The 230,686-nt window shown below is 60.5% G+C and carries 193 protein-coding genes and 6 tRNA genes (2 of these 199 only partly in view); 143 read left to right on the plus strand and 56 right to left on the minus strand.

All coding sequences use genetic code 11. The features are described 5' to 3' along the window. The 3 genes from P8A24_RS01505 to P8A24_RS01515 all read right to left on the minus strand — a co-directional run. A protein-coding gene (locus tag P8A24_RS01505) for an ABC transporter permease (protein ID WP_278059029.1) crosses the window boundary here: on the minus strand, nucleotides 1-853 show its 5' portion. The gene continues 374 nt to the left of window position 1, outside the view; only the first 853 of its 1,227 coding nucleotides appear in the window; it begins with the start codon at nucleotides 851-853; the stop codon falls past the left edge of the window. Further along, entirely contained in the window at nucleotides 850-1,839 is a 990-nt protein-coding gene (locus P8A24_RS01510) for an ABC transporter ATP-binding protein (RefSeq protein ID WP_278059031.1), read from the minus strand. The genes P8A24_RS01505 and P8A24_RS01510 overlap by 4 nt, the downstream gene beginning before the upstream one ends. Before the next feature lie 216 nt (nucleotides 1,840-2,055). Continuing rightward, nucleotides 2,056-2,679: a TetR/AcrR family transcriptional regulator gene (locus P8A24_RS01515; protein WP_278059033.1), complete on the minus strand. Its 624-nt coding sequence runs from the start codon at nucleotides 2,677-2,679 to the stop codon at nucleotides 2,056-2,058. Between the two features lie 250 nt (nucleotides 2,680-2,929). On the opposite strand from P8A24_RS01515, the gene P8A24_RS01520 reads away from it, so the two are divergent. The 8 genes from P8A24_RS01520 (at nucleotide 2,930) to P8A24_RS01555 (ending at nucleotide 14,281) form a co-directional block, all read left to right on the plus strand. Then, nucleotides 2,930-3,000, plus strand: a tRNA-Gln gene (locus tag P8A24_RS01520). A gap of 54 nt (nucleotides 3,001-3,054) precedes the next feature. Continuing rightward, entirely contained in the window at nucleotides 3,055-4,116 is a 1,062-nt protein-coding gene (locus P8A24_RS01525; RefSeq protein WP_278059035.1) for an NTP transferase domain-containing protein, read from the plus strand. A gap of 94 nt (nucleotides 4,117-4,210) precedes the next feature. Continuing rightward, nucleotides 4,211-5,203: a ribose-phosphate diphosphokinase gene (locus P8A24_RS01530; protein WP_278060150.1), complete on the plus strand. Its 993-nt coding sequence runs from the start codon at nucleotides 4,211-4,213 to the stop codon at nucleotides 5,201-5,203. Between the two features lie 465 nt (nucleotides 5,204-5,668). After that, nucleotides 5,669-6,970, plus strand: a complete 1,302-nt coding sequence (locus P8A24_RS01535) for a hypothetical protein (RefSeq protein ID WP_278059037.1) — start codon at nucleotides 5,669-5,671, stop codon at nucleotides 6,968-6,970. 391 nt (nucleotides 6,971-7,361) lie between these two features. Beyond that, entirely contained in the window at nucleotides 7,362-7,994 is a 633-nt protein-coding gene (locus P8A24_RS01540) for a 50S ribosomal protein L25/general stress protein Ctc (protein ID WP_278059039.1), read from the plus strand. Nucleotides 7,995-8,288: 294 nt separating this feature from the next. Next, a complete protein-coding gene (pth, locus tag P8A24_RS01545) occupies nucleotides 8,289-8,873 on the plus strand; it encodes an aminoacyl-tRNA hydrolase (protein WP_278059041.1) in 585 nt (194 codons plus the stop codon). 250 nt (nucleotides 8,874-9,123) lie between these two features. After that, complete coding sequence (mfd, locus tag P8A24_RS01550; protein WP_278059043.1) at nucleotides 9,124-12,630, plus strand: transcription-repair coupling factor; 3,507 nt, start codon at nucleotides 9,124-9,126, stop codon at nucleotides 12,628-12,630. Between the two features lie 604 nt (nucleotides 12,631-13,234). After that, on the plus strand, nucleotides 13,235-14,281 hold the full coding sequence (locus tag P8A24_RS01555; protein ID WP_278059045.1) for an LCP family protein: 1,047 nt from the start codon (nucleotides 13,235-13,237) through the stop codon (nucleotides 14,279-14,281). 195 nt (nucleotides 14,282-14,476) lie between these two features. Here the strand turns inward: P8A24_RS01555 and P8A24_RS01560 are convergent, their stop codons facing one another. Beyond that, nucleotides 14,477-15,454: an ABC transporter ATP-binding protein gene (locus P8A24_RS01560; protein WP_278059046.1), complete on the minus strand. Its 978-nt coding sequence runs from the start codon at nucleotides 15,452-15,454 to the stop codon at nucleotides 14,477-14,479. Next, nucleotides 15,451-16,203, minus strand: coding sequence for an ABC transporter permease (locus P8A24_RS01565; RefSeq protein ID WP_278059048.1), 753 nt, complete (start codon nucleotides 16,201-16,203; stop codon nucleotides 15,451-15,453). Before P8A24_RS01565 ends, P8A24_RS01560 begins: the two co-directional genes overlap by 4 nt. 350 nt (nucleotides 16,204-16,553) lie before the next feature. Between P8A24_RS01565 and P8A24_RS01570 the strand changes: the two genes are divergently transcribed. From P8A24_RS01570 to P8A24_RS01620, 11 genes are all read left to right on the plus strand, one after another. Beyond that, nucleotides 16,554-17,279, plus strand: coding sequence for an SDR family NAD(P)-dependent oxidoreductase (locus P8A24_RS01570; RefSeq protein WP_278059050.1), 726 nt, complete (start codon nucleotides 16,554-16,556; stop codon nucleotides 17,277-17,279). Between the two features lie 53 nt (nucleotides 17,280-17,332). Then, nucleotides 17,333-18,667 carry a Gfo/Idh/MocA family oxidoreductase gene (locus P8A24_RS01575; RefSeq protein WP_278059053.1) on the plus strand — a complete coding sequence of 445 codons (1,335 nt, stop codon included), beginning with the start codon at nucleotides 17,333-17,335 and terminating at the stop codon, nucleotides 18,665-18,667. Nucleotides 18,668-18,719: 52 nt separating this feature from the next. Beyond that, nucleotides 18,720-22,886 carry a CDP-glycerol glycerophosphotransferase family protein gene (locus tag P8A24_RS01580; protein ID WP_278059055.1) on the plus strand — a complete coding sequence of 1,389 codons (4,167 nt, stop codon included), beginning with the start codon at nucleotides 18,720-18,722 and terminating at the stop codon, nucleotides 22,884-22,886. Next, nucleotides 22,883-23,863: a glycosyltransferase family 2 protein gene (locus P8A24_RS01585; protein ID WP_278059057.1), complete on the plus strand. Its 981-nt coding sequence runs from the start codon at nucleotides 22,883-22,885 to the stop codon at nucleotides 23,861-23,863. Before P8A24_RS01580 ends, P8A24_RS01585 begins: the two co-directional genes overlap by 4 nt. A 3-nt stretch (nucleotides 23,864-23,866) precedes the next feature. Then, nucleotides 23,867-25,411, plus strand: a complete 1,545-nt coding sequence (locus P8A24_RS01590; RefSeq protein WP_278059059.1) for a glycosyltransferase family 4 protein — start codon at nucleotides 23,867-23,869, stop codon at nucleotides 25,409-25,411. 199 nt (nucleotides 25,412-25,610) lie between these two features. Further along, nucleotides 25,611-27,527, plus strand: coding sequence for a glycosyltransferase family protein (locus tag P8A24_RS01595; protein ID WP_278059062.1), 1,917 nt, complete (start codon nucleotides 25,611-25,613; stop codon nucleotides 27,525-27,527). A 94-nt stretch (nucleotides 27,528-27,621) separates the two neighbouring features. Further along, the gene (locus tag P8A24_RS01600; RefSeq protein ID WP_278059064.1) at nucleotides 27,622-31,257 is read left to right on the plus strand and encodes a glycosyltransferase family 2 protein; all 3,636 of its coding nucleotides are present in this window, start codon (nucleotides 27,622-27,624) and stop codon (nucleotides 31,255-31,257) included. A 9-nt stretch (nucleotides 31,258-31,266) separates the two neighbouring features. After that, nucleotides 31,267-34,080: a CDP-glycerol glycerophosphotransferase family protein gene (locus P8A24_RS01605; RefSeq protein ID WP_278059066.1), complete on the plus strand. Its 2,814-nt coding sequence runs from the start codon at nucleotides 31,267-31,269 to the stop codon at nucleotides 34,078-34,080. A gap of 162 nt (nucleotides 34,081-34,242) precedes the next feature. Further along, the gene (locus P8A24_RS01610) at nucleotides 34,243-36,339 is read left to right on the plus strand and encodes a leucine-rich repeat domain-containing protein (RefSeq protein ID WP_278059069.1); all 2,097 of its coding nucleotides are present in this window, start codon (nucleotides 34,243-34,245) and stop codon (nucleotides 36,337-36,339) included. Nucleotides 36,340-36,686: 347 nt separating this feature from the next. Next, nucleotides 36,687-39,191 (plus strand): hypothetical protein, encoded by a 2,505-nt coding sequence (locus P8A24_RS01615; RefSeq protein WP_278059071.1) that lies wholly within the window; start codon nucleotides 36,687-36,689, stop codon nucleotides 39,189-39,191. A 20-nt stretch (nucleotides 39,192-39,211) separates the two neighbouring features. Beyond that, entirely contained in the window at nucleotides 39,212-39,478 is a 267-nt protein-coding gene (locus P8A24_RS01620) for a hypothetical protein (protein ID WP_278059073.1), read from the plus strand. Here the strand turns inward: P8A24_RS01620 and P8A24_RS01625 are convergent. Further along, nucleotides 39,468-41,381 carry a glycosyltransferase family protein gene (locus P8A24_RS01625; RefSeq protein ID WP_278059075.1) on the minus strand — a complete coding sequence of 638 codons (1,914 nt, stop codon included), beginning with the start codon at nucleotides 41,379-41,381 and terminating at the stop codon, nucleotides 39,468-39,470. The two genes, P8A24_RS01620 and P8A24_RS01625, sit on opposite strands and share 11 nt — an antisense overlap. 208 nt (nucleotides 41,382-41,589) lie before the next feature. Between P8A24_RS01625 and P8A24_RS01630 the strand changes: the two genes are divergently transcribed. Beyond that, nucleotides 41,590-42,366: a hypothetical protein gene (locus P8A24_RS01630; protein ID WP_278059077.1), complete on the plus strand. Its 777-nt coding sequence runs from the start codon at nucleotides 41,590-41,592 to the stop codon at nucleotides 42,364-42,366. 54 nt (nucleotides 42,367-42,420) lie between these two features. On the opposite strand, the gene P8A24_RS01635 is transcribed toward P8A24_RS01630, so the two are convergent. Beyond that, the gene (locus P8A24_RS01635; RefSeq protein WP_278059079.1) at nucleotides 42,421-42,585 is read right to left on the minus strand and encodes a hypothetical protein; all 165 of its coding nucleotides are present in this window, start codon (nucleotides 42,583-42,585) and stop codon (nucleotides 42,421-42,423) included. Nucleotides 42,586-42,747: 162 nt separating this feature from the next. Here P8A24_RS01635 and eno point away from each other — a divergent pair, with 162 nt between their 5' ends. The 5 genes from eno to P8A24_RS01660 all read left to right on the plus strand — a co-directional run bounded on the left by eno (nucleotide 42,748) and on the right by P8A24_RS01660 (nucleotide 50,069). After that, complete coding sequence (gene eno / locus P8A24_RS01640) at nucleotides 42,748-44,028, plus strand: phosphopyruvate hydratase (protein WP_278059081.1); 1,281 nt, start codon at nucleotides 42,748-42,750, stop codon at nucleotides 44,026-44,028. 650 nt (nucleotides 44,029-44,678) lie between these two features. Beyond that, complete coding sequence (locus P8A24_RS01645) at nucleotides 44,679-47,279, plus strand: putative Ig domain-containing protein (protein ID WP_278059083.1); 2,601 nt, start codon at nucleotides 44,679-44,681, stop codon at nucleotides 47,277-47,279. Between the two features lie 162 nt (nucleotides 47,280-47,441). After that, nucleotides 47,442-48,272, plus strand: coding sequence for an FtsB family cell division protein (locus P8A24_RS01650; RefSeq protein ID WP_278059085.1), 831 nt, complete (start codon nucleotides 47,442-47,444; stop codon nucleotides 48,270-48,272). Between the two features lie 190 nt (nucleotides 48,273-48,462). Continuing rightward, complete coding sequence (locus P8A24_RS01655) at nucleotides 48,463-49,095, plus strand: DUF501 domain-containing protein (protein WP_307014619.1); 633 nt, start codon at nucleotides 48,463-48,465, stop codon at nucleotides 49,093-49,095. Further along, a complete protein-coding gene (locus tag P8A24_RS01660) occupies nucleotides 49,092-50,069 on the plus strand; it encodes a Ppx/GppA phosphatase family protein (protein ID WP_278059087.1) in 978 nt (325 codons plus the stop codon). Before P8A24_RS01655 ends, P8A24_RS01660 begins: the two co-directional genes overlap by 4 nt. Before the next feature lie 70 nt (nucleotides 50,070-50,139). Here the strand turns inward: P8A24_RS01660 and nhaA are convergent, their stop codons facing one another. Then, on the minus strand, nucleotides 50,140-51,405 hold the full coding sequence (gene nhaA, locus P8A24_RS01665; protein WP_278059089.1) for a Na+/H+ antiporter NhaA: 1,266 nt from the start codon (nucleotides 51,403-51,405) through the stop codon (nucleotides 50,140-50,142). A 232-nt stretch (nucleotides 51,406-51,637) separates the two neighbouring features. Between nhaA and P8A24_RS08905 the strand changes: the two genes are divergently transcribed. The 3 genes from P8A24_RS08905 (at nucleotide 51,638) to P8A24_RS01675 (ending at nucleotide 53,269) form a co-directional block, all read left to right on the plus strand. Further along, nucleotides 51,638-51,808, plus strand: a complete 171-nt coding sequence (locus tag P8A24_RS08905; protein ID WP_370870582.1) for a helix-turn-helix domain-containing protein — start codon at nucleotides 51,638-51,640, stop codon at nucleotides 51,806-51,808. A gap of 126 nt (nucleotides 51,809-51,934) precedes the next feature. Continuing rightward, nucleotides 51,935-53,038 (plus strand): IS30 family transposase, encoded by a 1,104-nt coding sequence (locus tag P8A24_RS01670; RefSeq protein WP_278058658.1) that lies wholly within the window; start codon nucleotides 51,935-51,937, stop codon nucleotides 53,036-53,038. A gap of 158 nt (nucleotides 53,039-53,196) precedes the next feature. After that, nucleotides 53,197-53,269: transfer RNA gene (locus P8A24_RS01675), tRNA-Leu, on the plus strand. A gap of 49 nt (nucleotides 53,270-53,318) precedes the next feature. On the opposite strand, the gene P8A24_RS01680 is transcribed toward P8A24_RS01675, so the two are convergent. Continuing rightward, complete coding sequence (locus tag P8A24_RS01680; RefSeq protein WP_278059091.1) at nucleotides 53,319-54,119, minus strand: ABC transporter permease; 801 nt, start codon at nucleotides 54,117-54,119, stop codon at nucleotides 53,319-53,321. After that, on the minus strand, nucleotides 54,116-55,051 hold the full coding sequence (locus P8A24_RS01685; RefSeq protein ID WP_278059093.1) for an ABC transporter ATP-binding protein: 936 nt from the start codon (nucleotides 55,049-55,051) through the stop codon (nucleotides 54,116-54,118). Before P8A24_RS01685 ends, P8A24_RS01680 begins: the two co-directional genes overlap by 4 nt. Before the next feature lie 206 nt (nucleotides 55,052-55,257). Here P8A24_RS01685 and P8A24_RS01690 point away from each other — a divergent pair, with 206 nt between their 5' ends. After that, nucleotides 55,258-56,172, plus strand: a complete 915-nt coding sequence (locus P8A24_RS01690; protein ID WP_278059096.1) for a Bax inhibitor-1/YccA family protein — start codon at nucleotides 55,258-55,260, stop codon at nucleotides 56,170-56,172. A 206-nt stretch (nucleotides 56,173-56,378) separates the two neighbouring features. On the opposite strand, the gene P8A24_RS01695 is transcribed toward P8A24_RS01690, so the two are convergent. From P8A24_RS01695 to P8A24_RS01705, 3 genes are all read right to left on the minus strand, one after another. Further along, nucleotides 56,379-56,786 (minus strand): FKBP-type peptidyl-prolyl cis-trans isomerase, encoded by a 408-nt coding sequence (locus P8A24_RS01695; RefSeq protein WP_278059098.1) that lies wholly within the window; start codon nucleotides 56,784-56,786, stop codon nucleotides 56,379-56,381. A gap of 225 nt (nucleotides 56,787-57,011) precedes the next feature. Next, nucleotides 57,012-57,659 (minus strand): peptide-methionine (S)-S-oxide reductase MsrA, encoded by a 648-nt coding sequence (gene msrA, locus P8A24_RS01700; RefSeq protein ID WP_278059100.1) that lies wholly within the window; start codon nucleotides 57,657-57,659, stop codon nucleotides 57,012-57,014. Nucleotides 57,660-57,683: 24 nt separating this feature from the next. Beyond that, nucleotides 57,684-58,172 (minus strand): GreA/GreB family elongation factor, encoded by a 489-nt coding sequence (locus P8A24_RS01705; protein ID WP_278060153.1) that lies wholly within the window; start codon nucleotides 58,170-58,172, stop codon nucleotides 57,684-57,686. A 387-nt stretch (nucleotides 58,173-58,559) separates the two neighbouring features. On the opposite strand from P8A24_RS01705, the gene mca reads away from it, so the two are divergent. Then, complete coding sequence (gene mca, locus P8A24_RS01710; protein ID WP_278059102.1) at nucleotides 58,560-59,435, plus strand: mycothiol conjugate amidase Mca; 876 nt, start codon at nucleotides 58,560-58,562, stop codon at nucleotides 59,433-59,435. A gap of 119 nt (nucleotides 59,436-59,554) precedes the next feature. On the opposite strand, the gene P8A24_RS01715 is transcribed toward mca, so the two are convergent. Both P8A24_RS01715 and trhA read right to left on the minus strand, forming a co-directional pair. Further along, complete coding sequence (locus P8A24_RS01715; RefSeq protein WP_278059104.1) at nucleotides 59,555-60,523, minus strand: PPK2 family polyphosphate kinase; 969 nt, start codon at nucleotides 60,521-60,523, stop codon at nucleotides 59,555-59,557. Nucleotides 60,524-60,797: 274 nt separating this feature from the next. Beyond that, nucleotides 60,798-61,586 (minus strand): PAQR family membrane homeostasis protein TrhA, encoded by a 789-nt coding sequence (gene trhA / locus P8A24_RS01720; protein ID WP_278059106.1) that lies wholly within the window; start codon nucleotides 61,584-61,586, stop codon nucleotides 60,798-60,800. Between the two features lie 242 nt (nucleotides 61,587-61,828). On the opposite strand from trhA, the gene P8A24_RS01725 reads away from it, so the two are divergent. After that, complete coding sequence (locus tag P8A24_RS01725) at nucleotides 61,829-62,593, plus strand: isoprenyl transferase (protein WP_278059109.1); 765 nt, start codon at nucleotides 61,829-61,831, stop codon at nucleotides 62,591-62,593. A 101-nt stretch (nucleotides 62,594-62,694) separates the two neighbouring features. On the opposite strand, the gene P8A24_RS01730 is transcribed toward P8A24_RS01725, so the two are convergent. The 3 genes from P8A24_RS01730 to xseA are packed head-to-tail and all read right to left on the minus strand — an operon-like array spanning nucleotide 62,695 to nucleotide 65,187. Beyond that, nucleotides 62,695-63,648: a carbohydrate kinase family protein gene (locus P8A24_RS01730; protein WP_278059111.1), complete on the minus strand. Its 954-nt coding sequence runs from the start codon at nucleotides 63,646-63,648 to the stop codon at nucleotides 62,695-62,697. Next, on the minus strand, nucleotides 63,645-63,920 hold the full coding sequence (locus P8A24_RS01735; protein ID WP_278059113.1) for an exodeoxyribonuclease VII small subunit: 276 nt from the start codon (nucleotides 63,918-63,920) through the stop codon (nucleotides 63,645-63,647). The genes P8A24_RS01730 and P8A24_RS01735 overlap by 4 nt, the downstream gene beginning before the upstream one ends. Nucleotides 63,921-63,942: 22 nt before the next feature. Beyond that, on the minus strand, nucleotides 63,943-65,187 hold the full coding sequence (gene xseA / locus P8A24_RS01740) for an exodeoxyribonuclease VII large subunit (protein WP_278059115.1): 1,245 nt from the start codon (nucleotides 65,185-65,187) through the stop codon (nucleotides 63,943-63,945). Between the two features lie 231 nt (nucleotides 65,188-65,418). Between xseA and P8A24_RS01745 the strand changes: the two genes are divergently transcribed. Next, nucleotides 65,419-66,483, plus strand: coding sequence for a 4-hydroxy-3-methylbut-2-enyl diphosphate reductase (locus P8A24_RS01745; protein WP_278060154.1), 1,065 nt, complete (start codon nucleotides 65,419-65,421; stop codon nucleotides 66,481-66,483). Nucleotides 66,484-66,588: 105 nt separating this feature from the next. Here the strand turns inward: P8A24_RS01745 and P8A24_RS01750 are convergent, their stop codons facing one another. Next, the gene (locus P8A24_RS01750) at nucleotides 66,589-67,836 is read right to left on the minus strand and encodes a DNA recombination protein RmuC (protein ID WP_278059117.1); all 1,248 of its coding nucleotides are present in this window, start codon (nucleotides 67,834-67,836) and stop codon (nucleotides 66,589-66,591) included. A gap of 273 nt (nucleotides 67,837-68,109) precedes the next feature. On the opposite strand from P8A24_RS01750, the gene ychF reads away from it, so the two are divergent. From ychF to P8A24_RS01775, 6 genes are all read left to right on the plus strand, one after another. Next, nucleotides 68,110-69,189: a redox-regulated ATPase YchF gene (gene ychF / locus P8A24_RS01755; protein WP_278059119.1), complete on the plus strand. Its 1,080-nt coding sequence runs from the start codon at nucleotides 68,110-68,112 to the stop codon at nucleotides 69,187-69,189. 192 nt (nucleotides 69,190-69,381) lie between these two features. After that, nucleotides 69,382-69,876 carry a hypothetical protein gene (locus P8A24_RS01760; protein WP_278059121.1) on the plus strand — a complete coding sequence of 165 codons (495 nt, stop codon included), beginning with the start codon at nucleotides 69,382-69,384 and terminating at the stop codon, nucleotides 69,874-69,876. Nucleotides 69,877-69,945: 69 nt separating this feature from the next. Further along, nucleotides 69,946-70,299, plus strand: coding sequence for a hypothetical protein (locus P8A24_RS01765; protein WP_278059123.1), 354 nt, complete (start codon nucleotides 69,946-69,948; stop codon nucleotides 70,297-70,299). Beyond that, nucleotides 70,265-70,477, plus strand: a complete 213-nt coding sequence (locus P8A24_RS08880; RefSeq protein ID WP_341276054.1) for a type II toxin-antitoxin system RelE family toxin — start codon at nucleotides 70,265-70,267, stop codon at nucleotides 70,475-70,477. Before P8A24_RS01765 ends, P8A24_RS08880 begins: the two co-directional genes overlap by 35 nt. A gap of 67 nt (nucleotides 70,478-70,544) precedes the next feature. Beyond that, complete coding sequence (locus P8A24_RS01770; RefSeq protein WP_278059125.1) at nucleotides 70,545-70,778, plus strand: FitA-like ribbon-helix-helix domain-containing protein; 234 nt, start codon at nucleotides 70,545-70,547, stop codon at nucleotides 70,776-70,778. Then, nucleotides 70,775-71,194 carry a type II toxin-antitoxin system VapC family toxin gene (locus tag P8A24_RS01775; RefSeq protein WP_278059127.1) on the plus strand — a complete coding sequence of 140 codons (420 nt, stop codon included), beginning with the start codon at nucleotides 70,775-70,777 and terminating at the stop codon, nucleotides 71,192-71,194. The genes P8A24_RS01770 and P8A24_RS01775 overlap by 4 nt, the downstream gene beginning before the upstream one ends. A gap of 52 nt (nucleotides 71,195-71,246) precedes the next feature. On the opposite strand, the gene P8A24_RS01780 is transcribed toward P8A24_RS01775, so the two are convergent. Further along, nucleotides 71,247-71,825: a potassium channel family protein gene (locus P8A24_RS01780; protein WP_341276055.1), complete on the minus strand. Its 579-nt coding sequence runs from the start codon at nucleotides 71,823-71,825 to the stop codon at nucleotides 71,247-71,249. 77 nt (nucleotides 71,826-71,902) lie between these two features. Between P8A24_RS01780 and P8A24_RS08910 the strand changes: the two genes are divergently transcribed. Then, on the plus strand, nucleotides 71,903-72,073 hold the full coding sequence (locus P8A24_RS08910) for a helix-turn-helix domain-containing protein (RefSeq protein WP_370870582.1): 171 nt from the start codon (nucleotides 71,903-71,905) through the stop codon (nucleotides 72,071-72,073). 126 nt (nucleotides 72,074-72,199) lie between these two features. Next, a complete protein-coding gene (locus P8A24_RS01785; RefSeq protein ID WP_278057815.1) occupies nucleotides 72,200-73,303 on the plus strand; it encodes an IS30 family transposase in 1,104 nt (367 codons plus the stop codon). Here P8A24_RS01785 and P8A24_RS01790 read toward each other — a convergent pair. Further along, the gene (locus P8A24_RS01790) at nucleotides 73,280-73,510 is read right to left on the minus strand and encodes a hypothetical protein (RefSeq protein WP_278059129.1); all 231 of its coding nucleotides are present in this window, start codon (nucleotides 73,508-73,510) and stop codon (nucleotides 73,280-73,282) included. The two genes, P8A24_RS01785 and P8A24_RS01790, sit on opposite strands and share 24 nt — an antisense overlap. 139 nt (nucleotides 73,511-73,649) lie before the next feature. Here P8A24_RS01790 and P8A24_RS01795 point away from each other — a divergent pair, with 139 nt between their 5' ends. Together P8A24_RS01795 and P8A24_RS01800 are read left to right on the plus strand one after the other, a co-directional pair. Then, complete coding sequence (locus tag P8A24_RS01795; protein ID WP_278059131.1) at nucleotides 73,650-73,898, plus strand: type II toxin-antitoxin system Phd/YefM family antitoxin; 249 nt, start codon at nucleotides 73,650-73,652, stop codon at nucleotides 73,896-73,898. Beyond that, nucleotides 73,889-74,155, plus strand: coding sequence for a type II toxin-antitoxin system RelE family toxin (locus P8A24_RS01800; protein ID WP_278059133.1), 267 nt, complete (start codon nucleotides 73,889-73,891; stop codon nucleotides 74,153-74,155). The genes P8A24_RS01795 and P8A24_RS01800 overlap by 10 nt, the downstream gene beginning before the upstream one ends. Nucleotides 74,156-74,310: 155 nt before the next feature. On the opposite strand, the gene P8A24_RS01805 is transcribed toward P8A24_RS01800, so the two are convergent. From P8A24_RS01805 to P8A24_RS01815, 3 genes are all read right to left on the minus strand, one after another. Beyond that, on the minus strand, nucleotides 74,311-75,843 hold the full coding sequence (locus P8A24_RS01805; protein WP_278059135.1) for an endonuclease/exonuclease/phosphatase family protein: 1,533 nt from the start codon (nucleotides 75,841-75,843) through the stop codon (nucleotides 74,311-74,313). A 203-nt stretch (nucleotides 75,844-76,046) separates the two neighbouring features. Continuing rightward, nucleotides 76,047-78,359: a bifunctional metallophosphatase/5'-nucleotidase gene (locus P8A24_RS01810; protein WP_278059137.1), complete on the minus strand. Its 2,313-nt coding sequence runs from the start codon at nucleotides 78,357-78,359 to the stop codon at nucleotides 76,047-76,049. 108 nt (nucleotides 78,360-78,467) lie between these two features. After that, nucleotides 78,468-80,078 (minus strand): cation:proton antiporter, encoded by a 1,611-nt coding sequence (locus tag P8A24_RS01815; RefSeq protein ID WP_278059140.1) that lies wholly within the window; start codon nucleotides 80,076-80,078, stop codon nucleotides 78,468-78,470. Nucleotides 80,079-80,375: 297 nt separating this feature from the next. Between P8A24_RS01815 and P8A24_RS01820 the strand changes: the two genes are divergently transcribed. From P8A24_RS01820 to P8A24_RS01860, 9 genes are all read left to right on the plus strand, one after another. Further along, on the plus strand, nucleotides 80,376-81,008 hold the full coding sequence (locus P8A24_RS01820; RefSeq protein ID WP_278059143.1) for a biliverdin-producing heme oxygenase: 633 nt from the start codon (nucleotides 80,376-80,378) through the stop codon (nucleotides 81,006-81,008). Between the two features lie 217 nt (nucleotides 81,009-81,225). Beyond that, the gene (locus tag P8A24_RS01825; RefSeq protein WP_278059145.1) at nucleotides 81,226-82,806 is read left to right on the plus strand and encodes a DHA2 family efflux MFS transporter permease subunit; all 1,581 of its coding nucleotides are present in this window, start codon (nucleotides 81,226-81,228) and stop codon (nucleotides 82,804-82,806) included. A gap of 118 nt (nucleotides 82,807-82,924) precedes the next feature. Then, the gene (locus tag P8A24_RS01830) at nucleotides 82,925-84,598 is read left to right on the plus strand and encodes an alpha-keto acid decarboxylase family protein (RefSeq protein ID WP_278059147.1); all 1,674 of its coding nucleotides are present in this window, start codon (nucleotides 82,925-82,927) and stop codon (nucleotides 84,596-84,598) included. A gap of 200 nt (nucleotides 84,599-84,798) precedes the next feature. Then, nucleotides 84,799-86,238, plus strand: coding sequence for an amino acid permease (locus tag P8A24_RS01835; protein WP_278059149.1), 1,440 nt, complete (start codon nucleotides 84,799-84,801; stop codon nucleotides 86,236-86,238). Nucleotides 86,239-86,263: 25 nt separating this feature from the next. Continuing rightward, the gene (gene brnQ, locus P8A24_RS01840) at nucleotides 86,264-87,556 is read left to right on the plus strand and encodes a branched-chain amino acid transport system II carrier protein (RefSeq protein WP_278059151.1); all 1,293 of its coding nucleotides are present in this window, start codon (nucleotides 86,264-86,266) and stop codon (nucleotides 87,554-87,556) included. Between the two features lie 64 nt (nucleotides 87,557-87,620). Further along, nucleotides 87,621-88,922: a branched-chain amino acid transport system II carrier protein gene (brnQ, locus tag P8A24_RS01845; protein WP_278059153.1), complete on the plus strand. Its 1,302-nt coding sequence runs from the start codon at nucleotides 87,621-87,623 to the stop codon at nucleotides 88,920-88,922. 72 nt (nucleotides 88,923-88,994) lie between these two features. Then, nucleotides 88,995-89,591 carry a DUF421 domain-containing protein gene (locus P8A24_RS01850; RefSeq protein WP_278059155.1) on the plus strand — a complete coding sequence of 199 codons (597 nt, stop codon included), beginning with the start codon at nucleotides 88,995-88,997 and terminating at the stop codon, nucleotides 89,589-89,591. Nucleotides 89,592-89,634: 43 nt separating this feature from the next. Then, nucleotides 89,635-89,820, plus strand: coding sequence for a hypothetical protein (locus P8A24_RS01855; protein ID WP_278059156.1), 186 nt, complete (start codon nucleotides 89,635-89,637; stop codon nucleotides 89,818-89,820). A 94-nt stretch (nucleotides 89,821-89,914) separates the two neighbouring features. Next, entirely contained in the window at nucleotides 89,915-90,499 is a 585-nt protein-coding gene (locus P8A24_RS01860) for a PepSY domain-containing protein (protein ID WP_278059158.1), read from the plus strand. 60 nt (nucleotides 90,500-90,559) lie between these two features. Here the strand turns inward: P8A24_RS01860 and P8A24_RS01865 are convergent, their stop codons facing one another. After that, complete coding sequence (locus tag P8A24_RS01865; RefSeq protein WP_278059160.1) at nucleotides 90,560-91,474, minus strand: NADP-dependent oxidoreductase; 915 nt, start codon at nucleotides 91,472-91,474, stop codon at nucleotides 90,560-90,562. Between the two features lie 208 nt (nucleotides 91,475-91,682). Between P8A24_RS01865 and P8A24_RS01870 the strand changes: the two genes are divergently transcribed. Further along, the gene (locus P8A24_RS01870) at nucleotides 91,683-92,774 is read left to right on the plus strand and encodes a 2,3-butanediol dehydrogenase (protein WP_278059162.1); all 1,092 of its coding nucleotides are present in this window, start codon (nucleotides 91,683-91,685) and stop codon (nucleotides 92,772-92,774) included. Nucleotides 92,775-92,944: 170 nt separating this feature from the next. Here P8A24_RS01870 and P8A24_RS01875 read toward each other — a convergent pair whose 3' ends face one another. Next, nucleotides 92,945-93,676: a hypothetical protein gene (locus P8A24_RS01875; protein ID WP_278059164.1), complete on the minus strand. Its 732-nt coding sequence runs from the start codon at nucleotides 93,674-93,676 to the stop codon at nucleotides 92,945-92,947. A gap of 148 nt (nucleotides 93,677-93,824) precedes the next feature. Continuing rightward, nucleotides 93,825-94,679, minus strand: a complete 855-nt coding sequence (locus tag P8A24_RS01880) for an NAD(P)H-binding protein (RefSeq protein WP_278059166.1) — start codon at nucleotides 94,677-94,679, stop codon at nucleotides 93,825-93,827. A gap of 279 nt (nucleotides 94,680-94,958) precedes the next feature. Between P8A24_RS01880 and P8A24_RS01885 the strand changes: the two genes are divergently transcribed. The 4 genes from P8A24_RS01885 (at nucleotide 94,959) to P8A24_RS01900 (ending at nucleotide 98,769) form a co-directional block, all read left to right on the plus strand. After that, complete coding sequence (locus P8A24_RS01885; RefSeq protein WP_423190687.1) at nucleotides 94,959-96,290, plus strand: ABC transporter substrate-binding protein; 1,332 nt, start codon at nucleotides 94,959-94,961, stop codon at nucleotides 96,288-96,290. Between the two features lie 82 nt (nucleotides 96,291-96,372). Next, the gene (locus P8A24_RS01890) at nucleotides 96,373-97,218 is read left to right on the plus strand and encodes a carbohydrate ABC transporter permease (protein WP_278059170.1); all 846 of its coding nucleotides are present in this window, start codon (nucleotides 96,373-96,375) and stop codon (nucleotides 97,216-97,218) included. After that, a complete protein-coding gene (locus P8A24_RS01895; protein WP_278059172.1) occupies nucleotides 97,215-98,051 on the plus strand; it encodes a carbohydrate ABC transporter permease in 837 nt (278 codons plus the stop codon). Before P8A24_RS01890 ends, P8A24_RS01895 begins: the two co-directional genes overlap by 4 nt. Before the next feature lies 1 nt (nucleotide 98,052). Beyond that, nucleotides 98,053-98,769 (plus strand): YesL family protein, encoded by a 717-nt coding sequence (locus tag P8A24_RS01900; RefSeq protein WP_278059174.1) that lies wholly within the window; start codon nucleotides 98,053-98,055, stop codon nucleotides 98,767-98,769. Here P8A24_RS01900 and P8A24_RS01905 read toward each other — a convergent pair. Then, entirely contained in the window at nucleotides 98,757-99,794 is a 1,038-nt protein-coding gene (locus P8A24_RS01905; RefSeq protein ID WP_278059176.1) for a S66 family peptidase, read from the minus strand. The two genes, P8A24_RS01900 and P8A24_RS01905, sit on opposite strands and share 13 nt — an antisense overlap. A gap of 121 nt (nucleotides 99,795-99,915) precedes the next feature. Here P8A24_RS01905 and P8A24_RS01910 point away from each other — a divergent pair, with 121 nt between their 5' ends. The 5 genes from P8A24_RS01910 to P8A24_RS01930 all read left to right on the plus strand — a co-directional run bounded on the left by P8A24_RS01910 (nucleotide 99,916) and on the right by P8A24_RS01930 (nucleotide 113,505). Continuing rightward, nucleotides 99,916-103,104, plus strand: coding sequence for a SpaA isopeptide-forming pilin-related protein (locus P8A24_RS01910; RefSeq protein ID WP_278059178.1), 3,189 nt, complete (start codon nucleotides 99,916-99,918; stop codon nucleotides 103,102-103,104). A gap of 31 nt (nucleotides 103,105-103,135) precedes the next feature. Further along, nucleotides 103,136-105,892 (plus strand): SpaA isopeptide-forming pilin-related protein, encoded by a 2,757-nt coding sequence (locus P8A24_RS01915; RefSeq protein ID WP_278059180.1) that lies wholly within the window; start codon nucleotides 103,136-103,138, stop codon nucleotides 105,890-105,892. Between the two features lie 326 nt (nucleotides 105,893-106,218). Continuing rightward, nucleotides 106,219-111,795 (plus strand): S8 family serine peptidase, encoded by a 5,577-nt coding sequence (locus tag P8A24_RS01920; RefSeq protein WP_278059182.1) that lies wholly within the window; start codon nucleotides 106,219-106,221, stop codon nucleotides 111,793-111,795. A gap of 144 nt (nucleotides 111,796-111,939) precedes the next feature. Beyond that, the gene (locus P8A24_RS01925) at nucleotides 111,940-112,644 is read left to right on the plus strand and encodes a CDP-alcohol phosphatidyltransferase family protein (protein ID WP_278059184.1); all 705 of its coding nucleotides are present in this window, start codon (nucleotides 111,940-111,942) and stop codon (nucleotides 112,642-112,644) included. Between the two features lie 129 nt (nucleotides 112,645-112,773). Further along, nucleotides 112,774-113,505, plus strand: coding sequence for a glycerophosphodiester phosphodiesterase family protein (locus P8A24_RS01930; RefSeq protein WP_278059186.1), 732 nt, complete (start codon nucleotides 112,774-112,776; stop codon nucleotides 113,503-113,505). Nucleotides 113,506-113,713: 208 nt separating this feature from the next. Here P8A24_RS01930 and P8A24_RS01935 read toward each other — a convergent pair whose 3' ends face one another. After that, complete coding sequence (locus P8A24_RS01935; RefSeq protein ID WP_278059188.1) at nucleotides 113,714-114,097, minus strand: DUF4870 domain-containing protein; 384 nt, start codon at nucleotides 114,095-114,097, stop codon at nucleotides 113,714-113,716. Between the two features lie 163 nt (nucleotides 114,098-114,260). Between P8A24_RS01935 and dhaK the strand changes: the two genes are divergently transcribed. The 3 genes from dhaK (at nucleotide 114,261) to dhaM (ending at nucleotide 117,371) form a co-directional block, all read left to right on the plus strand. Further along, entirely contained in the window at nucleotides 114,261-115,256 is a 996-nt protein-coding gene (gene dhaK, locus P8A24_RS01940; protein ID WP_278060157.1) for a dihydroxyacetone kinase subunit DhaK, read from the plus strand. A gap of 2 nt (nucleotides 115,257-115,258) precedes the next feature. After that, nucleotides 115,259-115,846 carry a dihydroxyacetone kinase subunit DhaL gene (gene dhaL, locus P8A24_RS01945; RefSeq protein ID WP_278059190.1) on the plus strand — a complete coding sequence of 196 codons (588 nt, stop codon included), beginning with the start codon at nucleotides 115,259-115,261 and terminating at the stop codon, nucleotides 115,844-115,846. A 115-nt stretch (nucleotides 115,847-115,961) separates the two neighbouring features. Then, nucleotides 115,962-117,371, plus strand: a complete 1,410-nt coding sequence (gene dhaM, locus P8A24_RS01950) for a dihydroxyacetone kinase phosphoryl donor subunit DhaM (protein ID WP_278059192.1) — start codon at nucleotides 115,962-115,964, stop codon at nucleotides 117,369-117,371. 144 nt (nucleotides 117,372-117,515) lie between these two features. On the opposite strand, the gene P8A24_RS01955 is transcribed toward dhaM, so the two are convergent. Continuing rightward, the gene (locus P8A24_RS01955; RefSeq protein WP_278059194.1) at nucleotides 117,516-119,177 is read right to left on the minus strand and encodes a CTP synthase; all 1,662 of its coding nucleotides are present in this window, start codon (nucleotides 119,175-119,177) and stop codon (nucleotides 117,516-117,518) included. A 381-nt stretch (nucleotides 119,178-119,558) separates the two neighbouring features. Between P8A24_RS01955 and P8A24_RS01960 the strand changes: the two genes are divergently transcribed. The 3 genes from P8A24_RS01960 (at nucleotide 119,559) to P8A24_RS01970 (ending at nucleotide 125,136) form a co-directional block, all read left to right on the plus strand. After that, a complete protein-coding gene (locus P8A24_RS01960; protein WP_278059196.1) occupies nucleotides 119,559-122,900 on the plus strand; it encodes a DEAD/DEAH box helicase in 3,342 nt (1,113 codons plus the stop codon). A gap of 298 nt (nucleotides 122,901-123,198) precedes the next feature. Next, nucleotides 123,199-123,984, plus strand: coding sequence for an alpha/beta hydrolase family protein (locus P8A24_RS01965; RefSeq protein ID WP_278059197.1), 786 nt, complete (start codon nucleotides 123,199-123,201; stop codon nucleotides 123,982-123,984). Between the two features lie 270 nt (nucleotides 123,985-124,254). Next, nucleotides 124,255-125,136, plus strand: coding sequence for a patatin-like phospholipase family protein (locus tag P8A24_RS01970; RefSeq protein WP_278059199.1), 882 nt, complete (start codon nucleotides 124,255-124,257; stop codon nucleotides 125,134-125,136). A 128-nt stretch (nucleotides 125,137-125,264) separates the two neighbouring features. Here the strand turns inward: P8A24_RS01970 and P8A24_RS01975 are convergent, their stop codons facing one another. Next, the gene (locus tag P8A24_RS01975; protein ID WP_278059201.1) at nucleotides 125,265-127,238 is read right to left on the minus strand and encodes a potassium transporter Kup; all 1,974 of its coding nucleotides are present in this window, start codon (nucleotides 127,236-127,238) and stop codon (nucleotides 125,265-125,267) included. Between the two features lie 84 nt (nucleotides 127,239-127,322). Between P8A24_RS01975 and P8A24_RS01980 the strand changes: the two genes are divergently transcribed. Beyond that, nucleotides 127,323-128,615, plus strand: a complete 1,293-nt coding sequence (locus tag P8A24_RS01980; RefSeq protein WP_278059204.1) for a M18 family aminopeptidase — start codon at nucleotides 127,323-127,325, stop codon at nucleotides 128,613-128,615. Between the two features lie 66 nt (nucleotides 128,616-128,681). Here the strand turns inward: P8A24_RS01980 and P8A24_RS01985 are convergent, their stop codons facing one another. Further along, nucleotides 128,682-129,746, minus strand: coding sequence for a lipoyl synthase (locus tag P8A24_RS01985; RefSeq protein ID WP_370870592.1), 1,065 nt, complete (start codon nucleotides 129,744-129,746; stop codon nucleotides 128,682-128,684). Beyond that, nucleotides 129,743-130,501, minus strand: a complete 759-nt coding sequence (gene lipB / locus P8A24_RS01990) for a lipoyl(octanoyl) transferase LipB (protein ID WP_278059206.1) — start codon at nucleotides 130,499-130,501, stop codon at nucleotides 129,743-129,745. The genes P8A24_RS01985 and lipB overlap by 4 nt, the downstream gene beginning before the upstream one ends. Nucleotides 130,502-130,790: 289 nt before the next feature. On the opposite strand from lipB, the gene P8A24_RS01995 reads away from it, so the two are divergent. The 6 genes from P8A24_RS01995 to P8A24_RS02020 all read left to right on the plus strand — a co-directional run bounded on the left by P8A24_RS01995 (nucleotide 130,791) and on the right by P8A24_RS02020 (nucleotide 140,871). Next, nucleotides 130,791-131,798, plus strand: a complete 1,008-nt coding sequence (locus tag P8A24_RS01995; protein WP_278059208.1) for an ABC transporter permease — start codon at nucleotides 130,791-130,793, stop codon at nucleotides 131,796-131,798. Between the two features lie 13 nt (nucleotides 131,799-131,811). Then, nucleotides 131,812-132,756 carry an ABC transporter permease gene (locus tag P8A24_RS02000; protein ID WP_278059210.1) on the plus strand — a complete coding sequence of 315 codons (945 nt, stop codon included), beginning with the start codon at nucleotides 131,812-131,814 and terminating at the stop codon, nucleotides 132,754-132,756. Continuing rightward, nucleotides 132,753-134,876, plus strand: a complete 2,124-nt coding sequence (locus tag P8A24_RS02005; protein ID WP_278059212.1) for an ABC transporter ATP-binding protein — start codon at nucleotides 132,753-132,755, stop codon at nucleotides 134,874-134,876. The genes P8A24_RS02000 and P8A24_RS02005 overlap by 4 nt, the downstream gene beginning before the upstream one ends. A gap of 169 nt (nucleotides 134,877-135,045) precedes the next feature. Then, nucleotides 135,046-136,752, plus strand: coding sequence for an ABC transporter family substrate-binding protein (locus P8A24_RS02010; RefSeq protein ID WP_278059214.1), 1,707 nt, complete (start codon nucleotides 135,046-135,048; stop codon nucleotides 136,750-136,752). A gap of 304 nt (nucleotides 136,753-137,056) precedes the next feature. Next, on the plus strand, nucleotides 137,057-139,144 hold the full coding sequence (locus P8A24_RS02015; protein ID WP_278059216.1) for an ABC transporter transmembrane domain-containing protein: 2,088 nt from the start codon (nucleotides 137,057-137,059) through the stop codon (nucleotides 139,142-139,144). After that, nucleotides 139,141-140,871: an ABC transporter ATP-binding protein gene (locus P8A24_RS02020; RefSeq protein WP_278059217.1), complete on the plus strand. Its 1,731-nt coding sequence runs from the start codon at nucleotides 139,141-139,143 to the stop codon at nucleotides 140,869-140,871. The genes P8A24_RS02015 and P8A24_RS02020 overlap by 4 nt, the downstream gene beginning before the upstream one ends. Here the strand turns inward: P8A24_RS02020 and P8A24_RS02025 are convergent, their stop codons facing one another. Beyond that, nucleotides 140,872-141,597, minus strand: a complete 726-nt coding sequence (locus P8A24_RS02025) for a PH domain-containing protein (RefSeq protein WP_278059220.1) — start codon at nucleotides 141,595-141,597, stop codon at nucleotides 140,872-140,874. Between the two features lie 500 nt (nucleotides 141,598-142,097). Here P8A24_RS02025 and P8A24_RS02030 point away from each other — a divergent pair, with 500 nt between their 5' ends. After that, entirely contained in the window at nucleotides 142,098-142,922 is an 825-nt protein-coding gene (locus P8A24_RS02030; RefSeq protein ID WP_278059222.1) for a hypothetical protein, read from the plus strand. Nucleotides 142,923-143,399: 477 nt separating this feature from the next. Here P8A24_RS02030 and P8A24_RS02035 read toward each other — a convergent pair whose 3' ends face one another. Continuing rightward, nucleotides 143,400-144,479, minus strand: a complete 1,080-nt coding sequence (locus tag P8A24_RS02035; RefSeq protein WP_278059224.1) for an alpha/beta fold hydrolase — start codon at nucleotides 144,477-144,479, stop codon at nucleotides 143,400-143,402. Between the two features lie 341 nt (nucleotides 144,480-144,820). On the opposite strand from P8A24_RS02035, the gene typA reads away from it, so the two are divergent. The 4 genes from typA (at nucleotide 144,821) to fdxA (ending at nucleotide 149,565) form a co-directional block, all read left to right on the plus strand. Then, nucleotides 144,821-146,743, plus strand: a complete 1,923-nt coding sequence (gene typA / locus P8A24_RS02040; RefSeq protein ID WP_278059227.1) for a translational GTPase TypA — start codon at nucleotides 144,821-144,823, stop codon at nucleotides 146,741-146,743. After that, nucleotides 146,740-147,123, plus strand: coding sequence for a hypothetical protein (locus tag P8A24_RS02045; protein WP_278059229.1), 384 nt, complete (start codon nucleotides 146,740-146,742; stop codon nucleotides 147,121-147,123). Before typA ends, P8A24_RS02045 begins: the two co-directional genes overlap by 4 nt. A 5-nt stretch (nucleotides 147,124-147,128) precedes the next feature. Then, on the plus strand, nucleotides 147,129-149,078 hold the full coding sequence (locus tag P8A24_RS02050; protein WP_278059231.1) for a VanW family protein: 1,950 nt from the start codon (nucleotides 147,129-147,131) through the stop codon (nucleotides 149,076-149,078). Nucleotides 149,079-149,247: 169 nt separating this feature from the next. Next, nucleotides 149,248-149,565, plus strand: a complete 318-nt coding sequence (gene fdxA, locus P8A24_RS02055; RefSeq protein WP_278059233.1) for a ferredoxin — start codon at nucleotides 149,248-149,250, stop codon at nucleotides 149,563-149,565. A gap of 71 nt (nucleotides 149,566-149,636) precedes the next feature. Here fdxA and P8A24_RS02060 read toward each other — a convergent pair whose 3' ends face one another. Together P8A24_RS02060 and P8A24_RS02065 are read right to left on the minus strand one after the other, a co-directional pair. After that, the gene (locus P8A24_RS02060) at nucleotides 149,637-150,329 is read right to left on the minus strand and encodes a Maf family protein (protein ID WP_278059235.1); all 693 of its coding nucleotides are present in this window, start codon (nucleotides 150,327-150,329) and stop codon (nucleotides 149,637-149,639) included. Next, nucleotides 150,326-151,981 carry a DUF885 domain-containing protein gene (locus tag P8A24_RS02065; protein WP_278059237.1) on the minus strand — a complete coding sequence of 552 codons (1,656 nt, stop codon included), beginning with the start codon at nucleotides 151,979-151,981 and terminating at the stop codon, nucleotides 150,326-150,328. The genes P8A24_RS02060 and P8A24_RS02065 overlap by 4 nt, the downstream gene beginning before the upstream one ends. Nucleotides 151,982-152,049: 68 nt before the next feature. Between P8A24_RS02065 and P8A24_RS02070 the strand changes: the two genes are divergently transcribed. The 9 genes from P8A24_RS02070 (at nucleotide 152,050) to P8A24_RS02110 (ending at nucleotide 162,415) form a co-directional block, all read left to right on the plus strand. Further along, the gene (locus tag P8A24_RS02070) at nucleotides 152,050-153,075 is read left to right on the plus strand and encodes an adenylate/guanylate cyclase domain-containing protein (RefSeq protein ID WP_278060161.1); all 1,026 of its coding nucleotides are present in this window, start codon (nucleotides 152,050-152,052) and stop codon (nucleotides 153,073-153,075) included. A gap of 50 nt (nucleotides 153,076-153,125) precedes the next feature. Then, nucleotides 153,126-153,806, plus strand: coding sequence for a response regulator transcription factor (locus P8A24_RS02075; RefSeq protein ID WP_278059238.1), 681 nt, complete (start codon nucleotides 153,126-153,128; stop codon nucleotides 153,804-153,806). Next, a complete protein-coding gene (locus tag P8A24_RS02080; protein ID WP_278059240.1) occupies nucleotides 153,799-154,875 on the plus strand; it encodes a sensor histidine kinase in 1,077 nt (358 codons plus the stop codon). The genes P8A24_RS02075 and P8A24_RS02080 overlap by 8 nt, the downstream gene beginning before the upstream one ends. Nucleotides 154,876-155,002: 127 nt before the next feature. After that, on the plus strand, nucleotides 155,003-156,664 hold the full coding sequence (locus tag P8A24_RS02085; RefSeq protein WP_278059242.1) for a mannitol dehydrogenase family protein: 1,662 nt from the start codon (nucleotides 155,003-155,005) through the stop codon (nucleotides 156,662-156,664). Beyond that, nucleotides 156,661-157,740: a mannonate dehydratase gene (locus tag P8A24_RS02090; RefSeq protein WP_278059244.1), complete on the plus strand. Its 1,080-nt coding sequence runs from the start codon at nucleotides 156,661-156,663 to the stop codon at nucleotides 157,738-157,740. Before P8A24_RS02085 ends, P8A24_RS02090 begins: the two co-directional genes overlap by 4 nt. Further along, entirely contained in the window at nucleotides 157,740-158,384 is a 645-nt protein-coding gene (locus P8A24_RS02095) for a bifunctional 4-hydroxy-2-oxoglutarate aldolase/2-dehydro-3-deoxy-phosphogluconate aldolase (protein WP_278060163.1), read from the plus strand. The genes P8A24_RS02090 and P8A24_RS02095 overlap by 1 nt, the downstream gene beginning before the upstream one ends. Beyond that, entirely contained in the window at nucleotides 158,381-159,484 is a 1,104-nt protein-coding gene (locus P8A24_RS02100) for a sugar kinase (protein ID WP_278059246.1), read from the plus strand. The genes P8A24_RS02095 and P8A24_RS02100 overlap by 4 nt, the downstream gene beginning before the upstream one ends. A 137-nt stretch (nucleotides 159,485-159,621) precedes the next feature. Then, a complete protein-coding gene (locus P8A24_RS02105; protein WP_278059248.1) occupies nucleotides 159,622-160,845 on the plus strand; it encodes an amidohydrolase in 1,224 nt (407 codons plus the stop codon). A gap of 4 nt (nucleotides 160,846-160,849) precedes the next feature. After that, a complete protein-coding gene (locus P8A24_RS02110; RefSeq protein WP_278059251.1) occupies nucleotides 160,850-162,415 on the plus strand; it encodes an MFS transporter in 1,566 nt (521 codons plus the stop codon). Nucleotides 162,416-162,537: 122 nt separating this feature from the next. Here P8A24_RS02110 and uxaC read toward each other — a convergent pair whose 3' ends face one another. The 4 genes from uxaC to P8A24_RS02130 are packed head-to-tail and all read right to left on the minus strand — an operon-like array spanning nucleotide 162,538 to nucleotide 168,223. Then, a complete protein-coding gene (gene uxaC / locus P8A24_RS02115; protein WP_278059253.1) occupies nucleotides 162,538-163,950 on the minus strand; it encodes a glucuronate isomerase in 1,413 nt (470 codons plus the stop codon). A 36-nt stretch (nucleotides 163,951-163,986) separates the two neighbouring features. Further along, nucleotides 163,987-164,883, minus strand: coding sequence for an HAD family hydrolase (locus tag P8A24_RS02120; protein WP_278059255.1), 897 nt, complete (start codon nucleotides 164,881-164,883; stop codon nucleotides 163,987-163,989). A 9-nt stretch (nucleotides 164,884-164,892) separates the two neighbouring features. Further along, entirely contained in the window at nucleotides 164,893-166,665 is a 1,773-nt protein-coding gene (locus tag P8A24_RS02125; RefSeq protein ID WP_278059257.1) for a glycoside hydrolase family 3 protein, read from the minus strand. Nucleotides 166,666-166,702: 37 nt separating this feature from the next. After that, nucleotides 166,703-168,223: an MFS transporter gene (locus P8A24_RS02130; protein ID WP_278059260.1), complete on the minus strand. Its 1,521-nt coding sequence runs from the start codon at nucleotides 168,221-168,223 to the stop codon at nucleotides 166,703-166,705. A 290-nt stretch (nucleotides 168,224-168,513) separates the two neighbouring features. On the opposite strand from P8A24_RS02130, the gene uidA reads away from it, so the two are divergent. Further along, nucleotides 168,514-170,295: a beta-glucuronidase gene (gene uidA / locus P8A24_RS02135; protein WP_278059262.1), complete on the plus strand. Its 1,782-nt coding sequence runs from the start codon at nucleotides 168,514-168,516 to the stop codon at nucleotides 170,293-170,295. Nucleotides 170,296-170,349: 54 nt separating this feature from the next. Here the strand turns inward: uidA and P8A24_RS02140 are convergent, their stop codons facing one another. The 5 genes from P8A24_RS02140 to P8A24_RS02160 form a co-directional block, all read right to left on the minus strand. Then, nucleotides 170,350-171,348, minus strand: a complete 999-nt coding sequence (locus tag P8A24_RS02140) for a LacI family DNA-binding transcriptional regulator (RefSeq protein WP_278059264.1) — start codon at nucleotides 171,346-171,348, stop codon at nucleotides 170,350-170,352. Between the two features lie 53 nt (nucleotides 171,349-171,401). Further along, on the minus strand, nucleotides 171,402-171,863 hold the full coding sequence (locus P8A24_RS02145) for a GtrA family protein (RefSeq protein WP_278059266.1): 462 nt from the start codon (nucleotides 171,861-171,863) through the stop codon (nucleotides 171,402-171,404). Between the two features lie 10 nt (nucleotides 171,864-171,873). Then, complete coding sequence (locus tag P8A24_RS02150; RefSeq protein WP_278059268.1) at nucleotides 171,874-173,187, minus strand: LCP family protein; 1,314 nt, start codon at nucleotides 173,185-173,187, stop codon at nucleotides 171,874-171,876. Continuing rightward, nucleotides 173,187-174,338: an LCP family protein gene (locus P8A24_RS02155; protein WP_278059270.1), complete on the minus strand. Its 1,152-nt coding sequence runs from the start codon at nucleotides 174,336-174,338 to the stop codon at nucleotides 173,187-173,189. Before P8A24_RS02155 ends, P8A24_RS02150 begins: the two co-directional genes overlap by 1 nt. A 73-nt stretch (nucleotides 174,339-174,411) precedes the next feature. Next, nucleotides 174,412-175,089: a TIGR03089 family protein gene (locus tag P8A24_RS02160; protein WP_278059272.1), complete on the minus strand. Its 678-nt coding sequence runs from the start codon at nucleotides 175,087-175,089 to the stop codon at nucleotides 174,412-174,414. Nucleotides 175,090-175,398: 309 nt separating this feature from the next. On the opposite strand from P8A24_RS02160, the gene P8A24_RS02165 reads away from it, so the two are divergent. From P8A24_RS02165 to P8A24_RS02175, 3 genes are read left to right on the plus strand one after another with little or no spacing between them, the layout of a single operon-like run. Beyond that, on the plus strand, nucleotides 175,399-175,683 hold the full coding sequence (locus tag P8A24_RS02165) for a WhiB family transcriptional regulator (protein ID WP_278060164.1): 285 nt from the start codon (nucleotides 175,399-175,401) through the stop codon (nucleotides 175,681-175,683). Then, the gene (locus P8A24_RS02170) at nucleotides 175,684-178,647 is read left to right on the plus strand and encodes a glycosyltransferase (RefSeq protein ID WP_278059274.1); all 2,964 of its coding nucleotides are present in this window, start codon (nucleotides 175,684-175,686) and stop codon (nucleotides 178,645-178,647) included. After that, nucleotides 178,644-180,041: a DUF5719 family protein gene (locus P8A24_RS02175; RefSeq protein ID WP_278059276.1), complete on the plus strand. Its 1,398-nt coding sequence runs from the start codon at nucleotides 178,644-178,646 to the stop codon at nucleotides 180,039-180,041. Before P8A24_RS02170 ends, P8A24_RS02175 begins: the two co-directional genes overlap by 4 nt. 13 nt (nucleotides 180,042-180,054) lie before the next feature. On the opposite strand, the gene P8A24_RS02180 is transcribed toward P8A24_RS02175, so the two are convergent. Next, nucleotides 180,055-180,459, minus strand: coding sequence for a metallopeptidase family protein (locus P8A24_RS02180; RefSeq protein WP_278059278.1), 405 nt, complete (start codon nucleotides 180,457-180,459; stop codon nucleotides 180,055-180,057). 45 nt (nucleotides 180,460-180,504) lie between these two features. Between P8A24_RS02180 and P8A24_RS02185 the strand changes: the two genes are divergently transcribed. Further along, nucleotides 180,505-180,927: a DUF3499 domain-containing protein gene (locus P8A24_RS02185; RefSeq protein WP_278059280.1), complete on the plus strand. Its 423-nt coding sequence runs from the start codon at nucleotides 180,505-180,507 to the stop codon at nucleotides 180,925-180,927. On the opposite strand, the gene P8A24_RS02190 is transcribed toward P8A24_RS02185, so the two are convergent. Then, a complete protein-coding gene (locus P8A24_RS02190; RefSeq protein WP_278059282.1) occupies nucleotides 180,928-181,758 on the minus strand; it encodes an RDD family protein in 831 nt (276 codons plus the stop codon). 44 nt (nucleotides 181,759-181,802) lie between these two features. Between P8A24_RS02190 and P8A24_RS02195 the strand changes: the two genes are divergently transcribed. Beyond that, nucleotides 181,803-182,765 carry a stage II sporulation protein M gene (locus tag P8A24_RS02195; protein WP_278059284.1) on the plus strand — a complete coding sequence of 321 codons (963 nt, stop codon included), beginning with the start codon at nucleotides 181,803-181,805 and terminating at the stop codon, nucleotides 182,763-182,765. Here P8A24_RS02195 and P8A24_RS02200 read toward each other — a convergent pair. From P8A24_RS02200 to P8A24_RS02220, 5 genes are read right to left on the minus strand one after another with little or no spacing between them, the layout of a single operon-like run. Continuing rightward, on the minus strand, nucleotides 182,762-184,015 hold the full coding sequence (locus P8A24_RS02200) for a DUF58 domain-containing protein (RefSeq protein ID WP_278059286.1): 1,254 nt from the start codon (nucleotides 184,013-184,015) through the stop codon (nucleotides 182,762-182,764). The genes P8A24_RS02195 and P8A24_RS02200 overlap by 4 nt on opposite strands. Next, nucleotides 184,015-184,959, minus strand: coding sequence for an AAA family ATPase (locus P8A24_RS02205; RefSeq protein WP_278059288.1), 945 nt, complete (start codon nucleotides 184,957-184,959; stop codon nucleotides 184,015-184,017). The genes P8A24_RS02200 and P8A24_RS02205 overlap by 1 nt, the downstream gene beginning before the upstream one ends. Continuing rightward, the gene (locus tag P8A24_RS02210) at nucleotides 184,956-185,999 is read right to left on the minus strand and encodes a DUF4350 domain-containing protein (protein WP_278059290.1); all 1,044 of its coding nucleotides are present in this window, start codon (nucleotides 185,997-185,999) and stop codon (nucleotides 184,956-184,958) included. The genes P8A24_RS02205 and P8A24_RS02210 overlap by 4 nt, the downstream gene beginning before the upstream one ends. Then, complete coding sequence (locus tag P8A24_RS02215) at nucleotides 185,996-186,586, minus strand: DUF4129 domain-containing protein (RefSeq protein ID WP_278059292.1); 591 nt, start codon at nucleotides 186,584-186,586, stop codon at nucleotides 185,996-185,998. The genes P8A24_RS02210 and P8A24_RS02215 overlap by 4 nt, the downstream gene beginning before the upstream one ends. Next, on the minus strand, nucleotides 186,586-187,728 hold the full coding sequence (locus P8A24_RS02220) for a DUF7847 domain-containing protein (protein ID WP_278059294.1): 1,143 nt from the start codon (nucleotides 187,726-187,728) through the stop codon (nucleotides 186,586-186,588). Before P8A24_RS02220 ends, P8A24_RS02215 begins: the two co-directional genes overlap by 1 nt. A gap of 194 nt (nucleotides 187,729-187,922) precedes the next feature. On the opposite strand from P8A24_RS02220, the gene mtrA reads away from it, so the two are divergent. From mtrA to P8A24_RS02275, 11 genes are all read left to right on the plus strand, one after another. After that, a complete protein-coding gene (mtrA, locus tag P8A24_RS02225) occupies nucleotides 187,923-188,603 on the plus strand; it encodes an MtrAB system response regulator MtrA (RefSeq protein WP_278059296.1) in 681 nt (226 codons plus the stop codon). Next, on the plus strand, nucleotides 188,600-190,222 hold the full coding sequence (gene mtrB / locus P8A24_RS02230) for an MtrAB system histidine kinase MtrB (protein ID WP_370870594.1): 1,623 nt from the start codon (nucleotides 188,600-188,602) through the stop codon (nucleotides 190,220-190,222). The genes mtrA and mtrB overlap by 4 nt, the downstream gene beginning before the upstream one ends. Next, on the plus strand, nucleotides 190,219-191,892 hold the full coding sequence (locus P8A24_RS02235) for an LpqB family beta-propeller domain-containing protein (RefSeq protein ID WP_278059298.1): 1,674 nt from the start codon (nucleotides 190,219-190,221) through the stop codon (nucleotides 191,890-191,892). The genes mtrB and P8A24_RS02235 overlap by 4 nt, the downstream gene beginning before the upstream one ends. 51 nt (nucleotides 191,893-191,943) lie before the next feature. Continuing rightward, complete coding sequence (locus tag P8A24_RS02240; RefSeq protein ID WP_278059300.1) at nucleotides 191,944-192,642, plus strand: ComF family protein; 699 nt, start codon at nucleotides 191,944-191,946, stop codon at nucleotides 192,640-192,642. A gap of 179 nt (nucleotides 192,643-192,821) precedes the next feature. Further along, the gene (gene hpf, locus P8A24_RS02245; RefSeq protein ID WP_278059302.1) at nucleotides 192,822-193,481 is read left to right on the plus strand and encodes a ribosome hibernation-promoting factor, HPF/YfiA family; all 660 of its coding nucleotides are present in this window, start codon (nucleotides 192,822-192,824) and stop codon (nucleotides 193,479-193,481) included. Between the two features lie 181 nt (nucleotides 193,482-193,662). Further along, nucleotides 193,663-195,048, plus strand: coding sequence for an FAD-dependent oxidoreductase (locus P8A24_RS02250; RefSeq protein WP_278059304.1), 1,386 nt, complete (start codon nucleotides 193,663-193,665; stop codon nucleotides 195,046-195,048). A 191-nt stretch (nucleotides 195,049-195,239) separates the two neighbouring features. Next, a tRNA-Tyr gene (locus tag P8A24_RS02255) sits at nucleotides 195,240-195,320 on the plus strand. A gap of 99 nt (nucleotides 195,321-195,419) precedes the next feature. After that, nucleotides 195,420-195,495, plus strand: a tRNA-Thr gene (locus P8A24_RS02260). Between the two features lie 27 nt (nucleotides 195,496-195,522). After that, nucleotides 195,523-195,596 (plus strand) — tRNA-Met (locus P8A24_RS02265). Nucleotides 195,597-195,648: 52 nt separating this feature from the next. Beyond that, on the plus strand, nucleotides 195,649-195,819 hold the full coding sequence (gene rpmG, locus P8A24_RS02270; protein WP_278059306.1) for a 50S ribosomal protein L33: 171 nt from the start codon (nucleotides 195,649-195,651) through the stop codon (nucleotides 195,817-195,819). A 130-nt stretch (nucleotides 195,820-195,949) separates the two neighbouring features. Beyond that, nucleotides 195,950-197,080: a UDP-N-acetylmuramate dehydrogenase gene (locus P8A24_RS02275; protein WP_278059308.1), complete on the plus strand. Its 1,131-nt coding sequence runs from the start codon at nucleotides 195,950-195,952 to the stop codon at nucleotides 197,078-197,080. A 37-nt stretch (nucleotides 197,081-197,117) separates the two neighbouring features. Here the strand turns inward: P8A24_RS02275 and P8A24_RS02280 are convergent, their stop codons facing one another. Further along, the gene (locus tag P8A24_RS02280; protein ID WP_278059310.1) at nucleotides 197,118-198,137 is read right to left on the minus strand and encodes an adenosine deaminase; all 1,020 of its coding nucleotides are present in this window, start codon (nucleotides 198,135-198,137) and stop codon (nucleotides 197,118-197,120) included. Between the two features lie 57 nt (nucleotides 198,138-198,194). Here P8A24_RS02280 and P8A24_RS02285 point away from each other — a divergent pair, with 57 nt between their 5' ends. Beyond that, the gene (locus P8A24_RS02285) at nucleotides 198,195-199,394 is read left to right on the plus strand and encodes a phosphotransferase (RefSeq protein WP_278059312.1); all 1,200 of its coding nucleotides are present in this window, start codon (nucleotides 198,195-198,197) and stop codon (nucleotides 199,392-199,394) included. A 97-nt stretch (nucleotides 199,395-199,491) separates the two neighbouring features. Here the strand turns inward: P8A24_RS02285 and P8A24_RS02290 are convergent, their stop codons facing one another. Continuing rightward, nucleotides 199,492-200,685 carry a pyridoxal phosphate-dependent aminotransferase gene (locus tag P8A24_RS02290; RefSeq protein WP_278059314.1) on the minus strand — a complete coding sequence of 398 codons (1,194 nt, stop codon included), beginning with the start codon at nucleotides 200,683-200,685 and terminating at the stop codon, nucleotides 199,492-199,494. Between the two features lie 244 nt (nucleotides 200,686-200,929). Here P8A24_RS02290 and P8A24_RS02295 point away from each other — a divergent pair. The 14 genes from P8A24_RS02295 to tuf all read left to right on the plus strand — a co-directional run bounded on the left by P8A24_RS02295 (nucleotide 200,930) and on the right by tuf (nucleotide 218,048). Beyond that, nucleotides 200,930-201,002 (plus strand) — tRNA-Trp (locus P8A24_RS02295). Between the two features lie 52 nt (nucleotides 201,003-201,054). Next, nucleotides 201,055-201,276, plus strand: a complete 222-nt coding sequence (gene secE / locus P8A24_RS02300) for a preprotein translocase subunit SecE (RefSeq protein ID WP_278059317.1) — start codon at nucleotides 201,055-201,057, stop codon at nucleotides 201,274-201,276. A gap of 26 nt (nucleotides 201,277-201,302) precedes the next feature. Beyond that, nucleotides 201,303-202,073, plus strand: coding sequence for a transcription termination/antitermination protein NusG (gene nusG / locus P8A24_RS02305; protein WP_278059319.1), 771 nt, complete (start codon nucleotides 201,303-201,305; stop codon nucleotides 202,071-202,073). Between the two features lie 74 nt (nucleotides 202,074-202,147). After that, nucleotides 202,148-202,582, plus strand: a complete 435-nt coding sequence (gene rplK / locus P8A24_RS02310; protein ID WP_278059321.1) for a 50S ribosomal protein L11 — start codon at nucleotides 202,148-202,150, stop codon at nucleotides 202,580-202,582. A 77-nt stretch (nucleotides 202,583-202,659) separates the two neighbouring features. Continuing rightward, on the plus strand, nucleotides 202,660-203,361 hold the full coding sequence (gene rplA / locus P8A24_RS02315) for a 50S ribosomal protein L1 (protein WP_278059323.1): 702 nt from the start codon (nucleotides 202,660-202,662) through the stop codon (nucleotides 203,359-203,361). Nucleotides 203,362-203,449: 88 nt separating this feature from the next. Beyond that, a complete protein-coding gene (gene udk / locus P8A24_RS02320) occupies nucleotides 203,450-204,076 on the plus strand; it encodes a uridine kinase (RefSeq protein WP_278059326.1) in 627 nt (208 codons plus the stop codon). 325 nt (nucleotides 204,077-204,401) lie between these two features. Beyond that, nucleotides 204,402-204,923, plus strand: coding sequence for a 50S ribosomal protein L10 (gene rplJ, locus P8A24_RS02325; protein ID WP_278059328.1), 522 nt, complete (start codon nucleotides 204,402-204,404; stop codon nucleotides 204,921-204,923). A gap of 61 nt (nucleotides 204,924-204,984) precedes the next feature. Next, complete coding sequence (gene rplL, locus P8A24_RS02330) at nucleotides 204,985-205,371, plus strand: 50S ribosomal protein L7/L12 (RefSeq protein ID WP_278059330.1); 387 nt, start codon at nucleotides 204,985-204,987, stop codon at nucleotides 205,369-205,371. Between the two features lie 440 nt (nucleotides 205,372-205,811). After that, nucleotides 205,812-209,276 carry a DNA-directed RNA polymerase subunit beta gene (gene rpoB / locus P8A24_RS02335; RefSeq protein WP_278059332.1) on the plus strand — a complete coding sequence of 1,155 codons (3,465 nt, stop codon included), beginning with the start codon at nucleotides 205,812-205,814 and terminating at the stop codon, nucleotides 209,274-209,276. A 90-nt stretch (nucleotides 209,277-209,366) separates the two neighbouring features. Then, a complete protein-coding gene (gene rpoC / locus P8A24_RS02340; RefSeq protein ID WP_278059334.1) occupies nucleotides 209,367-213,326 on the plus strand; it encodes a DNA-directed RNA polymerase subunit beta' in 3,960 nt (1,319 codons plus the stop codon). A 413-nt stretch (nucleotides 213,327-213,739) separates the two neighbouring features. After that, nucleotides 213,740-214,114: a 30S ribosomal protein S12 gene (gene rpsL, locus P8A24_RS02345; protein ID WP_278059337.1), complete on the plus strand. Its 375-nt coding sequence runs from the start codon at nucleotides 213,740-213,742 to the stop codon at nucleotides 214,112-214,114. Beyond that, on the plus strand, nucleotides 214,114-214,584 hold the full coding sequence (rpsG, locus tag P8A24_RS02350) for a 30S ribosomal protein S7 (RefSeq protein ID WP_278059339.1): 471 nt from the start codon (nucleotides 214,114-214,116) through the stop codon (nucleotides 214,582-214,584). The genes rpsL and rpsG overlap by 1 nt, the downstream gene beginning before the upstream one ends. Nucleotides 214,585-214,602: 18 nt before the next feature. Beyond that, nucleotides 214,603-216,741, plus strand: coding sequence for an elongation factor G (gene fusA, locus P8A24_RS02355; protein ID WP_278059342.1), 2,139 nt, complete (start codon nucleotides 214,603-214,605; stop codon nucleotides 216,739-216,741). Between the two features lie 116 nt (nucleotides 216,742-216,857). Beyond that, nucleotides 216,858-218,048: an elongation factor Tu gene (gene tuf, locus P8A24_RS02360; protein ID WP_278059344.1), complete on the plus strand. Its 1,191-nt coding sequence runs from the start codon at nucleotides 216,858-216,860 to the stop codon at nucleotides 218,046-218,048. 121 nt (nucleotides 218,049-218,169) lie between these two features. Here tuf and P8A24_RS02365 read toward each other — a convergent pair whose 3' ends face one another. Further along, nucleotides 218,170-218,796: a hypothetical protein gene (locus tag P8A24_RS02365; protein ID WP_278059346.1), complete on the minus strand. Its 627-nt coding sequence runs from the start codon at nucleotides 218,794-218,796 to the stop codon at nucleotides 218,170-218,172. Nucleotides 218,797-219,250: 454 nt separating this feature from the next. On the opposite strand from P8A24_RS02365, the gene rpsJ reads away from it, so the two are divergent. From rpsJ to P8A24_RS02480, 23 genes are all read left to right on the plus strand, one after another. After that, nucleotides 219,251-219,559: a 30S ribosomal protein S10 gene (rpsJ, locus tag P8A24_RS02370; RefSeq protein ID WP_278013182.1), complete on the plus strand. Its 309-nt coding sequence runs from the start codon at nucleotides 219,251-219,253 to the stop codon at nucleotides 219,557-219,559. A gap of 11 nt (nucleotides 219,560-219,570) precedes the next feature. After that, on the plus strand, nucleotides 219,571-220,242 hold the full coding sequence (gene rplC / locus P8A24_RS02375; RefSeq protein ID WP_278059351.1) for a 50S ribosomal protein L3: 672 nt from the start codon (nucleotides 219,571-219,573) through the stop codon (nucleotides 220,240-220,242). Between the two features lie 6 nt (nucleotides 220,243-220,248). Next, the gene (rplD, locus tag P8A24_RS02380) at nucleotides 220,249-220,896 is read left to right on the plus strand and encodes a 50S ribosomal protein L4 (RefSeq protein WP_278059353.1); all 648 of its coding nucleotides are present in this window, start codon (nucleotides 220,249-220,251) and stop codon (nucleotides 220,894-220,896) included. Beyond that, the gene (gene rplW, locus P8A24_RS02385; RefSeq protein WP_278059355.1) at nucleotides 220,893-221,207 is read left to right on the plus strand and encodes a 50S ribosomal protein L23; all 315 of its coding nucleotides are present in this window, start codon (nucleotides 220,893-220,895) and stop codon (nucleotides 221,205-221,207) included. The genes rplD and rplW overlap by 4 nt, the downstream gene beginning before the upstream one ends. 29 nt (nucleotides 221,208-221,236) lie before the next feature. Then, nucleotides 221,237-222,073 (plus strand): 50S ribosomal protein L2, encoded by an 837-nt coding sequence (gene rplB, locus P8A24_RS02390; RefSeq protein WP_278059358.1) that lies wholly within the window; start codon nucleotides 221,237-221,239, stop codon nucleotides 222,071-222,073. 17 nt (nucleotides 222,074-222,090) lie between these two features. Next, nucleotides 222,091-222,372, plus strand: a complete 282-nt coding sequence (rpsS, locus tag P8A24_RS02395) for a 30S ribosomal protein S19 (RefSeq protein WP_278059360.1) — start codon at nucleotides 222,091-222,093, stop codon at nucleotides 222,370-222,372. 17 nt (nucleotides 222,373-222,389) lie between these two features. Continuing rightward, a complete protein-coding gene (gene rplV / locus P8A24_RS02400) occupies nucleotides 222,390-222,749 on the plus strand; it encodes a 50S ribosomal protein L22 (RefSeq protein WP_278059361.1) in 360 nt (119 codons plus the stop codon). Between the two features lie 2 nt (nucleotides 222,750-222,751). Then, nucleotides 222,752-223,570, plus strand: coding sequence for a 30S ribosomal protein S3 (gene rpsC, locus P8A24_RS02405; protein ID WP_278059363.1), 819 nt, complete (start codon nucleotides 222,752-222,754; stop codon nucleotides 223,568-223,570). A gap of 5 nt (nucleotides 223,571-223,575) precedes the next feature. Beyond that, entirely contained in the window at nucleotides 223,576-223,992 is a 417-nt protein-coding gene (gene rplP / locus P8A24_RS02410; RefSeq protein ID WP_278059365.1) for a 50S ribosomal protein L16, read from the plus strand. Further along, nucleotides 223,989-224,222: a 50S ribosomal protein L29 gene (gene rpmC, locus P8A24_RS02415; protein ID WP_370870596.1), complete on the plus strand. Its 234-nt coding sequence runs from the start codon at nucleotides 223,989-223,991 to the stop codon at nucleotides 224,220-224,222. The genes rplP and rpmC overlap by 4 nt, the downstream gene beginning before the upstream one ends. 8 nt (nucleotides 224,223-224,230) lie before the next feature. Next, a complete protein-coding gene (gene rpsQ / locus P8A24_RS02420; RefSeq protein WP_278059367.1) occupies nucleotides 224,231-224,506 on the plus strand; it encodes a 30S ribosomal protein S17 in 276 nt (91 codons plus the stop codon). Nucleotides 224,507-224,582: 76 nt separating this feature from the next. Further along, a complete protein-coding gene (rplN, locus tag P8A24_RS02425) occupies nucleotides 224,583-224,951 on the plus strand; it encodes a 50S ribosomal protein L14 (RefSeq protein ID WP_278013192.1) in 369 nt (122 codons plus the stop codon). Next, a complete protein-coding gene (gene rplX / locus P8A24_RS02430; RefSeq protein WP_278059370.1) occupies nucleotides 224,951-225,295 on the plus strand; it encodes a 50S ribosomal protein L24 in 345 nt (114 codons plus the stop codon). The genes rplN and rplX overlap by 1 nt, the downstream gene beginning before the upstream one ends. Further along, on the plus strand, nucleotides 225,292-225,837 hold the full coding sequence (rplE, locus tag P8A24_RS02435; protein ID WP_278059372.1) for a 50S ribosomal protein L5: 546 nt from the start codon (nucleotides 225,292-225,294) through the stop codon (nucleotides 225,835-225,837). Before rplX ends, rplE begins: the two co-directional genes overlap by 4 nt. A gap of 2 nt (nucleotides 225,838-225,839) precedes the next feature. After that, nucleotides 225,840-226,025: a type Z 30S ribosomal protein S14 gene (locus P8A24_RS02440; RefSeq protein WP_278013195.1), complete on the plus strand. Its 186-nt coding sequence runs from the start codon at nucleotides 225,840-225,842 to the stop codon at nucleotides 226,023-226,025. A gap of 55 nt (nucleotides 226,026-226,080) precedes the next feature. Next, a complete protein-coding gene (gene rpsH, locus P8A24_RS02445; RefSeq protein WP_278013196.1) occupies nucleotides 226,081-226,479 on the plus strand; it encodes a 30S ribosomal protein S8 in 399 nt (132 codons plus the stop codon). Nucleotides 226,480-226,494: 15 nt separating this feature from the next. Beyond that, a complete protein-coding gene (gene rplF / locus P8A24_RS02450) occupies nucleotides 226,495-227,031 on the plus strand; it encodes a 50S ribosomal protein L6 (RefSeq protein WP_278059376.1) in 537 nt (178 codons plus the stop codon). Then, on the plus strand, nucleotides 227,031-227,402 hold the full coding sequence (rplR, locus tag P8A24_RS02455) for a 50S ribosomal protein L18 (protein WP_278059378.1): 372 nt from the start codon (nucleotides 227,031-227,033) through the stop codon (nucleotides 227,400-227,402). Before rplF ends, rplR begins: the two co-directional genes overlap by 1 nt. 22 nt (nucleotides 227,403-227,424) lie before the next feature. Further along, nucleotides 227,425-228,117, plus strand: a complete 693-nt coding sequence (gene rpsE / locus P8A24_RS02460; RefSeq protein WP_278059380.1) for a 30S ribosomal protein S5 — start codon at nucleotides 227,425-227,427, stop codon at nucleotides 228,115-228,117. Further along, nucleotides 228,114-228,296: a 50S ribosomal protein L30 gene (gene rpmD / locus P8A24_RS02465; RefSeq protein WP_278059382.1), complete on the plus strand. Its 183-nt coding sequence runs from the start codon at nucleotides 228,114-228,116 to the stop codon at nucleotides 228,294-228,296. Before rpsE ends, rpmD begins: the two co-directional genes overlap by 4 nt. After that, the gene (gene rplO / locus P8A24_RS02470; RefSeq protein ID WP_278059384.1) at nucleotides 228,296-228,757 is read left to right on the plus strand and encodes a 50S ribosomal protein L15; all 462 of its coding nucleotides are present in this window, start codon (nucleotides 228,296-228,298) and stop codon (nucleotides 228,755-228,757) included. The genes rpmD and rplO overlap by 1 nt, the downstream gene beginning before the upstream one ends. Before the next feature lie 209 nt (nucleotides 228,758-228,966). Continuing rightward, entirely contained in the window at nucleotides 228,967-230,256 is a 1,290-nt protein-coding gene (gene secY, locus P8A24_RS02475; protein WP_278059387.1) for a preprotein translocase subunit SecY, read from the plus strand. After that, nucleotides 230,253-230,686 carry the 5' portion of an adenylate kinase gene (locus P8A24_RS02480; RefSeq protein ID WP_278059389.1) on the plus strand. Its footprint extends 142 nt past the window's final position, so the window shows 434 of its 576 coding nt (coding positions 1-434); its start codon is at nucleotides 230,253-230,255; the stop codon falls past the right edge of the window. Before secY ends, P8A24_RS02480 begins: the two co-directional genes overlap by 4 nt.

Here is a 230,686-nt window from a genome sequence, read left to right on the forward strand (position 1 = left end):
TCACCACCCAGATCAGCGACCAGCTCAGCAGCGACGTCACCGAAATGTACGAGCCCAGACCCGCGATATACACGGCGGCGATGATCGACGCCATCGTCGCCGTATAGTACAGAAGCGCGTACGCGCCGATTCCAAGGATCTTCCCCGTAAGCAGCTGGTTCGGCTTCACGGATGAGAGCAGGATCTCCACCACGCGCGACTGCTTCTCCTGTACCACGCCGGCGCCGATCTGCGATATCCCCATCACGATCGCCATCATCAGCAACGTGAGAGTGACGAACGCGGGGATCATTTTCGACGGGTCGTCGAAAATGTTTGCGATTCCGCCGTTGCTCACCTGCGTTGAGGGGAGTGCCGACGCCGAAGCGAGGGCTGCGATCTGCTCCGGAGTTGCGGGGTTGCCTGTTGCCTTCTCAACCACCCAAGCTGCTGCCACCTGAGAGAGGAACGCGCGCGGGCCAGCGTTACGCCCGTCCTGCCCAATCTGGATCGTCTCCGGCGCACCCGGCTTACCTGCGAGAACAATGCCAATCGTATTATCGGCGTCGTCCTTCTCCTTCAGCCACGCTTTAGCCTTTTCGGCCGTGACCGATTCGAACGTGAGCGGACCAGCCGCCATCTGCTTCGGATAGCTTTCCGCGACCTTCTGGTACTCGGCCATCTGAGGTTCGACGCCGACCACCAACACGGTCTCATCCTTCGGCTTTTCCGCGTTCTCGCTGAAATCCGGCAGGAAAATTCGGCCCACGACGCCCAGGATCAGGATAATTCCGATCGTCACGCCCAGCATCACCTTGGATGCCTTGGCACCCGCAACAGCGGCGAACTCGTGCTTCGTAATTGTGGCGATCATTTGCGGCCTCCAAACAGAGCCGCGAGGCCCTTCTTTTTCTTCTGCGGTTTCGGGGGAGCGGGCGGCGGAACGGTGACCAGGTGCGAGAACAGTTCGGTCAGGTGCGGACGGTACGGCGTGAACGACTCCACCGGACCCGCCCCAAGCAGGGCCCGCAGAACGTCCTGATCCGAAACGCCACCCTTGAGCGCCACGCGAAGCGCGCCACCGGCGTCGGTGACCTCCACCCCGAGCGGCAGCAAAGCCGCCCGCGCGGCAGACTCGCCCGCACCGGAGACGACGTCGACGAAGGGGACGTCGGTGGTGCGCAGCTCGTCGAGCGTGCCGCTGGCGACGATCTTTCCGAGCGACGCGATCGCCACCCGGTTACACAGCCTCTCCACCAAATCCAACTGGTGGGAGGAGAAAATCACGGTGGCACCGGCGTCGGCCTTCTCGCGCAGAACCGAGCTCATATCCTCAACCGCAAGCGGATCCAGGCCGGAGAACGGCTCGTCCAAAACCAGCACCTGGGGATCGTGAATCAGCGCCGCCGCAAGCTGCACGCGCTGCTGGTTACCGAGCGAGAGCGCCTCGACGGCATCGCCGCGGCGGGCGGAGACGCCCAGGCGGTCGGTCCAGTACTCCATCGACGCCGTGGCATCTGCTTTGCTCATGCCCTGCAATTCGCCCAGGTAAACGAGTTGCTCGCCGACCTTGAGTTTCGGGTAAAGCCCCCGTTCCTCCGGCATGTAGCCGAAGCCGTGGCGCGCATCGAAATCCAGTGGGTGCCCATCGAGGCGAACCTCGCCGGAATCCGTGGAAAGTACGCCGAGCATAATGCGCATCGTTGTGGTTTTGCCCGCGCCGTTCGAGCCCACGAAGCCGAACACGTCACCGCGTTCCACCGTGAAACTCATCCCGTCAAGCGCCTGCGTGCGCCCAAAGCGCTTGCGCAGGTTATCGATTTCTAAGGTCATGAAGAGGCCTTCCTCGTTGAGGGTCATTCTCTCCAAGGCTACCCCAGGGCGCTGGCCAGGAGAAAGCCCGCGCCCGGCGTCGGCGTGCGGCTCGGCGAGTACGTGCGTAACTCAATCAGATCCGTGAGACGTTGCTATATGCGCAACGCCTGAGCGGATTGACGGAGTTGTGCACGCGTCAAGTCGTGGCGTCGGTACCGTGTCGTCGGCGCAACTTGCGCCCCGGCGTCGGGAGCCCGCGCGCTACTCGATCGTGCCCAGGCGTGGCTCGCGCTCGAGCGCGTGCAATCCGTTCCAAATCAAATTGACGACGTGGGCCGCCAGCTCGCGCTTGCCCGGCTCACGCACGCTCGCCCAACGCTGGCCCGTGAGCCCCACGAGCCCGGCGAGCATCTGCGCGTAGAGTGGCGCGGCGTCGTCATTCAAGCCGAGCTGCGTGAAATACGGGGTGAGGAGGGACGTGAGATAGTCGCCGATATCGGAGAGGATCGTGGAGAAACCGGCGCCGTCGCGCGCGTTCGGCGACTGATGAATCAGGAGGGAGAAGCCGTCGGGGTTGGCGTCGATGTAATCGAACAAGCCGTAGATTGCGCGTTCGAGCGCGGCCCGCGGCGCGATGTCCGGCCCGAGCGAATCCGCGAGGAGCGCGCCAACGGCTTGCGTTTCGCGGTCCACGATCACCTGGTAGAGGCCTTCTTTGCCGCCGAAGTGCTCGTAGATCACAGGCTTGGATACTCCTGCGTTCGCGGCGATTTCCTCGATCGACACGGCGTCGTAGCCGTGGCCCGCGAAGAGGGCGCGTGCGATACCGATGAGCTGTTCGCGGCGCTCGAGCCGCGACATCCGTTGGCGTTTCTTTTCCGTCATGCCTCTATTATGCCAGCGCGGGTGTGCACAAGGGGTTGCCGACGCCGGGGTGGGGTTGCCGACGCCGGGGTGGGGTTGCCGACGCCGGGGCGGGGGTTGTGTGTGAGTACGGGCTTGGTGCGTAACTCTGTCAGTTCGCTTGGACGTTGCGTATACAGCAACGCCTGGCCCGATTGACAGAGTTCTGCACGGGTGTGATTGTGCTGGGGTGGCGCGGCGGGCCGAGTTTTGGCACAATAGTGGGGTGCTTTCCCCCATGGTGTAACGGCAGCACACGGGTCTTTGGAACCCTTAGTCGAGGTTCGAATCCTTGTGGGGGAACTGCGGCGCAGGTGTACGCCTAGCGCCGCACACGCCTATTTACTGGGAGGAAAAGTGGCAAAGCTCAGCGCCGCGATCGTGTTGGCCGCAGGTAAAGGTACTCGTATCAAGTCCTCGATCCCGAAGGTTTTGCTTCGCATGAATGGGCGTTCCCTTGTGGGGCACATGCATCACGCGGTTGCAGGGTTGGAGCCAGATCACGAGGTGTTCGTGGTGCGTCACGAACGCGAGCGCGTGGTGGAGCACCTGGGCGAGATCGCGCCGAATGCGCTGATTGCCGATCAGGATGACGTGAAGGGTACGGGCCGCGCCGCCTGGTGCGGTTTGCAGGCTCTCCCGGCAGATCTTGAGGGCGCGGTGCTGATCGTTGCTGGCGATTCGCCGATGTTTACCACCGAAGCGCTCGCGGATCTTCTTGCGGCTCACGGCGAGAACGCCGTCACTGTTCTGTCCACTCGCGTCCCGGATCCGGACGGTTACGGCCGTATCATGCGTGATTCCTTCCCGGGCTCGAGCGAAGTTGCGGGTACTCCGGAGGCTACGGGCCCGATCGTCGGGATCGTGGAAGAGAAGGATGCCACGGATCTTCAGCGCACGATCAACGAAATTGGCACCTCCACCTATATTTTCGATGCGAAGTTCCTCCGCGAATCGCTCGGTACGCTTGGCACGGATAACGCGCAGGGTGAGATGTATTTGACGGACCTGATTGCGAAGGCGGCGGAAACCGGCGTCGGCGTCGGCTCATTTGTGCTCGAGGATTCCATCCAGGCCGAGGGCGTGAACGATCTCGTGCAGCTCGCTACGCTCCGTGCGGAGAAGAACCGCCGCATTCTCGAGCACTGGATGCGCACCGGCGTCCACATTATCGACCCGGCCACAACGCACGTTGGTTGCGAGGTCACGCTTGAGCCCGACGCCGTCGTCGAGCCTGGCACCGTGCTTTCGGGCACTACCCATATTGGCGCTTTTGCGCATGTGGGCCCTCATTCTCAGCTGGAAAATGTGGAGGTCGGCGCAGGTGCGCGGCTTGCGCATGTGGTTGCGAGCAACGTCACCGTGAAGGAATCGGAGCAAGTTCCGCCTTTCACAGTGCTAGGCGGTGCAACCGAGTAGGCTGAGGGTTGAGGTAACAATCGCCGGCGATTCCCAAGGGAGAAGTTTCGTGACCAACGCGGAAGAGACAACCGAAAGCCCCTACGACGTCCATGTGACGGGTATTCACAAGAAAGGCGAGAAGCACCTGGTGGTGGCCGCAGGCCGCGGTCATCAGGCGCTTGCGCACGATGTAGCGAAGGCGCTCGGGACTGATCTGGTTCCCGTTACGGCGTATGACTTCGCGAATGGCGAGATTTATGTGCGTTTCGAGGAGTCGCTGCGCGGAACGGACGTGTTTATTATTCAGTCCTTCGAAGGGCTGATTAACCAGCAGATCATGGAAGCGCTGATCATGCTGGATGCGGCGAAGCGCGCCTCGGCGAAGCGCATCACGATTGTAGTGCCGTCCTACCCGTACGCTCGCCAGGATAAGAAGCACAAGGGCCGCGAGCCGATTTCGGCGCGTCTGATGGCGGATTTGTTCACGACGGCGGGCGCGGACCGCATCATGTCGGTGGATTTGCACGCTTCGCAGACCCAGGGCTTCTTCGATGGCCCGGTGGATCACCTCGTTGCGATGCCGACTTTGTGCGATTACGTGCATACCAAGGTGGATGCGTCGAATGCTGTGATCGTTTCGCCGGATGCTGGCCGTATTAAGGTGGCGGAGCAGTGGGCTGCGCGCCTGGGCGGTGCGCCTCTGGCGTTCGTGCATAAGACGCGCGATATTACGCGTCCGAACGAGACTGCTTCGAACCGTGTGGTTGGCGATGTTGCTGGCCGTACCGCGGTGATTGTGGACGATCTGATTGATACTGCGGGCACGATCGCGGGTGCTGTGCGCGTGGTGAAGGACGCTGGCGCGAAGGACGTGATTATCGCGGCCACGCACGGTGTGCTTTCTGGGCAGGCGCGTGAGCGTTTGGCGAACTCGGGTGCGTGTGAGGTGATTTTGACCGACACGGTGCCGATCCCGGAGGAGAAGCGTTTCGATACGCTCACGGTGCTGTCGATCGCCCCGGTGATCGCGAAGGCCATCGCGGCAGTGTTCAATGACGGTTCTGTGACCAAGCTCTTCGAGGAGCAGGGCGCCGAGAAGAAGTAAACACTCGGGGTTTTAGCGTGGGGAAGGCCGCGGCGGGAAGCCGCGGCCTTCCCCTTTGCTCGAGCGAGATACGCGGGGGCGGGCTCCGAGGAGTGAGTTTCAAGCCTCTACAAAACCCCAAATAGAACCCCTGCAAATTCATCAATAGAGTGCCAACAATTTCCTAAATAGAGAGCTGATATTGTCCTGAATAGGGGCTCGCGCAAGCGCAGGACGTTCCGCGTGTTTGCGCGGTAGGCTTTTGGTATGCACAGTGATGATTTTCCACGTACTGATGGGCCTGAAGAGGGTCCGAAGTTTGTTAATGATGGGCCGGTTGAGGGTTCGAATTCGCCGGCCGTCGAATTAGGGACGGGCGTAATCCTGCCAGTCCCGCCTACACAGTCTGTCCCGCCCGTCCTGCCCACCCAGCCGGCTCCTGCAGACCTGCAGGTTCCGCCTACCGCGCGCGAGGGGCGCGGGAGTGTGTTGTGGTTGAAGGTTGTGGCCTCGCTCTTGGCTGTTGTGCTGGTTGTGCTGGTTGGTTTGTTGGTGTGGCGCTTGTCGGGTTCGGGTTCGCAGTCGGGCGCGACGGCGGGGTCGGTAAGTTCGGCGACGCCGGTGGCGCAGCCGACGTCGGGTGGTGCTGCGAACGCAACGCCGGTGGTGGAGCAGTCTACGCAAGCTCAAGTGCCAACATCCCAGTTCCCGGACGCGAACAAAGACGCAGCGGCAGCCTTTAGCAAGGTGCTGGATAAAATTGATCCATCTCGGTTTAATCACAGCGTGCTGGGGACGTACGACGAGAATCCAGAACCGCCGCACGAATTTGCGTACGCGCTTGTCGATATTAATGGCGATAGCTTGCCTGAGTTGTTGATCAATGCTGGCTACGGTGGCGGTGACCGTCTGAAAGAATCTGGTGATTACGGTGTGCAGGTCTACCAGTTTTCGCCTGAGAGTGGGCGCGTTAACCGACTTAAGGGTGATGCAATCTTCGGATCGCAACCTGACGGAATGAGGTATGTACTCTATGGCAACAAGGATCACAACAAACTTGTAGAGATCGCGGAGGTTGCAAAGAATCCCGATCAGCCGAAGCACTATGGCCAGTACGCAGTGAATGCGGGGAATCTTGAACGTGATCGCCTGTTCGCTATTGAGTTTCCTGAATTAACGCCTGAGGTTCAGGCGAAACTGGTGAAGCTGACGTGGCATGATCGTGCAGATCGTGGAGCTGTGAAGGAACTCGGCTCGAAGCTGTCCGAGTACGTGGCGGTAGAACCAGATCTGGGGATCAGTGGGAACCGGTTGCTGGGCCATTTGAAGGGGAAGCTCTTCCAGAACAACGAGGGTTTCCCGGTTCGTAGAGAAATAACTTTCGGTGACGATGGGAAAGCTTCAGGCACCTATTTCGGTGTTTATAACATTGAACGAGACGATATTACCAATTTCGATATTGATGTGAAGTTTGGGTCGCCGCGGAAGATAGATGAGGATAGCTACGAATTGACCCTAGAATCAGCGAAGGTGCACGACGCGCGAAATGGGGAGAAGCCCGCCAATGAAGTGGCACTTGGGTCTCTTGCTAACGTTGGGAGTAAATGGATCTTGTTGCTTCCAGAGACTCCGATCCGAAAACTTCCGCAAGACGCAATCCAATCATTGCTTCCCGGAGATGCTGTAGACCCACATGCGGAAGCGATTGAGAGCTATATGTTGTACCAAAAAGAATTCCCTTCAGCTGTGCTGCATGGTCATACAACGAGCGTGGACGGCGGGAACTGATCTTTCTGTGTGAGCATTCGCTTCGGCCGTGTGATTGTCCTTGGCCTGGGGCCGCGGCGGAAGCCACAGCTCCTCCCGGTTCATTTCGGACAGACGGTTTCGTGTGTGCGGCGGTGATCTGCCGTAGTGGGGCGAATTGGGGTGTTGCACGGGCTGGGCCGTGTCACGCCTCGCGGCCCCTTCCGTGCCCGACGTCGGTGTTCCGGCTCACGCTCCGCGGCCAGGCTTTCGCTTTACTTGCGCGCCTGTAGGCGGGTAAACTAAACAAGTTGCCTCGGCGAGGGAGCTCACGCTCCGTTATCGACGCGGTGTCTATGTTCCTTCGGGGGCCTAGCCCGTACTGGGGCCGTTTCGCCGCCCGCCGGGTGGCCCGATTTGAAGGAGAGTAATTATGGCAGATCGCCTCACGCTCGTTGGTGAGAAGCGCACTGAGTTTGGTAAGGGCTTCGCGCGTCGTATGCGCGTGGCTGGCAAGGTTCCGGCTGTTGTTTACGGTCACGGTGTGGATCCTCTTCACGTGACCCTCGATTACCACGAGACCTACATGGCTGTGCGCGGCAATGCGAACGCCCTGATCTCGCTGGAACTCGAGGGCGAGAAGCACCTCGTGCTTCTCAAGGACAAGCAGGTGAACCCGCTGTCGCGCAAGATCGAGCACCTTGATCTTCTTCGCGTGAATGCGAAGGAGAAGGTTGAGGTTGAAGTTCCGGTTGTTATCGAGGGCGAGCCCTTCGGCGACGCTGTGGCAACCGTTGAGCTCATGCAGATCCTGGTGAAGGCACCGGTGATCGATATTCCGGAGCAGATCGTGGTTTCGGTTGAGGGCCTCGAGGATGGCACCACCGTTCGTATCGCTGATGTAAAGTTCCCGGAGGATGTTGAGACCGAGCTGGATCCGGAGGATCCGGTTGTTGTGGTGGCTGTGCCGCAGGTTGATCCGGAGCTCGAGGCTGAGGCTGAGGCGAACGAGGCTGGCGACGCTGATGCCGAGCCGGCTGCTGAGGCTGAGGGCGACGCCGAGTGATTTTGTGATCTGCGAGCTACCCGCATGATTGTGGTGTAGTAGTGGATTGTTCGGGTGGGCGGAAAGCGAACGCTTTCCGCCCACCCCCATTTTCCCCGCTAGAATTGACCCCGGTTCGGCCGTTCCTCAAACCGTAGGGGAAGGCACCTGCGGCGGCAATGGAGGATGCGCCAGGTCCGGCGAGTGAGGATGGTTCATTCTTCTCGTGGTGAGGCGTGGTTCCAACCGGTTTCGGAGTGAGAGTGGTTTCGGCTGGGCAGGGTGTGGTTCCGCCACAAGACTAAGGATTGGACAATGTTTGCAGTGGTTGGCCTGGGTAATCCGGGCGTGAAGTATGAGGGTACGCGGCACAATGCGGGCCATATGGTGATCGAGGCGTTGGCGAAGCGTGCTGGGGCCACGCTTTCGGCGCACAAGCAGACCCAAACGTTGCAGGCCACCACCCGTATCGGCGTTGGCCCGGGCCGCGACGGTGAACAGGTGGTTTTCGCGACCCTCATGAGTTACATGAACACCTCGGGCGGCCCCACGTCTTCATTGCTCAAGTACTACAACATCCCGCCGGAGAATCTGATCGTGGTGCACGACGAGCTGGATATCGATTTCGGCACTCTCCGCTTGAAGCGTGGTGGCGGCGAGGGAGGCCATAACGGCCTGAAGTCGATCACGGCCTCGCTCGGCTCGAAGCAGTACATCCGTATGCGTTTCGGCATTGGCCGCCCGCCGGGCCGCCAGGATCCTGCCGATTATGTGCTGTCGCGTTTCGCGGCGTCCCAGCGGCCCGAGCTCGAGATCCTGATCGAAGAAGCAGCCGACGCTGTCACTGACGTGATCGAGAACGGCCTGGAGAAGGCCACGATGCGCCTCCACACCCGCTGAGCGTGTTCTTCGGCGGGGGCGCACCCTGCCTTGTCATCGTTCAAGCGCGTTGATACTTGATCCATCTGCTTTTTCGCCAACCTAAATTGCGCGATAGCGCTATATACGCCTAAAGATCGATTGAGGTTGGCGAAATTGTCACCGCGGCGAGTAGCCCATCCGTCAGCGGCGAGCGCCGCCGCTGACGAGTGTGATGCTCGCCCGCCGGTTTTCCGAAAACGTCCCGATTACCTGCTGAAATGAGTGTTCGATGGATTTGCGTCCGATTTTGCCTCTGATTGATTCTGGCGAGTTAGCGAGCGTCGCCGCCCAGAAGGCGATCGACATTGCTGCTCCCCGTGGCGCCGCGGTGCCGATCCTTGCCTCCGTGGCGACCCCGGACCGCCTCGAAGTGATCGTGACGGCTTCGGGCCGCGACGCCGATGAGTTGGCTCGCGCTCTACGCGCCTTCGCTCCAGCCGAAGCGATCGACGTGTTCCCCGCGTGGGAGACTCTTCCGCACGAGCGGCTTTCGCCGCGTTCGGATACGGTGGCGAACCGCCTGCGGGTGCTTCGCCGCTTGGCCCACCCGAGCGAGTTCTCCCCGCTTCAGTACCTGTTGATTCCGATCCGTTCGCTGCTTCAGCCGATCGCCCCGGGCCTGGGTGATTTGGAGCCGGTGCGCGTGCGCGGGGGCGATTTTGCGGACATGGAAGAACTGACGAAAGCCCTGGTAGCGGCCGCGTATTCGCGTGTGGATATGGTCGAATCGCGCGGCGAGTTCGCGGTGCGCGGCGATATTCTCGATATTTTTCCGCCGACGGAGCAGCATCCGCTGCGCGTGGAATTTTTCGGTGATGAGGTGGAGGAGATTCGCCAGTTTTCGGTGGCGGATCAGCGTTCGATGGACGGCGTGGACGAACTCTACGCGCCCCCGTGCCGCGAGCTCCTGATCACTTCTGATGTGCGCGAACGCGCCCTTGCGGCGATCCCGCAGCTCCCGGGAGCAACGGATATGCTCGAGCGGATTGCAAATGGCATCGCGGTGGAGGGCATGGAATCCCTGGCCCCAATCCTGCTGGAGCGCTTGGTTCCTGTGGTGAGCCAGCTTCCGCCGGCCTCCCGCATTACCTTGGTGGAGCCGGAGCGGATCGCGGCTCGTGCCGAGTCGCTGATTGAAACAACGCAGGAGTTTCTTGCGGCGGCGTGGACGTCGGCGGCGGCGGGCGGCGAGGTGCCGATCCAGGTGGATGCTGCGTCTTTCTCCACGATCGAGGACACGCGCGCCCGTGCCACGAAGGCGGGCCATGCTTGGTGGACTCTCGGCGGCTTCGCCACCGATTCGTCTGTCACGCTCGGCATGCGCGAGCCGCAGAAGTTCGCGGGAAAGGTAGACGACGCCGTTGCGGCTCTTGGCGCCCTCGCGCGCGAAAACTACACGCTGGTTCTGACGGTGGAGGGCGCTGGCCTGGCCCGCCGCCTCCTGGATGTGATGTCCGACGCCGAGGTCCCGGCTCGCACCGCGGATCACCTGGACACTCCTCCCGCATCCGGCGTCGTGCATATCGTCACCGCCCCGATCGCAACCGGCTTTATTAACGAGAAAACACGCCTCGCCGTTGTCGGTGCGCAAGACCTGCTTGGTCGGGTGCGCGGCTCCGGAGCCGAAGCCCGTAAGATGCCGAAGCGTCGCAAGAACGCGGTGGATCCGCTGGCGTTGAAGCCGGGGGATTACGTGGTGCATGAGCGTCATGGCGTGGCGCAGTTCGTGAAGATGGCGAAGCGTAGCCTCGGCGGCCCGGGCGGCACGCAGCGCGAGTATGTGGTGCTGGAGTATGCCTCGTCGAAGCGTGGTGCGCCGCGCGACCAGCTGTGGGTGCCTACGGATCAGCTCGATCAGGTCACGCGCTACGCGGGCGGGGATTCGCCGTCGCTGAACAAGATGGGCGGCGCCGATTGGGCGAAAACGAAGGCGAAGGCGAAGGCCGCGATCCGCACGATCGCGAAGGAGCTGGTGCGTTTGTATGCGCAGCGCCGGGCGACGAAGGGGCATGCGTTCGCTCCGGATACTCCGTGGCAGCGTGAGCTGGAGGACGCGTTCGAGTTCGTGGAGACGCCGGATCAGCTGTCCACGATTGAGGATGTGAAGCGGGATATGGAATCCCCGGAGCCGATGGATCGTCTGATTTCGGGCGATGTGGGCTATGGCAAAACGGAGATTGCGATCCGTGCCGCGTTTAAGGCTGTGCAGGACGGCATGCAGGTGGCGGTTCTCGTGCCCACAACCCTCTTGGTCCAGCAGCACTTGGAGACGTTCGAGGAGCGTTACGCGGGTTTCCCGGTGAAGGTGGCGGGCCTGTCTCGTTTCCAGTCGGAGAAGGAGTCTGAGGAGATTAAGGACGGCATCCGCAACGGCAAAATCGACGTGGTGGTGGGCACGCACCGGCTGATCACGGGGGATGTGCGTTTCAAGAACCTTGGGCTGGTGGTGATCGACGAGGAGCAGCGTTTTGGCGTGGAGCATAAGGAGGCGCTCAAGCAGCTCTACCCGAGCGTGGACGTGCTGTCGATGAGCGCTACCCCGATTCCGCGCACGCTCGAGATGGCGGTGACGGGCTTGCGCCAGATGAGCCAGCTGGCCACCCCGCCGGAGGAGCGTCACCCGATCCTTACGTATGTGGGCCGGGAGGAGAATAAGCAGATCGCGGCGGCGATTAAGCGTGAGCTTCTGCGCGATGGCCAGGTGTTCTTTATCCATAACCGCACGTCCACGATCAATAAGAAGGCGGCGCAGCTGGCCGAGCTGGTGCCGGAGGCCCGCGTGGGCGTGGCTCATGGCAAGATGAGTGAGCATCAGCTTGAGAGCGTGATCCAGCAGTTTTGGGATAAAGAGATTGACGTGTTGGTGTGTACCACGATTGTGGAGACGGGGCTGGATATTCAGAACGCGAATACGCTGATTGTGGAGGATGCGCAGAAGCTGGGCTTGTCGCAGTTGCATCAGTTGCGTGGGCGTGTGGGGCGTGGGCGTGAGCGTGCGTACGCGTATTTCTTGTATCCGCCGGATAAGGCGATGACGGAGACGGCGATCGAGCGGCTGCGCACGATTGCTCAGCATACCGAGTTGGGCGCAGGTTTCCAGGTGGCACTGAAGGATTTGGAGATTCGCGGCGCGGGTAATTTGTTGGGCGGCGAGCAGAGTGGCCATATTGCGGGTGTGGGTTTTGACCTGTATTTGCGTATGGTGGGTGAGGCTGTTGCGGAGATTACGGGGCAGGCGCCCAAGGAGGAGGCGTCGGCTCGCGACGTGCGTATTGAGCTTCCGGTGGATGCTTATGTTCCGACGGAGTGGATTTCTTCGGAGCGGCTTCGGTTGGAGGCGTATCAGAAGATTGCGGCGGCGCGTGGGGATTCTCAGCGGGCGGATGTGCGTGCGGAGTTGGTGGATCGTTATGGCGAGTTGCCGGCGACGGCGGAGCGCTTGTTCGCGATTGCGCGTTTGCGGGATCTTGCGCGGAGTGTGGGTTTGGAGGAGATTACGGTGATGGGGTGGAATGTGCGGTTCGCGCCGGTTCAGTTGCCGGATTCGCGCCAGGCGCGTTTGAAGCGTTTGTATCCGCGGGCGTTGTCGAAGCCGGCTACTCGCGTGTTGTTGGTTCCGTTGCCCGACGACTGTGGTGCACGGCTTGGCGCGCAGGTTGCGGTGGAGAATGAGGAGATTGTGGAGTTTGTGCGCACAGTGATTTCCCAGATTTTGGTGGCGGGGAGCGAAGCCTGAATGCCGTGATTGTGAAGTGTGCCACTGATGTGTAATTTGTTGCATTTGATGTCGCAAAGTTTCATGGCGCCATAGCGCGTGCATGGGTAGTTTTCCCATGTGATTCCTGGCATTCTTCTCAAACTGGAATTACTCTACGTAACGGATGTGCCCAATTCGGCTACGGTGGGCGTCGCCAAAAGTTTAAAAAGAGGTAAAAAGTTCGCTGGGAATTTAATGAATGCGCGCCTATAGTTGTTGGTGCGGATGTAACGCACACTTCTTTCCAAGAGGCGTCTCCTCGCACGTGTGGACGCATCAAAGAGGGCACAACTCCGATTGGGTAGATCGCAGAATTTACTGGCGCGATGATTTGCGACAGGCGCCGAGAGCAATCCTCACCGGCGGGCGCAGTGGGGGCTGCGCCCGCCAACTTTTTACTCAGTTCGGTTTTTTCTCACCGGTGCGTGAGTTGTTGCGTGTGCGACATGAGTGTCCGAAATACTATCGAACCGTATCGAACGGTGGGCGTGTGCTGATATAGTGAACGGTTGTCAGGAGCTCTCCTCGCTTTCTTGGGGCCTGATGTAACGCACACTGGTTGGTTTACCAGGAAGGAAGAATTATGAGCGAAACGGGTGCTGCCGTCGAAGTGGAGTTTGAATCGCCGAAAGAGGGGCGTAAGAAAACTCGTCGCGTGCTTGCGGTTGTGGGTGCGCTGTTTCTAGTCCTTTTCCTTGTCGCGGCTGGCGCGTTCGCATGGTTGTCGAACAAGCTTGGCGCGTTGCACACGTTGGGCAATCCGTTCGCTGATGTTTCGAATATTGAGGGTGCGAGCGAGCGCCCGCAGCATCAGGATGAGGATTCGGCGAAGCCCACCACGTTCCTTGTGCTTGGTTCGGATTCGCGTATTTCGGCTGGTGATCCGAAGGCGTGGAAGGCTGGTGCTCAGCGTACGGACGCTTTCATGATTGCCCAGATCGCCGGTGACGGGAAGTCGCTGAACATCATGTCGATCCCGCGTGATTCGTGGGTTCCGATCCCGGGTTACGATAACGCGAAGATTAATGCCGCGTTCTCGTATGGTGGCCCGGCGTTGACGATCGCCACGGTGGAGCAGCTGACGAAGATTCCGATCGATCATGTGGCGGTTGTGGATTTCACGTCGTTCTCGAAGATCACGGATGTGGTTGGCGGCGTTGAGATGACGTCGAAGGAGGGAACGAAGAAGTACAACGGCGAGGAGGCGCTGGCGTTTGTGCGTGAGCGTAAGCATCTGCCGGGTGGCGATTTTGATCGTGTGCGCCGCCAGCAACTGTGGCTTTCTTCGGTGATGAAGCAGACTCTGGCATCGGGCGCGTTCTCGAGCCCGTCGAAGGCGTTGGATCTGTACACGCAGATTTCGCCGTATGTAGCGATTGACGATAAGTTCGGTACCACGGACGCGGTGAGTTTTGCGCTCTCGCTTCGTGGGATGGATTCGTCGAAGATTAACTTTGTGACTGCTCCGGTGACGGGTGTTGGCCGTTCGGCGGATGGGCAGTCGATCGTGAATCTGGATAAGCCGAAGTTTGATGAGATTTCGAAGGCGTTCGCGTCGGATAAGGCAGCGGAGTATATCGAATCTCATAAAGCGGATTTGAAGACTTTGGATTCGGCGCCGGTGAACTGATCGCGGTCCCAGGCTCATTTTTGCTCTGGCGGGGCACCCGAGAGGGTGCCCCGCTTGTTTGTGCTACAGCGTGCACGTTTTCGCTACAGCGTGCGCGGGGTGGGGCGTCACTGGAGTGAAAGTGCGCGAGTGCAATTTGACCTGTGACGCCATGAATATGCGGTGGTGGACCGCCCAAAGGCGGTCCACCACTCGTTACTTGCCGGTGAGGTGGCGCGGCTGGTAGCCGCGTGGTGCGGCGTGAGCTGCTTGCTCGAGGGCTTTCTTTTCTTTTTTCTTCTTCTTTTTCTTCTTCTTGTCTTTGTGCGAGACCTCGAGGGGGACGAAGCCGGTTCGAGCATTGTCGAGGATCTTCTGGGCTTCCTCGGGCTTCTTATCTGCTACCGCTTTTGCCCATGCCTGATAGGCCTTGGAGACGGGGCCTGCGGGGCCGTCGGTGACGATTTGGCCTTGGTTGAGCCAGATCGCACGGTTGCACATTTTTTCGATGAGGCCGGCGGAGTGGGAGACGAGGAAGATGGTTCCGGCGTCGGAGAGCATTTCGCTCATGCGTTCTTCGGATTTTTGCTGGAATGTGGAATCGCCTGTGGAGAGGGCTTCGTCGATGAGGAGGATCTCGGGGCGGGCTGCCGTGGAGATTGCGAAGCGTAGGCGTGCTCCCATGCCGGATGAGTAGGTTTTCATCGGGCGGTAGATGGCGTCGCCGATTGCGCAGAAATCGAGGATTTCTGGGATTCGGGCTTCGGCCTCTTCGGGGGAAAAGCCGAGGGCGAGGAGGCCGAGTTTGGCGTTTTCGATGCCGGAGAGTTCGGGCATGAGTGCACCGTTCACGCCGAGCAACGATGGGCGTGTGGCAGTGTAGACGGCGCCTTTCGACGGCGGCTCGGAGCCGGCGAGTACGCGCAGGAGCGTGGATTTTCCGGCGCCGTTTTGGCCAAGGAGCCCGATGAAGTCGCCTTCGTAGGCGATGAATGAGACGTCTTTGACGGCCGGCACGTACATTTTGGGTGGGCGGCCGAGGAGCGCTCCGAGGATGCGTTGCATGAGCGGGGCGTTCTTTTTGTCTTCGGGTTTTGCCGACGGGGTGAGGTAGTTGACCGAGACATGCTCGATCACCATCGACGGCGTGCGCCCGGCTTCGGGGATGGAGGGGTTGTTCATTGTTTCACTCATCGGCTCATTGCCTTACTCATCTTTTCTTCGTTGCGCCACATCACGAAGAAGCCAATTGCGAACATGCCCAGTGAGCAGATCCCGAGGTAGATGAACTGATCCAGGGCGGGGGTGTTGTTATAGACGATCACGTCGCGTAATAGGTTGAGGTACACCCAGCCAGGGTTGAGGAGCATGACGTCCTGGAGCGTGGGCTGGCCAGCGAACTGTTCGATTGTCCAAAAAATGCCAGAGGCGTAGAACCAAAAGCGTGAAATGAGACCGATAATGAAACGAATATCGGGGATAAGGGTAGTAAGAGTTGCGACGATCGAGGCCATACCCACACAGAAAGGCGCTACCAACAGGTAGATCAACGGGATGTAGAGCCAGTTCAGTGTTGGATACGAGTGGGGTGGCATCAGGATCACGAAGAAAAGCATGGCCACCAAAGTGGGGAGAAAATCGATGTAGGTGCGCAGTGTGTAGGCAGCTACGAGTGAGAATTTGGGGAAATGGAAGGTTCGGACCAGATCGCGCCCTGCGCCCATCACAGAAGCTGCTGAATCGAGGTTTTTTGAGAGCAGCGTGAACGAGATAATGCCGACGACAAGGTAACCAACGAAGTTCGAGTGGCCTCGGGAGAAACCAAGCACGACGGCGAAGATGAAGTAGTACACCGCCGCCTGGAGGAATGGGTCCACGATGAGCCACGCCTGCCCGAGGAAGGTATCTTTAATGGTGCCGTACGCGCGAGCGTTGGATTCCATGATAATGAAATGCCTGCGTGCAAGTACTTGCTGAATATATTCGCCGAAAGATGGGCGAATGCCAAGCTTTTGAAAGTTTTTCGCAGTCACTCGCTTTGGCTCTGAGGCTCCACTGTTCAAAGTGCCCGGGTGTTGCTCGGATTCCATGCAATGTTCCCTTCGTTCAATCTGAACAGATTCTACCGAATTGCCTGCACGGATTTTGTATTCGGTAACGAGGTAGTTACCTGCATAAACGAAGCGCTTGCTCTAGAAGGAGAGACGGTCCCTGCAGTGCGGGCAATTCATCGCCTGCATCGTCGCCACGAATTCCAGTATTCTTGGAATAACGCACAGAAGGGAACACTGAAGTGGAATACGCACTCGTCACCGGTGGGTCGAAGGGCATTGGGTACGCGGTTGCTCGCATGCTCGCGAGCCGGGGTTATTCCCTGCTTGTCACCTACGGCCATGATGTAGCCCGCGCTATGGAGAGTAAAACACTACTTGAGGAAGCGGGTTCTCCCTCGGTGGAGATGTTTGAAGTTGACCAAACCTCGCCTACGGCGGCGAACGATCTCGTAGGCCTGATCGGTGGTCGTGTCTCGGAGTTGTGTGCAGTTGTGCTCAATGCCGGTGTTACTCTGCGTGAGAATTTTGGGCAAATTGATCCGAAGCATTGGGAGGATGTTTTCGCGGCAAATATCCACTTTCCCACGTTTTTCCTCCAGGAGATCGCGCCGCAACTGCCGAAGGGTGCATCGGTGGTCTTCACCGGTTCTCTCATGGGAGTTCACCCACACGGAACTTCTCTCGCATATGGCGTGACGAAATCCGCCACACATGCGCTTGTGAAGAATCTCGTGAAATTCCTTTCCCCGTTTGGGGTTCGCGTGAACGGTGTTGCCCCGGGTTTTGTTGATACCGAGTGGCAGAAGGATAAGCCAGCCGAAATCCGAGCAAGTATTGAATCGAAAACGGCACTCGGGCGTTTCTGCACTCCGGAGGAAGTTGCTGGTGCCTATGCTTTCTTGCTTGAAAACCCGTACATGAACGGGGAGATACTTGTGATCGATGGCGGGTATTCTTACAAGTAGAAACTTTTCCATTGGAGAAATTCGACATCCGATTCACGCACGAGGAGTAATTAATGACCACGGTCATCACGTACGGAACTTACGATCTGCTTCATGAGGGGCACCGTCGCCTCTTGGAGCGGGCTAAGGCGCTCGGTGACAAGTTGATCGTTGGCGTCACCTCAGATTCGTACGATCGCCAGCGTGGCAAGCTCAATGTTCACGATAAGCTTCTCCAGCGTGTGGCGAATGTGCGTGCAACCGGCCTGGCTGATGAGATCGTGGTGGAGGAATACGAGGGGCAGAAGATCCACGACATCGAGAAGTACGATGTGGATATTTTTGCCATCGGCTCAGATTGGCGTGGAAAGTTCGATTACTTGGGTGACTACTGCGAGGTGGTCTATCTTGAGCGCACGAAGGGCATTTCTTCCACTCAGCTTCGTAGCGTGGAAGATGGAATGCTTGCGCTCGGCATTATCGGTGCTGGGCGTAGCGCACGTCGTATGGTGAAAGAATCGTGGCGAGTTTCGGGCGTGCAGATCCTCGGCTTGTATTCTCGCGATATTGAGCAAGCGCTCGAGCTTTCTCAGGAGATGGAGCTCGCGCAGCCCGCGTCGAGTGCGCAACAGATCATCGAAGAATCTGATGCGGTCTACATCGCCTCGCCCCACGGCACTCATTACGAGTATGCCAAAGAAGCTATCGAAGCAGGTAAGGATGTGCTGGTGGAGAATCCGATCACGCTCCACGGTGACGAAGCAGTAGAGCTTTACAATTTGGCGAAAGATCGTGGAGTCGTACTTCTTGAGGCTGCAAAAACTGCCTATTTCACTGGCTTCCGTCGCATGGTGGAGATGGCCCGCAGTGGTGGCATTGGAAAAATCAAAGCCGTTGACGCCACGTTTACGAAACTCATTCATGATGGCCGTGAGGTTGAGGCACCCGACGGCGGGGCCCTTTCTGAGATGGGCACCTATCCGTTGATGGCAATCTTCAAGTTGCTAGGTCTTGAATACGAATCAGCGAGCTGGGATGTGTTCCGGGAGAGCGAATCGGGTGTTGATACGTTCGCGCGCATCTCACTGAAGTATCCACACGCTATCGCGACGGCGACTGTCGGAATTGGCGTGAAATCGGAAGGTGATCTGGTGGTCTCTGGAACACAGGGCTATCTGTATATGCCAGCACCATGGTGGCTCACGGATAACTTTGAACTTCGGTATGAGGATACGCGGCGTAATCGCCACTTCTTCTATCCATTCGAAGATTCCGGGTACCGGTACGAATTGGCGGAGTTTGTGAAGGCGATCCGTGCTGGCAAACTAACGTCGTTCAAATGGAAGCCGGAGGAGTCGATTGCCACAGTGAAGTTATTAGAGCAGGCGCGAAAATCCGATTTGTTGTGACCGTTGTTTCGGCCAGTAGCTTGTGTGAGATCTAGAGAAAGAGACTGTTGTGATGAGTACGAAGCGATTGCTTGGTGGTTTGGCACGCGCCATTGGCGCTAGCGGTGGTGATGCTGCCCTGATCCGAGAAGCGAATATCAAGTTTGACGCCCGTGCATATGAGGATGCGGCGCAGGCGCTCGAGTCGATCGTTCCTTCGAGGCGTACCGTACCTGTCAATTTGAAACTCGCTGAGTCCTACGCTTCTGCAGAAAATTATGAACGCGCATATGAGGTTTTGTCGACGATCGAAGATGTCGATTCTTTGGGTGCAAATCGGGAATGGTATGAGTATCTGAATAAGATGATTTGCCGTCGTATCGACGAAGCTACCAAGTTGAAGGAAAGAGCCCATCCAGTTCCATCAATGAGCCTAGAACAGTTAAAGTTGGCTACCGGGGCTGGCTATTTTTCGATAATTCTCCGTAATTCTTTCGTCGAAACTGCGGAAGTTACTGATGAGGCTATTCTTTTCAAGGAGATTGTCGATAATTTGAAGCTCGATGACGAGCTACTTGGAGATTACATTGAACGTTGGAACAAGCATGACGCCCGCCTGATCGCAAATTCTGCGCTGAAGCTTGTTGGCTCTCTTGATGCGCCGCTGACACATTATGAACTTGCGGTAGCGAATTTCAATAATGGGCACCCGATTGCGGCTTTGAAAGAGCTACACTCGCTCGCGAGCACGAAAATCTCTAAGCTGGCGGTATATTCTGATTTTAAGACAGAGGTGCTAGAAGAGCTTGTTCGGCTCGATATCGATGCTGCGGAAATGCTTGCTCCGCACTTACTCGAAATCAGTGAAATTCGCTCCGAAAGAACTGCAGGGTTGAACCCGGTCAGTTTGTTGACCAAAGCTGATCTCGTAACTGAAATGAAGCAGCTATCCTTGCTTTCCAATTCAAACCTTGCTCAGCTGATTCAGCTTGCAGCCGATGCTCGAGATTTTCGCCTGATCCTTGATCTGGCAGACGACCCCAATGTGTTTGATCGCCTCAACGAAACAAGTCTAAAAGATCTAGCTCGCGCAGAAATTGAATTGCTTGGTGGCGTCCGAGAACAGACATTCGAATCCATCAACTTGAAGTTGGATGCGCGTAAAGCGAAAACATTGTCTTTGCGTGACCTTCTCAACGATTTGGGATACTCCCAGCTCGCTTTTGAGCAATCGATGAAGGATATGAGTAGTGGGAATTCAGACTGGAAATGGTGGGACCGGACGGAACGCGTTGCTGTCACTCAGGGAGTTCCTGACGTTGCCATGGAAACTGCGGTCGTTGCTGCCGCACTCGCTGATCAGACGCACCCCCACTTCCGTGCTGGAATTGTGGCTGAACAGATGGGCAACCCAAAGTTAGCGCTCTATGAGTACATCGAATCTGGAGCGTTGGATGGTGGACAGACGATCGCGAGATTGCGTACGGGGCTTCTTCAATGGAAGGTTTTCCAAGATCGTCAAGAATGCCTTAGAACACTCGCTCCGTTTTGGGAAAAATTTGACTACGACAATTTTCTCGCCCGAGAGCTTGGCTTGACTGGTAGGGATAATGAAGACGGCATCGGGGACGAGCCCTCCGAAAAGTCGGCGCTCCGGACGACGGTCGATTCAGAGGGGCTAAGTTTTCTTTCGAAAGCTAGGAAGAGGATCATGCATACTTCTGACCCCGTCAAATCCGAAGCTCAAGAAGTGAAAGTTTCTTTCCGTGAGCTCCGAATAGCTATCGAAAGTCAGGATTGGGATCAATCACTCAGGATTCTCTGGTCGATGGCACTTTCGATGGTGGAGTTTCGCGCTGATGTTTTCCATGGGTTGGGTTACGTATATGCGGCAAAAGGCGATGACAATCTTGCCTTTGAGTGTTTTAATGCATCTCAACAGATTCCTTCGCAATTTTTGTATGAGACTGCCAAAGCTGGTAAGCGCCAGCTGAAGGTGTTCCGTTATCTTGAGTTGTTCGAGCGGCTCCCTATCCTTAAGAATGTCTGGCTTTGGGAATCGCATTTTGGAAAGAAACTCGACGGCAATCCGCTCGCCATGTTCTCGGAAGCTATTTCGCGTCCTGAATGTGAGGAAGCGATCCATGTTTGGGTTGCGAACCAAGGCGCGGAAATCCCTTTGGTTGTTCGCCAGGATCCGAATACAGTTGTCACTCCTCGCGAATCGTTCGGCTACTGGCTTGCTCTCGCGTGTGCTGAGTATTTGACGAACAATGCATCATTCTCGTTTGAGTACATGCACCGCGAAGGACAGGTGTCAGTGAACACATGGCATGGTACTCCGCTAAAAGCTCTCGGCAAGGATGATAAAGATTCGCCGTACGATTACGGAAACGTGGCCCGTAACTTTATTCATTCGACTCACCTGTTTATGCCGAATGATTTCACAAGTGAAATTATGACTAAGCGCTATCAGGTATCGAATCTTATTGGGTTGGGTGTAGCGGAAACGGTCGGGTACCCTCGAAACGATATGCTTTCGCCGACGCCAGAAAATACTCAAAACCGGGTTGTGCTCCGTACGCGGCTTGGCATTCCGGATGATGGTAAGCCTGTTGTGCTTTACGCTCCAACATGGCGCGGTAGTTCGAAGTCAAAGAAATTTGACGGAGCAAAACTGGTGTCTGATCTTGATCGGCTACAAGCTTCTAGTAGTTGGCATTTAATTTTCCGTGGGCATCCCTTGACACAGGAAATCCTTTCTGATTCGATTCTCGACGTTCACGCGCCGTCTTCAGACATTTCAACATACGAGTTGATGAACATGGCCGATGTCGTCATCACTGATTACTCAAGTCTCGGCGTGGATTTCTTAGCTACTGGACGTCCGGTTATTTACTACACCTATGATGCTGAGGAATATGCTGAAGAGCGTGGCCTCAATATGAAGGTTGAGGAATTCCCCGGGCTAGTGGTCTATTCGATCACCGACCTGCTCAATACTCTTGAGCAGTATGTAGATGGTGAGTTGTTCAAGCAACCAGATTGGGATGAACTGCAGCGCCGGTATGTGCCACAAGATGACGGCAACGTGTCAGAACGTCTGATTTCGAAAATGCTTGAAAGTCAGGGGGTGAATACAGCGCCAAGTGTGGGGAAGAAGAAGGTATTGATCCATTCCACATTCTCAAAGATCGACGAATCCGAAAATCTGAAGCGGCTTCTGGAAGATCTTGATTATTCAAAGCTTGATGTAACGCTTGTTTTCGACCACTTTGAAGTGGGGCTTGATAAAACTCTCGCGTCTGTGATTGATTCTCTTCCGCAAGAGGTTTCCGTGTATCCACGAAAGGGCGCCTTGGTTGCCAAACCGGAAGAGCAGCTCGTCGTCAAGCGGCTGTATTCTGCGGGGGATCAAATTCTGAATGATTTCCAGCGTTCTCGATACTCAAATGCTCTTTTGCGTGAAAAGAGGCGCCTGTTTGCCGATAATGATTTTGACATCGTTATTGAGTGGCAGCCGGAGTCAATATTCTGGACTGCATTCATGGCTCTCGGATTCCGAAATTCCCGCAGGGTTCTGGTCCTGAATCGAGATGTGAACCCTAAATGGGCGCAACAACAATGTAATCTCCTGACGTCAGCGCAGTTCTGGAGTGAATATGATGTAATCGTCACGCCATCTCCAGCGGGGATAGACGAAGCAGTTACTGAAATCCATTCTGCAATGCTCCTCACTGGGGACAGTCCGTTACCGGTCGAGCGTAAGAACGGCTCTGATGGGCACCTTGATTTTTATGCCTTCGGCGGGGTTCGCGATAGTATTGATTTGGCCAAAGTCGATCAAGCTTTGTCGATACTCAATTCCGATCATGATCGTCAGATTCGGCTTACAGTGGTAGGCGCTGGGGCCGCCATGCAGCGGTTGCGGCGATACCCACAGCCTGATCTTCAGTATTTGACGATCGAAGAGACGAATATGCCTTTTACTCATGAAATAGTGCATGCTGATGCAATCGTGAACCTGAGCGATGGAAATTCCCATACAGTTGCTTCGTATTGGGCGGGATTACAGGGATTGCCAGTTGTGGATTTATCGATGCTCAGTTCTGACGATCCTGAAATAATCGCTCAGGCTTTGAAAGCTGCTATGAGTGATGCTCATGCATCGACACCGGAGTTTACAGAGACAAGCACGCTGTCCGATTTGATTCAGTATGTGACAGGAGTGGAGAAATGACTGAATTTCCTAGCCTTGCTGTAATTGTTCCTGCATACAAGGTTGAAGCATATCTTCGCGATTGTGTGGAGTCCTTACTCACATCTGACTACCCAAATTTCGAAGTTGTCATTGTCGATGATGGCTCACCGGATGACACTGGCATGATCGCAGATCAACTTGCAACTGAAGACCCTCGAGTCCGAGTCATCCATAAGGAAAATGGTGGCCTTGGTGCGGCTCGTAATACGGGTGTCGAACAGACTGACTCTGATTTGATCGCTTTCGTCGATTCGGATGATCAAGTTCCGTCGCATGCGTATTCGCGAATGTACGAAGCCATGCAAAAGTCTGGTTCGGGCATGGTTGTTGGCGGTGTTGAACGCTTCAACTCAACGCGTCGGTGGGCCCCGTGGTTCGTTGAGGAAGCGCATTCTGTTGAGCGCCTCGGTATTACGGGGCAGCAGTTCCCGTCGATTCTCTGGAATGTTTTCGCATGGAGCAAGCTGTTTACTCGTGATTACTTCAAGCGTGTGGTTGGAGAGTTTCCAGTCGGCGTTTTGTACGAAGATCAAGAAGTTTCCGCCAAGATGTACCTCGGTGGGGAACCGTTTGACGTGATCCCAGATATTATTTATCGCTGGCGCGAGCGCGATGACGCTAGCTCGATTACTCAAAATAAGACGAGCCTGGATGATCTGGGGCAACGGCTCCACGTGATGAAAGAAACCGAAAAAGTTATTCAAGCGTCTGGCGACGAAGCAACCAAAGAATATTGGTACCGCAAGGCGCTCAACGAAGATCTATGGTGGTACTATCGGGTTGTCCCGCAAGCGTCATGGGCGTTTTGGCTAATTCTCTGTGAAGGCGTCCGCGATATTGCCGCAAATGCGCCGAGCTCATCGATCGCTGGTGGGCCAGCGAAGCGGCACGACTTAATTAGACTCGCGATTCGTGGCGATCGGCAAAAATTTAACATGCGGTTGAGGAAGGCGTAGCTCGTGGCAATTGTTCAATTGATGGATTCGGTCGGGTATGGTCGTGGCGGTCTAACTCGGGTTATGTATCAGCGGCTTGAAGTTTTGAAAGAATACACCGATGAAGAGATTTGGGTAGTTATTACTGGATTGCAGTTTGATGCCTGTTCGGTGTTTTCAAGCTTGCAACGGGATGGGTTTATTCCTGAGGGGGTGAAGGTTCATGCGCTTTTTGATGATGATTATGTTGGGTACTCAATACGCGGGCGAGATCCCGAGTTCTCCTTTGATCCAGGTGACGGCGCATTAGTTGCAGAGGAAAAGGAAGGTCTCGTTCGTCGTTACTACGACATCTCCGGAAAATTCCTGGGGCTGACAAAATACCGGAAGAACGGAACGAGGATTTCGTCGGATATTCATTCGCATGAATCGCCTCAACTATGTTTGAAGACGGTTGAGTACGATGCTCTTTCTCGGCCACGACGAGCTGTTTATCGTGACAGTGAGTGGAACGAGAAGTTCGAGACTGTGCTGACAACACGCGGCGAACTCTTGTATAGTGCGTGGAAGACAGTGTCGAATTATTCATATCGATGCACCTTGTTTAATAATGATACAGGAAAAGCTCAACTGTTTTCGGGATTTCATGAGATGCGTGCCTGGATGTTGCGCGAGTTTTTGCGGGGACTCCCCGGAGAAGTAACAGTGATTTCTGATGAACCCGCAACGGTTCCAATGATCACATTGATGCCCGATTCCAATGGTATAAACGGTATTGGGATGATACATAACACTCACTTTGTCGGAGATGGTTCTGGGGATTCCAAGAACCAACTTCGGGGATGGGCTAAATATTATTCAGAGCCTCGAGGCGCACTACAGAAGATTGCGTGTCTAACTAATGCCCAATTGGGTGATCTCAGGAGCTTGTATCCTGCATGGACTGACAGAAACTCTAGGGCGATCACGAATATGGTGGATATTCGTGATGTAAAAGCTCGGCATGATTTTTTCTACGAAGTGTTATTCGTGGGGAGACTGGCCCCTGTGAAAGGTGTGGGGACGTTAATTCTGGGTGTAGAAAAGGCGCTTGAAACTCTGCCGAACCTAAAGTTCAACATTGTTGGCGGTGGACCGGAAGACTCCAGTTTGCGGGCAATGGTCGAACAGCGGGGGCTCGGCGACTCGGTCATTTTCCGTGGTTGGGACGAAGACGTGTATTCATGGTATGACAGATCTGATTGCTTACTGGCGAATTCAGAATTCGAGGGGGTTCCTCTGACGATGTTGGAGTCATTCTCTTCAGGAATTCCGATTATTACGCGTCCCACACTCTATGGTCCTGTCGAGATAGTTGATGATGGAGTGAATGGATTTATCACCGACGGTACGCCGGAGGGGATCGCGGATAAAATTTGCTCCCTTTATTCGGACGTTAGTGAATTTAGTCGACTCTCACAGGCGGCGATTGACGCTTCGCATCGATTTTCACCCAAAGTGTGGAGAAATAAGTGGCTATCTTTGATTGCTTTGGATATTACTGATGATAATGAAGCGAGTGCACAATGAGCTGCGGTATCGACTGATTTTTGTGGTAGTTTAAGTGATCTTGAAGGTTTGCAGTGGGAATCTGTCATTCTTTCAAGGAATTTTGGGGACATTGCATTGTGTATGTCAATCTTAGAGTTTGTGAAGTTTTGAGTGGTAGACTCCGAGTTTTTACATTCCTAATTTCAGTGGCCGACACTGGCATCTTGAGGAGACCTGAATGACGAGCGCGCAAGAAGTGATAGCGTTTGCGCGGAAAGCTGCGTGGCATTTCCGCCGATACGGCATGGCTGGTGCGCGGCGTTATCTGAAGGGGCGAGGCATTAATATTCCGAGCTTCGAGCAACTCGGTTGGAACGTTAAGCCCAATCCGGTCAAGCTGAATGAATGGGCGGTGCCTCCCGTAGATCAGCCCACTCACAAGATCACCGTTGGAGTAATCGCCGACGAATTCTTCCGTTTTGCCTTCGCTTACGAGTGGGATGCCCTCTATCTCGATTCTTCCTCCTGGCTTGCCCAACTTGAAGAAACGACAATCGATTTCTTGTTCGTGGATTCCGCCTGGCAGATGGAACGCGGTGAAACCTGGAAATACCAGATCCTCGGGGAAAGTGCGCCACGCGCCGAACTGCGTGAGCTCGTTGCCTACTGTAAAGAGCGCGGCATTCCGACCGTGTTCTGGAACCGTGAAGATCCGCCGCATTACGGCGACGCTATCGAAACGGCGAAACTCTTCGACTACGTCTACACCACCGATTCCACGCGCGTACCTTTCTACAAGAACGATCTCGGGCACGATCGAGTAGCGGCATTGCCGTTTGCGGCGCAGGTCGCCATTCACAACCCGATGGCAGTGATGGACGGATACGAGGTTGCGAAGAAGCGTGACGTCGCATTCGCTGGCGCGTATTACGGAATGAAGTATCCAGAGCGCAAAGAACAGATGGATCTCCTACTTGGCGCGGCCTTGGATCCGGAAAAGAAAATGGCCACAGGGCTTGATATTTTCGCGCGTGATATGGGCGGCGGTAAAGACTACCGTTTCCCGCGCAAATTCCGTGCGAAAATCCGTGGCTCGCTCACATACCGTCAAACACTTTCGGCGTACCGCCATTACAAGGCGTTCATCAATGTGAACTCGGTGGTGACCAGCCCAACGATGGCGTCAATGCGGCTTTTTGAGGTGCCAGCGTGTGGCACGCCGATCGTCTCCACACCCACACCTGCAACCGCCAACTTCTTTTCCCCGCAGATGGTGGCGATGGTAGAAACACCGGAGCAAGCGCAATTCCAGATCGAGGCTCTCACACGGAATAAGAACTATTCTGATCGGATGGCGTACCTTGCACAGGGGGAGATTTGGAAGAAGCACACATACACCCACCGTGTGGATCAGATCCTGCGTGATCTGGGGCTAGAGTCCAAGCTCTACACCCCACCTACTGTTGCGCCAATGATTTCAACAGTTCGCCCTGCACAGCTTGAACACGTGCTCGAAACACTTGCTGCACAACGTGACGTGCAGATGCAGCCGATTGTCGGTACCCACGGCTTCGCTGCATCCGATGAGATACAGGCGAAGGCTCGGGAACTCGGGCTTGACGTGATGTGGATTGAAAACAGCCGAGAGCTTTCGCTCGGTGATGTCTATAACCGGCTGATCGAACGAGTAGACGCTGACTACATCGCCAAGATGGACGACGACGATTTCTATGGAGCCGACTATCTCTTTGATTCACTCCTCGCGGCTCGCTACTCGCGTGCTGAGCTCGTCGGCAAGCAGGCGCACTTTATGTATCTTGAGGACGAAGACGTGACTGTTCTGCGATTCCCCACGTGGGAAAACCGTTACACGTCCTGGATCTCCGGCCCGACGATGGTGGCGCGTGCCGACGTCATGAAAGAACTTGGCTTTGCTTCAATGACGCTTGGAGAGGACTCTGACTTCCTCCAGCGCGTCATCAAATCAGGTGGAAAGGTCTACTCGGCCCAGCGCTTCGGGTTTGCCCAAATGCGTAAAGCGCGTGCCAACCATACGTGGGAGATCTCAAGCGCAGAAGTGATCTCCACCGGAAAGATCTCCCACTGGGGTCGCCCGAACGAAACGGAGATGCCGAGCCGCGAACCGTGGGAATAGTCGCCGGGCGACTCTCCGGTAACTATGCGATGAATACGTGACGCTGATTCACGCAACTGAATCCCACACCACCCGAGAAACAAAAGGAGAGAGCATGGGACCACTCTTGCAACTAGTGATCGTGAACGACATGCCGGAATATTTCCGGGCCAGCTTTAACTCTCTCCAAAAAGCTGTGCTCCGTGCCCCCATGGTGGTTGATACGCAGGTGTGCGAACTCGCCGACGTCTCGTCGGTGATTGAACGTTCCGACGCCGACTGGTTCGTCTTTGCGAAAGGGCGCGACGAAGTCGATCCGGACTTCTTCGAGAAGCTCGAGCCTTTCCTCGATCAGCCGCGTGTGATCGCCACGCAGGTACTTCGCAAGCGTGCAGACAACGGTACGGTCTGGGACAACGCGCCGTTCCGCGAGCGGTTTCCCACGCTTCGTCGGGAGGTGGATCTCAACGAGAACCCGTGGGATATGTGGGATTCGTGGTGGGGCGTATGCGTACACCGTTCGCTCATCGACGGTGTGGGCGAACTCGGAGCCGAAGGTGAAGGCCTCCTCGTACACGCGCTGGCGAAAACCGGCGGCCATGCAACGTTCACTGCGGAAGCGAAATACTTAAAGCGCTACTACTTTGAAACACCCACCGAGCCCTTCGAAGACTACACGCCACGCCTGGCCGCCATGGAACACTGGCTTTCCCAGCCCGACGTGCCCACATGGGTCTGGCAACTTGTGATCTGCGAGCTTCAGACCATGATGGAGCGCGATCGCCAGCTCTTCTTCCGCTCACGCTACCTTGAGCCCGAGCAACGCGCCGAGATTGGGCAGCGGCTCCTTTCGATCGCGGCGCAAATCCCGGATGAGCAGATCGAGCAATACGCACTCACACCACTTTCGCTCCATGTCTCTAAAGCGCTCCAAGCCGCTGGAGAAAGCGGGATCGTCTCCGACTACATCGTGCGAGCGAACCCGCGCGAATACCTGCCAGGTTACCGGGTGAGCTACTTCTACTACGGGGAAGTCCCCGAGGAAGAATTTTTCTCAGGCAGTGAGCGAATCGAACCGCTCCAAACCAAGATTATCGACCACTCCTACTACGAGCTCCCATTTGTCTGCGAGCGGGTACTCTGGCTCCCCAAGCGGCCGCGGCTCTCAGCGAAGCTGAACGGGAAGAAGCTCGAGGTTAAATCTTTCACTGGCTACCATCCTCGGCCGAGTTCGGCGCCGATTTCATGGAAGGGTGCGCTCAAGCGCGATCTCACAAACGCAATGAAATCAGCGGTAAAGACTGCAAAGTCACTTGTCCCCGAGCAAGCGCTTGACCGTGTGCGAAATGCCCGTGCGGAAGGTGCGGGAACGGGCGAGATGCTCGCCGCTGCTCTCGGGAAAAATCCGAAACCGGCGTCGGGGGAGAGACACTGGCTTTACCTTGACCGTGAAATGTCCGTGGGCGACGGCGCGATCCAGCTCTACCGATACGCGGCCCCTCGCGTTCCCGGCACCCACTCGTTCGCGCTCTCACTCGATTCCCCACAGTGGGCCGAGCTCGAAGCCGAGGGCGTGAACCTCGTGGCCACGGGCACCCGCGATTTTGACGAAGCGGTACTTTCTGCCGACACGCTCCTGATCGCGGATATCGGCGATTATGCACTGACCGACGTGTGGAGCAAAATCAAGGACCGCAACATTCGCACGGTCTTTCTCCAACACGGAATCACGCTTCGGCAGATGTGGCGCTGGATGAACCGCACCGATTTCACCTATCTTGTCACGTCGCTCGAGGAAGAATACGAGGAGATCGCGCGCGATCACTCGAGCTATTGGCTCATGCCTGGTCAGCTCCTTCACGCCCAGATGCCGCGCTTCGACGACCTCGCCGGGCTGCTCGGGAGAGAATCGCGCTACGTTCTCCTCGCGCCCACCTGGCAAATCGAGGTGCAAAAGCGCCTCCGAGCTGGCGAGGATGTTCACCCGGAAGATACGCACCTGGGCCAGTGGCTCGATCTCGCGCTCAACGCCGACTGGGGCGATCTGCAGCCCGTGATGTTCGTTCACCCGGTGTACGCACGCTGGATGAACCGCGATTACTTCCCACTTCCCACTGTCACAGGTACAGAGGTGCCTGAGGTGCTGGCGCAGTCTGCAGCGGTGCTTTCCGACAAGTCCTCGTTGATCGACGACGGTCACATGATGGGGATCCCTGGAATCATCTGGAATCCCGATAACCTTCCCGATTTCGATCGTTATCGTGATATGCACGTTAAAGCCGGCGCCCACATCGCCACCTCGCGCGAAGAAGCCCTTGCGCTCGCGGACAAGGTTCGCACAGGAGAGATTTCCCGTGAAAAGCCGATCGTGGATGGGCGCGCGCGAGAACGGCTTGTGAATATGCTGCTTGGGAGCGAATACTGGCGTCCTGCGGAACCCGTTGCGTTGCTTGAGCCGACGTCGCAGGAGTTACCGACGTCGGCGAACGAACCGGCGCAACTCCCTGTTCCTCCGAACCAACTGAGCATCACTGCGTCGGCCGAGCTACCGACGCCGATCCGCGCCTCACTTATTTCGCCCGTATACGGGGTGGGCGAGTTCCTTCCGGAGTTCTTCGATTCCCTCGACGCGCAGACGCTTCCGCACGACCAATTCGAGGTGATTCTCGTATGCGATGGCCGGGTGGATTCCTCGCCTGAGCAGTGCCACGAATGGGCTGCGAAGACGGATATCCCAGTTCGCGTGATCGAGATCGAGAACTCTGGCCAGGGCGCCGCCAGGAACGTTGGGCTCACTGAGGCTCGCGGTGAATGGGTCGGGTTCCCGGACCCTGATGACGTGCTTTCCGCGAACTACCTCGCGGAGCTGCTCGGCGCCGCCGATCGATATGCCGCCTACGAGCCGTCCACAGTGACGGCACACATCACGCTCTTCGGCATGAAGAAACCGCGTCGCCACGCGCTCGAGTTCCGCTTTGCGCGCGGGGAGCGGGTGGTCGATCCGCGCGAAGAACCAGCAGCAGTGCAGCTTTCGGCGTCGGATTCGCTGTTTAAGCGTTCCGTGGTCGACGCCGGCAATGCAAAGTTTGCTGAAGATCGCGAGGCCGCAACATTCGAAGATGCCATGTTTGTTGGTGACGTTCGAGAGGTGAATCCGGTCAGCGTTCTCGTGCCTGGCGCGAACTATTTCTACCGCCAGCGAGAAACGTCCACTGTCGGAAGTTCCTGGGCGAACCCCAAGCGGTTCACGCCGCAAATGCTTCGCCGCTACTTGCCGTATTTGAAAGCCCACCCGCATCCGTGGGCGGTTCAGGCGGTTCTCTACGACGTCGCGTGGTATTTCGTGGCTGCTTCCGAGGGTAGTATTCCGAGGAACCTCACTGACAAAAAGTTTATGAGTGCTTTCCGCCAGGTGCTCCGCCAGATGAGCACGGACGATATCGTCGCGTGTCCGTGGGCTCACTTCCGCGGCGGACATCGTGCGGTCGCTTTGATGATGATGGACGTGCGAAAGATCGAAGTGGTTCGTGGAGGGACACTAGTTCGCGACGACGCCGGTGTCCGGCTTATCGGTGGGCGAGCAACTCACCGCAGAGCGTCGCGTAAAGGTCCGAAGTGGATGAAGGTCACACCTGCACGCTTTAACGGACAGTTTGTTAGCTGGAATGTCGTGCGTGGCGGGAAGCTGTGGAAACGGTCGGAGGTTGTTCGTGTTCCCATCAATGTTCCCCAACCTCACCTTGAAGCGTAGGAGTTTGCGATGACGATTTCACAGAGCGTTAACGATGAAAAAGTGACGATTCTGGTGCGTATTCCGCAGGAATACAACACGGAAGCTTTTGCTGCTCGTATTGGCGAGCTTGCGAATCTTCCACGGGTGGAACGAGTGGTACTGGCAGGCATGCCAGCTCAGGATTCAGGCGTACAAAGTAGTGAGAAGGTGAAGTTCGTTCCCGTTACGCACCCGATTCATTGGGTGCAGTGCGCGATCCCGCTTGTCGAGACTGAGTGGGTAATGATCGCGGCGCATCCGATCCAGCTTGAGATGGAGAGCTTCGGGCGGCGTATCGACTATGTGATCCGTCGTCACGTTGTTGCCTCGGTACCGGCACGTGAGGAAGCACCGTTCGCGGCCACGCATCCGTGTGGAAGTATGTTCCGCGCGGAATTCATTCGGGAAGCTGCTGGTGAAGGCATGCTAGCGTCGTCCCGATGGTACGAGGAGCTCGTCGAGGAACTTGTTCGCCGAAATGACGCCATGCTGTTCAATGGCCGTGCTTGCGCAGCTCATCCTCGCGCCGAATATTTTTCAACGGTATGGACATCGGTTCCTCGTCAGGAAATCCATGAGTTTGTGGCTTCCGTTGCGCGTTCGGTCCGCAGGTTTGCTGGTCAGCCAGTTGCTGGCGAACAGATGGCGGTCGAGCTTGTAGATCACGAGTTTTGGTGGTTGTTTCGCAAGGCTGCGGAGCTATCGGACAGCGAGTGGGAGGCTCGTAGTGAGCTGATGAGTGAGGTATTTTCGTTGCTTACGCCGCCGGTGGCGAAGCGCCTCAACGTGTCAATGCGTGTCCTGACCTATCTCTGGGGGCACCATGATCGCGTCATGTTTGACTGGTTCCTCGCATTGTTTGAAGCACCTGGAGCCGAGGGGAAACTTGGCTATGATCGGGAAATCGGATCTTATATTCGCAAATTTCCACTGTTTGATGTGGAGTTTGAGAACTGTGAGTTGCCAAGTCTCGCTGTGATGGTTCCTGCACCATCTGATGAGCCTAATATGCGGCTCGCCTGGTTCGCTCCGCGGCAGGGTGGTGATCTGCGCATGGGTCTCCATCTGGAATGGGCGGATGAGGAGCTCGACCCACGTTCGACCTCTGTGAAGGCCTGGGCAGTGAGTGAGAGTGGCGAAAAAGTACGCCTCCGACTTACTCGTACACCGTGGGCATCGAAAGAACTTTCTCAGGTGCAAGAGGGATACGTTGATGAGCGTTGGGGGATCGCCACGGTGAGCGTTCCCGCACCTGGGAGTGAACTGTGGGGGAGTATTCCTGGCGCACCGGCATCGTTCCAGGTACGCGTTGAGCTGACGCGTGCAAACGGGGAGGCGCGCGAGCTGGAACTCGTTGTTCCTGAAGGGTTTACCTTCCCAAGTGGGCAAGAAGCTGCGGGCTTGTTACTGGTACCAAGTTCTGACGACGCCGGTCACCTCGTCATCGCCGCGACGGTGGCGACCCCAGGGCACGTCCCTGGCGAGAGCTGGTCTGCTGCAGACACTGTTGTTGACGGCGTCGACGCTGTCGTAGCGACTGTTCATGACGGTGGCGTTACTGGACATGATGAAACGTCCCTCGTTGGGGATGAACTTGTACTAGAACTCAGCGAACGCGATAAGGCACAGATCCCGGAAATTCTCGCGTATTTGGCGAAGATGCGTCAGCATCCTGCCGATGCTTACCAGGTCCTCTTCGTCGCTTTTAATGGAAAAACTGTTGGGGATTCGCCATTGGCGCTGGATGAAGAGATTGCTCAGCGTCGGCCGGAAGTGCGCCGCATATGGGCTGTAGTGGACGAGAGCCAGGAAGTTCCTGCCGGCGCGCACGCAGTGCTCGTCGATTCTCCTGAATGGTTCGAAGCGCTCGCATCGTCGCATTGGATTGTCACGAACACCTTGCTTCCGTTCTATTTTCGCAGGGGAGAAGGGCAAAAGATTATCCAAACTTGGCACGGCACTCCGCTGAAGAGGATTGGTCTTGACACACAGATTCAGGGACATTCGCATCTGTTCCGGCAGAGTATCCTACGTCAGGCAAACGAGTGGAATCTCCTCCTTGCGCAGACACCTGCCGCCGGCGAGATTTTGGCAAAGGCCTTCGGCTATACGGGGGAAGTTTTCGATAGTGGCTACCCTCGCAACGATGTCTTGAACGACAGCGACGAATCGTTTATGCGCCGGTTGCGGGTACGAAACCAGTTGGGCGTGCGGATTTCCGATGGTATTACGCCGAGCCGCCGCCCACAGATGGTGGTGTTGTATGCTCCTACGTGGCGTGAATCTGCGCTTCGAGACGGTGAGCGCTCGGTGCATTTGCTCGACATTGCGGAACTTTCTCGCATACTTGGTGACGATGTGATCGTGGCCGTTCGGGCACACCATCAGGATTTCGACCCTAGTTGGGCCGAGTTGGAAACAGCTGGGCGGGTCATTAACGTCAGCGACTGGCCCGATGTGAATGATTTGTTGCTGGCGGCCGACGTGCTTGTCACTGACTACTCCTCGATCATGTTCGATTTCTCTCAACTGAACAAACCCACCGTTCTCTACACTCCCGATCGCGACGAATACGGCACGGTTCGCGGGTTTTACAAGCAATTTGAGCCAATTGTTGCTGAACGGGGAATCCAGTCTCCTAAGGAAGCGGGCGCTGTGATTGCTGGCGCGCTCGAACCCGACTCGTTAGCCCGCAAAACGACGGAACGGATTCGAGAGATTTTGGAACAAGTGCAGGTGCAACAGGTGAGCGGTGACGTTGTCACGCGTATGTTCCAACGGGAGTCGAAGAGTGAATGTTGAAATAGCCGGAGCGAACTAGCGGCTGAGGGGGAGACCCATCAGTGATCAATTCTGTGGCTTCCAGATCATATTTTGAAGATCCAACGAATTGGCTGAGCATCGGCTGATAAGCTAGGAAAGTAGCGAGTGGAAGCTCGTGAATTTTGCAAAAGGAGATAAACAATGCATCGATTGTTAACGCACAGCCTCCTCGTACGTGAGGGCAGCAAGCGTGAGGTTGCGGCCTTCGCGGCTGTTGCGGTTATTGCCTCGGCTTTCGCGGGAGGTGTCCAGCTCGCTTCAGCAGCAGGAACTGACGACGTTGTTCCAGATTTGGCTTTGCGAGCTTGTGTGAATGGGGCAATGAACCCGTGGCTCGCCAAGTACAAGCCGGGTGAGCCTCAGCGTAAGGCTGACGAGCCGGTGAGCGCTTCAGACATGGAAAATATTTTGTCGCGCCTTCAGGTCTTCCACTGTGATGACAAGGCAGTGAAGTCACTTGAAGGTCTCCAGTATGCTACGGGTCTTCAGCGGATCTTTGTCTCCCACGCACCGTCGTCGACGGTTCCGCTGAACCAGCGTGTCTCGGACATTAGCCCAGTTGCTAAGCTTGCTAACCTCGAAGGTCTTTACCTCGGATATAACAACATTTCCCAGCTTCCCGATATGTCGGGTATGAAGTCACTCAAGCTGCTGAATCTTGAGGGCAACGGCTCGAAGGCGTCCGAAGTTCAGGGCGCGAAGCCGCTCCACGCAGGCATTCGCGGTCTTGCATCGCTTAAGCCGCTCGCCGCGGTCTCCACGCTTGAGGACCTCAACGTTGATTACAACGACGTCTCCTCGCTCGAGGGTCTTGAGAATTCGACGAATATGAAGCTTCTCAAGGTGAGCCACAATTCGATTTCGTCGCTTGCTCCGATTGCGGGCCTGACTGGCGTAACTGATCTGCGTATTGATTCGAACAAGATTTCGGATTTCTCGCCACTTGCGGCGCTGAAGAACGTCACCTACCTCGAGATGCAGAACAACAATAACCTGAACCAGCTTGGTTCTGTTCCGGCTCCGGCGTCGATCGATTTCATTGCGAATATGACGAAGCTTCAGGATGCGAACCTTCTGAAAAACGACATTGCGGATGCTGCGCCGTTGGCGAAGTTGACCTCGTTGAAGACTCTGAATATCGGTGACAACAAGATTGCGGATCTCTCGCCGATCCCGGATTCGGCGAAGGTCACGGCGTACCCGCAGTTCCCTGCTGGTTCTGTTGCGCCGTACTCGTACGATCTTGCTAAGGGCGAGACTTACGTCGATCTGTCCAAGCTGAAGGATCAGTTCGGCAAGCAGATCACGCCGAGCAAGATTTACTTCCTGGGTAGCGTGGGTCAGAAGCCGTACACGATCTCCGCTGATGGTACGAAGGCGACGATCAAGTGGGCTCCGCCTAGCGAGGCGTGGATTGCGACATACAAGTACCCGCAAATTCGCGTTGAGTACGCTGGTGGCTCGAAGGTTGATCCGGTTCACGTGTCAACCGTTGTTCCGGAGAAGCCGAAGCCGGCCGACCCGACTCCGACCCCGAACCCGACGACTGAGGCTCCTGCTCCGGTTCCGACGACTGAGGCTCCGAAGCCGATGCCAACGACGGAAGCTCCTGCCCCGGTTCCGACCACGAAGCCGGCTCCAGCTCCGACGACTGAGGCTCCGAAGCCGATGCCAACGACGGAGGCTCCTGCCCCGGTTCCGACCACGAAGCCGGCTCCAGCTCCGACGACTGAGGCTCCGAAGCCAGCTCCGGCTGACAAGATTGTCACCCCGGGTACCCCGGTGTTCCCGAAGGCTGACGATCCGGCGAATTGCACGGTCAAGCCATTCGTGACGGTGAAGTCGACGCCGGGTGTCGCGTACTTCGTTGAGGCCAATGGTAAGCCGGTTGAAAAATACACGAAGAACGGCGATCTCTACACGTTCACCTACGGCTATGGTGAGACAGTGAAGGTGACTGCTACGGTGACCGAAGGCTACCAGCTTGCCAAGGACGCTCAGACCGAATGGACGTGGAAGGCTCCGACGCTCGCTGAGCTCAAGTGCAACACCGCCGCACCGTCGTCGAAGGCGCCGGTTGTTCCGATGAAGCCGAACAACGGCGGCATGAATGCCACGAAGCCCCAGGTGCATCAGTCGATGCCAATGACTGGTTCGAACATCACGTACCTCGCCGTTGCCATGATGGCAACCATCCTTGCGGGTACGACGATGATCGTCCGCCGTCGTGAGAACTGATTAATTGCTCGCGAGTGAGTGGGTGGCAGGCTTTGCCTGCCACCCACTCACTGTTTATCCGGAAAGATTCAGTAAACTGGTAACGAAACAGCACAGTGAGGAGGAAGATAAGCGTTGTGGAAAGGGCTGTGATGGGGCATGAGGGGCCATGCGTTGAGGCAATGTGCGTTTCCGAGGCGGAGCTTCGATCCGCTAACGAGCTTCTGGATATGTGCAACGAAAACTTTGTCGCTGAATTTGTCGTGCTGACATGTGCGGGTGAGAATGTTTCCTCCAAGGCAGCGAAACAGCTGGAAGCATTGCTTGACCAGTATCCATTTCTTGATGCAGTCGCGTTTCCTACACGTATGGATGATACTCAGCCTTTCTTTGCGACGGGGCCGCGTGTTGTCGACCTTCTGAACGAGTGGGATCAAGCTCAGTTTGATCTGTTGAATGTGGTAGTACGGCGATCTGCGCTGGCACAAGGCAGGGACGACGGTATCGGCGTTTTTCCAAGTGCTATACTGCGTCTCATCACCAAGACTTGGCGAATCGGTATCCTGTCGGAACCACTTGTGGAATCTCGTAGCGGTGATATGCGCCTCGAGCAGACCCGCGATAACGCGCTTGACCGTGTGGGAATGCTCCTTGATAGTTACACTGCGGCAACCGCCTTGGTACCCCGTTTTGTTCAAACCCTTGCACTTCGGGAGCTCGCGTATTGGCTACCACTCCAGGATCTTTCCGAACCGCAACTTTTTGAACGCGTTCGTGCCATTGCCAAGCGGTTCGAGCAGCGTGTGATTATGGCAGCTCCGGGAATTGACGTCTCGATCCGGATGCAGATGCTATCCGTGGAACATGGGAACAATGTTGAGCCGTTGTTGAAGCGTGCGGGAAGTCGGTTTTTCCGAAATGGTGTGCCCGTGTGGGTTCCGGCCCGCGATGGTATGGTGTTTCACTTCTGCGATGCTCTGATCGACAACGGAGCGATCGTCGTCACGGGCGAATTCACTGGCTTTCGTGCCCAAGGAATTGAGTACGGCTTCCGTGTCGGTGACCGCTTTGTGCCAGTTGGTAGCGATTCAGTCGGGTCGGCATGGAACACGGATACACACGAATATACTGGTGTGACAGTTCGTGCCGTGCTCGAGCTCGAGGAAGGCGATCGGCTCCTGCCTGCATACCGTATCGACGACGAAGTCACTTTGGTTGCGTACGAGTTTGCTGATGGCGCTTCAATTCAGCCGATCCCAGGTTCACATGTTGTGCTTGGTCGCCTCATGCTCACCAACTTTATGAACCAAGTCTTAGTCGCTGAACGCGTCACGACGGCGCTGCGGGCACGGCGTCGTATAGGGTACCTGAAACGAAAACTCGGAATATCGCCGATTCCGGCAGTTTCCGTCGCGTCGCAATCTCTCAAAAGTGCGGAGAATAACGACGATCTACGTTCGACGCGATCCTTGCCACTGGCGGAGGGAAAATCCTATGTTCGGGTGCGTGTGCGCGATTGGAGCGGACTACTTGGCCAATACCTGCGAGTCTACTGCCGAGGCCAGAAAGTCTACGGCAATATTGTTGAACAGCCCGCGAAGGGAGAACCACTTGAGTACCGTAACATTGTTGGGCCGTCCACAGATCCGCAAGACTACTGTGTGAACCTTCCGGTTCAGGCAGAGATCACGTGCTCGCCCGTCGCATTCACGACGCCTCAACAGAATAATTTCGATGAGAAATACCATGTTGAGCAACACGGCGACGTGTTCTACTCGGTGCGAGGAAACACCGCAAACCCACGGAAAGTGATTTTTACGTTTGCTGGGTGCTCAACATCGACGTCGCCGCTACAGTTCGTGATCTCGTATCTCGGTGGGATTACAGATAGCGAACTTGATACAGCCGCGTTGGTCGCTTTCCAGGATCGTTATCTCGTGGCAGGCTCCTATATGACCGTTGGTGCGGACAACGAGCAGATCGACGGGGCAGTCGATGACGCGATCTCGTCACTGTTGCGCAAGTGGAAGATTAACGAGAACAATGTGCTCTTTTTCGGTGCCTCGAAAGGCGGCTCGATTGCGCTTCGATTCGCAGCTCCTTATCCTCGGGCTGCAGTCGTGTGCGCTGTGCCGCAAATGAATCGGCCCTATTACTTCACGAAACCAGCGTTCAGGGAAAATCTCGGTGAACGCAGGGAACTGGCAACGTTCGGCGAGCCATCCGACTATTTCAATCGTTACCTTTCTGAAGGTCGGTCGGTTGATCTTTTCTACACCACCCGAGACGAGATTTCGAACTTTTCCGTGGTCGAGTTTCCCCACCCGCAGTCCGGCTTGCGTACTCACAGGATCGACGGCATACACACCGACGTCGCCAGACGTGCGCTACCGACAATGCTTGGGAGGGTGAGGACTTTTCTTCGCGACGACGAGTTACCTGCGAGTCCGTGGCCACATGTCCGTGACGTCACGCTCAGCGCGAAAGGAGCCTTGATCTTTGCACGGGTCGAACTCGCTAGTGTGACGCCGGTGGATTCACCGGTGAATTGGTATCTCGAACGATCCTATGGTGAAGCAGTTCGCCGCTACGAGTTGCAGGAGGAAGATGGCGTTCTTGTCACGCCACCGACGTCGGGAATCAACACAGCATACGAGACGATACGTGGACTGTGGTCACTTCGATACATCAGCGAACGTGGTGAGACGTCGTGTGTTCCGCTAGCACAGTGGCCGCAAGCGTTCCGCTCGGCAAAGGTTCCTCACGGGCGCGACGTCGAAGGCCCCTCGCTTCTCCAACTCACTGATGGTGCTCAAAGCCGATATCGCATCGGAACGGGGATGTTCTTGCTGAGTTTGATGTCTGCTACGTAGCAGGCCGCCCAACATCAGTCGTGGATGAAGAAACGCTCGCGGTCGTTATTGCTCGTGAGCACACAGATCTTGCGGCAGTGACTGCCGGGGTCAGTGGGGTGTTCGAAATTCTCGCAAGCGCGCCGAGCCGTGAACTTGCCATCATGGTCAAACGCGCCGCAGCGAATGCGTACGCGAAGCGAATCAGAATCATCGTGGATCCAAAAATTGCCCACTGGCAGATGCGTAAGTTTGCGCGCGATTTCGATTGGTTCGCGGTCGAGGTGGAGCTCCTCGCTACTCCTTAGCCGCAGGAACTAGCCCAAAGTGGGCCGGTAGTTCTAGCTCACTCGGCCCGCCCGGGTGCGCAAACGAACCGTTCGCCTCGAACGTCGAATTCGCCGCCGCCCACGTATGCGAACTCGAGCCGCGATACCTCACAAAACCAAACCTCGACGTCGCGTACACGCTCGAACCCGCCTGCGTACCCCGGCGCAAAAAATCCGAATCCTCGCCCGTCGACAAATGCTCGAAACGCACCTCGCGCGCCAAGTCGCGAGTCGTGAAAATCGTCGGCCCAGCCACCTCGTGAACGAAACGATTCTCATCACCCTCGAAACACGACAGCATCTGGTCCGTATCCTTCAAATAGACGAACGTGGCCCGCTTACCCACCAACTCCGAACCCGAATACCGGTGAGCCATCGCCGCATCCAACAGGTACGTCGAATCGTAAAAATCGTCGTCGTCGATCTTCGCCACAAAGTCGCCATCCGCACGCTCAATCATCGCGTTATACATCGCGCCCAGCGATTCCGACGGATCAAACTGCAACCACTGCACATTCAGCCCCTTGCTCGCCGCAAGATTGCGCAAAATCTGCGTGGCAGGGAAACCGTGCGTGCCAAACAAAACCTGCAGCTCAACTCCGCGCTGCTCGGCAAGCATCCCGAGCACACGCTCCACCTGGAACCGGCGCTTCGACGCGATTATCGCGCTCACCCGCGGCGCTCGCGTCGCCAACTCGCCCAAATCCACATGCCGCAACACCTCGTTCACCCGATGCTCATAACGGTGCTTGAGCCAAATCTCCTGGGTTGCCACGTACGCCATATGGTCGCCAAAATGTGCGTCCGAAATAATCGTGTTCAGCGCGCGAGCCGCCTCATCTGACGTGCGCACCTTCGCCACCATTGCGTCGGTGAAAAAATGATTCACGCCGCGAGTCGGCAACTCAACCAACGGCGCCCCCGACGCCGGAATCTCAAACGAACGCCGAGAGACCACCGTCGGCGAATCCGCCTCGGAATGTACATTCAAAAATGCCTTATACGCGCGGTAAGCCGTGAGCATCTGCGAATACGGCAACGTGCCACGCACCTGGTTCGTAAACTCCGCAGGGAACTGGTAGCGCGGATCACCCGCCGGCTGACGCGAAAAAATATCCAGTTTCGTGCCGATCTGCACGCCGGGCTTGCGCACGGCGTCGAACAGCATGTTCATCTGCTCCTTACGCGCCGGGAAACGATGCGCAAAATACATCCCCGCGAACGCTACGTCCTCACGCGGCACCACTTTATGCCGATGGGTGATCGCCTGCGGGTTATGCAAAACAGGCTGGGCTGCGTACGGCAGGAGGGCGACGTCGGGCACGCCCAGCCCCTCGAAACGCGCGATCGCGTCCGAATCAGTAGTAAAAACGACGTCGAACAGCGACGCCGCCTTCGTCACCTGGTCCACATCTGACGGCTCGTTATTCGCCCAAAAAACAGTGGGAACATCATGCTTACGGCACCATCTCACCAGCGCCCGCAAATCCGGGCCCGGCGCATCGCGCCCCACAATCTGATACTGCCACGCATCATTATTGCCATGCCAGGCAGCCTCCACAAACAACAAATCCGGAGGATTCGAGGAGAGCACATCATGCCAATTCGCTGGCGTGATCAGCTCCTGCTCCCATTCGAACTTCAGTGAATCGATCGTGAACTCGTCCGCGATCACCGCAGCCCGCACCTCGTGCGTCGGCGGGAACTGTGCATCGAGCGCCGGCCAATCCGGGAACGCGGCCCCCGGAGCCTTCTGTGGATCCGTACCCATCGCCATCAATTTGCGTCGCCGAAGAACCTCCACAACGACACGTGGACCACGATGCGTGACATGCCACAGGGCACGTTTCGCCTTGTACGTTGCTTTCAAAAACGACACCATCACATCACCTTTGCTACCCCGGGTTGTGCGCGTGGGGCACGTGCGCCGGCACATGGAACCGGCTGACACAAATATTACATGGGGTACGGCAAAAGAGTGGAGAAACTATTTAACCGGCCACAGGTGACCTTTTTCATCGATTGCGCCGGCTCGAAACTGTTAGGGTTTGAGGAGGATTAATGCCAACGCACAAAAGGAAGGCAGTCGGATGAAGAAGCCAGTGATGGCGGCGCTAGTTATTGGCGCCTTCGTGGCGGCTGGAATCTACGGTCAATACGTACGAGCCCAGGATTCTGAGACCTCCGCCTACCACAGCGCCGTCATGAACGAGACGGGCTCCCTCAACGCCCTCGCAGACGCCCGCACGCGCGCCGATTCCCTTGCCAAGAAGTGCACCAGCACCGCCACCCGCCTCCCCGCCTGCGATTCCCTCGCCGCCCTCGTCGCCGATTCGAAGAAATTCAAAGCGCTCCCCGCGGTGGCCGACAACTCGTCGAAGGAAACCTACATCACGCGCACGGAAGATGTTGAGGCCAACGCCGCCGCCGCCGATTCAGTTCGCACCAACATCTCGGCAGCGATCGAAGCCCTCAACGGAGAACTGAAAGCATTTGCCGACGGGCAAAAAACAGTCGCCGAGAAGGATCTCGAACTCGCCAAACTCTATGCCTCCGCGCTCGAAATCGCGCCCGAGCCGCCTGCGCCCACCGCGGAGCCCAGCGCCGACGTCGCGAACCCATCCACCCCCGCCGACGAGGCGCCCGCCCCTCAGGCGCCAGCCCCACAACAGCAGGCTCCCGAGCCGCCCGCCTCGAACAACGACGGCACCTACTCGCGTAACAATGAAAACCAGCCGCCGGCGCCGCCCGCGCAGCCAGTTCCGCCGGCCCAGCCCGAGCCAGCCCCGGTGCCCGAGCCTGCGCCAACAGCCGAGGCGCCTGCCCCGCAGGTTCCACCCGCAGACGGCGGCACCGGAACAAACTAGGCTGATCGCCACCGACGCCGGTCGCGCAACTCGCGCACCGGCGTCGGTGCGTGTTCAGCGGGAGTTGGGCCGGCGACGTCGGGCGGTGGCGTTTCGTGCGCGGGTGTCGGGCGCCGGCGTCGGGCGGACGTACAACGCAACACCGGCGTCGGCGTCGGGAACGCGCGAACGGAACCCCAACCACACGGAACTTTCGTCCCGCCCAACGTCCCAAATCATGCGCAAGACGCTTCGCCAAATGCTGAATCCGGGGCACTGATCGGGCGCTGGGGGTGCCATGCGAGCCGAATCGTAGGACAATGGAAGAGATGGCGCGGGTCGCCAGATCCGCCCTCCAGAGGCGTCCGCCTCTGGGCAAACCTTTCAAACGAAGGAGTCCATGTGGCTAGCATTGAAGCAGTAGCTTCCCGTGAAATTCTTGATTCCCGCGGCAACCCCACCGTTGAAGTTGAGGTCCTGCTCGACAACGGCGTTTTCGCCCGCGCAGCAGTTCCGTCCGGCGCCTCCACCGGCGCGTTCGAGGCAGTTGAGCGCCGCGACGGCGACAAGTCCCGTTACCTCGGCAAGGGCGTGCAGGATGCTGTTGAGGCAGTCACCGAGATCATCGAGCCGGAGATCATCGGCCTTTCCGCTACCGATCAGCGCTACCTCGATCAGACCCTGATCAACCTTGACGGCACCGCCAACAAGGGCAAGCTCGGCGCGAACGCCATCCTCGGCGTTTCCCTCGCAGTGGCCAAGGCTGCCGCTGGGACCGCCGGCCTCCCGCTCTACCAGTACCTCGGCGGCCCGAACGCACACGTTCTCCCCGTCCCAATGATGAACATCCTCAACGGCGGTTCGCACGCTGATTCCAACGTTGACATCCAGGAGTTCATGATTGCTCCGATCGGCGCTCCGTCGTTCAAGGAAGCTCTGCGCTGGGGTGCAGAGGTCTACCACTCGCTGAAGAAGGTTCTCCACGAGCGTGGCCTCGCCACCGGCCTCGGCGATGAGGGCGGCTTCGCGCCGAACCTTGAGTCGAACGCTGCTGCTCTCGATCTGATCATCGAGGCTATCGAGAAGGCCGGCTTTAAGCCGGGCGAAGATTTCGGCCTCGCACTGGACGTTGCTGCAACCGAGTTCTTTAAGGACGGCGTGTACCACTTCGAAGGCGGCGAGAAGACCGGCGCCGAGATGATCAAGTACTACGAGGAGCTCGTCGAGAAGTACCCGCTCGTGTCCATCGAGGATCCGCTCTCGGAGGAAGAGTGGGAGGATTGGACCAAGCTCACCGCTGAGATTGGTGACAAGGTCCAGATCGTCGGCGACGATCTCTTCGTGACCAACCCGGAGCGCCTCGCCAAGGGCATCGAGCTCAAGTCGGCGAACGCTCTCCTGGTGAAGCTCAACCAGATCGGTACCCTTTCGGAGACCTTCGAGGCAGTCGAGATGGCACACCGCAACGGTTTCCACTCGATGACCTCGCATCGTTCGGGCGAGACGGAAGATACCACGATCGCGGATCTCGCGGTTGCCACCAATGCTGGTCAGATCAAGACCGGCGCCCCGGCCCGCGGCGAGCGTATCAACAAGTACAACCAGCTTCTGCGCATTGAGGACGAGCTCGAGGATGCAGCCGTTTACGCCGGCCGTTCCGCGTTCCCGCGCTTCAAGAAGTGAGTATGCTGAAGTGAGCCGGCTGGCTCGCTAGTGCTCAGGTGGGGCACCCGAAAGGGTGTCCCACCTTTTTGTGTTTGGTTGTCTGTGTCGGGCGTGTGGGGGTGTACCGGTTTTGTGCTGGGGTTGCGTGAAGTGCAACGTCACGAAAAATTAGGAGTTTTTCTCACGGAATGCAGGGGCGGTGCGAGCACTGTCCACCTGGGCACTATGGGGGCACTTTGTAGCGGTGTGCAACGCCTTGCATTAACTGGGCAAAAGCAGAGAAAAAGGCGTGTGGATTCAATAAACTGGATTCACAGGCCAATGTTTTGAGAATGGGCTCAGCGTTGGACAGCGCGCGGCGAACGGACTCCGTGTAAACGCTTGCAGAGAACGCGTTTTTGGGTGTGCAAGAGAAAGGAGCACGCGATCGCAACACGCACGCCCTGCATGGGCGATTCTGCTGGCATTCGCTAAGTTTCTTTAGTGCAGGAGCGGTAGCGAATGAACAAGTGGAGCGTACTCCGAATTAAGGTTATGGAGCTCATGCCCCGGTGTCGGCGTTTCAACCTTCGGGGGGATAACAATCATGTTTGTGGGGCACCAACGTCCGGTAGGATTTTTGCGTTCCCGTGAGCCTTCGTGCTCCACACTTTAGAGAAAGACAATTCATGACCACTTATAACGCACGCCGCTCCGCGGCCATGGTGATTGCCTTCGCGCTCTCCGCCGGCACCGCCGGCACTTTCGCTGCCACCGGCGTCGCACACGCCGCAGATGCGCAGCCCACAAAGCCCCAGCTGACGTTCAACTTCGACGCGACTGAAGAGCCTGCGCCTTGCCTGAACGAGGGCAAGTGGCGTGTTCAGCTACTTCCTCAGGATTCGAGCACCTGGTTCCCGAACTACGAACTGCAGGATCAGGGGAATGGTAAATATTCTGTGACGGTGGATCGTCCGAATCGCAAATTCCAATACGTCTTCTACAAGGGAACGACCACTCCGGAGGGGTACCTGGTAGCTTCCACCTCGCCGACCTCGAATGAAAAGCTTCGTGGAACCAACTCGACGCCGTATGAAGGCCAGACAACAATTGAAAGTTCCTACGGCCATATCGACGTAACCGGCGCGAAAATGTTCCGTACAGCAACCGGCCTTACCAAGAAGATTTGGGCGAACCAGTGCTCTGTGCGAGCTAAGGGCATTGAACCAGTTGGTGTTGATGTAGACGCGAAGGCGAAGGGTGCTGACGAGGAGCTTGCAAAAGCTCAGAAGGCCCAGAAGCTGATCAACCACACAAATGAGCTCGCCGCTGGCGCAGCCGAGCGTGCAGCTGAAATTGGCAAGGGCATCGGCGAAGCCAACGGCCCGGCCGATACCACCGCCCCCGTGATCACGACGCGTTCGCAGACCGTCTACACGGTTGAAGAGATGAAGCCGCTCGCAATCGAGGTGAAAGACGATCGTGACCCGAACCCCGTCGTCGTGCTCAAGGGTACTCTGCCCGACGGCGTTACTTACAATAAGGCGACCCACCAGATTGAGGGTACGCCGAAGGCTGGCAGCGAGGGCGAGTACCAGCTCACCGTCGTCGCGACCGACGCGGCAGGCAACGAGAAGAAGCAGCCGATCCTTCTGAAGGTGATCGACGGCGAGAAGCCGCAGTTCGAGGTCGAGAACCAGACGGCCGTGGTTGGCGAAGAATTCCGGTATGAGCCCACCGCCACCGATAACTCTGGGGAGGTGACCGTGTATCTCGGCCGCGAGCACCCGGCTTGGCTCACGCTCGTTGACGGCGTTCTGTCTGGAACGCCCACCGAGGCGGGCACGTTCACGGTTGAGCTGACGGCCCAGGATGAGGCTGGCAACGACGTCGAGCGCCAGCTGACGATCACGGTGAAGACGGTTGTTGGCAAGTGGATGGACCTGACCAAGGCCACACCGATCCCGCAGCCGAAGGCTCCTGAGGGCGATCCGGCTCCGAAGAAGGATCTTCCGGAAGCTCCGGAGACTGAGCCGGCCCCCAAGACGGAAGCTCCGGAGACGAAGATCCCGGATGCTGCGCCGTCGGAGCCGGAAGCACCGAAGGCTGACGTTCCGTCGGCTCCGGAAACGAAGGCTCCTGAGGCTCCCAAGAGCGAGCCGGCCCCCAAGCCGGAGGCCCCAGAAACTGCGATTCCGTCGGACGCGCCGTCCGAGCCGGAGCTCAAGCCGTGGACCGACCTCATTGATCCGGCTCCGAAGACTGAGCCAGACCCGCAGCCGGAGGTTCCGGAGACTAAGGCTCCTGAGGCTCCGAAGAGCGAGCCGGCCCCGCAGCCGGAGGCTCCGGAGACCAAGGCTCCTCAGGCTCCGAAGACTGAGCCGGCCCCGCAGCCGGAGGCTCCGGAGACCAAGGCTCCTGAGGCTCCGAAGAGCGAGCCGGCCCCGCAGCCGGAGGCTCCGGAGACTAAGGCTCCTGAGGCTCCGAAGTCGGAAGCTCCGGAGACGAAGATCCCGGATGCTGCTCCGTCGGAGCCGGAGGCACCGAAGGCTGACGTTCCGTCGGCTCCGGAGACCAAGGCTCCTGACGCTCCCAAGAGCGAGCCGGCCCCGCAGCCGGAAGCCCCGGAGACCAAGGTTCCGGATGCTGCGCCGTCGGAGCCCGAGAAGCCGATGGCTCCCGAACTTGAGTTCGTTCCGATGATGAAGCTCCTCCCGTCCACGTTCACGGGCGCGGTGTACGCGGATTCTGAGGCGATCGAGGCTGCGATCGCCGCAGGCAAAGCAACTCTCGCCGGCGAGTACACCGTAACCCGCGGCGACAAGCTTGAGGTCACGGTCAAGGGACTCGAGGCAAATAAGGATGCTCGCGTGTTCTTCTACACCAAGGCCATGCTCCTCGCGAAGGGAACCGCGAACGCGGCCGGTGAGCTTGCGTTCACCCTCGCCCCGACGTCGTCGACCCCGCTCGGAACCCACTACCTTGTGGCAACGTCCACGGTACCTGGAGTGCAAAAGTCCGTGATCTACAAGGTCACCGTGAACCCCGCGAACGCTCCAGCTCCGAAGCACCAGGCTCCGAAGCACCAGGCTCCGAAGGGTAACGCGCCGCAGGTCCAGGCCCCGGCGCCGCAGAACCAGGCAGCGCCGTCGGTGAAGCCAATGGCTCCGAAGCCGGGCCACAACGGTCTACCCAAGACGGGCGCCGGCGTGCTCGGCACTGCGTTCGCCGCTGTCGCGGCTCTCGCGGCAGGAGCAGGCGCGATGATCGCTCGTCGTCGCGAGAACTGAAACATCAGGCTGACATAGCCGTGAGAAAAGGCGGGTTTTCACGAAACCTATTTCGTGAAAACCCGCCTTTTCTCCTTGCAGGCAGACGGCGTGTGGACAACCACGCCTATAGTGTGGCGCGTGATGCGCCGAACTGCCCAGCTAGCCCCTAGACTAGGATGCATGAATTCCCGCCGCCCATCTTCCGCTCCGCACGGCCGCCCCAAGCGCCCGCGCGGGAATCCGGCGTCGGCAGCGGAACGCCGGGCCGCGAGCAAGCGTCGATCCCAAGCCGAAGCGGCAGAACGCGAGCAGGCGGCCAAACGCAAACGCGACCGTCTCAAGAAAGCAGCCGAAGAAGAAATCCGCGCGCGCGCCTTCAAACCGCGCGCAGCGAAACCTGGCGCGTCCCAGCGCGGCGGGCGCGAACGACGTCGGGAAACGACTCCCACAGGCCCCCAATTCAACTCCAAACGCTACTTCGTGTACCAGGGCGCCAGCCGCACGCGGCGGTTTTCCGTGCGCGCCTTCATGGTGCTCCTGTTCCTCGCGATCGGAGCGCTCATCGTGGCCTCGCCGCTGGCAAGCTATCTCAACCAGCAGGAGCAAAAACGCGCCGCGTCGGCTGAGCTGGCGCAAGCGACCCAGCGGGCCGACGAACTCGAACGCGAACTCGCCCGCTGGCAAGATCCGAAGTTTGTCCAAACCCAGGCACGCGAACGCCTCGGCTACGTGATGCCTGGCGAGACACTCTACGTGGTGCCCCGCGAAGGCACCGAAAGCGCTGAAGACCGACTCAAGAAGCAGGTGGCGCAAGTGAATAAGGAACGCCGCGCCGCGACCCCGTTCTTCATCACTCTGCGCGATTCGATCAACATTGCAGGTAAGGCGTCCACGAAGCCGGTCGAAAACCCGTCCGAAGTGCCCATACTCAACGCGCCGAAACCTGCGCCGAGTGCGACGCCGTCGCAGGCGCCGTCTGCTCCGGCGTCGGGGGCGCCGACGGGCAAGTAACGCCGACGCCGGGGCGCGAGTTACGCTGGGGCGCGGCGGCCCGGCGAGAGCCCGGTGCTCCGGACGAGAATCGAGCACCGCCGTCGTTCCCCGCGAACAGGCCGGACCGATAGCGTGACGTGAGCTACGCCGTCGCGCCGGGGAGCGCCCGGCCGGTAAACTTGCACCAGCAAAGCGAACAGGAGAAACAGTGGAATACCCCAAGCTTGACGTGTTGAAGAAAGTGGCGGCGAATGCCACGGAAGTTGCAGGGAACGACCGCGAGGTGCTCACCGCCCAGCTCGGGCGCGATCCGCGCGGGCTTGTCGGCATCGGTGCACGGTGCGCGTGTGGCGCGCCGGCGGTCACGATCACGTGGCCGCGCCTGCTCGACGGCTCGCCGTTCCCCACCCTGTTCTACCTGTCGCTGCCGTGGGCAGTGAAGCAGATTTCGCGCGTCGAATCGCGTGGCGATATGGCGCTGTTTAACGAGCGCCTTGCTACCGATCCCGAATATGCAGCTGCTCATGAGCGCGCCCACGCCTCCTACGTGGCTCGCCGCGACCTGCTCGAGAAAGTGCCAGAGATTGCCGGGAAATCCGCAGGCGGCATGCCCGAGCGAGTCAAGTGCCTGCACGCGCTCGCAGGGTATGCCTTGGCTGTTGGGCCGGGCGTGTGCCCCGCCGGCGACGACGCCCTCGAGATGATCGGCTGGGACCCTGCCGTGTGCCACTGCGCAGATTCCGACGACGCCGGTGCTGGGCTTGCGGAGCCAGGTTCGGGCGCTACTGGCGGTTCGGGCGTGGGGCTCGCTTCGGCGTCGGGTGCGCAGGCGCAGGCATGAGAGTCGCGGGAATCGACTGCGGGACCAACACGATTCGCCTCCTCATCGCGGATGTTCCTGGGGAGGCGGGTGCGCCGCTCGCCGACGTCGTGCGCGAAATGGAAGTGGTGCGGCTCGGGCAGGGCGTGGATCGCACCGGGCAATTTGATCCTCAGGCGCTCGAGCGCACGCTCGTGATGGTTGATCGGTTCGCGGCGCAGTGCCGCGAGCACGGCGTGGAGTCGGTGCGGTTTGCCGCCACCTCGGCCACGCGCGACGCCTCCAACCGCGCGCAGTTTATTGACGGCGTGCGCGAGCGGCTTGGAGTGGAGCCGCAAGTGATTACGGGGGAGCAGGAGGCGGCTGCGTCGTTTTCCGGCGCGATCTCGGTGCTGCCCGCGGGGGCGCCCTCGCCGCTGATCGCCGTGGATTTGGGTGGCGGTTCGACGGAGCTGGCGTTGGGAACCGCCGAGGGGGAGGTGCTCGCCGCGTTCTCCATGAACGTGGGGAGCGTGCGCATGCGCGAACGGCACTTGGTGTCGGATCCGCCCACCGCCGCGGAAGTGGCAGCCGCTCGGGCGGACGTGAACGCCGCGCTGGATGAGGCCGAGGCGCACGTGGATCTGGCCGCCGCGCGCGGCGTGATCGGGCTGGCAGGCACGGTCACTACCGTGACAGCACAGGCTCTCGGGCTCGATTCCTATCAGCCTCAGCGTATCCACGGTGCGCAGCTGAGCCTAGAGCAGATCGAAGAAACTTGCGAATGGTTTATTGCGGCCCCGTTCGAAAAGGGTGGCACGCCCGGGTACATGCACCCGGGGCGTGTGGACGTGATCGGCGCCGGAGCGCTCGTGTGGGAAGAAGTAGTCAAACGGATCGCTGCGCGCACCGCGCAGGCGGGGCATCCCATCACACACGTGGTGACTTCCGAACACGATATTCTCGACGGCCTTGCGCTGTGGGCCGCGCGCGAACCACAAGCGCCGCAACTGTAAAACGCAAAACGACGTCGGGGCTCGGCTGGAAACCGAGCCCCGACGTCGTCGTTTCGTACTGCGCGCGCCGTTAGCGGCCGCGGTTTCGTTCGTCGGACGGGCCGTCCGAACGGCGAATGTTCGTCTTATCCGCCAGGCGCATGTGGTGGTGTGCGCGCACGCGAGCCGCCCAGCCGCCCAGCACGATCGCCAGCAGCGATCCGAGGATCACCGACACCGCCGCGTGAGCCCCATGCGAGGAACCCTCGGGGAACGACAGCTGTGCGATGAGGAGCGAGACGGTGAAGCCCACGCCTGCGATCAAGCCCATGGCTGCAATATCGGGCATCTTCACACCACGGCCAAGATGGCCGTTGAAGAACTTCACCATCACCCAAGTCGAGAGCGTAATGCCGAGCATCTTGCCCAGCGGCAGGCCGAGATAAATGCCCACCGACACGTGATCGGCCAGCAGCTCGCCCAGGCCGCCCTTGTCCACCACGTTCACGCCGGCAGCGAAGAACGCGAACGCCGGCACGACGAAACCCGCGGAGAACGCGTGGTACTTCTGGGTGAAGAACTCCGTCATCGGCATGGTGATCTTGCGGTTCTTCACCTTCTGGATGGCCGGGACTGTGAGGCCGAGCGCCACCGCCGCGATCGTTGCGTGGATGCCGGAGAGGAACATGAAATACCAGGCGAGGATCGCCAGCGGCCACAGGATCCACCACTTTGTGATGCGCTTTTGCACAACGAAACCGTAGATCGCGATCGTTGCGAGCGAGGCGGCAAGCCACAGAAGGTTGATGTTCTCCGAGAAGAACACCGCGATCAGGATGATTGCGAGGAGATCGTCCACCACTGCCAGAGTCATGAGGAACGTGCGAAGCGCCTGCGGTAGGCCCTTGCCCACCAGCCCGAGCACGCCTAACGCGAACGCGATATCGGTTGCCACCGGGACCGCCCAGCCGTCGTAGATGGGCTGCGCAGAGAACAACTGGATCGACGTGTACACAAGGATCGGGCCGATCATGCCGAATGCTGCCGCGACCATCGGCACCATGGCGAGTTTACGATCGCGCAGCGAGCCGATCGCGAATTCTTGCTTCAGTTCCAGGCCCACCGTGAAGAAAAACACAGCGAGGAGCGCGTCTGCCGCCCAGTGCGCGAGGCCGAGGTGTAACCCGAGCGCTTCAGGGCCAACCTCCCAGTGCGCAAGATGTTCATACGTTTCGCGGAACGGCGAGTTGGCCCACACGATCGCGATGACGGCGGCCACCATCAGTACCATCCCGGCAAAAGTTTCGTTGTGCAACGCACGCGAGTAGCGAGCGAGGATGTTCGGGTTTTTCGACATATATTCGTATCTTTCTTTTTGTGACTGCCCTCCAGTTTAGCGAATGTCCGAAACGTGGCCATTACCTGTTTCACTTTGTGGCCAGAAAGTTTTAGCGACGCAGCCCAACGCCGGAGCGTGGGTTGGTGTGAGCGGAGGGGCTTGTGCGTAACTCTGTCAGTTCGCGCGGGCGTTGCTATATGAGCAGGTAGGTTCTTGGGGTCAATGCACTATCTGATTGGGGTGTGTTGGTATGGCCGGGAAGTGGCTTTGTGTGAAGCCTGTGGTGTTGGAGTGTATTCGGGGTGGGGAGAGCGCGTCGAGTCTTTCTCGCCGGTTGGGAATGTCACGGGAAACGATCCGCAGGTGGTGTCGTGAGGCGGGTCTAGTCCTCGCGACGGGCCCGCATGGGTCTCTTGCCTAGGTTCGTGAGCGTGATCGTCAACGTGCGGTCGAGTTGATTGGCCAGGGATGGACGAATACTGATATTGCGCATGAGCTTGGGTATTGCCGTGAATGGGTCCGTCAATGCAGGGTAGCGTTAGGCGACATGGAAAATGCGTTACGACGAGGCCGCCGTGGCGGGACTCGTCATCTTGCAAGTGTGGACCAGGTTGGTAGCGGCAACGTTGGGCGCGGGCGTCGTATCACGAGTAAAGAACGTGTCGCGATCGCGTTGCTGTTAGACCAAGGATACTCTGGCCGGCAGATCGCGATCCGCCTCAAACGCTCCCCGTCAACGATCACGCGTGAGATTAACCGTTCCCAACGCGTGGATGGGTCCTATGATGCGGGTGTGGCTTCACGCAAAGCATTCGAGCGTAGGGCACGTCCTAAACCATTGAAACTCCAGGCCAACACGCGTCTTCGGGAGGTTGTGGTGGGGTTGCTCAATCAACGGTATTCACCCCAGCAAGTCGCGGTACGGTTACGACACTTGTATCCAGATGATAGGGAGATGCACGTGAGTGTCGAAGCGATTTATCAAGCCTTATATGTTCAAGGGGTAGGTTCACTCGCGCAGGAACTGAAACGTGAAAAAGCGTTGCGTTCGGGACGGAAGAATCGTATTCCTCGGTCGCGTCTTGCAGGGCTTCCGGGGCGTGGGAGGAAAACATGGGTCGAAGGTGCCCAGATCTCGATGCGCCCTCCCCAGGCCAGTGATCGGGCTGTTCCTGGGCATTGGGAAGGCGATCTGGTTGTTGGTGGTGGTAAGGATGGGCATGGGACAGCGTTGATCACGCTCGTTGAGCGGCGTTCACGGTTTGTGTTGATGCACCGGCTCGGAGCGGGACGTGACTCGAAGACTGTGGTCGATGAGTTGGTCACGATGGTGAAGTCTTTACCCGGGAAGTTTGAAACGATCACGTGGGACCAGGGCTCGGAAATGGCTCAAACCCAGTCCTTCACGATCGCGACGGGAGTGAAAGTGTTTTTCGCTGACCCCCACTCTCCCTGGCAGCGGCCCTCGAACGAGCGACTCAACCGTGACATCCGCGAGTACTTCCCCAAAGGAACGAACTTCGCCACCATCACCGATGCCCAAGTCCAAGAAGCCCAAGACGAACTCAACAACCGCGCCCGCGTCGTCCTCAAAGGCGCCACCCCACATGAGACACTAGCCCAACAACTAAATGATGCATTGACCGCCTGAACCCGCCGCAACGCCTCGCGGATGTGATTGAGTTGTGCACGGGCTTGGCCTGTGTGTGGCTTGGCTTGTGCGCGGCTCGGCTCGTGCGCGGCTCGGCTTGAGCATTATTTGACGTGGTCCGACGTCGGGGGCTGGTTTCGCGTAGAATAGGTGGGCGCGCCCCCGTAGCCCAATGGCAGAGGCAGCAGACTTAAAATCTGCAAAGTGCGGGTTCGAGTCCGGCCGGGGGTACAAAGAAGGCCCAGGAAAATCCTGGGCCTTCTTGCATGTGTGGGCTGGTTCAAATATCGCGGGCCTTGAACAGTGCGAGGCCGGAACCAAGAGCCACCGCTACGTAGACACCGAGAGCCGCGAACGCCTTCGCCGCGTTATCGAGTAACGGGCCGCCCATCAGCGGCGGAACAGCCTCGTTGGCAAGTGCGAGCGTACCCACCGACTGCGGCATGAACTGAGGAATGTTCTTCATGATCCACTCCACCGGAACGAGCGCCACCATGCCACCAAAGATGAAGAACACCATGACGACGGCGATCGCTCCCGCAGTAGATCGCAGAATGTATCCCAAGCCCAGCGCGATCAACGCGAAGCACACGAGCACTCCGACGAAACGTCCAGCCGTGAACCAGGTGGTAGCCGTGAAATCTGCCTGCGAACCCAACCGTGCGGTGGCGACGCCGATCTGCGTGCCCGCCGTGACGACGGCATACACTGCTGCATAAACCGCCACAGCAGTAGCCTTCGCAAAATACGCGTGGCCGCGCCCGGCAACAGACAGCGCGGTAGTGCGCATCGTGTTGTGAGCATATTCGCTGGTGACGGCAAGAGTGCCGACGACGATCATTACGAGACCCGAAATGCTCCACAAGATCAACACGCCCTCGGGTTGAACCGCCGAGCCGCGGTCGTTCATTTGTGCGCTCGCCACCACGAGCGAAAGCCCGGCAACGATTAACAGCCCAACAAATGAGGTGATAAGGATCGAGCGGATCATTAGCTTCTTCAGCTCCGAACGCACCGTTCCAAGAAAGTTCACGCGGCGATTGGCAAAGCGCGAGGTGTACTGGGTTGCCATTGTGTTCATCGGGCCCCTCCCTGCGTCGTGGTGTACTCAACTTGATCGGCCGTGAGCTCCATAAACACATCCTCAAGCGACGAATGCAGCTCAGACAGCTCGTGGATCTCCACACCCGCCTGGTGCAGCAGGTGCCCAATCTCCCCGCGGCTCACGCCCTTGACCTGGAAGGAACCCATGGGGAATTTGTCCTCCGGGGCGACCTGATCGAAGACCATATTGGCACCGCGCAGCGCATCGCCGATCGCCAGCGCATCAGGACCGGCCACGCGGACCGACGAACGTGCCGCACTCTCCGTAAACTGCGTGATTGGGCCAGCGTCGATCAACGAGCCCTTACCGATAATCACCAGATCATCGGCAGTGAGCGCCATCTCACTCATCAAATGGCTCGACACCAACACCGTGCGCCCCTGCGCCGCAAGATCCCGCATCAAAGAACGCACCCAGCGAACGCCGTCGGGATCCAAGCCGTTCACCGGCTCATCGAACAGCAAAACCTCAGGATCTCCCAGCAATGCCAACGCGATTCCCAAACGCTGCCCCATGCCCAGCGAAAAACTCTTAAAACGCTTATTCGCAACCGCCGCGATGCCCGTGAACTCGAGCACCTCCTCAACGCGTTGCTTGGGGATGCCATGCGTGGCGGCCACGATTCGCAGGTGCCCGCGGGCGCTCCGCCCTGGATGGAACGCCTTGCCGTCCAACAAAGCTCCCACCTTCGTGATCGGCGCGGTGAGTTTGCTGTATTCGACACCGTCGATCGAGGTGTGCCCCGACGTCGGCGAATCCAAGCCCACAATGCATCGCATCGTGGTGGACTTACCTGAGCCATTCGGACCCAGGAAGCCGGTCACGCGACCAGGCTGGACCGTGAACGACAAATTATTCACAGCCACCTTCGAGCCATATTTTTTCGTTAGGTGGTCAACCGTTATCATCTCGCTCCTTTGTGTGAGAATTATGACCAGTCTACAGGCCGTGCGTGGGAAAACCTCTGCGCCCGCGGTTGTACTGTACATGTACGCGAACGGCGGAAAATAATGCGACTGCTGGGCTATTGCGCACGGTTACGGTTCCGTTAGGATGGGTACTAGTTCGCCGAGAGGGTGTACTTCCCGACGTTTTGAGATCCCAAGGAGGGATAATGTCCAATCCGATTATGCAGCGCAACCCCTACTTCCAGGGCGCTTCACAAAATGCTTCGCAGGCGCAGGCGGGCTACCAGCCCGGCGCCGGCTACGATCCGCGCGCAGGCTACGCGGGCCAGTACGGTTCGCCGCAGGCCGGCGCCGATTACGCCGCGGCCCAGGGTGCCTACCAGGCGCAGTTCCAGCCCCAGGTAGATGGCAATGCGTTCGAGCAGGCTCCGGCCGCGAACCGCATGACCTACCAGGATGCGATGAACAAGACGGCCGCGATGCTCGGCGCTACGGTGGCGGCCGGCGTTGCTACCGCGTTCATTGTGCCGCTCCAGTTCCAGATGCCGCTCGCGATCGTCGCGATGATCGCGGCCTTCGTGGTGGGCATGGTGATCGCGTTCAAGCGCATGGTGGGCCCGGGCCTCGCGCTCGGCTACTCCGTTCTTGAGGGCGTGGCACTCGGCGCGATCACGTTCGGCCTTGATCGCGTTCTTCCGGGCGTGGCGTTCCAGGCAATCCTCGGCACGCTCGCTGTTGTGGGCGTAACGCTTGGCCTGCACTACTCGGGCGCTGTGCGCACCACTCCGAAGGGTCGAAAGATCGTTCTCGCAGTGGCGCTCGCTGGTCTGATCTTCGCTGTGGTGAACATGCTGCTCATGGCGTTCGGCGTGACTACCGGTGCGTGGGGCCTGCGCTCTGTGACCGTGATGGGTCTGCCGCTCGGCATCATCCTTGGCGTGGTGATGATTGTTGTGGCTTCCTACATGCTGATCGGCGATTTCGAGGATGTGAACACCGCAATCGCCAACGGTGCTCCGAAGGAGTTCGCGTGGACCGTCGGCATCGCCATCGTGATGACGATCCTGTGGATCTACGTTGAGGTTCTGCGCCTCGCGGCGATGCTTGCCTCGGATCGCTAAAGCGATGGCATCCTGGTTCTCGCCAGCCTGCGGGCAATGAAAGCAGGCGGGGATGAACGAGGGCGGCGGAAGCTCGAAGCTTCCGCCGCCCTCGTGATATTTTCATGTTGCTGGTGTAACAAACGGGGTTTGTGGAGGATCTCCATCCTCCACAAACCCCGTAAATGTTCCCGCTATCACGCGAGTCGTGGCCCCGGCGTCGCGAATCAGCGCTGGTGCACGCGGACGATGTCCACAACGAAAACGAGGACGTCGTCGCCGTGGATACCCGCGCGCGGGTTGCCCATCGGGCCGTAACCCTTCTCCGGCGGCACCGACATCACCAGGCGCGTACCGACCTGCTTGCCGACCAACGCCTGATCCCAGCCCTGGATCACCATTCCCACACCAATCGGGAATGATGTGGTCGAGCCGCGATAGTACGACGAATCGAACACCGGGCCATTCCAAATCTGGCCGTGGTAGTTCACCTCGATCTCCGAGCCCTTCGTCACTACCGGGCCCGATCCCTCCTCGAGCACCTCAACCGCGAGGCCCTTCGGGGCGTCGCCCTCCGGCCAGGTGAACTCCGGCGCGTCACCGAACTTGCCCGACACCTCAGGAAGCTTCGACATTATGTGTCCTTTCGTTGCGTTAACATTTGGCACCAGTCTAGCCGACGCCGGGGCGTAAGCCGCGCCTAACCGCGTGAGCCGCGCACCGACGTCGGCGGGTAAACGTGTGGGGCGGAAGGAAAACCTTCCGCCCCACACGTCGCATACACCGCTCGGACTCAGCCGGCGTTGCTCGGCGCGAGCCGCGCACCGGCGTCGGCAGCTATCGCGCCAAGTCGACCCGGCTCAGATCCCGGCCAGCGGGCCCGAACCCGGAAGCGGGCACGGCAACCCCGACTCCGAATGGCAACGGTAGCCGTTTGGAACCTTGTGCAGGTACTGCTGGTGGTCCTCCTCGGCGAGGAAGAACGGGCCCGCAGCCTCCGCAGCCTTGTACTCCGTCACGATCTCGCCCTTGCCGGCCTCGCGCAGCACCTTCTCGTAGGCGTCGCGCATCGCAACCGCCGTATGGCCCTGCTCGTGGGTCGTGTAGAAAACGGCGCTACGGTACTGCGTGCCGATATCGCCCGCCTGCTTGTTGAGCGATGTCGGATCGTGCATCTCGTAGAACGTCTTAAGGATCTGGCCCACATCGGTTTTCGTCTTATCGAAAACCACGCGCACGGTTTCCGTGTGGCCGGTTTCGCCCGTGCACACCTCGCGGTATGTGGGGTTCGGGGTGTAGCCGCCCATGAAGCCCACCGCCGTCGACACCACGCCCGGCATTTGCCAGTAAATCTCTTCAACGCCCCAGTAGCAGCCGCCCGCCAGGTAAATCACTTCCTGGTTCTCGGCCGGCTCCGCCAGCAGATCCGTGCCGAGGATCGCGTGCGGCGCTGGATTCGGGTTGATCGCGTTCTCGCGCCCGGGGAGCGCATCCTCAGGCTTTACCATTTCTGGCCTACGGAAAAGAAACATTTAGCCCTCGAAAGCTTCGATCTTGATGATTTCCACGCTGAACTCCTTGCCGTTCGGCGCGATGTAGGAGGTGGTGTCGCCGGCCTTGAGGCCGAGGATCGCGGCGCCCAGCGGCGCCGACTCAGGGTAGACGTCGATCTCGACGTGCCCGGCGGCCTCACGAGAGCCGAGCAGGAAGTGCTTGTCCTTGCCGTTCACCTTCGCAGTGATCACGGTGCCCGGCGCGACAGTTTCTGCTGAAACCGGCTCGTCCGAAACCTCCGCATGCTCGAGCAGGTACGTGAGCTCCTGAATACGGCCCTCGAGCTTCGACTGCTCCTCGCGCGCCGCGTGGTAGCCGCCGTTCTCCGACAGATCGCCCTCCGCGCGCGCCGCCTCGATACGGGAGACGATTTCCGCGCGGCCTTCGGTCTTCATCGACTCGAGCTCCGCCGTGAGGCGATCGAAGCTCGCCTGCGACATCCAGGTAGTTTCTGCCTTTTCTGCCATCATGCACTCCTTCATGGCCGCGCGGGCCATTACACATAGAAGCATGCCCACGAGTGTGGGCATGCACTTGCCGTCCCCGCATTCTAGCACCGGTTGGGGTGCGGTTGGCATGGGAATCGGCTGGGGGCGTACGACGCCGGCGCCGGGGCACAGCTTGCGTGCAGAACTCAATCAGTTTGCGTGGGCGTTGCGTATATAGCAACGCCTGGCCCGATTGATGGAGTTGTGCACGGGTGCACCGGGGTTGGGGTGCGGCGGCTGGGGTTGTGGCGGTTGGGGGCGTACGACGCCGGCGCCGGGACGGGCGTTGCTGATTCTCTGCCTGCGCGCTAAAGTAGTTGAAAGCAGAAATTACTAAAAATTCAACTACTTGAAACGGAGGGTTCGATGACCGACCAGCGAAGGCTCATGGCCGTTCACGCGCACCCCGATGACGAAGCCTCAAAAGGTGCAGGAACGCTCGCAAAATACGCTCATCTCGGCCGCGTCCGCGTAGTAACCGCCACGGGCGGCGAGCGAGGAAGCATCCTCAACCCGGCCCTCGTCGGGAACACAGAAATTGCCGCCGACCTGCCCGGCTACCGACGTCGGGAAATGGCGGCGTCGGTGGCAGCCCTTGGGGTGGAACATGTGTGGCTCGGCTTCGAAGATTCCGGCCTGCCTGAGGGTGACCCTCTCCCGCCGCTGCCGGCGGGGTGCTTCGCGGCGATCGGGCTCGACGCGCCGACCCGCGCGCTGGTTGCGCAAATCCGTGAGTTCCGCCCGCAAGTGCTCATCACCTACGACGAGCGCGGTGGCTACCCGCACCCCGACCACATCCGCACACACGTGATCTCCATGGCCGCCGTCGCCGCCGCGTCCGACCCGAACTACGCTCCCGAAATTGGCGAACCGTGGCGTGTGTCCAAGGTGTACTACGACGCCGGTTTCTCGGTGCAACGTATGCGCACCCTCGATTCGGCGATGGTTGCTGCCGGGTTGCCGGCGGTCTTCACTGAGTGGGTGCATCACGCAGAGGGGCACCCGTCGGTGGCAGGAGAGGCGTCGATCGACGTTGCTGAATTCTTCCCTGCGCGCGACGCCGCCCTCGCGGCTCACGCCACCCAGATCGACCCGAATGGCATTTTCTTCGCGGTTCCGCGTGACCTCGAGGCGCGCGTGTGGCCGTGGGAGCAGTTCCACCTCGCGCTCAGCTCGGTGGGGTGGGCCGACGCCGAAACTGACCTTTTCGAGCGCATCGACGGCCTGGAGCCGATCGGGTAACTGGGGCTACTTAGAGTGTGTGAACGACGCGGGGATTGTGACGGTGGGCTCACGCCAAAAATAGCATGAGCCCACCGTCTTGTCTCCAGTTAGCACTGACCAGTGCTGGTGCGGGCCACCTAGCGCCCCTTAACCGCCTTCGCCACAGCCTTCTCAAAGTCCGCGATCGCGCCCTTGACCTTTTTCTTCGTGCCGTCGAGCGCGGCCTGCGTCGCCTTGCGTTCCTCCTTTGTCATCGTCGAACGCAAGCGCTTCTTTTCGGTGGTCAGATCCCACTCGGGGACCGGCCACTCCTGCTCGAAGCCGATCAGCGCCTGCGTGAGCAACTCGGTGACGGCGAGGCGCGCGTACCACTTGTGATCCGCGGGCACCACGTACCACGGCGCGACGTCGGTGGACGTGCGGTCGAGCACCGCCTGGTAGGCCTCGAGGTAGTCGGGCCACTTTTCGCGCGTGTCCACGTCCGACGGGTTGTATTTCCACCACTTGTCGCGGCGGGCGAGGCGCTCGGCAAGGCGCACGCTCTGCTCGGCGTGGCTCGGCATCAGCGCCACTTTGATGATGGTGAAATTCTCGTTTTCCACGAGGTTGCGTTCCCAGGCGTTGATCTCCTCGTAGCGCGGTTCCCACACATCCTGCGGTACGAGATTTTCGACGCGTACCACGAGCACGTCCTCATAGTGGGAGCGGTCGAAGAGGCCGATTTTTCCAGGTGTGGGCAGTGCGCGCTCGATGCGCCACAGGTAGTGGTGGGCGCGTTCTTCCTCGGTGGGCACCCCGAAGGATGCGAGCTGCACGCCTTGCGGATCCACCATCCCGAGCACGTGGCGCGCGATCCCGCCCTTTCCGGCGGTATCCAGGCCCTGGACAACAAGGAGGAGCTTGCGTGGGTCACCTTCTTTCGCGTTTGCGAAGAAGCGCTCCTGGAGCTCGGAGAGGAGTTCGCCTCGCGCGGCCATGAACTTCTCGGCTGCCGCCTTGCCGGCCGACCAGCCGGGGGTTGCGCTCGCGTCGAAATCGGCGAGGCTGAAGCCTTCGCCTGCTCGCAGTGTCTGTGTCGGTAGCGCCGACCACTTTGCTTTTGCCATTTTTTCTCCTCACGTGTGCGGACGTATCCGCGCCCTGGGCGGGTTGCGTTGTGGCCCGGAGGTTCCTGCGCGAGGGCGGCGACGGCGTCGTGCCGTTAAACCCACACTCAGGCGTGTCCTGGCTCACGTTTGGGGATAGTTTAGGCGGTTTGTGCGGATTGCTCTACCGGTTTCCACGCAGTGGTCTGCTGTCAGAGGGCTGAGGCGGGGTGAGTATGCCATTTTTGGCATACTCACCCCGCCTCGTCTCCGGTTTGTTGGTGCCAAGCCTCCGTTACGACAAAATCGCGAGCCAGGTGGCCACGCAGTGGCAGGCGTACCCGACTGCAGTGCCGGTGTGGAAGAACTCGTGGAACCCGAAGTGGCGCGGCCACGGATTCGGCCAGCGCGTGCCGTAAAACACCGCGCCGATGGTGTAGGCGATGCCGCCCGCGGCGATGAGCCACACGATCGCTGCCCCGCCCGCGGCATAAAAGTGCGGCACGAACCAGATCGCAACCCAGCCAAGCGCCACGTACGTGAGCGTGGTGAGCCAGCGTGGGGCCGACGGCCAGAACAGTGCCATCCCGATCCCGATCGCCGCGCCGCCCCACACGAGCCCGAGTACGAGCCCTGCCATCCCCGGGCTGAGCAGCGACACCGAGAGCGGCGTATAGGTCCCCGCGATCAGGATGAAAATATTCGAATGGTCGATTTTCTGCAGGATCCCTTTCACGCGCGGTGCCCACGGCCCGAGGTGGTACACAGCGGAGTTCCCAAACAGGATGAGCCCTGCGATCATGAACACGATCGCGGCGAGCAGCCGCCCAACGGTCGGCGCGAAGATCACGAGCAGGATTCCGTTGGCGAGGGCGAGCGGCGCCGTGAACGCGTGGATCCAGCCGCGTGCTTTCGGTTTCGGTGCGGACGCGAGGTACGCTTTGCGCTCCGCACGGCTCATGGCGGACAGCCGCTTCGTCGTCGGGGTGGTTGAGGTGCGTCCCGGCTCTCGGCCGGCGACGGCGGTGCCCGTGCCCGACGTCGGGGCTGGGGCTTCGTTGTGTGTTTGCGTGTTCGCGTTCATGGTTCTCCTTGTTCACCACAAGGCTAGAGGCGAGGCGCGCCTGACGCAATGTGCGGGTGACGTTCCCAACCGGCAAACGGCGTGCGCTCCGCAAACCGCCGACGTCGGACGGCGCCCGACGCCCGTGCCGCCGCCCGACGTCGGGCCCGCTGGCGGCGTGTGCGCGTCGCTTGCGAAGTTGCAAGCGTGCACGTTCCGCGGCCTGCGCCCGGTAGAATAGGCACGAAGAAAGGAGCCGCCTGATGTGGATACCCGAGTTTTTGTACTCGTTGTATGAGCGCATGCTCGAGGCTGAGATTGATTCCGCTGCCGTGCCGGCGCATGTGGGCATCATTCTGGATGGGAATCGGCGTTGGGCGAAGGCGCTGGGTACGTCGGCGGCGAACGGGCACCGCAAGGGCGCGGACCATGTCAGTGAGGTGCTCGGCTGGTGTGAGGCGGCCGGGATCAAGATTGTCACGTTGTGGATGCTGTCCACGGATAATCTGTCGCGTGCGGCGGCGGAGCTCAATGATCTGATCGGGATTATTGGTGACGCGGTGGATACGCTCGCCGATTCGGGGCGTTGGAATGTGCGCGTTTTGGGGGATTTGAGCTTGTTGCCCGAGCAGGCGGCGCAGCGTCTTGAGGCGGCGGCGGCGCGTTCGGTGAAGGCGCCTGAGGCGATGATGGTGAATGTTGCGATTGGCTATGGCGGTCGCCAGGAGGTGACGCAGGCGGTGCGCGAGTATCTGCTTGAGCGTGCGGCCGCCGGCGAGACGCTCGAGGACGTGGCGAATTCGCTGTCGATCAACGAGATTTCGGACCACATGTATACGGCGGGTCAGCCAGATCCGGATCTGATTATTCGTACGTCGGGCGAGCAGCGGATGAGTGGCTTCATGCTGTGGCAGACGGTTCACACGGAACTGTATTTTTGCGAGACGTACTGGCCTGATTTCCGCCGGGTCGATTTCTTGCGCGCGATCCGCGATTTTTCGACGCGGGATCGTCGCATGGGCAAGTAGCGCTTGCGGTTTCAGCGGTGTTTGCGCCGGGCCGATTCCCAACGGCGGTGCGCAAGGAGCGTACGAGACCGGCGCGGTTTCGGTGCGGGTTGGCGCCGATACTAGCGTGCGTAGAGTTCGGATTCGGCTTGCAGTTCGGCGCGGGTTGGCGGGTTTGCGCCGGCGCGCGTGATGGCGATGCCGGCTGCGGCAGCCGCGTAGGCACCGAGCGAACGAAGCACGGGCGCGGAGAGATCAGCGATGTGTGCGGTTTCTTCGCCGCCGAGTACGGAGAAACGGCCGAGGCCGTCGATGAGGGCTGCCGTCATGGCGTCGCCTGCTCCAACCGTATCCACAACCTCAACCATCGCCGCGGGTAGTGCGACTGATTCGTGGGAGGTTGCGAGGAGTACGCCTTCTGGGCCGCGCGTGATCACGGCGAGTTTGGCGCCTCGGTTGAGGAAGTATTTCGCGGCTTCTGCCGGCGAGATTTCGCCAAGGAGCGCCGCGATATCTTCATCCGATGCTTTCACGACGTCGATGTAGGGCATCATTTCGTCGATTTGGGCGAGCACGGTGTGCGCGCTTCCCATGACGTTGAGACGAATGTTCGGATCGTAGGTGACGGTTGATCGGCCAGCGTACAGCTTGAGCCATTCGAGCACGGCTTGGCGGCCGGGTTCGAGGTGGGCGCCGAGGGAGCCAACGTGGACGGCGCGGGGCGCGTGTTCTTGGATTTTTGCGCGGAGCGCGGGATCCTCGGGTGGCATCGGGAAATCTGAGACGAGTGAGAACTCGTAGGATGCGGCGCCGCGTTCATTGATGGTGGCGTGAGCTGTGGAGGTGGGGCGATTGTCCACAGATCCGTTGACGAGTTCGACTCCTGATTCTTCCAGGCGCGCACGCAGGAGCGTGCCGTCGGCGTCGTCGCCGATGCGGGTGAGGAGTTGTGTGCGCCGGCCGAGCAGTGCGAGCCCGACGGCGGTGGCGAACGGGGAGCCGCCGGGGTGGCGGGTGACTCCGGCGGGGGAGTGGATGACGTCGACGAGGGATTCGCCGATCACGAACGTGCTCATTGTGGTGTCTCCTCACCCTCGCGGGTGGAGGTGTGTGCGGCGGCGAGACGCTGGCGGGCGCCGTCGAGCCAGCGTTCGCAACGACGCGCGAGTGCTTCGCCGAGTTCCCACATGGTGAGTGCGTCTTCGAGTGGGAGGTTGCCCTGCTCGAGCCGGGAAACGATTTCGACGAGTTTTGCGCGGGCGTCTTCGAACGACAGCCCTGCTACCTTGGCGTCGAGTTCTTCAGGGGTGAGCGGAGCAGAGCTCGTTGCTGTGGTGGTGTCTGCCATGTTCTCTCCTATCCTGAATGCGTTATTTATGAGGGTGGGTGCTGGATGTGAGATCCAATGAGCCCTCCGCCAACGTTGCCGTGAGGCTCTCCCCAGGAGTGACATCCCGAGGGGAGCGGACAATATGGCCCTCATGTGTCCTTAACACAGCGTATCCGCGGTTGAGCGTGGAAAGTGGGGACAAAGTCCGTAGTTGGCGAGTTATCGCCGAAATATCGGCCCTCCGAGTTTCTACATACCCATTGATATATTGTGCAGCCCACTCCCGCAAGCCGGAAATATCTTCTTCCCTCGCATCGACCATGTGTTCCGGCGTTGCCATCACTGGGCGTGAGCGGAGGGTGGAAATCTCGTTGGTTGCGCCGTCGAGGAGACGGTCGATCGCGAGGCGGCCACGACGTAGGCCGACGGCGAGATCTTGGCGCAGTTCGCCGACGTCGGGGACGACGTTTTTTGCGGCGTCGGTTGGGGTGGAGGCGCGGAAGTCTGCCACGAGATCAAGGATTGGTGAATCGGTTTCGTGCCCGATCGCGGAAACGATGGGCGTGTGTGCGGCTGCGACGGCGCGGGCGAGAGTTTCGTCTGAGAAGGGGAGGAGATCTTCGACCGAGCCTCCGCCACGCGTAATGATGATGACGGAAACCGTTGGGTCCGCATCGAGTTCTTCGAGAGCGGGGATGATCTCGGCCACGGCGTTTGTTCCTTGGACGGCGACCTCGCGGATCTCGAACTGGGCGTCTGGCCAACGGTTGTAGGTGTTTTCGAGTACGTCGTGTTTGGCTTTTGCGTTGCGGCCGCAGATCAGGCCGATCTTCGCGGGGAGGAACGGGAGGGGCTTTTTCCGGCGCGCGTCGAAAAGGCCTTCGGCTGCGAGCTTGGCCTTGAGAGCTTCGATGCGTGCAAGGAGATCGCCAAGGCCGACCTGGCGGATCTCTTGCGCGAAGAGTGAAAGGGAACCGTTGACTTTATAGAAATCGGGTTTCGCCTGAACTACCACGTGTTGGCCCACCTCGACTGTGGGGGCGAGAGCATGGGAGAAGATCTTGACGGTGATGGAGGCTTTCTCGTAGAGGTCCGTGAGAGTGAGGAACTGGACCTTCGATCCGGGCCGGCGCACGAACTCTGTGATTTCGCCTTCCACCCACATCATCGACATGGCGGAGACGTATTCTTCGATCTTCTTGTTGAGGAGCGCGAGTGGCCACGGCCGCTCTGGCGTGGTGGCGGCCGCTGTTTGAGGCAGATCTGCAGGTACGGGATACTTCACGGTTTCTATCCTAGAGGGCTGACATTGGTGGCGGGTGAGTAGAAAGGCATGCTCAGGGTGACGAGACGGCGGTGCGAGAGGGGAGGGGGTGCAGTGGATCACGGGCTGGTTGCCGAGTATATGGGGATGATGTGTGCGCACTCTCTCGCGTGACGCCAGATTTTCCCTTAGGGTGGAGGCGTGACTGAGAATACTGTTTCGCTTGCTGGTTCCTCCGCTTTCCCTGCCGATATTCCTTCTGAGGCATCGGCAGACGGAAAGCGTATCTTGATCGCAACCCCGCGCGGGTATTGTGCGGGTGTTGATCGCGCGGTGGACACCGTGGAGAAAGCCCTCGAGCTGTACGGCGCTCCGGTGTATGTGCGCAAGGAGATTGTGCACAACAAATTCGTGGTGGAGACGCTCACCAAGCGCGGTGCGATCTTCGTTTCCGAGACTGACGAGGTGCCCGAGGGTGCCCGCGTGGTGTTCTCGGCTCATGGTGTTTCTCCCGCGGTTCACGAAGAAGCACAGCGCCGGAACCTGCTGACGATCGATGCGACCTGCCCGCTCGTAACGAAAGTGCACAAGCAGGCGGTGCGGTTCGCGAATGATGATTACGACATCCTCCTGATCGGTCACGATGGGCACGAGGAAGTGGAAGGGACGCAGGGTGAGGCTCCCTCGCATATCCAGGTGGTGAACGGGCCCGAGGATGTGGATGGGATTGAGGTTCGCGATCCGGATCGTGTGGTGTGGATTTCGCAGACTACGCTCTCGGTGGACGAGACGATGGCGACGGTTGAGCGCCTGCGCGCAAAGTTCCCGAATCTGATTGATCCGCCCTCGGATGACATTTGCTACGCCACCCAGAACCGCCAGGGTGCGGTAAAGAAGATGGCTCCCGAATCCGACGTGGTGATCGTGGTGGGTTCTGCGAATTCCTCGAATTCGGTTCGCCTGGTTGAGGTGGCGCTGGAGGCTGGTGCTGGTAGTGCACAGCGCGTAGACAAGGCAGATGAACTTCGTCAGGAGTGGTTCGAGGGTGCGACGACGATCGGCGTGACGTCGGGTGCTTCCGTTCCGGAGATCCTGGTTCGCGAGGTTGTTGACTGGCTCAAGGCTCGCGGTTTTACGGCTGTGGAGCCGGTCTCGACAGTGACTGAGGACGTGCATTTCTCCCTCCCGAAGAATCTCCGTGGTGATCTGAAGGCCACCGGTGTGGAAGTGGATCGACCGCACAAGGTACGCGACCGTAAGGCAGGCGTTTCCAACGCCCGCTCGACTCATCGAATCGGCGAGGCGAACGAGAGCTGAGGCTGTGGGGTGTCACACCCCACACCATTTCCAGCGGCAAGATTTTCTTTTTGTGTTGCCTCAGAGGTTGAGCGATCGCAGATCAGGGTGAGTGCGCTTGAGGTTTCATAACTCAGGGGCTGTGGCTTCGCGGATCTGAGCCGCCTCGCTACTGATTTGCGGTGGTGCTTGTAACGCTTTGGCCTTTTCGCCCAGGGAATCGAACTTCCGGTAGGACACCAGGACGCGACTCTCAAGCGAGGCCATCGCCGAGTTGTATGCCTTCACTGATCCTTGGAGTGATTTGCCGAGCTTGGCAAGGTGATCCACGAACACGCTCAGGCGATCGACGAGTTCACGCCCGACGGCCACAATTTCGGCTGCTTCCGCTGAGGCAGATTCGCTGCGCCATACCGCTGCCACAGAACGCAATAGAGCCAGGAGCGATGCGGGGGAGGTAGGGATGACTCCTTGGCCGAGCGCGTATTCGAGCAATCCTGGATCCGAATCGAGTGCCTGTGAGAGCAGCGCCTCGGACGGCAAGAACATCACGGTGAGCTGCGGTGAATTTGCAAAATCGCCCGGATAATTGCGCTTGACCAGCGTGTTCACATGGCTTCGCACAGCCTTCGCGTGATCAGTGAGGTGCCCGGCACGCTCCTTCGCGCGCTCGAGATCCGACGGTGAGATCTCCATCGCCTCCAGGTATGCGCCCATCGGCACCTTCGAATCGATGGGGATCTGGCCACCGCCAGGCAGATGAATCAGCATATCTGGGCGGCCCTTACTCGGCGCTCCGGACACGGCGTTTCCCGCGCCTGAAGCCGATCCGGAATCGACAAATCCTGCCGAGGCCTTTTGCTCGTCGAAATCCATATGAGCGAGCATCCCCGCAGCTTCCACCACGCGCCGCAACTGCACCTCGCCCCAGGCGCCACGTGCCGAGGAGTTGCGCATCGCTGATGCGAGTGACTGTGTAGTGGATGCCAGCTGGACCGTTGTTTTCGCATCGTTCGCCAGTTGCTGGCCAATGCGTGCAAACTGCTCCGCATTCTTCGCATCGAGCGAGCGCACATACCGATCCACCTGCCCCAATTGATGCGCAATCGGAGACAGGGCGGCCAACAAGGCAGATTCCTCCTGCGATTTCTCCGCCAGACGCTCAAAATCATCTTCGAGCCGTGCCTGCTGCCCCTGCGCCACCAATAATTGTTCGCGCGATGCCTGGGCGGCGGCGCGGGCGGAATCCGCCTCCGCCCGCGCCGCATCCACCCCCGCGCGGCCCCGACTTGCGGCAAAAGCCCAGCCCACAGCCGCGCCGCACGCCAACGCCAGCGCGATGATCACCATCAAAAATCCCACTGAAATGTTCATACCCCCAACACTATCGAGGGGGTATGACAAAAAACGGCGATCACTTTCGCGCGCCGCGCCCCGGCGTCGTGAAAGAAACCGGGTAGCGGTGATTGAGCAGGAGGAAGCGCCACTTCAGGGCGTAAGGGGGAGGCTCCGCGCCGCAGGCGTGGAGGGGAACTCCCAGGAGCCCAGAAGTGGCGCTTCCGTATGCGTACGCCATCCACACCCAGGCGTCGGACACATCTGGGGCGTGGGCTGGGAACTGTGCCACCACGCCACTACAATGGAGCCGTGGCTTTAACTATCGGAATTGCAGGACTCCCCAACGTGGGAAAGTCCACCTTGTTCAATGCGCTTACGCGCGCAAACGTGCTCGCCGCGAACTACCCGTTCGCAACGATCGAGCCCAACGTCGGCGTGGTGCCGCTTCCTGATCCGCGCCTGAATAAGCTCGCGGAGATCTTCGGCTCGCAGAAGGTTCTGCCGGCAACGGTCTCCTTCGTGGATATCGCGGGCATCGTGCGCGGTGCGTCGGAAGGCGAAGGTCTCGGCAACCAGTTCCTCGCGAACATCCGCGAGGCGGATGCGATTTGCCAGGTCACGCGCGCGTTTGCTGACCCGGATGTCACTCACGTGGACGGCAAGGTGGACCCGGCGTCGGATATCGAAACCATCACCACCGAGCTGGTGCTGGCCGATATCCAGACCCTTGAAAAGCAGCTCCCGCGCCTGCAGAAGGAGCTCACGGGCAAGAAGATTCCGAAGGAATACGTCACTACCGCGCAGGAGGCGCTCGCGATCCTCGAGGAGGGCAAAACCCTCTTCGCGGCCGGAAAGCACCTCGATCAGGACATCCTGAAGACTTTCCAGTTGATGACGTCCAAACCTTTCATCTACGTCTTCAACACCGACGACGACGGCCTGGCCGACACCGACATGCAGGCCAAGCTGCGCGAACTTGTTGCGCCCGCGCAGGCGATCTTCCTCGACGCCAAGTTTGAATCCGAGCTCATCGAGCTGGATGAAGACGAAGCTCGTGAAATGCTCGAATCCACTGGTCAGACGGAATCGGGCCTCGATCAGCTGGCGCGTGTGGGCTTCGATACCCTCGGCTTGCAGACGTATCTGACGGCCGGCCCGAAGGAAGCCCGTGCGTGGACCATCCACAAGGGCGATACGGCGCCGCAGGCAGCTGGCGTGATCCACACCGATTTTGAGCGCGGCTTCATCAAGGCCCAGATCGTTTCCTTCGATGATCTCGTCCAGTACGGCTCGATGGCCGAAGCAAAGGCCCACGGCCACCTGCGCATAGAGGGCAAGGACTACGTGATGCAAGACGGCGACGTCGTCGAGTTCATGTTTAACGTCTAAAACACAACTTTTCAGTAGGGTCGCCCCACCGGGGCGGCCCTACTTTTTGGCCTTTAAGCCCCGATAGCTTGGAGCCGTGTTTCGACGAAGTCAGCTGATGTCTGTGGCAGATCTATCGCCGATGTCGAGGCTCGTGGCAGGAGCATCGCAGGGGTATTGCAGTTGTCACTGCTCTCGGGGATGATGGGGGATATGCATCATTTTTCGTTCGCGTGGGTGGGAATTAAATCGTGGAGTGCCCGAGCATGGCTTGTTGCGGCCGCGGGCGCGCTCGGAACGGCTTTGTTGATCGGTTTCGCTACGGTTCTGATTCCAAATTCTGTGTTCGGCCGCGATATTGCGCCGGTTGCGTGGAACTATCCGGTCTGGATCGCGACGGCGGTGCTCACCGGACTCTTGCTCGGCACATACGTTGGCACGCCAGCTGGCGACGTCGGTGCGCAGCCGTCGACAGACCGCGGCTCGCTCGGCCTGCTCGGTACCGCGTTGGGTTGGTTTGCGGTGGGTTGCCCGGTGTGTAACAAAATTGCATTGCTAGCGCTGGGCTATTCCGGTGCGATCAGCTATTTCGCGCCGCTCCAGCCGCTTCTCGCTGTAGCTGCCCTGGGGTTGCTTGTGTATGCGCTGATTCGCAGGCTTTCCGGGCAGGTTGCGTGTACGGTGGCAATTCCGAGCGTACGGGAATAATTTGCGCACGATTCTCATTAAGGCTTGTGAGTTGCGGGCCACGCGCTCGCGCTCGCTGCGGCTTCGGACGTGAGCGTCACCGGCGTTCCTGCAGGGCTTGTCGACGCCGAACTCCCCAGCGACTTTGATTTGGTGGTCGCCATGTACCCGGCTTTGCGCCGCACCGACGACGGGGCTGCACAGGCGCGCCTGCTCGACGTCGTCGCGCCCGGCGGGCACCTGGTTTTCGTCCACCACGCCGACGTCGCGCCAGGACACGGCTGGAACCCGGAGGACTACGTCGGTCCCGACGCCGTTCTCGCCCTCGCGCTCGAGCGCGGCGGTTGGGACGTCGTCACCAACGAGCGCCGCCCCCGGAATGTGAGCGGCGGCGCCGGTGCGCATCACCGTGACGATCGGATCATCCACCTGCGCCGCGCATAGTGGGAATATTCCCGCGCTTCTTGCACGCGATCCGTACCCGCCGCGGGTGAAAGCGCTGAAAGGCCGGCCAGGATTGCGGGTACGCGTTGGTGATGATCGGATCATCTATGCGGTGGAAGATCGTCGCCTCGTTGTTGCGGTGGTAAAGATCGGCAACCGGCGGGACGTGTACCGCTAGGTGGGACGGGGCTTCCTGGCGAGAGCTTTAAATGCTATCGTTGATGATAGCAATGAGGGGAGGCGTGATGGCGTCAATTCTTGTGCGTGGCCTTGATGATGCGGTGAAATCTGGCATTGCACATCGTGCGAAAGAAAACGGTCGATCAATGGAGGCCGAGGTCCGCGAAATTCTGACACAAGCTGTTCGGCGGCCGAACATCGGCGTGGCCATCCTCGATGCGTTTAGCGGTGGACCCGAAGGGGATGAGTTCGTGGTCCCTGCGCGTAATGATCAAGCGCGGGTGGCGATCTTCGAGTGATTGTTCTCGACACAAACGTTATTTCGGAGCTTATGCGAGGAAACCCGAACGAATCGGTTGTCTCGTGGGTGCGTTCCGTGCGTGATGACTTCGCGATCACATCGATTACGTTGGCAGAAATCAATGCGGGTTTGGCGTTGATGCCTCAGGGGAAGCGCCAGCGCTATCTTGCAACAACTTTCGCCACCGTCGTCGAGCCTTACCTTGGCACGCGTGCAATTCTTCCTTTCGGTGAAGCCGAAGCAGCTATCTATGCGCAAGTTGTCAAGGCTCGCTCGCGCGCGGGGAGGCCGATCTCGACGGCCGACGCGCAGATAGCTGCGATTTGCCTAGCAAATGACGACGTGTGTGCAACCCGGAATGTGAAAGATTTCCAGGGGACCGGGGTGAAACTCGTTAACCCTTGGGAGATGTAACCGACGACGTCGGTGTGTTAGGGAAATCGCGAGCGAGGGTAGGTGTTTCTGGCTACCCATTGCTAGCATGATTTTCGCTCATGGAATTCGGGTTCGTTGCGGGACTGAGTTGCTGCCGTAATGCGTTAATTTCTGCTCGAAGTGCCGTAATCTCATCCTCGAGAGTTGCTTCACGAGCGTCGGAATTAGTTTCAATCGTTTCTACGATCCATGACGCTATCGAGGCGGTGACAACGCCGATCAATGCGACGCCGGCAACCATCATGCAGACCGCAATTGCGCGACCAGTCCACGAAATTGGGTAAAGGTCACCGTAGCCGACTGTTGTGATTGTGCAAACCGCCCACCACAGAGCATCGGGAAAATCATGGATAAGAGTATTTGGCTCTCCCCGTTCGGCGTCGAGAACCGCGAGAGATCCCACGAGCACGAGAAGGAAAACGCTTGCACTTGAGTAGAGCGCAAGTTTCCCTCGAAAAGTGGCGCTGGCACTCTTACCTAGGATCTTGACCAGATTGATCAATTGAAGCAATCGTAACGGCCGCAAGAGAGGTAACGCCACAATAGCCAGGTCGACAAGATGGTGTATGAACCAGTGGAGCTTTCGTTTTGAAAGCGCCAGTCGGATCACGTAATCGACCGCAAAGATTGCCCAAATTGCAGGTAGGTTCTTGGGGTCAATGCACTATCTGATTGGGGTGTGTTGGTATGGCCGGGAAGTGGCTTTGTGTGAAGCCTGTGGTGTTGGAGTGTATTCGGGGTGGGGAGAGCGCGTCGAGTCTTTCTCGCCGGTTGGGAATGTCACGGGAAACGATCCGCAGGTGGTGTCGTGAGGCGGGTCTAGTCCTCGCGACGGGCCCGCATGGGTCTCTTGCCTAGGTTCGTGAGCGTGATCGTCAACGTGCGGTCGAGTTGATTGGCCAGGGATGGACGAATACGGATATTGCGCATGAGCTTGGGTATTGCCGTGAATGGGTCCGTCAATGCAGGGTAGCGTTAGGCGACATGGAAAATGCGTTACGACGAGGCCGCCGTGGCGGGACTCGTCATCTTGCAAGTGTGGACCAGGTTGGCAGCGGCAACGTTGGGCGCGGGCGTCGTATCACGAGTAAAGAACGTGTCGCGATCGCGTTGCTGTTAGACCAAGGATACTCTGGCCGGCAGATCGCGATCCGCCTCAAACGCTCCCCGTCAACGATCACGCGTGAGATTAACCGTTCCCAACGCGTGGATGGGTCCTATGATGCGGGTGTGGCTTCACGCAAAGCATTCGAGCGTAGGGCACGTCCTAAACCATTGAAACTCCAGGCCAACACGCGTCTTCGGGAGGTTGTGGTGGGGTTGCTCAATCAACGGTATTCACCCCAGCAAGTCGCGGTACGGTTACGACACTTGTATCCAGATGATAGGGAGATGCACGTGAGTGTCGAAGCGATTTATCAAGCCTTATATGTTCAAGGGGTAGGTTCACTCGCGCAGGAACTGAAACGTGAAAAAGCGTTGCGTTCGGGACGGAAGAATCGTATTCCTCGGTCGCGTCTTGCAGGGCTTCCGGGGCGTGGGAGGAAAACATGGGTCGAAGGTGCCCAGATCTCGATGCGCCCTCCCCAGGCCAGTGATCGGGCTGTTCCTGGGCATTGGGAAGGCGATCTGGTTGTTGGTGGTGGTAAGGATGGGCATGGGACAGCGTTGATCACGCTCGTTGAGCGGCGTTCACGGTTTGTGTTGATGCACCGGCTCGGAGCGGGACGTGACTCGAAGACTGTGGTCGATGAGTTGGTCACGATGGTGAAGTCTTTACCCGGGAAGTTTGAAACGATCACGTGGGACCAGGGCTCGGAAATGGCTCAAACCCCGTCCTTCACGATCGCGACGGGAGTGAAAGTGTTTTTCGCTGACCCCCACTCTCCCTGGCAGCGGCCCTCGAACGAGCGACTCAACCGTGACATCCGCGAGTACTTCCCCAAAGGAACGAACTTCGCCACCATCACCGATGCCCAAGTCCAAGAAGCCCAAGACGAACTCAACAACCGCGCCCGCGTCGTCCTCAAAGGCGCCACCCCACATGAGACACTAGCCCAACAACTAAATGATGCATTGACCGCCTGAACCCCCCGCATTCATGCCGAACGATGCCCACGAGTGGCCGGCACCTTTCAGATCACCAATGACATCCCACCCGTACAATGTGAGGAAAATAAGGGCGAAAGCGGTGAGTGCCCATTGTGAGTGGCGTTCCCATCGGTTGGATGGCACGATATGCGTGTCGAGGCTACTTTGTGCTTGTGAAGAGCCTTGCGATTCGTTGTTCGTCATGTGAGTAATTGTAGATCTGTGCAGATTACAAAATAAGCTCAAGAAATCTCGATCAGATCATGAGATTGTTGATGAGCGAAGGGAGCCTGCGACCATTAATTTAATGTACAAATCGTGGTACGAATTGTACAATTTTTGTATGACGGTAACGAGTGTTTCTGAAATGCGAAAAAATCTTGCGTCCGCCATCGACGCGGCTCAGGAGGAGGCTGTTTTCGTTGAGCGGCACGGCGCCGCAGAGGCGGTGCTCATTAGCGCGCTTCGATATGAACAGCTGATGGACGCTCTCGAGGAGATCGAGGACATTGCTGATTTTGACGAAGCGATGGCTGAAGAGGGTGAAAACATCCCGTGGGACGTGGTGAAGGCTGAACTCGGATGGAGCTAAGCGGGCCGTACTCGATCGAGTTTCGTCCTGCGGCTCTGCGGCAGCTGAAGAAAGTTCCTCCCGAGGAGCAGGCAAAAATCCGCGGAGCAATCGCGCTTCTTGCGCGCGATCCGTACCCGCCGCGGGTGAAGGCGCTGAAAGGCCGGCCAGGATTGCGGGTATGCGTCGGCGATTATCGGATCATCTATACGGTGGAGGATCGCAGGCTCGTCGTCGTGGTAGTCAAGATCGGCAATCGGCGGGACGTGTATCGGTAGAAGCGGCTGGTGTGTTTCTCGATATTGTCGCCTCCGAGCGTGGTTGAGGGGTGACGGCTTGCTACCGTCACCCCTCAACCACTCATGTGAAAGGCTTTCTTCCATTCAGTTGGCTTCGCTCTAGCGCGGCTATTGGTGCGTGCGCAAGATTGCGGTTACTTCCGCTTGCGCAGGATCGCGATCACCACGCCCGCGGCGAGGAGAACCAGGCCAATCACGCCGACCACGGCCACCGACGCGCCCGTGAACGCCAGGTTCCCGCCGCGTTGCGGGCTCGCACTCGGTGAGTCCTGGCTCGGCACTGCCGACGACGTCGGGGCAGCCGACGTCGGGGCTGTGTTCGTTGCGCTGGTGGTCGGCGTGGGATCCTGCGTCGCCTTCTGCGTCGGCTCAGGCTTCGTCGTCGGCGAAGGTGTTGCCGTCGGCTCACCCGTCGGCGCGGGTGCCGGCTTTGCTACAACCGTGGCAGGGAACTGCAGATCCGCGTACACGAGGCGATGATCCGACGTCGGCAGCGGGTAGCTGTAGCCCACGAGCCTCTCAAGCTCCGAACCCGGAAGCGGCCAGAACACCTTCGCGTCCAACACCTTCGTGCCCGCATTCGGCAATACATAATCCACGCGCAGGTTGCCCACCGACTTGTCCGAGAAGTCAGCCGTATCGTACTTTGGATCACTCTTGTGGGTATCGTTCGCCTGGCCCTGCAGTTTCGCGGCCGCCGGGCCACCCTCCGACGTCGGCAGCGTATCGACAACCCGCGGGTTCTCCAGAAGCTGCGCGATCGCACCCGGCCACGAACCGCCGTCGATCGGATCCGAGTTGTGATCGCCAACGATCACGAAGTTCGCATCCTTCGGCAAGGAACCCTTCTTGCCGGCGTCGTCGTACAGGTAATCTGCCGTACCGGAAATGTAATCGGCCCACAGGCGAATCTCGTCGAAGTTACGGTGCGAGTTGCGCTTCTCGGGGCCATCGATCGGGGGAGTGGGGTGATCGGCGAGCACGTGCACGGTCGTGCCGTTCACATCCACCGGGATATCCGCGTGGGTCTTGGATGACAGCGGGAAAGCGGCAGTCTCGTCCGGCGAGTAGAACGGTGTGCCGTCCGGATTCATCGGCATGAGGTTGCCCGGCATGTCCTTCCACAGGAACTTCTGGAACGTGCGCACCTGATCCATCTTGATCGGATACTTCGAGTACACCACGAAGCCGTATTGGCCCGGGAACAGGCCGAAGCCCCAGCCGTCGTCTGGCTCGCCGAGCTTACCGTTGTTATTCAGATCGAAACCGGAATCGACGCCCGTGTTCACTGGCCCGTGCCACGCGTACGGGTACTTCTGGGCTGGCGCCCCATTATGGCTGACCTCGAGATAGTTTTTGCGGAACAGATCCACGGAGGTGCCGGCGGCGTCGTAATCGAACTCGTTGACAAGCACAATATCGGGCGCGTTGCGCTGGATCGTTTCTGCGGCGTTCTTCGCCTGCTGGTTATCTGGGCTGGACAGATCGCGTTGCAGTTCGCCGAGCGAGTTGCGGTTCAGTGACGCGTTGAACGTTGCCACCCGGATCGTTTTGGTGTGGGTTTCTCCCGACGCCGGTGCGGGGGTTTGCTGGGCAGCAGCGATTGGCGCTGTTGCCATGAGGGGGAGCGCTGCTGCGATGGCGAGCGCTCGGGTGTATTTCTTCATTGAAAATCCCTTGAGTTTTGGGGGGGGGGTAGGACGCATTCATTCTAGCAACCGCGAGTATACGGGAAAATGGCTGTTTGTATGCGATTCTCGGGGGATTTTCGTGGGTGAAGGCACGTTATCGTAGACAGGCGGGGCCGGGTTGGCGTGCCAACCCGGCCCCGGTGATTCAGGTGTGTGCCTGAACTATTGGCTGTGGCGCATTACTTGCGTGCCTTTCGGACGCTGATGGCGGCGCCGCCGAGGCCGAGGAGCACAAGCATTGCGAGGCTTGCGGATGCGGCGTCGACGCCGGTCATCGGCATGGAGCCGGTGTTCGGCTTGCCATTCGCATTGGTGTTCGGCTTGTCACCGGGGTTGTTCCCGTGCTGAGACTTCTGATCCTTTGTGCCGGACTGATCGTCCTTGTTCGGCTGGTCGTCCTTCTTCTGCTGATCATCCGTACCGGACTGATCGTTCTGACCGCCCTTGTTCTTATCGTCAGCCTTCGGAGCCGCCGGGCACATCGCGTCCATGCCCAAGCCTGCGGCCGCGGAGACGATTTCGGTGCCATCCGGTGCCGTCACGGTGAGAGGCAGATGGACTGTGCCGCCAGCAGGTGCGGTGCACACAGCCTTTGTCTGAAGCATGACAGGCTCAGTGAAGCCCACGCCGTCAGCCGTGATCACGGCGTTCTCGTTGGCGGCATTCGCATCCTCGAGAGTGTTGTTCACTGCCACCTTCGCCGATGCGTCACCAAGCTTAATGGTGACCTCCTTCGGCATGAACTCGCCTTCATGCGTGAAGGACAGGCCACGAAGCGCAACAGTGGCTTCGACGTCGGTGCCCTTGACGGTGGGCTCGAACGTGATACCAGTGGATTGAGTGACCGTGCGCGGCTGAACCTTCGGGTTCGCCTTCAAGTAGCTTTCCATCCACTCGCGGTCCAGAGCGAGCGGGTTGGAAACGGTGGTGAGAGTCTTCGCGATGGATGGATCCTTCAAAACGTCGAACGAATCACCGCCGGCGAGGAGGAAGGTGACCGATCCGACCGAGTAGACCTTCGCCGGATCGATTGGCATATTGTCAATCAGCACCGAGGTGATGCGCTCACCCATCGGCTTGGTGGGATCGTAAGTGTACTTCACGTTCGAGGACAGGCCGAGCTTGAGCATCGGGCGTGAGGAATCCTTGCCCAATGTCTTCCACTGCTGCTCAAGCAGCGTTGTAAACTGCGCGCCCGTCATCTTCACGTAGCCCACTTCGTTCGAGAACGGCATGAATGCGAAAATATCACCAACAGTGACCTTGCCGTCCTTTGGCTCGAGATCTGCGCGGATACCGCCGGCGTTGATGATGCCGATGTCGATCGGCTTTCCGTCCAGATCCTTGAACGCGCCCTTCATCGCATCGCCAATGAGCGATCCGAGCGTGGATTCGGTACCGCGGTTCTCTCCAACAGTGACCTTGCCATCCTTCGTGGTTGTTTGGATTCCGCGATAGAAATTACCGGTTCCCTCAGTGACAACCTTGGCCTTGGCTTCCTTCGCCTTTGCGACCGCCTTGTCCACAATCGCCTTCACGGCCGGATCTTCACCGCAACCAACCAGCGTGGTGGCGTCGATCTTGATGGCCTTCGACTCCACAACCTTGCCGGTTGCTTTGTCGAACTTAATCTGCAGGTTGGACATATTGTCCGTGAACGAGCCGGACGCGGTTGCGGTAATCGTATGGCCATCGTTCGCCTTGACCATATTGAAATCAAAGTACGGCTTGTGGGTATCGCCGCCCATGATGCCGTCCACATCCTTACCCATGAGTGGGTAGGAACGCTCCACATCGTTATCGAACATGGCGATCACAACATCGGCCTTCTTCTCGGCCTTCAGCTTGGTCGCCAGAGAGTTGATGATCGGCACAGGCTTGTTGAACTTGAGCATGTCCACGGTTCCGGGAGCGAGCTTGGTGGCGACGTCGTCCTCAATGGCGCCAATGAAGGCGACCTTCACGCCCGACGGCGACGTCCAGATCTTGTACGAGCCGAGTTCCTTCAGGCCCTCAACATTTGCGCCGAGGTAATCGAACTTGATCTGCGTGAACCCGTTCTTACCGGCGAAGCGATCCTTGAGCGCCGGGACTCCCTTATCAAACTCGTGGTTGCCGATCGTGGAGGCGAATACTTCCATCTCGTTGAGCGCTGCGATTGTGGGGTTGTCGTTATCGGAGCCTGACGTGAACGGCGATGCACCGATGTTATCGCCCAGCAGCGTGAGCTGGGAGTTCGGATTCGCCTTCTTTGCCTGCTTGAAGTAACACGACGCCGCGGCGAGGCCTGCTTCCTTGTAGGTGCCTTCTGCCTTTCCGGGGACGGCTTCAATATGGCCGTGAATATCGGTCAAGTTGTACAAATCCAGGGTGACGACGTCGGAGCCGCCGGTTGTTTCGCTCCCCGCCGGTGCTGCCATGGCGGTCAGTGGAGCGAACGCGAGGGCTGCGGTGGCAAGTGAGCCGACCGCAAATCGTGCATGATTCCTCATTGAATGTTCTCCTCAGGTTAGGTTTGCCTAAGATTGCTCTGTCATCCTAGCACCGGGAATCGCGAGTTTGTGGCGGAAATGCAAACGAAAATCAACAAAACTATTGTATTAATTCTCGGAGCGTGGCCAGGGCAGTGGCGCCACGGCCATCATTCGTACGTCAAGCTTTCGTAGGACGAGATCAGCCACGGCCGGATCCACATTGAGTTCATCGCGGGCGCACAACACTTCTTGGCGTGCTGCATCGGTGGCGATGCGAATCATCTGGTTCACCTGTGCGCGCCGGGCGCGCGATTCGCTTGTGGAGAGGCGGGAATCCCCGAGCGCATCGGGTTGATCGCCGGTCTCCTGTGGCAGCTCGACCTCGAGTTCCTCGCGAAGCGTCGTGAAGCGGGTTTGGAGAACTTTTGCCATGCCATGATCAAAGCCATCCCGGCCAAACTCCTCCCGTACAGCCTTCAGTGAGGCATGCTGGGCGCGCCGAATAATGGTGGTGAGTTCGTGGTGGAACGTGGAGGGGGATTCGGGCAGAATGTGCCGCGCGAAGAATGGCAGGCTCAGCCCGGTGGGAACGAGCGTGACGAGCAGAACCGTGACTGCGATGACGATCGCTGCGTCGCGGTGCGGGAGTGGAGCTCCGCCCGCGGTGGTGGGGATGGCGAGCGCGAGGGCGAGTGTTGCGAGCCCGCGCATCCCGCTCCACACGAGCAGGATTGAGTGCCTGGCGAGAGTTCCCCAGTTTTCACGAGTTTCGACTCTTCCGAGCAGCATGACGACCACGAACCGTAGAGCGAACACTGCCATGCACACCGCTGCGGCTGGCAGGATGAAGGTGACCCAGCGCGTATCTTCAGTGGCAACAATTGTTCGCATCTCCAGGCCGATTAAGCCGAAGGCTGCGCCCGTGACTAGCATGTTTGCGATGTCCCAGAAGGCTGTGCGTGCAAGGCGTGCTGCACCATCTTGTGGACGCCCGCGCCGGTTTGTTTCCAGTGCGGTCACCACGACGGCAATCACGCCCGATGCGCCGAGATGTTCTGCCGAGAGGTAGGCAGCGAACGGTACAACGACCGAGGCGGCTACTTGAGCTTCAAGATTCGGCGTGATTCGCCCAACCGTTCGGTACAAGTATCCGAGAATGAACCCGATGAGAGTGGCGATTGCAACCCCATAGAAGAAGGACAAGACCACGGTTGCTGAGACGGAATCTTGCTTCGCCACAGTTGCCGCGAGCGCGTACTGGAAGAGGACGATTGCGACGGCGTCGTTAAAGAGGCCCTCCGTTTGGAGGACGGTCATCAGCCTGCGTGGCATGCCGGCGGGCCCGGCGACGGCATCAACAGCAACCGGATCCGGTGGCGCAACGATCGCGCCGATCAGGAGCGCAAACGGGAAGCTGATCCCGGGAATCAGCCACCACACCACGCCAGCAACAGCCAACGCTGTGAGTGCGGTGAGGATAAATGCCAACGTCAGTAGCACTTTCCAACGTTGGCGGAAGATTGCCCAGCTAGTGCGTTGTGCTGTCGCGAACAAGAGCGGGGGAAGGAAGAGCGGGAGGATGATTTCCGGATCTATCGCTGGCGCCTCGATTCCTGCGACGAAGGTGAGGCCCATCGCGGAAAACAGCATGAGGATGGGGTAGGGCAAGCGCAGGCGATCACCGAGAGTGACGGACGCTACCGTGACCGCCAAGAATACCACGATCAGAACGAGCATAAATTCTCCCTTCCTTTCTCTGAAGCTAGCCGCTGATGTTTTTGCGTGGTTCCAGTATAAAACGGGGCTATGACAGTTTTCTGAAGTCAGTTTCGTGTGCGCCGGCGCCCGGGCTGACGCCCTCGCGGTGGGGGCCATTTTTCACAGTTCGAGCAAGGGAAAATGGTCGAACTCAGGCAATGTGGGGGATGTGATCCCTCCCACGAAAACGATGAAAAACTTAGGTTACCCTAATTACGCAACATGAATGTTTGCTAATGTGTTTCTCACTTAGCGACGAGAAAGGGCTTAGCTGTAATGGAAAATCTTTCGCTTGCCGGCGCAATGCGCGCCGCAACCGCCACCGCCCACAACGAGGCCGAACACACCACCTTTATGGAGGATCTGGTCTCCGGTAACGCGCCGAAGGAAGCGTGGGGCGAGCTCTCACTCCAGATGTTGTACGTGTACCGTGCCCTCGAAACCGCAGCTCGCAAGCACGCCGAGCACCCCGTCCTCGCGCCGATTTTCGACGAGCGCCTGGAGCGCCTCGCCGCAATCGAACAGGACCTCGCCGCCCTCGGGCTCACCGAGCGGGCCGCAGATCCGGCGTCGCAGCTCGCCTCGACCCGCGCCTATGTTGAAGCAATCGAGAACGCTACCCCGGGCGCGCTCGTCGCTCACCACTACGTGCGCTACCTCGGGGATCTCTCGGGCGGGCAGATCATCGCAACGATGCTCCGCCGCAACTACGGCCTCGGCGACGACGTCCTCAACTTCTACTCCTTCCCTGGCATCGACAAGCCGAAGGTGTTCAAGGACGAGTACCGTGCCGCGCTCGACGCGCTTCCGGCGGACGAGGCGGCTCGCGCCGAGATCATCGACAACGCCGTTCAGGCTTTCCACTACAACCAGGCGGTTTTCGTGGAACTCGAGAAAACTCTCGCCTGAAACCGAGTGGGAAACGTGAGTAGAGGAGGGAAGCGCACTTCCCTCCTCTACTTCTTGATTCGCGCCACCAGGCTTGCGTCTCCTGACGTCGGTCGGCTGATTGCTTGCGTACTGTGTGGTTGACGTTACACCAACAGGCAGCCTTCGTGTGGGGAATAATTTAACCTTTAATTAAGTTTTCCTCTGTAGTTTTACAGAGATAACAAAGGTCGCAATTATGTCGAATTCACTCACCGGGCGTGCCGAGTCAGCCGCCCAAACCCCCGAAAAACTCGCCCAAGAAAACCGTCTAACTGGCGCAACAGCGGCGGCGATGGAATCGGACACAACCGAAACGCCGGCGTCGGCGGAAAGGGGCACCAACTCGCAGGGCCAACCTGCCTGGAGCGGGCCCACCGAAATCACCCCCACCGCGAAGCGCGCCATCGCGATCCTGCTGGCCGCGTCGTTCGTCGTGCTCCTGAACGAAACCACGATGAACCTCGCGCTCCGTAACATCACCGCCGACCCGCAGCTCGGCATCGGCGCCCGCTCGGCCTCGTGGCTCACCGCAATCTTCATGCTCGTCATGGCGATCGTCATCCCCACCACCGGCTGGATGCAGCGCCGCCTGAACACGCGCCCGATGTTCCTCATGTCCACGATCTCGTTCCTCGCAGGAACCGTCATCGCCTTCGCTGCCCCCACATTCTCCGTGCTCCTCGCCGGCCGTGTGGTGCAAGCTTTCGGCACCGCCATCGCGATGCCGCTCCTGATGTCCACCGTGATGGCCGTGGTGCCGATGGCTCGCCGCGGATCGATCATGGGCATCGTGTCCATGGTGATCTCCGTGGCGCCAGCGCTCGGGCCCGTGGTAGCCGGCGTCGTGCTCCAATTCGGATCCTGGCGCGCGGTTTTCGGCACAATGATCCCCATCGCGCTCGCCGTGATCGCAGCCGGCTACGCCTGGCTGCCTAACCTCAACGAGTTCATGGGTAAGGCGAAGCTCGACTACTTGTCCGTGCCGTTCTCCGCGCTCGGATTCGGTGGCACGATCTACGGCCTGTCGTCGATCTCCAACCCGGACTTGCCCACCTGGCTCGCACCTACTGTTTTGGTGATCGGCCTGCTCTCGCTCGGCGTGTTCGTGTGGCGCCAACTCCGCCTCGCGAAGGGTGGCGAGCCGTTGCTCGACGTGCGCGTGTTCGCGAACCTGCGTTTCACGGCGCCAGTTCTGATGGTGATGCTCGCGATGATGGGCATGTTCGGCGTGCTGATCACCCTGCCACTCATGCTCCAAACCTCATTCGGGCTCGAGCCCTACAAGGTAGGGATGTTGCTTTTGCCTGGTTCGGTGATCTCCGGGCTTCTCGGCCCGATCGTTGGAAACCTCTACGACCGCGTCGGCCCGCGCCCCCTCGCAATCCCCGGCACCGCCGTCGTCGTCGGCTCCTTTGCGATGCTGCTCGGCATCTCCACCTCCACGTCCGTGTGGTACTTCCTGGCGTTCCACATCATCATGAACATCGGCCTGGCCTTCACGTTCAGCCCGTCGTTCACTACCGCGCTCGGCTCGCTGAACCCGCGTCAGTACGGTTACGGCTCGGCCTCCATGTCCACAGCTCAGCAGATCGCAGGGGCTGCAGGTTCGTCGATCTTCATCGCGATTATGTCTACCGGAATGGGGGCGGCGATCGCGGGCGGAGCCACTGAGGGCGCCGCGATGGTGACCGGCGCGCACCGCGCATTCATCTTCGCGCTCGTCATCGAGGCGATCGTTTTCGCGCTGTCCTTCACGCTACGCCGCCCGCGCCACTGAGCCGAGGCCGGGCGCGTAACATAACCCGTCACCGTTGAAGAAAGCCCCTCGACCCCGGTTGCGCAGTATGCGCCGGCGGCGTCGGGAACGGCAAATATTGATTGGAAAGGAAAAGGTCATGGAATCGATTGGTCATTTTTTGTTGCGTCGGCTGCGCGAAGTAGGAATCAGTCACGTGATCGGAGTGCCAGGTGATTTCAACCTGCAGCTGCTTGAGCAGTTCAGTGAGGTTGAGGGCATCGAGTTCGTGAACTCAACGAACGAGCTCAACGCTGCCTACGCTGCCGACGGCTATGCGCGACAGCGCGGAATCGGCGCACTCCTCACCACGTACGGCGTGGGGGAGCTGAGCGCACTGAACGGCGTTGCCGGTGCCGCCGCCGAGCACGTGCCGGTGGTATCGATTGCGGGTGCGCCGCCGCTCCACGCAATGCGCTCCGGCTTGCCACTACACCACTCGCTCACCGACGGCAATTACATCAACGTTGAGCGTGCCTTCGGTCAGTTCGTTGCCGGAACTGCGCGCCTGACCCCAGGCAACGCCGTTGCCGAAATTGACCGCCTGCTACGCCTCGCGATTCTTGAAAAGCGGCCCGTGCACATTCAGGTGCCGTCCGATATTTCCTACCTCGAGATCGACACCCCGAGCGAGCCGTTCCAAGCGCCGCGTCTTACCTCCGACCCGACGAATCTTGCCGACGCCGTCGTAGCCATTGCCGACCTGGTGAACGGCGCCGAAAAGCCCGCGCTCCTGATTGATCTGGAAGCCAAGCGTTACGGCTGGGCGGATGTACTCCTGCGCATTGCCCGAGAGAACGGAATCCGCTGGGCCACACTCGTCACGTCCAAGGCAGTCCTGCCGGAAACTGACCCGCTGTTTGCGGGCGTGTATGGAGGCGCAAACTCTGCGCCTGAGGTGAAGGATCTCATTGAAGGCTCGGACGCACTGCTTGCGATTTCCCCGCGATTTATTGAAGTCAACTCAGGTATTTTCACCCAGGCGCTTCCCGAGAACACTGTGAAGATCTATGCCGACACCACGTTCGTGGGCACGCACGTGTATGAAGGCGTGGCCGCAGCCGACCTGCTGAGCAAGCTGGCCGACTCCCTCCACCGTGCCCCGGCGTCGCTGGCACACAAGCCTGCCCGTACGTTCGAGGCGAAGGCGGATGCGAAACTGGACCAAAACTCCGGCCGCCTGTGGGAGCAGATCACGGATTTTGTGCGTCCTGGCGACGTCGTCGTGGCTGAAGCTGGTACCTCCTACCTTGCGCTCGGCGGCCAGACGATGCCTGAAGGTGTGGACTACACGTCCTCCAATATTTGGGGTGCGATTGGCTGGACCTTGCCGGTCACGTTCGGCTCGCAGCTTGCGGCGCCGGATCGCCGCCACCTGCTCGTGATCGGCGACGGTTCGTTCCAGCTCACCGCTCAGGAGCTTTCGACGATCCTCGCCCGCGGCCAAAAGCCCGTGATCGTGCTCATCAACAACTCCGGTTACACGATCGAGCGCTACATCCTCGGCCACGAATCGCACTACAACGACATCGCGCCGTGGGACTACGCCTCGCTGATCGCAGGGCTCGCACCGAACGCGGATTTGCGCACATTCCAGGCGCGTACGGAAGGCGAGCTAGCCAGCGCGCTTTCGGCCGTTTCCGACGGAGAGGGCGGTTTCATTGAGGTGATTGTCGACCCACTCGACGCCCCTGACGCCCTCGTGAAGTTCGGCCCCGCCTCCGCCCGTTTCGACTACGGCCGGCGTGGCCCGGAGCTGCCCAACCTCGGCTGAGAGTTTCGCGACGTCGGTGGCGCGAGATGCGCTAACGGCGTCGGTGTACTCGAGTCACGTTTTCGCGACGTCGGGGCGCAATTCGCCGCCCCGACGTCGGCTCGCGTGTGCGAGCAGAACGTCCGCACTGTGATCTATCACGCGTTCACAAAGCGAAACGCGTTCGCGCGTGGCCTGTTCACTGCGATAATTTTGAGGACATGTCTGAAATTTCTAGCGAACCGAAAACATTGGTCAGGCGCCTGACTCACCGTCAGGTCTCGATGATCGGTCTGTCGGGTGCGCTCGGCACCGGCCTGTTCTTAGGGTCGGGTTCCGTGATCGCACTCGCGGGCCCGGCAACGATCCTCGCCTATCTCATCGCTGGAATGTTCGCCCTCGCTGTGGTGTGGGCGCTCGCGGAAATGGTGTCCGTCCACCCCGTTGCGGGTGGGCACGGCACAGTGGCCGCCGGATACCTCGGCCGACGCGGCGGCTACGTGGCACGCTGGAACTTTGCGATCCAATCCCTTGTGGCAACCGGCGCGGAAGTCACCGCCACCGCCACTTACCTCCAGCTCTGGTTCCCGAACCTGCCGCTGTGGGTGGGCACGATCGGCTGCGCAATCGTGATTTTCGCGTTCAACGCGTTTTCCGTTCGCCTGTACGGTTCCTCTGAATACTGGTTCTCGATGATCAAGGTGGTGGCCGCGGTTGCATTCATCTTGCTCGGCCTGGCGCTGATTATTGGTGCGGTTCCGGGGCAATCCGCTGTTGGGATTTCGCACTTCTCCGACGGAGGCGGCTTCTTCGCCAAGGGCCTGGTGGGCGTGCTAGCGGCCTCGGCGATGGCCGTGTTCTCCTTCGGTGGTATTGAAAATGTTTCCTCCACCGCGGCCGAATCGGAGAATCCTGCGCGCGACATCCCGCATGCCGCCTCCGCCATGATCTGGCGAATCATCATCTTCTACATTGCGGGCATCGCCGTCGTGCTGGCGCTCCAGCCGTGGAGCGCCACGGCCGCGCAGGGCAACGCGCTCACCGAATCGCCGTTCGTACGCGCCTTGCAGCTCTCCGGCGTCGGCGCGGCCGCCCACATCATGAACGCAGTGCTGATCGTGGCCGCGCTCTCCTCCGCAAACGGTTGCCTGTACGCGGCGACCCGCATGATCCACGCACTCTCCCTCGACGGCGAAGCCCCAGCTTTCGCGCGCAAACTCAACCGAGCGGGTGCTCCAGTGGGTGCTATCGGGATCGCGGCGATCGGCGTTGCCGCTACTGCCGTGCTTTCGATCGTGGCGCCGGAAGGCGCGTTCGCCTACCTCATCGGTGCAACGATCGTCGCCATCTTGATCACGTGGTCCATCATTATGGCCACGCACCTCGCATTCCGCCGCGAGCGCGCCCGCGCAGGGCTTACTCTGCCGCCGCGCCGCATGTGGGGCGCCCCCGTGGTGAACTACCTGGTGATTGCCGCGTGCCTGGCCATTTTCGTCGCATTGCACTGGCTGATGCCGCTCACTTGGTGGGCAGGAATCCCGTACATTATTATTCTTCTCGGCAGCTACGAGGTATTGCGCCGCGTGCGCAGCCTGCCGCAGCCGCCGGATCTGCTCGCTTCTTCCACGGAAACTGGCACCTCCGACGTCGCTCGCCAGTAAGCCGCGCGAAAGAAAGAAGCTTTATATGCAGATACGTACCTTAGTGGTGACGGGCCTGGCGCTGTTCGCCATGTTTTTCGGCGCCGGAAACCTGATCATCCCGGCGATGATCGGGGTGGACGGCGGCAGCTCGGCCTGGGTGGGAGCCATTGGCTTCCTCTCCACCGGCGTGCTCTTGCCGGTGCTGTCGATGGTGGCGCTATCCACGAAGCGTGCTGATGAGCCGCGGCTCGCAGACCGTATGGGCAAAACCCTTGGGCTCGCGGTGACCACCCTGATCTTCCTGTTTACGGGCATGGTGTACGTGATTCCGCGCGTGGGTGCAGTGAGCTTCGAGATGGGGGCTGCGCCGCTGGTTGGCTCGAGCCCCCTCACCCTGCTCGTGTATTCGGCGCTGTTCTTCGCTGTCACACTCGCCCTCGCGCTACGCCCGAACCGCATCGTGGCGCACATCGGGATCGTGCTCACTCCCGCGCTTCTTATTCTTTTGCTCGTGCTGATCGTTGCGGCGTGGAACGCGCCCGTGGTGAACATTGAGCCGAAGGGCACCTTCGCCACCTCGCCGGTGGTGGCGGGCTTCATTCAGGGCTACTTCACGATGGATGCACTCGCCGCGCAGATGTTTGGCGGCGTGATCCTGGCCTCGCTCGCGGCCGCCGGATTCACCGGGCGCAACCTGCACCGCGGAACCGCGATCGCCGGCGTGATGGCCGGCGCGATCCTCGGCGTGATCTACCTGGGGCTCGTGGCCGTTGGCCTGGTAGGAACTGGCGCGAACGGTGCCGCCGTGATCGCGAATGTTGCGCACGCGATGTTCGGACCAGCCGGCCAAACAGTGTTCGGTGCGATCGTGTTGCTCGCCTGCCTCACCACGGCGCTGGGCCTCACCGGTGCATCGGTGGAGTACTTCCACTCGCTCGTTCCGGCGATCTCGCGTCGCAACTGGCTTTACATCTGCATCGGAGTGTCTTTCGCGCTCACGAACCTCGGCCTGGAGCGCATCCTCGCCGTCGTCGCGCCCGCGAACCAGCTCCTGTACCCGATCGTGATCGTCCTCGTGGTGGTCACGCTGATCGCCGCTGGCATGCGGCGCGATCTGTACTGGGCCTACCGTCTGCCCGCGTGGGTTGCTGGTTCGCTGTCGGTGCTCGAGGCTGCCTGGTCCACCGGCGTCGGCGCATTCGCACCGCTTCGCTCCGTGCTGGACGTGTTCCCGCTCGGCTCCCTCCAAATGGCCTGGGTTGTGCCCGCGGCTGCCGCCCTCGCCGTCGGGCTCCTTCTCGACCTTCGACTTACCAGGCGCGCCGACGTCGCCTGAGCCCCGACGTCGGCCGTGCGCCTCGCGCTCGAGCCAACCCGGAAGTCGAAGAAAGAGAAAAATAATGACCACCCACATGCGCTCCATCGTGATCGCTGCCTTCGCCCTGTTCGCCATGTTCTTCGGCGCGGGCAACCTGATTCTTCCCGCAATGATCGGCGTGAACGGAGGAGGGAGCGCCTACGTGGGCGCCACCGGCTTCGTGATCACCGGCGCGGCGCTGACCGTCGCTGGCATGCTCGCCGCCTCCACGCTACGCCCGGGCGAAACCCGGATCGCAGATCGTATCGGGCCGCGCTTCGGCCTGATCTTCACCTCGGCGCTCTACCTCGCGATCGGCATGCTCTACCCCACCCCGCGCGTGGCGGCCGTGAGCTTCGAAATTGCGATCGCGCCGTGGACCGGATCCGGACAGCTTGCGCTCTTCCTCTACACCCTCGTCTTTTTCGGCGCGTGTTATCTCCTTGTTCGCCGCCCGCACGCGGTGGTGGGAAATATTGGCGGCTGGCTCACGCCCGCGCTGATCGTGCTGCTCGTGGTGATGGTGGTGATGTCGTTTACCTTGCCCGATCGCACCCACGTAGCCACCGGAGTGTACGCTACCTCGCCGTTTGCGGCTGGGCTGATCGAGGGTTACTTCACGATGGATTCGCTGGCCACGCTCATGTACGGCTCGGTGATTATGGCGGCTTTAGCGAGCGCCGGGCTGGCGGGGGAGAAGCTGCGCCGCGGAACCGCGCTCGCGTCCGTGATCGCGGGCGTACTGTTGGCGGCCTGTTACTTTGGCCTGATCAATGTGGGCGCTGTTGGCGAGGGCAAAAACGGCGCCGAGGTGATTACTGGCGTTGCGGCGCGTCTGTTCGGTACCGCGGGCCAAGCGTTCTTCGGCGCGATGATTATCCTCGCCTGCATGACCACGGCTATCGGCCTTCTCGCCTCGGGTTCGCGCTACTGGCACGAGCTGATTCCGTCTGTTTCGGCGCATACCTGGCTGCTCGTACATTTGGTGGCCGCCGTCGTGATCTCGAACCTGGGGCTGGAGGCGATCTTGGCCGTGGTGGCGCCGATCTGCCAGCTGCTCTACCCGGTGACGATCTGCCTGATCGTCGTGGCGCTGATCGAGTCCGCGATGCGCTCGCAGCTCGCGTGGGCCTACCGCCTGCCCGCGTGGGTGGCCGGCGCGCTATCGGTGCTCGAGGCGCTGAACTCGACGGGGCTTGCGCTGTTTGCGCCGTTGCGCGCCGTGCTGGATGTTTTCCCGCTCGGCTCCCTGCAAATGGCGTGGGTCGTCCCGGCGCTCGTTGCGCTGGGCGCGGGCCTGGCCGCCGACGTCGTGCGCTCCAGGCGCGCTGTGAGCGCCGAGTGAGATTGCATGAACGAATCCGAACGCCCGCCGCCTTGGCGGGCGTTCGGCTTTTTCGAGTGCCACAATTGAAGAATGGAGCAGATCGACGCGTTTAACAAAATGTCCGCCAGCGAGCAAATGTTTACCTATCTCGGCCTCACGCCTTTGCAGGCGCTTGCTGTGGTGCTCTCCACGTGTGCGATCTACGGGTTCTTTCTGCTGGTGACGCGACTGATGGGCCAACGCATGTTTATGAAGCTCACGGGCTTCGATATGCTCCTCGTGATCGTCCTGGGCGCGGTGATGGGCCGCGCGATGATGGGGTACACACCCACGTTCGGGGCTGCGGTGATCGTGATCGTGGTGCTCATCGTGCTTGAGCTGATCTTCGGCCGGCTTTCAGGGCGTCCGCGCCTAGCACGCATGATTAACAACCGTGCCGTGTGCCTGGTGGCGGGTGGGCAGTACGTGGCGCGAGAGATGAAGAAAGCACATATCACTCGCACCGAGATTCAGGCAGAGCTGCGTAAGAAGGGCGTGCACTCGATGAGCGAGGTAGCGGCCGTGATCTTGGAACGCACGGGCGATTTGTCGCTATTGCGGGCCGGTACGCCGATCGACCGCGAGATGTTGCTTGGCGTGCGATCAGCCGGCATGATTCCCGAGGAGTACCTGGCAGAGCCGAAGTGAGTGGCGCATAGGCGTACAAATTTTCTATACACACGTTGGTGGCATGTACCCACACGACGGGCCGGCCGGCTGCATGGAACGCGTCGGCGAGTTGCGAAATTTTTGCGACGAGCCCGGCGCGCGCGCCGTCGGGCATGAAACCGAGGATGCCCTTCTGGGCGTCGATGACGACGAGGGCGGCGTTGGTGTGGTTTTCCATGTTTCTCCTTCGCAACGTTCAAAGTACTAGTGCTCCAACGCGTAGTTGGCGTTTTTTATTTCCAGTTTTCAGCTTGTAGCCCAGGCGCGTGCGCATGCCGACTTGAGGTGCGTACGGTGAACGTATGAAGAATATGAAGATTTTTGGAGGAATTGCACTGTCGGCGCTTTTCGCGCTTTCTGCGTGTGGGCAGGGTGCCCAGCCCGGCGCTAACGCACCGATCAAGGCAACGGCCGACGCGAGCGCGAAGGCTGAGGAGAGTGCGCCTGCGAAGTCGACGACGGCCCCCGAGGCGGCGAAGATGAAGGGGCTCGACGCCGGTGCCGCAGCGGCCGCGTTGGACGCGGGCGCGAAGGAAGGCACGGTCGTGTCGCTTGAGTCCGACGCCGGTGGCGTGAAGATGGACGTGGTCAAGGATTCGACGACGACGGAGCTACGCTTCGACGGCGGTGCGACGCGCGCAGGAGAGTCTGAGCCAGCGGAGAAAGCCGACACCACTGCCGTAGGTTCGAAGGTTGGGATTGGTGACGCGATCACCACCGCGCTTGATGAAGCGAAGAAGCGTGAAGGTAAGGATTTCACGGTGGATTCGGCTGATTTTGAACTCGCACGCAACGCGTGGGAGGTTGAGCTGCGATCGGATGGCGAGTTCACGGCAGTGATCGACGCTGTGACGGGAGCGGTCAAGGAGTTCCGCGCGGATCGCTGAGTTAATGTGAGGAGACGAAAGTGAGGGGGCCGCGGCCCCCTCACTTTTATCCAGCATCACTTATTTCGTGATGACGACCTTGCCGTGCACGTGGCCGGCCATCGAGCGGTCGATGGCTTCGCGGAAGCGCTCGAGCGGCACGCTCAACTCGATCGGTACGTAGATCTCGCCTGCCGCGATGCGCGAGACGATGTCGGCGCGGGCGTCTGTGCGGGCGGCGGCGTTTCCGGAGGCCTTCACGCCCTCGGGGAGCTCGCCGCCCGAGATCGCGGTGATGCGCTCGGCGGGCACGCCCAGCTCGAGGGCCGCGCCCACAACGTCGGTGTTCACCAGGTCTGCGGCTGCGGCGAGCGTATCGGAACCGAGGGCTTCGCGTACGCGCTGCGTCAGGCCGTCGCCGTAGGTGACTGGCTCGGCGCCAAGTGCGCGCAGCTCAGGCGCGGAGCTTTCGGAGCCGGTGGCGAGCACGCGGGCCCCCTTGGAAACGGCGTATTGCACGGCAATCGTGCCGACTCCGCCGGCGCCTCCGCCGATGAGGATGGTCTGACCGTTAATGTCGCCGAGGTCGTCGATCGCGCCCACCGCCGTCGAGGAAACTGTTGCCAGCGCGCCGGCCAGCTCGAAACTCATACCGTCTGGGATTGGCAGGAGGTGCAGGTTCACTGGCTTGTTGACGATGTAATCTCCGAAGCCCTCGCCGATTCGGTTGCCGAGCACGCGCTGGCCCACCTCGAAGCCTTCCACACCCTCGCCGACCTCGTCGATCACGCCCGCGAAGTCGGAGCCGAAGCCGAGTGGGTACTCTCGCTTGACGTACGACAGTGGGAAGACGCCGGTGGCGAGCTTCCAGTCCATCGGGTTCACTCCGCCCGCTTCCCAAGCAACACGGACCTGACCGGGCCCGGCGTGCGGCTCTTCGACGTCGGTGAGACGAATGTTATCGAGTCCGGTTTCGTTCTGCATCAGCTTGCGCATGGCGCGCCTCCTTTGTTCCGACGCCGGTGCGCGGCGTCCGTTTACTCATTCACTGGTTGTGTGAACGCGGGTGGGGGCGGGGGCATTCCTGGGCATGAAAATCGCTGCACGAGGGGAGGGAAAGAGGTCCCAGAAGTGGCGGATTTTTGCCGGTCAGAGGGCTAAAATTAGAAATGCTAGTGTACCGATTGTTCAAAGGAGAGAAACGGTGAAGGCTGCACGTTACTACGATCGCGAAGATATTCGTATTGAAGATATTGAACCCCAGGAGCTCACACCCGGCACGGCGCGCGTGAAGGTTGCGTGGTGTGGAATTTGTGGAACGGATCTGCACGAGTTCAAGGAGGGCCCGATTTTCATTCCGCCGCATGGCCACCCGCATCCGATTTCGGGTGAGGATGCGCCGATCACTCTGGGCCACGAGATGTCGGGCGTGATTGAGGAAGTGGGCGAAGGCGTTGAGGATCTGAAGGTTGGCGATCACGTTGTTGTGGAGCCGTACCTGGTTCACGATGATGTTGATACCTCTGAGGCCAACATGTTCTACCACCTGTCGCCGGATATGAACTTCATTGGTCTCGGCGGCGGTGGCGGCGGCCTGTCGGAGAACATTGTGGTTAAGCGCCGCTGGATCCACAAGATTCCGGATTCGATTCCGCTCGATCAGGCTGCGCTCATTGAGCCGCTGTCGGTGGGCTATCACGCTGTGGAGCGCGCAGGCTACGCCTCGGAGGAAGTTGCGAAGGGCAAGGTTGCTCTTGTTGGTGGCGCCGGCCCGATTGGTCTGCTCACCGCTGCTGTGCTCAAGGCATTCGGTGCAACCGTTGTGATGTCGGAGCTTTCGCCGCTGCGTCGTCAGAAGGCGCTTGAATCTGGTGTTGCTGATTATGCGCTCTCGCCTGCTGAGGTGGACGTGGTTGAGGAAGTGAAGAAGCTCACCGATGGTAAGGGTGCAGATGTGGCTTTCGAGTGCACCTCGGTTCAGGTTGTCTTCGATACCCTGATGAATGCTCTGCGCCCGGGCGGCGTGCTCGTGATCGTGTCGATCTGGTCGCACCACGCAGATCTGGATATCCACCAGCTCGTGATGAAGGAGATCGATCTGCGCGGAACGATTGCCTACGCTCACTCGCATCCGGCCACCATCAAGTTGGTCTCTGAGGGCAAGGTTAATCTTGAGCCGTTCATCACCGGCAAGATCGGTCTGGAGGGTCTCATTGATGAGGGCTTCGATACCCTGATCAATCGTAACGAGACTGCCGTGAAGATCCTCGTCTCACCCTCGGGCGAGGGCCTATAGGGCGGCGCTGAACCACGCGAGGAGATGATTCTCGCAGGCGCGCGTGTGGGTGTGGGTCGGCGGACAACCGCCGACCCACACCCACCGAGTTTGTCGCGAGATCACATGAACGCGGGCGTCCACTGCCAAACTGGCAGTGGACGCCCGCGTGTTTGCCTTGTCTGCCGCTTCTAGGCGGCGGCGATCGATTCCTTCGTGGCGTCGATCATCGTTTTGCCGAGCGAGCGGTTGGTGTAGCCTCCCACAGCCGCCCCGATCCCGAAGGGGAGGAGCTTGCCGACGAACGCCGTGGCCTGCTTTGCAGTGAAGCGTCGGAAGATCCGCTTGCGCATCGAATCCGTGAACTTGCGCAGTGCAAGCCCCTGAAGTGATTTGATGAGCCCGCCACCTGAGGTGGTGATCCCGGCCTGCTTGGCGAGCTTCTTCACGCCAGTGGCACTCACCCCGCCCATGAGCACGGTGAGGACAAGCGCGCGTTCTTGTTCAAGAGTGAGCTCACCTGGGCGCATCACTTCGAGCACGGCAAAAACGTGAACCATCGTGGCCGTCATGAACACGCCCGTATCACCCACGGCCGCCGCAAGCCCCGCGATCGTCCCCACTCCAGGCATCGCGGCAGCCCCGCCGACCACGGCCCCCGAACCCGTCACGTCACGCAAGTAGCGCTTCTCGAGCACCGCCACCAGCGCCGTCGTCGTCGCGCTAGAGCCGAGCTTTTCGCGAGCCGTCACCACACGGTCGCGTGCGAGCTCGCGCGCAGGGGCAAAACTCTTATCGAACGAGGCTTCGAGTTCGCGTGGATCAGCACCCGAACGCACCGCATTGTAGGCGGCGCCGGCGGTACCGGCCGCAAGCTTGCCCGCGTTGACGAGCTTGCCGGTAAGGGAAAGATGTTCGGCCATGATGCCTCCAAAAAACAAGGAAATTTGTACACAGTGTATGGGCGAAACTGGCGGTGAGTATAGTGCTCGCCGCCAGTTTCGCCCAGCGCGTGCACGGCTGGTGTTACACGCCGGCACACCTGTGATTTCCGTGGGTCTTGCCGGAGGGTTACTTGCGAGCCGCGCGGACGACGTCGGCGACGGTGATGAGTTCGTGGCCGAGGATATCGTACAGATCGGTCGCGTTGCTTTCGAGTGAGCCGTTGGCTCCCGATACTTCGACGTCGGTGTAGAACTGAGCGACGGCGTCGGGCATCCCAGCCGACACGAGGTTATCCTTGTATTCTTCGGGGGTGACGTTGACGGCCTCGATGGCGATGCCGGTTGCTTGTGAGATCTGTGCCGCGATCTCGCTGTAGGACAGGGGTTCGCCGACCAGGTCGTATGTGCCCGGTGTGACCTGTGCGCGGGCGGCTTTTGCGGCGGCTTCGGCGAGGTCGGCGCGCGCTGCGCCTGCGATTTTCGCCCCGTTGAGAGCGCCAATGAGCTTGCCGGTTTCGAGTGCTGTGTTCAGTCCGCTGAGCAGGTTCTCGTAGTAGTAGCCGTTGCGCAACACGATCACTTCGGCCAGCGATGACGTTGCCAGCAAGTCCTCGGTGGCCTTGTGTTCGGGTGTGAGTGGGTTGTCTGGGTGATCTTGTGCGCCCACAAATGACGTGTAGACGAGGCGAGTGACGCCGGCGTTCTCGGCTGCGTTGATGAGGTTGCGTGCCTCTTCGGCTCGGTTGCCAAGCTGGTTGGAGGATACGAACACGAGTGTGCTCACGCCGTCGAGTGCTGCTGGGAAGGTTTGCGGGTCGGTGTAGTCGAGGTGACGCACCTCGATCGCCTGGTCCGCGTAGCCGGCGGCTTTGTCCGTATCGCGGGCGAGGGCAATGAGAGGCTCTTCGTGTTCGGCGGCTGCGAGGTTGGTCAGGATGAGCGAGCCGAGGTGCCCGGTTGCGCCGGTAACTGCGATGGTCATGTTTTCTCCAATCGTTAAAACTTCAACAGTGAGAGAACGACGACGGCGGGTCACCTATTCCCGGACGTTGGCGAAAGTTTTCCCCGACGTCGTCTCCGCGCCCGACGTCGGGGCTCGGTTTCGCCATCGTGACGGCTATCGTTGGCGAACGTGGTCAAGTGGAGGCTCGGTTCGAGGTGTTGGGAATGAAGTGATAGGATGAGCGCGTCAATAGTTGTACGTTTCCAACGGTGGAAAAAGTACACGAAACTCACTCAGAAGGTCCAAAGGAGGGCTGACCTGATGAAAATGAAGAAGATTGCTGCGCTCGCTTCCGTGGGTGCAATCGCGCTCGGCGGCTTTGCTGCGTGCTCATCGTCGGGATCGTCGTCGGCAGATGGCAAGGGGAAGGTGTACTTCCTCAACTGGAAACCGGAGCAGGAGCAGGCATTTAAGGCGATCGCCCAGGAGTATTCGAAGGCGAAGGGCGTGGACGTCAAGGTGGTCACCGCGGCGTCGGGCACCTACGAGCAGACGTTGAAATCTGAAATTTCCAAGTCTGATGCGCCAACCCTCTTCCAGATCAACGGCCCCGTTGGCCTTGCCTCGTGGAACAAGTACGCACTCGATCTCACCGATACTCCGCTGGTGAAGTCGCTCAAGGATCCGAACCTCGCGCTCAAGGGCGAGGACGGCAAGGTATACGGCACCCCGGCCGCTGTCGAGGGCTACGGCATCATCTACAACAAGGCGATCATGGACAAGTACTTCGGCCTGGAGGGCGCAAAGGCGAAGTCGATGGACGAGATCAAGGGCTTCGATAAGCTCAAGGAAGTTGCCGATGATATGCAGGCTAAGAAGGCCGAGCTCGGTATCGACGGCGTGTTCGCCTCCACCTCGCTCGCGAGCGGCGAGGATTGGCGTTGGCAAACCCACCTGTCGAACATTCCGATGTACTACGAGTACAAGGATGCCGGCGTGACGGACGAAAAGACCGTCACCTTCAAGTACAACGAAAACTTCAAGAAGCTCTTCGATCTGTACCTCACCGATTCCACGGTGGAAAAGACGCTGACCCCGTCAAAGACGGTCACGGATTCCATGGCAGAGTTCGCGCAGGGCAAGGCTGCGATGGTGCAGAACGGCAACTGGGCGTGGAGCCAGATCAAGGACGTCTCGGGCAACGTGGTCAAGGAAGAGAACATCAAGTTCCTCCCCATGTACACCGGTGTTCCTGGTGAAGAGAAGCAAGGCCTCGCGGTTGGCACTGAGGCGTTTATGGCTGTGAACAAGAAGGCCTCCGAGGCTGATCAGAAAGCCACGCTTGATTTCATGAACTGGCTCTACACGGACGATGCAGGCAAGAAGCATGTGATCAACGATCTCGGCTTCATCGCCCCGTACTCGAACTACGCGGAGGCTGATACGCCGAAGGATCCGCTGGCCAAGGAAATCGCCACCTACATCTCCAACAAGGATCTCTACGCGGTGCCGTGGGTGTTCACCACCTACCCGTCGCAGAAGTTCAAGGATGATTTCGGCCAGGCCCTCGCACAATATGCCTCGGGCAACCTGGATTGGCCCAAGGTTGTTTCCACATTCGTGGACGGCTGGGCCGCAGAGAAGAAGTAATCCACTTTCTGATCAGTGAGGGCCTCGGGTCGCCCGACCCGACGTCGGTGGCCTCGGGGCCCTCACGTTCGATGGGGGCAACATGCAAGCTCAGTTAAAGAAATACTTCCCAATATTCGTGCTCCCCACCTTGATCGCCTTCGCGATCGCTTTCCTCGTGCCGTTTGTGATCGGCTTCGTGCTCTCGTTCTTCGAGTTCACCACCATCACCGATGCCACGTGGGTGGGGCTCGATAACTACAAAGCTGCGTTCGAGCAGCGTTCCGGATTCATCTCTTCCTTCGGCTTCACGCTGATGGTGGTGGTGGCCTCCGTGATCCTGGTGAACATTTTCTCGTTCGCGATCGCCTGGATGCTCACGCAAAAGCTGCGCGGCACGAACTTCTTCCGAACCGTGTTCTTCATGCCGAACCTGATCGGCGGAATCGTGCTGGGCTACACCTGGCAGGTGATGATCAACGCTGTTCTCGCTCAATACAAAACCACGATCATCGCGAACTGGACCTACGGCTATCTCGGCATGATCCTGTTGATCAATTGGCAGCTCGTGGGCTACATGATGATCATCTACATTGCGGGCCTGCAAAACGTTCCGCCGGAGCTGATCGAGGCTGCGGAAATCGACGGCGCTGGCCGCTGGAGTGTGCTTCGCCACGTCACCATTCCGATGGTGATGCCGGCGATCACGATCTGCCTGTTCTTGACCCTGTCGAACACGTTCAAGCTGTTTGATCAGAACTTGGCGCTCACGAATGGTGCACCGCAGAGCCAAACCGAGATGGTGGCACTCAACATCGTCAACACCATGTTTTCTCGCGTGGGCGAGGAAGGCGTGGGCCAGGCGAAGGCCGTGCTGTTCGTCGTCGTCGTTGTGGTGATTGCGATGGTCCAGCTTTCCGCGACCCGCCGGAAGGAGATCGAGGCATGAAAAACACTGTCGGAAAAGTGGTCGTCTACGTGCTCCTGGTGGCGCTCACTGTTGTGTTCGTCGGTCCGATCCTGTTCATCCTGATGAACTCGTTCAAGGCGAAGTTCTCGATCGCCTCCAACCCGTTTGCACTTCCGCTTACGGACATGTGGGTTGGGCTCGAGAACTACGCCACCGGCCTGGCGCTGTCGGGCTTCTTCATGGCGATCGTGTGGTCTTTCGTGATCACGATCCTCTCGGTGGCCGCGATCGTGTTCTTCTGTGCCATGACGGCCTACTACATCACCCGCGTGAAGACGTGGTACACCTCAGCCCTGTACTACATGTTCGTCTTCTCGATGGTGATCCCCTTCCAGATGGTCATGTTCCCCACCGTGAAGATCGCGGATTCACTCGGACTGAACAACCCGTGGGGGATCGTGGTGCTCTACCTCGGATTCGGCGCAGGTCTATCGGTGTTCATGTTCGCCGGCTTCATCAAGTCGATCCCGCTGGAGATCGAGGAGGCCGCAACGATCGACGGCGCGGGCGTGCTCAAAACATACTTCCTGGTGGTGTTGCCGATCCTGAAGCCAACTGCGATCACGGTGGCGATCTTGAACGCCATGTGGGTGTGGAACGACTACCTCCTGCCGTACCTGACGATCGGCCTGTCCACCGATTACAAGACCATCCCTGTGGTGATCCAGCAACTTGTCGGTTCGAACGGCAACCGCGACATGGGCGCGATGATGGCGATGCTCGTGTTGGCGATCGTGCCGATCGTCATCTTCTACATTGCGATGCAGAAGTACATCATTAAGGGCGTCGCTGCGGGAGCAGTGAAGGGTTAAAGTGGCGAGCCGCTTTTTCTCCCAGGACTCAGGCTTTGCCCGAGTCCTGGCCCTTGTTGCTGACGTTGCGATCGTTTCAATGGCGCTCACGCTCACGGCGATCCCGGTGGTGACCCTCGGGGCTGGCCTGGCCGCCGCGAACGTGGTGGCGGGCCAGCTCGTTGCAGAAGACGGCGCCCACCCGTGGCGTACGTTTTGGCGCGTGTTCTCTCGCTCGCTGCGCATCGCGACGCCGGGGTGGCTTGCGTTATTGGCCGTGGGCTTCGCAGTGGTATACGAGCTCATGCTGTTGCGCGCCGAATCAGGGATGATCGTGGATGCGATGCGGATCGGCCTGATCAGCGCCGCGATCCTCGCGGCCCTGGTCGCGCAGTGGTTCTTCGCGCTCGCGGGGCACGCTGCGATCCGCCGCCCGACGTCGGGGGCGCGGCCGAGTGAAACCGGCGCGGCAGTGTTGGTAGAAGAGAAGCGCGTAACTCGCGCACCGGCGTCGCTGGGGGAGATCGCGCAAGCCGCAATGTTCGCCGCGATCCGCTACCTGCCGCTCAGCGCACTTGGCCTGGCGAGCTGGCTCGCACCGCTCCTCGCCGCCTGGTGGTGGCCGGCGGCCGTGCCAACGCTCATCTTCTTTACTCTCGTGTTTATCCCAGCGTTCGTGATCTACGTGAAAACCCTGGCAATCGGGCAGCTCGTGCGCGAGATTACTCAGCTCCCGTAGTGTCCGATCACGGCGCGGTTTGCCGGATCGAGCGTGATCTCGCCACCATACGGCAACACCACTTGCGGGCGGGTGTGCCCGAACGGAAGATCCAGGCACACGGTGAGATCCTCGCGATAGCGGGAAATATTCGCCAACAGGTACTCGTAGTAGGCCATACGCTTCGCTGCGAGCTCAGATTCAGGAACTTCTGGGTGGTCGCGATCGGCCACAACCGGCCGGGCGAATGCGAGCCCGGCGGCGGCATCGAGGTAGCCTCGCTCGCCCATTGCGCGCACCCAGCGCCCCACAAAATCTGCTGGTGGGATCTGCTCGGATGTTTCAAAAATCAAAATCGCGCCTTCGAGCTCGCTCGCCGCGGGTAGGCGCCCGGCGAAAGCGAGCTGATCGAGAACCTCCAGGCAGCCGCCCCATGTGCGTCCGCGAACGGGTTCCTCTTTGCCAAAAAACTCGATGGGAAGCGCAGGGCCGCGCGGAGAGGGCTCCGTGAGTGCGCGCGGATCGAACCAATCCCACCCGTAATCCTGCGAGGTCTGCGACGCAGGAATCACCACATCGCCCTCGCCAAACAGCGCGGCCCGGAGCGTGTGAATATGCGCCGCGTCAATGTGGGGGCCAGTGAGGTGAACCATCGTGGAACCGCCGTGATAGGCACCAACGCCCAGGCCCCATAGCCAGTTCAGGATGTTCGTGTTATCCGAATAGCCGAAAAATGGCTTCGGATCCGCAACTGGTAGCGCCGGATCGAGAAGTGGCACCACCTGGATTTGATCGTCGCCGCCAACTGTGGAAAGGATCGCGCGGATCGACGGGTCCGCGAAAGCTGCGTTGATATCGGCTGCCCGCTCGGCCGGCGTCGCCCCCATTTTCCGTGTGGTCGGATACTCCACTGGCTCCAACCCGAGCTCGGTGCGGATGCGCTCGAGTGCCTGCTCGTGAACCTCAGAGAAGTACGCGGGCGCGGCCCACGCGGGGGAGAGGACTGCGACGCGATCGCCGGGCTGAACAGGGGTAGGTGAAATCATGTGGCCTCCGACGGCGGAAAGGTGGGCATTTATCCCCATGCTACGCCCTTGTCGGGAGGCGTCCTCAACAATATGATGTCAGTATCACCATACTCACATGCACTGAACTGAGGAACTCACTGTGATTTCACTGAAGCGCATTGGCGCCTATGTACTGGCCATTGTTGTGCTGTTTGCCGGGCTGGTTGCTGTCTCGTCGCAGGCCCGCGCCGCCACTGACGTCGTCGTCAAGAGTGCGACGGAGCTTGCCGACGCCGTTCGCGCGGCTGGCACCAACGCCACCACGATCGGTGTGGACGGCACGGTGGAGCTCGCGGAAACGCTTCAGCTGCCTGCGGGTGCGAACGTTACCCTGGTGGCGAACTCGGAGGGTGCGCGAATTCAGCCAGCTGCCGATTTTAACGCTGGCCAGTTGATCTCGGCGCCGGCCGGCTCCTCACTCACCATCGGCGCGGCACCTGGTACAACGCCGCTCACCATTACCGCGAACAAAACCCCGCTGCCGCTTGTTGTTTCGCGCGGAGCCGTCACCTTGAATGAGGGCGTGATCACCGGCGTCGAAGGCAAGTGGCCGAGCTACGGTTCTGGCGCGCTCAGCGTTTCGGGTAAGGAGGCGTTGCTGACGATGAACGGTGGCGCCGTGAAGGATAACCATATTGGCGCCGATTCGAACCAGTTCTCAGCTGCCGGTGTGCTGGTCGACGGCGGGGCGCGGTTCGTCATGAACGGCGGCTCGATCACCGGCAACTGGTACCAGGGCAATAGCTCGAACATTGGTGCGGGCGTGCTCGTGTCACAGTCGGGCAAAATGGAGATGAATGGCGGAATGATCGCCGCGAACTGGGCGCCGTACAACTGGGGCGCCGGCGTTCTGCTTCACTCGCAGTCAGGCTACTGGTTCACTGAGAAAGAATGGGCAGATCCGGCCAAGGGCGTGGAGCTGACCGTGAACGGTGGCCGGTTTGCGAACAACGTGGCCGGAGGCCAGGGCGGCGGAGCGATCATGGCTGTCGGTAAGGCGAAGGTGAACGTCAACGGCACTGGGAAGAACGCGCCACTGTTTGACGGCAACAAGGCCACCCAGGGCGGTGCGATCGCCACCTACGATTTCTTCGTGACTGTGGGCACGAACTGGAAGGTCATTCCCGAGCAGGGCGCGAAGATTGTTGGCGGAACCGATGCTGCGGCAATCGCGAAGTGGCACGAGATCACAGGGTCCGAGCTCAATATTTCCGGAGGCGTGTTCGAGAAGAACACTTCCTCGGTTACTGGCGGCGCCGTGTATGTGGGTGCCGAGGGTGCGAATATTTCTGGCGGCGAGTTCCGCAATAACTCCACCGGCCGGCTCGGTGGCGCGATTTATGTGGCGTCCCAGCCCTACACGCTTCACATGAGCCGTGTGTTCGTGGAGAAGAACTCGGCTAACAGCAACGGCGGCGGCCTGTGGGTGTGCCCCACCGGCGATACCGTGATCTACACGAAGGACGGCCTCGCGCTCGCCGAGAATACTGGCGCCGACGCCGGTGACGACCTGTCGGTGTTTCCATACGGCTACAACGCGGGCAAGGCTCCGGTCCAGGCCGATTTCTCGCGCCGCCAGCTCGGCGGCGGATCGGCGGACTGGTTCGTCGATGGCTACCGCAACTATGCCAAGCAGCCGCGCTACTCGAAAGACCCGGAGAAGCAGATTCCATACGCTATCGAGGAATACGCCGCAAAGCCGGAGTACGTGGCACTTCACGGCGAGCCGATTGGTGATACGGTGGCGCTTGCGGCAGCGAACTCCGCGGTTCATGTGCACTCCAACAGTGCCGCGTTCGGTGGCGGCATCGCCACGAATGGCAATATTGTGTTCGGCGAGGACGAATCCACCCAGCTCCAGGTGGTCAAGCACTGGGACGATTCACGAACCGGCGAGGGCCTTCCAGCCGATCAGAAAGCGCAGCTCCCGAAGGAGCTGAAGGTTGAGCTTGTGATGAGCCTTGAGGGTTCGGATAAGCAGTACGTGGTGGATCACGCCACGCTCACCGCTGAGGGTAAGTGGACGCATCTGTTCAACGATCTGCCATACACGGTTGGCGGCAAGAAGGCGACCTACTCGGTGCGCGAGGTTGCTGTGCCGGGCTGGAGCGGAAAGCTCACCACGAAGCCGATCACGCCCGCCGATTCCGACGAGGCCACGTTCACGTTGATGAACGCCTACCAGCCTACGTTCATCGCCTGGAACAAGAACGACCTGGACGGCAATGCGCTCGCCGGCGCCACCTTCACCGTGACCGATCCGAACGGCAATATTTTCGACGTTTTTGACAACGACAATCGCGATCTGGACAAGGCTGACGGCCGTTTCCGCGTGCACGCCACAGAAACCGGCACCTACACGATCCGTGAGCAGAAGGCGCCCGAGGGCTACAAGCTCTCGGAGAAGCAGCTTACTGTGAAGGTTGAGCCGAACCATCCGGCCAAGGAGCGCACGCTCGAGGCCGGCACCGTGGTGAACGAGCCCGAGCCGATCACCGGCGGCGGGTTTGTGGAGTTTGACGAGGACGGTTCGGTTCCCCCGGTTTCCGGTTCGAATCCGGGCACGACGACGACTGAGGATTCCGAGCAGCCGTATGTTCAGATTGGCTCTGGTTTTGTTGAGTGGACGGACACTCTTCCGGGCGTCTCGGGCGAAAACGGTGTGACGACGGAGGAGGATTCCGAGGCGCCGTACGTTCAGATTGGCTCTGGTTTCGTGGAGATTGAGGAGACGTTGCCGCCGGAGTCGGGTTCGAATCCGGGCACGACGACGACTGAGGATTCCGAGCAGCCGTATGTTCAGATGGGCTCTGGTTTTGTTGAGTGGACGGAGACTCTTCCGGGGGCTTCTGGCGAGAACGGCGTAACGACGGAAGAGGATTCGCAAAAGCCGTGGTTTGAGCTTGGTTCTGGTTTTGTTGAGTGGTATGAGGTCACTCAGCCTGGGATGAGTGGCTCGAATGGTGCCACGATTCAGGAGGATTCGGAGAAGCCAAAGATTTTTGTGCATTTCCCGGGCCCGTCCGAGTCGCCGACGCCGACGCCGTCGGAAACCCCGACGCAGACTCCGTCGGATACGCCGACCCCGTCGGGAACCCCGACCCCGTCGACGCCTCCGGCGCCGCCGTCGTCGACGCCGAGCATTCCGGCTCTGCCGAAGACGAACACTCCGCCGCCGCTGGCCGCGCCGAAGCTCCCGATCACGGGCGCGAACGTTGCTGGCCTCGGATTCGTTGCCCTGTTGCTCGCGGGCGCGGGTCTGGTACTGAATCGACGTAAGAACAACTGAATCAACGCAAGAGAAAACGAAAGGTTCCACTGTGACGACATTTCGCAACCACGCGCGAGTGCTCGCCGCCTCCACTGTGGCCCTAGGTACGTTCCTGGGCTCCAGTGCCGTTGCGGCGCCGGAAGCGACGCCGGGGCAAACCCAGCTCGCGTACCCAAACTCGGCGACTGAAACGCCATTCCCAGGCGATTTCACCGACGTCATCTTCGACGACGGCAAGGACCATTCAGGCGAGTATGCGCCCGAAATCCGCGAAACGCTTCGCCCCGACGGAAACCGCGATATCACGATGCCGCTCAGCGATGGCCGCGTCGTCAACCTCACGCGCACGCTCGACCGCATCTACAAGGAGACACAGAAGGCGCTCACTAACCCGGCCACTCCGCCGTCGGTGAAAAATCTCCTCCAGTCCGAGCTGTACAAGAGCCTCACTCAGCCGCAGATTCTCGCCGAGGGACGCCAGTTCGGTTACCAGGTGACGTGGAACCTTCGGGAGAACCCGAACACGCACGCGGTGAAGTTGCTGGTGCCCTCCCACTATGACGGCCTGGCCCCGGCGATGAACGCCGAGCCTGGCGACATTCTGCACCGGATTAGCCTGCTGACTGTAACAGCCTTTGAGGACAAGCTCGATCCGCAGTCGTTCGATCCGAATTTCCGCCGTACTGGAATCCGTCGTGCGTGGATCTCACCCACTCTCTACTCGCGCACAGTCGTCGTCAACGATAAGACGGGCGAAACGGAAATTGGTCCGTACGAGGATCTCGGTATTCACGATCTGAAGATGGACGGCGTGCCCGTGAGCGGCAACGGTTCGTTTGGCGATAAATGCTCGAATACGGACCAGGGATCGAACTGTTTCTTCTTCTGGAATCGTAACGCTGATTCCTCGAACCTCAACAAGCAGTACGTGATGACCTACTCGGGAACGGTACCTGATCACGATAAGTTCATCTTGTTGCAGTACCGCCAGGCGTCTGGGACGGTGGGCGGTAATTCCGTGTCCGCAATCACCTCCCGCGACACCATCAAGCCCTATGCCAACGTGGTGATCCACCCGGTGTTCGAAAAGGATTACCGCAAAGCCATGGGGTACACGATGGAACCTGCGAAGGATCCGATCGTGGAGCGCCTGGAGAAGAAGTACCCGGCAGAGGATCCCGCGAAGGCAGGTTTCCACACGCGCGCCCAGAAGCGCGACGATCTATACGCGCCCCTCGATGGCCTCAAAGAGTTCGATCAGCAGTTCCTCACCCGAGACGCTCACGAATGGCCGGCGTACGGTCCGATCGAGAACGTGCGCGAGGACGGCGTAGTAGATGGCACGAAGACCTTCCCACTTGCTGGTTTCAAGGCGGGGCTGTGTGCCGAGGGCGATAAGTCGTTCGCACAGATTTGCGAAGATGGCGCGCGCATGCGCGATCGTCACATCGATTTGCATTACCCGAATTTCGAGCCGGTGCAAAGCAAAGAGGCATGGGACGCCCAGATTTCGCGCGTTCCCGAAGGCTACGTGCTGACGGCAACAGACCTTCCGAAGGATCCGTTCACCACTTCCTACCTGCTTAATCCCGATGTTGCGCCGGATAACCAGATCCTTGACACCAAGCACTACTACCGCATGATCCGCCCAATCCCGGGCGACGTGAAGCTGACGAAGGTGGACCAGAAGGACGCAGGAAAGCTCCTTCCGGGTGCGGACTTCCAACTCTATGCACACAAGGGCGACGATAAGCCGCTCGTTCCGGATACTTTCACTACCGGTGTCGATGGCACGTTCTCGCTCTCTGGGGAAACGGATCTCAAGGAGCTGCTGACCGACGATAAGATCGCGAAGATGCCGTTTTCCGACGACGCCGGCGTCATCACGCTGGCGAAGCCCGGCGACGACGGTCGTGGAAAGTACCTGCTTGAGCCAGGGGAGTATTGGCTCAAGGAGACGAAGGCGCCGAAGGGGTACTCCGATCCTGAAGATCCGTGGACCAAGGTAACGGTTCCCATGCGGACGAACGACAATCGCTTTGCGCCGGTCGAGGTGCAGGTGGAAAACGAGCCGCCAACCACGCACTCGAACCTGGTGGAGTTCCATGAGTTTGGTCAGCAGCCGGGCGAGTCTGGCGGCTCGGGCGGCATGATAACGGAGGAAGATTCGTCGCGTCCGTGGTACCAGATTGGCTCTGGTTTCGTGGATTTTGAGGAGACGTTGCCGCCGGAGTCGGGTTCGAATCCGGGCACGACGACGACTGAGGATTCCGAGCAGCCGTATGTTCAGATGGGTTCTGGTTTTGTTGAGTGGACGGAGACTCTTCCGGGCGTCTCGGGCGAAAACGGTGCGACGACGGAGGAGGATTCCGAGGCGCCTTACGTGCAGCTGGGTAGCGGTTTCGTGGATTTTGAGGAGACGTTGCCGCCGGAGTCGGGTTCGAATCCGGGCACTGTGACCACTGAGGATACGCCGAAGTCGTGGTTTGAGCTTGGTTCGGGTTTTGTTGAGTGGGATGAGGTCACTCAGCCTGGGATGAGTGGCTCGAATGGTGCCTCGACGCAGGAGGACTCCGAGAAGCCAAAGATTTTTGTGCATTTCCCGGGCCCGTCCGAGTCGCCGACGCCGACCCCGTCGGATACGCCGACTCCGACGCCGACTCCGTTGGATACGCCGACGCCACACTCGCCGGCACCGCGCCCTGAGCTCCCGATCACGGGCGCGAACGTTGCAGGTGTGGGTCTGGTGGCTCTGATGCTCACTGGTGCGGGTGCGGTACTGGCAAGGCGTCGTGAGATGAACTGACGTTGCGTGTGTGCATGCTCTGGGGAGCAGCTGGAATTGCCCAGCTGCTCCCCAGTTTCGTCGGGCGCTCGTGCATAAAATACGGATCCGCCAACTCTTTCACAAATGTGATACGCGACACGCAATCGGTGTGTTTGGGTGCTAAATTTCCCGATCAGCGACCGCTGTGAAACTGGATTTCACTAGCAAAATCAAGGAAAACTGACACTTTTGTTCAATGTGGCGCATAAAAATTGTTCATCTTTTCAGCGTTTCACATATTGATACGGAGCGGGTTTTCAGCGAAAGACGTGTTTCCCTAGGAGGAACCTGACAAAGGAGAAGGTATGAAACGATTCCGTCGATCGTTCGCCGTCGCCGCTGCGCTTGCCACCTCACTCGGCATGACGCCCACCGCGATGGCTGCACCGTCCACCCCGCCGTCGGACGGCGACGCGCAGGCGTCGAACCTGTCGTTGAACGACATGAAAAGCCTCCTCGATGCCGCAGGCGAGCAAGCCTCCGGCACCAAGGACGTGCTGATTATGCTCGATCGCCAGCCCAAGCACCCCAGCAAGGCGGGCGAAAAAGCGAACCTCGGTTCCCAAAACGAGCTGATTGCCACACTCGGCAAAAAATACGGCCTGAAGGTCAAGCGCCAACTCGGCTTCCTTGTGAATGGCTTCTCGGCCACGGTTCGTGCCGACAAGATCGCAGCTCTCGCTCAAGAGCCCGGCGTGAAATCGGTGAAGGAAGAGCAGACTTACCAGCGTCTCGAGCACAACGCTCGCAAGATGGAAGGTGTGCCAACGGCTTACGAGCGCCACGGCCTTGATGGCACAGGCACCGTCGTGGCTGTGATTGATTCGGGCATTGATGTCGCTCACCGTGATCTCCGCCTTGATGACGGCGTGTGTGAAAAGTCGAAGTTGAAGCCAGATACGGCCCACGGCTTTACCTGCAAGGTTCCCGCTGGCTACAACTTCGCCAACGAAAACTATGAGGTCAAGGATGCGCAGGAGAGCCAGCACGGCCAGCACGTGTCTGGCATCGTTGGCGCGAATGGCTCCGGCCGCGACGGCAACAACGATCCGTCCGTCGTCACCGACAACTCCTTCGACGGCGTTGCACCGAACGCGCAGATCCTCGGCATGAAGGTGTTCTCGAACGTTCCGGGCGAGAAGGGTGCGACCGATTCGGATATCATCGCCGCAATCGAGCAGTCGGTGAAGTTAAAAGCTGACGTGATCAATATGTCTCTCGGTTCGCCGAACGGAAACCGCAACGCCTCCGACGGCGCTTACCGCGCAATCCAGGCGGCTCGCGACGCCGGTGTGATGGTTGTTGTTGCCGCCGGCAACGAGGGCTTGAACTTCGACCAGGCTGGCGAGCTCGGCGATTCGCGCGGTCAGCTCGACGACGGCACGCTCGGCTCCCCGGCGTCGTCGACGGCGGCTTTCTCGGTTGCCTCGATCGACAACTCCGTGCACGTGGTGCCGGTTGCAAACTGGAAGAGCGGCGAGAACGGCGAAGAGCAGCACATCAAGTACTCGCTTGCAACCGGCAAGCCGGACGATCAGTACCACCGCATCTTCTCCGCGGGCCTGGGTACCCAGGAAGAGTTCGACAAGGTCGCAGCCGATATTAAGGGCAACTTCGTGCTTGTTGCTCGCGGCAAGGAAACCTTCGCGAACATGTTCAAGCGCGCCTCGCAGGCCCAAGCCTCGGGCATCCTCGTGTACAACAAGGATGGGCTCGAAGAGTTCATTGGCATGGCCGGAACTGACGGCTACACGTTCTTTGGTGCCTCCACCTACAACTCGATCGGAAAGGCCATCCGCGCCTCGATTGATGCCGGCACAGAAACCTATGTGAAGTTCACGAACGAGCGCAAGCTTGAGGATTTCGGTGCGCCGTTCGGCATGCGCCCATCGGCATTCACCTCATGGGGTGCCACCCCGAACCTTGATTTCTCGCCGCAGATCGCGGGAATCGGTGGCGAGGTGTACTCCACCATGAATGACAACAAGTACGCCAGTGAATCGGGTACCTCGATGGCGTCCCCGAACGTCGCTGGCCTTTCGGCGCTTCTGATCCAGCACTACAAGACGGTCTTCCCGGATCTTTCTGGGCCACAGCTGGTGGAGCGTGTGCGTACCGCGTTCATGAACACTGCCCAGATCCCGCTGGACGAGAAGGGCACACCGCATGCTCCGCGTCAGATCGGCGCCGGCCTGGCCCGTATTGATCTCGCGGCCGAAAACCGCGTGTTCGCAACAGTGAATGGTGAGCCGTCGGTGGCTCTGCGCGAGGTGAACGGCCCGCGCACCTTCACCGTGGATCTTCACAACCTTGGCGAGAAGGACGTCACCTACCGCCTGCCGAAGCAGACCGTGGTGAACGAGTCGAACGAGAAGGGCAAGAACATCACCACGTCGGTGTCGAGCGAAACCCTGACCTCCGACGTCGCCACTGTGACTGTGCCGAAGGGCGCAACTGCGAAGGTGAACTTTACGCTTGCCCCGAATACGGACACCCCGCACTTCATCGAAGGCTGGGCACGCCTCGAGGGGACCGCGGGAACGCCGAATCTTTCGATCCCGTACCTTGGCTTTGTGGGCGACTGGAACAAGGAGCAGATCGTTGAGAAGCCGGGCGTCCCGTGGGGCGATCCGGTGGAGTACGATACCTCAACCGGCCTGATGACCTTGCGCCAGGACACGTCGGTGTTCCTCGATACGCTCGACAAGACGAAGGACGATCCGAAGACCGGCCGTGACCTGACCCTGTGGATCTCGCCGAACGGTGACAAGATGCAGGATGTTGTCTTCCCGTCGTTGTTGCTACGTCGTAACGCTTCCGACGTCGAATACCGCGTATACAACGCCGACAAGTCGGTTGACATGGTGCTCGGCAAGGAGCAGGACGTGCGCCGTCCGCACACGAATGTGAACTTCAAGGAAGACGCCACCCCGATGTCGATGATGCATTCGGCATCCTCCTACGCCTTCGACGGCACCCAGTACGATCCCAAGGATCCGAACTTCAAGCCTGTTCCGGACGGAAAGTACACCTTCGAAGTCAAGGCCCGCCTGTCGGACCAGTTCGGCTGGCAGACCACCGCAATGAACTTCGGTATTGACACCGTCAAGCCTGTGCTTCACATCGGAGATCTCAAGGACGGCTACGTGTACTTCACGGCGGCCGATTCGGGCTCGGGCGTGCAGGTGAACCCGGTGGTCAACACCGACAAGGAATCGAACCTGGTGGCTGAGCGCGTGGGAGAAGCGGATTCCGAATTCCGCGTCAAGGTTGCCGACGGCACCCAGTACGTTGAGGTGACCGCGGGTGATATGGCTTCCAACATCGCCACGGCCCATAAGATTCTCGACCCGGCAAACCTCCTCGCCGTGGCGTTCAAGGACGCTATCAACGACGAGCCGGTGGGCCCTGTCAAGCCGTACTTCGTGGCCGACAACGGCCCGCAGCTCGATGTGTCGGGTTACACGGATCCGTCAGCTGCGAAGGTCCTGGTGAACGGGAAGGAAGCTGACCTGGACAAGGATGGCTACTTCTCCGGCGTCGCCGATCTCAAGCCTGGCGCAAACGAGGTGACCGTGGTCGCGCTCGACGCCGACGGCAAGGAACTCGCGAAGGTCGTGCTCCATCCCTACTACGATGCGAAGCCGCCGGTTGTCACACTCAATCCTGAGGCCGCGAAGCTTTCCGACGACGGGAAGTCGGTAACCGTTTCCGGAACGATCACCGACGAACATCAGGGCGCCCCGCTCACCGTGAAGGTGGCCGGCAAGGACGCCGTCGTCGGCCTGGACGGTCGCTTCACCGCTACCGTCGACGTCGAGCCGGACGCGCTCGCGGTGCCGGTGGTCGGCTCCGACGGTGCGAACCTCGTGACCGTCGCCGCTCCCATCGAGGGCCGTGCGCCAGCGGGCCCGCCGCTTCCGCCTCCGCCGCCGCCGGCTCCGCCGTTGCCGCCGTCGCTGCCGGGCTCTGACGCCCTGCCGACGATCATCAACGCTCAGTGCCTGCCTGGGCTCATCGCCTGCGGCGTGAGCGGTGAGACCACCGATTACGACGCCGCTGCGAAGCTGTTCACTGTTCGCGGCATGCTCGATCCGGACGTGATCGCCAAGGTGCGTTTCGTGCCCGCCGCGGTTGCTTCGAACGGCGCGGTGAACGAGCCGGCTCCGATCGACGCCGTGATCAACGCAAAGGAAGGCACTTTCGAGGCGCCGCTTGCGGTGGTCTCGGGCGAAAACCACTACCGCATGGAGGTCTACGTCAAGGGTGAGAACGGCAAGGATGTGCTGACCAAGGCGATCCCGTTCAAGCTCTACTTCGACGTGGAGCTGCCGCACATCGTGTTCGACCAGCCGCACGTGGTTGCGGGCTCGATCTTCACGAACACTGACGGTGTAGACTTCACCGGCAAGATCTCCGACGACGCCTGGGGCTACACCTTCTCCATCAACGGTTCCGTGGTGGAACAGCGTTCCAACAATTCGGGCCTCGGCCCGAAGTCGAACGAACGCACGTTCAAGTACCACCTCGACGCGATGGACGGCGACAAGGCGCTCATCACCGTTGAAGACTTGAACGGTAACAAGCTCATCGGCCTCTACCCGATCGTTGTGGACAAGGACGATCCGGTTCTCGGCTTCCTCAAGGGCGGCGGGCCGTTCCTTGATGGCTCCACCATCCGCGACGGCGAGCCGGTGGTTGCCACGGCAAAGGACCCGCACCTCGGTTCGCTCGCGGTGAAGGTCACCGGCCCGGACGGCTACACCTGGGACGCTTCGGCAAAGTCCGACGTCGACACGACGCCGCTGCCGCTCGAAGAGCTGTTGGTCGACGTCGCGACGATCGCTCCGCACGACGGCGAAGCGCCGGCTGAGCCGGAGCCGACGCCGTCGGCTGAGCCCAGCGCCGAGCCGAGTACCGAGCCTTCGGCTGATCCCAGCGCCTCGGCGTCGGGTGCGATCGCGATCGAATCGGCGAAGGACACCACTGTTGCTGCTGGTAACGAGGCAAAGGTGACCGACACCGAGCTGTTGATCCCGTTCGCAACGAAGGATCTGAAGGCGGGTATGTACACGATGGTGTCGACGTCGACGGATCTTGCGGGGAACTCCGTGACGAAGGCCGTGACGTTCTACGTGGATCGCATGCCTGTGATCGCTGGCCCGCAGCGCGTTGAGCTGACTCTGACTCCGCAGGAGCTTGCCAACCGCGCCGACGTGATCGCGAAGGTTCTCGCGAACTACTCGGTGACCGACGACGGCTCGGCCGACTACGCTGGCGACGGCTCGCAGGCCGGCGATCCGAAGCTCGCCATCAACCCGACCACGTTCTTCACTAACGGTGAGAACCTGGTGGCGGTGCGCGCGGTGCAGCCCAACGGCGTGGAGTCGCGCATGCTCGTCAACGTGGTGATTACGGTCAAGGAGCCGGCGGCTGCCGAGGTTCCTGCTGAGCCTGAGAAACCGGGCGAGCCGCAGGCTCCGAACTCGAGCCCGCTCGTTCCGATTGGTCCGTCACTGAACATCACTGATGGCGTGAGCGCGGACGACGTTTTCGCAGGCATCGATCAGATGATCGAGAACTCGGGCAAGCTCGACCTTGGCGAGCTGTTTGGCCACAAACCGAGCGCGGGCGACAAGCCGGCACCGGGTGTGGGCGACAAGCCGAACGCGGGCGACAAGCCGGCACCGGGTGCGGACAAGAAGCCGAACGTGGGCGACAAGCCGAACGCTGGTGACAAGCCGGCACCAGCGCCGAAGGTCAGCCACGTGACGCCGAAGTCGAACCTGGCGTTCACCGGCGCGAGCACCCTCGGCCTCGCGGCCGCGGCACTCGCAATGGTCGCGGCTGGCGCGCTGATCGCGCGCAAGCGTGAATCCTGACGCGAGATAAACGGCGGGAGGGGCAAGGAAATCCTTGCCCCTCCCGCCGTTTTTGGCCAAGCAATGCCGAAAACCATAAAAAGGCGCGGTAGTATTAATTCTCGGAAAATTGAGCACACCGGTATCACAGATTGGAACACTTTCATGAATCACTCGTTCTCGGCCAAGGCTGCCGCCTGGGGCGTGCACGCCTTCACCATGAGCGGCCTCGCATTCGCTTGCCTCGCCACGCTCGCTCTTATGAACGGCGAGCTGAAGATGATGTGGCTCTGGCTCGGAATTGCCATGATCGTGGATGGGGTGGACGGCACGATGGCCCGCGCTGCCCGAGTCAAGGAAGTGATCCCGTGGTTCGACGGCGCAGTGGTGGACATCGCGGTCGACTACATCACCTGGTCCTTCCTTCCCGCGATCTTCATGTACCTCTACCTGCCCTTCGGGTACGGGTGGCTCGCGGCGGTGCTCATGATCGCCGTCGTCACTTCCTCGATGTTCTGCTACGCCAACGAGGGCGAAAAGTCTTCCGACAACTACTTCGTCGGCTTCCCAGCCGCCTGGAATATCGTCGCTGTCGTGCTCTGGGTGCTCTCCAGCCCGGCCTGGGTGAACGTCTTTATCGTGCTACTTTTCGTGGTGCTCACGATCGTCCCCACTTATTACACGCACCCCTTCCGCGTGAAGCACATGATGATCCCGAACATCATCGCCGTGTCGATATGGACCGCCGCCACAGCAGGTATGGTCGCCACCTACGGCAACCAGCCCACCTGGCTGCTCGTGATCTTCTGGATCTCCGGCTTGTGGTTCCTCGCCACCGGCGCGCTACGCACGATCACCGGCCGTCAGTAGGACGAAAGCCGCGCATCGGCGTCGTTGGTTACTCCGGCGTCGTCGGGCCGGCTGATCGCCGACGTTGGGCAACCAGCCAATCAGCGACGTAAGCGCGGCCCCAGCGTCGGGGAAACAGGAGGAAAAGCAATGGCTTTCGTGATCGGACACCGCGGGCTGTCCGCGCTCGCACCAGAAAACACTCTCGCGGCCTTCAACGCCGCGCTCGACAACGGCGTGAACTGGATCGAAACGGACGTGGACGTGCTCGCCGACGGCACGCCCATCCTCATCCACGATTCCACGCTGGACCGCACGACCAACCGTACCGGCCGCTACGACCCGCTCACCGCCGCGGAACTCAACGCCGACGCCGGTGCCTGGTTTGCGCCCGAATTCGCCGGTGAAGGCGTGCCTACTTTGGCTCAGCTCATCGACCTGATGAACGAGCGCGGGCTGAATGCCAATTTTGAGCTGAAATCAAACGAGGCAGGCAAAGCGAGCACGCTTGCCCTCGTGGAGGCGGTTGCGCGTGAGCTTGAGCGCCTCGAGCCCGGCCGCGAGGTCATCGTCTCCTCCTTCAACCACCTACTGCTCTACCTTTTCACGCAGCGCGCTCCGCAATGGGCCATCGGCCTGCTCTATGAGGTTGCAATTAATCCGGATTGGCGTAGCACCGCTGAAATCGTGGGTGCCCGTTATATTCACCCCGACCACACGCTCCTCACACCGGAAAACATTGCTCAGTTCCACGCCGCAGGGCTTGGTGTGAACGCGTGGACAGTGAATGATCGCATGCGCGCCAACCAGCTCATCAACTGGGGTGTGGACGGCTTAATCTCCAACGTTCCTCACGAGCTCGCTGATCTCGCTCAGCGCTAACCTGCGCCCGAAGAGCACCGCCGCTGGTGCGTAACTGCGTCAGTTGGGTGAGGCGTTGCGTGTGGAGCAACGCCTAGCTGGATTGATTGAGTTGTGCACGCGCCTCGCGCGGCTCGCTAACCGGCGTCGCACCTTGCGCACCTGCGTCGGGAATGACCAAAACGAATGGGGGTCGAGTTTACTCGACCCTCATTCGGCGCATGTGTGATTACGACAGTACCGGCAACTGGAACGGGTAACGGTACAGGCGGTTATTCGAGGTGGCGATCGTGGCGCGCAGATGGCCCCAGATCAAGAGCACAAACGACAGGAAGAATAGGAAGAGCCCAACAGGGATCAGAATGATCGTGAAAATGCAGATCCAGCCAATCCAGCTCATGATCTGCGTGCCGAGGTTGAAGTTGAACGACTGTGCGGCCGCGGATCGCACAAACGCGGAATCTTCCTTCTTCACCAACCAGATCACAAGCGGGCCAACGAACGCGAGCCAGCCCGCTGAAACGACCCAGCCAATCAAGGCCGAGAGGTGAGCGGCGATCGCCCAGGTGCGATCCTCCGACGAGGGCGGAACAGGAGAAATGTGCTGTGTCATGCCTCTATTTCACCACGTTGCCGGCAGCGGGCGAAAGCCTGCACGTTCGTTCGTCGTACAGCGGAATCTAGGCGAGCATTCAGGAACGGTGGATAGGATTGGCGTTAGCGGCGTCACAGTGGATGCCTCCGAATCGGGCAACGAGGCCCGGGAAGGAATGATGATGAAGAAACTGATGAATTCCCCCGAACAGATCATTGCGGATGAGCTTCGCGGAATCGAGTATGCGCATCCGGAACTGCGTGTGGATCATGAGGCGCGCGTAGTGTTCCGCGCGGGCGGGCCGGTTCAGAACAAGGTCGGCCTAGTTTCTGGCGGAGGGTCAGGGCACGAGCCGTTGCACGGTGGTTACGTGGGGGAAGGCATGCTGGATGCTGCGGTTGCGGGTGAGGTGTTTACCTCGCCGACCCCGGATCAGATCGAGGCGGCGACAACGGGCGTGAACGCGGGCGCGGGCGTGCTCCACATCGTCAAGAACTATACGGGCGATATTTTGAACTTTGAGATGGCGGCGGAGCTTGCGGCCGCCGACGGCGTTGAGGTGGAGTCCGTGGTGGTGGACGACGACGTCGCTGTGCAAGATTCGCTGTATACGGCCGGGCGCCGTGGCGTGGGCGGCACGGTATTCGTGGAGAAGATCGCGGGCGCGGCTGCCGAGGCGGGCCTGGATCTGGCGGGTGTTGCGGAGTTGGCGCGCCGCACGAACGAGAATGTTCGCTCGATGGGCATGGCGCTCACGGCGTGCACGGTACCGGCCGCAGGCACACCGTCGTTTGATTTGGCCGACGACGAAATGGAGATTGGCATTGGTATCCACGGCGAGCCGGGGCGTGAGCGCGTGAAGGTTGCGCCGGTAAAGGATATTGCACGGATGCTGGTGGATCCGATCCTCGCAGATCTGGATTACACGGGTGCGCCGGCCGTGGTGATGGTGAACGGCATGGGTGCCACGCCGCTGATCGAGCTGTATGGCCTGTATGCGGAGGTGGTGGATTACTTGCGTGAGAAGGGCATCGAAGTGGTGCGCAACCTCGTGGGGAATTACATCACGTCGCTGGATATGGCGGGCGCGTCGGTCACGATCATGCGCGCGGATGAGGAATTGCTCGGTTACTGGGATGCGCCGGTGGTTACGCCCGGCCTGCGTTGGGGGAAGTGAGAATGGACGTTGCACAGATTGCGGCCTGGATGGCGGATTTTAACGATCAGATCCAGGCGAATAAGGAGTATTTGACGGAGCTGGATCGCGAGATCGGCGATTCGGATCACGGCGTGAACATGGCGCGCGGCATGGCCGCAGTAGTGGCGCTGGATCCGGGGGAGTTCGCCGACGCCGGTGCGTACGTGAAGAAGATCGGTATGACTCTCGTTTCTACGGTTGGTGGCGCTTCCGGCCCGCTGTATGGCACGTTCTTTTTGCGCTTCTCGGCGAAGGTGGGCGACGGCGTTGTGGCGGCTTTCCGTGCAGGGCTTGACGGCGTGGTGGCACGCGGTAAGGCGGAGCGGGGGGAGAAGACGATGATCGACGCGCTCGGCCCGGCCGTGGATGCGATGGAGGCAGCAGGCTCGGAGACTGAGGCACTGGCAGCTGGCGCTGAAGCCGCCACGAAGGGGCGCGACGAGGCGATCGAGTATGTGGCACGCAAGGGCCGCGCCTCCTACCTGGGTGAACGTTCGAAGGGGCACATGGATCCGGGTTCGGCCTCGGCAACGTACCTGGTGGAGGCGGCCGCACGGACGTTGGCCTAGGCTGGCAAAACGCACGCTGGCGTCAGCCGTGCGGTGATCTCACCAACAGTGGTGATCGATGGCGGTGGGCGCGGGTGAATCTGCCCGCGCCCACCCACACAGGAGCGAGGTAAGAATGAGTGTAGGAATTGTGGTGGTGAGCCACAGCCACGCGTTGGCTGGGGCGGCGATTGAACTTGCAAACGAGATGGTGCCGGAAGATCGACGTCCGATGGTCGTGAACGCGGGCGGTCTGGACGAGGAAACTTTCGGAACCGACGCGATGACAGTGATGAGCGCGATCGAGGAGGCCGATTCACCAGATGGTGTTCTCGTGCTCATGGATCTCGGCTCGGCGGTCCTCTCGGCACAAATGTCGCTCGAGTTTGTGGATCCGGAGGTTGCTGAGCGTGTCACGCTCACGGCCGCGCCGTTGGTGGAGGGCCTGGTTGCCGCCGTCGTGACGGCATCCACCGGTGCCTCCCGAGAGCAGGTGGCACGCGAGGCAACCCGCGCGCTCACCGCGAAGGCGGAGGCAGTTGGCGACGACGTCGGGGCTGAGGCTGTGGACGAGGCGGGCTCGGGTGATGCGTGGGATGCCGTCGGCGAGGTCACGCTCGGTGATCCTGCCGGTATTCATGCGCGTCCGGCTGCTCGCCTGGTTGCCATCGTCGGCGGGGCTGGTGTTCGTGCCGAGCTCGAATCTGCAGGTCAGCGCGCCGCGGCGGATTCGATCAGTGAACTCGTGGCATTGCCTGGCCGTGGTGGGGCGGTCGTGCAGGTTCGTGTTGCGGGAGAAAACGCGCAAGCAGGCCTCACGCAAATCATCGAGTTTCTCGAGTCCGTGCCCGCACAGGAAACTGGCGCCCCGGCGTCGGCGGACGGGCACGCTGGTGCCGGTCACTCGCCCGGCGAGGAGGAACCCGGTGCGGATGGTACTGAAACTGGTGCCCCGGCGTCGGATAATGCGGAGGTTACCGACGTTGCCGAGTTAGCGGAGACCACTGTGTTTGTGGTGAGTCGTCGCGTTGACGCGGCCGAGCATTCGGCCAGCGCGGACGAGGAGGCGCGCGTGGAGAGCGCCACCGCTCAGGTGAGCGCGTACCTCGCGTCGCTGGGGGAGCGCACGCACGTAGAGATTTTCCAAGCGCAAGCCGCGTTGCTCACAGACCGTGCGATCACGAAAAAGATCGCTGCGCTACTTGCCGAGGGAAGCAACGCGCTCGATGCCGTGAGCGAAGCGTTCGGTGCTGCTGCGGAAAAGTTCGCCGCACTGCCCGATCCGTATCTTGCCGCGCGTAGCGAGGACGTGCGCGAACTCGGCGCACTCACGATGCAGGCATTGGCTGGTGCCGAGCTGGGGCTTGAGATCCCACACGGTGCCACGGTGATGGTGCCCGAGCTCGACGCCGCAACAGCCGCCGAGGCAGCGTTCGCAGGTGCTCGTGCGATCCTTACGTCGGCCGGCGAATCCTCCGGCCACGGTACGATCATCGCCCGCGACCACGAGATCCCGGTAATCCCGGCAGTTCCGCGCAACTGGTAGAACAGGGTCGCAGATATTGAGCGAGGGTGGCGGGTTGTCTCACGACAACCCGCCACCCCCATCACCGAGGCTCCGCCTCGATCGTGCGATCACACAACTGCCCGCAACAGCTTCCTCCCACTGCGAGCAGCGGCCCCGCCGACGTCAGCGCTGGTTCTCAATCGCCGCCTTGATCAAGCCTGCGAACAGCGGATTCGCGCGGGTCGGGCGAGAAGTGAACTCCGGATGCGCCTGCGTAGCGATGTAGTACGGGTGCAACTCGCGATCAAGTTCCACATACTCCACGAGCGAACCATCCGGCGACGTGCCAGAAACCTTGAGGCCCGCAGCCTCCAGGCGCTCACGGTACTCCTGGTTGTACTCGTAGCGGTGACGGTGCCGCTCCGCCACCGACGTCGTGCCATAAACTTCGGCCGCAAGCGAGCCCTCCGCCAGATGTGCCGGATAGGAGCCCAGGCGCATCGTGCCACCCAGATCGCCGCCGTCGACGAACTGCTTCTGCTCCTCGATCGTGGAGATCACCGGGTCGGGAGTCGCCGGATCGAACTCGGTAGAAGAAGCACCCGAAAGCCCAAGCAGGTTGCGGGCCGCCTCGATCACCATCGACTGCAGACCCAAGCAAATCCCGAGCGTCGGCACGCGATTCTCACGAGCGTAACGCAACGCACCAACCTTGCCGTCCAGGCCGCGCACGCCGAACCCGCCCGGGATCAGCACGGCGTCCACATCAGCGAGCTGGTTGTGCGCATCTTCAGGGGTGCGGCACGTATCGGCAGCCACCCACTTAATCGACACGTCCGCCCAGTTCGCGAAACCGCCTGCGTGGAGAGCCTCGACCACGGACAGGTAGGCGTCCTTGAGATCGATGTACTTGCCCACCAGCGCCACGCGCACCTTGTGCTTGGGAGAACGCACCCGATCGAGCAACCCCTGCCATGCCGACCAGTCCACATCGTGGGTGGGCATATCGAGCCGTCGCGCCACGTACGAATCGAGGCCCTCGTTGAACAACGTCACCGGAACCTCGTAGATCGAGGAGGCGTCCTTGCACTGGACCACGCCGACCTCATCCACGTCGCACATCAGCGCGATCTTGTCCTTGACCGACTTGGGCAGGTCACGGTCGCAACGCAACACGACGGCGTCGGGCTGGATACCCACCTGGCGCAGCGCCGCCACCGAATGCTGGGTCGGCTTAGTTTTCAGCTCGCCGCCTGCCGCCAGATACGGCACGAGGGAGACGTGCACGAAGAAGCAGTTATCGCGCCCGAGCTTCTGGCGCACCTGGCGCGCAGCCTCAAGGAACGGCTGGGATTCGATGTCGCCCACGGTTCCACCGATTTCGGTGATGATGACGTCGGGGCGCGCGGTGCCTTCCTCTGCCTGCGCGCGCATGCGGTCGATGATCTCGTTCGTGATATGCGGGATCACCTGCACACATTCGCCCAGGTATTCGCCCGCGCGCTCGCGGCGGAGCACATTTTGATACACCTGGCCGGTCGTGGCGTTCGCTGCGCCGGTGAACGCTTCGTCGAGGAAGCGCTCGTAGTGGCCGATGTCGAGGTCGGTTTCAGCGCCGTCGTCGGTGACGAACACCTCGCCGTGCTGGAACGGGTTCATTGTGCCTGGATCCACGTTCACGTACGGATCGAGCTTTTGCATCGCAACGCGCAGGCCGCGGGCTTTCAAAAGTGTGCCAAGCGAGGCCGCTGTGATGCCTTTTCCGAGAGAAGATGCCACACCGCCAGTGACAAAAATGTGGCGGACCGGGCGAGTAATTCCATGGGTATCAAAAATTTTCTCCATGGAACTTCAGCTTATCGTGCCGTCTGGCCTGAGCGCTAGGTGGCGAGTGTAGATCGGCGAGTGGGCTACGCGACAGTCCCGCGCGTCACCAACCAAAATTGCGTGACTGGATGAGGTTTGTTAGAGTTTACTTCGGTAGCAGAGCATGAAATAGAGGCTCAGAGCGCCACTTCGAAAAGCCCGGAAACGGGCTTTTCGCATATCATCACAGAAACTCACCTCAACCACGATTATGTATATTGCTTACCTCGATGAAGTCGGCGAAGCCGGTGAATTTATTTCACTGAATAATCCCAAATACCGAACCAGCCCTTGTTTCGGATACGCCGGCTGGTTCGTGCGGGCTAGGCCAAGTCGGCCCGCGCGTCGTATCCTTAAAGGATGGACCAAACGTTTGGACTGCTTCGTTTTGTGAGCCCGGGATCGTACGCGCGCGGGGTGGTGTATGCCAGCCAGCGGCGTGCGAAAGTGACCGAGCACGACGCCGGTGCGGGCACGCTTCGCGGCCGCACGCTCGGCTCCAACCAGCGCAGTTACGACGAGGTGGTTCACTACGCGTTCGACGAGGCGGCGGGGCAGTTTACGAAACTGACGTCGTCGTGTTCGTGCCCGGTACGTAGCGACTGTAAGCACGTGGTGGCACTGCTGCTGACGGCCTTGGATCTGCTTCCGCATGCGCTCAAGCCGGCGAACGCGGCGACGGCGCCCGGGCGGGTCGCAGCCCCGGCGCAGCCGGCACAGGTTCGGGGACCGATCCAAGCGTCGGGCCGAGTTGGCGCGGATAACCCGTACGAGTGGCGCGGCCCTCGCCGGCCCGAGCCGACCTGGGAAGGCCGCCTGGCCACACTGTTCCCACAAAAGCCCACCGAGCGCCGCGATCTGGCGCTGGTGCTCGATTTCCGTGAGCCGGAGCCGGGCCGCGAAGCCACGCTCTTTTCTCGCGGGCATCTGCAGGCCACGCCGATGAAGCGCGGGAAGGCGAAGGCATGGGTGAAAACCGGGGTGTCGATTGCGAATCTGCGCGCGGGCGCGGCAACGGATATCGAGCCTCAGCAGGCAGCGGCCGTGCGCTCGCTGATCCAGCTGTGCGAAACATTCGTGCCGTATTCGGGCACGGCGAAGGATTCGCTGCGGCTGGACACCGTGAACTCGGCGCTGCTCACGCCAGTGCTGCGCGAGGTTCTGGCGAGAGGCGTCACCCTGATCGACCCGGATTTCCACCCAGTTTTCGTTGAATCTACCGACGCCGTCGCGGAGGTTGCGATCGAGGAGCGCGACGCCGGCGCGCTGGCTTTGGGGGCGATTTTCACGCATCCGCAGCTCGGGTCGGAGATCGCGCTCGGCGTTGGCGCGCCGCCGCAGCTGATCGCGTGGAGGGACCAATCGCTTCATCTGGCGTTCCTTGCGGAACCTCCGAGTGATCAGTGGCTTCAGCTGCGCTCGGGCGGTACGCTCCTGATCCCTGAGAAGGGCCGCGCGCGTTTTGAGACCGAAGTGTTTTCGCGCCTGGCGCGCCAGCTGTGGAGTTCCCCGGACGGTTCGTTCGAGGCGCCGCCGATCCCGGCTCCGCGCCTGCATCTCACGCTCGACCTTTCGGATCCGGCAGCACCGGTTCCGCTGGTGAACGCCACCTGGACCTGGCGTTACGGCGAGGGGGATGGCGAGCTTGGCCCCTACGGCCTGAGTTTGCCCAAGGGTGCGGCTCGCGGCGTGCGCGACGTCGAAGCGGAGGCCGACATCGTCAGGCAGGTCACGCCGATCGTGGCTGAGCACATGCCGAGTTTCATGAACGGCCAGGCGATCACCCCACACGTGAAAGTCACCGGCGGTGAGGTCCTCGCCCTTAACGCGCTCACCACCGCTCTTCGCGAGGCCGACGTCGAGGTCGAGGAAAACCTGCCCACTTACACGCCGGTGGAACTCAACAAGGTAGGGATCGACGTCGGCGATACCACCCGCGATTGGCTCGATCTCAACGTGCGCGTGGAGGTTGGCGGCTCGGTGGTCCCCACGGCCCTCCTGATCCGCGCGCTCACGCTGGACGAAGAATACGTGTTCCTCGAAAACGGCTCCTACCTGAGCCTGGACCGCCCGGAGTTGGCGAAGCTACGCGCCCTGCTGAAGGAGGCGCGTTCTCTCACCGACCAGCGTGGCGGCGGAATCCGCGTGCCGAAGGTGCGCCAAACCTGGTGGGAGGAGCTACTCGAACTCGGGATCGTCGACGCGGCTCAGAACGCCTGGTTCGACGCCGTTCGCTCGGCGTCGCTCGCGCCCGTCGTGCCGGCAGAGGTACCAGCCGAGGTGAACGCGCAACTGCGTCCGTACCAGGTGGAGGGTTTCCGATGGCTGGCGCGGCTTCGCGACCAAGGCCTGGGTGGTGTCCTCGCCGACGACATGGGCCTGGGCAAAACCCTCCAAATCCTCACCATGATCGCCCGCGATCGCTCCCGCACCCCCGACGCCGGCCCGTGGCTCGTCGTCGCGCCCACCTCCGTCGTCGCCAACTGGGTGAGCGAAGCGGAAAAGTTCACTCCGCACCTGAAAGTGGTCGGAATCGATTCGACGGCGGCGCGCGCCTCCTCGCAGATCGCGGCGCTCGCGGCGGGTGCAGACGTCGTGGTGACGTCGTACACGCTGCTGCGCCTGGACGAAGACGTATACTCGCGCCTCGAACCCACGGGCCTCGTGCTCGACGAGGCGCAAAACGTGAAGAACCACGCGTCGAAGGGGTTCGCCGTGGCGGCGGCGCTCGGTGCGCCAAGCACATTCGTAGTCACGGGCACGCCGATCGAAAACAATCTGTCCGAGCTGTGGGCAATGTTTGCGCTGGCCGCGCCCGGGCTGCTTGGAAGCCCGCGCCAGTTTGCCACCGCGTTCCGCGGGCCCATCGAGGAGAACGTGGCCGGGGGAGACCAGGCCGTCTCCGCGGAGTATATGGCGCGCCTGCGTCGGCGGATCGAGCCGTTCCTGCTGCGGCGCACCAAGCGCTCGGTGGCGCTCGATTTGCCGGAAAAGGCCGAGCAGGTGGTGCGGGTCGAACTCGCACCCGACCATCGGCGTCTCTACGATCGCCAACTCCAGCACGAACGCCAGTCCGTGCTCAAGCTCACCGCCGACGGCGAGGAACACCGCTTCCAGGTACTCGCGGCCCTCACTAGGCTGCGGCAGATGGCGATCGACCCGCGCCTCGTAGATGCCGATTCGAAAGCCACGCCCTCCAAGCTCGAGGCGCTCATGGAGCTGCTCGGGGAAGCCGTGAGTGAAGGCCACCGCGCGCTCGTGTTTTCGCAGTTCACGTCGTTCCTCGCGCTGGTTCGCGAGCGGCTCGAGGCCGAAGGGATCGCGTATTCGTACCTCGACGGTGCAACGCGCGCTCGTGCGAAAGTCATCGACGAGTTCGCGGGTGGGGAGGCGCCCGTGTTCTTGATTTCGCTCAAGGCCGGTGGAACCGGCTTGAACCTGACAATGGCCGACTACGCGATCCTTACCGACCCGTGGTGGAACCCGGCCGCCGAGGAGCAGGCGGTGGACCGTACGCACCGCATCGGCCAGACCCGCCCGGTCCACGTCTACCGCCTCGTTTCCGAGGGAACCGTCGAAGAGAAAGTGGTGGCGTTGCAGGATCAAAAGCGGGCGCTGCTCGCGGTTCTCTCCGACGATCCGGCAGCCAGCGCCGGCGGCAAGGCACTCTCCGGAGAGGAGCTGCGTGCCCTCCTGGCGTGAGCCGGCTGCTGTGCATGAACTGTCCGTCCGGGGTGAGCTACTTCTGGACACTGGGAGGCCCCTCCACGCCTTCGGCGCGTGCGTAACTCTGTCAGTTGGGCGAGGCGTTGCGTATATAGCAACGCCTCGCGGGATTGATTGAGTTGTGCACAAGCCTGGCGACGGCGGTGCCCGGCGGCTCCGTGGGGAAGCTCACGCGGTTCGTAACGATTAAGTTACTGTTTTGGCGAAAACTAGCCAGCCGGCGTCGGTGGCGAGCACAATGAACTGGTACGTGTTGTCGAGGGAATGAGGGCTGATGTCTGAATCCACTGCGGCTTCCCCGTCGAGGGAAGAGGAGCAGAAGGTTTACGACAACCTTCTTGCGTTGCGCGTGGAACCCGACGGCACAGAATCGTACGGAACTAAAGCCGACCAATTCATTGAGTGGTACGGCCCCGAGGGTGCAATGGTTGTGACGTTGCTACATGGTGGTTGCTTCCGTGAGGATATCGGACTGGATTTTGCGCGCCCTGCCGCGTTTGCCCTGGCAGAAGCCGGGTATCGTGTGGCGCTTCCCGAGTATCGCCGGCTCGCTGGCACGCCCGAGGTGACGTTCGAGGATGCGCGTTTGTTGGCACAGCACCCGCTGATTGGCCCGTCGACGTGGGTGGGGCATTGCGCCGGTGCCACGATGGCGCTCGATGTGCTGTTCTCCGGCGAGTACGAGTTGCAGCACGTAGTTGCGCTGGCTCCATTATTTGATTTGTCGCGCGATGTACGCGAGGCCGTGGCCAGCGGGGAAACGGCCACTGTGGATTTCATGGGCGGCACGCCCGTTGAGCAACCGGAACGGTACGCCCGCTTCGATCCGATGCGCCGCTGGCGCGAGCTTGGCGAAGCACAGTTCGCGGCGCGCGGCCTGCGCCTGGACATCATCCACGGCACTGCGGACGCCACGGTTCCGGCCGTCCGCTCCAAGGATCTCAATACCGAGCCGTTCAACGTGGCGCTGGTTCCTGGCGCAAACCACAACGATCTGATTCGTCCGGGCGACGACGCCTGGATTTTCCTCCTCGGCGCCCTCGGCAACTCCGCCGCCTGAGTTTGTTGCGCCGCTCCTGGTTCTCGCGCCGACAATTTCTGTTTGATGTGCTCAGTTTGCGTGTGCAGAAGTCAATCAGTTCGCGCGGGCGTTGCGTATAGAGCAACGCCCGGCTGGATTGATTGAGTTGTGCACGGGCTTGCCGTTGTGCACGGGTTTGACTGCGACGACGGTGCCTGGCGCCCGACGTCGGGGCGCTCGACGTCGGGCGCGAGTTTCGCTACTGGAGCCTGATCCGCTCAGCGGGCATATTGCGCAAGAATAGAACGTATGAAGATTGCACTGGTTCTTGGTTCTGGCGGCGCTCGCGGATATGCGCATATCGGCGTGATCGAGGAGATCAAGAAACGCGGCCACGAGATCGTGGCGATCGCGGGCTGCTCGATGGGCGCGGTTGTGGGCGGCGTTGAAGCGGCCGGGCACCTAGACGAGTTCACAACGTGGGTGAGCGGCCTGTCGAAATTGGACGTGCTGCGCCTGATCGGGTTTACGATCCGTGAGCCCGGCATTGTGAACCCGCGCAAGGTGATGGCCCGGATTGATGACATGGTGGGCGGCGTTCGCATCGAGGATCTGCCGATCCCGTTCACGGCGGTGGCCACGAACCTGATCACCGGGCGTGAGGTGTGGTTCCAGCAGGGGAGCCTCGCAGCGGCGATCCGCGCGTCGATGGCGGTTCCGTCGATCGTCACGCCCGTGCATCTCAACGGCCAGCTCCTTGCCGACGGCGGTCTGGTGAACCCGGTTCCGATGGAGGCGGTTGCGGCCGTGAAGGCGGACGCGACGCTCGCGGTGTCGCTCGCGAAGGGCCGCACGGCAAACGTGGACGATCCGCGCATGTTCGCAGGCGGCGCTGCCGGCCCGGTTTCTTCCGACGACGTTCGCGAGGAGAGCGAGGAACACCCCGCGCTTCCCGTGTGGGAGACGTACCATAACCTGCCGAAATCCCTGCGCACACGCGATGTTGCCGACCTATCGATTTCCGCGATGCAGGCGATTATCGAGCGTTTTCGTTGGGCGGCGAACCCGGCGTCGTATGTGATCGAGATTCCGTACACGACGGCTGGCACGATGGACTTGCACCGCGCGGCCGAGGTGATCGAGGTGGGGCGCACGGAGGCGATCGCCGCTCTCGACGCCTACGGGCTCTAGACGCAAGCCGCGCCCCGACGTCGGCGGCTTGGCTCCCGACGTCGGGGCCAGGGTTTCGGCGTGAGGGAGCGAAAAGCGGGGTGTTCGTTTGGGAAAACGAACACCCCGCTTCGCCTGTTGGCGTGAGTTTACACGTAGATTCGCGTGGTGTACTCCACCGTGCGGCCCACCGGCATCTTGCGCAACCAGCGCGGCGAAGCCGAGAAGCGCGAGAGCTGCACGAACAACCAGCGGAAAATATTCGGGAACTTCCCGTGGTGCGGCGCCTGCTCGATCTGCAGATGATGGGCGAACACCATGGCATCCTCAACCGAGAAATCCGGCACGTTCGCCGGCGTCGGCTCCGGCGCCTCGCGCAGACGCTTCGTGTACAGCTCCAGATCCGCGATCGGATCGCGAGAATCCATGAAGCCGTAGGTCACAGTGAGGTGGAAGAAGCCGGGCAACGGGCACGCGATCGGCGAATTCTTCACGCGCTGCTCGGGCGGAACGTGCGCGAGCGCAACGGTCTTGACCGCGAGGATTACCACGCGCTCGTGGATCGCGTCGTTGAACTTCGTGTTGATCAGGAGCGGGCGCGGCGTGGAGGTGAACAGCGAGTGTGGATAGATCGCCGTGCCGGGAATACGCCAGTGAACGGGCTTCTTGGCAACCTCGTCGAAGTATTCGGCCAGCGGGAGCTCCTGCTCGGTGCGCTGGCGGTACACCGCCTGGGAGGTGGTCTTCCACGAGAGCATGATTGTGGACAGGACGATCGCAATGGACACCGGCAGCCAGCCACCGGAGAAGAACTTCACGATATTCGCCGTCCACAGCGGAATCTCGATCGAAGCCAGTACCAGCCCTGCGAGGGCCGCGACCCAGCGTGGCTTCTTCCAGCCGTAGCGGATCAGCATCACGAGCATCGCGGACGTGAAGAGGAATTCCGTGGTGACGGCCAGGCCGTAAGCTTCCGAGAGCGATTCGGAGCTGCGGAACGTCACCACAATCACGGCCACCGCGATATAGAGCAGGAGGTTCACGGCCGGGATGTAGATGTGGCCGCGCTCCTTCTCCGAGGTGTAGACCACGCGAAGGTGTGGAAGATAGTTGAGATGGATCGCCTGGTTGACCAGCGCGAACGCGCCGGTGATCACGGCCTGGGAGGCGATGAGCGTGGCGAGGGTTGCGATGACCACCAGTGGGATCGTGGCCCACGTGGGGGCGAGCAAGAAGAACGGGTTTTCGAGTGCGGCGTTGTCGCCGAGCAGGAGCGCGCCCTGGCCGAGGTAGTTCACCACGAGCGAGGGGAGAACGAGGTAGAGCCAGGCGTCCTGGATCGGGCGGCGTCCGAAGTGCGAAAGATCAGCGTAGAGGGCCTCCGCGCCGGTAAGCGAGAGGACGATGGCGCCCATCGCAATGAACGCCACCGTGGGGTGGCCGACGAGGAACTCTGCCGCACGCCACGGGTTGAGTGCGAGGAGGATCCGCGGGTTTGCCACGATGTGTGGCGCGCCGAGAACGGCGAGCAGTGCGAACCACAGCGCCATAATAGGGGAGAAGTAGGAGGCCACCTGGTGGGTGCCGCGGTACTGGATCGCAAACAGGCCGGTGAGGATCACCAGCGCGATCGGCACGATATAGGTGGCGATACCGGGAACGGCCACGTCCAGGCCTTCCACTGCCGAGAGCACGGAGATCGCCGGTGTGATCACGGAATCACCGAAGAACAGCGAGGCGCCAACGATACCGGCCACGGCCGCACCCGCCGAAAGCCGCGACGGCGACTTCACGAACCGGCGCACCAGCGCAGAGAGAGCGAGGATGCCGCCCTCGCGTCGGTTGTCGGCGCGCAACACCACGCCCACGTACTTCAAGGTCACGAGCGCCACGAGGAACCAGATGATCGCCGACGTTACGCCGATCAGGTTGTACTCGGTCAGGGAGACGCCGTCGAGCGTGAACACGGCGCGCATCACGTACAGTGGCGAGGTGCCGATGTCGCCGTAGACCACTCCGACGGCGCCAAAAGCGGCGGCCGCACTGGCCGCCGACGCACTTGGCACGTGACTTGCGTTCTTACGCCCGGCAACAGCGCGGGCGGTTCCTCTGGTTTTTTCCACGAGGGCAAGCATAGACCCCCTACGCCTAATTGCAACACCATGAGCCGATTCGTGGAAGTTCGGTGGGGCTTCTAGACTTGTGGCATGAGTATTTCACTTCCCACTGTTGACGCCGGCGCGCGCGAGTTCGCTGCCGGTTTTGCTGATTTCATTACTGCCTCGCCGACCTCTTTCCATGCGGCGGCGAACCTGGCGCAGCTTTTCGAGGCTGCGGGTTTTGCGCGCCAGGAGGAGAGCGAGGCGTGGGCGGGCGAGCGCAACGGTTTCGCACTTCGCGACGGCGCCGTGATCGCCTGGCGCATCCCCGAGGGCGCCCAGCCGGGCACGGGCGTGAGGATTGTGGGTTCGCATACGGATTCGCCGTCGTTCAAGGTCAAGCCGAATTCGACGTCGACGTCGGTGGGGTACGACCAGGTGAACGTTGAGGTTTACGGCGGCCCGCTGCTGAATTCGTGGTTGAATCGCGATCTGGGGATCGCGGGCCGCGTGGTGACCTTGGACGGCGAAGAGCACCTGGTGAAAACTCCGGCGATCATGACGATCCCGCAGGTTGCCCCGCATCTGGACCGCTCGGTGAATAAGGAGCTGAAGCTGTCGGCTCAAAAGGATTACCACCCGATCTGGACCACGGGTGAGGGCGAGCTGATGGAGATCATCGCGCAGAATGCGGGCGTGGAAGCGGATCGCATCGCCGCTGTGGATCTGTTCGCTTACGATACGGCTGCTCCGCAGATGTTTGGCGGCGCTGAGGGTACTGATTTCTTTGCGGCTGGCCGCCAGGATAACCTGACGTCCGTTTTCTCCTCGCTCGTTGCGTTCCTCGATCCGAGCATTGAGCTGGGTGAGGATATTCAGGTGTTCGCTGCGTTTAATCACGAGGAGATTGGCTCGGATACGTACTCGGGTGCGGCTGGCTCGTTCCTTGAGGCGATTTTGCGCCGCATGGCCGAGGGCCTGTTTGGCTCGGGTGCGGAGGCATTCGAGCGGATGCTCGCGAACTCGTCGGTGGTGAGCGCCGACGCCGGGCACGCGATTAACCCGAACAAGCCCGAGCTTCACGATCCAGCTCACCAGCCGGTGCTCGGTGGCGGCCCGCTGTTGAAGATCAACGCGCGCGGTGCGTACGCAACGGACGCCCCGACGTCGGCGATGTTCTTCCGTGCGGCCGCGGGTGCGCACGTGGCGGTGCAGGAGATCGTGTCGAATAACGATGTGCCGTCGGGCACCACGATCGGCCCGATCACGGTGACCCGCCTCGGTATCCCGACTGTGGATTGTGGCGTGCCGCTGCTGTCGATGCATTCGGTGCGCGAGATCTCGGCCCCGGCGGATCTGATCGCCCTGGCGAAGCTGCTCAAGGCCTACCTCGAGGATTAATCGCCTCAGACATGAGCGTGGAGGGGACAAACCGAAAAGGTTTGTCCCCTCCACGCCTCTATTCATTCACTCAGCCGAGCGTTCGAGGATCGAGCTGGCCTCCTGGTAGGCGGCCATGTCGGTGGTGCCGATGCCTTGGAAGCGCTCAGGGATCTCGAGGCCCTTATGCTTCATTGCGCGGGCCCACAGTGCGCCCGAACGGTACGAGGAGCGCACGAGCGGGCCGGCCATAATGCCAGCGAAGCCCATCTCGTAGCCGATCTCGGAATACTCCACGAACTCCTCGGGCTTCACCCAGCGGTCGATCGGGTGGTGGAGCGGGGAGGGGCGCAGGTACTGGGTGATCGTAAGCAGATCACAACCGGCGTTGCGAAGATCGTGCATTGTGGCGATCACTTCGTCGCGTGTTTCGCCCATGCCGAGGATCAGGTTGGATTTGGTGATGAGCCCGGATTCCGCAGCGAACGTGATCAGATCGAGTGAGCGCTCGTAACGGAACGCGGGGCGGATCTTCTTGAAGATGCGCGGCACGGTTTCGAGGTTGTGTGCGAGCACTTCGGGCTTCGCGTCGAACACCTGCTTGAGGGCGGGCGCGCCGCCGCGCATGTCGTCGATCAAGAGCTCGACGCCGGTTTGCGGGCTCATCTGGTGGATCAGGCGCGTCGTTTCCGCGTAGAGCCAGGAGGCACCGTCTTCCAGATCATCGCGGGTCACACCCGTGATCGTGGTGTAGTTGAGGTTCATTTCCTTCACCGACTGCGCCACACGCAGCGGCTCGCCACGATCGTAGGTATCTGGGCGGCCGGTTTTGATGAAGCAGAAATCGCAGCGGCGGGTGCACGTATCGCCGCCGATGAGGAAGGATGCTTCGCGCGATTCCCAGCATTCGTAAATGTTGGGGCAGTTCGCCTCGGCACACACGGTGTGTAGCGAGGCGCCGTTCACGCGCGAGCGCATGTCCTCATACTCGCTGCCCACGGTGGCCTTGGTTTTCAGCCAGGCCGGACGATCGTGCTCGATCGGGGTTGCCGAGTTCTTTTCCTCGATGCGCAGCAGACGCCGGGAGCCCGGGTTGATGCGCTCGTTGGACATGTGGTGGGTGCCGCCGATGGGGGCTGGGGTGGTGGTCATTTTGCGTCCTTTCGGGGGTGCCACGCGACACCCGTGTTCTGGGGCAGAGTGTTTGCGTGGGCTGCAACTTCTTCGAGAAGTGGCGCGACGTCGTCGTGCACCAATTCGAGGTTGTTACGGCCTTCGCGGCGGAAACGCTGGTAGGCGTTCGCAAGATACGGGATGAGGAGGCGGGCAACTTTCTCCAGGGAGTAGCTGTAGCCTTCTTGGGCGAGGGTGGCGACGCCGGCGTCGGCGAGCCCGCACGGGATCACCTGCATGAAGCGCTCGAGATCCGTGGTGACGTTGAACGCCATGCCGTGCATCGTGGTGTCGGAAGCGAACTTGATGCCGATGGCGCACAGCTTGCGATCAATGTCGCCGTCGCGAACGATCCACACGCCGCTGCGGCCCTCCACCTGTGTGGTTTCGAGGCCGATGAATCGCATCGCCTCGATGAGCGCCTCTTCAGTGCCGCGAACGAACGCCACCACGTCTTTCGGGGGAGTGACGGCGATGATCGGGTAGATCACCAGCTGGCCCGGACCGTGGTAGGTGACCGAGCCGCCGCGATCCATCGCGATGACCGGTATCTCACTATTTGGAATGTCCTGCGGCTGTGTGCGACGCCCCGCAGTGTACGTATCTTTCGCCTCCCAGACGATGAACGTATCCTCGCGCTCGCCCGCCGCCACCTGCTGATGCAAATGGCGCTGTAGTGCGTCTACAGCCATGTAATCCTGTGGCCCTCGATCGAGCAGATTCACAATATGCACGCGTTCAGCCTATTCCTTTAGTCCTAGGTATTCGAGGTGGGAAAGTGTGAGCCTGACCAATCCGGAGTTGCTTCACTGCCAGCGGAAAACTAGGCTGTAAAGGTCCTGTATCGCATTTTCATGCACAGATATGGATACGGAACGCGAGGTGGAAACGAACGGGGAAACCGCCTCGCGCCGGGTGGAGATCAGCGGTGTTGCCGTAGTATTTCCACATAAATTGCACCCATCGGAAGTGGGCGATCCTCGCGGGGCCGCGCATTTCCTTCCCCGAGTCAGGAAGCCTCGCATGCTGAGATACCTTTTGCGGCGAATCGCGAATTACGTGTTGTTGCTGTTCATGGCAACAACGATGGCGTACTTCATCGCCGGCACACAGTTGAATCCACGAGCTAAGCTCATTCAGGAGCGTTTGTCGTCTGGAAAGAATCAGACGCGCGCTGAGATTGAGGCGTCGGTTGATCGTCTCCTCAACGGATACAACATCAACCCGAATACCTCTATTTTCGAGCGTTACTGGAACTGGCTCAAGAACGTTGTGTTCCATTTTGATTGGGGCTACGCTCCCGATGGTTCGCATGTGAATACGGAGATCGCAAACCGTGTGCCACTTTCGTTGCAGCTCGTCTTTCTCGGATTCTTCATCGGTATCTTCGTTGGCGTGGCACTCGGTGCGTATTCCGCGGTGAAGCAGTACTCGGCATTCGATCGCGTGACCACCTTTATCGTCATGCTCTTGATCTCGACTCCGAGTATCGTGTTGGCGATCCTCTTGCAGATGCTCACCATCAAAATGAACCAGACGCTCGGCACGGATCTGTCATTCTCGGGGCCATACTCCGTGCCTCAACCTGATGGCACTTTCGCAGCCCTCATGGATCGCCTTGAACACCTTTTGCTTCCCACGATTGCGATGTCCCTCGGCGGTATCGCTGTCTATTCGCGCTACCAGCGCAACCTCATGCTGGACACCCTCGGCGCGGATTATGTGCGCACGGCCCGTGCGAAGGGCCTGCGGTTCGCGAAGGCCGTTCGCCTTCACGCGCTTCGCACCTCCTTGATCCCGGTTGCTACCTACTTCGCGTTCGGCATTGCGGGCCTGATTACGGGTGCTGCTATTACCGAGCAGATTTTCGGCTGGCAAGGCATGGGTATCTACGCAATTAACACCATCCAGCTGATGGACATCAACGGAACGGTTTCCGTTGTGGCATTTGGCGGCGCGTGTACGCTCACGGGTGCACTGCTCTCCGACATGTTGATTGCAGCCATCGATCCGCGAGTGCGAGTGGGGTAAGACAATGAGCAACATGATGCAAACTAGCCAAGTCGCCGAAGTGAAGGCGGCCCTCAGTAAGCAGAGCGAGGAGCGCGCGAAGAACGATAAGCGCTACACTCGCAACCAGCTGATCCGCCGTCGCTTCCTGCGTTCGAAGTCTGCAGTCGGCGGCCTGATCGGTCTCGTTATTATTATTCTCGCTGCGATTGTGGTTCCCTACGTTCTTCCCTGGAGCTACGATGTGGCGGACGATCTGAACTTCCTCACCGAGCCAGGTATTGGCGGCCACGTCTTTGGCACTAACCAGGGCGGTTATGACATGCTGGCCGTCACGATGGAGGGCCTGCGCAAGTCGCTGATGATCGGTTTCGCAGTGGCTGCGGTCCAGGTGTTTATCGCGGCCATCGTGGGTGCGTCGATCGCCTACTTTGGTGGTTGGGCCGACAAGGTTGGCACCTGGGTGATTGATCTTTTGCTCGTTCTGCCGAGCTTCCTGATGATCGCTGTGATCTCGCAACGTTTTGCGGGTTCGAAATCGTCAACGCTCCTACTGATTATTTTGCTGGCGGTCTTCTCGTGGATGTTGACGGCGCGAGTGGTGCGCGCGCTGACGATGTCGATCAAAAACCTCGATTACGTACATGCGGCAAAGTACATGTCGGTTCCCTCGTTCGTGGTGATCGTGAAGCACATCTTGCCGAATATTTCCTCGCTTCTCATTATTGATTTCACCCTGTCTGTTGCGGGCGCTGTTCTTTCCGAGACCAGCCTTTCCTTCTTCGGTTTTGGCGTTCAAAAGCCGGAAGTTTCACTCGGTTCGCTCATTGGTGATGCTCAGACCTCCGCACTGACCCAGCCGTGGCTGTTCTTGCCACCGGCAGGTGCGCTGGTTCTTATGCTGCTGTGTGTGAACTTCGTTGGCGATGGCCTGCGCGACGCTATTGATCCCAGCTCGAAGTCTGGAGGAGACGCATGAGCAAGAAAGAAACTCAAGAGTTTGAATCTGCTGAACTGCCCGTGGCGAAGCCTGGCGTTCCGGTGGTTGAGGTCACCGATCTCCATGTGAACTTCCCGTCCGAGAACGGCGTGGTCCATGCCGTTCGTGGCGTGAATTTCTCCGTGAACTCCGGTGAAGTGATGGCGCTCGTGGGCGAATCGGGATCCGGTAAGTCTGTTACTTCGATGTCGATCATGGGTCTGTTGGACCCTTCTGCACGGCTTTCGGGCTCCGTGAAGGTACACGGCACTGAAATCCTTGGGCGCGGTGATCGCTACCTTTCGGATATTCGTGGAAAGACCATTGCGATGGTGTTCCAGGATCCGCTTTCTGCGCTCACCCCGGTGTACTCCATCGGCGACCAAATTGTTGAAGCGCTCATGATTCATCAGCAGATGGATAAAACGGCAGCATACGAGCGTGCAGTTGAGCTTTTGAAGATCGTGGGAATCCCGAACCCAGAGATCCGTGTGAAGGCATTCCCGCACGAGTTCTCGGGCGGTATGCGCCAGCGTGCGATGATTGCGATGGCCATCGCCAACGATCCGGATCTGATCATCGCCGATGAGCCGACCACAGCTCTGGACGTGACCATCCAGGCCCAGATCCTGGACGTGCTTCGCAAGGCACAGAATGAGACTGGCGCGGCGATTATTATGATCACCCACGATCTTGGTGTGGTTGCTGGCATTGCCGATAAGGTTGCCGTGATGTACGCGGGCCGTATCGTGGAAAAGGGCGATGTGTCCGAAATCTTCCACCATTCGGCAATGCCGTACACGATCGGCCTTCTCGGCTCGCTTCCTCGTTTGGATTCAAAGAAGGAATACCAGCTTGCGTCGGTTGAAGGTAATCCGCCGTCGATGCTCGTTGAGCCCACGGGCTGTCCGTTCGCGGCGCGTTGCCCCGTGGCAAAGCTTGAGTGTCTCGAGGGTGAACCGGATCTGAAGGGCGTTCGTTCGGCTTCGGATCAGCCACACGAGGTGGCGTGTATCCGCGCGGACGAAATTCGCCACGAGGATTCGCACTACACCGATATTTACCCACGCCCGGAGGTTCTGCCTGCGCCGTTTGCAACTCCTCGTGAGGAGCGTGAGCAGGTGCTCAAGGTGGAGAACCTGCGCAAGTACTTCCCGCTAATGAAGGGCGCGGTGTTCCGCCGTGAGGTGGGCAAGGTTCACGCCGTCGATGGGGTTTCATTCGATATTCGCGTTGGTGAAACGCTTGGACTCGTTGGCGAGTCCGGCTCGGGTAAGACCACCACACTGATGGAGGTGCTCAACCTCGTCAAGCCGCAGGATGGCACAATCGTGGTGCTGGGCGAAGATACCTCTGGGCTGGGGAAGGCCGATCGTAAGCGTTTGCGCAAGGATCTCCAGGTGGTGTTCCAGGATCCGATGGCATCGCTTGATCCGCGCATGCCGATTTTCGATATCCTCGCGGAGCCGCTGAAGTACAACGGTTACTCGAAGGATCAGATTGAGGGCCGCGTGAAGGAACTCATGGCCATGGTGGGCCTCGAGCCCGCGCACGTCAACCGGTATCCACGTAACTTCTCGGGTGGCCAGAAGCAGCGTATCGGTATTGCTCGCGCGCTTGCTCTCGAGCCGAAGCTGATCGTGCTTGATGAGCCGGTCTCGGCGCTTGACGTGTCGATTCAGGCTGGCGTGATCAACCTACTCGACGAACTGCGTTCGAAGCTCGGCCTATCCTACCTGTTCATTGCTCACGATCTGTCCGTGATCCGCCACATCGCGGATCGCGTGGCCGTGATGTATCTGGGCAAGATCGTGGAGATCGGCGATGTGGATTCGGTGTTCGATGATCCAGAGCATCCGTATACGCAGGCCCTGCTTTCGGCGATCCCGATTCCGAACCCGGAAAAGGAGCGTACTCGTGAGCGAATCTTGCTGGAAGGGGATCTCCCCTCGCCGGCAAACCCGCCCACAGGTTGCCGTTTCGTCACCCGCTGTCCACTATATGAGACACTTTCTCCGGACCAGAAGGAACGTTGCGAAGGTCAGCATCCAGGATTCGAAAATCTTGGAAAAGACCATGAAGTGGCGTGTTATTACCATCGTCCGCTAAAGGTTTTCTGATCATAAATATGCACCGAAGAGTTTCCACATTCTGAACAGACGCTCCAAGCGAGAGTTTCGTTTGATAAAGTTCGTGGAAACTCTTCGGCGTATGCACAACTGAAGGTTTCCGCTTTCCGGTATCCCGGGTAGGGGAGTTCGATGAAAGTCCTAAAGGAGGACCAAGAATATGCAAGTTAAGAAGACAGCAGGCATCGCCCTCGTGGCGGCTACCGCTCTCGTACTCGGCGCTTGTGGTGGCGGTACGACTGATGCGAAGAAGTCCAACTCGAACGAGCTGAAGGCTTCTGATTACGACAAGGTTGATCCCGCGAACCTTCAGGATGGTGGAAACCTCCGCCTCGCGCTGAGCGCTATGCCAGTCAACTACAATGCGATGAACGTGAACGGCAACACTAGCGATGTTGCTTCGCGTCTCTACGGCTTCATCGCCCCGATTAACTGGGTCTATGACGCAAAGGGTCAGGCTGAGCCGAACAAGGATTACCTCCTCTCCGCCGATGCGGCGGGTGACGGCACGGATGCCTCGCCGTTCACTGTGAAGCTGAAGCTCAACGACAAGGCAAAGTGGAACGACGGTACTCCGATCACCGCCGCCGATTACAAGGCAACGTGGGAGGCCTGCAACGGCGAGGCGCACAAGGATTATGAGTGCACCTCCACCGATGGTTGGACCTCCATTAAGGACGTCAAGGCTGGCGCAACCCCGTTTGATGTTGAAGTGGACTTCAAGACTGCTTACCCGGATTGGAAGAGCCTCGTTGGCGGCCCGATGCCGGCCAAGGGTATCTCGAACGCGAAGGACTTCAATGAGGGTTGGAAGACCATTGATAAGGCCCGCGATCTCATGACCGGCCCGTTCAAGCTCAAGGCCATTGATGACAAGGCTGGCGTGATCACCCTCGAGCGTAACCCGAACTGGTGGGGCTCCAAGCCTAAGCTCGAGAATGTTACGTTCAAGGTTCTCGATGCTAAGGCTCAGGGCACTGCGTACGCGAACAAGGAGCTCGATGTGGTGGAGACCATCACGGATGCGGCTACTTACGAGACTGCGAAGAAGCGCCAGGATGGTACTGTCCGTGTTTCCGCTGGTACTCAGTGGCGCCACTTTACCTTCAACTCGCGTGCAGATTCCCTGAAGGATGAGGCGTTCCGTAACGCGATCATCAAGGGCATCAACACTGCGAAGATCGCTGCCTCGGATCTCGCTGGTCTTCCGTCTGCCAAGTATGACGTTGCTCTTGGCAACCACTTCTTCATGCCGAACCAGGCCGCTTACAAGGATAATTCGGTGAAGTACGATCCGAAGGCTGCGATGGCTGATCTCGAGAAGCTTGGCTACAAGAAGAATGGCGATTTCTACGAGAAGGATGGCAAGAAGGCTGGCTTCTCCTTCCTTTCAATTCCGGGTGTTCCGGCGTCGGAGAACGAGGCTCAGCTGCTCAAGGCTCAGATGAAGGAGATTGGCGTTGACGTGACGGTGAAGACCGAGCCGTCCGCTACCTTCTTCGACAAGGTGATCGGTGGCGAGTTCGAGGCGACGGCGTTCGCATGGCAGGGTACCCCTTACCCGATGGCGAATGTGAACCAGATCTACGGCAAGCCGTTCGATGATAAGGGTAAGTTGCAGAACTCGAACTTCACTGGCCTTGAGGTTCCTGAGGTTGACAAGCTGATCCCACAGATCGCGAAGGAAACCGACAATGCAAAGCGCGTTGATATGACCAACGAAGCTGACAAGATCATCTGGTCGAAGGGTATGGTTCTGCCGCTCTACTTCCGTCCGCTGATCCAGGCTCAGCCGAAGAATCTGGCGAACTACGGTCCAACCGCGTTTGAGACTATGCTCCCAGAGAATATCGGTTTCACGAAGTGAACCTGAACGCATTAGCGTGAACCACTCAGAGGGTGAGGGCGAAGGAGAAATCCTTCGCCCTCACCCTCGTTATATGGGCAAATGTGTATATTCGTTTGCGTTCCAGGGATATGCTCCTGTAACCTAGGGTACATGATGAATCTTCTCTTCTCCTGAGCGCCGCCCGGCCCACACGGCCGCTGAGCCATTGCTCCCGCTACTACGCGGTTTATTTTTCATGTCCTGGCGCCGTGCGCCGATGAAATAATGCCCCTCCAGATGGGCGAAGAGATGTATGCCCGAGAGGGCTTAGAGAGAAACACACATGCGGCAGAAGAAAACGACACCTGCATCCATTAACCTCCGCGAATTTGAGGTTGGCCCCGCTCCGCGCTTCCCGCACTGGATGAGCGTGGATTCGATCCCCACCTACGATCCTGCCAACCCGATCCGCTCCACGATTACCCAAAACTGGCGCTTACTTACTATCGCTTCACTTGCACAAATCGCAGTGTTCGTCGGCTCGGCACTGATTCCCTGGGCGCTCGGAATCCTCCTCGATTCGGGCATCGAACGCGGCCTCACGGCCGCCCTGATTCCTGGCTCGCTCCTCCTGCTTGCGGTGATTCTGTTCCGCGCAGCCGGCGCTCTCGCTGAATCGCTGAGCATGCTCGCGTGGATGCGCGCAAACTTCGGCTGGCAAAAGCAGATGGTTGATGCACTCTCCTCGGCGCGCGACGGCGGCCGTGAGAAGATGCCCACCGGCGAGGCCGTCGCCGCCCCCACCACAGATTCCCAAAAAGTTGGCTCGCTGATGTACGGCATCACCAACGCGTTCGGTGCGGCCTGCGCCTTCATCGTGATCGCGGTGCTCATGCTCCTCACGGATCTTACGCTCGGCCTGATCGTGGTGATCGGATTGCCACTGACGATTCTCGCGATGGCACGCATGGTGCGCCCACTCCAGGAAAAACTCGATGCCAACCGCAAAGAACGCGGCGCCCTCACAACGCTCGCTGCCGACGCCGTCGCGGGCCTGCGCGTTCTGCGCGGCGTGGGCGGCGAAGACATCTACAACGAGCGTTACGCTGCCCAGTCGGCGAAAGTGGAAGAAACCGGTATTGACGCGGCCCGCCTCCAAGCTACGCTTTTCGGCTTGAACGCGGCCATTCCCGCCGTGTTCGCCGCAGTGATCGTTGGCCTAGGTATCGCAGAAGTTGTGGACGGAACACTCACGATCGGCTCACTCGTCGCCTTCTACGGCTACTCGGCCTACCTCGTCGTGCCAGTCTCCACGGCCACCCAAATGTTCCAAGGCATCTCCGACGCGCGCGTCGCCGCAGACCGCATCGCCAAAGTCGCAACCCTCACCCCACTCACGTCGGACGCCGCGGCCGACCCCACGCTCCACCCGCGCTGGGAGCTCACCGCTCTCACGGACACGGCAAGCGGCGTGAGCGTCGCACCCGGCCGGCTCACGGTGCTGGTGTGCGCCAACCCGGCGCAGTCCGCGGCGCTCGCCGAGCGGCTCGCCCGCGTCAGCGACGAGCACGAGATCCGCGCAACCTGGCCCGCTGGTTCCGCCGACGGCGGTTCTGCCGACGCCGGTTCCGCCGACGCCGGTGCTCCCGCCTCTGACGCCGGTACTTCTCTTTCCGACGCCGGTGCGGCCGGTTCTCTACCGGGGACCGTCACCGCCGACCTGCGCCACATTCCGCTGGCCGAGGTTCGCGAAAACCTTGTGCTTTCCGACGCCGTTGCGCAGATCTTCCAAGGCCGCCTGCGGTCGAACCTCAATGCCGGCAACGCCGAGCGGCCCGTGGTTCGCACGATCGCCCAGCAGATGGGCGACGTCGCCGGCGGCAACGCGCGCCGTTCCCACGAAGAATCGCCCGGTGCGGCAAGCGACGAGGAGCTGACCGCGGCTCTCGACGTGGCCGATGCTGCGGACATCGTCGAAGGTCTCGAGCGTGGCCTCGACGGCCAGATCGCCGAGCGAGGCCGCGACCTCTCGGGCGGCCAGCGCCAGCGCGTGGCCCTCGCCCGCGCGGTGCTCACGCGCGCGCCGATCCTCGTGCTCGTCGAGCCGACCTCCGCCGTCGACTCCCACACCGAAACCCGCATCTCCCAGCGCCTCGCGATGGCACGGGCAGGCCTGACCACCGTGGTGGTCTCAGCCTCGCCGATCGTGCTCGGCATGGCCGACGAAGTGGTGCTCGTTGGCACGCCCGACGTCGGCGCGCCAGCCGCAACTGACGAGCCAAATGACGCCGGTGCGAACGACGCGTCTGAGCCCACCGGCGTCGTCGAACTGGCTCGCGGAACGCACGAGGAGCTCCTCGCCGACCCGCGCTACCGCGCAATCGTCCACCGAGCCGCCGGCGAAGAAACCACCGAGGAGGCCACCCGATGAAGCTCCCCATCGCAACAAACCGCACAATCACGCGCCGGCTCCTGGCGCTCCTGGCCCACTTCAAGGGCGAGTTCGCGTTCGTGATCGCGATCCAGCTCGTGATGGCCGCAGCCGCCGTCGTCACCCCGTGGGTGATCGGCGCAACCTTCGACGCCGTCGCCGCCGGCAAAGGCGGCGACGTGGTGCGCTGGTACGTGGGCGTGCTCGCCGCCGCGGTGGTGCTGCAGTCGCTCACCGCCTGGCTCGCGGACTACAAGGCGCGCGTGCTCGGGCAGAAAGTGTTCAACCTCCTGCGCGTCCAGCTCGTTGAAACGATCACGCACCTGCCGCTGTCGGTGGTCGAAGCCGCCGGAACAGGCGATCTGCTCGGCCGTACCACGGCCGACGTGAACCGTGTGGAATTCTTTATCCGCTCCGGGCTCTCGCGCCTGATGGTGGTCTCCATCCAGGTGATCGCCACCGTGGTGGCCGCGTTCCTCGTGGCGCCAGCGGTGGGAATCGTCGTGGTGGTTTCGTTCATCCCGCTCGCGATTGTGCTGCGCAAATACCTGCGCCGCACTGTTGCCGGCTACCTCGCCTCCTCGGCACTCATGGCCGAATTCTCGGGCGACATCACCGAAACCGTGGAACAGTCCGCCACCGTAGACGCGCTGCGCATGAAGCGCGCCCGCATGGGCCGCTTCATGGTGCTCCTCGAAGAATCGTGGAACAACGAACGCTACACCTCGTGGATGCGCGTGATCTACGTGGCCTCCACCGTGATGGTGCTGTGTGCGCCGATGATCCTCGCGGTGCTGTGGGGTGCGTGGATGGTGGGTCTCGGGCTCGCCACCGTCGGCGCCGTCACCTCCGTGGCGCTCTACGCACAGCAGCTGCGCTGGCCGCTCGACGAGTTCGGCTGGTGGATCGACGAACTCCAGTTCGCCTCCGTCGCACTCGCGCGTATCTTCGGCGTGGGTGAAGTTGCGCCCGACCGCGTCGCCACCGCCTCTGCTCCCGACGCCGACGACGTCGTGATCGAGGATGTTTCCTTCTCCTACCGCGACGGGCGGCCTGTGCTGCGCAACGTCAGCCTGGATATTCGCCCAGGTGAGCGGCTTGCGATTGTGGGCCCGTCCGGCGCCGGTAAATCCACACTCGGCCGCCTCATCGCGGGCGTGAATGCGCCCGGTTCCGGCTCGATCACCGTGGGCGGAGTGGAAGTGACACGCATCGTGGAGAAAGAACTGCACTCCACGTGTGCGCTCGTCACCCAAGAAAACCATGTTTTCGCTGGCACCATCGCCGACAACCTGCGTTTCGCAAAAGCCGCCGCCACCGACGTCGAGCTCCAACGTGCGCTCGAGATCGTCGACGCCGGCTGGGTTGCGTTGCTACCCGACGGACTGGAAACGAAAGTCGGCTCGGGTCAGAAGGACCTCACGCCCTCGCAAGCGCAGCAACTCGCGCTCGCACGCATCGTGCTCCTCGACCCGTCGATCGTCATCCTTGACGAAGCGACCTCGCTCCTGGATCCGACCGCGGCCCGCAGCGCCGAACAGGCAATGAACCGCGTGCTCGACGGGCGAACCGTGATCTCCATCGCCCACCGGCTCTATACCGCCTACGACGCCGACCGGGTAGCCGTGATGGTGAACGGCCAGGTGCGCGAACTCGGATCGCACGAGGAACTGGTGGCTACCGGCGGGGAGTACGCCTCCCTCTGGCACGCCTGGCAACAGGATTGACTACCAGGTGCGGATCATGATGTAGGTGGCCGTTGCCGTTCCTGCGAGGAGCAGGAGTGGCAGCGGCTGCCAGGTTGTTGTAGTGGTTTTCGGGAAGTCGATCGCCTGCGCGTCCAGGCGGGTGCGCGCCTCACGATTGTTGCGGTAGAGCGCCAGGCGCTCCTCGATTTCTCGAGCAGCCCACGAGAGGGAGACCGTGCGATGTTCGGTGCGATCCGACCAATCCCAGTTCACGGCAGTCTCGTTATTGAAATTGAAGTTTTTGGAAAAGTTCGGCGTGTTCTCTCCGCGAAGCGTTCGCGAGATTTCCTTGTCTGACGCCGGCCCTTCGTGATGCCCGCCCTCACCGCGAACGCCACGTACGCGCTTCGCCGTCGGGCTGGAGAAAACGCCCGCCTTCTGCGGAACCGCCCACACGGAAATTTTGCGGCCCGTGCGCAGGAGAACATACAGCCCCCAGCGGCGCTCCGTGCCTGCGATGTCGTTCCATGGGATGCGGTGCGTGCGGAAAATATTTACCACCGTCAGGCCGCCCGGCCCGATCTGAACGTACGAATGGTACGAAAACACCCACGCGGCGGCCGCGACGAGCGCAACGAGGGGAAGCGTGAGCGCGAGCTCGCGAAAACCGCCGTTGTACAGCGACGCCAGCGCAATCACGCCCGCCAACGCAAACCCGATATATCCGTAGAACCGGTACCCATTCCCCACAAGACGAAGTTTCATGCCACCTATTGTGGCAGGTTTCGCGGCGGCTGGCTCGGGCGGCAGGTGAGTTGATGCTTGGAGTCGTATGACGTGAACAGGTGAAACATTCCACCGGAGTGCGCTCCATTTAAACGTAAAGAGCATCACTATGTGCTGTTTTGTTGTTTAATGGGGATCTTATATATCGTGTTGCTTTGACGAAATATGTACCAAATGCCTCTCAGAGGAGAAATAATGCGTAAAATTGCGTTGTTCAGCACCGCGATCGTGACGAGCATGGCTGTTTTTTTTAGGGGGCAACGAGCCTGGCTGTTGCGGACACGCGGGGGCCGTCGGTTGCTGATTCTCTTTCGCATGGGAAGGGAATCGACGGAAATAGTCCTAGCGATGACGTGCTTGCGGGTATGTATCCGCACTTGTTTGGGAGTGATGCTCCGCAACCCGAGGTGACTTCACGCGGTCGGGAGATCCTTAAAGAGCTCACGAGTGAGAAACAGGTATCGAAGCTTGGTAGTCGGGTGGCACCGACCCTGACGCTTTACGGTGGGCTAGCACATACTCGTGGCGGTATGGGGTATCTGGATGTTACTCACGGTAAAGCTGATTTGAGCGTCGATACATCGGAAGGTGAATTGCAGATCGGTCTGCGTGGCCGTGTGATTGGTGATGCCGTCGAATCTGGCGTGAGTCACATCCGTACGTCGAACGGCGTTGACGGGATTTTGCATTTGACGCCTGAGGGAGGTCAAGTGGTTGCTGTCTTTGACTCAAAAGGGGATGGTAATCGGTTCACGCTTGACATGAAAGTTCCCGATGGAACTCGGTGGGTTTCAAATAAAGATGGTTCAATGTCATTGGTTGATCGAGGAACGGGGCAGACAATTGCTGGAATCGATAAACCGTGGGCGTATGACGCTGATAATCGACCGTTGCCAACGCATTTTGTCGTAAAAAATGGGGCGATCACTCAATTGGTTGATATGACGAATGCGAAATTTCCTGTTGTGGCAGATCCGAGTTGGTGGGCTTGGGCTGGGTGTGCTGCAGAAATTGCGCACTTTTTCTTTGTGTTTTTCAAAGCCGCAGGTGTGGGGTTAAGGATTTACAACGTAATCAAGGATTCTCCGCGAGCCTTGCGTGCGTGGAAAAAGGTTGGAGGAATTAAGAATTATGTTCTCGGTTTTAAAGAGTGGATGAATGCCCCGCGCCCTGATGGCAAGGGTTTAACCTGGAGGGCATCCGCGGTTAAAGCGTTCAATCAAACAATCGGGAAATCTATGAAAAAAGAAATATTGAATCTGTTGGGGATTGGTTCATGTTTCGCTCTAGCATTCGGGGTGTAAATGATGTTTGGCACTGTTGCTGCTATATCATTCGTTTTGCTTGGGATATTCATTTGCCTTTATTGTTTAAATGTCTGGTCCGAAGAGGGGCAGAGTGATACTCTGACCCTGCCTATGGCTCTATTGTACTTAAATGCGTGGGGTTTACTTCCATTTGCGCATTTATGTATATGGGTTAAGTATGCCGAACTTAGTTTATATTCAGGTCTTGCGATACTTTTTTGTGTTTGGACGTTGGAAGCCGTTATTCGGTCAGGGCGCGAATATTGGCGGGCGAGACATACGATGCGTTAAAACTGAGGTACCTCTATGTGCAAGTTATGTAACAAATTAAGTGAAAAGCTGGTAAAATATCACGCCAGTGTAACTATTACGGTCTACTCTGCATGGTGGTGGTTTCACTAAATTGTCGGCTCGCCACCAGTATTCAGTGATGATGTACGACTGTCGTTCAGTGGCTACGTGCCGAGGTTGTTCTTAATGTTCAATAATCGTGGGTGTGCCGGCTTGGCGCGGGCCGTCGGACTGTGCGAGGCGTTCGAGCGCGGCGGCAGCGTGCGCGATCATGGTGGGCCCGCCGTGGCCTTCCGTTTCGACGACGGTGAGGCGCGAGTTCGGCATCAGGCGCGACAGGCGCCACGCGGTACCCAGCGGACCGGAAACATCCATGCGCCCGTGAATAATCTCCGTCTCAATCTCGGCAGCCCCGCCCAGATCCCTGAGCAACGGAACCTCGAGGAAGGCGTCGTGTGCCCAGTAATGAGTGGTAAGAATCGCGAAGTCTTGGGAGGAAAGGGTAGTGCCGCCTGGGTACCGGTGGGAGCGCCCCTCCACGCCGTTCCGGCGCGGAGCCTCCCCCTTACGTGCCCCGGCGACACCACCCTCTCCTCCTCGGTCCGGTTGTTCCTCGGCATCGCTTTTTTCTTTTCCGAGGGAGACGTGCGAGTCCTCCCAGGCGAGCCAGGCGTCGATTGCGCGTTCGCGCACGGACGCGTCCGGGTAGGCAACGAGCCGTGCCACGCGTTCAATGAAACGCAAGCCATCGACGTCGACGGCGGGCTCGCCCTTGCGCAAAATGCGCTCCAAGGCCGCTACTTCGGCCTCGAGCCGCGAAACCGCCTGTTCGAGCGCAAAATGCGCCTCGGGGAACACGGTTGCCACGTTCTGGCTGATCCACTCCACTTCCCAACGCGAGGTGGTGGTGAGCGCAAGCAGTACCATGCTGCGAACGCGGTGTGGGAAAGCGCGAGCGTAGGCGAGCGCGAGCGTGGTTCCCCAGCTCACGCCGTAAAACACCCACTGTGCGATGCCGAGCTCAATGCGCAGAGCCTCAATGTCATCAATAAGGGCTGCGATCGTATTGGAGGAAAAATCGTAATCTGGCTCCGAGGCGTGGGGAGTGGACTGGCCGCATCCGCGCTGGTCCATGCCCACCAGGCGCCACACGGCCGGATCGAAAAGCTGTGTCCAGCCGCGCTTGCCGAGCCCGCCGCCGGGCCCGCCGTGCAAATACAGCGCCGGAATCCCCTCGGGATTCCCATGCTCCTCAAAATACACAAACACATCCCCGGCCCCGTTATTACCGCTCGGTTCTTCTTCAGCGCCTCGGCATTCGTTTGGTGAGGGGGTCGAGGTGCCGCCAGGGCACGTAAGGGGGAGGCTCCGCGCCGGAACGGCGTGGAGGGGCGCTCCCATCGGTGCCCAGGTGGTATCTCGACTCCCGTCCTCGGCGGGGCGCCGGAGGAAGCCGGAACGGTACGGAACGGAACGCGGATGTGTCATACACCTCATGGTAGTTCAAACGTGTTTATTCCATCGCACTTTACCCGCGAACTCTTGGGCAAATGCGCCGATCCGCGTAAAGTTGCGCACGGCAAGAATTAATGCAAAGGATGTAAATGAAGCGCAACGGCATTCGCAACGTGGCCATCGTGGCACACGTTGATCACGGTAAGACCACCCTGGTGGACGGCATGCTCTGGCAGGGCGGCGCGTTTGACGCGCACGCGTCGGTAGAGAAAACCGGCGAACGAATCATGGATAGCGGCGATCTGGAGCGCGAGAAGGGCATCACCATTCTCGCGAAGAACACCGCGATCACTTACAAGGGCCCGTCGGCGGAAGAGTTCGGCTCGCCCGACGGCGTGCTCATCAACGTGATCGACACCCCCGGCCACGCCGATTTCTCGGGTGAGGTGGAGCGCGGGTTGTCGATGGTCGACGGCGTTGTGCTGCTTGTCGATTCCTCCGAGGGCCCGCTTCCGCAGACCCGCTTCGTGCTACGCAAGGCGCTCGAGGCGAACCTGCCGGTGATCACCGTGGTCAACAAGGTGGATCGCCCGGACGCGCGCATCAGCGAAGTTGTGGACGAAACTCAGGATCTGTTGCTCTCGCTCGCATCCGATATCGAAGATACCGAGGGGCTCGATCTTGATCGCCTTCTCGAAATCCCGGTGGTGTACGCCTCGGCGAAGGCCGGCCGTGCGGATCTCGTCCAGCCGGCGGACGGCGAGCTCCCGGCGTCGGAAAACCTTGAGCCGCTGTTCCGTACGATCCTCGAGTACGTTCCGGCTCCGGAATACGACGAAGACGCACCGCTCGTTGCGCAGGTGACGAACCTTGATGCCTCGCCGTTCCTTGGCCGTCTCGCGTTGGTGCGCATCTACTCGGGCACGCTCACCAAGGGCGCCTGGGTGGGCCTGATGAACGGCCCGGATTCGGACATGGAGCGCGTGCACATCACCGAGCTCCTGCGCACGCAGGGCCTGGAGCGTATCCCGGCAACGGAGGCTGGCCCAGGCGATATCGTGGCCGTGGCCGGTATGCCGAACATTATGATCGGCGAGACCCTCGTGGATCTTGACGATCCGCGCCCGATGCCGAAGATCCACATCGACGATCCCTCGATCTCGATGACGATCGGTATCAACACCTCGCCGCTCGCTGGTAAGGAAAAGGGCCACAAGCTCACCGCTTCGCAGGTGCGCGATCGCCTCGAGCAGGAGCTGATCGGCAATGTGTCGATCCGCGTTCTGCCCACCGACCGCCCGGACGCCTGGGAAGTGCAGGATCGTGGCGAGCTCGCGCTCGCGATTCTCGTTGAGACGATGCGCCGCGAAGGCTTCGAGCTCACCGTGGGTAAGCCGCAGGTTGTGCGTAAGGTGATCGACGGCGTCGTGTACGAACCGTGGGAGCGCGCAACGATCGACGTTCCCGAAGAGTACCTCGGCGCCGTCACGCAGCTGATGGCCGCACGCAAGGGCCAGATGGAAACCATGACGAACCACGGCACCGGCTGGGTTCGCATGGAGTTCCTCTTGCCCTCGCGTGGAATGATCGGTTTCCGCACCCAGTTCCTCACGCAGACCCGCGGAACCGGTATTTCGGCGTCGATTTCCGACGGCTACAAGCCGTGGGCGGGCGAAATCGAATCGCGCACCACTGGTTCGCTCGTCTCGGATCGCGCCGGCCAGGCCACGGCGTTCTCGCTGCAGCGCCTCGAGGATCGCGGCACGTTCTTTGTGGATCCGGGCGACGAAGTCTACGAAGGCATGATCGTGGGTGTGAACTCGCGCGACGAAGACATGGACGTGAACATCGTCAAGGCCAAGGAAATGACGAACATGCGCTCGGCCACGGCTGACGTGTTCGAAACGCTCCAGGCCCGCCACAAGATGACCCTCGAAGAGTCGATCGAATTCGCGGCCGACGACGAGTGCATCGAAGTGACCCCAGAAAAGATCCGCCTGCGCAAGGTGATCCTCAACGGCCAGGAGCGCTTCCGCGAAGCCTCCCGGAAGAAGCGGGCGGCTGGAAAGTGAAATTCCTGATCGGGGCCCTCCTCGGTGCGTTCACTGGGGGTGTTGGCGTGATCGTTCACGCCGGCACCCTTGCCGCGCCCTGGGCGGGCCCCCTCATTGCATTCCTGCTAGTCTCATCCGGTGCTTGGGTGATCGCCGAGCGATCCGGGGTGGCCGGCTGGATTGGTTACGCGCTGGGTGCGTGGGGAGTAACAGTCTGGCTACTCCTCGCTCCGCCCGCGAACGATATCTACAATTCACTGACCCCCGGCCTTTCCGCCACCTGGATGCTCCTTGCGGCGGTTTCCACGATCGTGGGTCTCATCATTGCTAAACTTTTTGACAAAAAAGGCGAAAAGAACGCACAGATTCACGCGCCCGAGCGCGTGGAACGGGGGTAAGACACGTGTCTGAGAACGACAACCTTCTCGATGCTTGGCGTCGCCGCGCCTTCGGCGACGCATCGAAGGCGCCCGACGAGGACGCCACAAACCCGGGCGAGCTCTCCACGCAAGAGCCGGCCGCGACGCAGGCGTCCGTGTCGGCGCCAGTAAGCGCCGACACGGGCGACGAAGCCGCGGACAAAAAAATGACGGAATCGTTCGGCCCCGCCGCTGCAACCGGCGTCGGCGCCCCGGTGTACGCGCCCGTCGCCGCAGAAGAAACCGAGCCGCAGGCGGCGGGAAGCGAGGAAGAGCCCGTGGCAAAAAAGAAGCGCAAGTGGCCCATCGCCGTCGGCGCCGTCGTAGCGCTCGCCGCCGCCTACACCGGAGCTCAGGCCTACCTCGGCGGGCATATTGCCTCCGGAACCACCGTCGCCGGCGTCCCCGTGGGCGGGCTCTCCCAGCAGGCCGCAGCCGAGAAGATCGGCCCGGCGCTCGCGGATCAGCTCAAGGCAAAGCGCGAAGTTGTGGTGGGCGAGAAGAAAACCTCAATCGACCCAGTCGCAATGGGCATGGAAATCGATGACGATGCCACGCTTGGCTCGCTGACAGGCTTCACCATGAACCCTTCGCGTATCATCGCCGAATTTAACGGCACCAAGAACGAGCCGGCCGTCCTGAAGGCCGACGATGCCAAGCTCGCCTCCGTTCTCGAGGCCGCGGCAAAGGAAACCAACACTGCCCCCGTCGATGCGAAGCTCTCGCTCGAGGGCGGCAAGGCAAGTGTCACGCCCGAGAAGGTGGGCCACGGAATCAAGGTGTCGGACGCGAAGAAGGAAGTGCTCTCCGGCTGGCTCGGAACGAGCGGTCCGATCACTCTTCCCGTCGATGAACTCGCGCCGAAGGTCACCGCGAAGGACCTGCAGGCCTTTGCCGATCAGAAGGTCGCACCGCTGCTCTCAGGGCCCGTTTCGGTCACGGTGGGGGACAAGCTCGCCGAACTCGATCCGGCCGCGATCGCCTCTGTTCTCAAAGTGAGCGATGGCGCGAACCCGGAACTTGCCGTGGATGAGGCGAAGCTTGAGAAGACGGTCGTCGAGAAGGTCGGCGATGCGCTTGGCAAGCCACAGGATGCTCGCATCGAAATTGTCGATCATAAGAGCGTGAAGATCGTTCCCTCGAAGGACGGTCAGAGCGTGGAAGCGAAGGCGCTGGCCGGCGATCTCCTTGCGATGAAGGGCGACCGCACGCTCACGGCGAAGGTCTCCACAAAGCCGGCCTCTTTCACTACCGCCGACGCCGAAAAGGCCGGAGTGAAGGAAGTCGTTGCCGAAATCACCACACCGCTCACTTCAGATTCGGTTCGTACAACGAATCTCGTGGTCGGAACCAAGAAGGTGACCGGAACGATCGTGAAACCCGGTGAGCGTTTCGACCTTGGCAAGGCACTCGGCGATGTTGATGCCGAGCACGGCTTCGTTGCCTCCGGTGTAGTGAGCAATGGATTTAACTCCACGGCTATGGGAGGTGGCCTGTCACAGCTGTCGACCAACACCTTCAACGTTGGCTACCGTTCGGGAATGAAGGATATCGCTCACCAGCCGCACTCAAAGTACTTCGAGCGCTACCCCATGGGCCTTGAGTCCACGTTGTGGGAACCGTCGATCAAGATGATCTGGGAAAACAACACCCCCTACACTGCGGTCCTTGATACGTGGGTTGCCGACGGCAAGGTGCACACCAAGCTGTGGTCCACGAAGTACTGGGACGTGAAGATTCATCAAGGCTCCCCGTACGCGTACAAGCAGCCCACAACCCGTGTGAACCACGCGGCTGATTGCGAAGCATCCGGTGCTGGCGGACCGGGCTTCTCGGTGAAGGTTGGTCGTACAGTTTCTCGCGACGGCAAGGTTGAGGAAAACTCCTCGTACGTGTGGACGTACCAGCCCGTCGATGCCGTTCGGTGTGGCTGATTTGTGGAGAGGTGGCCCCGGAGCGTGCATCGTGCGCCCGGGGCCACAGCTTATCCAGGAAACGAAATAGGGAACAAAACTCTTCCGAAAATATGCCGCTGAGCGCTTGGGTGGCGGAAGTTTCCCGCCTAGACTTGAGCGAAGTGACGTAAGTGGAAGGAAGGTCAACGTGACGTACATTATCGCGCTGCCGTGCGTGGACGTGAAGGATCGCGCCTGCGTGGACGAGTGCCCAGTGGACTGCATTTACGAAGGCGAGCGCACGCTCTATATTCACCCTGGTGAGTGTGTGGATTGCGGCGCTTGCGAGCCTGTGTGTCCCGTTGAGGCGATTTACTACGAGGATGACGTGCCGGAAGAGTGGGAGCCGTACATGGCGGTGAACACCGAGTTCTTCGACGAGCTCGGCTCTCCGGGTGGCGCGGCTAAGCTTGGCCCGACCGGCAAGGATCACCCATTCATTGAGGCCCTTCCACCGAACGCCTGAGCGAACTGAATAATGTGAACTGCGGGGTTTCGCGTTAAATCGCGAAACCCCGCGTTTCGTTGCTTGTAGCGTTACTGCTGATCGAGTAGACGCACGGGTGGCTGGACGGGCCGCGGACGGCCGGCGTCACGCTCCCAGAAATCAACAATGTTCAGCCCTAAACTCACCATCATCTTGCGCACCGTCGGAAGAGAAATCCCCACCACCCCATGGTGGTCTCCCTCGATGGAATCGATGAACGGGCCACCCACACCGTCGATCGTGAACGAGCCGGCTACCTCGAGCGGCTCACCCGTTGCGATGTAGGCCTTGATTTGGGCGTCGCTCATCGCCCCCATGTGGATCACTGCCTTCGATACGGCGGAGGTGGAGCGGCCGGTCGAAACGTCGATGAGCGTGTGGCCAGTGAACAGCTCACCGGAGCGGCCACGCATGCGCCTGAGTCGTTCGAATGCCACCTTCGGCGAGTGGGGCTTGCCCACCACTTCGCCCTGGAACGCGAACATGGAATCGCAGGCAACCAAAGCGTCGGGGACGGGCTCTCCAACCTCGCGGCGCTGTACGACGAGCTGGTAGATGGACTGCGCCTTGGCGTTGGCCAGAGCCGAAACCTGCTCGGTGGGGCTCACCTGCGGGTTTGCGATACGCAGGGCATCCAGGATCGCCTCCTCATCGACGTCGGACACTGCGACCCACGGGTCGATCCCGGCAGAAAGCAACGTTTGCCGGCGGGCGGGAGAAGCGGACGCAAGCAGGAGCTTCATCGCAACACCTTCGCCGTCAGATCCAGGCCGAGCGAGCCGAGCGAGAGCGCCTTCATATGCCACGCCTTCAGATCGAAATCGGCCCCTGCCGCCTGGGCGGCTTCGGCGCGCATTTGTTTCCACAGACGGTGGCCGATCTTGTACGACGGCGCCTGCCCGGCCCATCCGAGGTAGCGGTTGAGCTCGAACTGGAGGAACGAGCGGTCCATTGCCACATTGTCCTTCAGGAACTCCCAGGCCACGTCGCGGTTCCAAGTGGGGGAAATGTGGCGGTACTTCTCGGGGGAGGGCTTTTCGAGGTGAACGCCGATATCGAGCACCACGCGCGAGGCGCGCAGGCGCTCCGAATCGAGCACGCCCATGTAATCGCCCGGATCATCCTGGTATCCGAGTTCGGCCATCAGGCCCTCAGCATAGAGCGCCCAGCCCTCGCCGCTTCCCGAGTTCCAGCACATTTCGCGGCGCCAATCGTTGAGCGAATCGGCGAGGTAGGTGGCCAAGCCCACTTGTAGGTGGTGGCCCGGCACGCCCTCGTGGTACACGGTGGTTTTCTCCTGCCAGAGGTTGAACGTGTCTGTGCCCTCCGGCACCGACCACCACATGCGGCCCGGGCGTGAGAAATCGGACGTGGGGCCGGTGTAGTAAATGGCTCCCGTGCCCGAGGGGGCGATCATGCATTCAATGGTTTTGAGCGGCTGGGGGATATCGAAGTGAACGCCGTCCAGATCGGCGAGCGCCTGATCTGCGGTGGTCTGCATCCAGCGCTGGAGCTCCTCAGTGCCGTGGGCTTGGCGGGCCGGATCGGCGTTGAGGCGCTCCATCGCCTCCGCTACCGACACGCCCTCGCCGTAGAGCGTTCGCGCCACTGCCTCCTGTTCGGCAACGATGCGTGTGAGCTCAGCGACGCCCCACTCATACGTTTCGTCCAGGTCCAGGTGGGCGCCGGTTGACGTGCGGATGCGGCGCTCGTAGCGCTCGTGCCCAAACGCGTCCTTTTGCGCGCCGTGCGGCGCAACTTCCGTCTTCAGGAACTGGGACAGGCGAGCGTAGGCTGCGCGGGCGGCGTCGGCGCCTTCCTTGAGTGCGGAGGCGTTCGCCGGCGACGCCGAAGCTCCGCGGGCGGCCAGCGCCGCGAGTTGGCCTTCTTCGGAGGCTTTCTGGGCGGTTTCCGCGATCGCGAGCTCGATCTGGTGAAGGGCGGTAGGTGCGCCACCTGCGACGCGGTGCGCGAGCGCATCCTCGTAGCCGGCAAGCGCGGCGGGCACTGCGGACAGACGGCGGGCGATCGTTGCCCAGTCGGCGTCTGTTTCCTGGTTCATCAGGTCGAAGATTTCGGCTGTGCCCTGGATCGGGGAGGCGATGTTGTTAATGTCCGCGTATTCGCCGGCTTCGAAGTACTCGACCTCGAGGGCGAGCTGTTCTGATAGGGCCGCTTTGGTAATTTCGTCGTTCTCATTTTCGGGCGTGAGAGCGCTGAGCGCGGTGAGCTGATTGCGGGCGAAATCGGCGCGGGCGGCCTCGCCGGCGAAGGAAAGATCGGAGAAAGTGCCCTCGTCGGCGCCGGGGCGGCCGAGTGAGGTAACGTATTCCGGTTGCGAGTCCAGGACCTTCTGGACGTGCTCGTTGGCAAACTGATCGATTTGAGTTGTCATAGAGCCAGTTTAGCCTGACCTGTGCCAGCCTTTGACACCGTGGGAGCAGTTGCTAAGATTGGGATGTGATGGAAGCCACAGGAACGAACGGGGAGCCGGAGATCGGCAAGGTTGAGCGTTATACGCAACACCTCACCGACGGCGCACCCCAGTACACGCTGAAAGAAGCCGCCGAACGCGCCGGTACCTCCACGGAGATCGTGCGTATGTTCTGGCGCTCCATGGGCTTCCCGGCGATCCAAAGCGAAGAAAAGCCAATTTTCACCGCCTACGATGTGGACGTCATCCGCGCCCACCAGGAGATGGCGAACCTCGGTAGCGCGGATTCCACCGCGATGAACTCCCTGATCCGCGCGCAATCCTATTTTGCGGACCGCCAGGTGCTGTGGCAGTACGAAGCCCTCGTGGAGATGGCGGCCAAGCGCTTCGGCGTGGACGAAATCTCGGCCCGCTACTACGTGCTCGATCACTTCGGTCAATACGAAGAGTTCCTCATGTATCAAATGAAATACGCCTGGCGGCGCCACCTCGCCGCGTTCTTGCGACGCACCGAAGTGGAGCTCGAGAACATGCATTTCGACGAGGACGTCGAGATGCCTCTCATCAGGGCCCTCGGATTCGTGGATCTCGTGAGCTTTACGAACACGTCTGAAAAGCTCACCCCGCACGAGTTGGCTGAGCTCATCCAAACCTTCGAGTTCACGTGCAGAGACGTGATCTCCTCCTATGGTGCGCGCACGGTGAAAATGGTGGGAGACGCCGTGCTCTATATCGCCGACGATCTCCTCACCGGCGTTCGTGCAGTCACCGGCCTGATCAGCGCGCTCAACGACGCTCCGGATATGCCCAACGTCCGTGCTTCGCTCGTGTGGGGCGGAGTGCTCTCGCGTTTCGGGGATGTCTTCGGTCCGAACGTCAATCTCGCTTCACGCCTGTGCTCGGTCGCCCCGCAGGGCGGCGTCCTCCTCGATTCGGAAACCGCCACCGCCGTCGCGCGGCTCGCACGGCCCGGGCTGGAAGTTTCGCCCTCCGACGACGTCGAACTGCGCGGAATCGGAGCGGTTTCAACTTTCACGTTGCGCGAGTTGCGCTAGTTCTGAATTTCTCCTTGTAAACTAGAAAAATGCGTGGAGAGGGGAACAGTATGGCAAAAGTGGTGCTGGTAGAAGATGACGCGGCGATTAGTGGGCCGCTGGTTCGCGCCCTCACGCGCGAAGGCTACGAGGTGGTGGCCGCATCGAGTGGTGCCGAAGGTATCGCGGCAACCGCAGCTCCGGTTGATCTGGTGATCCTCGATCTCGGCTTGCCGGATATGGACGGCCTCGACGTTGCCCGGCGTATCCGCCATGCGGGCCTTGCCGTCCCGATCCTCATTTTGACGGCACGTACTGAAGAAATCGACATGGTGGTTGGGCTCGACGCCGGTGCGGACGACTACGTAACAAAGCCGTTCCGGCTTGCTGAACTGCTTGCTCGCGTCCGCGCCCTCCTTCGGCGCGCCTCGCCGTCGGAAAACTCGGTGGGCACGCTCGAGGCGCAGGACGTGCGCATCGATCCGGTGGCGCACCGCGCCTACCTTGCCGAATCCGAACTCTCACTCACCGGCAAAGAGTTTGAGCTGCTCATGATTTTGGTGCGCAACGCGGGCCGAGTGGTTTCGCGCGACGCGCTTATGGCCGAGGTGTGGGGCGACAGCGCCGACACTTCGACGAAGAAACTCGACATGCACATCTCATGGTTGCGCCGTAAGCTCGGCGATTCGCCGGCCCGTCCACACTATATTTCCACGGTGCGTGGCATGGGATTCCGGTTCGAGAATGCGTAAGATCCTCGTCCGCCAAATCACCGCCGTCGTTGCCGTGACGGTGCTCATCCTTGGCGTGCCTGCCACGCTCTTCGCCGCTAGCTACCTCTCTGCCCAGCTTGCCGAAGAAAACTGGCACTACCAGATGCTGTGGGAAGTGGGTCGCCTTGTGCTTGGCATGGTCGTGCTCTCACTCATCGCGCTCGCGGTGGGCATTGCAATGGCTGTGAGGCGGGCCGGCGAGCTTTCCGCCCCGCTCGTGTATCTCGCGGCGAGCGCCGAACAGCTCGGCGGCGGGAACGTTCGCCCTCACGTCGCCACCACCGGGATCGAAGAAATCGACCTCGTCTATCAAGAGATCGAGCGCACGGCAGACCGGCTCGCGGGCAGGCTGTCCGCCGAACGCCAGTTCTCTGCCGACGTCGCCCACCAACTTCGCACGCCACTCTCGGCGCTCTCGATGCGCCTCGAAGAAATCCAGTACCTCACCGATTCGGACGACGTGCGCGAAGAAGCTGAAGCAGCGCTCGGGCAAGTCGAACGGCTCACCGGCGTCGTGAACGAGCTGATGCGCGGAGCGCAACGCGAGATCACCACGCGCCCCACCGACGTGCGGGAAGTGTTCGTCCAGCAAAAGGCAGAGTGGAGCGCCAAGTTCGCTGCCGAGGGGCGAGCGCTCACATTCGTTGGGGGAGAGTGCTCGGTCCTGTCTGCGCCCGGCTCGCTTTCGCAGATCCTCGCCACGCTCATCGAGAACTCGCTCGTCCACGGCGACGGCGAAACGCGTGTGAGCGCCGTCGCAGCCGGCCGGCACACCAACATCAAGGTGATCGATGAAGGCGCGGGCGTGGCGCCCGAGATCGCGGACGATATTTTCGACAAAGGCTACTCCGGCGCTGGATCTACAGGGATCGGGCTGGCCGTTGCACGCGAACTCGCCCAGGCCGATGGCGGGCGTCTGACGCTCACATCAATGGCGCCGGCCGAGTTCACCATCACGCTTATGTGCGTGCCCACGTCTCTCGCCCCGCAACAGGTGCTACCCACGGGCTCGCTCGTATTCGCCACCCCGCGCCGCAAGCGGCGCTAGTAAGGGCGGCCCGGCCCGCGCAACTTTCTGGCAACAAGTGGAAAGTTGCTTGTCGCATTCCTGGCTCCTCGAGAAGATTGACGTAACAGGCCGATGTGGATTCGGCAAGGAAGTCAATGAGGACCGGATGAAACTAACAATCAATGGACTTGCGGAGCGCGCGAAGTACGAGGCAGCGGGAGTGTCCGTGCCGAGCTTCGATGTTGCAACCATGCAGCAACAGGGGAAAGAAAATCCGCGCTGGGTGCACATCGGCCCAGGCAACATTTTCCGTATTTTTCTAGCACGTATTGCACACGACATGATCGCGAACGGTGAATTTTGGCCGATCGCGGGCGTGCTCCCGATGCAAGCCGAAGAGTTGGACGTGCAGCTCGCCGCCCACGATCTTCTCACCCTGGGGGTGACGCTGAACCCGGATGGCAGCCGCGATCTCGACGTGATCGCGGGCCTCTCCGAGGCCGTCGCCACCCGCCGCGAGGAGGGCTTCGCCCGCTTCGTCGAGCTGATGGAGGCGCCGTCGGTCACGCTGTGCTCCTTCACGGTGACGGAGAAAGGCTACGCGATACACGATTCTCGCGGCGAGCTGCAGGAGGCGGTGCGCGAGGCGTTCGAAGCCGATCCGCTCGCCTACCATCCTCACACGATGGTCCTCGTGGCGGGGGCGCTCTACGCGCGTTTTAACGCCGGAGCCACGCCGATCACGATGCTTTCCACCGATAACTTCTCCCACAATGGCGATAAGTTGCGCGATTCGATCCTCACGATCGCGCGCGGCTGGGAGGCAGCCGGCAGCGTCCCCGCCGAGTTCGTGGACTACGTCGCGGACGATACACGCGTGGCGTTCCCGATCTCCGTGATCGACAAGATCACGCCACGCCCGTCCGAGAAAATCGCCACTGACCTGGCCGAGCTCGGATTCACTGACATGGGCCTCGAGGCGCCCTTCGGCACCCCTCTGGCCGGCTTCGTCAACGGTGAACCCACCGAATACCTGATCATCGAGGACAAGTTCGCGGCCCCCCGACCGCCGCTCGAGGAATACGGCGCCGCGATCGTGGACCGCCAGGTGTGCGACGACTTCGAGAACATGAAGGTCACTACCTGCCTCAACCCGCTCCACACCGCGCTCGCGATCTCCGGCACGCTACTCGGTTACCCCACGATCGACGCCGAGATGCGCGACGGCGCGCTGGCCGAGATGGTGCGCCGCCTCGGATACGATGAGGGCCTGCCCGTGGTCACCGACCCAGGCATCGTGGCCCCCGCCGACTTCCTGCGCGAAGTGCTCGAGGTGCGTTTCCCCAACCGGTTCCTCCCGGATCAGCCGCAACGCATCGCGATGGACACCTCGCAAAAGCTCCCGATCCGCTACGGCGAGACGATTAAAAAGTACATTGACCGCGGGCTCAACCTCGACGATCTTGAGGTAATTCCGCTGGTATTCGCACTGTGGGCGCGCTACCTCATGGGTGTGGCCGACGACGGCGCACCCATGGCAATGCCGAGCGACCCGCTCCTGGAGGAACTGATGGAGTTGCTCTCCGGCGTCGCGCTCGGCGGCGCCGACGAGGAAGGAACCGACGACGCAACGGAAACTCCCGACGCGCCTCGCGCCACCGACGTCGACGTGCACGCCGCCCTCGAGCCCCTCTTGTCCAACCCAACGATTTTCGGGGTGAACCTCTACGAAACCCCGCTCGCGGCCAAGGCGGAAGCCCTGTTCGCACGCATGATCACGAAACCCGGCGCTGTGCGCGCCACTCTGAACGAGGAGATGAACGCATGAAGATGAGCTTCCGCTGGTATGGCGAAGGATACGACCCGATCCCACTGCAGTACATCAAGCAGATCCCGGGCATGACCGGCGTGTTTGGGGTGCTCTCGCAGTACCAGGCCGGCGAGGTCTGGGAAGAGGCGGAGATTAAGAAGCTGGTCGACCAGGTGCGTGGTGCGGGCCTGGAACTCGAAGTGATCGAGTCCGTGAACGTGCATGAGGACATCAAGATGGGCCTGTCCACCCGCGATCAGTACATTGAGAACTACAACAAATCCTTGGAGAACCTGGCGAAGTACGGTATCAAAACCGTGATTTACAACTTCATGCCGGTGTTCGATTGGCTGCGCACAGAGCTCGCCTACGAACATGAGGACGGCGCCACCGCCCTGTACTACAACGACGCCGACATCCAGGGCATGACCCCGCGCGACATTGTGGAGAATACGGCGAAGGAATCGGGCGGGCTCACCCTGCCCGGTTGGGAGCCGGAGCGTTTGGAACGCCTGGACGAAGTGATGAAGATCTACCAGGACATCGACCACGCGAAGTTGCGCGATAACTTCCGCTACTTCCTTGAGGGCGTGATCCCCACGGCCGAGAAGGTGGGGATCAAGATGGCCTGCCATCCGGACGATCCGGCCTGGGATCTGTTCGGCCTGCCGCGCATCTACACGAGCCGTGACGACATGGACATTATCGCCAATCTCTACGATTCCACCTACAACGGCTTCTGCATCTGCTCGGGCTCGCTCGGATCGAATCCGGCCAACGATGTGCCGGCGATTTTCCGCGAGTTCGGCGAGCGTGGGCTGATGAACGCGGCGCACGTGCGTAACGTGAAGTACCTCGGCGATCGCATTTTCACCGAGGCTCCGCACCCCTCCGACACCGGCAACCTGGACATGTTCGCCGTCATGGAGGCGATCTACGATACGAACCCGGATGTGGCGGTTCGTCCGGACCACGGCCGCATGATCTGGGGCGAGACGGGCCGCCCCGGCTACCCGCTGTACGATCGCGCGCTCGGCGCCACCTACCTGGTGGGCCTGTTCGAGGCCGTGACAAAGATGAAGGAGCGTGCGTGATGGGCCGGATTCCCGATGCGCTCCCGTTTTTGAGGGAGAACCCGATCGTTCCGGTTGTCGTGATCGACGACGCCGGTGCGGCTGTTGCGACTGCTCAAGCGCTTGTTGCGGGCGGGATTGGTTGCGCCGAGGTGACGTTCCGTACGGATGCCGCGCCCGAGGCGATCGCCGCGATGGCCGGCGTCGAGGGAATGACGGTGGGCGCCGGAACGGTTCTGAACCGGGCGCAAGCCGAGCAGGCTGCCGAGTGCGGAGCGAAGTTCTTCGTCTCGCCGGGTTGGAGCGCCGGCGTCGCCGAGGTGGCGGCCGAGCGTAACATCCCGTATCTCCCGGGCGTCCAGACAGCCACCGAGATCATGATGGCCCTCGAGTGGGGTGCGACGGCGGTGAAGTTTTTCCCTGGCGGCGAGGCTGGTGGCCTGCCGATGGTGAAGGCGTTGCGTGGTCCGTTCCCACACACGGCGTTCGTGCCGTCCGGCGGAGTGAAGCTGGCGAACATGGGTGAGTGGCTGGCGGATCCGGCGATCGCGTCGGTTTCCGGATCGTGGATGGTGGGCCGTGCCCTGATCGGTGGCGGCGAGTTTGAGGAAATCACGCGTCTTTCGCGTGAGGCGAGCGAGAAAGTGAAGGAGATCCGGCGATGAGCGCATTGGCGATCAAGTCCGAGAAGGAGACGGCCTACGACATTGTCTCTCTCGGCGAGGTGATGCTCCGTCTCGACCCGGGCGAGGGGCGCATTCGCACGGCTCGCTCGTTCCGAGCGAGCGAGGGCGGCGGTGAATACAATGTAGCTCGCGGGCTACGTCGAGCGTTTGGTAAGCGTGCCGCCGTTGTCACAGCGCTGGTGAAGGACGAGGTGGGACGCCTCGTCGAGGATCTGATCCTCCAGGGTGGCGTGGACACACGCTTCATTCAGTGGGTGGAGTCCGACGGTGTTGGGCGAGAGGTGCGCAACGGGCTGAACTTCACCGAGCGTGGGTTCGGGATCCGCGGCGCGGTGGGCAACAATGATCGTGGCAACACTGCGGCGATGCAGATGCGCCCCGAGGATATCGACTGGGAGTACCTGTTCGGAGAGCTCGGCGTGCGTTGGTTCCACACGGGTGGCATCTACGCTGCACTGTCTGACGAGTCGGCGGCGACGGCGAAGGCCGCGATGCAAGCCGCGAAGAAGCATGGCACGGTCGTCTCCTACGATCTGAACTATCGTCCGTCGCTGTGGAAGAGCCACGGCGGGCAGGCACGCTGCCAGGAAGTCAACCGCGAGCTCGCGCAGTACGTGGACGTGATGATCGGCAACGAGGAGGATTTCACGGCGTCGCTCGGCTTCGAGGTGGAGGGCGTGAACGAGAACCTCGACAATCTCGAGGTGGAGTCCTTCCGCGCAATGATTGACCAGGTTGCCGAGCAGTTCCCAAACTTCGCGGCGATTGGCACCACGATGCGCCAGGTGCGCACCGCCACAGTGAACGATTGGGGAGCGGTTGCTTGGATGCGTGGCCAGGGCTTCGTTCAGGCGATCCAGCGTGACGGGCTGGAGATCCTCGATCGCGTGGGTGGCGGCGATTCCTTTGCCTCCGGCCTGATTTACGGGCTGATGGAGACGGGCGATATTGACAAGGCCGTCAACTACGGCGCCGCTCACGGCGCGCTCGCGATGACCACGCCAGGCGATACCTCGATGGCGTCCCTCGAGGAGATCGAGAACGTGATGAAGGGTGGGTCTGCGCGCGTTAAGCGCTAATCGACTTGGTTATCAGGTGAAGGGTTTGCGAAAGTGTCGCAAACCCTTCGCTTTTTATTACTGGAAACTTATGGAAACTATTTCGCATGCGTGATTTGTAGTCGCATAATTGCTGTGACCGTAAACAAAGGAGAAATATGCACGACGTCGTGTCGATTCTTGAGGGATACACAAGCGACCTCGAGAACATTTATCTGCATTTGCACCGAAATCCTGAGCTTTCGATGCAAGAGGGAGATACAGCGCGCTTCATCGGTGCGCACCTTGAAGAATATGGTTTCGAAGTCGCCAAAATTGGTGGCGGAATCGTTGGAATTCTGAGCAATGGCAGTGGCCCGAGTGTGCTCTACAGGGCCGACATGGATGGATTACCGGTGAAAGAAGAATCTGGTCTTCCATACGCCTCCGACATAATGCGCAAGAACAGAGAAGGAAATTCAGTTCCTGCAATGCACGCGTGTGGACATGACTTCCACATGACTGCGGGTCTTGGAGTCGCACGTTTCCTTTCGGAACACACGAACGTCTGGAGCGGGACATATGTTGCGCTGTTCCAACCAGGCGAAGAAACAGCTGAGGGTGCCAAAGCGATGGTTGCCGATGGGTTGGTTGAATATGTCCTTGAGCGTACAGAGCAGGGGCGGCTCGATGTTGCGCTTTCTCAGCATGTCTTGACGGTCCCGTGTGCAGGTCACGTGGGCACAGCTGCCGGCCCGGTGCTCTCAACTGCGGCATCGGTACGGATTGTTCTCAATGGGCGCGGAAGCCATGGTTCTATGCCACACCTTGGTGTGGATCCGGTGGTGCTCGCTTCCTCGATTGTGATGCGCCTCCAAGGAATTGTTTCTCGTGAAATCGCTCCGAGTGAATTCGGAGTAGTGACGGTGGGCGCATTACATTCCGGCACTGCTGCGAACGTTATTCCCTCCAGTGCTGAACTTCTACTCAATGTGCGAGCATACTCAAATGAGACCCGCGCGCAGATCATCGCGGCGATCGAGAGGATCGTCAAGGCAGAATGTGAGGCGTCGCGTGCGCATGATCCTGTGATCGAAATCTACGATGAGTTCCCACTCACGAACAACGACCCAGGCGTTGAGGCCACAATCCGTGAAGCGTTTGTCGCTGCCTTTGGCGAGCACCGTGTGGAGCATCTCGATCCAATCACTGCCTCGGAAGATTTTTCCACAATCCCTGACGCTTTCGGTAGCCCCTACTGTTACTGGGGGCTTGGCGGTTTCGCGGAAGGTGACGAGGTGTACCCGAATCACAATCCGCATTTCGCGCCGACACTTCATCCGACTCTCGAAACTGGGGCCGCTGCCGCGACGGTAGCTGCGCTCGCCTATCTTGGAAAGTAAAATAATGGCATCAAAGAACACTTCGCAGCCGACGTCGGGCACCACGTACCAGGGAACAGAGCGGCTTTTGTGGGGCATCGTCCTGGCTGTTCTCACCTACTGGCTCTTTGCAGGTGCATTGGGCAACCTTGTGAGCGTGGTTGTCCAATCTATTGGAACTGCCCACATCTCCGAAGCAATCGTTTCACTCGCTGCTCCACTGGCAGGTTTGTTCTCTGGACTTTTCATCGTGCTTGCGGGAGGGCTGGCTGATCGGATCGGCCGCGTGAAAGTGACGTTGTGGGGTATTGCGATCGGCGCTCTCGGTTCGCTACTTGTCGCATTCTCTGCTGGAGCGGTGGCAATCCCCTTCATGCTGATTGGGCGCGCTCTGCAAGGTATTTCCACCGCCTGTATTATGCCCGCGACGATGGCGTTACTGAAGACGTATTGGGATGGGGCAGGACGCCAACGAGCGGTGTCAATGTGGTCCATCGGATCGTGGGGTGGCTCCGGGCTCTCAGCGATTTTCGGTGGTTTTGTTTCTCAGCGGCTCGACTGGTCCTGGATCTACATCATCTCTGCGATTGTCAGCGTGATTTCTTTCGCCATGATCTGGGGGACCCCGGAATCTCAAGCAGATCGCGTGGAGCGTAAAGCTTTCGATGGTGTGGGAATGGGTATCTTCATGGTTGGGCTCCTTGGACTCATGGTTGCGCTCATTTTTGGTGCCAAGATGCCCGGAGGTGGCTGGGCAAGTCCGGCCACGGTGGCGCTTTTCTCCCTCGCAGTGGTCAGCACTGGGATTTTCGTGTGGTGGGAAAATAAGGTTTCCAACCCTTTTATTGATTTCTCACTCTTTGAGAACAAAACATTCACGGGTGCCACGATTTCAAACTTCATGATCAATGCGACGATCGGTATCCTCAACGTCTCACAGCTTGTGCTCCTCGGTGCACGTGCACGCACCCTTGAGGACTGTGCCTCGCAACTGTGCCGAACCAATTTTGTGGATGCAAATGGTGACGGAATCAATGATCAGTGGCTGTCAACGTGGGACGCGGGCTTGCTGACACTGGGATATGCGATCATGATTATCGGCTTTATTCGCGTGGGGGAGAAACTGCTCCAGCGATACGGAGCGCGCAAGCCGATGATCTGGGGATCCCTCATTGTCATTTTGTCTGGTCTGTTCCTGACGCCCACTTTTGTTGGGCTCGGAACATACCAAGTGCTCGCAGTTATTGGTTACGCGCTTTTCGGTTTGGGCTTGGCATTCTATGCAACGCCTTCGACCGACGCGGCGCTCTCTAATCTGCCTCCGGAAAAAGCGGGAGCCGGCTCGGGAATTTACAAGATGGCATCGTCCCTTGGCGGGGCAATCGGCTTGGCGATCTCGCTGACGATCTTCAACGCGTTGAAGGGAGGAGAGAACGGAGTGACGTACGCCTTGACGATGACTGGTGTACAGGACAATACCTCATTGCGTTTCGCAGGAATGGTTGTGATGCTCGTGAATATCTGTCTCACACTCATTGCAATCGTGTCGATTGTTGCGACTGTTCCAAAGGAAGAAAAGTCGAAGTCGTGAGAGTTGCATAAAGGAATGCGGCGAGGATTCCCTCGCCGCATTCCTCTCAATCGATACTCAGAACACAGACCCAGATTGCCCCAAGTGGATTACACCGATAGTGATGGGGTTGTGGCCCCCTGTTAGCTGAGCTTGAATGCTCGAGTTGGAATTGTTGTCACGAGGTCGACGGCGACCTCCCGCGCTTCTTCGAGGCTGAGGCGATGCTCGGCCACGAGCCGCGCGAGGTAGCGGGCGTCAATCCGCCGGGCGACGTCGTGGCGTGCCGGGATCGATGCGAAGGCACGGGTGTCGTCGATCATCCCGGACGTCTTGTAGAAAGTGGCGTAGGGGGTCACCTGTTCGCGGTATCGCAGGATTGCATCGGGCTCGTCGAGGAACCACCAGGGCGCTCCCACGTACACGCCTGGGTAGTACCCGGCGAGCGGGGCGAGTTCGCGCTGGTACACGTCCTGGTCCATCGTGAACAACACGACCTGGAAGTTCGGCTGGTCGCCGTATTCGGCGAGCATGGGAGCGAGGTTATTCGTAAATTCGGTTTCCATGGGGATATCGCCCCCGACGTCGGCGCCGAGGCGCGCGAATGCCTTCGGGTCGTGATTACGGGCAACTGCCGGGTGGAACGTCATGATCAGGCCGTCCTCGCACGCGAGGCGCGCCTGGTCGTTGACCATGTGGCGGCGCAACCGGTCGGCGTCGTCGGGGCAGATGCGGCCCGAGAGGGCGAGCTGGTACAGGCGCTCGGCCTCGGCATCGGTCAGGCGCGCGGTGCCCGGGTCGCGGTGGGAGTGGTCGGAGGAGACCGCTCCCATGTCCTTGAAGAACCGGCGACGCAGTCGCATCGCCTCCACGTGCCCGGCGTAGGTGGACACGTCCTGGTCGGCGGCCTCGCCGAGCGCCTCGGTGAGCGCCAGCCAGTCGGCGCGCACCGGCTCGAGGTAGGCATCCGGGCGGAACGTGGGGATGACGCGCCCGCTCCACGTCGGGTCCGCCGCGAGCGCGCCATGGTGACGCAGGTCGGATACAGGATCGTCCGTCGTCGCGAGCACGGCCAGGTTGAAGCGCTCGTACAGTGCGCGCGGGCGGAACTCGTCGCTCGCGAGGCACTCGGCGATCGAGTCGTAGATCGCGTCGGCAGTCTGACCCGACGGAGTCACCTCGATCCCGAACACGTCCGAGAGCTCGCTGGCCAGCCAGCCGGCCACGGCGGTGCCCCGGAACGCCCACCAGTTCTCGCACAGCAGCCGCCAGGCAGCGCGTGATTTCTCGGGCGTCATCGGGCTACCCACCGGCACGCCAAGGTCGGCGAGATCCACGCCCGCCACGCCGTGCAGGATCCGGTTCGTGTAGTGGTCGGGAGTCAGGAGCATCGAGGTGGGATCCGTGAACGGCGTGTTCTCGGCCAGCCATTCCGGAGGGACGTGGCCATGCGGGGAAATGATCGGGTGTTCGTTTGCGGCGGCGTACAGCTCGCGCGCGATCTCGCGCTGCGTCGGGTCGGAAGCGAAATAGCGATCTGGATGTGGAGTTGGCATGATGATTCCTTTTTCAATGGCGGTACTGTGCCGGTTTCATTCTTGAGAAGACATCGTGGGCCACGGGGGAGTAGTGGGCAGCAGGCGCGAATAGTCCTCGATCAAGGCCTCCTGGTAGGCTCCCGCAAAAGTGCCGTCGAGGAACTTCGGCAGTGCTTCGGTGCGTAACCGTTCCCAGGATTCAGCTTCGTGGCCAGGGTTGATGGGGTACCACAGCGCCCCAGCGGCGGCAGCTGCGCGACCGTCGCCCGGAGCGTCTCCCAGGAGCAGGATGCGTTCGGGAGCGTACTTCCCGACGGCGGCCGCGGTGAGGTGCTCGAGCTTCGTGCCCATCTCCTGGCCGGCGATCACCTCCACGTACTGTGCGAGATCGTGCTCGGCCCACTCGTGGTGAAGCATCGCCAGCGACGCCGCCGACACCACCATCGTGTCCGCAACCTCGGCCATCCGGGCCATCGCCTCGCGAACGCCAGGGAACGGCTGAGTGTTGTGAACCATCCAGGAGGCCAGCTCGTTGACGATCCGGCCCCACTCGAGGCACGTTTCCAGTTCAGGATCCGGATGGTCGGCCATGAACTGGCGCAGCCCAGCCTCTGATAGTGGCAAACCGGAGGCGACGAACGCATGCAGCGCATCGCCGTCGGGAAGCCGCACCCCGGAGCGTGCCACCTCCGGGCGGTCCTTGAGCAAATCGAAGAACAGCGCCAGGCCGCTCCAACGGTTGATGCCGCGGTAGCCCGAATGCAGATTCATGAAGATCGCGGTTTCGCGCGCGATCGTGGAGATCGGCTGCAGGTCAAACGCCTTAATATAGGCCGGCGCGAAGCATTCGTAGTGCTTGATGTTCATCTGGTCGATCGCGCAACCGTCCGAATCCACGCCGATGAAAAACTCATGACGCGGGGTGAACTCGCGCAACACGTCGATGCTCATAGTCCCTCCTCAGATCCGGGTGTCGATCTTGCCGCAGAACGCATCCACCGGGCTCACGCCCGTGAACTCGCTGGCGCCCTCGAGCTTGTCTACAAGCGCTTCAAGCGTAAACGGCTTGTCGTCGTAGGTGTTGATGTACGTCTTCACTTGCGGCACGTCCACCAGCGCGTACGGGGTGGCGGTGGAGACGTAAATCGTTGGCACTTCGAACACATACCATGGGATATCCACCGTGCCCTTCGTCGCCGGCCACATCACGCGCTCGGTGGGCTGCATCATGCCGTCGATCTTGGACACGAGCAGCACCAGATCGCAGCGATCGGTGAGCGAAGCGATCGGCGCCTTGCCGGAGTACACGTTCTTCACGGCCGTGGCCTGTTCCTCGGGCGTCATCGCCTCGAGTTTGTCCAGGAGTGATTCGTGGCGTTCCACCTCGTAGCCGCGCTGACGAAGCAACTCTGCGACGGCGTCGGCTGGGTGCCCGGCCTCGCCGCCGCCCCCGAACGCTTTCGAGATCGGGTTGCGCGGGCCGGAGACCGCCACCACGAGCACGCGCTTATGGGAGGTAGGGGAGATCGGGAGGACGCCGGCCTGCTTGGATTTCACCAGCGTGATCGCGTGATCCGCCACCTGGCGCGCGACGGCGGTGTTCTCCGGCAGCCCGATACACGCGAGAGCTTCCTCCTTGGGTGGAAGGATCTCCTCGCGGGGCGTGCGATGTAGCCCCAGGCGGGCCTTGAGTCCAAGGATTCGCGTGAGGGCTTCGGTCAGACGCTCTTCGGTGATGACACCGCTTCGGTACCCCTCGAGCATCCAGGCCATGTCTTCATCGGGATCATTGAAGAAGAGGAACATGTCACACCCGGCGGCAATCGCGGCGGGGAGCAGATCCTTGCGTGCCATTGCGCCAGTCAGGCCCACCATATGCGAGGCGTCAGTCACCACAACGCCGTTGAATCCGAGCTTCCCTCGCAGGAGGTCCGTGAGGATCTCGTGCGAGAGCGTGGCCGGGAGTAGATCGTCGTCGGACATGCCTGGGTTGAAGTGGCGCTGGTAGGCGGGCTGCATGATGTGCCCGGCCATGATGGAAGGCAGGCCGGCGTCGATCAGGCCCTTGTAGACCTTTCCGAACGTTGCGTCCCACTCCTGAACCGAGTAGTGGTTCACGGAGGCGGAGAGGTGCTGGTCGCGTTCGTCGAGGCCGTCGCCCGGGAAGTGCTTCGCAGCCGGGAGGATCCCCGATTCCATGATGCCCTTCATGTAGGCGAGCGACAGTTCGAGCACCTGATCCGGATCCGAGGAGAAGGAACGGTTCGAGATGATCGGGTTGCGCCAGTTACGCATGATGTCCACGATCGGTGCGAAGCTCCAGTTACAGCCGATGGCCGAGGCCTCGACGCCGGAGATCCTGCCCATTTCGTAGGCCCATTGTGCGTTGTTCGTTGCCCCGATCTTCACCTCGTAGCCTACGTACGTGCCGTCCGTGCATGCTCCGTTCCCGCCGGCCTCGGTGTTGGCCGCAATCAGGAGTGGGATGCGTGATTTCGTTTGCAGGATATGGTTTTGTTCCCATACCTCTTCGGCCGTGCCTGGGTTATAGCGAACAGCGCCGATATGGTAGTTCTCGAGCACACCGGTGAGGTACTCCTCGCTGCGCGAGGCGCCCATATTCACGAACAGCTGGCCGATTTTCTCCTCGTCGCTCATTTGGGCGATCGTGGTGCGAACCCACTCGATATCGGCGGCCGAGAGGTTGTAGGGGGCTGCGGTCAAGTCAACCATGGATCTACTCCTTATCAATACGCGGGCGGGGCTTTTCTTAGTTGTTGAGAGCATCGGGATGAGGCGTCAGAGTTGTCGTTGCCGAGGTGCACGGCTGCGCGAGCGAATCTGAGGCGACATCGGCCACGAGGATCTGAGGCTCCTCACGGCGAGCGGTCAGGATTCGGTTGTTTTCCTCCACGCGGCTCTTCTTCAGCGGGTACAGGAAGAACAGCGCGGCTGCCACCACCACGCACAAGATTCCGGGCACGAGGTTAGCGAGCATGTAGATCGATTCATTGACGGCAACGCTTTGACCAGTTCCCTGCTTTGCTGCCGTCTCAGAGTAGCCAATGAGGCTGAGTGCCCAACCAATTGCGCCGCCAGCGATTGCCTGGCCCAGCTTGCGCGCCCAGGAGTAGACGGCGTACACGGTGGCGTCGTCGCGCTGGCCGGTGGTGACTTCCTGGTGGTCGATGACGTCAGTAATGAAGGCCCATACGAGGTAGTTGAAGATCGAGATCATGAAAATCGCGACGGCATAGAAAACGAGCCAGACAACCACGCTTTCGACCTTGATGAAGTAGGCGGTGAGAAGCACTGCGCCACCGATCAACATTGCTGTGATGGACACTTCGGTTTTGCCGAAGCGCTTCGCCAGCAACGGGGCAATCACGATCAGAGCCAGCGACGGGATGATACCGACGAGGCCAGTGTAGGAAATGAGTTTTCCGTTGCCGAAGTAGTTGAGGAACAAGTACGAGAGCATTCCGGACAGGAACAGATTTGCGATCAACAAGATGAGCGCAGCGGCAATGAGCCCACCCAGCGCACGGTTTGTCACGACTGCTTTTGCCATTGCGCCGAGCCCATGCTCGGTGGTGTCTGCCTTAACGGGAGTTTGGATGCGCTCGACTGAGAAGACGTAGCACACGGCGTAGCAGATTACTGCGGCGATGGAGCACAGAATGCCGCCCCACATCATGCGTTGCGGATCGAGAACCGAGACTCCCGCAGCATTCGTCACGTAGACAACCAACGGCAGAACAAAGACGATGAAGAGCTGTGCAAGGGCTGCGCCAGTGGAGCGGTAGACGGAGAGCTGTGCTCGCTCGTCGGAATCGGCTGTGATCACTGATGCCATCGAACCATAGGGAATATTGATTGCCGTGTAGAAGATCGAGCCCCACAGGAAGTAGGTGGCACACATCCACACAACCTTCGCCGTGTAGGAATCGAAATCTGCAACGAAGGACATGTACATGAGCGCAGAGGCCACTGCTACCGGAACCATAATGAACTTGATCCAGCGCTTGAATTTCGTACCGCCGTCACGAACCGGCAGGCGGTCAACCAGAACGCCCATACCGACGTCGGTGAAGGCGTCGAGAATTCGTGCCACGAGCAACAAAAGGCCAACGTGCGCGGCTGAAACCCCGACCACATTGGTGTAGAAGACCATGAAGAACATGACCTGGAGGATGAAAGTAAAGTCGTTTCCAAAATCGCCAAACATGTAGCCGATCTTGTCGCGGAAGCCGAAGGGACGCTTGCGCGCGGTCTGGAGCGGAGTGCTCATGATGTTCTCCTTTAAACGTCACGTCTCAGCCTCGTCCGCGGCACCCTCGCCTGCGAGCAACCTTGCTCCCGGCCTTGCTGAGTAACTTGTGCTAGCGATAATTCCACATCGGGAAATCGCCGCCGCTCTTGTTGCCAAAAGTTTCCGCCGTCCCGAAATAAGCTCTGGAATACCGCCATTCTTCATGTGGGCCGTTCGTCCCCTGTCGCAACTTTTGGCAACAATTGCACGCGCTGAGGCAGAATTTGTTTACATGAGGGAAACATCCGCAACGACAGATGGAGATGACGATGACGTCGATTACCCCAACGCGTTCCCGCAACGTTTTTGACCTTTCCGGCGTGTGGAACTTCCGCGTCGATTCCGCAAATTCCGGCTTCGACGAAGGCTGGTTCGCCGGGCCGCTCGATGGCGCCCGCACGATGCCCGTCCCTTCCTCCTTCAACGACGTCACCCTCGATACCGACGAGCGCGACCACGTGGGATACCTGTGGTATCAGCGTTCCGTGGTGGTTCCGCGCACGCCCGACGGCGATCACTTTGTGTTGCGTTTCGGCTCCGCCACGCACTCGGCGGTGGTGTGGGTCGACGGCGTCGAGGTGGCTCGCCACGAGGGAGGCTATCTTCCATTCGAGGCTGACATCACCGAACAGATCGAGGGCAAGGAAGAGTTCCTCTTGACGGTGGCGGTGGACAACCGCCTGTCCTGGCAGACAATCCCGCCGGGCTACGTCGCCAAAGATTCGCGCGGGCGCGACGTCCAAAACTACTACCACGACTTCTACAACTATTGCGGCCTCCATCGGGCGGTCCTGCTCTATACGCGCCCGGACGTGCACGTTTCGGACGTCACGGTGGTCACCGACGTCGACGGCACCACCGGCGTCGTCACCTACGACGTCGTTGCAGACGGTGCTTCGGAGGTGTCTGTTGTGCTTCTCGACGCCGACGGCGCGAGCGTCGCCACCGGCGTCGGTGCCTCCGGCGAGCTGCGCGTGGAAAACGCCAACCTGTGGGCACCCGGCCGCGGCTACCTCTACACGCTGCGAATCACCGCGGATACGGATGTGTTCGACCAGACCGTCGGAATCCGCACCGTCGAAGTCAAAGATTCGAGGCTCCTCATCAACGGCGTCCCGTTCTACTTCCGCGGCTACGGCCGCCACGAGGACAACATCGTTCGTGGCAAGGGCCACGACAACGTGATGATGGTTCACGATTTCGAGCTGATGCAATGGCAGGGAGCGAACTCGTTCCGCACCTCCCACTACCCGTACGCGGAAGAAGTGATGGACTACGCCGACCGCATGGGATTCGTGGTGATCGACGAAACGCCGGCCGTCGGCATGAACACGGGCCTGAGCGGCGGAATCTTCGGCGGCGAGCCAAAGCCCACCTTCTCCGAGGACACCATCAACGCGCAGACCCAGCAGGCGCACGCCCGTGAGATCCGCGAGCTCATTGCCCGCGACAAGAACCACCCGTCCGTGGTGATCTGGTCCATCGCGAACGAGCCCGAGACCAACACGGACGCCTCCCGCGAATACTTTGAGCCGCTGGTGAAAGTGGCCCGCGAGGCGGACCCGACGCGCCCGGTGGGCTACGTGAACGTGATGCTTTCCACCCCACCGGTGGAAAAGATCATGGACCTGTTCGACGTCGTCATGCTCAACCGCTACTACGGCTGGTACGTGAACACCGGCAACCTTGCCGACGCCGAAGCCGCACTGCGCACCGAGATCGACCAGTGGATCGAAAAGTACCCGGGCAAGCCCATCATCTTCACCGAGTACGGGCCTGACACCCTCGCCGGGCTTTCCGACTTCCACCGCCGCCCGTGGAGCGAAGAATTCCAGGCCGACATGCTCGGCATGTACCACCGCGTGTTCGACGACTACCCCGAGGTGATCGGCGAGCAGATGTGGAACTTCGCTGACTTCCTCACCACACCCGGCATCATGCGTGTGGGAGGGAACAAGAAGGGAATGTTCACCCGTGATCGCCTGCCCAAGCGCGCCGCATACGAGGTGCGCGAGCGCTGGCTCACTATGCAGGAGAAGCTGGGCTTCTAGCCCGCACACCGTGGGGCTTCGGGGTGGCCAAAGTGCGTGGCTGCCCCGGAGCCCCTACTTTTTAGCCTCGCCCGTCGATTCGCGTTCCGCAAACTCCATCGGCATGATCAGAGTTTTGCGCTCGCGGTTGGCGTGGTTCGCGATCTGCCAGATCAGGGACTTCGCGGCCTTGCGGCCCACATCGTAGCTGCCGGAGCTCAGCGAGGAGATCGTGGGATCGGAGAACGAGGACATCACCGAATCGTCGATACCGACCACCGAGACGTCGCCGGGAACCGAATACCCCTCGCTCATCACCTCTTTAATGAAGCCCATCGCCATCATGTCGTTGTAGGCGAGGACCGCCGTGGTGGGGTGCTGCATCCACAGGTGTGCGCCGTCGATCCCGCCGAGCAGGCGAGGGGAGAGGTTTGGCGTGTGGCGAAGTGTGATCCCGTACTCGTGGCACTTTTCCTGCGCGCTGCGCCAGCGCATCCCGTTCGCCCAGGACAGCTTCGGTCCGGACAGGTACAAGAGTTCCTTGTGCCCGAGTTCGGCGAGATAACGGCACACGTCCCCGATCCCGCCGGACGTATCGGGCAGCACGCACGTGTGTCCGTCGAGGAAGCGGTTAAGGAGCACCAACGGCTTCGTCTTCTCGATTGCGAGGATCGCCGCCGGGGTGAGGCGCGAGCCCGCCAGCGCGATGCCGTCCACTTGCGGCAACATTTTGCGGATCGTCTTCTCCTCGATCGCCACGTTCTCGTCCGAGTTGATGACGACGACGCCGTAGTTCGCCTGGTGGGCCGCGCGCTGGAAGCCCTCAAGCAGCGTAGCGAACACGGGGTTCGTCACGTCTGCCATCACGAAGCACAAAATCGACGAGTGGTGGGAGTGGGCCGGGTAGGAGGAGCCGGACTGGCGGAAACCAAGCGCCCGGGCGGCCTCGAAGATCTTCGCCGTCGTGTCGGATGAGACGCGCGCTGGATTCGAAAACGCTCGCGAAACGGTGGAGGGCGACACTCCTGCCACCTTCGCCACGTCGTAGATCGTTGCTCGTTTATCGCCGCTCATTTGCCACCTCTCTGTGTTTACAGCCCAGTGTGCCACCGGAGGGGGAAGGTGCGCTACTTCGTGAAAATGAAGTACCGGTAGCCGACGTAACGGAACGCGGTGCCGAGCACAAGGCCGACCACATTCGCTGAAATATTATCCGCAAGCTGGCTGGTTAGCCCGAGAACGTAACGAGAGAACCACAAGCATGCGAGAGCGATCAACAGTCCTCCCACGTTCACGGCAACGAAAGCGGCGAGTTCGCCGCGCGCGTCCTTATCCGACTTGCCTGCGAACGTCCAGAACCTGTTCACCACCCACGAGAAGATCACGGAGACGGATACCGAGATTGTTTTGGACACGAACTGGCCTGTGCCGGGCGTGAAGAACCAGCCCGAGTAGGCAAGAAGGTTGAACAGGCCCACATCCACAACGTAGCTACCGAGGCCGACGATGCAGAATTGAATAAACTCCACCAGCCACTGGCCGAATGTTTGGCCGCGCAGGAGCTTGTTCACGATTGGAGAGTTGTGCACGGAGCTCATCTTACTTGAAGGTCTCCGGAGTCACCTCGCCGTCTCGCACTTTGTTCCAGAACCCGCGGTCGTCGGCGAGCTTCACGGTGGACTGTGTGCCGTAGCGGAAGTTTGCGTCCTCGATCGGGGGAGTGCCCATGTTTTTCGCGTTGGTGGCGTTTTTGAGCGCCAGCCCCGCCTTCGCGACGTCGATGAGCGACGTATCGCGATCGGCAGTGAGTACCTCACCCACCGAGCCAACGAGCGCATACTGGGTGAACGGGTTGAGTGCGTTCGCTGGGGTGAGAGCTTTCGCGAGGATCTTCGACACTACCTGGCGCTGGCGCATCGCGCGCCCGAGATCGCCGAGGGGATCTGAGTAGCGCATGCGTGAGAACTTCAAAGCTGTCACACCGTCAACATCGTGGCAGCCGGCTTCCCATGTGAGCGCTGCGTGTGAATCGTTAAACGACTGGTCCCAGCACAGGTTGATTCCACCGACAGCGTCGGTGAGGTTCTCCACCCCACCCATGCCGATCTCGAGATAGTGATCCACGGTGAGCCCGGTGAGCCCCTCCACGGTTTTCACGGTCAGTGCGGCGTCTCCCAGGGAGAACGCCGAGTTGATCTTGCCCATGCCGTGCCCGGGGATATCCACGAGCGAATCGCGCGGAATCGAAATGAGCGACGGATCCCCAGAATCCGGCACCTGCAACAGCATGATCGTGTCCGAGCGCTGGCCCTTCGTCTTCGACGTCGGGGCGTAGTTTGCGCGCGAGTCTGAGCCGACGATCAGATACGTGGTTCCGGGAGTATCCGGCGCACCTGAAAGCGCGTCTTTACGGCCTAAAGCTGCATTTCCCTTGGAGTAGAGGAAGGTGCCCCAGCCTGCGATCACGAGCAGGACCATGAGCAGGAGGATTCCGATCCGCTTGCCCCAGCTCATTCGGCGACGGCGAGGCGCAGGGCGCGGCGGAAGTGGTGGCTCGGTGCGGTTCGGTTGCATGGCGGCAGGCGCCCTCCGGGTGCCCTCCTGCGCTGGGGCTGGGCGGGTGTGTCCCGCTGGCGCGTACGACGGCGGCTGGGACTGCTCGGGATGGAAATCTTTGGTGCGCATCACGCGGGTCGCGTCGGGACGAGCGGCCTCAGTGCGTGAGGAAGTGCCCTGCGTTCGAGAAGTGGGGTAAGCGGCACGTGCAGACGACGCCGACTGTCGCACCGGCGTCGTCACGTTCGGATCCGGCTCGGTGAAAGCGGAACGCCGGCGTGGAGCGCTCGGCCGCCGACGGCGAGGAGCGACGGGTTCGTCGCCGCGCTCATCGCGGCGATCACGAAAATCGCTCACTACTTCTTCTCCTTAAGGATCGCGAAGCCGCTACCGGCAACCTCTCCGAGGCCGCCATTGGCAGACGAGATAGCGTTGTTCTTCGCGGCCTTGGTGAGCGCGTCCGGCGGAACGGGCTGATCGGCCTTGAGCGCTTCCCATACCTGTGGGGCGGTGGGGGACGGAACTACGCGAGCACCGGCCCAATCCCACGGCATCGTGTAGAAGTTGAGCGAATCGCTCTTGAGCCCAGTGAGATTCGAGGCGAGTGAGGCGAGGAACGAAATATCGCCCAGGCCCTTTGATACGTCGAGGTTCTTGATGACCGACTGCACGGTGCGGTAGAGGGTGGGCAGATCCGAGACAGAGTTTTGCTTGAGCGCCTTATTGATGATCGAGGTGACCACCTGCTGTTGGCGATCGATACGGCCAATATCTGAGCCGTCGCCGATCGACTTTCGGGCGCGAGCCAGAGCGAGGGCATCTTCGCCGCCGAGAGTTTGGCAACCGGCGGGAAGCTTGAGATGAGCAGCCTTATCGTCGATCGGTTCAGCCACGCAAATATCGACGCCGCCGAGTGAGTTGACGATGTCTTGGAATCCGTTGAAGTTCACCACGGCGTAATCGTCAATGTAGATTCCCGTCATCTGTTCCACAGTCGACACGGCGCAGGCTGCGGCAGCTCCGACGTCGCCGGTGGTGCCTCCGACGGCGAAGGCGGAGTTGAACATTGCCAGTTCCTTCGCGGTGCTCTTCGAGCCGTCGGGAAGATTGCAGGAGGGGATAGGAACGAGCATATCGCGCGGAATCGAGACGACGTCCACGCGCTTGCGGTCTTTCGAAATGTGCATGAGCATCGTTGTATCCGCGCGCATTCCGGTGACGTCGGTGTGTGTGGTGTAGCCCTCGCGTGAATCCGAACCCAGAATCAGGATATTCAGCGCGCGGTTTTTCTTATCTGCGTTTTCCGCCACGGGACGGTTTGCGCTACTGACCAACGAATCGAGATCGTGTGTTTGGATCGAGGAGACGAGGTTGTAGTAGATCGCGCCGAAGGCGGATCCGACGAACAACACCAGCGCCAAAAGTGCGAGGGCGAGGCTTCGTGCCCACGGGATCGCTCGACCATTCGTGGAACGATGTGTAGCTGCACGTTCGGAAAGACTGTTCACCTACGCAACTCTACTGGTAAATCGAGTCCCGCGTGTGCGACCTGCGATGGATGGGCCTGTTGTTTCGATCATGTCAGATGCGAACTGGTGGGGTAAAAGACTCAGCGTGCTCGGTGGCGAAGATGCTGTCGGCCGTCGAGGTGGCGCCCACGATCACAAGCGAGTTGCCGCTCGATAGGGTTGAATAGCCAACGGAAATCGCCTCGATCACTGACGGGGACACCAGGCCGATCCGGCCTTGAGGGACGTGAGGTACCGCGTTCGCATAAAACGAGGCGTTCGATTCGTCACCCAAACCGGAAAAGAGAAGGGAATCGGGGAAAGACATCACGTCCGCCGCGCCGTCGTACACCCCGGGGTCGAGTTCCCCGGCCCAGGACAGTGCAAGAGAGCCGAGGGGGAGTGCGACGACGGTGTCGCCTGAATCGAGTTCGATGCCGTGGGGGCGTGAGGTGACGACGACGGTGCCTGGCTCGGCGTCGGCAATCTTCTCGCGCCCAACCACAACGTTTCCGCCCGCGACGAGCGCGGCGAGAGCCCAGGCGAACGTTTTCCAGTGAAGTGGCAGGTCGAGTACGACGCGGCTGCCTGGTTCGAGCTCGACCTCATCGACGAGGAAGTTCGCGATCTTCGCAATGTGGTTCGCAAGCACTTTTCCGGACAGTTCGATCCGGTCCTCTCCATAAACGGTGAGGGCGGGTGAGGTGCCGATTTTCTGCAACTGTTGGTACAGGGAATCCGGGGAATGCATGGGAAGTCCTTTCGATCTGGTACCGAGCGTAGCCGCAGGTCGTGGGGCGTACAGCGCTCTTCGGCGTCGGGCGAACAGGCGGCTGCCGGATCTGGGAAACGGGCGACGTCGGATACGCAACCCGGAGGGAAGTGGCAAAAATCGCGGGGGTGAGTTTCTCATAAAGAATTGACTTTTGGGGGATAACACACGTGTAATTTATAGGGTAAGCAAATAGTCAAGGAGGCCCAACGCATGTGGGAACGGAATCACGCCCGGCTCCAGGCCGCCCGAACTGAGGAAACAGATCCACGCTCCGCACAGAGGTTGATGGAGGGAATCTTTAACCTGGGGTATGGCACAGCTACCCCCGCCGAAGATCTCTCCTGGATGGAAGATGCCCTCTGCGCACAAACCGATCCGGATATTTTCTACCCAGAAAAGGGTGGCTCAACCGCGCCGGCTACGTCGATCTGCCGCAATTGTCCTGTTCGGGCCGAGTGTCTGGACTATGCCGTGACCAACGATATTCGCCACGGAATCTGGGGTGGCACTTCGGATAATGATCGCAAGCGCATGTCGCGTGAGCGTAAAGCGCGAGCTGCGGGGCAGTAAATGAGCCTTGCGTCGCGTGAAAAAGTCACGGCCGTGGTTGTTACCAACGGCCGTGATTTCAGTTATGCCCGGACAACTCTCGATGCGGTGGGGCGTCAAACGCATCTTCCCACGGCCACCGTTTTAGTCACCACTGCTCCGCTCGCTCGCGACCTCGCAGATACCGAGCCCCACGAGACCCTTCCGAATTTTTCCTTCGTCTCTGCCCAAGGCGCACCGAACTTCTCGGCCGCGGTCAATGCCGGCCTTGAAGATGTGGGGCGTGAAGGCTGGATCTGGCTCCTCCACGCGGATTCCGCACCGGAGCCCCAGGCCCTCGATCATTTGCTTCGCTCCGGCGAACACTCGCCGGCCACGGCGATCGTCGGCCCGAAGCAAGTGGCTTGGGATGGCCAGCATCTGCTCGAGGTCGGTATTCGTGCCACCCGCAGCGCCCGGCGTGTTCCCGAAGTGATCGACGACGAGCGCGATCAGGGCCAGCTCGATTCTCGCTCCGACGTTCTCGGCGTGGGCACAGCAGGCATGCTCGTTCGGGCAAGCGTCTGGCATGAGCTGGGAGGTTTGAGCTTAGATCTCGGCCCCTTTGGGGATGGCCTGGAGTTCTCACGCCGTGCGCGCCTCGCAGGGCACCGCGTCGTGGTTGTCCCCTCCGCCGTCGTACGCCATGCGCGCCTGAGCCTTCCACGTTCGTTCGCGCCCCGGCGCAGGGCCCAAATTCTCAACGCTCTCATTGCCGCTCCCGCATGGCTGATGCCGCTGATGTGGGTGGGGTACATCCTTGGCGCTCCTGTGCGAGCGTTGCTCCGCCTGGCCATGAAGGAGCCACCGTTTGCGTTCGCAGAATTGCGTGCGGGAGGGCTGATCCTCGGATCGCTCGGAGCCGTGCTCCGTGGCCGCGCCCAGCTTCCGTCGGCTTCACATGCGGCCCTGCGTCAGCTGGAGGACTCTCCGAGCGACGTACGCGCGTATCGGCGCGAGGCGAAGCGATCGGTGGAGGAAGCCCAGATGCTCGCCCAGCGCCCCTCGTCATTGGAGTTGAAAGCACGAGCTGATCTCAAAGACCGCACATTCAAGTACGGGGTGCTCGCCGCCCTGCTCGGCCTTGCGATGATCGCAGTGCTCCATCTACGCAATCTCACGTCGGGCGCTCTCGTGGGTGGCTCGCTGTTGGGTGATTCCCATACGGCAGGCCAACTCTGGCAGATCCTCGTTGCGGGGTGGAGCCCGGTGGGGGATGGCGCTGCGGGCGGCCTCGATCCATTCTGGGCCTTGCTGATTCCACTGGTATGGCTCGGATCGATTGTTGGTGCGAGTGCGGGAGGCGTGGCAACGTTCCTCCACGTGCTTGCCCCGCTCGCCGCCTCGCTGGCTGCGTTCCGTGGCGCCGGAACGATCACCACGAGCCCGCCGATGCGCCTGATCGCGGCTCTCATGTGGGTTGCTGCACCGCCGTTCCTCGAATCGCAAACCTACGGATTCGTGGGCCCTTCCCTGATCCACGTTCTCCTTCCTCTGGCAGTGTCGGCGCTGGTTCGCGCCTGGCACGGTGAATTGAACCAGGTGTTCGCCCTCGCCCTAGTGGGTGCTCTCCTGAGCGCAATTACTCCAGCGTTCGTTCTCGCCTTCGTGGTCGCCTCCTTCGCAGGGCTCGTGGCGCGTTCCGGGCAGCGTCTTCGTTGGCTATGGGTGGCGCTTCCTGCCGCGAGTGTGGTGGCTCTTGCGCTCGAGGCGGCCCCGGTTCGTTCGCTCGCACTGTGGCTGTCGACGCCGGGCGCGCCTGCGCTTTCTGGTGGGGATCGTGTTTCGACTGCGCGCGGCCTTCTTGATTTCTTTGCCACGGCCTCGCCGGGTGCGAATCCCCTCACCTGGGTGCTGTATGTCGGTCCGGTTGCCATGGTGGTGCTCGCAGTTTTCGCCGTGCTTCGCGGGCTCGCTTGGAAAGCGGTGCGTTTCGGCTGGCTCGCTGTTGCTCTCGGGCTTTCGCTCGCCGCGCTGGCAGTTGCGGTGAGGGGAGTGTGGGTCCCAACGTCGGCGTCGCTGACCAGCGCAGGCACCCTCCCGCAGGTGGGCCTGTCTGTGACGTGGCTCGGCCTCACTCTCGCCGTGCTCGGCGGGAGTTACAAGCTTCGTACCCGTAGCCGCTCGCGGGCATTTGGGCTTGCGCACACCTCGGTCGCGGCAATGGCGCTCACACTGGTGGCCGCCTCGCTCGTGACGATCTCAGCATGGGGGATCCGCCACCCGCTGGGGGATATCCTTGACGGTGCGGCCTCGCGCCTGCCGGCGATCGCCTCGCCCATGCAGAGCGGCGAGTACAAGAACCGTGTTCTCGCTCTCATCGCCACCGACGACGGCGTTCGCGCCGAGTTGTGGCGGCGCGACGGCCTGGAGATGAGCGAGCAGACGCGGGTGGGTGCTCGGGCGTCGGATGCAGCGAATAAAGAGCTTTCGCAGGCGGTCGCCGATCTTGCGGCTGGTTCCCAGGAGGCGGCAGGCGTGCTCGCGCGCCACGCCGTCGGCATCGTTCTTGTCCCACAGTCAGATTTCGCCCTGCGCAACCGGCTCCTTGCGAACCTCGGCTCCAACCCGGGCCTCGAATTCGCCTCCGCGACGGACGCTGGCATTTTCTGGAGAGTTGGCAGTGCCTCGTCTCGCCTGATGCTCGACGATCACCCGCTACCTTCAGGAACGGTCAGCGCGAAGGCTCGCGTGGACGCCACAGGCGGAGTGCTCCGCCTTGCGGAGCGTAACGATCCGCACTTCATTGCCACGGTCGACGGCGAGCCGCTCGCACGCCTCGACGATCCGTGGGCGAACGCTTGGACGGTACCTGGACGTGGCACGGTGGAAATCATGTACGACAACGAGATGCACCGGATGCTCGTTGCCCTCCAGATCGCACTTGTCATGGTGTCGGTGGTTGGCGCGTTGCCTCTATGGCGTCGGCGGGGAGTGATCGAATGAAAAAGTTCATCAGTGCGATCGCGGTGCTCGCGCTTTCAGGTGCGGCCGCTGGTTCGCTCCTAGTCAGTAGTCCATCGGCAAAGCCCATCGATCCACTCACGCTCAACACCCGCGGCGGCACGGTGTCGCTCGTGTGCTTGGGCGGGGTTGCTCCAGGCGTGAAGGCTGGAGTTTCCGCCGGGAAGGTCGATGAAAAGCTCACTGGCCGCAGCCTGCTTCTCACGAGCGCTTCGGGAGGTACGTGGTCCGATGCGAGCGGCCAACGTCGCCTCGCCGTCGGCGCCCTGGTCTCACCAACGACGTCGGAGCTCGGCGTCGGCGATGCCCGCGGTAGCGCAACTTTCCCGGTAGCATCGCTGGAGAACACCGTCGTCGCAGGCGCTTCGTACCACGAGGCGCAGGCGGGAGATCTTCGCGGCGTGGCAGTGAGTCCGTGCGTGTGGGGAACCTCCGACGCATATCTCGTTGGCGGCTCCGGCACGGTCGGCAACGCGAACCGTCTCATGCTCTCGAACCCCGCTCTGACGCCCGTCACGGTCGATATTGCAGGATTCTCCGCCAACGGTCCGGTTCGCCTGGGTGACTCCAGCCAGGTTGTGATCGCCCCCGGCGGCTATCAGGAGATCCGCCTCGACGGCCTGATCCCCACGAAAGAGGAACTTGCCCTTCATCTGACAACCAAATCGGGCCGCTTCGGCGCCGTCCTCCAAAACTCGGCATTGGATGGCACCACGCCTACCGGCGTCGCTTTCCTCTCGCCGTCGGTGAGCGGAAAAGATCTCGTCATCCCTGGCGTCTCCGTTCCAGCCGAAGGGGATTCTCTCCTCCCGGATCCGGCGTGGGTCGGGAAGGTGCGCCTCGTCAACCCGTCCACCCGCCCAGCCACAGTTTCGGTTTCTACGATCGACGACGCCGGTAGCAAGCCGCTCGAGGGTGCGCAAGAGGTCAGCATCGTTGCGGGAGGAGTTCTCGATTTAACGCTCACAGGCCTTCGTCCAGGGAACTATGCCGTGCGCGTCCAGGCTGATTCTCCCGTGAGCGCGGCCGTCGGCACATCGTTGACCGCCACTGCTGGCACTGACACGGCGTGGGCATCTGCGTTACCTGCGCTGTCAAGCTCGGCCGCGGTCGCCTCCGGAACGCTCCATCTCGTGGGTGAGGCGAAGGCGAAAGTTACCACGTACGGGACCGACGGCGCCGTTGTCGAGACCCGCGATGTGACGGTCACACACGCCACCACCGTCGATATTGCGAAAGCGAGTGCGGTGAGCGTGGAATCGGATCAGCCGGTTCGAGGGGCAGTCGCCGTAAAAACCGCGAACGGAATCGACTGGGTGCCCCTGACGACGTCGGGCTCCGCCGTCGCGTCGCTGGACGTGCGTACCCTCAACTAGGGGCGGGTGGGCGCTAGAAGTAGTCGATATCCTCGGCTCGCTCGCCGAGAACCGAGGCCACCTGGTCCACAACGACATCGTGGATCACAAGGCGAGGCTGAGGGCTACGGCGGGAAGCCGTTTCGATCGGGCGCCGATAGAAGATCAGGCGGCCACGCTTACCCATTCCGCGCTCGAACGGGAGGAAACGGGCGAGGGGTACGCCGTCTTCCCACGGGGCCGGATCCGATTCGGGCACGTCAAGAACAGCAACATCAAGATCGGAAATTCGGCCGCCCAAATGCTGGTTGAGGGCAGCGAATTCGGAGGCGATTAGATCGTCGAACTTGTCGGCGCGCGTGCGCCACGCGGGCAGGGCAGGATCCAGGAGGAATCCGCGGATTCCGCGCCCATGCCGATCTCGATACGCTCTTTTCACGCGCCAATCCTATCGCGCCCTGTCAAAAGGTGGTAACTTCACATCGTGCAAGGAATTCGTAGGTGTTCACGTAGAAACTGCCCCAACCCCGCCGTCGCAACGATGACGTACGGGTACGACGAGGCGACTGCCGTGATCGGTCCGCTCTCCCCGCTTCCGCAGCCGGGGACGATCGATCTGTGTGCACAGCATGCCCAATCGGTGACGATGCCGGTGGGCTGGCAGGTGATCCGCTTACAGACGGAGTTTGAAGAAGCACCGCCGTCGTCGGACGATCTGCTTGCGCTTGCGGACGCGATCCGTGAGGCATCACGGACGGAGGTTCCGCCGCCCGTTCGCGCCCAGCGCGAGGTTCGACGGCCAACAGATGTGCCGCGCCACGTGCCGCGCCCGCGTTTGGCGGTGATCAACGGCGAAGGGGAAGACGACGGTCCGGCAGGCCCAGAAATTCACTCCGTGGAAGAGTAACTATTCCAGCCCGTAGGGGAGCGCAGTGGCTCGGCTGGAGGTGGTGCGATTTTTCTTCAGCGAAGCCTGCGCCGCCTGGGCACCGTTGCGCGCGATTGCCGCCAGTGCCGCAGCAATGAACATTTCTGCCGCAGTTTCAGCCGGCGGGTGCGGTGTTGCGTACTCCCGCAGTTGCGCGGCGAGGGTGCGCGAACGTTCCTCGCGTGTTGCTGGCGCCATTTTCTCCATGACGGCCAGGTGCGTTGCTGCGGCGTTCACCAGCGACGCCGGTGCGCCCTGGAACGTCGCGTTGCTGGCCCAGTGTTCCACTTCAGGCGACAGTGGCGTGTTGCGCTGTCGCGGGCGAGCCGGGATGCGCCGGATGACGAGGGTGCCGGCGAAGAGATCGCCCATCCGGCTTCCCGTTTTCGAAAAAGCCGCCACGATTGTGGCGAGTGCGCCGAGCGTCATCCACACTTCGCCGATTCCGACGAGGGACCGCAGCAGTGCATCGCGAACGGATATCGATCCGCCGTCGGCCCGCACTACTTGTGTTCGGGTGATGAGCTTGCCGATAGTTCGCCCGCCGCTCGCAGCAGTGACCAGCGCGGGAAGGAACACTAATCCAATCGCAATCGTCAAGGTTGAGATCGCCTTGGTTTGCGGATCGTTGAAATCCACCACCGTGGTGTAGTCCAGTGATCCGAGCGTGAGGAGGATGATGATCGTCAGGAGGCTGTAGTCGATGAGGCCGGAAAGCATACGTGAAAACACGGTGGCGGTTTCGAGCTCGAGGGGGACGCCGTCGCCGGTGGTGATCACGGTGTTTGGGGGCAGATCGGGGGCATTCACCCTCCTAGTTTATCGAACGATATATTTTGTGGAAAAATGGTGGCATGTATTCGATCGCTTTCGCACGTGTTCACGGCCCAACATGGGCGCGCTTGGAACAACTGGCGCTCAAGCGCGTGCGCTCGGGGCGAGAGTCGGAAGAATTTGTGGCACTGTACAAGGAAGTGACGGGTCACCTTGCGTACCTGCGTGCCGAGGGTGCGCCGAGTGCAGATGTTCGTGAGGTTTCGCGGATCCTGGCTCTTGCGCGCGGCTCGCTCACGTCGGCAAAGAGCTCCTCGCTTCGGGGCCTGGCGCAATTCTTCGGCCGCGAGCTCCCGCGAGCTTTCTTCCGTGTGCGCTGGTGGGCGGCTGGGTTCGCTGTTCTCACCCTTGCTCTTGCAGTAACGACCGCGCTTTACCTTTCCACTCATCCTCAGGCGTTCGCCGCGCTCGGCAGCGAGGCAGATCTCGCACACGTAGCGAAAGTAGAGTTTTCGAGCTACTACACCGAGCACGCTCATTCGGATTTTTCGGCGATCGTGTGGACGAACAATGCCTGGATCGCGCTCGTGAGCGTCGGTGCGGGGTTCACTGGTGTCTTTCCGGTGTACATGATCTGGCAGAACGCGGTGAACGTCGGCGCAATGGGGGCGATCATGGCACACTTTGGTGAACTCCCCACGTTCTTTTGGCTGATCATCCCGCACGGCCTGCTGGAGCTGACAGCGATCTTCTTCGCCGCGGGCGCCGGGTTCAAACTGTTTTGGACAATTCTGGCTCCGGGCCCGTTCCCGCGCGCCGTCGCGTTTGCTCGCGAGGGGAAGCAGACTTTGCTCGTCGGCTTCGGGCTGGTGGGTGTGCTGGGGCTGTCGGCCCTCGTCGAGGGTTTCGTGACCCCATCTTCGCTGCCACCCGTGGTGAAAGTTGTGATTGGCGCGCTTGCGCTGGGCGCGTTCGTCGTCTGGTATGAGGTGGGTGGGCGCCGTGCAAAGGCGCCCGACGAGCCCATACTTTATGCCGCCTAGAGTTGGCCTGCTGCTTTCAGGCAGAGGTAGGCGTCCGCAGTTTTCGCAGGCAGATCATGCGTGTACGCCGTGATCACGCGGATTCCCCCGTGGCTCAGCTGGGTGGCGTAACCGCTTTGCGTGAGCCGGTCGCGCGCGTCTGCAGCCCGCAGGTAGGCGTTCCACACTGGCTCGAGTGAGTTTTCGAGGTTGTCGATTTGCGGGTTTGCGACGATGACCGGGGCGAGAGTGCGCAGGGCGGCGAACTGCTCGGGCTCGATTGTTGCAGGGTCGGTCACAACCACGATGAGCGAAGCTCGGATCGAACGCGCGACGGCGAGTGCGGGCTGGAGGCTGGTGGCGAGGGAGCTCGGTTCGACGTCGGCGAGTGCGGCTCCGACGTCGAAGATCGGGTTCGCCGAATGAGACACGCTTGCGCGGGCACGGACGAGGTGGTCGAGCGCAAGCACCGTGAGCGAGTCGCCTGCCTTCGCTGCGACGGCACTCATCAGCAACGCGGTCTCAATCGCTGCGTCGAACAGAGGTGCGTTTCCTGAGCGCAACGAGAGTGCACGCCCAGCGTCAAGAACGACGAGGATGCGCCGGTCGCGCTCGGGAAGCCAGGTTCGTACGACCGCGGTTCCCAGGCGCGCGGTGGAGCGCCAGTCGATAGCGCGCACGTCGTCGCCGGCCACATATTCTCGCAACGAATCGAATTCTGTGCCTTCGCCGCGCTGGAGGAGGAGGGCGCGACCGTCGAGCTCGCGCAGTTTGCGCACACGCTGTGGCAGCGCGGAGGCTGAGTGGAACGCGGGCGTGGTCAGCAGGCTCCACGCGGTCGGAAACGTGCGCTGACGGCCGGCGAGGCGGAAAGGGCCGCGCGTGCGGATCGTGAGAGCCGACGAGCGAAGAGTCCCCCGGCGTCGCGGGCTCATGGTGGCGCTTGCGCTGTCACTCCCACCTTGCGTGTCGAACGTGTGACGCGACGGCGCAACACCGGCAGATGGGGGCCACGCGTCGCGGAACTCGCCCACGATGCGCCGCTCGCTGGATACCGAGTATGCAACCTCGGCGCTGTGCCCGAGCCGCACCGACGTCGGGGCGATACGCTCCACGTGCACGCGCCGCGGCGACGGCGCGAGTAGGGCGTCAAGGACAGCAAGCGTGCCGAGCAACGCAATGTAGGCGAGCGCCGCCGTGGCTGACGCCGTCACTATCGCCACTACCAGCGCGCCGAACGCCGCAACGAGCGCAGGAAACCGCAGGTACATTAGCGTGGCACCGCCACTGACGAGGTGATCTGGTTGATCACGTCGCTCGCGCGGGCACCGTCGAGCTCTGCCTCGGAACGCAGCGTGATTCGGTGCGCGAGGGTGGGAAGCGCGAAGCCTTTAACGTCGTCGGGGGTGACGAACGTGCGCCCCTGCAACCAGGCCCAGGCGCGTGCCGCTGCGAGCAGCGACGTGGCGCCTCGCGGAGAGGAGCCGGCCGCGACGGCCGGCACATGCCGTGTTGCCTGGACAAGATCGACGATGTAGCCGAGCACTTGCTCTGAGACCTCAACTTTTGCGACTTCGGCTCGGGCTGCGAGTACGTCAGCGGCGGAGGCGACCGGCGTGATCCCCGCCGTTTCCATCTGTGTGGGGTCGAAGTGTGCCGCGTGGCGGGTGAGTACTTCGAGCTCCACCTCGCGCGAGGGGAGAGACAGGCTCACCTTCATCATGAAGCGATCCACCTGTGCTTCCGGGAGCGGGTAGGTGCCCGCGTATTCGATCGGGTTTTGGGTGGCAATCACGATGAACGGATCGGGGAGAGGCTTGGGTGAGCCGTCGATACTCACGTGGTGTTCGGCCATCGCTTCGAGCAGTGCCGCCTGGGTTTTGGGAGGAGTTCGGTTGATTTCATCGGCGAGGAGGACGGAGGTGAAAACCGGGCCCGGGCGGAAGGTGAAGGTGCCGTCGGCGAAAACGAGTGATCCGGTGAGGTCGCCGGGCATGAGATCGGGGGTGAACTGTACGCGCGTGTGTGGCAGCGACGTCGCTGCCGCGAGCGAGCGCGCCAGCAGGGTTTTGGCGGTGCCGGGTGCCCCCTCGAGGAGCACGTGGCCCGAGCCAAGGAGTGCCACGAGTACGGCGCTGATGGCAGCGTCGTTGCCGACAATCGCTTTGGCGATCTCGGTGCGGATGGCAATGAATTTGTCGTGGGTGTCGCTCATGAGATTCCTTCGAGTTCGCGTTGTATCTCAACCAACTGGGCGTCGGTTGTGATGGGACGTGTATATAAGAGATTCATCAGTTGTGCCGGCTCGACTCCTGTGTGCGCTGAGAGCGTGGCGACGACGACGTCGGGGCTTGCGTTGCGCGCAATCCCGGCGCTTGGTGCGAGGCGCGCGATCGCGTCGGCGCGCAGCACGGCTGCTGCGCGTGCTGGGTCGGCCGATTTCGAGTAGAGCAGGGCGAGGCCGCGCCGCGATTCGCGGCTGTCGACCGCTGACGGAAGTCGTTCGGCGACGAGCGGACCAAACCTGCGGCCGGCGTACGCGCCGGCGAAGAGCACGACGCCACAGGCGGCGATCAGCGTGGGGATGACCCACGGATACGTGAGTGTGGGTGCGGGCGTGGGTGCTGCAGGGCTCCACACCGCGTTCACGCTGACCCAGAGAATCGACGGCGAATCGAACAGTTCGAGCCCGAGCGCGGCGTTGTGGTTTTTGGCGAGTTTTTCGTTGGTCAGGAGCGAACCATCAGCGACAAGCGTAAGGCCCGCTCGCTCGCCGACGACGACGCCGCCCGCTGCCGGAAACGTTCCGGGCCCGTCGATGACCTGGGAGATCGGCCCAATAACGGTGGCCGAGTATCCGGAGCCGGAGGCGGTGGGTGCGCCTGCCCAGCGTGGAGTGAGGTCGATGCCCCAGTGTTTTAACGAGGCGGTTGTGGCATCGGAGAAGATCACGATGCGCGCGCCGCTGTTGCGCAGGATTTCGGCGTGTTCGGTGCTGAGCGCACTGGCGACCGACCACGGGATAGCAATGAGGGTGGAGGAATCCGCCGTTTGAACGGCGTCGGAAATCGAGTAGTGGAAGGCGATCGATGCGCCGCGGTCCTCGAGGAGGGCCGCGAAAGCTCCCGCGCCTTCGGGCATCACGGAATCTGGCGCGTAGGCCTCTTTACGCGGCTGGCCGGGAGTCAAAGCGATGATGAGGGTAACCAGCAGCGTGAGGACGACGGCGAGTGCGAACCAGCGGCGTTTGCTCACGACGTCACCTCCTGGCGGCTGTTTGTGAACGTTGCGACGGCGAGAGAACGCATTGCTTCGACATCGGCAAGGGTCGCCGTGTGGTGGCCGTAGGCGACAGCGTTAAACAGGGCCGCAGCGGCAAGGAAATCACCCGGTGCGACGGCGGTGGCGAGCTGGGCTGCTTCGCTCGCCGTCGTCGACGGTGCAACGACGATGCGTCCGGATTCGTGGAGGCGCGCAATCGCCGCGCGGACATAGAGGAGGACGGCCTCGTTTGGCGTGCTCGCCACCTGGGCGCGCGCCAGCAACGAATTCGCGCTCTTTTCCACCTCGTGCCCGAGCGGCGCCGAGCGTGCGATGCGCCCCGTACGGCGGAACGCTCGAAAAACCAGCCACACCACGAGCGCGGCAATAACTACACCAACCACGATCCAGATGAAACCGAACCACGATCTTGTGCCACCGGCGTCGCCGGAAAAAAGGTTCTCCATCAACCAGCGCCACCCGCGCGAAAGGAAACTTTCGCGCGGGTGGTACTTGGATTTGGCGAGCTCCGCCTCCGCCGCGCGCTGCGCGTCGGATGGGTCGATGCTCGCGAGAAACATCAGGCCTCCACGTAGGCGGCCGGGGTGACTCCCTCACGGGTCAGACGCATGTTCACGTACAGCACCGACTGGATCGCGAGGAAGAAGGGAACAAAGATGATCGACCCGAGCACGGAGGTAATGAACCCGACGATGATGCCGATGGCGGTTGAATCAGTGCCCGACAGAAGCCCAATGCTGAACAGACTTCCGATCAGCCCGAAGACGATCGCACCGGCGATGCAGATGCCGAGGGTGCCCAGGCCGAGAAGGATGAGGTGGCCGGTCGAACCGCGCGTAAGCTGCCAGGAGCGGCCAATCGCACTGAACACGTTCTTGCGTTCGATCACGATCACCGGGTACACGACGAACAGTCGCGAGTAGAGCGGGTACAGGAGGATAACCAGAAGGAAGACGATCGCGAAGAAGGCCAGGATGGAGCCAATCACGGTCGCTGCACCTTGAGACGTCTTCAGGGCGGCAGTATCCGAGAAAATATTGAGTAGCATCGCGAAGAAGAGTGCGCCGAAAATCACCACAACAACGACGGTGACGAGGATCTGGAACAGTAACGCGTGCAGCATCGTGCGGCCGGCGCCGCGGCCAGCATCGGCGCTCGCCTCGGCGAAATTGACTTTGCGGCCGAGCGCGCCCTTCGCTGTTGCGCGCATCGCCGCCCCTGTCATCAAGGCAACCATGAGGCCACCCACGAGCAAGTTGATGAGGATCGGCCACGACGAGGTAGATTCGAGCGCGTGGGAAAGCGCCTGCGGATCGTTCGTATCAGTGATCGGCGCGCCGTCAAAGACGACGCCGGTGAGTGCATTGACAACAAGGGCGATCAGCCAGATGAGCATCGGGACGACGACCAGGCCCATCGGGTTGAAACGAATGATGCGCATTGCGGCATCGAACGTTTCGCCCACACCGAGCGGGCGTAGCGGGAACAACGACGTCGGTGCACCCGGGATCTGCTGCGGATACGGCTGGAGGCCGCCCGGTTGCGCATATGGAGCCTGGCCTTGTGGGTATCCGTTCATCGGCTGGTTCGCCAACGGTGCCTGACCGTACTGCGGTGTGTACGGCTGGCCGCTATTGGGTTGTTCCCACTGCGGGGTTGAACCAGGCTCAAACGGATTGTTGGAAGGGGGAGTTGTCATCATGATTCCTTCATTGATAATGCCATGGCATTGTCGCCTTTAAGTTACTTTATCGTAACGTAGGCAAACGTGAACAATCTATTGCGATCGATATCTGTGGAAAACAGCTCGAATGGGCCGAGTGTACATCCGTTTTGGCATAGTAAAAACAGGACTAAACATGGATAATATGAGGGAGCGACAGAAAGGAGTGGGGTATGAGTTTGCGCATCCTCGTCGTTGATGATGATCCCGGAATCTCGGAGATGGTGGCTATCCTCCTCGAATCGGAGGGTTACCAGGCAACGGTGTGTGCCAACGGCTCGAGCGTGTTGCCGCTGTTTCGTGCCGAGCATCCGGATCTCGTCCTGCTGGATGTGATGCTTCCGGGTCTCGATGGTGTTTCCGTGTGCCGCCAGCTCCGCGAAGAATCAGATGTGCCGATCATCATGATGAGTGCAAAGACGGATTCGGTGGATGTGATCGCGGGTCTTGAAGCGGGCGCGGACGATTATGTGACGAAACCCTTCGAAAACTCGGTCCTTCTCGCCCGCGTGAAGGCACGTCTGCGCCGTCAGGAGCCGGAGGCAGATGTGCTCAAGGTGGCGGATTTGACGATCGATCTCAAGGGCCACGAGGTGCGCCGTGGCACCACGTTGCTCCATCTCACCCCGCTCGAATTTGATCTTTTGGCTGTTCTCGCCCGAAAGCCGTTCCAGGTGTTCTCTCGTGAGGAGCTCCTGGAGCAGGTCTGGGGCTATCGCCATAGTGCCGACACGCGCCTTGTGAATGTGCATATCCAGCGTCTACGCGCCAAGGTGGAGAAAGATCCAGACGATCCCCAGGTGGTGCTGACCGTCCGCGGAGTCGGTTATCGGGCGGGGGCTGCGGCTGCGTGAGCCCGCGAACGCATTCGTCCTTTTTCGCTCTGTTGTCGCGCCGTGTGGCGGCGATAGGTGAGCGCTGGCAGTCGTCGCTGTCAACTCGAACGATGATTATCATCGTCGTTGGCGGCATTCTTGGGTTCGTCATTGCCGGCGCGATCGTTGTGAGCCAGATTCGGGGAGCTGTGTTCAATGCTGCGTTGCAGACGAATATTGAACAATTTTCTGCCGATGCGACGATCGCACAGGATCGCTTTGCGCAAGCCTCGTCTCCGACGTCGGGGCAGCTCCAGCAGATCGCGAACGGCGTGGTGTCGTCGATGTACGATCCGACCCGCGGCCTGATCGGCTCGGTTCTTGTGCGCTCAGATGGGCAGGCAACGCCTGCGGTGCAGATTCTCGAGCCACAGGTCGCCACATCCACGCAGGTCCGCTCCCTCCTGACACCTGAACTTCGCGCGAAGACGAAGGCGGGGGATGTGAGCTACATGTCGGTGTCGGTCCCTGGCCGTGACGGCGATGTGGCCGGGCTGATCCTCGGCACCGCGGTGAACATTCCCTCTGCCGGCCAGTACGAACTGTATGCCGCGTATTCGCTGGAGTCGCAGGAATCGTTGATCCGCACCACGTTCCGGGTGCTGACGTTCTCTGTGATCGCGCTGATCGTGCTCCTCGCTTTCGTGTCGTGGCTCCTCATGCGCCTGGTGCTCAAGCCTGTCCAGGAAGCATCAGCGAGCGCCCATCAATTGGCGGAGGGCGAGTTTGAGGCGCGGATGGAGGTTCGAGGAACCGACGAACTTGCGCAGCTCGCCCGGTCCTTCAACCTGATGGCGGCGTCGCTCGAGGATCAGTTCACCAGGATGGAGCGCATGTCGAAGGTGCAAACAGACTTCGTTTCGGCGGTCTCGCACGAGCTGCGTTCACCTGTCACAACGATCCGCATGGCTGGCCAGCTGATCTACGACAAGCGTGAGGAACTTTCGCCAGCGCTTCGCCGCAGCGCGGAGCTCCAGCATGATCAGCTGCGTAATCTGGACATGATGCTGTCTGATTTGTTGGAGATTTCCCGTTACGATGCCGGCGGAACGTCGCTGGCAACCCAGCCCACCGACGTCGGCGAGCTGGCTCGAAACGTCGTGGAGATGGCCGCTCCTCTCGCCCAGGATAACGATGTTGAGGTGTCTGTGACCGTCGAGGGAGATCCGCATGCGGAGGTTGAGCCGCGCCGCATTGAGCGTGTGCTGCGCAACCTCGTCGTCAATGCGCTTGAACATGCGGAGGGTAACCCAGTTTCGGTGCGGATCGTGGGCAACGAGTCGGCTGTTGCTGCGGAAGTCATGGACTGGGGAATCGGTTTGGATGAAGATCAAGCTGCCCACGTGTTCGATCGTTTCTGGCGTGCGGATTCCTCGCGTGTGCGAAAGACGGGCGGTACGGGCCTGGGGTTGACGATCGCGAAGGAAGACGCCCAGATTCACGGTGGCACGCTGGAGGCTACGGGCGTGCTCGGGGTTGGCTCCACGTTCTTGCTCACCGTTCCGAAGGTGCCCCACGCGCACTTCGTCGCTCCGGTTGCGCTTGCAGCGCCGGAGCCGCTCACGGGAGATCTTGAGCCGGTTGAGGAGGAGCAGTGAGGCGAGCGTACGCGCTTGTTGTGGCGCTTGTACTGGCACTGACGGGGTGTGCTGCCCTACCGACGTCGGGGCCGGTGTATGTGACGGCGAAGCCGGTCGCTTCAGACGGCAAGGTGGCGTTTAGGGCGCAGTCGCCCGCCCAGAACGCTACCCCTGAGGAGATCGTCCAGGGGTTCATGGCGGCTGCGGCGGTTGGTTTTTCGGATTATTTCGCGGTGGCCCGTGAGTTCCTGTCAGACTCGGCTGTCACGCGCTGGGATCCTCGGGCTCAGGTGCGTATTTATCCCGACGCCGAGAGCCAGTCTTTTTCTCGTGCGAAAACTGGCGCAGTCCGGTTTACGGCTTCGGCGCAGGCAAGCGTGGATGCAGCGGGCGAGTATCAGACGTCGGCAACGGATGCCACTATCGTGTCTGAGTTTTCACTCGTTCGTAATTCTGCGAACCAGTGGCGGATCGCAGCGCTCGATAATGGCGTGATCATGCCCGATTCTCTGTTCTCGACGATCTTTCGCAACGTGTCGGTGTACTTCGTGACGCCGGGTGCGGACGCGCTCGTTCCGGTGAGTTACTACTTTCCCGAAGATCGTGCGCCGACAGCGGCGATTACTGCGTTGCTCGCGGGCCCGCCGTCGTGGCTGACCGGTGCCGTCAGGAGCGCTGTGCCGAAGGGGACGTCTCTGGCCACTCCCCAGGTTGACATTGTGGATCAGGTCGCGAACGTGAACCTCACCTCTGAGGCAGCCGGCTTGCACGATCTGGAATTAGCGCGGATGGTTGCGCAGTTCAAGGCCACATTGAAGGGTGTTGGCGGTATTAATTCCGTGAATGTTTCGTCGGGAGGTGCTCTCCTAGAGACAACGGCAAGCGCAGACATCCCGATCTACCCGTATGGGCAATATCCACTGATCGGCTTGGCGAATGGCGAGATTCACGAGTCAGGTTCAGGGCAAGCGGGCAGTGTTGCGCTCGCGCTTCCGGCGGGGCTGACGCTCACGGCTCTCGCGCAGTCGTATGAGCAGGGCGGGCCGGTTATTGGGCTTGCGGAGAGATCCCGAGCTATCTACTCGATTTCCGACGCTGGCATGGCACGCGAGCTGGTTCGTGGTTCCGGTGCATTGTTGCCGCCGTCGACGGACCGTTTCGGCTATGTGTGGAGCGGCGCAGCGAAGTCGGACGGGAAGGTTTTCGCTGTCCCTGAGCGTGGCGGGCGCGTTTTGTCATTTCAGGTGCCGGTGTTTGCTGGTACGAATCTCCGCGCGATCCGGGTTTCTCGCGACGGTGCCCGCATGATGGCGGTTGCCGATGCCAATGGCGTGTCGAACGTGTACATGTTGGGCGTGGTTCGCGACGCTGACGGCGTGCCGAGTGGCTTTGCTGATATTGCACAGATGGGTGTGCGCTTAACATCAATCACGGACGTGGCCTGGATTGATGAGCAGACTGTGGTAGTGATTGGCACCGAGCCCGGGGCCACAGATGCGGCGCTCTACACGGTGCCGATTTTTGGCCCGATGAAGCGCCTTCCTGGAACATTTGTTCCGAAGTCGCTCACGGCCGGGCGCGGTGTTGATTCGCTGATCGTCGAGAGCGGCGGGGATCTGCTGGAGTTTGATTCTGGCGCATGGCGGAAGGTCACTCCCGTCCTGTCTCAGCCGGCGTATCCAGGCTGATCTTGTGGAAAACTGTGCGGCGGTTGTGGCTTATCTGGCTAGGCTGGCTGCATGCTCGATACATTACTCGACCTCGTGTTTCCGCAATGGTGTGCGGGGTGTGGGCGCTGGGATACACCGTTGTGTGAGGAGTGCCGTGCGGAGTTTTTGTCGCGGTGGCGTGATTGCAGTGCCGATGCTCCGTTTTTGATGCTTGTGCGCGAGGACGGCGAGGAGCCGGCATTTCCGGTGTTTTGTTTGGGCACGTACGAGGGTCGCCGACGCCGGTGCATTATTTCCTGGAAGAACCAGGCCAGCGCTCCGCTCGATCATGCGATGGCGAGTCTGATTCCCGACGTCGCAGGGTTGGCGTTGCCCGAGCACGTCACGGTGGTTCCGGCTCCGTCGTCGCCGTCGCGGGAGCGCAGAGGGATGTTCGTTGCTGGCGTTCTCGGGCAGCAGGTTGCTGAGCTTGGCGGGTGGCGGTATGCCAACGTCCTGCGCAAGGCGAAGCGAAACTGGAAGCGTGAGATCGAGTTGCGTGCGGACGTCGCGCTCGGTAGGGCGCGACGTGGATTGCGGATTCAGGCGCGTGGGGCGAAGTCGCGTGCGATGAGTGTGCGGCGGTTGAATGGCGATGTTGTGCTGGTTGACGACGTGTTGACGACGGGCGCGACACTTGCTGGCGCGGCTCACGCGGTCGCCGACGCCGGTGGGCGAGTGGTTGGGGCTTTTGTCCTCGCGAGTGCAAAAAATCCGCGGAGGGTGTAATTGATGAGCAAAATGTGGCGCAGGTCGCTTATAATGATTGCAACCAACAACGGTTGAAATGCTTCGGTGATGCAAGGGTGCATCGGCGAAGTGAAGGAGGTGGTTGTAGCTCGTGAACACCGAGCGTCGGTCCCTCGCGGGTGTATCCCGCACAGTCAAATGACCACAAGGAGGTCATCGTGGAATTCGTTGTCAAGGGTCACAATGCGGAAGTTTCCGATCGTCTGCGTACCCATGTTGAAGAGAAGCTTGAGAAGGTTGAGCAGTTCGCTCCGCGTGCACAGCGCGTTGAGGTAGAGATCGCTCACGAATCGAACCCGGCACAGGCAGAAACGTCGGAGCGGGTGGAGATTACAGTGGTTGATAAGGGTCCGGTCGTTCGCGCTGAGGCGGCGGCGTCGGATCGTCTGGCGGCTCTTGATCTCGCTTCCACGAAACTCTTTGAGCGTCTGCGTCGTAAGCACGAGAAGATGAAGGCTCGCCGTCGTCGCTCGGCGGGTAAGGATGAGGTTCCCGCGGATCTGCCAGTGGAGGAGTTGCTGTCCAAGAAGCCTGAGGCTCCGGAGGTTGAGGAGCGCACGGTTCCCACAGAGCCGGGTGAGGCGATCGAGAGCCAGCTTGGCGATTCTCCGGCGATCGTTCGCCAGAAGCTCTACGAGGCACGTCCGATGAGCGTCGAGCAGGCGATCGATGAGATGGAGCTGGTGGGCCACCCGTTCTACCTGTTCATCGATGAGGAAACGAAGCAGCCGTGCGCCGCATACCGCCGTCGTGGATGGACGTACGGAATCATCCGCCTGGATGCCACCACCGCTGATTTTGGGCCAGGCGAGAAGTAACCCCACACAGAACGCTGATGCCGCGTGAGTACGCGCGGTGCCACGCGTCCTCGGGCCGGGGCGACACAAGAGATTGTGTCGCCCCGGTCACTTTGCCTGGGGAGATGATTTGGGTTTTCGCTACTATAGACTTGCTAAAATCGTTCGAATAAAAATCGTTTGAGTAAAAAGAGGTAACAACGTGAGCGAACGCCCACTCCAGGTAGCAGTGATTGGTGCAGGGCCGGCGGGCATCTATGCGTCCGACATTCTGGCGAAGTCCGATGTGGATGTACAGATCGATCTGTATGAGAAGCTCCCGGCGCCGTACGGGCTGGTGCGATACGGTGTGGCGCCCGATCACCCACGTATCAAGACCATCATTAACGCGCTTTACAATGTGCTCCAGCGCGGCGATATTCGGTTTGTGGGTAATGTGGAGATCGGAAAGGACATCACGTTCGCTGAACTCCATGAGCACTACGATGCCGTGGTGATCGCCACCGGTGCGGATAAGGATCGCCCGTTCACGATTCCGGGCTCGGATCTTCCCGAGGTCTATGGCGCCGCCGATTTTGTGGCGTGGTACGACGGACACCCCGATTACCCTCGTACCTGGCCGCTTGAGGCGAAGGAAGTGGCCGTGATCGGCGTCGGAAATGTGGCTTTGGATGTGGCGCGCGTACTTGCCAAGCACGCTGAGGATATGATGGTGACCGAGATCTCACAAAACGTGGAGGAGGGCTTGCGTGCCTCGAAGGTGACGGATGTTCACGTGTTTGGCCGCCGCGGTCCGGCGCAGGTGAAGTTCACCCCGATGGAGTTGCGCGAACTCGGCCAAGTTCCGGATGTCGACATCATCGTCTATCCAGAGGATTTCGAGTACGACGAAGGCTCTGAAGCTGCGATGGCATCGAACAAGATGACGCGCCAGCTCACCAACATCCTCACAGACTGGGTGTTCCAGGATCCGGAGGAACTCACTGCTTCGCATCGTATTCACATCCATCTGCTTCAGCAGCCGGTGGAAGTTCTCGGTGAAGATGGGCATGTGAGTGGTATTCGCATGGAACGGACGCGCCTGACAGGCGACCAGGGGGTTGAAGGGACCGGCGAGTTTATGGACTACCCGGTGCAGGCGGTCTACACCGCAACCGGCTACAAGTCCTCTGCGATTGCCGATGCCCCGTTCGATGACGTACGTGGCATTGTTCCGAACGCTGGCGGCCGCGTCATTCGCGACGGCGAGCCGATCCCTGGCATGTATGCCACGGGCTGGATCAAGCGTGGCCCTGTGGGCTTGATCGGTTCGACGAAGTCGGATGCGAAGGAAACGATTGACAACTTGATTACTGATTACCAGGCGGGCGTCTTCCATGCCACCACGGAGAACGTGGGGTGGGAGGCCACCAAGGAGGTGCTCGACGAGCGTGGTGTTCGCTATACGTCGTGGGCCGGTTGGGGTCTGCTCGAGGAGTTTGAGAAGTCGCTGGGTGAGCCAGTGGGGCGTGAGCGCATCAAGGTTGTTGAGCGTGAGACGATGACGGCGGTCTCCCGTGGTGAGGAGCACGACGGCAAGCTGTACTGAGTCGTTGTGTGATGCGGGGAAGGCGAGGGGTGTGGCCCTCGCCTTCCCCGCATTTCGTCCGTGATTGTGTGGGGGAAAACGGTGCTGAAGCAGATGTGGATGTGAAGCAGGACAAATTTGTTCGCTCTCAGTTTGACACTCCTGGGCAGTGGCCGTTAATGTATTTACTCGTGCACGACACAGTGCGCAACGGCAGGTTTGCAGAGCGGCCAAATGCATCTGACTGTAAATCAGACGGGTAACCTTCGGGGGTTCGAATCCCTCACCTGCCACGATCCGGTTCGCCGGATGTGGGAGTGGCGCGGTTCACGAATCGTAAGGCTCTCACAGTTGGAAAACAGAGCGAGAAGCTTGTTAAGATTTCCAGCGTTGCCCCGATAGCTCAGTCGGCAGAGCGTCTCCATGGTAAGGAGAAGGTCAAGGGTTCGATTCCCTTTCGGGGCTCCATTCATTTCTCGAGTGAAATGAAGATGCGGCGGGGTAGCTCAGTTGGTCAGAGCGCACGACTCATAATCGTGAGGTCGCGGGTTCAAACCCCGCCCCCGCTACTGCCGGAAAGCAATCCCGCTTCCCAGCCAAACCGAACGTGAGGAATTAACCGTGGCTAGCAAGTCAGCAGACGTTCGCCCTAAGATCACCCTCGCATGCGAGGTTTGCAAGGAGCGTAACTACATCACCAAGAAGAACCGCCGCAACACGCCGGATCGTCTTGAGCTGAAGAAGTACTGCCCCAAGTGCAACGAGTCCACCGCGCATCGCGAGACTCGCTGAACTTTCAGGCGATATAAGGAAAGGCCCGCAGTTGCGGGCCTTTTTGCTACCCTGGCCAGCAATTCTCACCGAGAGCGAAGCTGCGCCGGAAGAAAATCTGGCAGCGGCGTCGTCGGGTAGCATAGAGCCTATGTCGTGTGAACTGATCCCTCAGCCGCCCAGCGGCGATATTCCTCCTGTGTTCCCAGCGCAGTCGAACCGTATCGGCGCTGAGCCTGCATCGCTCGCCGATCTCACCACCATGGGTGTGGGTGGAACGATTTCCCGATACGTCGAGGCCCACACCCGCGAGGAGCTGATCGCGGCGATCCGCGAGGCGGATTCTGCAGGCGTTCCTTTGCTCGTACTCGGGGGTGGTTCGAATATCCTTGCGTCGGACGAGCCGTTCGAGGGCGTCGTCGTGCGCGATATGCGTTCGGGCATCGAAACCGTGATGGAAGATGGCTGCGGTGGCGCCCAGATGCGAGCACTCGCCGGTACGCCGTGGGACGACGTGGTGCGCTACGCGATCGAACACGAGTGGCGTGGTCTGGAGGCGCTCTCGGGCATCCCGGGAGCCGTGGGAGCAGCGCCGGTGCAGAATATCGGTGCGTACGGTCAGGAACTGGCAGATACTTTCGCTGCGGCCACCACCTACGATCGTGAAACCGGCCAGATTAAAACGCTGTTCCTCACCGACATGAAATTCTCCTATCGCGATTCGATCCTCAAGCAGTCGATTGCCCAGTGGGGCTACTCGCCGCGCTGGATTGTCCTCGACGTCCTCTTCCACATGTTCCGCGGGTCGATGTCCGCACCGATCAAGTACGGCCAGCTCGCCGGAGCGCTCGGAGTTGAGGTGGGGCAAACGGCCCCGGCATGGCAGGTGCGCGAAACAGTGCTCGCACTGCGCGCCAGCAAAGGCATGGTCTTGGACGATTCGGATCGGGATACGTTCTCGTGCGGCTCGTTCTTCACGAACCCAATCCTTCCCGCCGGCGTCGCGGCTACGCTCCCGCCGGAGGCTCCACGTTATTCTGCTGGCGAAGGGCTGGTGAAGACGTCGGCGGCGTGGCTGATTGATCATGCGGGTTTCCCCAAGGGTTTTGCGGTCGGGGAGCGCGCGTCGCTGTCAACGAAGCATACGCTCGCGCTGACGAACCGTGGAGGGGCAACGAGCGCCGACATCCGGCAGCTGGCACGCCACATCCAGGAGGGCGTACGCGCGGCGTACGGCGTGGATCTGCATCCCGAGCCGGTGGTGCTGGGGGAGACGCTGTAAAACGCTCAGAGGCGGGCCACTGGCCCGCCTCTTTTCTTCATTCGCTGTCTGCGAGCCAGGCATTGACCTCGGCTGTCCATGCCCGCTTGTCGGAATCAGAGGCGAGGGAGGCACGGATTGAGCCCTTGGCGAGTTGGGCGATTTGCGCGTCGGTGAGCCCTTGTGCACGTGCGATCTCGTATTGATCGGTCAGGCGTGAGAGGAACAACAGCGGATCGTCGGCTCCGAGTGCAATTGTGGCACCGGCGTCGACGAGGGTGTGCAACGGGACCTGATCGGACGCCGTGTAGACGCCGAGGGAAACGTTGGACGCGGGGCACACTTCGAGGGCAATGTCACGGCTGACGATCTCGTCGAGAAGGCGCGGATCCTCGGCGGCGCGCACGCCGTGTCCGAGGCGCGTGGGGTGGAGATGGCCCACGACTTCGCGGATGTGTTCGGGGCCGAGGAGTTCGCCCCCATGCGGAACCGATGCGAGCCCGGCGCGTGCAGCGATGGCAAATGCTTCCTCCCAATCGGCGGTATTGCCGCGCCGCTCGTCGTTGGACAGGCCGAATCCGATCACTTCTCCCGGGCCGTCGCCGGCATACTTGGCGGCGAGGCGCGCGAGTGTGCGCCCGTCGAGTGGGTGTTTCATACGAGAAGCTGCGACGATCACACCAACCTGGACTCCCGTGGAGTGCCAAGCGTCCACGGCGGCGTCGAGGACGATCTCGAGCGCGGGTGTGAGGCCGCCGACGAACGGGGCGTACGAGGTGGGGTCGATCTGAATTTCGAGGCGGCGTGAACCCTCACGTGCATCGTCTTGGGCGGCTTCAAGAACGATGCGGCGCATCGCAGCTTCCGTACGCACGACTTTTCGGGCGGCGTCGTAGTTGCGTTGGAAGCGGAACCACCCACGTTTATCGGCGGGGACTTGAAGAGCGCGGTTGTCGGTAAGGTTCTCGGGGATACGAATGCCCTGCTCGCGGGCCATGTCAGCAAGTGTTGACACGCGCATCGACCCGGTGAAGTGAAGATGCAGGTGAGCTTTGGGCAGCAGCGCGAGATTTCTCATGCGTTTCAGTGTAGTGGCGCGTTGAACGATGCGCGAAATCTTTCTATAACTGGACATATGAGTTCCGCCGCTATTGAGAAAGCTGATCTGGCTGCACTGACGAACGAGGGTGCCTCGCACATGCTTGCGCAGTTCGTGGGGCCCGATTTTGGGCTGAATTCGTGGCGTGTTCACGCGGTGCATCACCGCGTGGGTGGCGGAGTTTCGGTGGGGTATTCGGTGTGCGGCGAGGTCGGCGAGGCGTACGTCGTGGCGTCTACGGCTCGTGTGGACGAAGGCCGGCTTCGCGACGACGGAGGGGAAATTTTCGACTTCGAGGGCCGCCGGTATTTCGTGTGGCGTTACCCGTTCGATCCGCAGCTTCCTGCACTGCCGCTCGCGTGTGATCCGCAGGCACTGTCGGAGTTTATCGGGGAAAGCGTGGAGATTGAGTTGCTCGCCTATCGGCCCACGCGTCGGGCGGTGGTGCGCGCCGACGGCAACGTCACCTATTTCGCGAAGGTTGTGCCAACGTCGTCGCTGGCTGCTGTCGTGGGGCGGCTGGAACTGGCGCGTGAGAGTATGCCGTCTCCGCAGGTTGTGCGGATATCGGACGATGGGCTGGTACTGACACGGGCTGTGCCTGGTGTGCCGCTGAGTCGCTTCTTGGCGTCGCGCCCGTCGCTTCCCGACGCCGATGCGATGTTTTCTCGGCTGGCGCAGCTTGTGGAAGGGATGGGTGAGCCGATCACGCATCTTAAACGCCGCAAGGCGTGGGCGGAGCGGGCGGGTGCCTATGGCCGCGCGGCGGGTGCCGCATTACCGGCAATTTCCCGAGAATCTGTGCAACTGGGGGAGCGGATCGAAGCATTGATTGCCGCCACTGATTTTGGGCCGTTGGTTCCCACGCACGGCGATTTCTATGAAGCGAACGTATTCGTGGATCCGGCCAGCTGGCAAATTTCGGGTGTGATCGACATCGATACGCTCGGGCCGGGATATCGCGCCCACGATTGGGGATGCCTGCTTGGCCATATGTCGGTACTCGAAGATCTCTCGCCGCAACGGTACCGCGGGATCGGGCCAGTTGTGGAGCGCTGGCGAGATTTGGCCGCTCGGGAGGTGGGCCCGGCGGCGCTGGGTGCCAGCGCCGCCGGCGTCGTTCTTTCTCTTGTCGCTGGGCCCGCGAAAGCTCGCAAGCGCGGCTGGGAGCAGCATTGCCGCACGCGCCTCGCGATCGCGAACGAGTGGATGAGCTACGCACAGGCTGGCAGGTAGCTGCACCGCCGGCGTCGTGTGGTGCACCGGCGTCGTGCGGCGCACCGGCCGCGAGGCTGGCGTTGAACATGATGCGAACCCCGGCGTCGGTGGCCTTTTACTTGACCTGGGAGAAGAGCTGGACGAGCCGCTGGGCGCCTTCGGCGAGGGCGTCGTCGGCGAGGGCGTACGAAAGCCGCAGGTGCCCGGGCGCGCCGAAGGCTTCGCCCGGAACGAGGGCAACGTCGGCTTCTTCAAGGATCAGGTCCGCGAGCTGCGCCGACGTGGTCGCAACTTTGCCGTTGATCTCCTGCCCGAGCGCGCGCTCGACGTTCGCGAACACATAGAACGCGCCACTGGGGGTGGGAACGGAGAATGCGTCGATCTGCTCGAGCGCCTCGACGAGCGCGAGGCGGCGCCGATTAAACGCCACCTTCATCTCGGAAACGAAGTGCTGGTCGGCGTTCAACGCCGCGAGCGCGGCGCGCTGGGCAATGTTGTTCACGTGCGAGGAGAGGTGGCCTTGGAGAATGCGCGCGCCTCGGATCACTTCGGCAGGGCCGAACATCCAGCCCACTCTCCAGCCAGTCATCGCGTACGATTTCGCGACGCCGTTGACGGTAATGAGGCGGTCCGCGAGTTCGGGAACCACGCGCAGGAGGTAGGCCATTTCGCCTTCATACACAAGGTTTTCGTAGATTTCGTCCGAGATTACCCATAGGTCTTTGGCGATGGCCCACTGGCCGATCGCGTGGAGTTCATCAGCGGTGTACACGGCGCCCGTGGGGTTCGACGGCGAGCACATGAGGAGCGTGGTGGTGCGCGATGTGTAGGCGGCCTCGAGCTGATCCACGGTGACCTTGTATCCGGCATCGGCAGGGGCAAACACCTCGATGGGGTTGCCACCTGCGAGGCGGATCGCCTCGGGGTAGGTGGTCCAGTAGGGGGCTGGGAGGAGGACGTCGTCGCCGGGGGAGACGGTGGCCATGAATGCCTGGTAGACGGCCTGCTTGCCGCCGTTTGTGACGATCACGTTTGTCGGGTCGACGTTCGTGCCCGAATCTTTGAGCGCTTTCGCGGCGATTGCTTCGCGAAGCTCTGCGAGGCCGGCTGCTGCTGTGTAGTGGTGGTTACGGGGGTCGCGGGCAGCTTCGACGGCTGCATTCACGATGAATTTTGCGGTGGGGAAATCGGGTTCGCCCGCGCCGAAGCCGATGATCGGGCGGCCTGCTGCGGCGAGTTCCTTCGCTCGCAGATCCACGGCGAGCGTAGCCGAGGGTGTCAGTGACGAAACATGAGTTGAAAGACGCATGTTCTCATCGTGTCACCTTTCGCTACCGTGGCCAAGTTTGCGCAGTGGGGAAAGCGAGGGAGGAACGTCATGCCTGCCGACGTCGGTGCCCTGCTTCAAAGCGACAAGGCAATCTCCGTGGCGTGGATAACAGGGTGTGAAGGGGTGCTCGACTGGAGATTTATGATTCGCGCGGCTACACTTGATCGAGCAAACATTGGCTTTGTAGCGCAAACTTTGCGATAATCGTGAAGGCCTGCGCAATAGGGTAGTGGCGCAATTGGTAGCGCACCGGTCTCCAAAACCGGCGGTTGTGGGTTCGAGTCCCTCCTGCCCTGCTAGTAAGCGGCCCGATAGGGCCGTTTCTTTTATCAATCGAAAGGATCAACCGTGAACGAAGCTCGTCGCTCGCCAGCCAAGGAAGGCTTCTTCGCGCGCATCATCACCTTCTTCAAGGAAGTGATCGCTGAATTTAAGAAGGTGCAGCGCCCAACCCGTGAAGAGCTGTGGAAGATGTTCGTCACTGTTGTGGTATTCGTGACCATCATCATGGTCTTTGTGACCGCCGTTGATCTGGTCTTCAACCAGTCCATGTTCTGGATTTTCGGTTAAATCTCGGCCAGGAAGGGAAAGCTTAGATGAGTGAAGAGAATGTGAATCCGCTGTTCTCCGACGCACAGGAGGCACCGGAGGTTCAGGCTGAGGTTGCGCAGGAGGAGGCCACCGAGGCTCCCGTCGAACCCGTCGAGGAGTCCACTCCGGCGGCGCCTGCGAAGGAAGAAGCACCTGAGGGTGTTGTGACGGAAGAAATGGTCCGCGATCAGATCAAGGGTCTCCCGGGCCGCTGGTACGTTCTCCACACGTACGCGGGCTACGAGAAGCGTGTCAAGCAGTCGCTTGAAACGCGTATGCACTCGATGAACATGGAAGATTACATCTTCCAGATCGAGGTGCCGATGGAAGAGGTGTACGAGGTCAAGAAGGGCCAGCAGAAGCTGGTTTCTCGCGTGCGCATGCCGGGCTACGCCGTCGTCCGTATGGAGTTGACTGACGATTCATGGCGAGTTGTCCAGTCCACGAACGGCGTCACTGGTTTCGTTGGGAACGGTCGCGATCCGGTCGCTCTCTCACTCGATGAGGCCGTGCAGTTGCTCACGCCTGTTGTCGAGCAGCAGGTCGCTGCCGAGGCAGTCGCCGCCGGAAAGCCAGTACTTTCGGGTACTCCGGAGTTCGAGGTGGAGTACGAGGTTGGCGAGGTTGTGACCTTGACCACTGAGCCTTGGGTGGGAATGCCCGCTACAATTTCTGAGGTTGACCCGGTGAACCAGAGGCTCACCGTGCTCATGACACTTGTCGGCCAGGAAACCCCGGTCGATTTGTCCTTCGGTCAAATCAAGAAGATGGACTAATTCATCCCTCGTCTCGATTCGAAGGAACCCCGCCATTATTGCCATATGGCGGAAGCTAATAGTTAGGATCAAACATGCCACCGAAGAAGAAGGTTGCCGGACTGATCAAGCTTCAGATTGAAGCTGGAGCTGCGTCGCCGGCACCGCCGATTGGCCCGGCTCTGGGTCAGCACGGCGTGAACATCATGGAGTTCGTCAAGGCGTACAACGCTGCGACGGAATCGATGCGCGGAAACATCGTCCCGGTTGAAATCACGGTGTACGAGGACCGCTCGTTCGACTTCATTACCAAGACCCCGCCGGCCTCCGGTCTCATCAAGAAGGCAGCTGGCATCAAGTCGGGTTCGGCAACTCCGCACACCGTGAAGGTTGCGCACCTCACCGCGGATCAGCTTCGCGAGATCGCGAAGACCAAGATGCCGGATCTCAACGCTAACGACATCGACAACGCAGCCCGCATCATCGCCGGCACCGCTCGTTCGATGGGCGTCACCACCGACGAAATCTGATAGCCAGCAGAATCTGGCACGTGGTAGGGCCCTGAGCTGGTCCGTTCCCCACAGCTGCTAAGAAGGAGACAAGCAGAATGGCAAAGCGCTCAAAGAATTACCGTAAGGCGGCCGAGCTGATCCAGCCCGGCGAGCTTTACTCGCCGCGCGAGGCGTTCGACCTCGCGAAGAAGACTTCGGTCACGAAGTTCGAATCGACCGTTGAGGTGATGTTCCGTCTCAACGTTGATCCGCGTAAGGCTGATCAGCTCGTTCGCGGCACTGTCTCGCTCCCGCACGGCACCGGCAAGACCGCCAAGGTCGTTGTCTTCGCCGTTGGTGAGAAGGCTCAGGCCGCTCTCGAGGCTGGCGCCGACGTGGTCGGCGATGACGAGCTCATCGAGAAGGTCGCCGGTGGCTGGACCGATTTCGACGCCGCCGTCGCAACCCCGGACATGATGGGCAAGGTTGGCCGCCTCGGCCGCGTGCTCGGTCCGCGTAACCTCATGCCGAACCCGAAGACTGGCACCGTGACCATGGATGTGGCCAAGGCTGTCAAGGACATTAAGGGTGGCCGTATCGAGTTCCGCGTGGATAAGCACGGCAACCTCGCGTTCATCGTGGGTCACACCGGCTTCGAGCTCGATCAGCTTCTCGAGAACTACGCTGCTGCTCAGGAGGAGATCCTCCGCCTGAAGCCGGCGTCGGCAAAGGGTCGCTACATCAGCAAGGCGACGGTTTCGACCACGATGGGTCCGGGTATCCCGCTGGATGCCACGAAGACCCGCGCAGAAGCCTGAGGCGTTTAATTGCTCAAAGGGCCTCGCACCACTGGTGCGAGGCCCTTTGCTTTACAATCGGAATGAAGAATCGTTGCAGGGAGGCATAATGAACCGTCCGTTCGTCATCGGAATTGCTGGAGGCACGGGAAGCGGAAAGACTACGCTCACCAAGGCGATCGCGAACCACTATCAGGGCAAGACGGCGGTGGTCTATCACGACAACTACTACAAGGCCCACGATGATCTCGATTACGAGCACCGCGCGGCCTTAAACTACGATTCTCCAGACGCGTTCGATAACGATTTGATGATCGCGGACCTGCGCAAGCTGATCGCGGGGGAGTCGATCGAGTCTCCGGTATACGATTATGCGGCACACAATCGTTCGGCCGATACCACGCATGTCGAGAGCGCGCCCGTGATCCTCGTGGAGGGTATCTTGATCTTCCACGATCCGCGCATGTGCGAGCTGTTTGACGTGAAGATTTTCGTTGATACTGATGCCGATGTGCGTATCATGCGCCGCATCAAGCGTGATGTGCTTGAGCGCGGGCGCTCGATCGAATCGGTGGAGGCGCAGTACCTCACCACCGTCAAGCCAATGCACGAGCTGTATGTTGAGCCCTCGAAGCGCCGAGCCGATCTGATCGTTCCCGAAGGTGGCCAGAACGTGGTGGCGCTCGAGATGCTGTTCCACCGTATTGCCCACGAGCTCGGAGTAGCGGCTGACTAGCCACGGCATCGGCGCCGGTGCGTATCAGCTGCTCCGACGTCGACCCTCCTCCCCCCCCCCGGGAAATCCTTGGTCGCCCTCGGGTACTTTCCGTGCTCGATCGCGTGGCATGCGCCACGAAAGCCTCGCTCGAGCTAGACAATCCAGTCCGATGTCGGTACGCTGATGAACGCCCAAGACCGCAGGTCCCACATCGGGATAAATACGAAACGTAGCCAGCGCAGGTGAGAATTCAATACTTTCCGTTCCCGGGAAGAGTTTGGCCTCGCACCTGCATGTGCGAGGTTTTTTATTTGCTCTGCGGCGTACAACGGAAGGAGGTCCCATGGCACGGACCGATAAGTCTGCAGCGATTGCAGAGCTCAAGGATCTGTTCCAGAACTCTGCAGCCGTTCTCGTGACCGAGTACCGCGGACTGACTGTGGAGCAGATGAAGGAACTTCGTCGCTCCCTTGGTCAGGAGGCGCACTACACGGTGGCGAAGAACACCCTCGCTCGCATCGCGGCTAAGCAGGCTGGCGTCGAAGGTCTCGACGACTACCTCAAGGGCCCCGTTGCACTTGCATTCGTTTCCGGTGACATCGCTTCCGCAGCTAAGGCTATTAAGAACTTCTCCAAGGATCACGACGCCCTGATTACTAAGGGTGGCGTGCTCGAGGGCAATGTTCTCGATGCCGAAGGTGTCAAGAAGCTCGCCGATCTCGAATCTCGCGAGGTTCTGCTTGGAAAGACCGCTGGCGTCCTCAAGGCGTCGCTCTACCAGGCTGCTTACATGTTCACTGCGCCGATGGTCAAGACCGTTCGCACCGTGGACGCCCTGCGCGCGAAGCAGGAAGAAGCTGCCTGATCGGCAGCGTAAACCCAATAGTTATCTGCCTCGCAAGTAGGCAAAAGGAAGGAAGGCCATCATGGCTAAGCTCACTGCTGAAGAGCTCATCGAAGCTTTCAAGGAGCTCACGCTCGTTGAGCTCTCGGACTTCGTGAAGAAGTTCGAAGAGGAATTTGACGTTGAGGCTGCTGCTCCGGTTGCTGCCGTTGCTGCTGCTCCGGCTGCTGGCGGCGAGGCCGCTGCTGCTGAAGAGAAGGACGAGTTCGACGTCATCATTGCCTCCGCTGGCGACAAGAAGATCCAGGTCATCAAGGAGGTGCGCGGCCTCACCTCCCTCGGTCTGAAGGAGGCGAAGGAGCTCGTGGATTCGGCTCCGAAGGCTGTCCTGGAGGGCGTCAACAAGGAGACCGCCGAGAAGGCAAAGGAAGCCCTCGAGGGCGCCGGCGCTACCGTCGAGCTCAAGTGATTTTCGCGGCCTAGCCGCTCATCGCTTCGGGAGCGTCCCAGCTGTTGCTGGGGCGCTCCTTTTTGTTCCCAGGAGGTTATCGCCTGCTGGTGGCGTTAAGTTTCGTGGTCGGGTGAAAGGCGCGTTCCCGACGCCGGGGCGGCGGGTCGGGTTGCGAAGCCATCGCAGTCGTGGGAAAGTCATATGCGAGGTTTTCCTCGGTTACATTCTGCGTACATCGATGAAACTGGCTCCAGCACCGGAGGCGGACCTTCGAGGATTGCGCAGACATTATGGTGTCGTGACCCTCTCCACATGGGTGAGGGGTGGACTTGTGCATCCTTTGAGTGTAAATTTGAAACTTGCCGTGGCCTCTTCATGCCCAAAATCGTGCGTTACTTGCGCGATCGGCGTCGGGAGAACGGCATTTAGCCTTACCGGATCAAGGGAAGGAAGCCCCTTTGGCTGCTTCGAGCACCTCTAAGCCTACTGTTGTTGACGGCCGCCTCGCTGCTGACCGCGTCTCGTTCGCAAAGATTCACGAGCCTCTCGCCGTGCCGGACTTGCTGGGTCTTCAGACCTCCAGCTACCGCTGGCTCATCGGCGCCCCCGAGTGGCGTGAGAACGCTGCGCCTGGCGAGAAGTCGGGCCTCGAGGAGATTTTTGAGGAAGTCTCCCCAATCGAGAACACTGCCCAGACCATGGGTCTGGTCCTTTCCAACCCGCACCTCGAGGAAGAAAAGGCCTCGATGGCGGAGTGTAAAGAAAAGGATCTGACCTACTCCGCCGCGTTGTACGTCACCGCCGAGTTCCAGAACTACGAGACGGGCGAAATTAAGTCGCAGACCACCTTCATTGGCGATTTCCCGCTGATGACCCCGCAGGGTACCTTCATCATCAACGGTACTGAGCGCGTCGTGGTCTCCCAGCTTGTCCGTTCCCCGGGTGTCTATTTCGAGACCGCCGCGGATAAGACCTCCGATAAGCTCATTTACTCGACGAAGATCATCCCGTCGCGTGGTGCCTGGCTCGAGTTCGAGATCGACAAGCGCGATTCGGTTGGCGTTCGCGTGGATCGTAAGCGTAAGCAGTCGGTCACCGTGTTCCTCAAGGCGATCGGCATGTCCGAGGCTGAGATTCGCGAAGAGTTCGCCGATTACCCGGTGCTCATCGACACCCTGGAGAAGGATACGGTCCACACCCAGGAAGAGGCGCTCACGGACCTGTACCGTAAGCTGCGCCCGGGCGAGCCGCCGACGGCGGAGGCTGGCCGTTCGCTGCTGCGCAACTTCTACTTCAACCCCAAGCGCTACGACCTGGCGAAGGTCGGTCGCTACAAGGTGAACACCAAGCTTGGCCTGGATACCGCGGCCACCGAGCGTCAGCTCACGATCGCGGATATTACCGCGACGATCCGTTACCTCCTCGCGCTTCACGCGGGTGAGGCCCAGACCGTCACCGCTGAGGGCGGCGCCTCGGTTCCGGTGGAGAACGACGACATCGATCACTTCGGCAACCGCCGTATTCGCGCTGTTGGCGAGCTGATCCAGAACCAGGTGCGCACCGGTCTGTCGCGTCTCGATCGTATGGTCCGCGAGCGTATGACCACCCAGGAAGCGGAAGCGATCACGCCGTCGTCGCTGATCAATATCCGTCCGATCGTGGCAGCGATCAAGGAGTTCTTCGGAACATCGCAGCTGAGCCAGTTCATGGATCAGAACAACCCACTCGCTGGCTTGACCCACAAGCGCCGTCTGTCGGCACTTGGTCCGGGCGGCCTCTCGCGCGATCGCGCATCGATGGAAGTTCGAGACGTCCACCCGTCCCACTACGGCCGCATGTGTCCGATTGAGACCCCGGAAGGCCCGAACATTGGCTTGATCGGCTCGCTCGCCTCCTACGGTCGAGTGAACTCCTTTGGATTCATCGAGACCCCGTACCGCAAGGTTGTCGATGGCAAGGTGACCGACGAGATCGAGTACCTCAATGCCACGGATGAAGATCGTTACGCGATCGCTCAGGCCTCCGCACCGCTGAACCAGGATGGCTCGTTCCGTGATGAGGAAGTCCTCGTTCGTCTCCCCGGCGGCGAGCCTGCCCTGATCGAGGCCCACGAGGTGGGCTACATGGACATCTCCGCCCGCCAGATGGTGTCGGTGGGTACCGCGTCGATTCCGTTCCTCGAGCACGACGATGCGAACCGAGCCCTCATGGGCGCGAACATGCAGCGCCAGGCCGTGCCGCTCCTGCGTCCTACGGCTCCGCTCGTGGGCACCGGCGTCGAGATCCGCACCGCAGTCGATTCCGGTGACGTCACGGTGGCTCTCGCCCCCGGCGTCGTCACCGAAGTGTCGGCAGATGCCGTGCACGTGGAGGAGGATTCCGGAAACCACCGCGTCTACCGCCTGGCAAAGTTCGAGCGTTCGAACCCGGGCAACTGCACCAACCAGAAGGTGGCAGTCAACGAGGGTGACCGCCTGGAGAAGGGCTCGCTTATCGCAGACGGCCCGGCAACCGACGGCGGCGAGCTCGCGCTCGGCCAGAACCTTCTCGTGGCGTTCATGGCGTGGAACGGCTACAACTACGAGGACGCCATCATCCTGTCCCAGCGCGTGCAGTCGGAGGACATCCTCACCTCGATCCACATCGAGGAGCACGAGGTCGATGCTCGCGATACCAAGCTTGGACCGGAAGAGATCACCCGCGACATCCCGAATGTTTCGGAAGATACGCTCGCGAACCTTGACGAGCGCGGCATTATCCGCATCGGCGCCGAGGTGAAGGCTGGCGATATTCTCGTCGGCAAGATCACCCCGAAGGGTGAAACCGAGCTGACTTCCGAAGAGCGCCTCCTGCGCGCCATCTTCGGTGAGAAGGCAAAGGAAGTCCGCGATACCTCGATGCGCGTGCCGCACGGCGAGTGGGGCATCGTCATTGGCGTGTCCGAGTTCTCGGCCGAGAACCACGATGAGCTGGCAGCTGATGTTCGCCAGTCGGTGCGCGTGCTGATCGCTCAGCGCCGCAAGATCGTCATCGGCGATAAGATGGCAGGTCGCCACGGCAACAAGGGTGTGGTCTCACGCATCCTCCCGGTCGAAGATATGCCATTCCTCGAGGATGGCACCCCGGTGGACGTGGTCCTGAACCCGCTCGGCGTGCCGAGCCGTATGAACCTCGGTCAGGTCTTCGAGCTCCACCTTGGCTGGATCGCCAAGCAGGGCTGGGACGCCACCGAGGCGCGTCAGAATGGTGAAGAGTGGGCCAACCGCATCCCGGAGGATGCTGTTGTGGGCCATCCGCACCGTCTCGTCTCCACCCCGGTATTCGACGGTGTGCAGCACGATGAGCTCTCGGGTCTCCTTGCCAACACCCTCCCGAACCGCGACGGCGATCGCATGGTCGACGGCACCGGTAAGGCGCGTCTGTTCGACGGCCGCACCGGCGAGCCGTTCCCGGAGCGTGTGTCGGTGGGCTACATGTACATGCTCAAGCTGCACCACCTTGTGGACGACAAGATCCACGCCCGTTCCACGGGCCCGTACTCGATGGTGACCCAGCAGCCGCTCGGCGGTAAGGCACAGTTCGGTGGCCAGCGTTTCGGCGAGATGGAGGTGTGGGCGCTCGAGGCTTACGGCGCTGCACACACCCTCCAGGAAATGCTGACCATCAAGTCCGACGATACGGTCGGCCGCGTCAAGGTGTACGAGGCGATCGTGAAGGGCGACAACGTGCCCGAGCCGGGTATCCCGGAGTCGTTCAAGGTTCTCGTTCAGGAAATGCGTTCCCTGTGCTTGAACGTTGAGGCTCTGGATGCTGCTGGTAACCCGATCAACCTGCAGGATGCGGACGATGATGCGTTCCGCGCTCCGCAGTCGGCTGGAATCTCGACAGGCCTTGAGGGCCTGACCACGGGTGCGGATTTCTGATCCCACTGAAAACTTGTTGCGGGCGGGCCGCGCCGCTCGCCCGCAACGAGTGAACTGATATCAGGCGTAAAAACTGAGGAAGTAGGAATCTTGCTCGACGTTAATCTGTTCGATCAGCTTCATATTGCTCTTGCGACGTCGGAGGACATTCGCAAGTGGTCGCACGGCACGGTAACCAAGCCGGAGACCATCAACTACCGCACCCTCAAGCCGGAAAAGGACGGCTTGTTCGGTGAGCAGATCTTCGGCCCGACCCGCGATTGGGAGTGTGCGTGCGGCAAGTACAAGCGCCCGCGTTACAAGGGCATCGTGTGTGAGCGCTGTGGCGTTGAGGTCACGCGTTCGAAGGTTCGCCGTGAGCGCATGGGTCATATTGAGCTCGCCGCTCCCGTGACCCACATCTGGTACTTCAAGGGCGTTCCCTCGCGCCTTGGCTACCTGATGGACATCGCTCCGAAGGATCTGGAGAAGGTCATTTACTTCGCCGCCTACATGGTGACGGATGTGGATGAGGAGCGCCGTCATAACGATCTTCCGTCGCTCACGGCCGAGTACGAGCTTGAGCGCGAGAATATCATCAAGGATCGCGACGCCGCCGTCGAGCGTGCGTTGAAGGCTGAGGAAGCTGCGCTTGCGGAGGCGGAAGCCTCCGACGCCGACGCTGCGACTCGCGCCAAGATCAAGCGTAATGCGGAGTCGGATACGCGCCGTGTTCGTCGTCAGTACGAAGAGGATCTCGAGCGTCTCGAGAACGTGTGGGACAAGTTCACCAAGCTCAAGGTGGGCGATCTCGAGGGCGATGAAGAAGCATACCGCGAGATGAACCTGCGCTGGGGCGATTACTTTGAGGCGTCGCGCGGTGCTGAGGCTGTGCAGAAGCGCCTGCGAAACTTTGACCTGCAAGCCGAGCATGACCTGCTCGTGGAGCAGATTGAGACGGGCACCGCTCAGCGCAAGACCCGTGCTCTTAAGCGCATCAAAGTAGTCAACGCGTTCCTCCACTCGGGTATTGCGCCGGAGTCGATGGTCCTCGATGCGATTCCGGTGATCCCGCCGGATCTTCGCCCGATGGTTCAGCTCGACGGCGGCCGTTTCGCCACCTCGGATCTCAATGATCTGTACCGCCGCGTGATCAACCGCAACAACCGCCTCCAGCGCATGCTCGATCTGAACGCGCCGGAGATCATGGTCAACAACGAGAAGCGCATGCTTCAGGAGGCTGTGGACGCGCTGTTCGATAACGGCCGCCGTGGCCGCCCGGTTCAGGGCGCGGGCAACCGTCCCCTGAAGTCCCTCTCGGACATGCTCAAGGGTAAGCAGGGTCGTTTCCGCCAGAACCTTCTGGGTAAGCGCGTTGACTACTCGGGCCGTTCCGTGATCGTCGTGGGCCCGACGCTGAAGCTCCACCAGTGTGGTCTTCCCAAGACCATGGCCCTCGAGCTGTTCAAGCCGTTCGTGCAAAAGCGCCTTGTGGATCTTGAGCTTGCGAAGAATATTAAGGCTGCCAAGCGCCTGATCGATCGCCAGCGCGACGAAGTGTTCGACGTTCTTGAAGAGGTCATTAAGGAGCACCCGGTGCTGCTCAACCGCGCACCCACGCTCCACCGTCTCGGTATTCAGGCGTTCGAGCCGCAGCTGATCGAAGGTAAGGCAATCCGCCTTCACCCGCTCGTGTGTTCCGCGTTCAACGCCGACTTCGACGGTGACCAGATGGCTGTCCACCTTCCGCTGTCGGTGGAGGCGCAGGCTGAGGCTCGTATCCTCATGCTGTCGGCTAACAATATCCTCAAGCCTTCCGATGGTCGCCCTGTGACCGTTCCGGCTCAGGACATGATTATTGGTCTGTATCACTTGACGATGCTCCGTCCGGGCGCCGAGGGTGAAGGTCACTACTTCACGTCGATGGCCGAGGCTGAGATGGCGAAGGATCTGGGCAAGCTCAATCTTGAAGCGGAGTGCTACATCCGCTTCCACGCGGGCGACATTACGCTCCCGCGTGACTGGCAGGCTCCGGAGGGTTACGAGGAGGGTGACGACATCATCCTCAAGACCTCGCTCGGCCGTGCGCTGTTCAATGAGGCTCTGCCCACTACCTTCCCGTACGTGAATAAGGTTGTCGATAAGAAGGTCCTCGGCTCGCTCGTCAACGAGCTCGCTGAACGCTACCCGAAGGTCGACGTCGGCGCATCGCTGGACGCCCTGAAGAACACCGGTTACTACTGGGGTGGTCGTTCGGGCGTGACCATCGCCGTGTCCGACGTCGCGACTCCGCCAAACAAGGCAGAGATTTTGGAGAAGGCCGAGGAGCGCGCAGCGAAGATCGAGCAGGACTTCCAGGAAGGTAACATCCGCGATTCGGATCGTCGTCGTGACCTCGTGAACCTGTGGACTGAGGTTACCGACAACGTGGCTGACGAAATGCGTGCCCACTTCGACGATTTCAACAACATCAACCAGATGGTGTCGTCGGGAGCTCGTGGTAACTGGATGCAGATTCGCCAGGTGGCGGGCATGCGTGGCCTGGTGGCCGACCCGAAGGGTGAGATTATTCCTCGCCCGATTAAGTCGAACTACTATGAGGGCTTGTCGGCACTCGAGTACTTCACCGCAACCCACGGCGCCCGTAAGGGCCTGGCCGATACCGCTCTTCGTACGGCCGACTCGGGTTACCTGACCCGTCGTCTCGTGGACGTCGCTCAGGACGTGATCGTGCGCGAAGCAGACTGTGGCACTCGCCGCGGCCTGACCAAGTCGATTGTGGAAATCGACTCCGAGCGCAACGAGATCCGCCTGGTTAACGGCCAGCGAGTCACAGAAAAGGAAGTCTCGGCAGCCGATTGGGCAGCCGGCGAGGTGTTGCCACACGAGGAGATTGACACCTCGGTGTACGCGCGCACCTTGGCAAAGGATGCAGTGGACGCCGAGGGCAACGTTGTGATCGCTGCTGGCACCGATATTGGTGACGTCGCGCTCGAGAAGATGCTCGATGCGGGCATCAAGGAGATTTCGGTTCGTTCCGTGCTCACCTGTGATTCGCGCGTTGGTACCTGTGCTATGTGCTACGGCCGTTCGCTGGCTACCGGCAAGCTGGTGGATATCGGCGAGGCTGTGGGTATCGTTTCGGCTCAGTCGATTGGCGAGCCGGGTACCCAGCTGACGATGCGTACGTTCCACACCGGTGGTGCGGCGTCGGCAGAGGATATTACTCAGGGTCTTCCGCGTGTGCAGGAGCTCTTCGAGGCCCGAACCCCGAAGGGTGAGGCTCCGATCGTGGAGGCAGCTGGAAAGCTCGAGATCGAGGATCTGGAGCGCTCGCGTCGCCTGATCATCAAGCGCGACGACGGCGACGAGGACATCACGTACCTCGTAGCGAAGCGTGCCAAGCTCCTCGTGCCGGAGGGGTCGCACGTTGAGGTTGGCCAGCAGCTCGTTGAGGGTTCTGTGGATCCGAAGAAGGTGTTGCGTATCTCGGGTCGCCGCACGGCTCAGCTTCACCTCGTCTCCGAGGTACAGCACGTGTACCGCTCGCAGGGCGTGGAGATCCACGACAAGCACATCGAGGTGATCGTTCGCCAGATGCTCCGCCGTGTCACGGTTCTCGATTCGGGCGATTCGTCGCTCCTTCCGGGCGAGCTCGTGGACGTTGCGGTGTTTGAAGATGCCAACCGCGCCACTCTCGCACACGGTGGCAAGCCGGCGTCGGGCCGTCCGGAACTCATGGGTATCACCAAGGCTTCGCTCGCAACCGATTCGTGGCTGTCGGCCGCATCGTTCCAGGAGACCACTAAGGTCCTCACGGAAGCGGCCCTCAACTCCAAGTCGGATCCGCTCGCGGGCCTCAAGGAGAACGTCATCCTTGGTAAGCTCATCCCGGCCGGTACTGGCCTGGAGACTCTGCGCCACGTGTCGGTGGAGCCCACCGCCGAGGCGCGCAGTGAGTATGAGTCGGTCAACTCCTTCATGTCGAACACGGAGGAGTATGAGGATCTCTACGGCTACTCGGCCATGGATTTTGATTCTGGCCTTGGATACGGTTTCAGCAACTTCTGATTGGTCGCGCGTGAAAAATCACGCCGGCTGAGATGAATCCGCGGGGTGCGGGCGAAAATATCGCCCGCACCCCGCGTTTCGTCGTCGGGCCACTACCCGCAGGCGGAGTTGCGCTCCTGACGTCGTCGGAGACGAACCGAAACCCACCGCAAAGTGTGCCTTAACCCACCTGCGTCCGTGTTCAAAAACTTTTGACGTTTTGCTCCCGCGGGCACTATTCTTGACAATGGTGCCCGTTCCGGGAGCTTTATGTTGCCCTGTTCGGATGATGCCATTGCCTCCACGCGATGTCATGATTCGGCTTGAAGCTCACGGACGTGATGAGGGGACGGTGTCCCTCTGACCGCAGGCTAAAGTGAAAAGGGCTTGGCAGGCGGGCAAACTTGACGAAAACATTCGACATAGGAGAAATAGTGCCAACTATTCAGCAGCTGGTCCGTAAGGGCCGCTCGAGCAAGTCGAGTGCATCCTCCACTCGTGCGCTGAAGGGATCCCCGCAGCGTCGAGGCGTGTGCACCCGCGTCTACACCACCACCCCGAAGAAGCCGAACTCGGCTCTTCGTAAGGTCGCCCGTGTGCGTCTTTCCTCGGGTATCGAGGTCTCCGCATACATCCCGGGTGAGGGCCACAACCTCCAGGAGCACTCGATCGTGCTCGTTCGCGGAGGCCGTGTGAAGGACCTCCCGGGTGTCCGTTACCACATCGTCCGTGGCGCTCTCGACACCCAGGGTGTCAAGAACCGCGCCCAGGGTCGTTCGAAGTACGGTGCGAAGAAGGAGAAGAAGTAATGGCACGTAAGGGCCCCATCAAGAAGCGCCCGCTGGTGGCCGATCCGGTTCACCACTCGCAGCTCGTTACCCAGCTCATTAACCGCGTCCTGCTGGACGGCAAGAAGACCAAGGCTGAGGCCATCGTTTACGGTGCGCTTGCCGGTGTTGCTGAGAAGACCAAGCAGGAGCCGCTGGATGTCCTCAAGCGCGCGATGGAGAACATTCGCCCGCAGCTCGAGGTCCGTTCCCGCCGCGTCGGTGGCGCCACCTATCAGGTTCCGACCGAGGTGAAGCCGAACCGTGCAAACACGCTCGCTCTTCGTTGGCTCGTGGATTTCTCCCGCCAGCGTCGTGAGAACACCATGCAGGATCGCCTCATGAACGAAATCATGGACGCCGCTAACGGCCTCGGAGCTGCTGTGAAGCGCCGCGAGGATATGCACCGTATGGCAGAGGCCAACCGCGCCTTCGCCCACTACCGCTGGTAATCGAAGGGAGCTATCCAAGTGGCAGAACACAAGGTTATTACAGACCTTTCCCGCGTTCGTAACATTGGTATTATGGCGCATATTGACGCCGGTAAGACCACGACGACCGAGCGCATTCTTTTCTACACCGGTATTAACTACAAGATCGGTGAGACCCACGACGGTGCTTCGACCACCGACTGGATGGAGCAGGAGAAGGAGCGCGGCATTACGATTACGTCGGCCGCTGTGACCTCCTACTGGAAGAACGCCCAGAAGAAGGACGTTCAGATCAACATCATCGACACCCCTGGCCACGTCGACTTCACCGTTGAGGTGGAGCGCTCGCTGCGCGTCCTCGACGGCGCTGTGGCAGTGTTCGACGGCAAGGAAGGTGTGGAGCCGCAGTCGGAGACGGTGTGGCGCCAGGCGGACAAGTACGACGTCCCGCGCGTTTGCTTCATCAACAAGATGGACAAGATGGGTGCGGACTTCTACTTCTCGGTTCAGACCATTAAGGACCGTCTGAAGGCAAAGCCGCTGGTTCTCAACCTACCGATCGGTGCTGAGTCGGAGCTCTCCGGCGTTGTCGATCTGCTGAAGATGAAGGCAATCCGCTTCCCGGCAAAGGACGACAAGGGCAACGACACCCTTGGCGCCGTCGTTGTCGAGGAGGAGATTCCGGCCGATATGCTCGAGAAGGCGGAGGAGTACCGCGCCGAGCTCATCGAGACCATCGCAGAGAACGACGAGGAGCTTCTCGAGAAGTACCTCGGCGGCGAAGAGCCCACCATTGACGAGATGAAGGCAGTGATTCGCCGCCTGACCATCGCTTCGGAGGCGTTCCCGGTGTTCGCCGGCTCGGCATACAAGAACATTGGCGTGCAGCCCGTGCTGGATGCGGTTGTGGATTACCTCCCGTCCCCGCTCGATATCGGCGCTGTGCACGGCCACGATCCGAAGGATGAGGATGTTGAGCTTACGCGCGAGCCGTCCGAGGACGCTCCGTTCGCAGCCCTCGCCTTCAAGATTGCTGTCCACCCGTTCTTCGGCCGTCTGACCTTCGTTCGTATTTACTCGGGCAAGGTTGCTCAGGGCGATCAGGTCCTGAACGCGTCGAAGGGCAAGAAGGAGCGTATCGGCAAGATCTTCCAGATGCACTCCAACAAGGAGAACCCGGTCGATGAGGCACATGCAGGCCACATCTACGCTGTTGTTGGTCTGAAGGACACCACCACCGGTGATTCGCTGACCGACATCAACCACCCGATCTCGCTCGAGTCGATGACCTTCCCGGATCCCGTTATCCACGTGGCCATCGAGCCGAAGTCGAAGGCTGACCAGGAGAAGCTGGGTATCGCTATCCAGAAGCTCGCCGAAGAGGATCCGACCTTCACGGTCCGTCTCGACGACGAGTCCGGCCAGACCGTCATCGGCGGCATGGGCGAGCTCCACCTCGACATCCTCGTTGATCGTATGCGCCGCGAGTTCAAGGTGGACGCGAACGTTGGTTCCCCGATGGTTGCATACCGTGAGACCATCCGCGGCACTGCAAAGTCCGTTGAGTACACTCACAAGAAGCAGACCGGTGGTTCGGGCCAGTTCGCAAAGGTTATTGTCACCTTCGAGCCTCTCGAGGAGAACGAAGAGGGCAACACCTACGAGTTTGTCGACGCCGTTACCGGCGGCCGCGTGCCGCGCGAGTACATTCCGTCGGTCGATGCTGGTATTCAGGCAGCCATGGAGAACGGCGTTCTTGCCGGTTACCCGATGGTGAACGTGAAGGCCACGCTCGAAGACGGTGCGTACCACGACGTCGATTCCTCCGAAATGGCGTTCAAGATCGCCGGCCAGATGGTGTTCCGCGAGGGCGCTAAGCGCGCTAAGCCGGTCATCCTCGAGCCTGTGATGGACGTGGAGGTTCGTACTCCTGAGGAGTACATGGGAGATGTGATCGGCGATCTTAACTCCCGCCGTGGTCAGATCTCCTCGATGGAGGACGCGACGGGCGTGAAGATCGTTCGCGCTCTCGTTCCGCTTTCCGAAATGTTTGGTTACATTGGCGATCTGCGTTCGAAGACGCAGGGTCGCGCAGTGTACACCATGCAGTTCGCAAAGTACCAGGAGGTTCCGAAGGCTGTGTCCGACGAAATCATCCAGAAGACCCGTGGCGAGTGAGCCAACAGGTACATTACAATAAACAAGTAACCAGTAGGTTCTAGCCTCGGGTATGGGAGTGTGTGCTTCCGTCCCAAAGCTGTACAACCAATCAATCGAATCCCAGGAGGGGAATAGTGGCCAAGGCCAAGTACGACAAGTCCAAGCCGCATATGAACATCGGCACCATCGGTCACGTCGATCACGGTAAGACGACGACGACCGCTGCTATCACCAAGGTTCTCGCGGATAAGTACCCGGATCTGAACGAGTTCACCCCGTTCGACCAGGTCGACAACGCTCCCGAGGAGCGCCAGCGTGGTATTACCATCAACGTTTCGCACGTTGAGTACCAGACCGAGAAGCGTCACTACGCTCACGTGGACGCCCCGGGCCACGCCGATTACATCAAGAACATGATTACCGGCGCTGCTCAGATGGACGGCGCAATCCTCGTGGTTGCTGCTACCGACGGCCCGATGGCTCAGACCCGCGAGCACGTGCTGCTCGCTCGCCAGGTGGGCGTGCCGCAGATCATCGTGGCTCTGAACAAGGCTGACATGGTCGATGACGAGGAGCTCCTCGAGCTCGTCGAGATGGAGGTTCGTGACCTCCTCTCGTCGCAGGAGTACCCGGGCGACGACCTCCCGGTCGTCAAGATCTCGGCTCTCAAGGCTCTCGAGGGCGACGAGAAGTGGACCGCTTCCATCGAGGAGCTCATGGATCAGGTCGACAACTACTTCGACGACCCGGTTCGCGATCTCGACAAGCCGTTCCTCATGCCAATCGAGGACGTCTTCACGATCACCGGCCGCGGCACCGTTGTGACCGGCCGTGTTGAGCGTGGCCAGCTGAACCTGAACGAGGAAGTCGAGATTCTCGGCATCCGCGCTCCGCAGAAGACCACCGTTACCGGTATCGAGATGTTCCACAAGCAGATGGACTACGCTGAGGCTGGCGAGAACTGTGGCCTCCTCCTGCGTGGCACCAAGCGTGAGGAAGTTGAGCGTGGCCAGGTTGTGGCTAAGCCGGGTTCGATCACCCCGCACACCAACTTCGAGGCACAGGTTTACGTGCTGAAGAAGGAAGAGGGCGGCCGTCACAACCCGTTCTTCTCGAACTACCGTCCGCAGTTCTACTTCCGTACCACGGACGTGACCGGTATCATCACCCTCCCGGAGGGCACCGAGATGGTCATGCCTGGCGACAACACTGAGATGACCGTTGAGCTCATCCAGCCGATTGCTATGGAAGAGGGCCTCGGCTTCGCTATCCGCGAGGGTGGCCACACCGTGGGTTCAGGCCGTGTTATCAAGATCATCAAGTGATGATCTGAGCTCACAGGGTTAAAACCTCAAGGGCCCCGATGCTCAAGCATCGGGGCCCTTCCTTTTTGTGCTCGTGAGCAGTGTTTTGTGGAAAGTGCTTGCTGCACGATAGAGCTACGAATCAGTAAGGTCGCACGCCGGGTGCAACGGGAGCAAACGTAGTTGCTTCCATTCGATGATGCATGAATCCGTCGTTCCACAGAAGCTCGGCGACGCCGGGTGTGAGGATAGGTAAGAGTTTGGGATTAGTCTCGTAGTCACCGGGTTCGCATTGGAGGTCGAAACCGTCTTCGTCGACGACGACGATTGCGCCGATATGGCCGGGAGATTCTGGTGAAAGCAGAATGTACTCACGCGAGCTTGCTCGATAGCGCGGATCGGAACCACCGGTTTCGAGGAATCGCCACATGGTTCCGTTGAGGACGATGTGGATTGATGCCCGACACCAGTGTGACCCCTCGCCGACAACCACGACGGCAAATTGGCCCTCTGTGAGAACGATCTGGTTGTCGAGCGGCATTGGCTCCGTAAAGCTTTTGGGGGACACATGGAATCTGGAAAATGGATTGTCCCAGTCGTAAAATCGCGTAGCTATGTCAGGGTCGTACCATTGCACCATGAAATCGCCCTCGCGGTCCGATAGGGGAGCGATTGCTGCCCCGGCTGCGATCCTTTTGGATACCGTTCCCTCCTTGACTGGCAACAGTAGATAGCCAAGTGGAGCGTTCCGTGTAAATTCATAAATCATATTATCCTCCATTAGTTGTTGGTAGTCTATTATTTCATCTTCGTATAAGTGAACCTTAAATATTTCCAAAACTGTGGATAGTGTGCGATGGATGACGGCAAAATATGTTAAGGCATGGTCGTGTGTGGGCTCACAGCACGAGAACTGGCTACGTGACGAGTGTGCTGGTACCGTATGGAGGGTTCGAGTCCGGAGGCGCAATTGCTGAGAGTCCGCGGGAGTGTGGTTCGACACGATCTTGCGGACGAGTTTGGTGGAAACGGTGAATTTCTGCCATACTGGTGTAGTTGCCCGGGAGGGCTGTAAGAACTTGGCCGATCTGCAAAAGCAGACCGGTACATTAAGAGGTTCATCAAAATCACATAGGGCTTGACGGATTGCGACTCATCATCGCGGTGCACGCCCATGCGTATGGGATTTTGGTTAACCGCGGTAGAGAGAGGGAGACGACGCCATGGCGGGACAAAAGATCCGCATCCGTCTGAAGTCTTATGACCACGAGGTCATCGACAACGCAGCGAAAAAGCTCGTCGACGAAGTTACCCGTACTGGAGCGTCTGTTGTGGGACCCGTTCCGTTGCCGACCGAGAAGAATGTCTTCACGGTCATTCGCTCGCCCCACAAGTACAAGGACAGTCGCGAGGCGTTTGAAATGCGTACGCACAAGCGCCTGATCGACATCGTCGATCCGACCCTGAAGACCATCGATACCCTGCGTCGTCTGGATTTACCGGCCGATGTCAGCGTCGATATTACGCTCTGAGGTAACGCATTATGACCAAGAAAATTACTTTTGCGCCGCAGAAGCCTGCTTACAAGGCGCTTCTCGGTACCAAGCTGGGTATGACCCAGGTGTGGGACGACGAGGGTAAGCTCGTCCCCGTCACCGTGGTGTCTGTTGGAAAGAACGTTGTGACGCAGATCCGCACCCCTGAGGTCGACGGATACGCCGCCGTTCAGATCGGCTCCGGTGAGCTGAAGAATAAGAACGTGACCAAGCCGCTCGCTGGCCACTTCGAGAAGGCCGGTGTGACCCCGCGCCGCCACGTCGCGGAGATCCGCACCGAGGACGCTGCCGAGTACACGCTCGGTCAGGAGCTCGGTGTGGAGACTTTCGAGGCTGGCGCGTCGGTGGACGTTATCGGTAAGTCGAAGGGTAAGGGCTTCGCCGGCGTCATGAAGCGCCACGGCTTTGCTGGCGTTTCCGCTTCGCACGGTGCTCACCGTAACCACCGCAAGCCGGGCTCGATTGGCGCTTGCGCCACCCCGTCCCGTGTGTTCCGCGGTATGCGCATGGCTGGCCGTATGGGCTCCGCCCGCGTCACCGTGCAGAATCTGACCATTCACGCGATCGACGCCGAGAACAACCTGCTTCTCGTTACCGGTGCTATTCCGGGCCCCAAGGGTGGCGTTGTCGTTGTTCGTTCGTCCGTGAAGGGAGCCTGATTTTAAATGGCAGACTTCAAGGTAGACGTGCTTGACGCAACCGGCAAGAAGACCGGCGACGTTACACTGGCAGCGGAGCTGTTTGATCTTGAGATCAACATTCCGCTGATCCACCAGGTTGTTGTTGCTCAGCTTGCTGCTGCTCGTCAGGGCACTCACAAGACCAAGACCCGCGCTGAAGTTTCCGGCGGCGGTGTGAAGCCGTTCAAGCAGAAGGGTACCGGTCGCGCCCGCCAGGGTTCGATCCGTGCACCGCACTTCACCGGCGGCGGCATCGTTCACGGCCCGCAGCCGCGTTCCTATGCGCAGCGCACCCCCAAGAAGATGATTGCCGCGGCACTTCGCCAGGCACTGTCGGATCGCGCTCGTAACGGCCGCATCCACGTCGTGACCGAATTCCTCGGCGGCGAGAAGCCCTCGACGAAGACCGCCCTTGGCCTTCTGAACAAGGTGGCACAGTCGGGTAACGCTCTCGTCGTTATTGAGCGTTCGGATGATCTCTCGGCGCTGTCGCTGCGAAACGCGCAGGAAGCACACGTGCTGTACGCCGATCAGCTCAATGCCTACGACGTTCTTGTTGCCGACGACGTCATCTTCACCGAGGCTGCCCTCAACAACTGGGTTGCCGCTAACTCGAAGGAGGCCACGAAGTGACCGAGTACGCAGCTTTCAAGAACAAGAATCCGCGTGACATCATTCTGGCGCCGGTTGCCTCTGAGAAGGCGGCTCGCCTTGAGGACGAGGGTAAGTACACGTTCCTCGTGCACCCGGATTCCAACAAGACCGAGATCAAGCTCGCGATTGAGTCGATCTTCAAGGTCAAGGTTGATTCGGTGAACACCCAGAACCGTTACGGCAAGACTCGCCGCACCCGCAACGGCATTGGCCGTCGCAAGGCGACGAAGCGCGCCATCGTGACCCTCCGCGAGGGCTCGATCGACATCTACGGTGACATCGTCGGCTGACGCCGGCAGGACTAAGAGGAAAAGAACTCATGGGAATTCGTAAGTACAAGCCGACGACCCCGGGTCGTCGCGGTGCGAGCGTTGCCGACTTCGCCGAGATCACTCGATCGACCCCGGAGAAGTCGCTGCTTCGCCCGCTTCACAAGACTGGTGGCCGCAACAACAACGGCCGCATCACCACCCGCCACAAGGGCGGCGGTCACAAGCGCCAGTACCGCGTGATCGACTTCCGTCGTCACGACAAGGACGGCGTGCCGGCACGCGTTGCTCATATCGAGTACGATCCGAACCGTACCGCGCGTATTGCTCTTCTGCACTACGCCGACGGCGAGAAGCGCTACATCCTCGCTCCGAACAAGCTCGTTCAGGGCGCCATGGTGGAGAACGGCCCCTCGGCCGACATCAAGCCGGGCAACAACCTCCCGCTGCGTAACATCCCGGTTGGTACCGTGATTCACGCTGTCGAGATGCGCCCGGGTGGCGGCGCCAAGATCGCCCGCTCGGCTGGCACTTCGGTTCAGCTCGTTGCTAAGGAAGGCAAGCTTGCTCAGCTGCGTATGCCGTCCGGCGAAATCCGCAATGTTGACGCTCGTTGCCGCGCAACGGTTGGCGAAGTCGGCAATGCTGAGCAGTCGAACATCAACTGGGGCAAGGCTGGCCGCATGCGCTGGAAGGGCGTCCGCCCGACCGTCCGTGGTGTTGTGATGAACCCGTTCGACCACCCGCACGGTGGTGGCGAGGGCAAGACCTCCGGTGGCCGTCATCCGGTTACGCCGTGGGGTAAGCCTGAGGGTCGTACCCGTCATGCCAACAAGCACAGCGACAAGCTCATTGTTCGCCGTCGCAAGACCGGTAAGAAGCGCTGATCAGGAGGATATGAGCTATGCCGCGTAGTTTGAAGAAGGGCCCGTTCGTCGACGATCACCTTATGAAGAAGGTTGATGAGCAGAACGAAAAGGGCACCAAGAACGTTATTAAGACCTGGTCGCGTCGTTCGGTTATCACGCCGGACTTCCTTGGCCACACGTTCGCAGTCCATGACGGCCGGAAGCATGTTCCGGTGTTCGTCACCGAGTCCATGGTTGGTCACAAGCTCGGCGAGTTCGCCCCGACGCGTACCTTCAAGGGTCACGTCAAGGACGATCGCAAGGGCCGTCGCCGCTGAGGCAAGAGGAGAGAATTATGGAAGCAAAAGCACAGGCGCGTTACGTGCGTGTGACTCCGCAGAAGTCTCGCCGCGTGGTCAACGAGATCCGTGGCATGCGTGCGCTTGCTGCAGTTGATCTGCTGACTTACGCACCGCAGGCCGTGGCGAAGGATGTGAAGAAGGTTCTCGAGTCCGCTCTCGCGAACGCTCGTTACGCCGCAGATGCAGCAGGCGAGAAGTTCATGGATGGCGATTTCGTTGTGTCGGCTGCCTACGTTGATGAGGGCCCCACGATGAAGCGCATCCAGCCGCGTGCACAGGGTCGCGCAAACCGCATCCTGAAGCGCACCAGCCACATCACGGTGGTCGTGTCGAACGAGAAGAAGGGAGCCTGATAATGGGACAGAAAGTTAACCCGACCGGTTTCCGCCTCGGTCTGACCACCGAGCACCGTGCGAAGTGGTTTACTGACTCTTCGAAGCCGGGTCAGTCCTACGCCGATTTCATTGGTGAGGACATCAAGATCCGCAAGATGGTTGAGAAGAACCTCGATCGCGCTGGTATCTCGCGCGTGAATATCGAGCGTCGTAGCGAGCGCGTGGTCGTGGATATCCACACCGCCCGCCCGGGTATCGTCATCGGCCGCCGTGGCGCCGAGGCCGAGCGCCTTCGCGCAGACCTCGAGAAGCTGATCGGCAAGGGTATTCACCTCAACATCCTTGATGTGAAGAACCCGGAGGCTGATGCTCAGCTCATCGCCCAGGGCATCGCTGAGCAGCTGGCCGCTCGTGTTTCGTTCCGTCGCGCAATGCGTAAGTCGATCCAGTCGGCTCAGCGCGCTGGCGTGAAGGGCATTCGCGTGTCGGTTTCGGGCCGCCTTGGTGGCGCCGAAATGTCGCGTAACGAGTTCTACCTCGAGGGCCGTGTGCCGTTGCACACGCTCCGCGCGAACATTGACTACGGCTTCTACGAGGCAAAGACCACCTTCGGCCGCATCGGCGTGAAGGTTTGGGTCTACCGTGGGGACATGACCGACGCCGAGTACGAGCGTCAGCTCAACGAGTCGTCGCGCGGCCGTGGCCGTGGCAACGGTCGTGGTGGCCGCCGTAACGAGCGCGGTAACCGCGGTGGTCGTGGCAACCGCCAGGAGAACGTGAACAAGGCTGAGGCCCCGAAGGCCGAGCAGCCCGCTACTACCCAGGAAACGGAGGCCTGAGTTCAATGCTCATTCCCCGCCGCACAAAGCACCGTAAGCAGCACCGTCCGACCCGTTCGGGTATGTCCAAGGGCGGCAACACCTTGGCCTTTGGCGAATACGGCATCCAGGCCCTCGAGCCGGCCTACGTCACCAACCGCCAGATCGAAGCAGCTCGTATTGCGATGACTCGTCACATCAAGCGTGGCGGTAAGGTGTGGATCAACATCTTCCCGGATCGCCCGCTGACCCAGAAGCCGCTCGGTACCCGAATGGGTTCCGGTAAGGGCGCTGTTGAATGGTGGATCGCAAATGTGAAGCCGGGCCGTGTTCTCTTTGAACTCGGTGGCGTCGACGAGAACCTGGCCCGCGAGGCCATGTCTCGTGCAATGCACAAGCTTCCGATGAAGACCCGTTTTATTACCCGAGAGGATGGTGAATGATGGCTAAGGGCATCAGCACCGCAGAGCTCGACAAGCTCACCGATGCGCAGCTCGCAGAGCGCCTTGGGGAGTCGAAGGAAGAACTGTTCAACCTTCGTTTCTCCGCCGTGACCCACCGTCTCGAAGACAGCGGTCGCCTGAAGGAAGTTCGCCGCGAAATCGCACGTATCTACACCGTTGCCCGCGAGCGTGAGTTGGGCATCCGCACCGCTCCGTCGGCAAAGAAGTGAGGAACTTAATGAGCGAGCAGATTGAAACGACCCAGCGCAATTACCGCAAGGTTCGCACGGGCTACGTTGTCAGTGAGAAAATGGACAAGACCATCGTGGTCGAGGTTAACGATCGCCGTAAGCACCCGCTTTACGGTAAGGTCATGACTCGTACGACAAAGGTTAAGGCTCACGACGAGAACAATGAGGCTCACCTCGGCGATCTCGTCCGTATCATGGAGACCCGCCCGCTGTCTGCGACCAAGCACTTCCGCCTGGTCGAGATCATCGAGCGAGCAAAGTGATCTCGGTTTTCCGAGAAGTAACCCATCCGTTCGGCAAGGCTCGAAAGAGAACCGGCACGACGACAGGAGATAATAAATGATCCAGCAGGAGTCGCGGCTGAAGGTCGCCGACAACACCGGTGCGAAGGAGATTCTCACCATCCGTGTTCTCGGTGGCTCGAAGAGGCGCTACGCCGGAATTGGCGACACGATTGTCGCCACCGTCAAGGATGCTATTCCTGGCGGAAATGTGAAGAAGGGCGACGTCGTTAAGGCGGTCGTCGTCCGTGCAACGAAGAGCACGCGCCGTGCAGACGGTTCGTACATCAAGTTCGACGAGAACGCGGCAGTGCTCCTGAAGAACGATAACGAGCCCCGCGGTACCCGTATTTTCGGACCCGTGGCACGCGAGCTGCGTGACAAGAAGTTCATGCGCATCGTGTCGCTCGCTCCGGAGGTGATCTGATGGCGAAGATCAAGAAGGGTGATCTCGTGCAGGTCATCGCTGGTCGCGACAAGGGTCTCCAGGGCCGTGTGCTCGAAGTGGACACCAAGCGTGACCGCGTGGTTGTCGAGGGCGTGCAGCGCGTGAAGAAGCACACCAAGGTTGGCCGCACTGATCGTGGTGCAGCAACTGGTGGAATCGAGACCGTTGAGGCTCCGATTCACGTGTCGAACGTTGCGCTGGTTGGCCCGGATAAGAAGCCGATTCGCGTTGGCTTCCGCGAGGTTGAAGTCGAGCGCGATGGTCGTAAGAAGATCATGCGCGAGCGTATCGGCCGCCGCGCAGGAGAGGAGATCGAGCTGTGACCCCTCGGAAGAAGGCACTGTACAAGGACGAGATCGTCGCGAAGCTCCAGGAGGAGTTCAAGTACGAGAACGTCTCGCTCATCCCCGGCCTGTCGAAGATCGTTGTGAACATGGGTGTCGGCGACGCCGCCCGTGATTCGAAGGTGCTTGACGGCGCTATCGCCGACATCACCGCGATCACCGGCCAGAAGCCGCAGGTGACCAAGGCTCGCAAGTCGATCGCACAGTTTAAGCTTCGCGAGGGCCAGCCGATTGGCTGCCACGTGACGCTTCGTGGCGATCGTATGTGGGAGTTCCTTGATCGTCTGCTCTCGACCGCACTGCCGCGTATTCGCGACTTCCGCGGTCTGTCCGCTCAGCAGTTCGACGGCAATGGCAACTACACCTTCGGTCTGACGGAACAGTCTGTGTTCCACGAGATCGACATGGACAAGATTGATCGTGTCCGTGGCATGGATATCACCGTTGTCACCACCGCAAAGACCGATGATGAGGGCCGCTCGCTTCTGAAGCACCTCGGATTCCCGTTTAAGGAGAACTGACAATGGCGAAAACGTCTCTGAAGGTAAAGGCTGCTCGTAAGCCGAAGTTTGCTGTTCGTGCCTACACGCGCTGCCAGCGCTGCGGTCGTCCGCACTCGGTGTACCGCAAGTTTGGCCTGTGCCGTGTGTGCCTGCGCGAGATGGCCCTTGCGGGCGAGCTCCCGGGCGTGAAGAAGTCCAGCTGGTAAGAAACTACGTCGTAGGTCCATCGGGGAAACCACGACGAGGAAGGGCAAAAGCCCAATGTCTATGACAGACCCAATTGCAGATATGCTCACGCGTCTGCGCAACGCCAATTCGGCGTTCCACGAGTCGGTGTCGATGCCGTACTCGAAGATGAAGGCCAACATCGCCTCGATTCTCGAGCGTGAAGGCTACATCGCCAAGTTCGAGGTGGAGGAGGCGAAGGTCGGCAAGACCCTCACCCTCACCCTCAAGTACGGTTCGGGCCGCGAGCGTGCGCTCGCCGGTTTGCGTCGTATCTCGAAGCCGGGTCTTCGCGTTTACGCGAAGTCCACCAATCTCCCTCAGGTCCTCGGCGGCCTCGGCGTTGCGATTCTTTCGACGTCGTCTGGCCTTCTGACCGACCGTGAGGCCAAGGACAAGGGCGTAGGCGGGGAAGTCCTCGCTTACATCTGGTAAGGAAGGAGTTAAACAATGTCTCGTATTGGTAAGCTCCCCGTTGCCGTCCCGGCTGGCGTTGAGGTGAAGATTGACGGCCGTACCGTTTCGGTGAAGGGCCCGAAGGGTGAACTCACCCACGGGGTCCCCGAGCCGATTGAAGTTGCTCTCGAGGACGGTCAGATTGTCGTGACCCGACCGAACGATGAGCGTGTTTCGCGTTCGTTGCACGGTCTGACCCGTACTCTGCTGAACAACAACGTTATCGGCGTTACTGAGGGCTACACGAAGGCTCTCGAGATCGTCGGTACTGGTTACCGCGTTGTCGCCAAGGGTAAGGACCTCGAGTTCTCGCTCGGCTACTCGCACACGATCCTCGTTGAGGCTCCGGAAGGTATCACCTTCCAGGTCGAAGGCCCGACGAAGTTCTCAGTGAGCGGCATCAACAAGCAGCAGGTGGGCGAAATCGCTGCCCGTATCCGCAAGCTTCGCAAGCCTGAACCCTACAAGGGTAAGGGCGTCAAGTACGCCGGTGAGCAGATCCGCCGCAAGGCTGGAAAGGCTGGTAAGTGATGGCAGTATCAATCAAGGGCAAGGGCAAGTTCGTTGCTCGCGCACGTCGCCACATGCGCCTGCGCAAGCGCATCTCGGGTACCACCGAGCGTCCCCGTCTCGTCGTCACTCGCTCCAACCGCCATATGGTTGCGCAGATCATCGACGACACCGTGGGCCGCACCCTGGTGGCTGCTTCCACCCTCGAAGCCGAGCTCCGCTCGGGCAACGAGAACAAGGTGGACAAGGCGCGCAAGGTTGGCGAACTGATCGCCAAGCGCGCCACCGAGGCCGGAATTACCGCAGTGGTCTTCGACCGCGGCGGTAACAAGTACCATGGTCGCGTTGCTGCGGTTGCCGATGGCGCCCGCGACGGCGGACTGACCCTGTAAGGCTAAGCGAGAGGATAAAGACATGGCTGCAGAGCAGCATGAAGCGAACGGCACCGGGCGCGATCAGCGCCAGGGCCGCCGCGGTGGCCGCAACAATGACCGCCGCAACGATCGCCGCGCCGAAGAGAAGAACCCGTACATCGAGCGCGTTGTGACCATTAACCGCGTGGCGAAGACCGTCAAGGGCGGTCGCCGTATGTCTTTCACCGCTCTTGTGGTGGTAGGCGACGGTAACGGCACTGTGGGTGTTGGTTACGGCAAGGCTAAGGAAGTTCCCGCGGCTATTGCCAAGGGCACCGAGGAAGCTAAGAAGAACTTCTTCAAGGTTCCGCGCCTGGGCACCACCATCCCGCACGTTGTGCAGGGTGAGGACGCCGCTGGTGTGGTTCTCCTTCGTCCGGCTTCCCAGGGTACCGGCGTTATTGCCGGTGGTCCGGTCCGTGCGATCATGGAGGCCGCAGGCATCCACAACGTACTGAGCAAGTCGCTCGGTTCCTCCAACGCGATCAACATCGTGCGCGGAACCATCGCGGCTCTGAAGAAGCTCGAGCAGCCTGAGGCTGTGGCCGCACGCCGCGGCCTCCCGCTTGAGCGCGTGGCGCCGGCTGCGATGCTTCGCGCTCGTGCCGAGTTCGAGAAGAAGGCTCGTGAGGATGCTGAGGCCGCCGAGGCCGCAGCTGAGAACGAGGCCGCAGCAGCAGGAGTTGGTGCGTGATGAAGCTTCAGATTACTCAGGTTAAGGGCCTCGTCGGCTCGAAGTTGAATCAGAAGGAAACCATGAAGACCCTCGGTCTTCGCAAGATTCACCAGACGGTGGTCCGCGAAGATACGCCGGCGGTCCGCGGCATGATCCGCGCAGTGGCACACCTCGTTGAAGTGGAGGAGGTTGACTGATGGCAGAGCAGAACGAAGGCAAGGTCCTGAAGGTTCACGATCTCTACCCGGCACCGGGCTCCAAGAAGGCTCGCACCCGCGTTGGTCGTGGTGAGGGCTCGAAGGGCAAGACCGCTGGTCGTGGTACCAAGGGTACGAAGGCTCGTTACCAGGTTCGCCCGGGCTTCGAAGGTGGCCAGATGCCAATGCATATGCGCCTGCCGAAGCTGCGTGGCTTCAAGAACCCGGCTCGCGTTGAGTACCAGGTCGTGAATGTTTCGGCGCTGAACGATCTCTTCCCGAAGGGCGGAGACGTCACCGTTGAGCAGCTCGTGGAGCTGGGTGCTGTCCGTGACGGCCACCTGGTGAAGGTGCTTGGCAACGGCGATCTGTCGGTGAAGGTGAACGTGACCGTTGACGCTTGGTCTGCTTCTGCAAAGGAGAAGATCGAGGCGGCTGGCGGTTCCGTGAACGCTCGCTGATCGTGATATTTTCGGTGGGGCTCGCGCTTGTGCGCGAGCCCCACCGTCATTTTCCTGCGCGGTTTTTATTGTGTTGTACGTGATCTACGCCAAGCAATCAGCCAAATTCCGTGTGCATTTGGTGGTGTGCGGGTATAGTCTTTTCTTGGCGCTTTGTGCGCCATTGTCGAGCTCCCGCCACGCGTGGCCACAATCCAGGAGGAGATTTCTTGTTTAAAGCGCTAGTGTCTGCATTCCGCACGCCGGATCTGCGGCGAAAGCTGCTGATCACGATCCTCATCATGGTGATCTACCGCTTCGGCACTTACGTGCCTGCGCCGTACGTCTCGTATAAGAACGTTGAGGCGTGCTTGAGCCAGCAGGGCACGGCGGATCTCCTTGCGATGATGAATATCTTCGCTGGCGGCGGCCTTTTGAAGCTCTCGGTTTTGGCGCTGGGCATCATGCCCTACATTACGTCGTCAATTATTGTTCAGTTGATGCGTGTGGTGATCCCACGCTTTGAAGAGCTTCATAAGGAAGGCCAGACGGGCCAGAACAAGTTGACCGAGTACACCCGTTATCTCACCGTCTTCCTGGCGATTGTGCAGTCCTCGGTCTTTGCCTCCGTGGCGGCCTCCGGCCAGCTCTTTGTCGGATGCCAGCTTCCCGTGGTTCCAGGCTCAACCCCGTTCCGCCTCCTCATCATCATTCTTGCAATGACCGCGGGTACGACACTCGTGATGTGGCTCGCTGAAGTGATCACGGAGCGCGGTATCGGCAATGGTATGTCTCTTCTGATCTTCACCGGCATCGCCGCGAACTTCCCGGCGCTGCTCGGTCAGGTCTACCAGGGTAACGGCGGAGTGACCTGGATGGTCCTCGTTCTCGCGATGTTCCTTGCGATCACCGCAGTCGTGGTCTATGTCGAGTCGTGCCAGCGCCGCATCCCGGTGCAGTACGCGAAGCGCGTGATTGGTCGACGTACCTATGGTGGTACTTCCACGTACATTCCGATCAAGATCAACATGGCAAACGTGATCCCGGTGATCTTCGCGTCCTCGATTCTTTCACTGCCTCAGATGATTGCGCAGTTCGGCAACCCGAATTCCACCTGGGTTGCTTGGGTGCACAACAACTTCACCTACCAGTCGTTCTGGTACATCTTCACCTACGTTGTGCTGATCATCTTCTTCTCGTTCTTCTACACGTCGATTACCTTCAATCCGGAGGAGATTTCGGACAACATGAAGCGCTACGGTGGCTTCATTCCGGGCATTCGCGCGGGTGCACCGACTGCCGATTACTTGCGCTACGTTGTGCGCCGAATTAATTGGGTCGGCGCGATCTATCTTGCGATCGTTGCGCTGATCCCGCAGATCGTGTTTGCCCGTATGGGCGTTCAGGGTGCCGCGTTCGGTGGCACGTCAATCATCATTCTCGTTGGAGTGGGCCTGCAGACCGTGAAGGACATCAACGCCCAGCTCCAGCAGCGTCACTACGAAGGATTCTTGCGATGACTCGTCTTATTCTCGTTGGCCCGCCCGGAGCAGGGAAGGGAACTCAGGCCGCGTTCATTTCCGAAGCGCTCGACGTCCCGGCGATCTCGACCGGCGCGATCTTCCGAAAGAACATGTCCGAGGGTACGGAACTGGGGAAGAAGGCGCAGGAGTACACCTCGAAAGGTAATCTTGTCCCGGACGAGATCACCGATGCAATGGTTCGCGATCGTCTGGCTCAGCCGGATGCGGCAAACGGCTTCCTACTCGATGGATACCCGCGTAACCTCGCCCAGGTTGATGCACTCGATGCGATGCTTGCTGAGAAAGGCGAAGCGATCGACGTCGTCGTCGAGATTACGATCCCCGATGAAGATATTGTCGGCCGCCTGCTGAACCGCGCGCAGCTCGAGGGCCGTGCGGACGATACGGAAGACGTGATTAAGCACCG

The sequence above is a fragment of the Arcanobacterium wilhelmae genome (genome assembly GCF_029632765.1).
Lineage (GTDB): Bacteria > Actinomycetota > Actinomycetes > Actinomycetales > Actinomycetaceae > Arcanobacterium > Arcanobacterium wilhelmae.

Excerpts from the sequence above, each read along its gene's own strand:
- nhaA (WP_278059089.1), bottom strand. The coding sequence starts at position 51,405 with ATGTCGAAAAACCCGAACATCCTCGCTCGCTACTCGCGTGCGTTGCAC.
- P8A24_RS02080 (WP_278059240.1), top strand. The coding sequence starts at position 153,799 with ATGCGTAAGATCCTCGTCCGCCAAATCACCGCCGTCGTTGCCGTGACG.
- P8A24_RS02120 (WP_278059255.1), bottom strand. The coding sequence starts at position 164,883 with ATGAGCATCGACGTGTTGCGCGAGTTCACCCCGCGTCATGAGTTTTTC.
- P8A24_RS01855 (WP_278059156.1), top strand. The coding sequence starts at position 89,635 with ATGTACCCACACGACGGGCCGGCCGGCTGCATGGAACGCGTCGGCGAG.
- P8A24_RS02205 (WP_278059288.1), bottom strand. The coding sequence starts at position 184,959 with ATGAGCGACACCCACGACAAATTCATTGCCATCCGCACCGAGATCGCC.
- P8A24_RS01980 (WP_278059204.1), top strand. The coding sequence starts at position 127,323 with ATGAGTATTTCACTTCCCACTGTTGACGCCGGCGCGCGCGAGTTCGCT.
- rpsS (WP_278059360.1), top strand. The coding sequence starts at position 222,091 with ATGCCGCGTAGTTTGAAGAAGGGCCCGTTCGTCGACGATCACCTTATG.
- P8A24_RS02285 (WP_278059312.1), top strand. The coding sequence starts at position 198,195 with ATGAGTTCCGCCGCTATTGAGAAAGCTGATCTGGCTGCACTGACGAAC.
- P8A24_RS01635 (WP_278059079.1), bottom strand. The coding sequence starts at position 42,585 with ATGATTTGGGACGTTGGGCGGGACGAAAGTTCCGTGTGGTTGGGGTTC.
- P8A24_RS02060 (WP_278059235.1), bottom strand. The coding sequence starts at position 150,329 with ATGAAGCTCCTGCTTGCGTCCGCTTCTCCCGCCCGCCGGCAAACGTTG.
- rpsE (WP_278059380.1), top strand. The coding sequence starts at position 227,425 with ATGGCTGCAGAGCAGCATGAAGCGAACGGCACCGGGCGCGATCAGCGC.
- P8A24_RS02015 (WP_278059216.1), top strand. The coding sequence starts at position 137,057 with ATGCGGCAGAAGAAAACGACACCTGCATCCATTAACCTCCGCGAATTT.
- P8A24_RS02025 (WP_278059220.1), bottom strand. The coding sequence starts at position 141,597 with ATGAAACTTCGTCTTGTGGGGAATGGGTACCGGTTCTACGGATATATC.
- P8A24_RS01575 (WP_278059053.1), top strand. The coding sequence starts at position 17,333 with ATGACCACGGTCATCACGTACGGAACTTACGATCTGCTTCATGAGGGG.
- P8A24_RS02085 (WP_278059242.1), top strand. The coding sequence starts at position 155,003 with ATGAAACTAACAATCAATGGACTTGCGGAGCGCGCGAAGTACGAGGCA.
- P8A24_RS01905 (WP_278059176.1), bottom strand. The coding sequence starts at position 99,794 with ATGATTTCACCTACCCCTGTTCAGCCCGGCGATCGCGTCGCAGTCCTC.
- P8A24_RS01585 (WP_278059057.1), top strand. The coding sequence starts at position 22,883 with ATGACTGAATTTCCTAGCCTTGCTGTAATTGTTCCTGCATACAAGGTT.
- P8A24_RS02095 (WP_278060163.1), top strand. The coding sequence starts at position 157,740 with ATGGGCCGGATTCCCGATGCGCTCCCGTTTTTGAGGGAGAACCCGATC.
- P8A24_RS02010 (WP_278059214.1), top strand. The coding sequence starts at position 135,046 with ATGCAAGTTAAGAAGACAGCAGGCATCGCCCTCGTGGCGGCTACCGCT.
- P8A24_RS01690 (WP_278059096.1), top strand. The coding sequence starts at position 55,258 with ATGTCCAATCCGATTATGCAGCGCAACCCCTACTTCCAGGGCGCTTCA.
- P8A24_RS01820 (WP_278059143.1), top strand. The coding sequence starts at position 80,376 with ATGGAAAATCTTTCGCTTGCCGGCGCAATGCGCGCCGCAACCGCCACC.
- msrA (WP_278059100.1), bottom strand. The coding sequence starts at position 57,659 with ATGGTAAAGCCTGAGGATGCGCTCCCCGGGCGCGAGAACGCGATCAAC.
- dhaK (WP_278060157.1), top strand. The coding sequence starts at position 114,261 with ATGAAGAAACTGATGAATTCCCCCGAACAGATCATTGCGGATGAGCTT.
- P8A24_RS01625 (WP_278059075.1), bottom strand. The coding sequence starts at position 41,381 with ATGGTGTCGTTTTTGAAAGCAACGTACAAGGCGAAACGTGCCCTGTGG.
- rplP (WP_278059365.1), top strand. The coding sequence starts at position 223,576 with ATGCTCATTCCCCGCCGCACAAAGCACCGTAAGCAGCACCGTCCGACC.
- P8A24_RS01605 (WP_278059066.1), top strand. The coding sequence starts at position 31,267 with ATGACGATTTCACAGAGCGTTAACGATGAAAAAGTGACGATTCTGGTG.
- uidA (WP_278059262.1), top strand. The coding sequence starts at position 168,514 with ATGACGTCGATTACCCCAACGCGTTCCCGCAACGTTTTTGACCTTTCC.
- brnQ (WP_278059153.1), top strand. The coding sequence starts at position 87,621 with ATGACCACCCACATGCGCTCCATCGTGATCGCTGCCTTCGCCCTGTTC.
- rplL (WP_278059330.1), top strand. The coding sequence starts at position 204,985 with ATGGCTAAGCTCACTGCTGAAGAGCTCATCGAAGCTTTCAAGGAGCTC.
- P8A24_RS02110 (WP_278059251.1), top strand. The coding sequence starts at position 160,850 with ATGGCATCAAAGAACACTTCGCAGCCGACGTCGGGCACCACGTACCAG.
- P8A24_RS01970 (WP_278059199.1), top strand. The coding sequence starts at position 124,255 with ATGAAGATTGCACTGGTTCTTGGTTCTGGCGGCGCTCGCGGATATGCG.
- P8A24_RS02290 (WP_278059314.1), bottom strand. The coding sequence starts at position 200,685 with ATGCGTCTTTCAACTCATGTTTCGTCACTGACACCCTCGGCTACGCTC.
- P8A24_RS02165 (WP_278060164.1), top strand. The coding sequence starts at position 175,399 with ATGGAGGGAATCTTTAACCTGGGGTATGGCACAGCTACCCCCGCCGAA.
- P8A24_RS02075 (WP_278059238.1), top strand. The coding sequence starts at position 153,126 with ATGGCAAAAGTGGTGCTGGTAGAAGATGACGCGGCGATTAGTGGGCCG.
- P8A24_RS01850 (WP_278059155.1), top strand. The coding sequence starts at position 88,995 with ATGGAGCAGATCGACGCGTTTAACAAAATGTCCGCCAGCGAGCAAATG.
- P8A24_RS02140 (WP_278059264.1), bottom strand. The coding sequence starts at position 171,348 with ATGAGCGGCGATAAACGAGCAACGATCTACGACGTGGCGAAGGTGGCA.
- rplN (WP_278013192.1), top strand. The coding sequence starts at position 224,583 with ATGATCCAGCAGGAGTCGCGGCTGAAGGTCGCCGACAACACCGGTGCG.
- nusG (WP_278059319.1), top strand. The coding sequence starts at position 201,303 with ATGAGTGAAGAGAATGTGAATCCGCTGTTCTCCGACGCACAGGAGGCA.
- P8A24_RS02020 (WP_278059217.1), top strand. The coding sequence starts at position 139,141 with ATGAAGCTCCCCATCGCAACAAACCGCACAATCACGCGCCGGCTCCTG.
- P8A24_RS01965 (WP_278059197.1), top strand. The coding sequence starts at position 123,199 with ATGTCTGAATCCACTGCGGCTTCCCCGTCGAGGGAAGAGGAGCAGAAG.
- P8A24_RS01875 (WP_278059164.1), bottom strand. The coding sequence starts at position 93,676 with ATGGCCGAACATCTTTCCCTTACCGGCAAGCTCGTCAACGCGGGCAAG.
- P8A24_RS01955 (WP_278059194.1), bottom strand. The coding sequence starts at position 119,177 with ATGGAGAAAATTTTTGATACCCATGGAATTACTCGCCCGGTCCGCCAC.
- brnQ (WP_278059151.1), top strand. The coding sequence starts at position 86,264 with ATGCAGATACGTACCTTAGTGGTGACGGGCCTGGCGCTGTTCGCCATG.
- rpsG (WP_278059339.1), top strand. The coding sequence starts at position 214,114 with ATGGCACGTAAGGGCCCCATCAAGAAGCGCCCGCTGGTGGCCGATCCG.
- rpsQ (WP_278059367.1), top strand. The coding sequence starts at position 224,231 with ATGAGCGAGCAGATTGAAACGACCCAGCGCAATTACCGCAAGGTTCGC.
- P8A24_RS01645 (WP_278059083.1), top strand. The coding sequence starts at position 44,679 with ATGACCACTTATAACGCACGCCGCTCCGCGGCCATGGTGATTGCCTTC.
- rplD (WP_278059353.1), top strand. The coding sequence starts at position 220,249 with ATGGCAGACTTCAAGGTAGACGTGCTTGACGCAACCGGCAAGAAGACC.
- P8A24_RS01960 (WP_278059196.1), top strand. The coding sequence starts at position 119,559 with ATGGACCAAACGTTTGGACTGCTTCGTTTTGTGAGCCCGGGATCGTAC.
- P8A24_RS02070 (WP_278060161.1), top strand. The coding sequence starts at position 152,050 with ATGGAAGCCACAGGAACGAACGGGGAGCCGGAGATCGGCAAGGTTGAG.
- P8A24_RS01510 (WP_278059031.1), bottom strand. The coding sequence starts at position 1,839 with ATGACCCTCAACGAGGAAGGCCTCTTCATGACCTTAGAAATCGATAAC.
- P8A24_RS01800 (WP_278059133.1), top strand. The coding sequence starts at position 73,889 with ATGGAGCTAAGCGGGCCGTACTCGATCGAGTTTCGTCCTGCGGCTCTG.
- P8A24_RS01695 (WP_278059098.1), bottom strand. The coding sequence starts at position 56,786 with ATGTCGAAGCTTCCTGAGGTGTCGGGCAAGTTCGGTGACGCGCCGGAG.
- P8A24_RS02200 (WP_278059286.1), bottom strand. The coding sequence starts at position 184,015 with ATGTACCTGCGGTTTCCTGCGCTCGTTGCGGCGTTCGGCGCGCTGGTA.
- P8A24_RS02220 (WP_278059294.1), bottom strand. The coding sequence starts at position 187,728 with ATGATGACAACTCCCCCTTCCAACAATCCGTTTGAGCCTGGTTCAACC.
- P8A24_RS01760 (WP_278059121.1), top strand. The coding sequence starts at position 69,382 with ATGCATCATTTTTCGTTCGCGTGGGTGGGAATTAAATCGTGGAGTGCC.
- P8A24_RS02240 (WP_278059300.1), top strand. The coding sequence starts at position 191,944 with ATGCTCGATACATTACTCGACCTCGTGTTTCCGCAATGGTGTGCGGGG.
- P8A24_RS01790 (WP_278059129.1), bottom strand. The coding sequence starts at position 73,510 with ATGACGAACAACGAATCGCAAGGCTCTTCACAAGCACAAAGTAGCCTC.
- P8A24_RS01895 (WP_278059172.1), top strand. The coding sequence starts at position 97,215 with ATGAAAAACACTGTCGGAAAAGTGGTCGTCTACGTGCTCCTGGTGGCG.
- P8A24_RS01630 (WP_278059077.1), top strand. The coding sequence starts at position 41,590 with ATGAAGAAGCCAGTGATGGCGGCGCTAGTTATTGGCGCCTTCGTGGCG.
- P8A24_RS02090 (WP_278059244.1), top strand. The coding sequence starts at position 156,661 with ATGAAGATGAGCTTCCGCTGGTATGGCGAAGGATACGACCCGATCCCA.
- P8A24_RS01935 (WP_278059188.1), bottom strand. The coding sequence starts at position 114,097 with ATGACACAGCACATTTCTCCTGTTCCGCCCTCGTCGGAGGATCGCACC.
- P8A24_RS01890 (WP_278059170.1), top strand. The coding sequence starts at position 96,373 with ATGCAAGCTCAGTTAAAGAAATACTTCCCAATATTCGTGCTCCCCACC.
- P8A24_RS01750 (WP_278059117.1), bottom strand. The coding sequence starts at position 67,836 with ATGAACATTTCAGTGGGATTTTTGATGGTGATCATCGCGCTGGCGTTG.
- P8A24_RS08905 (WP_370870582.1), top strand. The coding sequence starts at position 51,638 with ATGGCCGGGAAGTGGCTTTGTGTGAAGCCTGTGGTGTTGGAGTGTATT.
- P8A24_RS01515 (WP_278059033.1), bottom strand. The coding sequence starts at position 2,679 with ATGACGGAAAAGAAACGCCAACGGATGTCGCGGCTCGAGCGCCGCGAA.
- P8A24_RS01730 (WP_278059111.1), bottom strand. The coding sequence starts at position 63,648 with ATGAGCACGTTCGTGATCGGCGAATCCCTCGTCGACGTCATCCACTCC.
- udk (WP_278059326.1), top strand. The coding sequence starts at position 203,450 with ATGAACCGTCCGTTCGTCATCGGAATTGCTGGAGGCACGGGAAGCGGA.
- P8A24_RS01680 (WP_278059091.1), bottom strand. The coding sequence starts at position 54,119 with ATGAACACAATGGCAACCCAGTACACCTCGCGCTTTGCCAATCGCCGC.
- rpsH (WP_278013196.1), top strand. The coding sequence starts at position 226,081 with ATGTCTATGACAGACCCAATTGCAGATATGCTCACGCGTCTGCGCAAC.
- rpmC (WP_370870596.1), top strand. The coding sequence starts at position 223,989 with ATGATGGCTAAGGGCATCAGCACCGCAGAGCTCGACAAGCTCACCGAT.
- rplR (WP_278059378.1), top strand. The coding sequence starts at position 227,031 with ATGGCAGTATCAATCAAGGGCAAGGGCAAGTTCGTTGCTCGCGCACGT.
- P8A24_RS01650 (WP_278059085.1), top strand. The coding sequence starts at position 47,442 with ATGAATTCCCGCCGCCCATCTTCCGCTCCGCACGGCCGCCCCAAGCGC.
- P8A24_RS01860 (WP_278059158.1), top strand. The coding sequence starts at position 89,915 with ATGAAGAATATGAAGATTTTTGGAGGAATTGCACTGTCGGCGCTTTTC.
- P8A24_RS02170 (WP_278059274.1), top strand. The coding sequence starts at position 175,684 with ATGAGCCTTGCGTCGCGTGAAAAAGTCACGGCCGTGGTTGTTACCAAC.
- P8A24_RS01805 (WP_278059135.1), bottom strand. The coding sequence starts at position 75,843 with ATGAAGAAATACACCCGAGCGCTCGCCATCGCAGCAGCGCTCCCCCTC.
- pth (WP_278059041.1), top strand. The coding sequence starts at position 8,289 with ATGTTTGCAGTGGTTGGCCTGGGTAATCCGGGCGTGAAGTATGAGGGT.
- P8A24_RS01920 (WP_278059182.1), top strand. The coding sequence starts at position 106,219 with ATGAAACGATTCCGTCGATCGTTCGCCGTCGCCGCTGCGCTTGCCACC.
- P8A24_RS01615 (WP_278059071.1), top strand. The coding sequence starts at position 36,687 with ATGGATGATACTCAGCCTTTCTTTGCGACGGGGCCGCGTGTTGTCGAC.
- P8A24_RS01595 (WP_278059062.1), top strand. The coding sequence starts at position 25,611 with ATGACGAGCGCGCAAGAAGTGATAGCGTTTGCGCGGAAAGCTGCGTGG.
- P8A24_RS02000 (WP_278059210.1), top strand. The coding sequence starts at position 131,812 with ATGATGCAAACTAGCCAAGTCGCCGAAGTGAAGGCGGCCCTCAGTAAG.
- P8A24_RS01555 (WP_278059045.1), top strand. The coding sequence starts at position 13,235 with ATGAGCGAAACGGGTGCTGCCGTCGAAGTGGAGTTTGAATCGCCGAAA.
- rplV (WP_278059361.1), top strand. The coding sequence starts at position 222,390 with ATGGAAGCAAAAGCACAGGCGCGTTACGTGCGTGTGACTCCGCAGAAG.
- rplA (WP_278059323.1), top strand. The coding sequence starts at position 202,660 with ATGGCAAAGCGCTCAAAGAATTACCGTAAGGCGGCCGAGCTGATCCAG.
- P8A24_RS02195 (WP_278059284.1), top strand. The coding sequence starts at position 181,803 with ATGTATTCGATCGCTTTCGCACGTGTTCACGGCCCAACATGGGCGCGC.
- trhA (WP_278059106.1), bottom strand. The coding sequence starts at position 61,586 with ATGAACGCGAACACGCAAACACACAACGAAGCCCCAGCCCCGACGTCG.
- P8A24_RS01835 (WP_278059149.1), top strand. The coding sequence starts at position 84,799 with ATGTCTGAAATTTCTAGCGAACCGAAAACATTGGTCAGGCGCCTGACT.
- P8A24_RS02175 (WP_278059276.1), top strand. The coding sequence starts at position 178,644 with ATGAAAAAGTTCATCAGTGCGATCGCGGTGCTCGCGCTTTCAGGTGCG.
- rplB (WP_278059358.1), top strand. The coding sequence starts at position 221,237 with ATGGGAATTCGTAAGTACAAGCCGACGACCCCGGGTCGTCGCGGTGCG.
- typA (WP_278059227.1), top strand. The coding sequence starts at position 144,821 with ATGAAGCGCAACGGCATTCGCAACGTGGCCATCGTGGCACACGTTGAT.
- dhaL (WP_278059190.1), top strand. The coding sequence starts at position 115,259 with ATGGACGTTGCACAGATTGCGGCCTGGATGGCGGATTTTAACGATCAG.
- dhaM (WP_278059192.1), top strand. The coding sequence starts at position 115,962 with ATGAGTGTAGGAATTGTGGTGGTGAGCCACAGCCACGCGTTGGCTGGG.
- rpsC (WP_278059363.1), top strand. The coding sequence starts at position 222,752 with ATGGGACAGAAAGTTAACCCGACCGGTTTCCGCCTCGGTCTGACCACC.
- P8A24_RS01725 (WP_278059109.1), top strand. The coding sequence starts at position 61,829 with ATGTGGATACCCGAGTTTTTGTACTCGTTGTATGAGCGCATGCTCGAG.
- P8A24_RS01735 (WP_278059113.1), bottom strand. The coding sequence starts at position 63,920 with ATGGCAGACACCACCACAGCAACGAGCTCTGCTCCGCTCACCCCTGAA.
- P8A24_RS01785 (WP_278057815.1), top strand. The coding sequence starts at position 72,200 with ATGGAAAATGCGTTACGACGAGGCCGCCGTGGCGGGACTCGTCATCTT.
- P8A24_RS01825 (WP_278059145.1), top strand. The coding sequence starts at position 81,226 with ATGTCGAATTCACTCACCGGGCGTGCCGAGTCAGCCGCCCAAACCCCC.
- P8A24_RS02440 (WP_278013195.1), top strand. The coding sequence starts at position 225,840 with ATGGCGAAAACGTCTCTGAAGGTAAAGGCTGCTCGTAAGCCGAAGTTT.
- rplC (WP_278059351.1), top strand. The coding sequence starts at position 219,571 with ATGACCAAGAAAATTACTTTTGCGCCGCAGAAGCCTGCTTACAAGGCG.
- P8A24_RS01865 (WP_278059160.1), bottom strand. The coding sequence starts at position 91,474 with ATGCGCAAGCTGATGCAGAACGAAACCGGACTCGATAACATTCGTCTC.
- P8A24_RS01930 (WP_278059186.1), top strand. The coding sequence starts at position 112,774 with ATGGCTTTCGTGATCGGACACCGCGGGCTGTCCGCGCTCGCACCAGAA.
- P8A24_RS02125 (WP_278059257.1), bottom strand. The coding sequence starts at position 166,665 with ATGGTTGACTTGACCGCAGCCCCCTACAACCTCTCGGCCGCCGATATC.
- rplO (WP_278059384.1), top strand. The coding sequence starts at position 228,296 with ATGGCAGAGCAGAACGAAGGCAAGGTCCTGAAGGTTCACGATCTCTAC.
- P8A24_RS01810 (WP_278059137.1), bottom strand. The coding sequence starts at position 78,359 with ATGAGGAATCATGCACGATTTGCGGTCGGCTCACTTGCCACCGCAGCC.
- P8A24_RS01770 (WP_278059125.1), top strand. The coding sequence starts at position 70,545 with ATGGCGTCAATTCTTGTGCGTGGCCTTGATGATGCGGTGAAATCTGGC.
- P8A24_RS01925 (WP_278059184.1), top strand. The coding sequence starts at position 111,940 with ATGAATCACTCGTTCTCGGCCAAGGCTGCCGCCTGGGGCGTGCACGCC.
- P8A24_RS02130 (WP_278059260.1), bottom strand. The coding sequence starts at position 168,223 with ATGAGCACTCCGCTCCAGACCGCGCGCAAGCGTCCCTTCGGCTTCCGC.
- P8A24_RS01705 (WP_278060153.1), bottom strand. The coding sequence starts at position 58,172 with ATGGCAGAAAAGGCAGAAACTACCTGGATGTCGCAGGCGAGCTTCGAT.
- P8A24_RS02275 (WP_278059308.1), top strand. The coding sequence starts at position 195,950 with ATGTCGTGTGAACTGATCCCTCAGCCGCCCAGCGGCGATATTCCTCCT.
- rplX (WP_278059370.1), top strand. The coding sequence starts at position 224,951 with ATGGCGAAGATCAAGAAGGGTGATCTCGTGCAGGTCATCGCTGGTCGC.
- rplK (WP_278059321.1), top strand. The coding sequence starts at position 202,148 with ATGCCACCGAAGAAGAAGGTTGCCGGACTGATCAAGCTTCAGATTGAA.
- P8A24_RS02160 (WP_278059272.1), bottom strand. The coding sequence starts at position 175,089 with ATGCATTCCCCGGATTCCCTGTACCAACAGTTGCAGAAAATCGGCACC.
- P8A24_RS01560 (WP_278059046.1), bottom strand. The coding sequence starts at position 15,454 with ATGAGTGAAACAATGAACAACCCCTCCATCCCCGAAGCCGGGCGCACG.
- P8A24_RS01580 (WP_278059055.1), top strand. The coding sequence starts at position 18,720 with ATGAGTACGAAGCGATTGCTTGGTGGTTTGGCACGCGCCATTGGCGCT.
- P8A24_RS01715 (WP_278059104.1), bottom strand. The coding sequence starts at position 60,523 with ATGGCAAAAGCAAAGTGGTCGGCGCTACCGACACAGACACTGCGAGCA.
- P8A24_RS01880 (WP_278059166.1), bottom strand. The coding sequence starts at position 94,679 with ATGACCATCGCAGTTACCGGCGCAACCGGGCACCTCGGCTCGCTCATC.
- P8A24_RS01995 (WP_278059208.1), top strand. The coding sequence starts at position 130,791 with ATGCTGAGATACCTTTTGCGGCGAATCGCGAATTACGTGTTGTTGCTG.
- P8A24_RS02065 (WP_278059237.1), bottom strand. The coding sequence starts at position 151,981 with ATGACAACTCAAATCGATCAGTTTGCCAACGAGCACGTCCAGAAGGTC.
- P8A24_RS08910 (WP_370870582.1), top strand. The coding sequence starts at position 71,903 with ATGGCCGGGAAGTGGCTTTGTGTGAAGCCTGTGGTGTTGGAGTGTATT.
- rpsJ (WP_278013182.1), top strand. The coding sequence starts at position 219,251 with ATGGCGGGACAAAAGATCCGCATCCGTCTGAAGTCTTATGACCACGAG.
- mtrA (WP_278059296.1), top strand. The coding sequence starts at position 187,923 with ATGAGTTTGCGCATCCTCGTCGTTGATGATGATCCCGGAATCTCGGAG.
- uxaC (WP_278059253.1), bottom strand. The coding sequence starts at position 163,950 with ATGCCAACTCCACATCCAGATCGCTATTTCGCTTCCGACCCGACGCAG.
- P8A24_RS01565 (WP_278059048.1), bottom strand. The coding sequence starts at position 16,203 with ATGGAATCCAACGCTCGCGCGTACGGCACCATTAAAGATACCTTCCTC.
- P8A24_RS01985 (WP_370870592.1), bottom strand. The coding sequence starts at position 129,746 with ATGACCACCACCCCAGCCCCCATCGGCGGCACCCACCACATGTCCAAC.
- P8A24_RS01830 (WP_278059147.1), top strand. The coding sequence starts at position 82,925 with ATGGAATCGATTGGTCATTTTTTGTTGCGTCGGCTGCGCGAAGTAGGA.
- P8A24_RS01660 (WP_278059087.1), top strand. The coding sequence starts at position 49,092 with ATGAGAGTCGCGGGAATCGACTGCGGGACCAACACGATTCGCCTCCTC.
- P8A24_RS02280 (WP_278059310.1), bottom strand. The coding sequence starts at position 198,137 with ATGAGAAATCTCGCGCTGCTGCCCAAAGCTCACCTGCATCTTCACTTC.
- P8A24_RS01600 (WP_278059064.1), top strand. The coding sequence starts at position 27,622 with ATGGGACCACTCTTGCAACTAGTGATCGTGAACGACATGCCGGAATAT.
- P8A24_RS02365 (WP_278059346.1), bottom strand. The coding sequence starts at position 218,796 with ATGATTTATGAATTTACACGGAACGCTCCACTTGGCTATCTACTGTTG.
- P8A24_RS01795 (WP_278059131.1), top strand. The coding sequence starts at position 73,650 with ATGACGGTAACGAGTGTTTCTGAAATGCGAAAAAATCTTGCGTCCGCC.
- rplF (WP_278059376.1), top strand. The coding sequence starts at position 226,495 with ATGTCTCGTATTGGTAAGCTCCCCGTTGCCGTCCCGGCTGGCGTTGAG.
- P8A24_RS02215 (WP_278059292.1), bottom strand. The coding sequence starts at position 186,586 with ATGTTTCTCGCGAGCATCGACCCATCCGACGCGCAGCGCGCGGCGGAG.
- P8A24_RS02105 (WP_278059248.1), top strand. The coding sequence starts at position 159,622 with ATGCACGACGTCGTGTCGATTCTTGAGGGATACACAAGCGACCTCGAG.
- P8A24_RS02100 (WP_278059246.1), top strand. The coding sequence starts at position 158,381 with ATGAGCGCATTGGCGATCAAGTCCGAGAAGGAGACGGCCTACGACATT.
- P8A24_RS02005 (WP_278059212.1), top strand. The coding sequence starts at position 132,753 with ATGAGCAAGAAAGAAACTCAAGAGTTTGAATCTGCTGAACTGCCCGTG.
- P8A24_RS01670 (WP_278058658.1), top strand. The coding sequence starts at position 51,935 with ATGGAAAATGCGTTACGACGAGGCCGCCGTGGCGGGACTCGTCATCTT.
- rplJ (WP_278059328.1), top strand. The coding sequence starts at position 204,402 with ATGGCACGGACCGATAAGTCTGCAGCGATTGCAGAGCTCAAGGATCTG.
- P8A24_RS01540 (WP_278059039.1), top strand. The coding sequence starts at position 7,362 with ATGGCAGATCGCCTCACGCTCGTTGGTGAGAAGCGCACTGAGTTTGGT.
- P8A24_RS01815 (WP_278059140.1), bottom strand. The coding sequence starts at position 80,078 with ATGCTCGTTCTGATCGTGGTATTCTTGGCGGTCACGGTAGCGTCCGTC.
- mca (WP_278059102.1), top strand. The coding sequence starts at position 58,560 with ATGACCGACCAGCGAAGGCTCATGGCCGTTCACGCGCACCCCGATGAC.
- P8A24_RS01610 (WP_278059069.1), top strand. The coding sequence starts at position 34,243 with ATGCATCGATTGTTAACGCACAGCCTCCTCGTACGTGAGGGCAGCAAG.
- P8A24_RS01685 (WP_278059093.1), bottom strand. The coding sequence starts at position 55,051 with ATGATAACGGTTGACCACCTAACGAAAAAATATGGCTCGAAGGTGGCT.
- mfd (WP_278059043.1), top strand. The coding sequence starts at position 9,124 with ATGGATTTGCGTCCGATTTTGCCTCTGATTGATTCTGGCGAGTTAGCG.